Here is a 225,319-nt window from a genome sequence, read left to right on the forward strand (position 1 = left end):
GCCACGGGCAGTGCGTAGGCGCCCTGCTTGTCGAACCCGAGCGGGTTCACGCAGTCCACGACGATCTTCCCGGCCAGCTCGGCGGTCAGCGATTCGAGCAGCGCCTTGTGCCCGTCGTACGGGACGGCCACGATCACGATGTCGGCGCCGGCGGCCACGTCGGCGTTGGCGCCGCCGGTCGCGCCGGAGCCGATGGACTCGGCCGCCTCCCGCGCCCGTTCGGCGCTGCGCGACCCGATCGCCACCTGGAGCCCCGCCAGCGCGAACCGGCGCGCCAGCCCCTTCCCCTGGTCACCGGTGCCGCCGAGAATGCCGATGGAAAGCCCGCTCACGTCAGTCATAGGCTCGATCATGCCAGCCCGGCAGGTCAGCGCGTCCCTCCGGGGCCGCCGCTGCCCACCGGGCCCGGGGATGGCGGGCCCGGTGGGGTGGCGGTCAGCAGTTGCCCGACGCGGGCAGCCCGTACAGGCGCAGGGCCAGCCACTCGATCGCGAGCGGCCCGCCCTGGACGGCGCCGAGCACGTGGCTGGAGGCCGACAGCGACGCCCAGCGGACGTTCGCGCCGGCGGCGCAGTACTCGTCGCGCAGGGTCGCGCCGACCGCGTGCGGGATCGTCTCGTCGCCGCGCGCGTGATAGAGGAACAGCGGCACCCTCGGCGTGGCCGAGCCGAGCCGGTTCTCGGCGAGGCGGGCCAGCCACTTGGGCTGGTTCAGCAGGTCGACGGGGCTCAGGTCGGCGAAGCTCAGCCCGGCGAGCTCGTCCAGGTCGCCCACGCAGTCGTCGGCGGCGTCGGCCAGCAGCGCGCGGCCCCGCTCGTTGAGGTCGGCCTCCAGGTCGAGCTCCGGGTAGGCGGCGTCGAGCCCGACGCCGGCCGCCGCGGCCAGGCCGAAGTCGGCGGTGCCGTCGAGGTGGTCGGCCACCGCGTGCAGGTCGGCGGGCACGCCGCCCGCGGCGACGCCCTTGAGCCGCAGCTCCGGCGCGTACGAGGCGTGCAGCTCGGCGGCCCAGCCGGCCGTGGCGCCGCCCTGCGAGTAGCCCATGACCGCCACCGGCGCGCGGTCGGACAGCCCCGCGCCGGGCACGCGCGTCGCGGCCCTGATCGCGTCGAGCACGGCGTGGCCCTGGGAGACGCCCGCCATGTACGTGTGCTGGCCCGGCGTGCCGAGCCCCTCGTAGTCGGTCACCGCGACCGCGAAGCCCTTGAGCAGGAGCAGGCTGACGAACGCCAGCTCGGCCTCGGTGCCCTGCCGCATGGCGGCCGACGGCGCGCACTGGTCGCCCAACCCGTGGGTGCCGGGCGCGTAGCCGACGATGGGCCGCCTGCCCAGCGGGTAGCCGGCCTTGGGCACCAGGAGCGTGCCGGAGACGGCGTTGGGCTGACCGGTCGCGGAGGTGGAGCGGTAGACGACGTGCCAGGCGTTCACCGGCACCTTCAGCAGTTCGCCGGGCAGCAGGTAGACGGTCGTCGGCTCGGCGGAGACGACGTCCCCCGCCGACTCCGCCCGGGCCGGGGCGGCGACGAGGGACATGATCAGTAACAGGGCGATGGACATGCTGACGCGGACACGTAATCTCATGTGCCGCCCCTCCTCAGGGTGGGATCGCTCACGGGACGGCGGCGCCGCGAGCCGATCGTTACCCGAGAGTAACCACCTGTCAAGGCCCGAAATGACACCATCTGTCAGAAGATTTGCGACGCCCGAACGGCACATCCGGGAGAACGGTCACCGAAACGGCACCAGTCATGCACCATGGGTGGATGGACTCAGGATCGGTCAGCCTCCTGCGCGAGCTCCTCGCCGATACCGGCTGGGTGGAACGCACCCGCGAGCTGGGCCGCGCCCTCCGGACCACCCGCACACCCGGCGGCCTGCTGCTCGTCGGCACCCCCGACGACGAACCCTGGCACCTGACCGCCCACCTCGCCGACGAAGCCCGCCTGTCCGACCTGCCCCAGCTCACCCCCACGCTGGTGCGCTGGTCCCCGCCCCCCGGCGCCCCGCCCCACCTCAGCGTCACCCTCGACCGCATCCAGCAGGCGGCCCGGGGCGAGACGCTGTTCGTCGTCGCCGGGCAGCAGGCGCCCGTCCCGCTCCTCGAACGCGTCGACGACGCCCGCCGCACCGGGGCCACCATCCTCGCCCTGGAGTCCGGCGACCCCGAACTGTCGAGCCTCGCCCACGACTCGCTCGCCGTCCCCGCCCGCGGGCCCGTCACCTTCGACGGCGCCCAGCACCTCGTCAGCACCGCCGCCGGCGAGATCCCCCAACGCCCCGGCCTCCGCGACCGCCTCGCCCGCCTCCTCACCCGAGTAAGCGGCCCCCACATCCCCGACTAGGAGTGTTCAGGCCCGTCCGACCGCCCGCCCCTTCGATGGCGGCCGTCCCTTCGGGGTGCCGGACCCTTCGGGGTGCCGGGCCCTTCGGTGGTGGCCGACCTTCCCGTGGACGGCCGGGCGCTCTAGGGTGGCCGTCCCGGAGGCAGCCAGGCGGCCGCGCTGAGGCGCGCGTACGTGCTGAGGGCCGCCCCCTTCCCGGCGCCGGGGCCCTTCGGTGGTGGCCGTCCCTTCGGGGTGCCGGGCCCTTCGGGGGTGGCCGACCTTCCCGTGGACAGCCGGGCCCTCCAGGGTGACCGCCCCGGAGGCAGCCAGGCGTCCGCGCTGAGGCGCGCGTACGTGCTGAGGGCCGCCCCCTTTCCGGCGCCGGGTCGGCGAGGGGGTGGACGGCGGAGTCCGCCGCCCGCGTACGGCGGCCCGCACGGGCGCCCGCGTACGGCGACCAGCCCGTACGGGGCGGACCAGCCCCAGGACGCGGCCGGCCCGTCGGGGGCGAGCCGCCGGGGCCAGCCGACGTGGGCGGGCCGTGGGGGCGGGCTGTGGGGGCGGGCCGTGGGGGCGGGCCGTGGGGGATCTGGGCCTTCAAGGGGCCTGGACCCTCGGCGGCCAGGCAGCGGGCGAGGGCCGGCGGGCGGGCCTTCCGGGTCACCTGAGCGCCTCAGGGGGGCGGGGCCGACGGGCAACAGCGCAGGCGGGTCAGGGGTTCTGCGGTTGGGGGAGGTGGGTGCGGAGGGTGGGGTCGAGGGCGGCGGTGGCGGTGGCGATGGCGGAGATGACGACGGCCTGGACGGGGTCGGGTTCGCCGGAGCGGGTGCGGCTGACGCGGGTGACGGCGTCGATGCGGCGGGAGCCGACGTCGCGGATGTCGGTCACCCGTACCTGGCCTTCGGGGACGTCGAGGAGGGCGAGGGTGGGGACGATGGCGACGCCGTGCCCGGCGGCGACGAGGGCGAGGGCGGGGCCGAACTCGGTGATGACGTGGAGCTTGCGCGGTTCGAAGCCGTGCAGGCCGGCGAGGCGGTCGAGGGCCTGGCCGCTGGCCTGGCCGGGTTCGCCGGTGATCCAGGGGACGTCGGCGAGGTCGGCGACGTCGCGGGGCGGGTCGGTCCAGGAGGCGGGGACGACGATGCGGTATTCGTCGACGTAGAGGGCGCGGGTGGACAGGGACGGCTGGGCGAGCACGGGCAGGCTCATGTCCTGCTCGGTGATGAGGACGTCGACGACGCCGTGCCTGAGTTCCTGGAGGGCGGGCTGGCCGTACACCTCGTGGATGGAGGGGACGATGCGGGGGTGGCGGTCGGCGAGGTCGCGCAGGGCGGGGACCAGCACGTGCGTGATCACGGTGGGGAAGGCGGCGATGCGGACGGGTCCGGCGAGGCGGTCGGTGAAGCGGGTGAGCTCGCGCCGGGCCTCGGCGAGCTCGTCCTCGACGCGTTCGGCGTATCCGGCGAGGACGCGCCCGGCGGGGGTGAGGGAGACGCGGCGCTGGGAGCGGTCGATGAGGGGGAGGCCGACTTCGCGTTCGAGCTGGGCGAGTTGCTGGGAGATCGCCGAGGGGGTGAGGTACAGCGCCTCGGCGGCCCGCATGACGCCGCCCCGGCGGGCGACCTCGTGGAGAATCCGCAGCCGTCGAGGGTCGATCTCCATAAAGGACAGCTTACGACATCATTTAGGATCTTTTATTTGCGCTTTAACCCTATAAATCCGGACAATGGCGCGCATGGATCTGCTCCTCGACGTCGTGGGCTGGATCGGCGCGGCGCTGCTGCTGACCGGCTACTACCTGGTCTCCTCGTCCCGCCTGAACGGGGACGCGGTCCCGTACCAGCTCATCAACCTGGCCGGATCCATCGGCCTGATGGTCAACAGCGCCTACTACGCCGCCTGGCCGTCGGCGGGGCTCAACCTCGTGTGGGCGGCCATCGGCATCGTCGCCCTCGTCAAGCTGGCCCGCCTCGCCGCCGCCAGAACCCCGTCGGAAGCCCAGGAGCAAGGATGATCGTCGAACTGAGCCACCGCATCACCCCCGGCCTGGTGACCTACCCCGGCATCCCCGGCCCCGAGCTGGGCGTGCACCTGTCGCGGGAGGACTCCAGGAAGGTGTACGCGCCGGGCACCGAGTTCCACATGGGCACGGTCACGCTCGTCGGCAACACGGGCACGTACGTCGACACGCCCTTCCACCGCTACGCCGACGGCCCCGACCTGGCCGCGGTCCCGCTCGACAAGCTGGCCGACCTGCCGGGCCTGGTGGTGCGCGCGGGCCAGGAGCGCGAGGTGACGGTCGGCGAGGTCCTGGACGTACGGGGCCGCGCGGTGCTGATCCACACCGGCTGGGACCGCCACTTCGGCACCGCCGCCTACACCCACGGCCACCCCTACCTGGCGCCGGAGTCGGCACGCAGCCTGGCCGAGCGTGGCGCGGCGCTGGTCGGCATCGACTCGCTCAACATCGACGACACCCCGCCGCACGGCGAACGGCCCGCGCACACGATCCTGCTGGCGGCGGGCATCCCCGTGGTGGAGCACCTGACGGGCCTGGGCGGGCTGCCCGCCGAGGGCTTCAGGTTTCACGCCGCCCCGCCGATGATCGCGGGCCTAGGCACGTTCCCCGTACGGGCCTACGCGGTGGTCTAGTCGTCGGCCTCGTCGGCCTCGTCCCAGGTCTTGTTGCGCTCGGCGGCGCGCTGCAGGGCGCCGGCCGCCTCCTGCTCGCTCTCGTAGGGGCCGAGCCGGTCCTTGTTGGGGCAGCCCTGGTCAGGCTCGACGCGCATGTGCTTGAGGCAGAACCACCACTGGCCATCGCTCACGTGACCAATTCTGCCCCGTAGACTCGGTTTTCATGACGACTCTGCTCCAGCCCGGCCGAATTTCGCCCATGCGAAAGGTCCCCGCCCACATCGAGCGGCCGGAGTACGTCGGCAAGAAGCGCCCCAAGACCGGCGAGCCCGACGTGAAGACCCCCGAGATGATCGAGCGGATGCGCGTGGCGGGCCGGATCGCCGGTCAGGCCCTCGAAGAGGTCGGCCGGCACGTCCGGCCGGGCGTCACCACCGACGAGCTCGACCGCATCGGCCACGACTTCCTCGTCTCCCACGGCGCCTACCCGAGCACGCTCGGCTACAAGGGCTACCCCAAGTCGCTGTGCACCTCGATCAACGAGGTGATCTGCCACGGCATCCCCGACGACACCGTGCTGCGTGACGGCGACATCGTCAACGTCGACATCACCGCCTACATCGGCGGCGTGCACGGCGACACCGACGCGACGTTCCTGGTGGGCGAGGTCGACGAGGAGTCGCGCCTGCTGGTCGAGCGCACCCGCGAGGCGATGATGCGGGCGATCAAGGCGGTGGCGCCGGGCCGCCAGCTCAACGTCGTGGGCCGGGTCATCGAGGCGTACGCCAAGCGGTTCGGCTACGGCGTGGTGCGTGACTTCACCGGTCACGGCATCGGCACCACGTTTCACTCGGGCCTGATGGTGCCGCACTACGACGACCCGTCGCTGCGGGTGGAGCTGGTGCCGGGCATGACGTTCACGATCGAGCCGATGCTGACGCTGGGCACGATCGAGTACGACATCTGGCCCGACAAGTGGACGGCCGTGACCAAGGACGGCAAGCGCACCGCCCAGTTCGAGCACACGATCGTGGTGACCGACACCGGCAGCGAGATCCTCACTCTCGCCTAGGCACGACCCCTGACACGGTGGTGCCCTCGCCCTCCACGCTGCGGACGGTGAGGGTGCCGCCGATCTCGGCGAACGCGGCCCGCATGCGGGCGATGCCGCGCCCGGACCGGCCGGGCGCGAAGCCGCGGCCGTGGTCGCTGACCGTCATGCGCAGCCCCCCGCTGCTGACGGTCACGGCGACCGACACGACGGAGGCGCCGCTGTGGCGCTCGGCGTTGGCCAGGGCCTCACGCATCGCCGTGAGCACGCCTTCGGCGATGGGCGCGGGCACGTCCTCGGCGGGCAGCGCCCACGTCTCGACGGTGACACCGGTGCGCCGCGACCAGTCCGCGAGGTAGCTTTCGAGCGCCTCCGCCAGGCTCTCTCCCCCGCGCATGCGCGTCTCTTCCGTCAACCGACTTCCGCCTTCCTCAGCGCCCCGAACGGGCGCGGCCCGCCTGCGGCCTGGCGGATCGCGCACACCTTCCCCCTTGCCGAAAAGGCTACCCGCCGGGGCCGGAGGGTGGGGGGCAGGAGGGCGCGCGGCGGCTATTCGGTCTTGTCGAGGCGGTTGAGCTTGGCCAGGTAGTCGTTGTAGGAGTTGAGCTCGGGGTCGCCGCCCTCGGCGCGGTCGGCCTTGCGGTCGTCGCGGCGGGCCTTGCGGTCCTCGCTCTGATACCACTGCACGGCGATGGCCAGCAGCACGATCAGCGTGGGGATCTCGCCGAAGCCCCAGGCGATGGCGCCGCCGTTCTGCTGTTCCTGCAGCAGGGGGCCGCCCCAGGAGCGGTCGAGCTGCTCGTACCAGCCGGAGGCGATGACCGAGCCGGTCATCATCAGCGCGATGCCGAAGAACGCGTGGAACGGCATGGTGACGAACAGCAGCAGCAGCCGTCCGACGTGCGGGAGCTGGTGGGGGCCGGGGTCGACGCCGATGACGACCCAGAAGAACAGGCTGCCGCTGATGAGGAAGTGCAGCGTCATCGCGATGTGCCCGAGGTGCTCCTGCATGGCCGCCTCGAACAGCGGCGTGAAGTAGAGCGCGTAGGTCGACGCGATGAAGATCGCGGTCGCGATGGCGGGGTGGGCGGCGACGCGGACGAACCTGCTGTGCAGGATCGCCAGCAGCCATTCGCGGGGGCCCCGGTCGCCCCGGACGGCGGCCGGCTTGAGGGCGCGCAGCGCGAGCGTGACGGGCCCGCCGAGGACCAGGAAGATCGGCACGATCATGGCCAGCGTCATGTGCTCGATCATGTGCACGTCGAACATGACCTTGGAGTAGCGGGCCAGGCCGGTCTGCGTGGCGATGACGAGCACCACGACGCCGATGAACCAGGACGCGGTGCGGCCCCACGACCAGGTGTCGCCGCGCCGCCGCAGCCTGACCACGCCCGCCCCGTACAGTCCGGCCAGCAGGGCGGCGACGGTGGCGAAGAACAGGTCGAACCACCACAGCGAGGCGATGTTGGCCAGCGAGATCGGCGGCGGGACCGGGTAGCCGAGCAGGTCGAAGGCGCGGTCGGCGGGCAGGCTGACGGGCGGCGGCGGGGTGCGCGCGAGCGCGACGGCCAGGCCGATGGTGGCGAGCATGAGCATCAGCTCGCCGACGGCCAGGCGGGTGAAGGCGCGCGGCGCGCCGGCCTCCAGGGCGACGAGCGTGCGCTGCCGGTGCCACCAGCCGACGTAGCCGAGCAGGACGAACGCGACGGTCTTGGCGACGAGGAGGATGCCGTAGCTGGACGTCCACAGGTCGGAGACGGCGGTGAGCCGGGCGAGCACGCTGAAGACGCCGGACAGGCCGACGCCGACGAAGAGCCACACGGCGAGCCGGGAGAAGCGCTCGGCGGCGACGCCGAGCTGCGGCTGCTTGCGCACCGCGTGCAGGGCGAGCACGCCCAGCCCGCCCACCCACAGCGCCAGCGTCAGCAGGTGCAGCGACAGGCCGATGGTGGCCAGGCCGTGGTTGGGCGAGGACGAGGAGTGGCCGGTGAGCGCCGGGGGCAGCATCGTGACCAGCGAGAACACCAGCAGCGCGCCCGCCGCCCCGGCGGTGATGGCGCCCCGCGAGAACAGCGCGATCGACACCCCGAACAGGATCACCAGCGTGAGCGAGATGCCGGGGCTCTCCTGGGTGGCGTAGCCGACGAGGAAGTCGCGGTTGAGGATCTCCGGCACGGGCTTGGCCCACACGTCGGAGACGCTGAAGACCATCGTGAGGAACGCGGCCCCGGCCCAGGTCAGGGCGGTCCAGGAGGCCGCGCGCAGGTAGTCGAGCGCGCTCGTGCCGAGCAGGCCCTTGCCGGACTTGCCGTTGGGCAGCAGGACCGCCGCCGCCAGCAGGAGCCCGACGGTGGTCACGCCGGCGACGTCCATGAAGAGCTTGGACACCGGCAGGCCCCACCGGGTGAGCACCCCCGAGGAGGGGACGCCGAGGATGATGCGGGGGAAGGCCGCGCCTCCGGCGACCATGGCGACCACGAGGGCGGCGAGCGCCGCCCCGGCCGCCGCAAGCGCGAGACGCGCGGCCCTGGTCACGGCTTCTTCTTCCGTGCGCTGAGCAGGAAGCCGATGCCGATGCCGACGAGCGCGCCGACGACGACGATCAGCCAGACGGGGAACGTGCCGGAGCTCTCCTCGGCCGCCGCCTGGTCGGCGGCGGGCGCCGCGCTGGACGGCGCGGCGGAGGGCGCGGCGGAGGCCGCCGTGCTCGCCTCGGCGGTGGCCTCAGCGCTGCTCTCGGCGCTCGCCTCCGGGGACGGGGACGCGCCCTTGACCGTGAACGGGATCTCCCCCTCGATCGGGTGCCCGTCGGAGGAGACGACGCGGTAGGCGATCGTGTACTTGCCGTCGGGCAGCTCGCCCTTGAGCCGCTGCTTCACCACCGGCCCGTCGGACTCGGGGTCGCCGGCCTGGTGCTGGGCGTCGCCGGGCCCGCGCACGATCACGAACGGCATCCGCACCTTGTTGGAGAACTCGAGCGTGACCTCGTCCACGGACTTGACCGTGGCGCCCTTGGCGGGATCACTGCTCTTGAGCGTGTCGTGCGCCTGCGCGGGGGCGGCGGTGGCGAGCACGAACAGGGCGGCGAGAATCGCGGTGAGGGCCGCGAGCGGGGATTTCTTCATGGCACCCCCAAGGCTACCGACGCCGCCGCCCGGTCCGGACTCCGCCGTTACAATCCCGCGCAGGCGAGCGCACGGCGGTAGAGGTCGGCGCTGCCCTCGGCGTCGCCGAGGACCTCCATCGTCTCGGCGGCCGCGTACCAGGTGCGGGCGGCGCGGCGGGAGTCGGGCAGCGGCTCCAGCCAGTCGCGCACCCCGCGCAGCTCGGCCTCGGCCTCGGCCTGCCTGCCGAGCGCGCCCTTGGCGCGGCTGAGCAGCAGGTGCGCCTCGGCCTCCAGGGCCCTGGAGTTGCCCGCCATCAGCGCCTGGCCGGCCTCGCCGTGGACGATCGCCTGCTCGTGGTCGCCGGCGATGAGGGCGGCGCGGGCCAGCTCGACCTCGCTGTTGGCGCGGTCGGTGGTGCTGGCGGAGGTCTGGGCGAGCTCCTGGCGGGCGCGCAGCAGCGCCTGGCGCGCCTCCTCGACGGCGGTGGGGCGCAGCCGCAGCAGCATGCTCGCGTACGCCATGCGGATGCGGGCGCTGTTGCGCGGCTGGCCGTTCTCCGTCTGGACGGCCAGGGCGCGCTCGGCCAGGCTCAGCGACTCCTCGCCGTGGCCGGTGCTCTCGGCGACCAGGGCGGCGTTCCAGTAGGCGGCGACGGTGGCCCTGGGGGTGTTGAGCATGTCGGCGGCGTTGAGCAGCTCGCCGGCGAACTGGCGGGCGCGCAGCAGGTCGCCGCTGTCGAGGTAGGCGGCCAGCAGCGTCGCGCCGAACTCGACGAGCGCGTCTGACCAGGCCGGCCGGGCCGGGCCGCCGAGGATGTCCTCGCCGACCTTGACCGCCTCGCTGAGCCGGTCGCTGACGCGGTAGGCGCGGCACAGGGCGATGGCGACCTCGATGCGGCGCTCCGGGCTGAGCTCCTCGGCCTGGAGGCGGCGGAGGATGGAGATCGCCTCGTCAAGGTCACCGCACGCCTCGACGGCGAGCGCCAGGCCGTATTCGGTGTCTTGACGCAGCGCCGTCAGACCTGTCAGGTTATTGTTCTCCAGCAGCTCGGCGAAGCGCGTGCGAGCCTCGCGAACCTCTCCGTTCTCGAGGGCGAGCCTCGCGTAACCGAGTGCGAGTTCGATATCTTCCATCTGCTCGGCAGTCACGCCATTGAGCAGATAGGAGAGCGAACAGTCCAGCTTCTGAGCGAGCAGCTCCAGCACCGAAGGGGTGGGAGTACGTTTGCCGCTCTCGATCAAGGAAACGTAGCTGTCCGACAATTCAGGGTGCGCGAGCTGTGCCTGCGACATGCCGCGCTGTCGCCGGACCGTCTTGATACGGAGTCCGACCAGGTCTGATGTGGTCACAGCCGCTGCTCCCTGAGATGATGATGTCCAAGCAACGCACACCGCCCGAGGGAGAACCCCCCATGCGCACACGTCTTGCCCTGACCGCACTTACCGCCATCTTCACGGCCGTTGTGGCCGTTGGCAGCAATGGTACGACCGTGGTGGCCGAAACGTCTCCTGCCATCGCGCATTTCGAGGTCTCGCCCTGCTGCTGACCCCCGAGGGCTCCCGCTCTCACGAGTCTACGCAACGGCCCGGGAGATGCCGCCTTCCGCACAAGGAGGCGTCTTCCGGGCCCGCGAACAGCACCGGGAGGCCGTCCGGACACCTCGGACGCCCCCGCATCACGCACAGCCCCCTCAAGCTAGACGATAGTTCTATATTTCTTCTACAGAGCTTCTAGTCGCCCCTTCCAGGACGATCCGGATCACGCAGCGTCGCACGCGGGGAGATCGCTCATGGCCGAGCACGTCCGCATCCGGCTCCTCGGTCCGGTCGCGGCGTTACGCGGCGCCGCCGCCGTCGACCCCGGCTCACCGCGCCAGCGCGCCGTCCTCGCCGTCCTCGCCTCCCACCCCGGGCAGGTAGTGCCGATCCCCCGCCTCGTCGAGAGCCTGTGGGGCGAGCACCCTCCGCGCAGCGCCGAGCAGAGCGTCTACACGTACGTGGCCGGGCTCAGGCGCGCCCTGGAGCCGTCCAGGAAGCAGCACCGCCACTCCGAGCTGCTGGTCGGCGGCGGTGGCGGCTACCGGCTGGAGGTCGAGGCGCGCCACGTCGACGCCGTCGCCTTCGCCGGCCACGTCGAGTCGGCCCGGCTGGCGATGCGCCGCGACGGCGCCGCCGAGGCGCTGACCAGCCTGGAGGAGGCGCTGTCGCTGTGGCACGGCGACCCGCTGACGGGCGTGCCCGGCCCCTTCGCCGACGCCGAGCGCGCCCGGCTGGCCGAGCTGCGCCTGACCGCCGCGGAGCGGCACGCCGAGGCCCTGCTCGGGCTCGGCCGCCCGCACGACGCGCTCCCGCCGCTGCGCGACCTGACCCGCCGCCACCCGATCCGCGAACGGCTGCGCGAGCTGCTCGTCCTGGCCCTGCTGCGCAGCGGCAACCGGGCCGAGGCGCTGGAGGTCTACAACGAGGGCGGCCGCATCCTGCGCGAGGAGCTGGGCGTCGACCCGGGCGCCGCCCTGCGCGCCGCCTACGAGCTGGCCCTGCGCGAGCCCGGCCCGGCCCCCGCAGCGCCCCCGCCCGGCCGGTCCCGCTCCCCCGAGGCCGCCCCCGCGGCGGGACGCATGCCGGTGGTGCCCCGGGAGCTGCCGCGCGATCTGGGCGGGTTCGTGGGCAGACGGCTGGAGATCATCCGCATCCAGACGCACCTGGCCCCCTGGGACGGCTCCGCGCCCAGCCCCCTGGTCGTCATCTCCGGCCCGCCCGGCGTGGGCAAGTCCGCGCTGGCCGCCCGGGTCGCCGCGATGGTGAAGGACCGCTTTCCCGACGGGCAGCTGTACGTGAACCTGCGCGGCGCCACGACCGGGATGCCGGGGCTGGAGCCGCTGGAGGTGCTCGGCCGGTTCCTGCGGGCGCTCGGCGCCGCCGGCGACGCCGTGCCCGCCGACGTGGACGAGGCCGCCGCGGCCTGGCGCAGCCGCATGGCGGGCCGGCGCATGCTGGTCCTGCTGGACGACGCCGCCGGGCTGCCGCAGATCCAGCCGCTGCTGTCGGCGCCGCGCGGCACCGCGATCCTCGTGACGAGCCGCGAGAGCCTGGCCGCGGGCGACGACTCCGTGCGGATCCACCTGCCCCGGATGGCCGGCCCCGAGGCCGCCGCCGTGCTGTCCACGCTGGCCGGCGCGCAGCGGATCACCGCCGACCCCGAGCAGACGGCCCGGCTCGTACGCTTCTGCGACGGGCTGCCGCTGGCCCTGCGGATCGCCGGCGCCCGCCTGGCCGACCGGCCCGACTGGAGCGTGGCCGCGCTCAACGCCCGGCTCGGCGACGAGCGCAGGCGGCTGCACGAGCTGGAGGCCGGCGAGCTCGCCGTCCGCTCCAGCCTGGCCGCGAGCTGGAACGCGCTGGCCCGCAGCGCCAGGCCGCTCGACCGGCTGGCCGCCCGCACGCTCGCCCTGATCGGCCTGCCGCACGTGCACGACATCACCGCCGAGGCCGCCGCCGCCCTGCTCGGCACCGGCGTCCTGGAGGCCGAACGCGCGCTGGAGCGGCTGGTCGACGCCCACCTCCTCGACCAGTCCGGCTCCGACCCGGCCGCGCCGCCCCGCTACCAGCTCCACGACCTCGTCCGCATCTTCGCCGCCGAGCTGACCTGCGGCCCCGCCGGGCCCGCCGACACCCACGCCGCGCCCGGGCGGCTGTCACCCGGCGAGGCGGCCGCCGCGCTGGCCCGCGTGCTGGGCCACTGGATCGCCTCGGCCCGCCTGGCCAGCACCACCATGGACCCGCACCGCGTCCAGCCCGACGGGCCCGAGCTCGACCCCGTCGACGCGACCCCGCACCACGTGGGCGACGCCGACGAGGCCCGCGACTGGCTCGCCCGCGAGGAGCCCAACCTCGTCGCCGCCGCGGCCCAGGCCATGGCGTGCCCCGACGAGCGGCTCGCCAGACTCGGCGTGGCCCTCGTCTTCTCCCTCCAGTGGTACCTGCACGGCGCGCACGACTCGGCCAACCTCATCGCGCTCAACCGTGAGGCGCTGCGGGTCAGCCGGCGGCTCGGCGACCGGCTGAGCACCTACCACGCGCTCGGCCACCTCGCCGGCGGGCTCAGCTTCCAGCGCCGCACCGCCGAGGCCGTCGAGCACCTGCGCGCCCAGCTCGTCCTCGCCCGCGAGCTGGGCGACCGCTTCAGCGAGCAGCGGACGCTCGGCAACCTCGCCAACACCTTCCTGGTACGGCGCGCGTACCGCGAATGCCTGAGCCACGCCCGCGCCCAGCTCGCCCTGGCCAGGGAGATCGGCTCCCAGGTGGGCGAGCGGTACGCGCTCATCATGCTCGGCACCGCCCGCCACGGCCTCGGCCGCTCCGCCGAGGCGCGCCAGGCCCTGACCGAGGCGCTGGCCAGTGCGCGGCGGGTCGGCGACATCAGCCACGAAGGGCTCGTCCAGACGGTGCTCGGCGAGATCTTCCTCGACGAGGGCGAACCGGCGGCTGCGCTGGAGCCGCTGCGGCAGGCGCTCGGGCTGCGCCGGGCGAGCTGGTTCCGGATCGGCCAGCTCCGCTGCCTCGTCCGCCTGTCGCAGGCGCACCGGGCGCTCGGCGCGCCCCGGGCGGCGCTGCCGTACGTCACCGAGGCGCTGCCCCTGGCCGTGGAGCTGGGCAACCCCGAGTGGCTGGTCATCACCGAGGAGGAGCACGCCGCCGTGCACGCGCTCCTCGGCGCGGTCACCCCGCCCTGAGCGCCAGGAAGAAGTCGACCCGGTCGGCCATCGTCGACAGGTCCCTGCCCGTCAGGTCCTCCACCCGCTTCACCCGGTAGCGGACCGTGTTGACGTGCACGTGCATCCGCGCGGCGCAGGCGTTCCACGAGCCGGCGCAGTCCAGGAACGCGCGCAGCGTCGCCACCAGCTCCGACTGGTGCCGGGCGTCGTACTCCAGCACCGGGCCCAGCAGGCGGGCGGCGAACGAGCTCCGCACCTCGCCCGGCACCGTCGCCAGGAGCAGCGCGTGCGTGTAGATCTCGTCGCTGGTGACCACGCCGCCGCCGCGCGCCGCCGCCAGCCGCCTGGCGTGCCCGGCCTCCTCGACACCGCCCCTGAGCGCCGCCGCCCCCGTCAGCTCCCCGCTCACCCCGGCGCACACCCGCACGCCGGGCAGCGCCCCCAGCACCTCCGCCCCGGCCCGCACCCGCGCCGCCACCTCCCCGGCGCTCCGCCCCCGCAACGGCACCACGGCCACGGCCCCCTCCTCCCCCGCGACCGCCACCACCTCCCACCCCAGCAACCCCTCCAACACCGCCACCTCAACCCCAAACCCGCCCTCCCCATAAGGAGCACGAGCAGCCGAACCGGCACCCCCAACGGAAGCGCCCACCCCTCCGGAGGGCACACCACCAGCGGCGGGCGCGCCCCCGACGGGCAGCTCGGCCCCGGCGGAACCGCCGACCCCTACGGGAGCGGCACCGCCACGGGTGCCAACCCCCTCCCCGGAAAGCGCGCCACCAGCGGCGGGGGCGCCCTCAGCGGGAGCGCCCACCCTCCCGGGGGCGGTACCGCCACGGGCGCCGGCCCCGTCCCGAGAAGGCGCGCCACCGGCGGGGAGCGCGCCGCCACCGGTGGAGGGCGCCGCATCGGTAGGGGTGGTTGTCGGCCTGGGGGCCGTTGTCGGTCTGGGGGTGGTGCCGGTTCTGGGGAGCGCGCCGTCGGTGGGCGGGTCGGGGTGGGGGCTGGGGTGGGTGGTGGTGGAGATGATCGTGTAGGGCTCGGCGGGGTCGAGGGCGCAGGTGCGGAGGCGGGCGGTGAGGTCGGCGGGGTCGGCGCCCGTGAGGGCGGCGGTGACGAGCTGGGCGGCGAGCCTGCGTTCGACGCGGCGCCCTTCCTCCATGCGGGCCCGCTCCAGCGCCACGAAGGCGGCCAGTTCGTAGCCGAGGTCGGCCCGGTCGAGCAGGTCGCCGTCGCAGGCGAGGGCCCAGGCGGCGGCCCGGGGCCCGCGTCCGGCGGCGAAGAGCGTGTGCCCGCCGGCCAGGCAGGGCAGCCGGGGCGCGGTGAGGAAGGCGCGCGCGAGCCGTACGGGGTCGTCGGGGGCGCCGGCGACGACCTGGCCGGTGGCGGAGACGACGGCGCCGGTGACGCCGAGTTCGGCGGCGGTGAGGGCGAACAGTTCGGGCAGCCCGGCGCCTTCGGCGACGGCGGCGACGAGCCGCCGGTGGCGGCCGAGGGCGTCGCGGGCGTCGCCTGAGAGGCGGGGGGCGACGAGCTCGGCGAGGGTGCGGAAGGAGGTCTCGGTGGGCACGTCGAGCAGCGGCAGCCCGGCTTCGCGGCAGGCGTCGACGAGGTCGGCGGGGACGTGCCCGAGCCGGGCCTGGCCGGCGCCGAGCGCGGCGACCCCGGCGTCGGCGAGGGCGGTGACGAAGGGGCGGGAGTCGGCGGCGGTGTGCCACCACATGAGGCCGGTGAGCACGAGTTCGCCGCCGGACAGGTAGCGGCCGGGCTCGGGCAGGTCGGTGATGTGGACGGTGCCGAACTCGCGCCCGGCGTCGCCGGTGAGCAGCGTCAGCCGCAGCTCCTCCATGGCCAGCAGATCGCATATCCGCACTTGGAGGAATATACAAGGCGGCCGGTGAACCGCTTACCGTGATTTCACTCCGCGCGCATTCCGGGGCCGGTCGGCCGGTGCTCTACTCGAAGGATGACGGAGCTCGGACGATGACGGAGACGGCACGGGCGTCGCGGCACGGCGTGGGCGAGAGCGCGCGGCGGCCCGACGCGGCGCTGAAGGTGCGGGGCGAGTTCGCGTACGCGTCGGACCTGTGGCTGGAGGGCATGGTGTGGGGCGCGACGCTGCGCAGCCCGCATCCGTCGGCGTGGATCCGGTCGATCGACGTGGGCCCGGCGCTGGCGATCCCGGGCGTGCGGGCGGTGCTGACGCACGAGGACGTGCCGGGCGAGAAGTTCTACGGCCTGGAGCGCAGGGACCAGCCGGTGCTCGCCATCGACCAGGTGCGTTATCAGGGCGAGCCGGTGGCGCTGGTGGCCGCCGACCATCCGGAGACGGCGCGGCGGGCGGTGGCGGCGATCCGGGTGGACTACGAGCCGCGCCCGGCGGTGACGGATCCGCGTGAGTCGCGGGAGTTCGTCAGGAGCCAGCCGGTGGTGAAGGGCGACACGTTCGAGGCGGAGGTCGTGGTCACCGGCGAGTACGAGGTGGGCATGCAGGACCAGGCGTTCCTGGGCCCGGAGTCGGGGCTGGCGGTGCCCGCGGACGACGGCGGCGTGGACCTGTTCATCGCCACGCAGTGGCTGCACGTGGACCGCGACCAGCTCGCGCCCTGCCTGGGGCTGCCGCCGGAGAAGGTGCGGCTGACGCTGTCGGGGGTGGGCGGCGCGTTCGGGGCCAGGGAGGACCTGTCGATGCAGGTCCACGCGTGCATGCTGGCGCTGCGGCTGGACCGGCCCGTCAAGATCGTGTACGGGCGGGAGGAGTCGTTCTTCGGGCACGTGCACCGGCATCCGGCGCGGATGCGCTACGAGCACGGCGCCACGCGCGACGGCCGGCTCGTCTACGTCAAGGCCGACATCCTGCTCGACGGCGGCGCCTACTGCTCCTCCTCCCCCGCGGTCGTGGGCAACGCGGCGTCGCTGGGGGCGGGCCCGTACGAGGTGCCGAACGTGCGGGTGCGGGCGACCGGCGTCTACACGAACAACCCGCCGTGCGGGGCGATGCGCGGGTTCGGCGCGGTGCAGGCGTGTTACGCGTACGAGTCGCAGATGGACCGGCTGGCGGAGGCGTGCGGGCTGTCGCCGGTGGAGATCCGGGTGCGCAACGCCGTCTCGCAGGGATCGGCGCTGATCACCGGCCAGGTGATCGACTCACCGGCGCCGCTGGCGGAGATGCTGCGCGAGCTCGAACGCTTCCCGCTCCCGCCGCCCGCCGGGAGCGACCTGCGCGGGCTGCCGGGCGGGGTGTCGCAGACCACGCACGGGGAGTCGGTGCGGCGCGGCGTCGGCTACGGGGTGGGCATCAAGAACATCTGCTTCTCGGAGGGCTTCGACGACTTCTCCACGGCGCGGGTGCGGGCGGAGCTGGTCGGCGGGGAGCCGCACGTCACCGTGCACACGGCCGCCGCCGAGGTGGGGCAGGGGCTGGTGACGATCCAGGCGCAGATCGCCCGGACGGAGCTGGGCGTGGACGACGTGACGGTGGCGACGGCCGACACGTCGGTGGGCTCGGCGGGCTCGTCGTCGGCGTCGCGGCAGTCGTACGTGACGGGCGGGGCGGTGCGGGAGGCGTGCCGGGCGGTGCGGGAGCGGTTCGGCGGGCTGCCGGCGCGGGAGGCGCTGGCGCTGTTCGGGCCGATCGAGGAGACGCGCGAGTACCGGCACCGGCCGACGTACCCGCTGGACCCGGCGACGGGGCAGGGCGACTCCCACACGCAGCTCGCGCTGTGCGTGCACCGGGCGGTGGTGGACGTGGACGTGGAGCTGGGCCTGGTCAAGGTGGTGGAGCTGGCGGCGGTGCAGGACGTGGGCCGGATCCTGAACCCGCAGGCGCTGGAGGGCCAGATCCACGGCGGTTCGGCGCAGGGGCTGGGGCTGGCGCTGATGGAGGAGATCCGGGTGCGTGACGGCGTGGTGCTGAACCCGTCGTTCACCGACTACCTGATCCCCACCATTCTCGACATGCCGCCCATGACGATGAAAATCCTGGAAAATCCGGACCCGGCCGCGCCGTACGGATTGCGCGGCGCAGGCGAGCCTCCGACGCTTTCCTCCACCCCGGCGATCGCGTCGGCGGTGCGCGCGGCGACCGGGCTCCGGTTGACGCGCGTTCCGATCAGACCCGAAGATATCGCCTTGGTTCAAGACGGGGAGGGATCCTGATGACGGACGCGCGTGAAGCGGCCAAGGCGGAGTTCACACGGTTCGACGCCGACGGCGACGGCCTGCTGACGGCCGAGGAGATCCGGAAGGCCAACGACGCCCTGGGCGGGCTCGGCGCCTCCGAGGCGGAGATCGAGGCGTTCATCGCCTCGGCCGACCGCGACGGCGACGGCCGGATCGGGCTGGAGGAGTTCGCCGGCCTGGTCGGCGGCGGGCGGCACGAGCAGGCGTGATCACGTCCCCCGCCGGGTAGGCCACCCGGCACTCCCCCTTGATCGCGAAGGGGGTTGGCGGTGCTCGACAGGTTCTTCGAGCTGTCCGGGCGGGGGACCACCGTCGGCCGTGAGGTGCGTGGCGGCGTCACGACCTTCATGGCGATGGCGTACATCATCCTGCTCAACCCGATCATCCTGGCGGGCGCGCAGGACGTCACCGGCGCGAAGCTGACGATCGCGCAGCTCACCACCTCGACGGCGCTCGCGGCGGCCATCTCGACGCTGCTCATGGCGGTGGTCGGCAACGCGCCGTTCGGCCTGGCGGCCGGGCTGGGGCTGAACGCGGTGGTCGCCTACCAGGCGGCGCCCTTCATGACGTGGGCGCAGGCGATGGGCCTGGTCGTGCTCGAAGGCTTCGTCATCATCCTGCTGGCCGTCACCGGGCTGCGCACCCTGATCATGAACGCGATCCCGCTCGCGCTCAAGCACGCCATCAGCGTCGGCATCGGGCTGTTCATCGCCCTGATCGGGCTGGTCGACGCCGGGTTCGTCGCGGCGGGCAGCGGCACGCCGGTGCAGCTCGGCGCCACCGGCCACCTCACGGGCTGGCCGGTCGCGGTGTTCTGCTTCGGCCTGCTGCTGATGATCGTGCTGTATGTGCGCCGCACGCCGGCGGCCATCCTGATCAGCATCGCGGTGACGGCGGCCCTGGCCGTGCTGGTCAACTCGGTGGCCGAGATCGAGCCGGGCGCGTGGGGCGTGGTGACGCCGCACCTGCCCGAGCGGCTGATCGCGGCGCCCGACTTCGGGCTGGTGGGGCAGTTCGACCTGTTCGGCGGGTTCGCCAGGGCGGGCGTGGTGACGGCGACCGTGGTGCTGTTCACGCTGGTGCTGTCCGGGTTCTTCGACGCGATGGGCACGATCATCGGTGTCAGCGACGAGGCCGGGATGGTGGACCAGGTCGGGCGGGTGCCCCGGCTGGGCCGCATCCTCACGGTCGACGGCGTCGCCGGCGTGGTGGGCGGCGTGTCGAGCTCGTCGGCGAACACGGTGTTCGTCGAGTCGGCCGCCGGTGTCGGCGAGGGCGCGCGGACCGGCCTGGCCAGCGTCTTCACCGGGGCGCTGCTGGCGCTGACGCTGCTGTTCACGCCGCTGGCCGCCGTGGTGCCCGCCGCCGCTGCCGCCCCGGCGCTGGTGCTGGTCGGGGCGCTGATGATGACGCAGAGCCGGAACGTGCCGTGGCAGGACCTGGAGCTGGCGGTGCCGGCGTTCCTGACGATCGCGCTGATGCCGTTCACGTACTCGATCACCAACGGGGTGGGAGCCGGGGTGATCTCGTACACGCTGATCAAGGCGGCTCGGGGCAAGTTCGCCGAGATCCCGTGGCTGCTGTGGATCGTGTCGCTGGTGTTCCTGGCCTACTTCGGGATCAACGGGCTGGAGGAGCTGTTCGGCTAGCGGATGTCGCCGGAGTTGCAGGCGATGCCGTTGCCGTCGACGTCGGTGTACCACTCGTACTCGGCGCGGAAGCCCTTGCTGTAGGGGCCGTAGCCGCGCGCGACGGCCTCCTTGCAGCTGTCGAACTTGGGGTCGAGGGCGCCGTCGGCGGCCGGGTTGCCGGTGTTCGGCCGGCCGGTGTCGGGCTGGCCGGTGTTCGGTTGACCCGTGTTGGGCTGGCCCGTGTCCGGCTGACCGGTGGTGGGCTGGCCGGTGTCCGGGGGCGTGGTGGCCGGAGGGGCGGTGGCCGGGGGCGCCGTGGAGCCCGCCAGGCGGGCCGCCAGGGTCTCGGCCTCCGCCTTGGCGAAGCCGACGATGCTCAGGCTGTCGCCGTCCATCGCCTGCGTGACGATCGGCGCGGCGACCACCGTCCGCGGCACCAGCACGACCGCCACCTGCCGCTGGTCGGTGACCTGCTCGTCGATGAGGTCGACGAGCTTCTGCTTGAACGCCGGCGCGACGGCGATGCGGACCGAGTAGGTGCCGTCGGCCTCACGGATGGCCTCGATCTCCTGCACGGCGTTGACCGTGACGCCGTCCTCCAGCAGGTAGCACGTGGTCTGCGTGTCGTCGAGCGCGGCCTCCTCACCCGGGCAGGGGGCGGCCTTGGTCTCGCGCACCGGGGCGAAGTGGATGGGCGTCGGCAGCCGCTGCGGCGGGGCGCCGCCGAGGAACGGGCTGTCGGGGCTGCGGGTCATCAGGACGGCGATGGTGCCCAGCACGCCCGCGATCAGCACGACCAGGACGAGCGAGACCGTCAGCACGACGGTGGTGAGCCTGCTGGCCCGCGGCGGCCCCGGATCGGCGGGTGGTGGCTCTTCCGGCTTGTCCAACGTTGACGACCCCATCCTGACGTCCGTGCTGCCGGTGAGCTTATCGAGGACGACCGGATGCCGGGTAATCAGCCGAATATTTCTCGCATGTCCGTCCACACCGGGCAAACGGCCGCCCGGCCGCTACGGGCGGGGTCATCACCGGCGGCCGTCCGTCAGGATGGCGAGCAGGTCACCGTCGCAGGAGAGCGCGGCCTCGCGCAGGGCCGCGACGCGGGCGCCCTGCTCCCGTTCCGGCACGGCGCGCAGTTCCGGCCACGCCTGCTCGACGAGCGCGTTGAGCTCCTGGAAGACCGGGTCGGCCGTGGGGGCGGCGACGTCGCCCATGAGCCAGCCCGCCGCCATCCTCCGCGCGGCCTCCTCGCGCAGCCGGCCGTCGAAGTCGTCGCCCCTCAGGCTGTGGCAGGACGGGGTCCCGGCCCCCGCGAGCAGGTGGCGCGTCAGCTTCTCCCCGGTGCTCCGCGCGTCGCGAACGTCGAAGTCCACGTACACGACCCCGGCGTCCCTGGCGGGCGGGTGGTGGACCGCGTCGCGCTCGGCGGACTCGCGCACCTGGCGGGGCGGGCCGGGCAGCCGGGCGAGCAGCCGCAGCGCCTCCTCCCCCGGCCCGGCGACCACGGGCAGGAGGTCCTCGTGCGCCCTGGTCACGCAGACCCGGCCGGAGCACACGGGCTCGGCGGCCGCGTTGACGACGTAAACCGGCTCGGAGCCGGACGGCAGCAGCGGCAGCGCGACGGCCGCGCCGAGCACAGCCGGAAGCAGGGCGGCCGGCCGGGTGCCCGGCCGCGTGGCCGCCAGCAGCCCGAACCCGGTGGCGGCGACCCCGAGCAGCCACACCGCCTGCGCCAGGCTGACCCACCCGGACAGGTCGTGGACGAGGCTGCGCGCGTTGTCCAGCGCCGGGGCCAGATACGCGACCTTGGGCACGACCTCCTCCTGCCACAGGCCCACCACGGGGAACATGGCCAGGAGCGTCGCGATCGCCAGCGCCGGCGGCGTCAGCACGGACGGCAGCGTCCGGGCGACGCCCAGGCCCAGCCAGCCCGCCGCCACGAGCGACAGCGCCCCCACCGCCACGACGGGCGCCCAGCCCAGGTGGAAGACCCCGCCCCCGGCCGCCACCTGCACGGCCCCGACGCCGTACAGCAGCAGGTACGCCGCCACCAGCGCGATCGCCAGCGCCCCTGCGGTCGCGGCGGCGCGCTGCCAGGCGGGCCTGGGCGTGGCCGCCAGCAGCTCACCGGTGCCCGCCCGGCGGTCGCGCAACCCCTGCAGCGCCCCCGCCCCGACGACCAGCGGCAGCAGGAAGAGCAGCAGGTGACGCTCCCACAGCGCGGCCGCGCTCCACTGCGCCGTCCACCTCTCCCCGTACGCCGTCCAGGGCCCGGTGAGCCCGAACAGGAAGGCGAGGGCCACCAGCAGAAACACCGTTCCCGCCCACACCGCGATGGAGCGGCGCAGCTCGATGCGGAGGATCCGGCCGCTCACCACGCGCCCCGATCGTCGCCGGGGGCCGCCAGCAGCGCCGAGTAGCCGCGCTCGATCGGGCTGTCGCCGACGTCGCCGGGCCCGCCGGCGGCGGCGAGCCGGTCCGGCGTCCCCTGGAACACCAGCCGCCCCCGCGCCATCAGCACGACGTCCGAGCACGCGGCGGCGACGTCCTCGACCAGATGCGTGGAGACCACCACGCAGCTGTCGGCGCCGAGCACCTGCAGCAGCTCGCGCAGGCGCAGCCGCTGCGCCGGGTCGAGGCCGACGGTCGGCTCGTCCAGCAGCAGGACGCGCGGGTCGTTGACGATCGCCTGGGCGATCCCGGCCCGCCGCACCATGCCGCCCGACAGCGTCCGCATCCGGTCGTCGGCGCGGTCGGCCAGGCCCACCCGCTCGATCGCCCGCTGCACCGCGCCGGGCACCTCCCGCTTCGGCATCTCCTTCAGCCAGGCCATGTACTCGACGAACTCCCGTACGGTGAACCGCTTGTAGTAGCCGAACTCCTGCGGCAGATAGCCGATGGCGCGGCGCAGCTCCCGCCGGCCCGCCTGGGCGGAGGCGTCGGCGCCCAGCAGCGTCAGCTTCCCGCCTGCCGGGCGCAGCACCGTGGCCAGGGCCCGGATGAGAGTCGTCTTGCCCGCGCCGTTCGGGCCGAGCAGTCCGTGCACGCCCGTGCCCAGCGCCAGGTCGAGGCCGTCGACGGCCATCGTGCGCCGACCCGCCCGCACCCTCAGCCCGTCCGCCTGGATCTCCCAGGCGTACGTGGCCGGCGCGATCTCCGCCGCGCCCACCGCGCGTGTCATGAAAGTGTCCTTCCGCTCGTTCATCGATGTGCGTCCAGCAGGGAGTAGGCGCTTCCGCGCGCCAGCACCCCGGCGATCCCCAGCGCGGCGAGCGCGCCCCACACGGGCACGCTGCCGGGCTCCAGGGCGAAGGAGAGGCGGCTGAGCAGCGTCGTCGGCGCGACGATCACCACGGCCCACACGCCCGCCAGGACGGCGGCGGCGCGGACCATCCCGACGAGCCCGCCGAGCAGGAGCGTCCCGGCGGTGAACGCCAGGCACGGCAGCAGCCACAGCGCCACCATGACGCCGCTCGCCCAGCCGGCGGCGGCCAGCACGGGCAGCACCACGGCGAGCACCGCCGCGGTGCGCCGCGCCAGCAGCCCCAGCCCGGCCCTCGGCGTCGCCGCCACCACCTCGTACGCCGGATCGATGGCGCGTCCCCACGCGACGGCCACGCCCGCCACGGGCAGGACCGGCGCGACCAGCAGCACCAGGGACACGCCGCCGGGGGCCGGCCGTTCGAGCGCCACGCCCAGCGCCGTCACCAGCACCGTCATCAGCACCCACGGCGCGGTCACCGGAGAGGCCCAGCGGGCCCACACCGGTCCGCGCCGCCGGGGCGCCGGGGCGACGCGTCCCAGCCGGGGCCGCAGCTCGTCCCACACGCCGCCGACCAGCGCCGCCACCTCCGGCGCCGCCGCCCGCGCCAGCCGCTCGCGGCACGGCGCGCACGCCTCCAGGTGCGCCTCCAGCGCCCACAGCTCGTCACCCGCCAGCGTGCCGCCGCGCGCGTAGCCGGTGATCTGCCGGTCGGACGCGTGCGCGCCATCCCAGGATCCGCTCATGACAGCGCCTCCCGTACGATCTCCCGCAGGTTCTGCCGCATGGCGATCCGCGCACGCCTGGCGCGGGTCTTGATGGTGCCCTCGGGCACGCCGAGCAGCACGGCGGTCTCGCGGACCGACAGGCCGTCCAGGACCATCGCCTGCAGCACCTGCCGCAGCTCCGGGGCGAGCAGGCGCAGCGCGTCGCCGACGTCGCCGCCGACGGCCGAGGCCAGCGCCTCCTCCTCCGCCGCCGGAGCCGTCCCGGTCAGCGCCGCCGCCGGGGGCGGCTCGGCGTGGTGCGCCCGCCGCCGGAACGCGTCCACCAGCCGGCGGGCGGCGATCGTCCACAGCCAGCCCACGGCCGTGCCGTCGGCCGCCACGCCCGCGAACGCGCCCGCCGCCCGCCACACCGCCAGGTACGTCTCCTGCATCACCTCGGCGACGATCTGCTCGTCGGCGCAGCGGCGGCGCAGCCGCGTCGCGATCCACGGCGCGGTGCGCCGGTAGAGCTCCTCGAACGCCGCCTGGTCACCCTTGGCGACGCGCCGGACGAGCTGTTCCTCGTCCGGTGCCTTCCTCGACCTCACACTTCACAGACGCCACGCCCTGCCCGTCCGGTTCTCGCCGGCCGGTGACATGGGTCACACCCGCTCGGCCACGTCCTTGAGATGGCGGTTGCGCAGGACGATCAGCTCCTCCATGTGACGCCGCAGCACCAGCGCCTCGGCCACCCGCCCCAGCGGCCCCAGCGGCGCGGCGAAGTCGATCACGTCCCGCATGAACGTGCCGCCCTCGCCGTCGTCCTCGAAGTGGTGCGCGTGCCACCAGCGCCGGAACGGGCCCGCCACCTGCTCGTCGACGAAGTACGCGGGCGGGTCGCAGGCGCTGATCAGCGACGTCATCCGCCAGCGGAGGCCGAAGTGGCGCGCCTCCCAGGTGACGCGGTCGCCGGCCGCGAGCTGCCCGGACGTGACGCCGCCGACGGCCCGCTCCCCCGAGCGGGCCATCGAGGCGGTGTGCAGCTCGACGGAGAGCGACACGTCGAAGACGCGCCGGGGCGGGGCGAGGACGCGCGTGCTCACCTCGAAGCGGGGCATGCCGCGGAGCCTAACGGGCGGCACGCGAACGGCCCGCGCCCCCGGAGGGAACGCGGGCCGCCGGTGTCGATGGCGTGCTGCCCGAGGGCCTTACTGGGAGGCCGAAGGGCTGGCCGAGGGGCTGGCGCTGTCGTGCGGCGTCTGCGTCTGCTGCTGCGGCTCCGGCGGGAGCGGCGCCTCGTCGGCGGTCGTCTCGACCGCCTGGGGGCCGCCGCAGGTCGCGCCGGGCTCAGGGGTGTCGGGGCCGTTCTGGTACTTCTTGATGAACGCGCCCAGCTTCGGGTCGCCCGGGTCGGTCAGCTTGAGCTGGTGCCCCCAGGAGGAGACCACGATCGGCGACGGCAGGTTGGGGAACGGGCTGACCAGCATGTAGTCCTGCTGCCCCGTCGAACCGGCGACGTCCTTCAGCTGGTCGATCTGCGCCTTGGGCAGGTCGGGCCGGTAGGTGATCCAGATGGCGCCGTGCTCCAGCGAGTGGACGGCGTGCTCGGAGTGGATCGGCTTGTCGTAGACCCGGCACAGCTGCCAGTAGTTGTTGTGCTCGCCGCCGACCGGCGGGGTCTCCTTGTACGAGACCGTGTTCCACACGTGCTGACCGGCCTCATACTTGACGCTGGCGACCCCGTCGAGCGAGGTCTCCTGTGCGCGTTTGACCAGGTAGAAGCCGACCACGCCGATGAGCAGCACGATGACGAGGCCGCCCGCGCCCCACATCAGAAAGGCTGCACGGCGCTCCTTGCGCTTCTGCGCGGCCCGCATCTGCTGCAGATGCTCGCGCCGGGCCTGCGCCTTCTCCTTCGTCATCGTTCCTCCATCGGCGTACCAACTTGGGTCACCCTATGCCCTCCGGGCGTATGCGGAGAATAAGCGGCGTATAAGCATGCGATCACAACCGCTCGCGCAGGTGGGTAACCTGGTCATGCCATGGAGAAGCCCGCCGGAAAGCCGCTGTTCGCCGTCCTCGCCGTCCTCGTCGTCGTGGTCGCGGCGGCCTTTCTCGTGTTCGGGGGCCGGGGCACGCCGGGTGAGACGTCGGCGGAGGCCGGCTTCGCCCGCGACATGGCCACGCATCACGCGCAGGCGGTCGACATGTCGTTCACGATCCGCGACAAGAGCGAGTCGCGCGAGATCCGCAACCTGGCCTTCGACATCATCAACACGCAGGCCAACCAGCGCGGCATGTTCCTGGGCTGGTTGCAGCAGTGGGAGCTGACGCAGGCGACGGACCTGCGGCCGATGGCGTGGATGAGCGGTCACGGTCACGGCGCGCAGCAGCCTCAGGGCGGCGCGATGCCGGGCATGGCGTCGCGGGCGGAGCTCGACCAGCTCGGCGAGCTTCAGGGCACGGAGGCGGAGGTGCTGTTCCTCCAGCTGATGATCCGCCACCACGAGGGCGGGGTGCAGATGGCGGAGGGCCTGCTCAAGCTGTCCGACCGGGCCGAGGTGACCGGCATGGCCCGCAAGATCGTCGAGGGGCAGTCGGGCGAGATCGACCTGATGACGAAGCTCCTCGCGCTCCGGGGCGCGCAGCCGTTCCCGACGATCCTGAAATGAGCTGATGGGCGCCGACGCGGTCGTGGTCGGATCGGGCCCCAACGGGCTCGTGGCGGCCGTGACGCTCGCCTCGGCCGGGCGGCGGGTGCTGCTGCTGGAGGCCGCCCGGAAGTTCGGGGGCGCGCTGCGGTCGGCGGAGCTGACGACGCCGGGCCGGGTGCACGACCTCGGCGCCACCGTGATGGCGATGGCGCTGGCCTCCCCCGCGATGCGCGGCCTCGCGCTGGACGGGGTGGAGTTCGCCCATCCGCCGGTGGTGGCGGCCCATCCTCTCGACGACGGCCCGGCGGTGCTCGTGCACCGTGACGTGGACCGCACCGCCGAGGGCCTGGGGCGTGACGCGGGCGTGTGGCGGGCGATCGTGGGGGCGGCGGTGCGGGCCGGGTTCCCGCTCACCGACCTGCTGCTGAAGCCGCTGGGCCCGTGGGAGCCGCGGCCCGCCGCGTTCGCGGCGGCGGCCCGGTTCGGGGTGGCGGCGGCGCTGCCGGCGACGACGCTGGCGCGGCGGGCGTTCCGCACGACGCGCGGGCGGGCGCTGCTGGCGGGCATGGCGGCGCACTCGATGCTGGACCTGCGCGCGCCCCTCACCGCCGGCTACGGGCTGACGCTGGCCGTGCTCGCCCATCTGGTGGGCTGGCCGCTGGTGGCGGGCGGCTCGCAGCGGCTGGCCGACGCGCTGGTCGCCCGGCTGCGGGAGCTCGGCGGCGAGGCGGTGGCCGGCCACCGGGTGCGCTCGCTGCGCGAGCTCGACGCGCCGACGGTGGTGCTGGACGTGTCGCCGCGCGAGTTCGCGGCGCTGGCGGAGGAGCCGGGCCGCCACGGCCCGCTGCCCGCCCGCTACCGGGAGCGGCTGCTGCGCTTCCGCCACGGGCCCGGCGCGTTCAAGGTCGACTGGGCGCTCGACGGGCCGGTGCCGTGGCGCGACCCGGCGGTGGCGGGCGCGGGCACCGTCCACCTGGGCGGCACGCTGGAGGAGATCGCGCTCGGCGAGGCGGAGACGGCCGCCGGCCGCCTCTCGCCGCGCCCGTACGTGCTGCTGGTGCAGCCCTACGCGGCCGACCCCGGCCGGGGCGGGCACACGCTGTGGGCCTACTGCCACGTCCCGAACGGCTCCCGCGCCGACCTGAGCCGGGCGATCGAGGCGCAGATCGAGCGGTACGCGCCCGGCTTCCGCGACCGGGTGCTGGCCCGCCACGTCATGGGGCCGGCCGCGCTGGAGGCCGCCGACCGCAACCTGGTCGGCGGCGACATCGGCGGCGGGCTGGCGAGCCTCGGCCAGTTCGTGCGGCGGCCGGTGTGGTCGCCGGCGCCGTGGCGCACCCCTCTGCCGGGCGTGTTCCTGTGCTCGGCCTCGACGCCGCCGGGGCCGGGCGTGCACGGCATGGGCGGCTGGCAGGCCGCCCGCCTGGCCCTCGGGCGCTAGCCGGCCGCCAGCTCCTCGGCGATCGCCGCGGCGAACGCGTCGACGTCCTCCTCGGTGGTGTCGAACGCGCACATCCAGCGCACCTCGCCGGTCGCCTCGTTCCAGGTGTAGAAGCGGAAGCGCTTCTGCAGCCGGGCCGTGACGTCCGCGGGCAGCACCGCGAAGACGGCGTTGGCCTCGACGGGCCGGGGCACCTCGACGCCGGGCAGCTCGCGCACGGCCTCGGCCAGCCGCCTGCCCATGGCGTTGGCCTGCCGGGCGTTGCGCAGCCACAGGTCGCCCGAGAGCAGCGCCTCGAACTGCGCCGACACGAACCGCATCTTCGACGACAGCTGCATGAACGTCTTGCGCAGGTAGTCGATGCCCGTGGCCGCCTCCGGGTTGAGCACCACGACGGCCTCGCCGTACAGCAGCCCGATCTTCGTGCCTCCGAAGGAGAGCACGTCGACGCCCGCGTCGGTGGTGAGCGCCCGCAGGGGCACGTCGAGCGCGGCGGCGGCGTTGGTGAGGCGGGAGCCGTCGAGGTGGACGAGCATGCCGAGCTCGTGCGCGTGGTCGCAGATCGCGGCGATCTCGGCGGGGGTGTAGACGGTGCCCAGCTCGGTGGTGTTGGAGATGGAGACGACCTTCGGCTGGGCGCGGTGCACGTCGCCGAAGCCCCACGCCTGGCGGTCGATCAGCTCGGGGGTGAGCTTGCCGTCGGGCGTGGGCACGGTGAGCAGCTTGATGCCGCCGGTCACCTCGGGGGCGCCGCCCTCGTCGGTGTTGATGTGGGCGGTCTCGGCGCAGACGACCGCCTCCCAGTGCGCGGTCATCGCGCGCAGGGAGACGACGTTGGCTGCGGTGCCGTTGAACACCGGCCATGCCCGCGCCCCCTCGCCGAAGTGGCGGCGGAAGACGTCCTGGAGCGCCTCGGTGTAGACGTCCTCGCCGTAGGCGATCTGGTGGCCGCCGTTGGCCTCGGCGATGGCCTGGAGGATCTCGGGATGGACCCCGGCGTAGTTGTCGCTGGCGAACGCCTTGAGCCGGGGGTCGTGCCGGGGAGTCACGTAGTGAGGTCCAATCGGGTGGCGTTGATCTGGTCGGCCGGCTGGTCGTAGAGGCCGCCGATGGCTTCGGCCAGGTCGCGCACGTCGGTGAAGCCGGGGAACCTCGCCTCCGGCTTGGCGGCCCGCATGGCGTCGTTGACCAGGGCTTTCACGACCAGGATAGTGGCCGCGGAGCCGGTGCCCCGCAGCGCGTCGGCCAGGGAGAGCGTCCACGCCTCGGCGGCGGCCTTGGCGGCGGCGTAGGCGGCGCCGCCGGTCTCGGGCTTGCCGGCGGCCTTGGCGGAGACGATCACGAACCGGCCGTTGCCGCTCTTGCGCAGCAGCGGCTCGAAGGCCAGCGACACGTGCTGCAGGGTGCGGATGAGCAGGTCGTGCAGGGTGTCCCAGTCGGCGAGGTCGGTGCGGTCGAACGAGGGCGAGCCGCGCCAGCCGCCGACGAGGTGGACGACGCCGTCGACGCGGCCGTGCTCGGCGTCGATCCGCGCGGCCAGCTCCTGGACGGCGGCGCGGTCGAGGAGGTCGACGTCGTCCTTGTCGACGCCGATCACGGTGTGGCCGTGCTTGGTGAAGTGCTCGGTCACCGCGGCGCCGGTGGGACCGGCCGCGCCCGTCACAAGAATGATCATGCCCGGATCCCCTTCATCGACTCGACCACGTCGGCCAGCTTACGGCGCAGCGCCTCGTAGAACATGCTGAGGGGGAACTCGTCCGGCAGCACCGCGTCCACCTTGGCCTTCTGCTCCTCGGGCAGCGCGGCGACGCCCTTGGCCCACACGGAGGCGGGGTCGGGGGCCACGTAGGCGCTGACCAGCTCGTGGGCGGCCAGCCAGTGGGCCAGCTTGGAGCGGTCGATGCTGTCGCGGTAGAGCTTCTCCACCTCGCCGCGCAGGTCGGCGACGCCGTCGGCGACGCGCTCCCAGTCGATGGACAGCCGGTTGTCGGTCCACCGCACGATGTCGTTGCGGTGCAGGTAGGCGAACAGGAGCTGGCCGCCGAGCCCGTCGTAGTTGCGCACCCGCGCCCCGGTGATCGGGAAGCGGAACAGCCGGTCGAACAGGATCGCGTGCTGGACGTACCGGGCGTGCGGCACCCCGCGCCGCTCCAGCTCCACGGCCTCGCCGAACGCGGTCAGGTCGCAGCGCAGCTCCTCCAGCGAGTACAGCCAGTACGGCATCCGCTGCTTGATCATGAACGGGTCGAACGGCAGGTCGCCGTGGCTGTGCGTGCGGTCGTGCACCAGATCCCACAGCACGAACGTGTCCTGGGCGAGCTGCTGCGACTCCAGCAGGCGGGCGGCGTCCGGCGGCAGGTCGAGCTTGAGCGTCTCGGTCGCGGCCTTGGACACGCGGCGGAACCGGGCGGCCTCGCGGTCGGCGAAGATGCCGCCCCAGGTGAAGCGGGCGGGCGCCTGCCGGACGGCGACGGTCTCGGGGAACAGCACGGCCGAGTGCGTGTCGTAGCCGGAGGTGAAGTCCTCGAACGCGATCGGCACGAACATCGGGTTGTCGTAGCCGCCCGCCTCCAGCTCGGCCAGCCAGTCCGGCCAGATGGTGCGGATCCAGACGGCTTCCAGGTTGCGGTCCGGGTTGCCGTTCTGCGTGTACATGGGGAAGACGACGAGGTGCTCCAGGCCGTCCACGCGCTGCGTGTCGGGGTGGAACAGCTCCAGCGAGCGCAGGAAGTCCGGGATGCCGAGGTCCTGCTCGGACCACTGGGCGAGGTCGTCGCGGACGGCCTGGAGGTAGGCGGCGTCATGCGGGAAGCTCGGGGCGATGTCGCCGATCGCGGCGGAGATCTCCGCGACCAGCTCCTTGGCCCGGCCCTTCTCCTCCGGCACCGAGCCGTCCTTGACCTGGAGCGGGCGCAGCTCCTCGACGGCTGCCTTGATTCGGGCGAACAGCGCCGCCTTGACCTCGTCGCGCTCCCCCGCCCCGGCGCCGGCGTCGGGCACCCGGGCGGCCCAGGTGACCACGTTCCCCCACAGCCTGTGGTGGTCGTAGTCGTCGATCGAGTCGTCGCCGAACAGGTCGGAGTCGGCGAACACCACGACCCGGCCGCGCCCGTACGTGAGCGCGACGGCGAGCGGCGCGCCCGCCGGGTCGGCGTCGGCCGAGGTGGCGAACAGGACGGTGGCCTCGTCCCCGGCGGCGAGCACGCCGGAGCGGTAGAAGCAGGCCCGCTTCACGCCGGCCAGCAGGCCGTCACCGGTGGCGCGCTCGCCGAGCACCCAGGTGGCCACCTCGCGGTGGGCGTTCCTGGGGTCGCGCACGGTGGTGTGCCCTACGCTCACGCCGAACCGGGCCAGCAGCTCGGCCAGGTTGTTGCCGTACTTGTCCTGCTCCTCCTCGGCCAGCACGACCAGGCCGCCGCCACCGGAGACGAACGCCTCGACGGAGTCCAGCTCGTCCGCGGTGAACACCGGGCTGCCCTGGCCGGTGGTGCGCTCCCAGCGCTCGCCGGACGGGTGCGCGATGACCAGGACGTCCTGGTCCTGGAGCGTTCCCGCGTCGAGGGCGCCGGCGGTGTGGGCCGTCACCGTGTGGCCCAGGTGGCGCAGCAGCCCGGCGGCGCGCGCGTAACTGTTGTCGTCGGGGTGGGCGGGGTTGATGGCCTCGGCGACATCACGCCGGATGGTCCACGACTCGCTGTGGGCCTCGTCGAACAGCACTCGGGGGAACGCTCGCATGAAAATCTCCTGTTGCTACCGCCTTATGACGAAAAATATACACATACGTCCCCAGTGCCTCGCAAAAGCCTTCCGCATGTTGAGATCAGTTCGCGTCCCCCGGGCGCACCACGCCCGACTCGTAGGCGAACACCACCGCCTGCGCCCGGTCCCGCAGGCCCAGCTTCATCAGCACCCGCGCCACGTGCGTCTTCACCGTGGCCTCCCCCACGTACAGCTCCCGGGCGATCTCCGCGTTCGTCAGCCCGCGCGCCAGCAGCCGCAGCACCTCCAGCTCGCGCGGCGTCAGATCCGCCAGCCGCGGCGACGGCACCGGCTCCGCGCGGCCCGCGAACGAGGCGATCACCCGGCTCGTCACCGCCGGATCCAGCAGCGCGTCACCCGCGTGCACGATGCGGATCGCCTCGATGAGCTGCTCCGGCGGCGACACCTTCAGCAGGAACCCGCTCGTGCCCGCGCGCAGCGCCGCCCACAGGTTCTCGTCCGTGTCGAACGTCGTCAGCGTGATCACCTTCGGCGGCGACGGCGTGTCCAGCAACTGCCGGGCGGCGCTCAGGCCGTCCAGGCGCGGCATGGAGATGTCCATCAGCACGATGTCCGGCCGCGTCCGCCTGGCCACGGCGATCGCGTCACGCCCGTCGGCGGCCTCCCCCACGACCTCCATGCCGGGATCGCTCTCCACGACCATGCGCAGCCCGGCCCTGACCATCGCCTGGTCGTCCACGATGACGATTCGAATGCCCACAGCTGTCGAAGGTAGACGCCGGAAGGGCCGTTGAACACCCAGGTCAAGCCGTACGCAAGTCAGTTCCAAGCCGCTGGTCAGGAGACGACCACGCTCTGCCTCACCCGGACCTGCGTGGCGTCGTCACAGCTGTTGCGGGCGCAGAAGTACAGCATGAGGATCGGCTTGGGGCGGTGGTCGATGACGTAGCCGACGAAGCCCAGCGCGTTGCCGGTGTTGCGGTCGCGCAGCGAGCCGTCGTAGCGGGTGGCGTCGCGGTTGCCCGCCCGGTCCGGCACCGGGGCGCTCACCTCGATCTCGCCCGGCAGCAGGCCCTCCAGCATCGCCTTCATCTCGTCCCGGCCCGCCCCGGCCGCCAGCGTGTCCGACACCTGCACGTACACGCCTACGGCGTTCTCCGGGTCGCCCGTGATGACGCCGTTGACGGCCGCCCAGTCGGCGTTCGCGCCCGAGACGAACATCGCCTCGAACTCCGCCGCCCGCGGCGACGCCAGCGCGAACAGGTCGGCGTGCGTGCGCGCGGTCCACCCCTCCGGGTGCTCGAACGTCAGCGGCGCCGCGCGGGTGTCCTGGAACCGCACCCACGACTCGCCCCGCTGGCTCACCACCAGCATCACCACCAGGGCCAGCGCCGCCACCACCGCCACCAGCCCGGCCACCACGATCGGCAACCTCCCACCCCGCCCCCGGGACCCGCCGAGCCCGTACCCGGCCCCTCCCTCGGACCCGTCTGAGCGAGACCCACCGGGAGAACCGGCGGAGCCGGGACCGTACCCCGGCTTCCCCTCCATCCCCTCCGGGCGAGGACCGCCGGGGGTGTGGCCAGGGCGCGCGTCCGCACCGGACGGGCGGGACGAGCCGGGACCGTACCCCGGCCCTCCCTCCGCCCCATCCGGGCCAGGACCGCCGGGAACGTGGCCCAGGCGCGCGCCCGCACCGGACGGGCGGGACGAGCCGGAGCCGTACCCCGGCCCTCCCTCCGCCCCATCCGGGCCAGGACCGCCGGGAACGTGGCCCAGGCGCGCGCCCTCGCTGTGGGCGCGTCCCGCATCGCGGGCTGCTCCCTCACCCCAGGGAGGCCCGCCGCCGGGCGCCCCGGACTCCCTCCAGGGCGGGCCACCGCGGGCGGCACCGTCGCCCCAGGGCCCGCCACCCTGCGCCGCGCCCTCGCCCCAAGGGAGCCCGCCCGGGACGGCGCCCGGAGCCCGGGACGGGCCGCTGCCGGGGATCGGGCGGCCTTCGGCGTTGGGGGCGGGGCTGTCGATGGCGGCGCGGAGGGCGTCGACGAAGGCGGTGCAGGACGGGTAGCGCTGCTCGGGCGATTTGGCCAGCGCCCGGCTCATCACCGCGTCCACGGCGGGAGGCAGGCCCGGCCGGAGCGTCGTCAGCGGGGCGGGCTGCTCGGCCAGGTGCGCCCACAGCAGCGCGATGTCGTTGTCCCGCTGGAACGGCAGCCGCCCCGACAGCCCCTCGTACACGACGCACGCCAGCGCGTACTGGTCGGCGCTGCCGTCGATGTGCTCCTTGTTGATCTGCTCCGGCGACATGTAGCGCGGCGTGCCGATGAACTGGTCGGTCTGCGTCAGCCCGGAGATGGACGTGCGGTGCTTGGTGATGCCGAAGTCGGTCAGATAGACGTGCTCCCCCGCGAGCAGGATGTTGGCCGGTTTGACGTCGCGGTGGATGAGGTCGTGCGCGTGGGCGGCGTCGAGGGCGGCGGCCACCTGGGCGAAGATCCGGTTGGCCCGGCCGAGCGGCAGCGGCCCGCGGTCGTGGATGAGCCGCCGCAGGTCGAGCCCGTCGACGTAGCGCATGGCGATGTAGAGGACGCCGTCGGCGTCGGCGTTGGCCTCGTAGATGGGGATGATGTTGGGGTGTTCGATGCTGGCGACGGTCCTGGACTCCAGGATGAACCGCTGCCGGAACCGGTCGTCCACGCTCAGCACCGGGTTGAGGATCTTGAGCGCGACCCGGCGGCTGAGCCGGGGGTCCAGCGCCAGGTAGACGACGGCCATGCCGCCTTTGCCGACGATGTCCTCGATGTAGTAGCCGGCCACCTCCTGGCCGATGAGCGCTCTGTCGTTCACGGGCATCACGTCTCGGCGGGGTGGCCGCAGTAGCCGCAGAAACGGTGGGCGGGGCCGAGCCGCATCCCGCAGGCGGTGCAGAACGCGACCGGCGGCTCGCCCGCGGTGAGCACCGGCTGGTGCTGCGGGATCGCCTGCAACGGCGCCGACCGGCGCACCACGACGGTCTGGTCGGCGCCCTCGTCGAGCGGCTGCGGCACCGCGCCCGCCGGGGCCGGGGCCGACGGCGACGGCGACATGTCGGGTGTACGCCTGCGCCGCCACAGCAGGAACGCCCCGGTGCCCGCGGCGACGAACAGCACGGCCGCCGCCACGATGAACGGCCACAGCGGCGTGCCGCCGGAGGCGGGCGTGACGCCGGCCCGCCGGGTGCCCGCGTCCTCCGGGCCGCCCCGCTTGGCCAGGGAGATCTTCAGCAGCTCGGCGGCGACGACGTTGCCGGGGTACAGCTCCAGCACGCGCTGGAAGCCGGGGGCCGCCTCGGTGTAGTACGCGGTGTGGTAGCGGGTCAGCGCGCCCTCGAACGCCGAGTCGATCGCCCCCCGGCGGGGCGCGATGCCGGCCTTGGTCAGCGCGGCGGTGATCTCGCGGACGCCGATCATCTTGGCTTCCTTGCCGCCGCCGATCAGCATGCCGATGACGTGGCCGTCCTTGTCGCCGATCACCGGCGCGCCGATCAGCCCGCGGTCGGCCAGGCCGCCCAGTTTGACGGGTTCGTCGGCCTTCTTCTCCGGGTCGGCGAACGGCCTGCCGGTGTCGCCCTTGCCGCCGCCCTTGCCCAGGTGGGCGATCTCGACGGTGTTCTGCACGTCGGGGCCGGGCCTGCCGAGGAAGCCCGCCACGCTGGTGGGCGAGCCGACCTGGTCGGGCACCTTGTCGGCGAGCGGGGCGGTGGGCATGCCGACGCTGCCGACGGCCCGGCCGATCGGCATGAGCACGGCGGGGCTGTCGGGCCCGGACCCGGCCTTGACCAGGTCGGCCTTGAACCCGTCGGTGTCGGCGGGCGCCACGTTCGGGAAGATCGTGATCTCGGTGGAGACGTCGATGATGCAGGTCGCGGTGGACTTCTTCGGCGGGTAGCACTGCTTGAGGTGGCGGTCGAGCAGCGGGTCGTCGAGCGAGTGGCGGTCGGCGTCCTGCGGGATCTTCACGTCGTGGTGCTCGGCGAAGATCTTGTTCGCGGCCCGTACGGCGACGTCCTCGCCGGTCCGCACGACGCGGGTCAGCGTGACGATCGCGCCCTCGGGGTTGACCACGGTGCCGGTGCCCTGGCCGAGCGGGAAGTCGTAGGAACGCTCCACGTGCCGTAATTCGCCGATGTGGTCGAGGAGGGTGATCTCCACGTGGGAGACGGCCTCGACCCGCACGACGGCGGGGGTGACGAGGTCGGTGATGCCGCTGGGGTGCTCGTGCGCCACCGCGGGCAGGGTGAGCAGCGCGATCGTCGCCGTGAGACCGCCGGCCAGAGCTGATAGACGCGCCATCGCCGCCCCCGTACGAAGGGATATGACCAGGGTCCCAAGCGCCTGCCGTAAGTCAAGAGAACGGCGTGCGGGCATCGGCCGGACGCCGGGAATCCCACCACGACCCCATCGCGCCGACGCCCCGCTTCGTTACGGGCGCGCCCGCCGCCCGATGAGATCTCCCGGGTCGAAGGTGACGGGGAAGGGCGACGCGGGCGAGGCGGCGGCTCCGGCCTTGTAGGAGACCGGGGGGCCGTAGTCGTCGCCGTCGAGCTCGTACACGTAGAGGGAGGGCCCTTCGTCCAGCTCGATCCGCCAGTAGACGGGGATCTTCGCCGCGGCGTAGGCCTCGGCCTTGAAGCCCCGGTCGCGGATCTTGGTGCTCGGGCTGACGATCTCCACGGCCAGGCGGATGTGCTCCGGCGCGAACATCAGCTCGACCGACTCGATCGCGTCGGCGGCCACGACCACCAGGTCGGGGATGTAGAAGCTGTCGGGGCTCACCCGGAGGTTCACGGTCGACAGCGGCTCCAGCTCCGGCGGCGCGGCCAGCTGGAGGAGGTGCAGAGCGCGCGTGATGGCGAGCTGGTGCAGTGGTGTGGGGGCAGGGCTCACCAGAAGGCTCCCGTTGAAGAGCTCGTAGCGATTCCCGTCGTCGGGGAACTTGAGCAGGTCGTCGACGCTGAACGGCGGCGCGCCCGGAAGAACCGTGCGCGCGGTCGTCGGTTCGGTCGCCATCGCGGTCACCCACTCAGTATCGCGGCTCTCCCCTTCACCGACATGGTACTTACCCGGATCCGGTCACTTTCCGTCCCAGGGTCGCCACGTTTCGGCGCCGTAGCGGACGGCGGCGTGGACGGCGCGGGCGAGGCGGGCGCCCCACTCGGAGCGGGGGCCGCCGAACAGCTCCTCGGGCCCGGTGGCCGGGACGGCGAGGCAGACGGCGTCGGAGGCGGTGCCGGTGCCCGCGTAGCCGGTCTCGGCGAGCGCCTGCGTTTTGGCCTCGGTGATCGTCATGACGGCGTTGACCAGGGCGGCGTCGGTCATCGCGACGGGCACGACGGCCAGGATGTTGATCGTGCCGACGCGCATGGGCGCGAGCTCGGGGTCGGCGGCGCCCTCGGGGGCGGCGGCCCAGGTGGGGACGCGCAGGCCGACGGTGGCCACGGCGTGGACGCCGCCGTCGCGGGCCTCGCTGTAGCGGTCGACGGAGGCGGCGGTCATCATGCCGACGCCGTCGCCGGTGGGGCCGAGCGAGGTCAGGTGCTCGACCGGGTCGGTGCGCGAGTAGCCGGCGACGACCTGGGCGTTGAGCACCCATGAGCGCGGCCCGATGCCGCCGCCGAGCATGGCCGAGGAGATCATCCGCCAGCCGGGCCCGAACTCCCAGAGCAGCGACCCGAGGCGGACGCCTTCCTCGACCCGGTAGCTGAGCTTCACGGTCCTCCCCTGACGAGGTGCACGACGGGCCGCCCGCCGGGGCCCGGCTCGATCATGACATGGGCGTCGAAGTGCTCGCCGACGAGCGGCTCGGTGAGCACCTTGTCCGGTTCGCCGCAGGCGACGGCGCGGCCCCGGGCGAGCAGCAGGAGGGTGTCGGCGTACTGGCCGGCGAGGGTCAGGTCGTGCAGCGTGGTGACGACGGTCAGCCCGTCGGCGCGCCTGAGCCGGTCGACGAGCTCCAGCACCTGCTGCTGGTGGCCGAGGTCGAGCGCGGTGGTGGGCTCGTCGAGCAGGAGCACGGGCGCCTGCTGGGCGAGGGCGCGGGCGAGCACGACGCGCTGGCGTTCGCCGCCGGACAGCTCGCCCGCCCTGCGGGTGGCGAACGCCGTCAGGTCGAGCCGGTCCAGGACGGACGCGGTGACCTCCCGGTCATGGCGGCTCTCCCTGCCGAGATAGGGGATGTACGGGGTGCGGCCGAGCAGGGCGTAGTCGAAGACCGTCATGTCGGGCGGCACGGCCGGGGTCTGCGGCGCGTAGGCGATGAGCCGGGCGCGCTGGCGCGGTTTGAGCGTGGCGGCGGAGCGGCCGTCGAGGTCCACCTGACCCCGGTGGGCCAGCACGCCCATGACGGCCTTGAGCAGCGTGGACTTGCCGGCGCCGTTGGGCCCGATGATCGCCAGCCATTCGCCGCGCCGTACGGTGGCGTCGACGCCGGTCAGCACCTCGCGGTCGCCGAGCCGTACGGAGAGGTCGCGGACGCCGATCATGGCCGGGGTGCCCGTCATGTCGCGGTCCTCCGCGTCATGCGCAGGACGGCCACGAAGAACGGCGCGCCGACGAACATGGTGACGACGCCGATCGGCAGCTCGGCGGGGGCGATGACGGTGCGCGCGGCGAGGTCGGCGAGCACCAGGAAGGCCGCGCCGACGATCAGCGACAGCGGCAGCACGCTGCGGTAGGAGCCGCCGGCCAGGCGGCGCACCAGGTGCGGGACGACGATGCCGACGAACCCGATGAGCCCGCTGACGGCGACGGCGGCGGCGGTGGCCAGCGAGGCGGCCAGCAGCACCGTGAACCGGACCCGGGCGGCCCGCACGCCGAGGCTCACGGCCTCCTCGTCGCCCACCGACAGCACGTCGAGCATGCGGCCGTGCAGGAGGAGCAGCACGGCGGAGACGGCGGCGTACGGCAGCACGAGCCAGAACTGCTCCCAGCCGCCGCCGACGTCGCCGAGGATCCAGGCGTAGATCCGCTGCAGCTCCTCGACCTTGAACTGCTGCACGAACGTCTGGATCGCGGTGAGGAACGAGGTGACGGCCACCCCGGCCAGCACCAGCGTGGACGTGCCGCCGGAGCGTCCGGCGGTGTTGCCGAGCGCGTAGGCGAGGAAGACGCCGCCGACCGCGCCCGCGAACGCCGCTACCGGGATGCTCGCCGCGAGCTGCGGCAGCAGCACGATGGCCACGGTCGTCATGAGCCCGGCGCCCGCGGCGGCGCCGAGCAGGTACGGGTCGGCCAGCGGGTTCCTGAACACGCCCTGGTAGCCGGCCCCGGCGATGGCCAGCAGCCCGCCGACCACGGCCGCGACCAGCACCCGGGGCAGGCGCAGCTCGTACAGCAGTCCCTGCTCGACGGGCGACAGCCCCGAGTCGGCGGTCACGAACGGCAGCCAGTCGGCGGCCTGGACCACCACCTGCCAGGGCGAGATGTCGGCCGCGCCGCCGAGCAGGCCCGCGACCATGGACAGGGCCAGCGCGCCCAGCGCGCCGGTCACCCAGAGCGGCCGGGCGCGGGACGGCCCGGCCGCCGTTTCGGCGGACCGCACTAGCGGCCGGCCGCCTTGGTGACGGCGTCACCGATCGCCCGCGCCAGGTCGACGACGCGCGGGCCCCAGCGGGAGGCGACGTCGTCGTCCAGCTCGATCACCTGGTCGCCGGTGATGGCGGACAGGTTCTTCCAGCCGGGGCGCTTGGCCAGCGTCTCCTTGCTCTGCTGGCAGCACTTCACGTCGGCCAGGAAGATCAGGTCGGGGTCGGCCTGGGCGACGAACTCGGCCGACAGCTTCGGGTAGCCGCCTGCCGCGTCGGGCGCCTTGTCGGCGATGTTGGTGAGCCCGAACATGCCGTAGATCTGGCCGATGAACGTCGTGGACGTGACCGCGTACGGCGTCTGGTCGAGCTCGTGGTAGTAGGTGAGGTCGGCCTTGGGCGCCTTGGCGGCCAGCTCGGCCATCGCCGTCTTCATCCCGGCGACGACCTCGTCCGCCTTGGCCCGGTTGCCGGTGGCGGCGCCCAGGTCGGTGATCTCGTCGTACGCCTCGTCCAGGTTGGTGGCGGCTGGCTCCAGCAGGACGGGCACGTTCAGCTTGCCCAGCTCGGCGACGACGTGGTCGATGTCGTCGGAGACGACGACGAGGTCGGGCTTCTGGGCGACGATGGCCTCGACGTTCGGCTTGAAGCCGGACAGGTCCGTCTTCGGGGCCTCGGCCGGGTGGTTGGAGCGGTCGTCGACGGCGATCACCTGGGGGCCGGCGCCGATGGCGAACAGCGTCTCGGTGTGGGTGGCCGACAGCGAGATGATCCGCTGCGGCTTGGCGGCGATGGTGACGTCGCCGTTGCCCGCCTTGACCGTGACGGGGAAGGCGTCGCCGGAGGACGAGGCGGAGGAGGAGGGGGCGGGGGTCGCGGGGGTGGCTGTCGTGCCGGTCTGGCCGCAGCCGGCCAGCAGCAGCGTTCCCAGCAGCGCGCCCGCGAAGGCCGTGCGTACGGGCCTCACGAGTAGTCCTTTCACACTGACGGAACCGAGAGACCCGCGAAGAGCGACGGATCACCCTTTTCCACGAGGGTTGATGACGTCACGCAGAGGCAGGCGACCTGGCTATGACAGTTGCGGGACAGCGCCGGATTCGCACCGGACTTCGCTGCAGCACTGCGCGTCGGACAAACGCTATCAACCCCCCAGAACGACAGCGACGTCAAGGGTGGGGCGTCACAGGGCGCGGACTTGGGACTCCGCCTCGGCGATGATCTCCTGGAGCCGCAGCCCGTGCGCGGCGTCGAGCGGGTGCCCGCCGCCCTGCCTGACCGTGCGGGCGAACTCCTCGGCGACCGCCGCCAGCGGGTCGCCGTCGCCGTGGGCGAGCACGGCGCTGCCCTTGCGGCCGTAGACGGCGAAGCTCGACGGGGGCAGCTCGCCCACGCCGGCCTGGCACAGCGACGCCTCGCTGACGGCGCCGCCCTCGTGCTCCAGCAGCAGCCCCACCCAGGTGAGCGGGTCGCCGTGGGCGCGCACGCCGGTGATCGGGCCGAGCGCGGCGTCGAGCAGGTCGATCACGTGCGGGCCGACGTCGAGCAGCGCCCCGCGCTCCAGCCGCCACGGGGTGGCGAACGGGTGGTCGCCCATGAGGGAGCCGGAGATGTTGGCCGCGTGCCCGCCGAACGGGTCGATCTCGGCGCACCGGGCCAGGAACGCGCGGGTCTCGGCGGCGTAGCGGAGGGTGAGCACCATCTGGCTGGGCACGCCCGCCTCGGCCACGGCGGCGGCCAGCCGCCTGGCGCCGTCCAGCGAGCCGGCGAGCGGCTTCTCCAGCAGCAGCGCCTTGCCCGCGCGGGCGGCGCGCACGCCCAGCTCGGCCTGCACGTCCGGCGGCACGCAGAACGCGACGGCCTCGCACGCGTCGAACAGCTCCTCGACCCGCTCGAACACCGGAGCGCCGAGCCGCGCGGCCGACTCCGGCCGCCGCGCCCACACCCCGGCGAGCCTGGTGTGCGGGCCCTCGGCCAGCATCGGCGCGTGCGCCATCTCGGCCCACGGCCCCGCCCCGATCAGCCCCACCGCCACTGGCTCCATGCCCCCGATCTTACGGCGGCCCCGCGGGCGGGAACGGAGCCGGGGGCGCCCCCTGCGGCCCCGGGAGGTTCGCGGCCGCGGCGGGCCGGGATGATGGTGCCATGGACGAGATGGTGTTGCTCAGGCATGGTGAGACCGAGTGGAGCCGGACGGGCAGGCACACCGGCCGCACCGACGTGCCGCTGACCGCGCGCGGCGAGGAGCAGGCGAGGGCGCTCGGGCCGCTGGTCAAGGAGCGCCCGTTCGACCTGGTCATGGTCTCCCCCGCGCAGCGGGCGAGCCGTACGGCGGAGCTGGCGGGGCTGACGGGGTTCGAGGTGGAGCCGGATCTGTGGGAGTGGGACTACGGCGGCTACGAGGGCATCACCACGCCGGAGATCAGGAAGACGCGGCCCGGCTGGTACCTGTGGCGTGACGGCGTGATCCCGGGCGCCCCCGGGCATCCCGGGGAGAGCGCCGCCGAGGCGGGCGCGCGGGCCGACCGGGTGATCGCGCGGGCGAGGCAGGCGGGCGGCCGGGTGGCGGTGGTGGCGCACGGCCACATCCTGCGCGTGCTGACGGCCCGCTGGCTCGGTCTGGAGCCCGCCGACGGGCGGCTGTTCAAGCTCGACACCGGCACGTACTCGCGGCTGGGCCTCGAGCACGGCGAACCGGTCATCACGACCTGGAACGCGCCCGTCGGCTGACGCCGGCCAGGGCGGTCCCCGGCGCCGGACGGGCGGCTCCCCCGTCAGGCCGCCGGGGCGTCGGCGGGCTGCGGCCCCCGGCCGGTCAGCCATTCCAGGACGCGGCGGTGCCCGGAGGCGGCGTCCTCGAAGTGCCCCCAGCGCCAGTAGCGCGGCTGGTCGCGGACGCCCGTCACCCAGGTGCGGTAGGAGACGGAGCCGCCGGCGTCCGCCGGCGCGACGCCGTAGGTGCGGATCACGACCTGGCCACCAGGCGCGAACAGCACGTCGTCGGCGATCGGGTACAGGGTCATCTGCTGAAGCATGACCCGATCCTCCGGGTTCGGGCGGCACGGCCGGTTACGCCTCCGGCGCGCATCGGTTACGTGAACCCGCCGGAGGTGAACAGGCTGTTACACGAGCAGCCCGTCGAACTCCCCGTCCTTCACCCCGAGCACGAGGGCCCGGATCTCGTCGCGGGTGTAGATCAGCGCCGGGCCGTCGGGGAAGCGCGAGTTGCGCACCGCGATGCCCCCGTCGGGCAGTTCGGCAAGCTCGACGCAGTTGCCCTGCGAGTTGCTGTAGCGGCTCTTGCGCCAGGCGACCTGGGTGAGGTCGGTGGCGGGCATGCCGTTGTAGGTCTGGTTCATCTACATCTTTCTGAGAAGGCCGCCGATGAGCTCGACGGTGCCCCCTGGCGTGGTGCTCTCCACGCACAGTTGCTCCATGGCGGTGAGGTACGGGTCGATGTCCTCACGTTTGTCCAGGTAGAGGGCACCCCAGAGCTGTTCGACGTAGACGACGTCCGACAGGTCGGACTCGGGAAACCGCAAGATGCTGAACGCGCCCCCCTCGGCAGCGTGCATGCCGTATTTGAAGGGCATCACCTGAATGGTGATGTTGGGCAGGGCGGCGACTTCCAGCAGATGCCGGAGCTGCTCGGCCATGACCTCTCGGCCGCCGATGGTCCGCTTGAGCGTCGCCTCGTCGATGACGGCCCACAGGCGCGGCCCGTCCTTCTGGGTGAAGCGCTCCTGGCGTTGCATGCGCATATGCACGCGGCGTTCGATCTTGTCGGCGGACAGGTCGGGGTTGCCGAGCTGGAACACCGCCCGCGCGTAGGCGGAGGTCTGCAGCAGGCCGGGCACGAACTGCACCTCGTAGGTGCGGATCACGCTGGCCGCTTCCTCCAGGCCGACGTACGTGGTGAACCAGTGCGGAAGCTCGGCCGAGTATTTGTGCCACCATCCCGGGGTGTTGGCCTCGCGCACCATCTCCAGCAGAGCACGCCGTTCGGCGTTGTCGACGACGCCGTAGAGCGTGAGCAGGTCCTCGACGTCACGTGTCTTGAATCCGACGCGCCCGAGCTCCATCCGGCTGATCTTGGACTCGGAGGCCCGGATGTGGAATCCGGCCTGGTCGCGGGTCAGCCCGCTCTCCTCGCGCAGCCGCCGCAGGCTCGCACCGAGCATGATGCGCCGAACGGTCGAACCGGAACCGGGCGGATCGATGGACACGTGGTGCTCCTTGGTCGTTTCCTTGCCACACAGTCTGTCACTTCACAACCCATAGATCATGGGCTGCGGACAAGATCCCCTTTCCCACTGATTGACCTTTTGACGACCAACCGTAGCGGCTGCACGAGTTGTCTGCACGTGCATTCGCTCTTGCACCTGCACGAGAGTCTGTCGCAGAATGATCACGTGCATCCCACCCTGGCGCCGGGCCTGTGGACCACGTTCGACTGGTGGCCACCGGTCGGCTGGTGGCCCGAGGCCGCGCGCGATCTGCTGGTGCCCGGCCCTGTCTCGAGCGCCACGTTCGTGCTCCCCGCCACCGCCTCGTCCGTCCACGCCGCCCGCAGTTTCACCGCCGGGGTGCTGTCGGCCTGGGACCTTCCGGAAGTGGCCGACAACATGGAGCTGGTGGTCTCCGAGCTGGCCACCAACGCGCTGCGTCACGGCCTGCGCCTGGAGGAGCCCCGCTGCGAACGGCCCGTCCACATGTCGCTGGTGCGCCGCGGACCGCTGGTGACCAGCGCGTTCACCGATCCGGGCACCTCGGTGCCGGTGCTCCGCTATCCGGGCCCGCTCGACCCCGGCGGGCTCGGGCTCCACATCGTCGAGTCGCTCAGCCTCCGCTGGGGCTGGTCCGCCCTCGCCCCGCACGGGAAGATCGTCTGGGCAGTTCTCTCCTGACCGGGTGTGATCTGCATTACCGTGGATGGTCATGGCTCACGGTGAGTCCTACGCGCGACCCATGAGAGTGCTGACCGATGGACGATCACCTGCTCGGCTGGCTCCGGACCCTCGACGAGGACAGGCTCTGCCGTATCCTGTCCAACCGCCCTGACGCCATCGCCGCACCGTGGCCGCGCCGGCTCGACACGCTGGCCCAGCGCCTGAGCAACGGCTTCGCCGCCATGGAGGCGCTGCGCCGCCTGCCGCTGCCCTGCCTCCAGCTCGCCGAGGCCTGCCTGGTGCCGGCCAGGCCGACCGCCGAGCGGCTGGCCGGGCTGCTCGGCAGGCAGCCGGCGGAGCTGAGCCCGTGGCTCGACCGCCTCTACGACCACGCGCTGGCCTGGCCGGGCGACGACGGCGAGATCCACCTGTCGGAGGCCGTGGCGCGCTCGTGGGGCACGCCGCTCGGCCTGGGCGAGCCGCTCGACCACTACCTCAACTCCTGGACGATCAGCACCGACACGCTGCGCGCCCTGGCCCGCAACCTGGGCCTGCCGCCCCACTCCAACAAGCGCCGCACGATCACCCGGGTGAGCGAGGCTCTCGCCGACCCGTCCCGCGTGGAGGCGCTGCTGCGTCACGCCCCCGGCGGCACCCGCGACCTGCTCGACGCCTTCGCCTGGGACGGCCCCGTACGCGACGTCGACGGCGGCCGGTTCGTCACGCCGGGCACGCCGGAGAAGTGGTCGGCCGACCACGGCCTGCTCTACCGGCCGAGCTGGCACGTCGCCGAGATGCCGCGCGAGGTGGCGCTGTGCCTGCGCGGGCCCGGCTACCGTCCGCCGTTCGCGGCGCGGGCGCCCGAGCTGCCCACGCTGCCGGTCGACCCGGAGGAGGTCGACCATCTGATGACGCTGGCCGCGCCGCACGTCGTCGAGCGGTGCGCGGCCCTGCTCGACAACACGGCCAAGACGCCGCTGCCGCTGCTCAAGACCGGCGGCGTCGGCGTGCGCGAGGTGCGCCGGGTGGCCAAGGAGACGGGCTGCGACGAGGACGAGACCCGGCTGCTGCTGGAGGTCTGCGCGGTGGCGCGGCTGCTGGCCTGGGACGAGCCGTCGGGCGGGCTGGTGCCGACCGAGCGGTTCGACCGGTGGCGGCTCGACGAGGGCGCGGCCCGGCTGCGGGTGCTGCTGTCGGCCTGGTGGCGGATGGAGCGTTCGTCGCTGCGCAAGGTCGACGGCCGCTACGGCACGCTGCTGGGCGACGACCAGTCGGGCCCGGCCGTAGCGCGGGTGCGCCGCGCCGTGCTGTCGGTGCTGGCGCACCTGCCGTCGGGCACGGCGTTCGCCGGCCGTGACGGCCTGGTGGCCAGCGTGCACTGGCACGCCCCGCTGCTCGACCGCGAGCTGCTGGGCGCGTGCGCGTCCGCGGTGATCGACGAGGCGCGGCTGCTCGGCCTGCTGGCCAACGACGCGCTCACCGACCTGGGGCGGGCGCTGGCCGGGCTGTCGGACCGGGCGGGCGAGGAGAGCGACGACTCGGTGCCGCTCGTCGAGCACGACCCGGCGCTGGTGGAGGCGTCCACCCGGGCGCTGGCGAGCGTGCGCAGGAGCGCCCTGTTCGGGCCCGACCTGACCGCGGTGGTGACCGGGCCGCCGTCGGCGGAGCTGGCCGCGCTGCTCGACCGGGTGGCCGAGCGCGAGTCGCGCGGCGCCGCCTCGGTCTGGCGTTTCACCACCGAGAGCGTACGGCGCGCGCTCGACCGCGGCTACGACGCCGACGAGCTGCTGGAGGAGCTGGCCGAGGTCGGCACGATCCCGCAGCCGCTCGACTACCTGGTGCGTGACGTGGCGCGGCGGCACGGCGAGGTGACGGTGACCACGGTCGGCTGCGTCGTGCAGGCGTCCGACCCGTCGCTGCTGGCGGAGATCGCCGCCCACCGCAGGCTGTCGCGGCTGGGGCTGCGGCTGCTCGCCCCGACGGTGCTGGTCGCCTCGGCCGACGCCGAGCGGACCCTGGCCGCGCTGCGCGAGCACGGTTACGCGCCGGTCCCGGTCGCCGACACCGGCGAGATCGCCATCCGCCGCACCCGTGCCGAGGAGCCGCACGGCGGCAAGCTCATCCTGCTGCCGGGCGGCCAGGTGGCCGAGCTGGACCGGGCGCCGCACGTGATCGCCGAGCCCTCGCCCGACCCGCAGGAGCACGCCCGCCGCCTGATCGCCGACAGCCGGTCGGCGGCCGAGCAGGGCGGGCGCACCTGGGCGGTGATCGGCAGGATGGCCACCCGGCTGCCGACGGCCCAGCAGTCGCTGCTGGGTTTCGTCGTCGACCGGGGCGTGCGGGCCGGCATCACGCTGACCGGCGGCCTGACCGCCACGGTGAGCCACGGCGAGCTGCGCGGCGGCGCGCTGGACGCGTGGTGCGAGGAGGCGGGCGACTACCTGGAGTTCCCGCTCGCCGAGATCGTCGAGGTCAGGGGAGCTTACTAGCCTTCGCCAGGTTGGCCACCATCTCCTCCAGGACTCCCGCGTACGACTGGTAGCTGAAGGGCGCTTCGGCGCGCCACGCGTAGAGCTGCCCGGCCTTGACCGCGGGCAGCCCGGCGAAGGCGGGCTTCTTGAGCATCTCCTCGGGCTTGAGCGCCTGGGTGCGGGTGTCGTGCAGGATCACGTCGGCCGCGTAGGCGTCGGCGTTCTCCCAGCTGAGGCTCTGGAAGAAGCCCGCCTCGTCCACCTTGTCGGGGGTGACGACGTTCAGGCCGAGCTCGGCGGCGTAGGTGAGGTCGGGGTGGTGGGGCGGGTTGGCGACCCACATGCCGTCGGGCCCGGCGGAGATCACCAGGACCTTGAGGTCCTTGAACCGGGCCAGTTCCTTGCCCGCGGCCGCCATCCTGGCCTTGGCCTCGGCGACGCCCGCCATTCCGGCCTTGAGCGAGGCGGCCAGCTCCTCGTAGCGGCCGATGATCGCGGTGGCGCCGCGGCCGGTGAGCATGATGCCGGCGGTGGGGGCGACCTGCTCGATCGCGTCCTTGGAGCGTTCGGGCACGTACCAGAGGGTGTCCTTGTCGTACATGCCGGTCACGAGGAGTTCGGGGCGCAGGCCGATGTACTGCTCGACGTTGAACTCGTCCCAGGCGTTGCCCAGGCCGGTGACCTGGCTGATGTCGACGCTTCCCGCCTGCGGGTCCTTGGCGCCGTCCTTGAGCTTGTGCGGGCCGAAGACGGCGATGGGGCGGACGCCGAAGTCCCACAGCGCGGCGGCGGCGCCGACCTGGGCGACGACCCGCGTGGGCGTGGCGGCCAGCTCGATCTTCTTGCCGCGGTCGTCGGTGAACGTCCACGCTCCCCCGGCGGTGGCCGGGGCCGAGGACCCCGCCGTGGCCTGTCCGCCGCCACCGCTGCCACCGCCGCCCGTGCCGCAGGCCGACAGCAACAGCGCGCCCGTGGCGGCGAGGAAGCCCCTGCGGGCCAGGACCGGTCCCGGCATGTGCAACTCCTTAGGTTAGGCTTGCCTTTCAAGCAAGGCTTTAGATTAGCCTTACCTAAGCTTGCCGTTGACGAAAGGGGGGCGGGTGCGGCCCGCTGAGCAGACCACGCCGCCCGGCGCCGCCGCAGCGCCCGCCCCGCCGCGCACGGGAGGCCGCCGGGCCGCGCTCGCCACCGGGCTCCTCGTCGCGGCCGCCGCGCTCGTGCTGGTGGCGCTGGCCGGCGTCGCGCTCGGCGCGCGGTCCATGCCGTGGACGGCCGTGTTCGACGCGTTCCTGGCCTTCGACGGCTCCGCCGACCACACCGTCATCCGCGACGTACGGGTGCCGCGCACGCTGCTCGGGATCGGCGTCGGCGCCGCGCTCGGGCTGGCCGGGGCGCTCATGCAGAGCCTGACGCGCAACCCGCTGGCCGACCCCGGGCTGCTCGGCGTCAACCAGGGCGCGGCGCTCGGCGTCACGCTCGCGCTCGGCGTGTTCGGGCTCTCCGACCCCGCCGTGTACGTGTGGTTCGCGTTCGCGGGCGCGGCGGCGGCCTCCGTCGTGGTGTACGCGCTCGGCTCGGCCGGCCGCTCCGGAGGCGGCCCGGTCCGGCTGGCGCTGGCCGGGATCGCCGCCGGCATGGTGTTCACCGCCGCGTGCTCGGCCATCCTGCGCCTGGACACGCAGACGTTCGACCGGATGCGCTTCTGGCTGGCCGGATCGCTGGCCGGGCAGGGCGCCGAGACCGCGGCGCGGCTCGCCCCGTTCCTGGTCGCCGGGCTGGTGCTCGGGCTGCTGCTGGGCCGCCCGCTCAACATGCTGTCGCTGGGCGACGACGCCGGCAGGTCGCTGGGCGTCGCCGTCACCCGGACCCGCGCGCTCACGGCGGTCGCCGTGACGCTCCTGTGCGGCTCGGCCACCGCCGCCGCCGGGCCGCTGTGGTTCGTCGGCCTGGCCGTGCCCCACGCCGTCCGCGCCGTGGTCGGCCCCGACCAGCGCTGGGTGCTGCCCTACTCGGCACTCGTCGCGCCCGTGCTGCTGGTCGGCGCCGACGTGGCCGGACGGCTGATCGCCAGGCCCGGCGAGGTGCAGGTCGGCATCATGTGCGCGGTCATCGGGGCGCCGGTCTTCATCCTGCTGGCCCGGCGCAGGAGGCTGGCCGCGCTATGACCGTACGTGTCGGCCCCTGGTCCGTCCGGCTCGCGCCGAGGGCGCTGCTCACCGGCGCGCTGCTGCTCCTGGCCGCGGTCGCGGTGAGCGTGGTGGCGATCTCGACCGGCGAGTTCACCGTGCCCGTGCCGGACGTGCTCGCCGCCCTGGTCGGCGAGGGCACTCCCGTCGCCGAGCTGATCGTCGCCGAGCTGCGCGCCCCGCGCGTCGTCACCGGGCTGCTGGTCGGGGCCGCGTTCGGGGTGTGCGGCGCGATCTTCCAGAGCCTCACCAGGAACCCTCTCGGCAGCCCCGACTTCATCGGCTTCACCGCCGGCGCCTCGACCGGCGGCATCCTGGCCGTCGTCGCCGGCGGCTCCGCCCTCGCCGTCTCCGGGGGCGCGCTGGCCGGCTGCGTGATCACCGCGCTGCTCGTGTACGGCATGGCGTTCCGGCGCGGCGTCCAGGGCTACCGGCTCGTCCTCGTCGGCATCGGCGCCAACGCCCTTCTCCTGGCCGTGAACTCGTACCTGCTGACCAGGGCGAACATCAACGACGCCGCCACCGCCGGAGCCTGGCTCACCGGCAGCCTGAGCGGGCGCGGCTGGGAGCACGCCGTCCCCGTGGCGCTCGCGCTCGCCGTGCTGCTGCCCGTCGGCGCGGCGCTCGCCAGACCGCTGCGCATGATCGAGATGGGCGACGACGCCGCCCGCGCCGTGGGCATCGGCGTCGAACGCGTCCGCGCCGCCGCCGTCGTCACCGGCGTGCTGCTGTGCGGCGTCGCCGTCGCCGCCGCCGGGCCCGTCGTCTTCGTCGCGCTCGCCGCGCCGCAGCTCGCCCGCCGGCTCACCCGCTCCGCCGGCGTCACCCTGGCCTCCTCCGCGCTCATGGGGGCCGTCCTGCTGACCGTCTCCGACCTGGCCGCCCAGCGCCTGCTCGCCCCCACCCAGCTGCCCGTCGGCGTGGTGACCGCCGCCATCGGCGGCACGTACCTCGCCTTCCTGCTGCGAAAGGACCGTTACTGATGGCCGACGCCCGCCTGTACGGCAGCGACCTCACCCTCGCCTACGACCAGCGGGTGGTCGCCACCGAGCTGAACGTGGCGATCCCGGACCGGTCCTTCACCGTGATCATCGGCCCGAACGCGTGCGGCAAGTCCACCCTGCTGCGCGCCCTGGCCAGGATGCTCAAGCCGAGGACCGGGGCGGTGCACCTCGACGGCAGCGTGATCACCGCGCTGCCGTCCAAGGAGGTCGCCCGGCGGCTCGGCCTGCTGCCGCAGAGCTCGATCGTGCCCGACGGGATCACCGTCGCCGACCTGGTCTCCCGGGGGCGCTACCCGCACCAGCGGCTCATGCGGCAGTGGTCCAGGGCCGACGAGGCGGCGGTGACCGAGGCGATGCGCGCCACCGACGTGACGGAGCTGTCGGACCGCATCGTCGACGAGCTGTCCGGCGGGCAGCGGCAGCGCGTCTGGCTCGCCATGGCGCTGGCCCAGGAGACGCCGATCCTGCTGCTGGACGAGCCGACGACGTTCCTCGACATCGCCCACCAGATCGAGGTGCTCGACCTGTGCGCCGACCTGCACGAGGCCGGGCGTACCCTGGTCGCCGTGCTGCACGACCTCAACCAGGCGTGCCGCTACGCGACGCACCTGATCGTCATGCGGGACGGCCAGGTCGTCGCGGAGGGCGACCCCCGGGAGGTGGTCACGCCGGAGCTGGTGGAGCGGGTGTTCGACCTGCGCTGCGAGATCATCACCGACCCGCAGTCGGGCACCCCGCTCATCGTCCCGGAGCACCGCCGCCGCGTCTCCTCCCCCGCCTGACCGCTGGGGGTTCAGCCGGGCAGGCAGCGGCGTACCGCGAGGAGGGCGACGGCGCGGGTGACGGCGAGCAGTTCGGAGAGGGGGACCTGCTCCCGCGGCGCGTGCGCGTAGCGGGCGTCGCCGGGCCCGTAGTGAAGCGTGGGGATGCCCGCCGCCGCGTACAGCCGCAGGTCGCTGCCGTAGGGGGCGGCGGACTCCGGCAGCGTGACCCCGCTGACGTCGGCCGCCGCCTGCCGGACCTCGGCGAGCAGCGGGTGGCCTGCCGGCAGCCGGCCGCTGGCGAACTGGCCGCCGGGCCAGGTGACGGCGGGCGGGTGGGCGCGCAGGAACGGGTGGGCCGCCGACAGCACCGCCTCCTCGAACGCGGCCCGCGCCTCGGCCGGGTCCTCGTCCAGCCGCACCCCGAGCCGCCCTTCGGCGACGAGCAGGTCGGGGACGCTGCTCGCCCAGTCGCCGGCGCGGACGGTGCCGACCTCGATCGGGTACGGCAGCGCGTTCCCGGCGAACTGGGCCGGGACGTCGCGGTTGCGGTCGGCCTCCAGCCGCCGGATCGCCTGGAACACCGGCCAGAACACCTCGACGGCGTTGACCCCTTCGAGGCGGGTGGCGCCGTGGGCGGCCCTCCCGGCGACCTCGATCCGGAACGTCAGCGCCCCGGCGCAGGCGCTGATGACGGCTCCGCTGGTGGGCTCGGTGATGAGGGCCGCCTCGGCGGTGTGCCCCCGGGCCAGGGTGCCGAACGCGCCGAGCCCGCCGTCCTCCTCGCTGACCACGCAGTGCACGGCGAGGGGTCGTTCCAGGGCGATCCCGGCCCGGTGGACGGCCCGGACGGCGGCCAGGTTGGCGGCCAGCCCGGCCTTCATGTCGCACGCGCCGCGCCCGTGCAGGACGTCGCCGGAGATGCGGGCGGCGAACGGGTCGCTGCCCTCCCACTTGGCCAGGTCGCCGGTGGGCACCACGTCCACGTGCCCCTGCAGCGCGAGCGCGGGCACGCCACCGCCCCCGGTGACGCCCACCACGCCGTACGCCTCCACGCGGGGCGCCTCGGTGCCCGGGAAGCCGTCGCGGGCGCGCAGGTCGTCGAGGTCGAGCTTCCAGACGTCGACGTCCATGCCCGCCTCGGTGAGCAGCCCCGCGACGTGATGTTGCAGCTCGGACTCGGCGTCGGTGCCGGTCACGCTGGGCACCCGGACGAGGTCGGCCAGCAGGTTGACGGTCTCCGCCTCGTCGATGGCGTTGAGGACTCGGGTCTCGGCGTCGCGCATGGTGCACACCATCTCATGTCAGGACGTGAACCCCCAGGGGCCCGGGTGGCGATACAGGGCGTGCGCATTCTGGTGTGGGTGATGGTGGCGCCGTTCGCGGTGTGGGCCGCGGTGCGGGTGTCGGGGTTCGAGCCGGACTGGCCGTGGGTGCCGCTGGTGGCGTTCACCCCGTACGCGGCGGTGGTGGCGGCGGCGGGGCTGGTGCTGGCGGCGCTGGCGAGGCGGCGGGCCGCCGCGGTGGTGGCGCTGGCGGCCACGGTGGCGCTGGGCGGCGCGGTGGCGCCGCGCGCGTTCGCCGACAGCGAGGCGGCCTCGGGCGGGCCGGCGCTGCGGGTGCTGGCGGCCAACCTGATGTTCGGCCTGGCGGACGCGGCGGACCTGGAGGCGCTGGTGACGCGGGTGCGCCCGGACGTGCTGACGTTGCAGGAGCTGACGCCGGACGCGCTGGAGCGCATCGATCCGCGCCTGCGGCGGGCGCTGCCGTACGCGGTGACGAGCCCCAAGCGTGGGGCGGGCGGTTCGGCCGTGTACGCGCGGCATCCGCTGACGGCGGGGCCGCTGCTGGAGTTCGGCGGGTTCCGGCAGGCGGGCGCGGTGCTGACGGCGCCGGGCGGGACGCGGGTGGAGATCGTGTCGGTGCACCCGTGCGCGCCACGCCGCTACGGGCGGCAGCCGTGCTGGCGGGCGGGGCTGGAGGCGCTGCCCCGCGCGGGCGGGCCGCTGCGGGTGCTGGCGGGCGACTTCAACGCCACGCTCGACCATCTGCCGATGCGTGACCTGCTCGCCTCCGGCTACCGGGATGCGGCGGACGTGACGGGGCACGGGCTGGCGGCCACCTGGCCGCAGAGCCGGCTGCCCGGCGTGGCCATCGATCACGTGCTGGCCGACGCCCGCATGGGGGTGCGCGAGTTCGGCGTGCATGGGTTGAAGGGCACCGACCACCGGCCGGTGTTCGCGGTGGTCACGCTGCCGTGAGGGTCAGCAGCCGGCCAGGCGGACGTCGCTGAAGCGGACGGCGAAGCCCTGGCCCGCGGGCGCGGCGGCCATGGCCCCGGCGAGCGCGGGAGCGTCGGGCGGGAAGTAGGCCAGGCGGAGCAGGTGCTGCGGCGCCTCGTCGCCGAGCCCGTAGCGGACGGTCACGGCGTCGCCCTGGCGCTCCAGGTCGATCGTGACCTGGTCCGCCGGGGCGTCGAGCGGCAGCACGGACCAGTCGGAGCGCTCGCGGGTGACGACGGTGCTCAGGTGGTGGTGGCCGTCGACGTACTCGACGCCGGCCTTGATCCAGGTGCTCTCGTCGATGCGGAGCAGCGCGCCGGCCTGGTCGTACTGGTCGGCGTAGTCGCCGCTGAAGGTCACCGTGAGCCGCAGGTCGCCCCGGACCTGGCGGCCGAACTGGTGCGCGGTGTCGAAGGTGTAGCCGTAGTGGGTGCGCCGCCACAGGTCGGTGCCCGCATCGCAGAACAGGCTGAGGCCGTCGTCCGCCGTCCACTGGCGGGGCGGGTTCGTCCATTGCCAGCCGGTCGCGCCGAACGCCATGATCATGGCTTTCATCCTGCCATGATCGGTCATGCCGTGTAAGGAGCGTTCCTCAGGATGAGATGCCGCGTGAGTCCCCGGCCCGGCGCGGAACGTAAACTTGGCCCCGTGGTAGAGCCCAAGTTCGAGATTCAGATGCTGCACGACCGGGTCATGGTCCGGCTGGAGCAGGAGTCCCAGGAGCGCCGCAGCGGCTCCGGCATCGTCATCCCCGCGACGGTCAAGCTGGCCAACCGGCTGGCGTGGGGCGAGGTCTGCGGCGTCGGCTCGAACGTGCGCTCGGTCAAGGTCGGCGACAAGGTGCTGCTCAACCCGGAGGACCAGTTCGAGGTGGAGCTGCACGCCCAGGTCTACCTGGTCATGCGCGAGCGCGACCTGCACGCGGTGGCCACCCAGGAGACCGACCACGGCACCGGCCTCTATCTCTGAGGCCCGGGCGCCGCCCGGGTGAAGGACAGCCACAGGTCGGCGCCCCACGTCCTGGTGGGGACGGCGGCGAGCACCCGGCTCACCCTCCCGTCGAGTCCGACCACGGCCAGCCTGTAGGCGCCGCGGTGCGCCATGACGGCGATCAGGTGGCTCTCGTCCCACCAGCCGAACACCGCCTCCGGCTCGACGGGCACGCGGCGGGCGACGCGCCCGGTCGCGGTGTCGGCCAGGCACACCTGTCCGGCGAACCGCGACGGGCACCACAGCGCCATCCGGTCGCCCGACGGCGAGAACGAGTCCTCCGGCCCGGTGGGCAGCCCGGAGCCGGGCAGGGTCCGCACCACCTTCCCGTCGGACGCGCGGTGCACGCGCAGGCCCGTGCCGTGCCGGGTGACCAGGTTGCCGCCGGGCGTCCACCAGAACCCGGCCTCGGCGCCCAGCCCGGCGACCGTGACGGTGCGGGCGCTGCCCGCCGCCACGTCCACGACGGTGAACCCGGCCGGGCGCCACCGCCCGCCGCTCTTCTTCTCGACGGTGAGCGCCACGCGCCGGCTGTCACGGCTCCAGGAGACGTACGACGCGGTGAGGGGCTTCTTGACAGTGCGGACCCGCCTCGTCTTGCCCGTGGCCCGGTCGGTGAGGAGCAGGCTGTCGTGCCCGGCCCGGTAGGCGCGCGGCACGCCGGCGACGGTGCGGCCGTCGGGCGAGAACGCCGCCTCCGACAGGGCCCGCTGCCGGGCGAACCGGTCGCCGGTGCGCAGGTAGGCGCCCTTGGTGCCGAGCCCGTAGGCGGTGAGGCGCACCGGATCGCCGGAGCGCTCCTGATAGGTCATGCCCGTGCCCGGCAGGGAGAGGTCCGCCTGGACGGCCGGGGCGGTCACGACCAGCGACAGCGCGAGAGCGATGTGGGCGATCACGCCCGAAGAATAGACACCGGGCGGCGCGATCCGGCGGACCGATAGCGAAGCGGTCTAGCGCAGGACGTATTGCCGGGCGAGCTGGACGACGTCGACGCCGATGGTGCGCAGGCCCAGGTAGACGATCGCGGTGGCGGCGATCACGGTGACGAGCGCGACGAGGATCTTGACGGTCCAGCCCTGCCGCTTGTACCACTCGGTCCAGGCGTGCAGCGTGCGCTTGCCGAACTCCAGCACCTTGTGCGCCCAGTGGAACTCGGTGGCCAGCACGGCGAGCCCGGCGAACACCACGAGCCAGCCCGGCCCGGGGAAGGGCACCATGACCAGGCCCCCGCCGACCATGAGCACGCCGATGACGCCGACCACGATCTTGAGGGTGAGCGCTCCCGCGGGGGTCGAGCGGACCCGGTCACGCCAGCCCCGGATGCCGGACCGGTGCGCGGGCATGCTCGACCGGCGCGCCGCCTCGCCCTTGACGATGTCGGCGTCACCCGTTTCGGAATTCTGCGTCGGCACGGTCCCCCCGGACTGGTCGGTGTCGTTCCCAGGATAGGGCCCGGCGTCCGGCCGGGTGTGCCCGAACCCGGAGAACGCAGCAGACGCCACCTAAACGCGATACACAGTAAAATTTCCCGCTTGATCAGGCAACTCCCGACAATCGTCGGATATCGTCTGGTATGCCCGAGGTCATGCTACGCACCGTCACCGGCCCCATCCGCGCGGCCGCCGTCACGGGTGCCATTCTCCCCCACGAGCACCTGCGCACCGACATGCGCTGGGCGGTGGGCATCGACTCCGACCCGCAGCGCTGGCTCGACGAGGAGCAGTCCGTCACCGCCGAGCTCCGCGAGCTGCGCCAGTCCGACGACCTCGGCCTGGTCGTGGACCTGACCTGCCTGGGCATGGGCCGCGACGCCGCCGGGCTCGCCCGCGTGGCGGCGGGCAGCCGGGTGCCTGTCATCGCCGCCACCGGCCTGTTCGCCGAGCCGTTCGCACAGCCGGGTGAGCGGGACGTGGACGAGCTCACCGCCCTGCTCATGACCGACATCTCCGACGGCCTCGACGGCACCGGCGTCTTCCCCGGCGTGATCGGCGAGGTCGGCTGCTGGGGCGCCCGCCCGACGGCCGCCGAGGAGCGCAGCCTGGCCGCCGCCGCCCGCGCGTCGCTGGCCTCCCGCCTGTCGGTGGCCACCTACGGCCAGGACGGCCTGGGCATGCTGGAGATCCTGCTCACCCGCGGCCTGCCGGGCTCGCGCGTGGCCGTCGGCTACGCGGGCGCCGACCCGGCCGTGGCCCGCAAGATCGCCGAGACCGGCGCGTACGTGAGCCTCGGCGCGCTCGGCCTGGGCGCCGAGCAGGCGGCCAGGATCGCGCTCGGCCTCATCGAGGAGGGCCACGCCGGCCGCCTGCTCCTCAGCACCGGCGTGAACCGGGTGGCGCAGCTGCGCCGCTACGACGGCCCCGGCTACCGCACGCTGTTCGGCACGCTGCTGCCCGCGCTGCGCGAGGCCGGGGTGGACGACGGCACGCTGCGCGGCATCACGCACGACAACCCGCTGCGCTGGCTGACCGACGGCCTGAGCTGACCGGCCGCGGGCCGGCGCGGCCCGCCCCCGTGCAGGCCGCCTCCCGGCGCCGGACGCGCCGCGCCCGGGCCGCCGCGACTGGCTAGGATCGTGGCGACACGAGCCTGGCCGGGTGGGGGATGGTGACGCGGAGACACGAGCACGGCCGTGCGCGCCGGGCGCGCGCGGCGCTGTCCCGGCTGTCCCGGCTGGGCCGGCTCGGCGATGTCCCGGTCGTCGTCATGCTGGCGTGGGCCGGCTGGCTGGCGGTCCCGTGGTCGTTCACCGGCCTCGCCCAGGCGCGCGCCGCCGCCGCTGCCGCCGCCACCCCTCCCCCGCCGCCCGCCTTCCATGACGTGCGGCACGCGGCCTCCCCGCCGCCCGCCGATCAGCGCGTACGCGACGCCGCGCCCCCGCTGGAGGTCGCGCCGGCGGCACGGCTGCGCGCGGAGCTGGCCGGGGAGGTGCACGACGCGGCCGGCCACGGGCTGGCGGCGATCGCCATGCAGGCCGGGGTCGCGCTGGTGTCGCTCGACGACGACCCCGAGCAGGCCCGCCGGTCGCTGGAGGCGATCCGCGAGACCAGCACGCGCACGCTCGCCGGGCTCAGGGCCGCCCTCGACCGCATCGACGGCGGCCCGGCTCCCGGCGCGCTGGCCGACGACCTGACGGGGCTGATCGCCGGGGTGCGCGCCGCCGGGCTGCCGGTCGACGTGGAGCTCGCCGATCCGGGCGTCCCGGCCCATCTGCGGGGCGCCGTCTACGGGGTGGTGCGCGAGTCGCTGACCAACGTGCTGCGGCACGCGGGCCCGACCAGGGCGCTGGTGCGGGTGGCCGCCGACCCGTGCGCGTACGTGCTGGAGGTGGCCGACCGGGGCGTGGGCTGGACGGGCGCGGCCGAGGGCCGGGGGCTCGCCGGGATGCGCGCCCGGGTGGCCGACGCGGGCGGCCGGTTCACCGCGGGCCCGCGCGAGGGCGGCGGCTTCCGCGTCGTGGCCCGCTTCCCCCGCGAACAGGCGCCGGCGGCGTGATCCGGGTCGCGGTGGCCGACGACCAGGCCGTGGTGCGGATGGGGCTGCGCGCGCTGGTGCAGCGCGAGCCCGACCTGGAGTTCGCCGGCGAGGCGCCCGACGGCGCGGCGGCGCTGGCGCTGCTGCGGCGCGAGCGCCCCGACGTGCTGCTGCTCGACATCCGGATGCCCGGCATGGACGGCCTCGACACGCTGCGCGCGATCGCCGCCGACGCCGGGCTGGCCGCGACCAGGGTCGTGGTGGTGACGACGTTCGCCGAGGACGCGTACGTGTTCCAGGCGCTTCAGGCGGGCGCGAGCGGGTTCGTGCTGAAGGACGGCGCACCGGAGGAGCTGGTCAACGCGGTGCGCGTGGTGGCGGCGGGCGAGGCGCTGCTGTCCCCGGCGATCACCAGGAAGGTCATCGGCCTGTTCGGCCGGCCCGGCGCGGCCCCGGTGGAGGGCCTGGCGACGCTGACGCCGAGGGAGCGGGAGCTGGTGGCCTGGGTGGCGACCGGCATGTCCAACGAGGAGATCGCCGGCGAGCTGGTGATCAGCCCCGACACGGTCCGCACGCACGTCAGCCGGGCCATGGTCAAGCTGCGCGCCCGCGACCGGGCGCAGCTCGTGGTGTTCGCGATGCGGGCCGGGCTGACGCCGCCTACCTGAGGAACCCCTCGTAGGCGCGCTGCTGCACCTGGGCCTCGACCTGTTTGACGGTTTCGAGGCCGACGCTGACCATGATGAGCACGCTGGTGCCGCCGAACGGGAAGTTCTGCTGGGTGGAGGGGTCGCGCAGGATCGCGAACGCCACCAGCGGCACCAGGGCCAGCACCGCCAGGTAGGCGGCCCCGGGCGCGGTCAGCCGGGTCAGCACGTGGGCCAGGTATTCGGCGGTGGCCCGGCCCGGCCGCACCCCCGGGACGAATCCCCCGTACTTCCTGATGTTGTCGGCCACCTCGACGGGATTGAACGTGATGGACACGTAGAAGTAGGCGAATCCCACGACGAGCAGCACGTACACGCTCATGTAGAGCGGGCTGTCGCCCGTGGCGAGGTGGCGGGAGACCCACGCGCCGGCCTCCGGGCCGAGCATCGGCGCGGCGAGGGCGGGCAGGTAGAGCAGCGCCGAGGCGAAGATCACCGGCACGATCCCGGCCTGGTTGACCTTGAGCGGGATGTAGGTGCTGGTCCCGCCGTACAGCCGCCGGCCCACCAGCCGCCTGGCGTACTGCACCGGCACCCGCCGCTGCGCCTGCTCGACGAACACCACGGCCGCCACCACGAACGCCCCCGACACCATGATCACCGTGAACGCGACGGGGCTCACCAGGAGCATCGTGGACATGTAGCCGGGGAACACGGCCACGACCTGCGTGAACATCAGCAGCGACATGCCGTTGCCGATCCCCCGGGCGGTGATCAGCTCGCCGATCCACATGACCACGCACGTCCCGGCGACCATCGTGACGACGAGCACGGCCACGGCGAGCAGCCCGTCGTCGCGCAGCAGCGGCCTGGCGCAGCCCGGCAGGAGCTGCCCGGAGCGCGCGAGGGCGACGACGGTGGTGGCGTTGAGCACGGCCAGCGCGACGGTCAGGTAGCGGGTGTACTGGGTGATCCGCGCCTGCCCGGACTGTCCCTCCTTGCGCAGCGCCTCCAGCCGGGGCACCACGACGGTGAGCAGCTGCATGACGATGCTCGCGGTGATGTACGGCATCACGCCGAGCGCGAACACCGACAGCCGCAGCATCGCGCCCCCGCTGAGGAGCTGCACCATGTCGAACAGCCCGCCGCGCGCCGCGCCCGCGCACTCCCGCACCGCCAGCACGTCCACGCCCGGCGTCGGCAGCACCTGCCCCAGCCGGAACAGGGCCAGCAGCCCCAGCGTGAACAGCAGCTTCCCGCGCAGTTCCGGCATCCGGAACGCCCTGGTCAAGACCGTCAGCATGGTTCCGAAGTCTGGCCGCGCGCCCCCGTCCCGGTCGTCCGCCCAGCCGCGGCTCCGGCGTACGCGGATCCGCGTACGCTGATCGCGTGCGGGCGACGGTGTGGGTGGTCAGCGGGCCGCCGGGAGCGGGCAAGTCCACGGTGGCGGCGGCGCTGCTCGCGCGCCTGTCCCCCGTCCCGGCCGTCCTGGACAAGGACACGGTGTACGGCGGGATCGTCGCGGAGCTCCTGCGCGCCCACGGCAGGCCGCACGGCGAGCGCGAGGGCCCCTGGTACGACGAGCACGTCAAGCACCACGAGTACGACGGCCTGACCAGGACCGCCGCGCACATCCGGGCGCACGGCTGCCCGGTGCTGCTCGACGGGCCGTTCACCGGGCAGGTGCACGACGCCGGACGGTGGGCGCGCTGGGTGGCCGAGCTGGGCGGCGAGCCGGTGCGGTTGCTGTGGGTGCGCTCCGACGGCCCGACGCTGCGCGCCCGGCTGGCGGAGCGCGGGCTGGCGCGCGACGCGGGCAAGCTCGCCGCGTTCGACGCCTACCTGGCGCGCATCAGGGCCGGCGAGCCGCCGGTCGTGCCGCACGTCGAGATCGACAACCGGCCGGGCGCGCCCGCGCTGGACGCCCAGCTCACGGCGGCGGGGCTCCTGGACCCTTACGGGCCCACCCGGTAGTCGTCGTCACGCACGTCCATGATCGCCATGTGACCGGGCAGGTGGCCGATGGCGAACTCGACGCCGCTCGCCATGATCGCCGCCTGCGGCGTCACCCCGCACGCCCAGAACAGCGGCACCTCGCCCGGTCGCACCTCGGCCGGGTCGCCGAAGTCCGGCCAGCCCAGGTCGGCGATGCCGAGCTCGGCCGGGTCGCCCACGTGCACGGGCGCCCCGTGCACCATCGGGTAGCGTCCGCTCACCTCCACGGCCGTCGCCACCAGCGCCTCCGGCACCGGCCGCATCGACACCACCAGCGGCCCCGACAGCGACCCCGACGGCTCGCACGGCCGGTTCGTGCGGTACATCGGCACGTTCGTCCCCTGCTCCAGGTGCCGCACCGGGACGCCCTCGGCCAGCAGGGCGCGTTCGAAGGTGAAGCTGCAGCCGATGAGGAACGGCACCAGGTCCGGCCGCCAGTCCTCGACCACCTGGTCCACGTCGGCGACCGGCCGCCCGTCGCGGTAGACCCGGTAGGCGGGCAGGTCGGTGCGCAGGTCGCCGCCGAACAGCCGGGTCCGCACCGAGCCCGGCTCGCCCACGTCCAGCACCGGGCACGCCCGCGCGTTGCGGTGCGCGAACAGCAGCAGCTCGTAGGCCAGCTCCTTCGGCACCGCGATCAGGTTCGCCTGCGTCCAGCCCCGGCACCAGCCCGCCGTCGGGGCCCGCTCGCCCGCGCGGAACCGCTCGCGTGCCCGCCCGGGAGTCAGGTCTGCGACATCCACCCTTCGACAGTACGCGTGAAGTCATGATTTTTCGGGATAGCGGGCCGGTCGTGCGTCTCGACGTTAACCTCCTCGACCACGTCCTCATCGCCCTGTACTTCGCCACCGTGCTCGGGATCGGCTTCCCGGCCCGGCGCCGGATCAGCTCCAGCCTGGACTTCTTCCTGGCCGGACGCGGGCTGCCCGCGTGGATCACCAGGCTGGCGTTCGTCTCGGCCAACCTGGGCGAGGACCCCGACGCCACCACGGGCGGCCACCCCCGGGGGGTGCGCCCGACCGCACCCAAGTCCTCCCCGACGCCACACTGGGGGCCGCAATCCGCTCGGAGGGCTTGGGCAGGGGATGGCGCCCGCCCGGTGAAGGAGGTGGGGGCCCTGGCGCGCCCGCGGCCGGGCTCGCGCCGGAGGAGGGCGCGGCTCTGGGCACGGGTCAGCGCCCCGCCCGCCGCCGGATGACCCGAGGCGGCGGCCGTGCGCGCCCCGCCGCGTCGCAGGCGGGCGCGAGCGCTCTAGTACTCGACCTCGAACGTGTGCGGCCCCAGCCCGTAGCCGTCGTCGCCCTTGGGCAGCACGTGCCCCTGGTCGATCAGCGTGCGCAGGCTGTCGCGCACCTCGTCCTCCTCCAGCCCGGTCGCCCGGACGAGTGAGCCGAAGCCGGCCCAGCCGTGCTCGACGGCTTCGGCGGCGATCGCCTCGTACACGTGGATGTCCACGTCCGACAGGACCTGGACGTCATGATCGTCAGCCATCACCGCAACCTCGCCCCCTCGCGCAGCCGGTTCGGGTCGACGTCGCGCTCGGGGAAGCGGCGCAGGTACTCGGCCTCCATCTCGTTGGTGCGTGAGGTGTGCCGGTCAAGGGCGTCGTCAGAGCCGTGCATGAGTGTCTCGGTCCGGGTCGCGTGCAGTTGCCGCAGCTCGCGCAGCAGATCGTCGTCGCTGAGGGCTGCCGGGTCGATTCCCATCGTCGTCATGCGCTCCCCCTACCCCGGAAGCGCGCAACAATATATGTCACAATTCCTGACATATAGGCATTGTCCCGGAGATTGGACCGCCTTACCTTCCGGGTATGGACCTCGAGCTCCGGCACCTCAGAATCGTCCGCGCGGTAGCGGACGCGGGAAGTGTCAGCAAGGCCGCCTCCCTGCTCGGGTTAGCGCAGCCTGCTCTGACCGCCCAGCTGAAACGTATCGAGCGCATGCTCGGCGGCGCGCTGTTCGAGCGCGACCGTCACGGCGCCCGCCCCACCCGGCTCGGCGAGCTGGTGCTCGCCCGCGCCCGGGTGCTCCTGCCCGCCGCCAAGGAACTCCAGGAGGAGGCCGTACGGTTCGCGCACGCCCCCTCCCCCGGCTACCGGATCGGCGCGACGAACGGCCCCGTGCTCGGCGGGCTGGTCGACCGGCTCGCCGCCGAACGGAGCGTGACCACGTACACGAGCTGGTCGACCCACGAGCTCACCACGATGGTCGAGCTCGGCCGCCTCGACTACGTGCTCACCGGCGCGTGCGGCGAGGGCGGCGCCCCCACCGGCACGCTGGTGTGGGAGACGATCAGCCTCGACCCCGTCTTCGTGCTCATGGCCGACACCCACCCGCTGGCCAGGGAGAAGGAGGTGGAGCTCGGCGACCTGGCCGAGGAGCAGTGGGCCGCGACGCCCGGCGACGGCTGCTTCACCGACTGCTTCGCGACGGCGTGCGCGCGGGCGGGGTTCACGCCGCGCACGATGTACGAGACGGACCTCGCCACCTGCGCGCACCTGGCCCAGGTAGGGCGGGCGGTGGTGCTCTGTCAAGCCACTCATCAGGCCGCGCCCGGTCTGGTCGTGGTGCCGCTGAAGAACGCGCCGCTGCGCTGGCGGCAGCTCCTCGGCCGGCATCCCGGCGCCGCCGACGCGCCCTGGGTGATGGTGCAGGCCAAACAGGCCCACCAGGAGGCCGTACGACGCAGCATCGTCTATCACGACTGGCTCGTACGAAATCCGGGTTTCGGCACCGCACCATAACATCGCGATAGGGGCGAAGTAGTACTCCTCGCTCAGTGGGCGGCTGGTTACTTTAACGGCACCCCAGCAGCAAGGAGACATCATGCTCCGCACTCCTGCCACCATCGCGATCGCGATCGGCGCGTTACTCGTGACGGCGACCCCGGCCGTCGCCGAGAAGCCACCCTCCGGCGTCGTCGACGCCATCCAGCGCGACCTCGGCATCACCCAGGAACAGGCGATCAACCGCCTGGCCAACGAGGCGCGCGGCAACAGGGCCGCCCCCGGCCTGCGCAAGAAGCTCGGCGACCGCTTCGCCGGGATCTGGTACGAAGGCGCCGAGAGCGCCCTCGTCGTGGCCACCGTCGACGCGGCCGACACCGCGGCGATCACCCGCGCCGGCGCGCGGGCCCGAGTCGTGCCCAGAACCCTGGCCGACCTCACCGCCGTCAAGGAGCGCCTGGACAAGGCCGCGCCGCCCGCGACCGTGCACGCCTGGTCGGTCTCCGTCGCCGACAACTCCGTCGTCGTCTGGGCCGCCGACCACGACGCCGCCCGCGCCTGGATGGCCACCGCCGGCGTGGACGCCAAGGCCGTCAAGCTGGAGCAGTCCGCCGAACGGGCCAAGCTCTTCTACGACATCCGCGGCGGCGACGCCTACTACACCGGCCCCTACCGCTGCTCGGTCGGCTTCGCGGCCCGGCGCGGCACCCAGATGGGCTACACCACCGCCGGCCACTGCGGCTCCACCGGCGACGCCACCCAGGGCCACAACCGGGTGGCGCAGGGCACGTTCCAGATCTCCTCGTTCCCGGGCAACGACTACGCCTGGGTGCAGACGAACGCCGACTGGACCGGCCCCGGCGTCGTCAACGGCTACTCGGCCGGTATCCTGCCCGTGCGCGGCGCGGCCGTCACCCAGCCCGGCGGCTCCGTGTGCCGCTCCGGCTCCACCACCCAGTGGCACTGCGGCACCGTCACCGCGCTCAACTCCACCGTGAACTACCCCGAGGGCACCGTCTCCGGCCTCACCCGCACCACCGTCTGCGCCGAAGGCGGCGACTCCGGCGGCTCGTTCATCTCCGGCGACCAGGCCCAGGGCATGACCTCCGGCGGCTCCGGCAACTGCACCAGCGGCGGCACCACGTACTTCCAGCCCATCGGGGAGATCATCTCGGTCGGCAACCTGACGCTGGTCACGAGCGGCGGCAACGACCCCGACCCGCCCACCGGCTGCGACGGCTACGAGGACACCTACACCGGCTCCCTCACCTCCGGCCAGAACGCCTACCAGCCCGACGGCTCCTACTACCGCACCACCACCTCGGGCACCCACGCGGCCTGCCTGGACGCCCCTGACAGCGCCGACTTCGACCTGTACCTCCAGCGCTGGAGCGGCTCCGCCTGGAGCACCGTGGCCAGGAGCGACAGCCCGAACGCCGACGAGTCCATCAGCTACAACGGCAGCGCCGGCTACTACCGCTACCGCGTCCACGCCTACAGCGGCTCCGGCTCCTACACCCTCGGCCTGAACCGCCCGTAACCCTGCTTCCCCCGGGCCGGGGAGCCCCGCGCTCCCCGGCCCTCCCACGCCCGAGGGTTTTATCCACTGTGATCCGACTTGGGCTCCATTCCGCCTGCCGGTCGTGGAATGATGTCCGAGGCAGCCGCGCGCACCGCCGGAAGCCACGGCGTCATGCTCTAGCCTTGAGGCCGTACAAATGAATCCAGGGGCGGTAGCTCAGCCGGTCAGAGCATCGGACTCATAATCCGTGGGTCGTGGGTTCAAGTCCCACCCGCCCTACTCTTACATACGGCGTTCGACCTGGGGTTTCTCGGTTTCCTGGGGCCTCGTGGCACCTTGTTGATCATGATTGGCTGCTCGCGGGCACGGACCGGGCACATCGGTAGATCGTTCAAGCGGCCAATCCCGACACAGGCTTCACAGCGCCGCCGAGCTCGCCATTCCTGGCGACGCCCGACACTGCCTCAAGCACGGATCGAACCGCATCGACAGTGCGCCTGCCGAAAATGCGCCCGTGCAGGTCAAGCGGCGTTGGAGTATTCGTGGAGGATTCCGCCGAGTCGATCGTGTCGGCGGATGTTCAGATCGAGGATGCGCGCCGGTTTGGATCGGGTCGGGTGCGGCGCGGAGTGGGGCGGCTTGGTCGAGAGCTTGATGAGCGCGATGCTCGTTGCAGAGACGCTCATACTCGCCGAGAGCGTGGCGTAGATGGAGTTCATCCGCGGCATACGAGTGCCGGTGAGCACAGTCTGGATCCGGTTTCGGCGAGAATCCCATCCATGAGAGCGGGGAACGTGCCGTCTCGGTCGCGAATCAGGAGCCGTGCCCGGCAGGTCCGGGCATGCTGCCGTTTCACGATCTCGCGGTGCCAGCGCAGGATGGTGTCCGGGCGGACGACAAGCCGGAGCCGGCGCAAGACTGCGCGGGAAAGCGAGGTCAGGAGAGTCGCCAGGAAGAAGCGGTCTTCGGGGGTGAACCTGACCCGCACATCCGCGCCGAGCCGCCGTTCCAAGACCATGATCTGATGACGCAGCGCGAGAATCTCGACGTCCTTGTCACGATCACTCATCGGCAGTAGCCGTAGCGCGGCGAATGCGTTCGTGACGGTCAGACAGGCCGGACGAAGAAGCGTGAACGGTCATCATGCCGCACCAGCAGCCTCCCCGGACGGGATTTTCGGCAGGCTACACACCCGCCTTGTGGGCATTCGCGCCCTACTATCTTGTAGGACAATAGGTCAGGCGCCGAGCGGCCCGGTGGTCCTCGCGTGGCCGATGACGAGGATGCCATCGCGCGTCCTGAGCAGGTGGGCGCGCATGAGCCGGTCCGCGTGGTCCTCCTCGCCGCGGAGGATCGCGTTGCCGATGTCGCGATGGAACCGGGCGGAGCCGGCCACCGAGAGCTCGTGGTCGGGAGCGGCGGCCCGGATGACCCGGGTCGTCTGCAGGTGGTAGGCCATGACGTGCAACTGGCCGCCCAGACGGCTCAGGACCTCATTGCCGGCGAGGTCGAGCACCAGGTGGTGGAAGCGCTCGTTCACGTCCATGTAGCCGGCCGGCTCGCCGCCCTGGAGGAACGTGGCGTTCTCCCGCAGCACCTCCCTCAGCACGGCCTCGTGCTCGCCCTGGCCGATGCGGCGGGCCGCGAGCGGCGCCGCGCTTCGGCTCGACGACGACCAGCCCCTCGCCGGCCAGCCGCCCCAGCGCCTCTCGCACAGGGCCACGGCTCACGCCCAGTTCCTGTGTCCAGTCGGCCTCGATCAGCCGCTGGCCGCCGACGAGCTGACCACGCTTGATGCGCTCGCGAAGCTCGCCGGCGATGCGCTCGACGACCGACGACCCGCTCTCGGACACGACCCTGGGCATGGGTGCATGGTGGCAGTGTTCGACTCGATCGTCCGACAAGAGTGTCGGTCACTTCACGCGGTTTCCGGCCGCGTGAACCAAGTCTGCCGCAACGCGGCCTCGACGCGTTCGGCGAAGCCGAGCACGGCGGTCGCCGCGGAGACGGGGTCGCCGGACGCAACCGCCGCGAACTCGACGTCCGGCTCCACCCAGTCCGCCGCGAAGCGGTACCAGTCCACCGGCGTGGTCGGTTCCGCGGTCAGCGCCTTGCGCACCTCGGCGAACCACCGCTCCCAGCGCGAGCGGAAGTAGCCGCCCACCAGACCCGCCCAGCTCCGGGTGGCGTATTCGGTCAGCACGAACGAATCCTCGTAACCCCAGCTCGTGAGGAGCCGTTTGGCCTCGGTCGCCAGCCGCACGGATTCGTCCGGCGTGCCTCCCCACCGTCTCGCGTCGGCGACCCAGCGCCCGAGCAGGAAGTTCTCGTCGGTTGAGAGGACCGCGTCCTGGACGTCGACGCCGTCGAGGAAGAGCGCCACCAGGCGGTCGTACTGGTCCAGGTCCTTCGCGTCGGCGGCCTCGGCGAGGGCCGGGAGGACGCGTCGCGCCTCGTCATCGACCACCTGACGAGCGAGGTCGACGAGATCGAACCGGAATCCGGGCGTCAGCTCGGCGGGAGCGCCGGACAACATCAGACGCAACACGGGCACCAGCGCTCCGGCCGGATAGCCGAGTGCTCGCGGACCCACCGTGCTCGCCTGGTTGGCGCGCAGGCTCGGGACGGCCGCGATCACCGAGTCGGTGCCCGCGTAGAACTCGAACTCGATGCCGTCGATCGCTCCGGCGACCTCGTTGTCGCTCATCGGAAACCACGACCCGGTGGGAGCCGCGTGGGCGGCGGCATCGACGGCCGTGCCGGACAACGCCGTGCTCCACTCCGCGGGCGCGGGAGCCGGGCCGGCGCCCCGCCACGACGCGTACGCGGTGGCCAGCAGGATCCGCCAGGCTTCGCGCAACTCCGGGCGCGCGGTGCCGTACCGGGCCGCCGTCCACGACGCCAGCCAGCCGTCCAGCTCGATCCGGTCGCGCTGCCACGCCACATCGTGGAAGAGGTCCCAGACGACCGGATTGTTCCCGACGCCTTCCGCCATGTTCGCGAGCCCCGTCAACCGCCGCGTACCCGCCCTGCCGAGCTTCGCGGGGGTTTCCGCGATCGCCGCCAGGTCGCCGTACAGCGACGTCCGGCCGCCGTAGTTGGGCAGGATCCCGTACACCCACGGGGTGTCGTCGAACGCGTCGAGCCGCTCCCAGGACTCGCCGGTCAGGTCGATCACGAGGAGATGCTCGCGGTCAACGGCGTCGAGCAGTTCGCGGCGCGGGTTCCCGACCCACGCCTGCAGGACCCAGGTGTAGGCGGGGTCGGCCCGCCGCATTCCCGCCTCGACGCCGCGGGCGGCCTCGGCCAGCGGCACGCCGCCGGACTTGCCGCCCTCGTGGAGCAGGTCGACGGCCCACATGCCGCCCGCGTCGAAGAGGCGGCGCTGCTCGGCGTAGAACGCGTCCGCGACGGCGTCGTAGTGCGGCGTGTCGCAGGCCAGCCAGTCCGGGCGTTCTGGGCCGGCCATGTCGAGGAACCACTTGCCCTGCGGGATCGTACGGGCACCGGGATTCCGCTCGGCGAACCCGCGCGGCACCGTCCCGCTGAAACCGGGCAGGACCGCCCGCATTCCCAGCTCGCGCATGCGGCCCAGCACCTGGCGGGCGAGCTCGGCACGGCGTTCGATGAGGTCGAGACTCGTTCCATCGCCGAAGTGCTCGATGTTGTTGAGCCACTGCCATGGCTGGTGGGACGGCGGGGCGATCCAGGCGAGCAGTTCGTCCTGCCGGTAGCCGAATTGCTGGAAGGTGCTGAGCCACACCGCCTCCTGCCCGAGGGTGAGCTGCACGGTGTTGACTCCGCTCGCCGCGAGCAGGTCCAGTTCCCGCTGCCACTGGTCCCAGTCGAAGTACGGCGTCGTGTACCCGCCGACCGTGATGTTGTGCGCGAGGCGGATGGGGTATCCGCACCGCATCTCGATCGGCGCTCCTTCGATGAGCTCACCCGAGATGGGCCGGACGCCGAAACGCGACACGCTGCCGAGACCCGTCCGCCGGGCGTACGCGGCGTAGGCCGACACCGCTGCCACGACGTCGCTCGCGCGGATCCGCAGGCGGCCCCCGGAGGCGTCGACGGCGAAGGCCGAGTGATCTCCAGGGACCGTCATCGGCGAGATCACGATACGGTCGGCCGGCAGCCCGCTGAGGCGGGAGATCGCGGCGACCGCGGCCGTGAACGAGACGCTGTCCGTTGACATGAAGTTCCATCCTCCTGGTACGTCAGGGGCCGGGGCGATCATTTGTCCACGCGCTGGGGTCTGACCCGGAGCACCGTGAGTGATCCGAGGAACGCGAACACGCCGCCCACGACGAAGAGCGCGGGATAGCCGCCGAGCCTCTCCACCGCCAGCGCGGCGGCGAAAGGCGCGATGACCTGGGGCGCGGTGAGAGCGATGTGGAAGACACCCAGGTCACGACCGGCGTCGCCGGTCTTGGGCAGCACGAGGGTCGCGAGGGAGAGGTCCACGCCGAGGAACGCGCCAAGGGCGAATCCGCTCAGCCCGGCCTGGACGAGGAACATGGTCCAGCTCGGCGAGAACAGGGGCAGGACGATCGAGGACGTGAGGAGCAGGGACGAGATCAGCACGAAGCCCCGGTGCCGGCCCAGCCGATCCACGAGCGGTCCGGCGATCAGGGTGCCGATGGTGAGGAACACGATGCTGGTCGTCTGTGCCGTCGCCACCGCGGCGGTGGGCGTGAGTCCCGCCGGCAGCTCGACGTAGTCCTGAAGGATGTACAGGCCGAAGCCGAAGACGATGTAATAGCCCATGTAGATGACGGCGCGGGAGACGAACACCCAGCGATAGTCGCGATCACGCAGACTGCTGAACATCGCCATGAACTGCCGCCCGATAGGCGTCCGCTCAAGCCGCGGATCGTCCAGCGCCGTGCTGGAGCGGTCGCGGACGAGTATCGCGGAGATGACGGACGCGATCAGGAAGAGGCCGCCGAGGAGCGCGTAAGCGACCATGGGCGAGCCGGCCAGCGCCGCACCCAGTTGAACGCCGATGACGCCGCCCACGGGGATGCCGACGCCCTGCACGGTGCTGGCGAGTCCGTGCCGCCTCGGCGGAACGCCCTCCGGGATCGTGGCCAGGATGATGTTGAGGCCGATGTTGATCGTGGCCTGGATCAGGAAGGAGCCGATCACCAGGCCGGTCACGGTGGAGACCGCTCCGGTGAGTACGAGCGCGGCCGCGGTCGTGACGCCACCGGCGAGGATCCACGGCGATCGGCGGCCCCAGCGGGTTCGCGTACGGTCCGACATCAGTCCCACCAGCGGCGGTATGCCGAACGAGGCGATCGCGCTCACGCTGGTGACGAGGGCCAGGGTGGCGACGGCATCATCGCCGGCGGCGGACCTCACCTGCGTGGGCAGGAGCACGGTGAGGGCGGCGTTGTTGGCGGCGTAACCGAAGACGTTCACGAGGAACATCGCGGTGAGGAGCGGCGCGATGCGTCTCAGGGGCGCCGGGGCGGCGGCGGTCTCGGTTCCGCTTCCTGTCGCGGGATAGGCAGTCATGGGGGGTCCTCTGTTCTCACGTCACGGCTCTGAGACGGGCGATGCCGATGAGGCCCGCCGATCAGACGTGTGTTCGCTCACCTGCGGTTGATCGCTTTCAGGCGATCGAGCACGGCGCGCTCACAGGAGGTGAGCATTGGCGCTGCGGCCGAGAGAAGCCAGCAAATGCCATGAAAGTACCGGAATCGGTCAATAACGGCGTGGCCGCTGCGGCGTGTCTCGGCGATCGTGGTGGCACCGAGTCGCCGGCGGCCCGGAAACCCCCGGGCACCCGTTCCAGAGAGGTTCGATATGGATGTCACCGTCAACAAGCCTGCCTGCGTGGGCGCGGGCCAGTGCGCCCTGGTCGCCGGAGAGCTGTTCGACCAGGACGACGACGGCATCGTGATCATGCTGAAGCCGACGATCGGTCCCTCCGACGAGGCGACCGTGAGACGCGCGGCGACGTTGTGCCCGGCTCGCGCCATCAGGATCGCGGAGTAACAGGGGATGCCATCTGGTGCGCGATCAGAGGTGCTCATCGTCGGCGCGTCGGTGGCGGGGCTGTCCACGGCCGGAACGCTGCGTGACGAGGGCTTCCCGGGCGGAATCACCATGATCGGCGATGAGGACGCGCTGCCGTACGGCAGGCCCCCGCTGTCCAAGCAGATCCTGTCCGGCGAGTGGCCGATCGACGAGTCCGCGTTGTGCACACCGGCTGAGCTGGACAGACTCGGCATCAGGCTCGTACGGGGAACGGCAGCGGTGTCACTCGACCCTTCCGAGCGGGTCGTGACCACGGCCTCGGGTGACCACATGCGCTACGGCACCCTCGTGGTGGCCACCGGGGCATCCGCCCGCCGGCCGCCCTACGGCGACGGCCTCGGGGGCGTCCACTGTCTTCGTACCCGCGCCGACGCCACGGCCCTGCGAGCGGACCTCGCCACAGCCCGGCACGCCGTCGTGGCAGGCGCGGGCGTCCTGGGGTCGGAGATCGCCGCCGGCCTGCGCAAGCTCGGTCTCGCGGTGACCCTCGTCGGACGGTCACCGGAGCTGCGCCTCGCGCAGGCGGGCGCCTTGTTGTCGCCGCTCATCGCGCGACTGCACCGCGAGCACGGCGTCGATCTGCGACTCGGTGAGGAGGTCGTCGCGCTCCGCGGCGCAGACCGGGTGTCGGCCGCGAGGTTGTCCGGCGGCGACGTCATCGAGACGGATCTCGTGGTCGCGGCCATCGGATGCGTCCCCAACACCGGCTGGCTGTCATCGAGCGGGCTCGACGTGTCCAACGGGGTCGTCTGCGACTCCGCGGGCCGTGCCGCTCCCGGCGTCTTCGCCGCGGGCGACGTGGCGGCCTGGACCGACCTCGCAACGGGGATCCCCGCCCGGGTCGGGCACCAGCTCAACGCCGCCGAGCAGGCGCAGATCGTCGCCCGGACCATCGCCACCGGCGCCGTACCCACCGCGCAACCGGTCCCGTTCTTCTGGTCGGAGCTGTTCGGCACCAAGATCCAGGTCTTCGGGCGCTGCGACGGTGTCTCGCTGGACACGATCGCGGGCGACACCTCGTCGGGACGCTTCGTCGCCGCCGTCCAGCGAGACGGAGTCGTCACCGGAATCGTCGGGTGGAACATGCCGCGCGACTTCCGTATCGCCCGGGAGCGGGTCGGCCGTCCGGCCGAAGGTCTCGACCGATCAAGACAACGTGTTCACTGACAGGAAGGTAGCGATCGTGACGGACTCGCTTTCCACCACACCCGACACCACGGCGGCGGGCTGCCCGTTCCACACCGCCGTCACCATGCCGTTCGACGGGACGCCGCAGCGGCCGTCGTCCCGCTTCGCCGAATGGCGGGCACAGGCTCCGGCGACGCGGATGAAGGCGTCCGACGGAAACGTCGGCTGGTTCGTGACCCGGCACGCCCTCGCCCGCGCCGTGCTCGGGGACGCGAGGTTCAGCCAGCAACCGCAGCGGTTCCCCCTCGGGCCGACCCGCTCCTTCGGCCACGCGGACGAGGACGCGCTGCGCTCGATCGCGTCCGGAAACCTGCTCTCGCTCGACTCGCCGCAGCACGTGAAACTGCGGCGGGCGGTAATCGGCCGTTTCTCCGTCAAGTCCGCCCAGAGCCATAGAGCGGCCATCGCGGCGTTCACGGGGAAGCAGCTTGAGCGATTTCTCACCCACGGCTCACCCGCGGACCTGTACAAGCACTACGCGGAGCCCGTGTCCGTGTTCGCCCACTGCCGCGTGCTCGGGATCCCCGATGACCACATCGAGGGGTTCACGGCGGCCTACGTCGAGGAGGCGCCGCTGGACCTGATGTTCGGCTTCGTCCGGACACTGCTCGACGTCAAGAAGGACGACCTCGGAGAGGACGTCGTCAGCGATCTGCTGCGATCCGAACTCTCACGACACGAGATCGAGGGAATCCTGACCCTGCTGATGGCCGCGGGCCGCGACGCTGTCGCGCACATCATCGCGACCGGCGCCGCCCTGCTGCTCTCCCGTCCCGCGCAGCTTGAGAGGCTGAGATCCGAGCCGGCCCTGATCTCGACCGCGGTGGAGGAGTTCGTCAGGTACGGCGGGATGTTCGTGTCCGTCTTCCCCAGGACGGCGACCGAGGACGTCGTCCTTGAAGGCATGCGCATCCGTAAGGGTGAGTCGGTGTGGGTATCGCCCGCGGCGGCCAACCGCGACGAGAGACGCTTCGCGAACCCCGACGAGTTCGACGTCGGCCGCGACGCGTTCGGGCACCTCGGATTCGGATACGGGACGCACGGCTGCGTCGGGCAGCAACTGGCGCGGGTGGTGATCGCCGAGGCGATCACCCAGCTGGTCGCGGGTGTGCCCTCTCTCACGCTCGTGTCCGCAGAGCAGGACGGCCACCTGCCCTTCGCGGGCGACCTGCCGACCTACCAGACAGGAGCGGTGTTCGTTGCGTGGAAGTGAGCGCCGGGACGCGGCGGGCGGCACCGCGTCCGGCGGGACGATGCGCTGGCAGACACTTCCGTCCGGGGTACCGGCGAGCACGGAATGGTCTCATTCCGGCATAGCGCTGGATCGGGAGGGGAACCTGTTCTGGGCGCACCCCGGCGGCGGGGCGGTTCTGGTCCGGCGAGCGCTCGACGGCGGTGTCGAGCAGATCGAGGTGCCCCTGCTCGAAATCCACGGGATCAGCTACGACCCTCGCCATGGAGGTGCGCTCTGGCTCGCGGATCCGGGTTTCAAGCCGCGACCGCCGGACTACGACGTCGAGGCACGCGAAGGCCGCGGTGGCCGCCTCGACCTCAGGACGCGACAGTTCACCGCGTTGAGCCGGCCGTCGCACCCGGCGTACGCGAAGGATCCCTGGCGGCCCACCTCCATCGCGGTCGACGGGCCGGCCGTCTTCGTCGCCGACGGCTACGGCGCGAGCCTCGTCCACCTCTACGGCGACCGCGGGCACGAAAGGACCATCGACGGCTCCGAATCGGGGCTGCCCTTCGCGTGCCCGCACGGCCTCGTGATCACCGAAACGGATCGCGGCCGGGAGTTGGTCGTGGCCGACAGGGGCAACCGGCGGCTGGTCACCTTCGGGCTGGACGGCGCATACCACGGCACCTTTACCCACCCCGGGCTGAGGAGTCCGACCTGCCTCGCCGTACGAGAGCGCGAACTCATCGTGACCGACCTCGACGGCGCGCTGACCGCGGTGGACCTGGAGACGGGCGCGCTTCGGCACATCATCCCGTTTCCCGCCGCCGGCAAGAGAGACGGCTGGCCGAACGCCCGGCGCGGCGGCACCCTGAGCCGACCCGACCTGGTCGAGGGCACGCTCAACAGTCCCCACGGCGTGGCTGCCGGGCCCGACGGCTCCATCTACCTCACCGAGTACGTCATCGGTGGCCGCGAGGTCCGGCTGACGCCGTAGCCGGACGGCGAGAGTCCGGGCCCCAGGGCCACGACGGGTGAGCCGGCGCGGCGGCTACGCTGAGTGGAGAGCACGGGGGACCGGGCTGCGCGAAAGAAGGACCAGGGTCAATGCGTATCGTCTATGAGCATCTTGAGCCGGAATTCCCGGTCAACTGGCGCTACACTCGGTTCCAGGAGCCCCGGCTGGATGCTTACTGGCATTTTCATCACGATTACGAGCTGACCTACATCCTCAACGGAAACGGCACCCGCCTGGCCGGGAGCTCGGTGGAGGAATACCGGCCCGGAGACCTTTCCCTGTTCGGTCCCGATTTGCCGCACACGTACGTGTCGACGCCCGAGAGCGAGCCGATCGAGGCGATCGTCGTCCATTTCACCCGGGATTTTCTCGGCCCGGAGTTCTTCGACTCACCGGTGTTCGGAAACGTCGGGCGCATGCTCGACGACTCGCTGCGCGGCATCCACTTTCCTGACGTGGTCCCCCCGCTCGCGGGCCTTGACCGGCTCGCGGCCCCGGAGCGGACGGTCGAGCTGATCAGGATCCTCGTCATGCTGAGCCGGGCGCCCTACATCCTGCTCGCGACGGGACGGAGCCCGTCCGTTCTCCACCACGGCACCGCGCTGCGGATCCAAGCCATGATGAAAGTGATTCATTCCGGTTACACGGCCCGGTTGTCGCTGGACGACATCGCAGCGGCGGCGCACATGAACGCCAGCGCCGCCAGCCGGCTGTTCTCCCGCAGCACCGGTTTCACCGTCTCCCACTACGTGAACCTCGTCCGCGTCAACCGGGCCTGCCAGTTGTTGCGCGACACGGATCGCTCGGTTTCGGTGATCGCCGCCGACTCCGGATTCGGGAACCTCTCCAATTTCAACCGCCGTTTCCGCGAGCTCAAGAACATGTCGCCCCGTGAGTATCGCGCGAACTTCCGGGTCGAATGGGAGGCGGTCGGCGGCAGGGACCTCCGCGGCGTCCGGGTGGATCTGCGCGAGCTCCGCAGCCGGCGTGGGAGCCGTGTTTAGGCGCCCGGTCCCGGGCCGCTCCAGTCGGCCGTGCCATCGACCCCGCACGACCGAGAAGCGTCACGAGCCCATCGAACCCTGCTGATGCGGCTGCCGCTGCCGCCGCTGCGGATCCCGCGCGTGCTGGGGGTCGATGACTTCGCGCTCAAGCGCCGGCACCGGTATGCCACCATCCTCATCGACGCCGAGACGGGCGAGCGGATCGATGTCCTGCCCGGCCGCGGGGCCGAGGTCCTGGAGACGTGGCTGTGCTCCCACCCGGGGGTCGCGATCGTCTGCCGCGACGGGCCAGGCGCCTACGGCGAGGCGGTCCGGCGTGCCCTACCGGATGCGGGGCAGGCCGGCCGGCCGCGCTCCTCGGCTCGCACATGTCCAGCCCTTCGTGGCGCTGGTGAGCCCACTGGGCCTGTCGGCCGGCTTTGCAGGCATGTGCCCTGGCGGCGACACCGCGCCACCGACCCCCCGTACGAGGTCCGCACGGTCTGAGATCGCACTGGACGGTGATGATCACGTATGCGAACATGAGTTCGACAATTTCCCGCCTGAATGGAGTGCATGTGCGCTTCTCCAACTCTGGCCGTGCTCCTCTCTCCCACCGATTAGTCGCCCTGGCCGGCTCCCTGTTCCTGGCGGCGGCCCTGCTCGTCGCCCAGGCGCCCGCCGCCTCGGCCGCCGACACCGTCACCGACCTCGGCGTAACCGCCGGCAGGGGCGGCGACGTGGTAGGGCACACCGGCAAGATCTTCGTCGCCGCCGACGACCGGATCGTGGTCACCAAGAGCGACGGCACGCTCATCGACACGATCGGCGGCCTGTCCGGCGCCCTGGCCCTGTCCGTGGCGGACAACGGCAGACATGTGTACGCGGCGCTGCGCGACTCGCATGAAGTGATCGAAATCGACATCGCGACGCTCGCCATCACCAGGCGGGTCGACCTCAGCGCCTACCCGTGCCCGTCCACGCTGGCGCAGGCGTACGAGCGGGTGTGGGTCGGCTACGGGTGCGGCCAGGCGGGGGCCGGAGGCGTCGTCGCACTCGAGACGTGGAGGCCCACACCCGCCCTCGTGCCGGTCGAGTCGGGCACGACGCAGCCTCCGCTGGTCGCCGTCGCCGGGCGCACGCTGGCAGTGGGAGAGCCGGGCGCCGGCCCTGCCTCGATCAGGCTGTACGACGTCGGCACCGCTCCGGCCACCCCGCTCGGCGAGATGCGCGCCGGCACGGCCCTGCGGGACCTCGCGCTCGCCGGCCACGGGTCGACGGCGCTGTCGGCGCTGGCCGACACCCACCGGTTCGACGCCTGGGACACGACGACCAGAACCACGACACGCGCGTACGACAGCGGCGAGCTGAGCGAGCACGGCCTCCCCGCCGCCGTCGCGGCCAGCCAGGACGACGACTACGTCGTGGGCGGCTGGAACTCCACCGCGGGCGACGCGGCGGAGCTCGTGGTGTACGACCCGGCCACGGCGGAGGTGATCTACTCGGCCGGCCACCAGGGGAAGACGCTGGTGCCGGGCAGCATCGCCTTCTACGGCGTACTCACCTACGCGGTGCTGAAGGAGCCCGGCACCGGGCGGATGCACCTCTGGCGGCTGCCGCATTCGCCGTACCACTCCTCCACCCTGACCATGACGGCTCCGTCCGAGGCGACCGCGCTCAAGCAGCTGACCTTCCACGGGCGGCTCACGCTGAGCACCGGCGCGCTGCCCGGCGTACAGACGCTTGAGCTGTACAGCTGGCTCCCCGACGGCACCTCGCGGCCCTTCCGGGAAGTCACCACGGAGGCGGACGGCACCTACCAGTTCACCGACACCGCACCGGCAGGAGGGTCGTACGAATACAGGTTGTCCTGGCCGGGCAACTCATGGTTCCGGAGCAGCTGGGACACGGCTGTCGTCGCGGTGAGCCGGTACCAGCCGGTGCTCACGGTGACCGGCCCGCAGACCGGCACCGTCGGCGAGCCACTCGCCTTCAGCGGAACGTTCGCCGCCGACGGCATCACCTTCCCGCCCGGCGTTGTCCTCGTCGTCCGTACCGTCTCCAATTCCGAGGGCAGTACCTCGAAGAGTTTGGCCAAGATAACCACCGGTGCCGACGGGTCGTTCAGCTTCGCCGACACGCCCGAGACGGCCGGCAAGTACACGTACGTCATCCGATCGGTGGCGAACTCGGCCGTCGAGTCGGCGAGGACCAGCCACGTGATGCTCGTCCGCCAGCCCACCACGTAACTCCGACGGGGTGACGGCGATCCGAATCGCCGTCACCCATGTCATATCGTTGAACCACGAAAACCCCAGCCCGCTCGGGTCTTCCCGCACGAACCGATGCGGGCCGCGCGACCGCCCATCGTTCGGCAGGCCACCGGCGTCGTCCTACGCCAGCTCCGGGCCCGTCATTATGTGGAGTCTGTTCTGTCAAGCGGGGCTATTCGCTATCAGCTGGCCGGTTTCGTGCAGAACCTGGACAATCGCCTGGCGTGATGGGGATTTCCGGGTTCGAGCCGACCTTTCTTGTCGGGCTCGAAGCTGTCCGCGTGCAGCACGGACCGGGCCTTGCCGCGCGATCGCGCGTTTCGTCGAGGACGGGGACTGGTTCGCCGACTGCCCTATCGTCTTGGACTTCGACGGGGTCCGGGTAGAGATCTGCCACTGGAAGTTCGACGAGCTGTCGATCGGCTGGCGTTCTTCAGGTGATGACCTGGCGGACGGCACCCTCGCGGTGGAGTTCGCCGGTTGATCTCGATGACCGGCAGCCGGTGCGCGAGCCCGCGTAGCCGCGTACAGCGGATCGAAATCGGCTTCCCGTAGCATCCGGACATCCTGGACCGACACGGGAGGGGACGATGCAGAACTGGCCATCGCGTTCCACGTCCTGGTGGCGATTCTGCCCTCCATGAACGCCCCGGACAATCAGCCGGGCATCCGCGCAATTAAACACCTTGGACAACCAAAAGGATCGGCACCTACTGATACGCGAAACGGGGGAGGCTGCATGCCAGACGCGCAGGGCGATCGGCTCGAGATCGCCGGGAGGATCGGGCCGGTGGAGTTCCGGGTGTTGGGCGCGGTGGAAGTGCTCAAGAGCGGGGCTCGCGTCAACCTGGGCGGGGCACGGGAACAGACGCTGCTCGGCGCGCTGCTCCTGCATGCGAACGAGCCCGTGAGCGTCGGTTATCTCGTCGAATCCGTGTGGGATCGCCCGCTGGCGTCCCCGGAGACGAATCTGCGGAGTTATGTGTCCAGGCTGCGCCGCCGGCTGGACGCGGTGCCGCATGGCGGGGACCGGCTGCTCACCCGTAGCGGTGGCTATCTGCTCGTGGTTCAGCCGGGCGAGCTGGACGCCGACGTCTTCGAGCGGCTGCTGGACGAGGCCGAGCGCGCGCTCGCCGCGGATGACCTGTCCCGGGCCGTGACGGCGCTGCGGCAGGCGGTGGACCTGTGGCGGGGCGCGCCCATGCAGGGCGGCCGGGCGGGGCCCGCGCTGTGTTCGGAGCTCACCCGGCTGACCGAACGGAGGTTGTGGGCGTTGGAGCGTTACTACCACACGAGGATCCGGCTCGGCGAGCACGCGGCGGCCTCCAACGACCTGCACCGGCTCGTCGCGCATCACCCGTTGCACGAGGAGCTCTGGGCCCTGCTCATCGTCGCGCTCTACCGCTCCGGTCGCCGCGCCGAGGCGCTGGCCGCGTACACGCGCGTGCGGAACCGGCTGGCCGACGAGCTGGGGATCGCGCCAGGGCCCCGGCTCCGGCAGCTCCATGCCGCGGTCCTGCACGACGATCCCGCACTCGCGCCTCGCCGGCCGGCCGACGACCTGGCGGAGCTCAGACCGCTGCCGACATAGCCCTCGGACCAGGTGCGGCCACCCGCCTGTCCGCCACCGCCTGCGACTCGGGAGGGGGCCGCGGATCCCGGCGGCGCCGGTACCTCAGGTGCATGGCCGCGTCCGGCCCAGGAGCAGCGGGAGCGCCCTCCCTCCGAAGCCGCCGCGGCTGCTGCTGTATTCCGCTGTGTCGTTCACCCGTGGGAACGGCTCATCGGGCACCGGCACCTCGAGGAATGCGCAGAGCGGTTTCCAGCCGTCGCGGACGTCGAGTACCAGTAACCGGTCCGCGGGTACGGTCTCCCGGATCTGCGCGGTGTGCTCCTCGAACAGCTCGACAGCGCGTTGCGGCGTCTGCTCGGCCAGGAATCGCAGGGCCTTCGCCTCGTACGTCACCTGAAAGAGCCTGACCAGTGGAGCGAGATCCGTGCCGAACATCGACGACAGGAGGACCGCGGCCTTTCCGGGCAGCGAATCGACGCGCCGGCGTCGCTCGTACAGCGTCTTCCGTATGCTGTCCAGCCAGCGTTCGGGGTCGCGCACCGTGTGGACGACCTTCGCCTCCGGATAGCAGCGGACCAGCCTGCGCCAGCAGACGGAGGCCGGCTCGCCCAGCAGTGATGCATACCCGGTGAGGATGCCTTCCCAGGGCGCCGAGTCGTCCTCGATGATCCGGAGCAGCGGCCGGATCAGCTCCGTCCTGTCGAAGATCGCTCCCGCGCTGAAACACGGGCCGAATCCGAGCCGTACCAGCGCGACCTCGAGGGACGTCGTTCCCGTACGGCCCAACCCGGTGGCTATGACCTGCATCGATGTCTGCTCCTGTCTCGTCACGAGGGACGGGGGACGCCTACGTGGAACTGCTGGGCCAGGTGGTCCGAGAAGGCCCCTCCGCCGGCCAGCCGGTGGTTGGAGACGGCCACGTCGCCCTTGGTGTACAGCCAGTCGAGACGCCACAGCGCGGGCAGCGAGTAGTCGCGGACGGGCCACGTGTGAGGCGCCCCCAGGGAACTCCGGGGCCAGTGCGCCTCCGTACCGGATCCGAGGGGGTAGAGCTCCATCCAGGGCGTGTTGAAGTCACCCGCCACCACCGCCGGGTTGGGGTTGCCCGCGAGGTCCGCGCGCAGCCTGTCCAGTTCCTTGAGCCGCCAGGTGGCCTGTTCCTCGATCAGCCGGGCGGTCTGCGAGGTGAAGACGCCGGAGAGGCTGCCGCGGAAGGGGTTGTCCCCCAGCCGGAAGGGCGTCGGCAAGTGGACGTTGTAGAAGGAGACCGTGCGCCCGTCGATCCGGATGTCGGTGCGCTGGTTCTTCGCCGCCTTCCAGAACCACTGGGAGCCGGTGCCGGGCACGTGCTCATGGTGCGTCGCGACGATGGGCAGCCGGGAAAGAGTGACGAACGTGCTGTCGACGGACAGGTGGTAGCCGGGGAATTCCGCCCGCAGCCGGGCCGACTCGTCGATGCGGAATACGTGGTTGTACGGCGCGGCCTCTTTCGCGTGGAGATATTCCTGCAAGAGATAGACATCGGCATCCTGGCGGCGCAGGAAGGCGTAGAAGTCATCCCTGTCGTCCCACATCTCCCAGTATCCGGTGTTCCAGGCGAACACCTTGATCCCGCCGGAGGCACTGGTGGTGCCTGACCATCCACGGCCGTAACCGGCCAGATAGGCCCCGGCCAGCAGCAGGAGAACCAGGACGACCGAGAGCCAACGGCGGACCGGGCGCGCGAACCACACGAACGCGAGCAGCAGCAGCGGCACCACCACCGCCGTCACCGGAGGAGTGGCCTCGAAGACGGACCACACCCACCAGCGCCCGGCGAACAGGATGAGCAGGACGAGGTACGTGATCCACGCCGCCGTGGCGGCCACGAGGAGCCGTGTCCCCTTGCACCAGCGGCGGCGTGCGCCCGGGGTGTCCCGCGGCTCCCCGGTGTCGTCTCCTTCGGGCGGGGACAGGGACGGATTGCCTTCTTGCGCCTGTGCGTGTTCCATCGGAGCGTGCGTCCTAACTGACCTGTCGATAGGTGTCTGACGGTTTCACCCGGCGGATTCCGGCCAGCAGCCCCAGCACGCCGAGGGTCGCGACCACGTGGCCCAGGGTCGTGATGGCCCGGCTCAGCAACAGCAGGGTGACCAGGTCCGGCCCGCCGAGCAGAACGCCGAAGGTGAGGCTGAGCACGGCCTCGCGCACTCCCAGGCCGGCGGGCGCGAACGACAGCCCTCCGGCGACGGCGCTCAGCGCGAACCCCCCGATGCCCAGCGTCATGGCGGACGCCGCGGGCACCCCGAGGGCGATGCCGACGATCGCCGCGTGCAGGCCCGTGCACCACCATCCGAGGACGCCCAGGGCGATCACCGCCAGGGAGACCCTGCCGGTGGGAAGCGTGATCTCACGCTCGCCCCGTCGCAGTAGCCGCTGGCCCAGGCGGATCAGCCGCCTCAGCAGGGGCGGCGCCAGCATGACCGCACAGGCGCAGAGCACGAGCGGCACCATCAGCCACCATCGGGGACTGTCCGCCACCAGTTGCGGGAGGGCGAGCAGCCCGACCAGGGTCCCGCCGATCGCCGTCATGATCATCATCACCAGGCCCGCCCCGAGAAGCCTGGTCGCCGGCACTCCGACCCGCCGGGCGAGCGTGGCCTGGGTGACGGTGGGCCACATCGCCCCGGGCAGGTAGATCGTCACCCCGGAGAGGAAATACAGCCAGGCCGCGTCGGTAACGGCGAGGCGTCCGCAGGTGCGCGTCACCAGGAGCCGCCACCCGAAGAATCCGGGGAAGTTCGCCATCACGGTGACCCCCACCGCGGCAGCGGCGGCGCCCCAGCCCACGGAGCTCAGGCTGTCCGCGAGGCCATGTCGTACACGCCAGACCTGCCAGCCCAGAAAGACGGCGACGGCCGCGTAGACGGCCACTCTCAGAACCTTGAGAACGCTTTTCGACGAACGCACCGCTATCGCACCATCGTGGTCCGGCGATGCGAGCCGATGACGGAGGGGCGGTCCCGGAGCGGAACGAGCTGATCGAACAGCTCCTCGTACGCCTTGAAGCAGTTCTCCTTGTCGTAGAGCTCCCGGGCCCTGCGCCCGCCCTCCGCGCGCTCTGCCGGGGTCAGCGCCGCGAGCTCGGTGATCGCGCGGGCCAGCGCGGCCGGATCACGCATCGGGACCCGGCGGCCGAACCCCGTTTCCATGACGGGCGAGCGCCCTCCAGGAAAGTCCGTGGTGACCGAAGGGACGCCGGCCATCATCGCCTCGGCCTGCACGATGCCGAAGGATTCCCAGATGGACGGCAGGGCGAAGACGTCGATCGACGCGTAGAAGTCGTCGATCTGGCCTCCTCTCAGCATGCCGAGCATCCGCACCCGGCTGTCGTCGCCGATGAGCGGGCGAAGCCGATCTTCGATTCCGCCGCCGGCCACCTCGATCCAGTCGCCGCCGATCAGCAGCCGGGCGTCCGGGTCGTCGAGCAGCTGGAATGCCCGGATCAGGTATTCGATCCCCTTCTCTTCCACGATCCGGCCGAGGAATCCGATGTGCAGCCCGGGCCCGTCACGATGGTTCGGCTCGGCGCCCCGGCGATCCAGGCACGGCGGCGCGATCCCGCGCCAGTGCCTGCGCCTGATCATGGGCCACAGCTTGGAGCCACGCGCCTGATCGGAGCTGTTCAGTACGACGGCGTCGGCGAATCGCATCGCCATCCACGTGGAACGGCTGACCGCGTTCGTCGCGACCGAGTTGACCACTCCCGGTGGCAGCCACAGGTCGGTGTGGTGCGTGATCACCAACGGCCGGTCCCGCACGCTCAGCGCGATCGGCGCCACTTCGAGCATCGGCACATGCAGGTTGACGATCGCCGACCGGCGAGCGACACGCCGGACAAGGGGCACGAACTGCGGGCTCACCGGCCCCCGCCCGATTCTGGTGCGGACGGGGCTGCGAAAGATCGAGACGCCGGCGCGGAGCTCCCGCAGGGGCAGCGACTCGTCGTGCTGGACGGCCACGACCGCCACCCGGCTCCCCCGCTTGGCCAGCCCCTCCGCCAGCGTCTGGGCATAGATCGTCAGCCCGCTGACGTACGGAGCGTAATAGTTGATGATGATCGCAACGTCGAATTCGTGAGCACTCATGGCAGGCATCGGTTCCTCACCCGGACGCGGCCAGGGCGTGAGTTCATGGCGCGCGTTCATGGCGCGGCGGGATGGTGGCCGAGCACGAACAGGACGCTGAACGCGACCGCCCACAGAGCACAGGCGCACTGCAGGGTGCGGTCGCGCAGCAGGTGCCGCACCGGATCGCCGTCGTTCCGGCTCGTCAGCTGGATCTGCAGGTAGCGGAAGACGATGAAGAGCGCGAACGGGGCGGACAGCGCCATCGCCGTCTGGCCGTGGTCGCGGCTCAGCGAAGCCCCGGTTCCCAGGTACATGAGGCCGGAGATGAGGGCGAACACCGACGTGACCTGCATGAGCCAGCCAGTCAGCTCCACCGTGTAGCCGCGGAGCGCCGGCCGGTGCGCGGCTCCCGCGCCCAGGAGTTCCTGGCGTCGCTTGCCGAGGAGGAACAGCACGGACACGGCCAGCACCGTGACCAGGAGCCAGTGCGCGACGGGTTCGCCCACCGCCAGATAACCCTGGACGACCCGGAGGACGAAGCCCAGCCCCACCGCGCTCAGGTCCACGAGCGGAACGTGCTTGAGAACCAGGCTGTAGGCCACGTTGAGCCCCAGGTACACCAGCACCGGCCAGCTCGGGACGGGGGCGAAGGCCAGCACCGCGCCGAGCGAGGCGAGCAGTCCGGCGCAGTAGAGGTATCCCACCGGCACCGGAATCCGGCCGGAGGCGATGGGGCGGTGGCATTTGACCTCATGGCGGCCGTCCCGGTGCCGGTCGGCGATGTCGTTGCCGACGTAGACCGCGGCGGAGGCCAGCATGAACGCGCCCACAGCCCACGCGATCCTGCCGGCCATCGCGACGTTCCAGGGCCAGGCGTCGATGAGCGCGAGCGGGACGAAGAAGACCGCCTTGACGGAGTGCAGCGGCCGCGCCAGCCGGACGAGGTCCAGGACCCACCGCAGCCGGCCGCCCTCGGCCTGCTCTGCCGGTGAGTCCGGGCGCTCGGAGTTCCTCGGCACACCGGTGGATCCCATGACGTGCATGTCGCAACCTCCGGCCAGGCTCAGAAGAAGACCTTCGCGAGTGACAGTGCGCCCTGCCGCCAGGCATCGCGGCTGGTCCGGCCCGCCCTCCCGGACGACCTGGCCTGACGTTGCTCCTGCCACCACTCGTACGTGCGGAGGATCGCTTCCCGGTTGGACAGCCGGGGCCGGAAGCCGAGCCGGTCACGGGCCTTGTCGATGCTGACGTAGGAGTCGTCGAGCAGTTTGTGGGCCAGCCGCCCGTACACCGGGGAGAGCCGCATCCGCTCCAGGATCCGAAGTCCGGCCAGAGCCGGCCGAGCCGGGAGCGAGACCACCCGCTTGCCGTGTCCCGCGGCGTCGAGCACCGCCTGGAAGTTCTCCCGGACCGTGCCGAACTCCGCGGCCGCGATGTTGTACGTGTCGCCCGCCACGTCCGCCGGAGCGGAAAGGACGCCGACGACGGCCTCCACCAGATCCTCGATGGCCAGCATCTGGTTGCGGGTATTGCCGTCGCCCAGTACGGGGAAGTTGCGCCCTTCCTCGGCCCACTCGAAGAGCATCGCGAACAGGCCCATCCGGCCGGGGCCGACGAAGGTCTTGGGACGCAGGATCGGAACGCACATGCCGTCCGCCCGGTACTCTTCGGCCACTTCCTCCGCCGCGCTCTTGGCCCGCGTGTACGGGTCGACCGGCTCGCGCGGATGATCCTCCGGGGTCGGCACCAGCTTGGGCAGCCCGTAGACGGCGGTGGACGAGATGTGGACGACCCGCTCGACGCCGGCGCGGCGTCCGGCCTCGAGCACACTGCGGGTGCCGTGGACGATCACGTCGTGGATCTGGGCAGCCGGGTAGCTCGGCAGCGCACCGGCGCAGTGCACGACGGCGTCGGCCCCCGCCATCGCGTCGGTCAGCAGCGCGGTGTCGCGGATGTCACCGATCCGCTGCCGCCAGCCGTAGCCGGGGTCGGGCGACAGGCGCAGGTCCACGCCGACGACGTCACGGCCCTGCCCGACGAGATGCCGGGCCAGTACGCCGCCGAGCATTCCCGCGCTTCCGGTGACTACGATCCGCTCGGCCATCGCGGCGCCACCTTCTCCCGTACGAATCGGACGAGGAGCCGCGACAGGCCCTTGGCCAAGGTCTGGTCCAGGGCGTCCAGGAAGTATTCGACATCCGCGGGCTCCGCCACCAAAGGGGGTGCCACGACGAGCGGATTCCGGCCGTTCAAGGTGTAATACGCGTAGACGTCGTGATCATGATATAAGGCGTCGATGACCGAGCAGGTGATCAGTTTGACGCGGAAATTCGGGTCGCGAGCCAGGCCGCTGGGCGCCAATTTGGCGACGAGATCGAGGATGCGCGGCCCGCCGTCCAGGAAGACGCCGTACAGCGCACCGGCGCCGCGCACGTCGGCCACCGCATGACCATGCTCCTTGCGGATCCGGTCCAGACCTGGCGCCAATACCTGCTCGATGTCCCTCGCCCGTTTCGGATAGTCGTCCTCGACGGCGATGTTGACGGCCTCGATGGCGGTGACGCTCTCCTCGCCGAACCCGTAATACGTCGTGCTCGTGCTGAGCAGGAGGGAGTCGGTGAGGTTGTCGTACGCCTTGCGGAACACCGGCTCCCTCGCGATGTATGCAGAAACCGAGGATTTCCCGCCGCCGAACGATTTCGACGTCGTGAGGATGTCCGGGACGAGATCGGGGTAACGCATGAAATAGAACAGGCTCCCGGACTTCCCCCATCCGGTGTAGATCTCGTCGAAAATCAGGATGATGCCTTCTTCGGTGCAGAGATCCCGCAGCCCGCGCAGGAACTCCTCCGAGCACAACCGCATGGTCGACGCGCTGAACGGCTCGATGAGAATCGCGTACACATCGCAGCCGCCGTCCGGCCGGCGGGCCCGGCGGACCGCGTCCCGTACGGAATCGAGGTCGTCGTAGCGAAAGCTGCCGATGCCGGGGATCGTGGGAAAGGCGAAATTCTTCTGCGCCCCGCCGGTGAGGCCGGCGGATCCGAGCAGCTTGCCGTGAAAGCTGATGTCGGCGTGGAGGATCTGCCCTCTTCTGCCCTCATGGTATTTGTACGCCATCTTGACCGCGCCTTCGACGGCCTCGGCGCCGGAATTCGGGAAGAACGACATGTTCAGGTCGCCGGGCAGCAACTGGGCGAGGTTGTGGCTGAGCGCGGCGACGTAGGGCGAGAAATAGGTCTTGTGCACCTCCATGCGCCGCCGGTCGGCGAAGCGGCGGCGAGCGGCCAGGATGCGCGGATGATTGTGCCCGTGGTTGAGAACTCCGACCCCGCCCGTGACGTCGAGGACGCGGCGGCCGTCACGCGTCCAGATCCACGCGCCTTCCGCCCGGTCGACCAGTTCGCGGCCGAATCCGAACGAGGTCATCAGGGACACCTGGCTGCGGCTGACATATTTGCGGTAAAGGTCGTGAACCTGTTTTGCGGTAAGACGCTCACACTCGTCGACTGTGATCAGCTTGGACATGTGGGCATTTCCTTTCGCAGGCGTGAAGACCGCGTTCCCGTCGGTGACGGCCCGCCCTTTTATTGCCTGACCGGCATTCGCAGGATGACAGTGAGGGCGCTCAAATCCCGCCCAACTTCCGCCCAAGACGGGTGGCACGGTATTCATCCGGGCCCGCGCTGCCGGCCCGCCCGGACCCGCCACCGGAGGACGCCGGCTCCAGCGGCCGGGGCGCCTCTTACGCGCCCGCCGGTACCGGCATGCAGCAGCCTGCCGTCCGCCCGTTGACTGGCCGATCGCGACGTCCTACCGTCAGTGCCACTTAAAGGAAAGTTTCCTATAAATTCGGGAGACGTCACGTGAAGAAGGTCCTGCTCGCCCTCACCCTCTTACTCGGCATGACGGTGGTGTCAGCCCCCGCCGAAGCCCACCGCGACGGCTTCAAGAGAGTCGCCTACTTCATCCAGTGGGGCGTCTACGGCCGCAACTACCACGTCAAGGACATGGAAGCCAGCGGAGCGGCCCGCAAGCTCACGCACATCAACTACGCCTTCGGGCTCGTGAACCAGCAGGCCGAGTGCTACTCCTCCGACCCCTGGGCCGACTGGCAGCGGCCCGTGCCCGCCGAGCAGAGCGTCGACGGCGTCGCCGACGCGGAGGGCCAGGCGCTGAACGGCAACCTCAACCAGTTCAAGAAGCTCAAGGCCAAGTACCCCAAGCTCAAGATCCTGATCTCACTGGGCGGCTGGACCGGCTCCGCGCACTTCTCCGACGCCGTCCTCACCCCCGAGTCGCGCAGCAAGCTCGCCAAGTCCTGCATCGACCTGTGGCTGCGCGGCAACCTGCCCGGCCTGCCCGAGGGCGCGGGCGCCGGCATCTTCGACGGCATCGACCTCGACTGGGAGTGGCCCGGCTTCCCCGGCGCCCCCGGTAACGTCGTCCGCCCCGAGGACAAGCAGAACTTCACCGCCTTCGTCGCCGAGCTCAGGTCCCAGCTCAACGAGTACCGGCGCTCCGCCCTGCTGACGGCGTTCCTGCCCGCCGCCACCCGCGTCATCGACGCCGGCCTCGAGGTGCCGAAGATCTTCCGCAACCTCGACTACGCCACCATCCAGGGCTACGACCTGCACGGCCCGTGGGACAAGATCACCGGCCACCACTCCAACCTCTTCAACGACCGCCGCGACCCCAACGAGATCCGCGAGAGCCTCGACCAGACCATCACCTACTACCGCGAGCGCGGCGCCCCCGCCCGCAAGCTCGTCGCCGGCGTCCCCGCCTACGGCAAGGGCTGGACCGGAGTCCCCGCCGGACCCGCCCGGGACGGCGTGTACCAGCCCGCCACCGGCGCGGCCCCCGGCAAGTGGGAAGCCGGTTCCGAGGACTACAAGGACATCCTCGCCAAGCCCGGCAAGCGCTACCGCGACCTCAGGACCGGCGCCGTGTGGCTGTACGACGGCAACGAGTTCTGGACGTACGACGACCCGACGGTGATGCTGCAGAAGGCCGCCTACATCCGGCACAAGAAGCTGGGCGGCTACATGATGTGGTCCATCGACGGCGACGACGCCAAGGCCTCCCTCACCTCCGCCTTGTACAGGGTCCTGCGCTAGATGTACTTGGCCAAGATCTTGTGACTCTCCCTGATCGCGCCTTCCGGCCGCGGTCAGGGAGAGGAGCCACGGCTCCTGCGCTCCTCCGGCTGCGCGATCGGTGTGGCGGTTCTTCACGGACCCGGCCCGCCTGGCGCGCTGGTGGGGGACGGCCGAGCTGGACGCCCGCCCCGGCGGCACGCTGCGGGTGGCGATGCACGAGGGCCCGCGCCCGGTGATGCGCGGCCAGTTCGTGGAGCTCGTCCCGTACGAACGGCTGGTCTTCACCTTCGGCTGGGAGCCCACGCCGGGAGCGCCCGGCCTCGGCCCCGGCGCCTCCCGGGTCGAGGTCACCCTGACCCCCGACGGTGACGGCACCACGCTCACCCTGCGCCACAGCGGCCTGCTCGCCCCGCTGGAGGAGGAGACCGGCGGCGGCTGGGCGCACCTGCTGCCCCGCCTCGGCGAGGCCGCGGCCGCGGCCACGGCCACGGACTGACGGCGGGTGGCGGAAGGCCGGCTGTGCGGAAACCTTCAATGCGGCATCGCCGGCCGGCTCCCTAGAGTCATGAGCATGGACGTGGTACGGGGGGCGGCGCGCGGCATGGCCGGGCTGGTGCTCGGGGCGGTGACGGCCGTGGTCGAGCTGGCGTGGGTCGTCGTCGCGGTGCCGATGCTGGCCCTGCCGGCGACCCGGTCGTGGTCGGTCCGCGGCACCCGGTGGCTGGCCGAGACCGATCGGGTCCGGGTCAACCGCTGCCTGGGCGGCGCGATACCGCCGGGGCCGGCCGGGGGACGCTCGCTCGCGTACGTGGCGGCGCACGCCGTGGTGGGCGGGCTCGGCGGCGCGGTGCTGGTGCTGGTCGGGGTCTGGGTGGTGGTGAGCCGGCGGGCGCTGTCCGGAGGCTCGGGCACGCGGGCCGGGATGAGCTGGTACGACCCGATCACCTGGACGGCGTTCGGGCTCCTCGTCCTGTTCCTGGCGGCGCAGGCGCTGATCGGCCTGGCGGCGCTGGAGCGGCGGCTGGCGGAGTGGGGCCTGGCGCCCAGCGACAGGGAGATGCTGCGCAGCCGCGTCCAGCAGTTGTCGCGGACGCGGACGGAGGTCCTGGAGGCCGTCGACGACGAGCGGCGGAGGATCGAACGGGACCTGCACGACGGCGTGCAGCAGCGGCTGGTGGCGCTGGGCATGCTGCTCGGCCGCGCCGAGCGCCTCGGGGACCCGGGCGCCGCGGCCCCGCTGTTCCGCCAGGCGCGGGAGGAGTCCCGCCGCGCGCTGGAGGAGCTGCGGGAGGTGGCCTGGCGGATCTACCCGGTGGCTCTGGACGACGGCGGCCTGCCGGCGGCGCTGGAGTCGCTGGCCGAAGGGTCGAGCGTGCCGATCGTCCTCGACCTCGACCTGCCGGTACGGCCCGGGCCTGCCGTGGAGACGGCCGCCTACTTCGTGGTGTGCGAGGCGGTGACGAACGCGCTCAAGCACAGCCGGGCCGGGCGCGTCGAGGTCGGGATCAGCCGGTCCGGCGGCGTCCTGCTGGTCCGGGTCGCCGACGACGGCGTCGGCGGCGCGCGGGCCGACGGGCGCGGCCTGTCGGGCCTGGCCCGGCGGGTGGCGGCCCACGACGGCCGGTTCGAGCTCGACAGCCCCGTGGGCGGGCCGACGACGCTGCGGGCGGAGCTGCCGTGCGCGTAGTGCTGGCCGAGGACAACACGCTGCTGCGTGAGGGCCTGACCCGGCTGCTGGGCGAGGACGGCCACGAGGTCGTGGCGGCCGTCGGCGACGGCGAGGCGCTGGTCGCCGCGTGTGACGAGCATCGGCCGGAGGTGGTCATCGCCGACGTCCGCATGCCGCCCACGTACACCAGCGAGGGCCTGCGGGCCGCGCTCGCCGTCCGGCGGCGGCATCCGGGGATCGGCGTGCTGGTGCTGTCGCAGTACGTCGACACCCGCTACGCCGCCCAGCTCCTCGACAGCGACGCGCGCGGGGCCGGCTACCTGCTGAAGGACCGGGTGGCCGAGGTCGGCGACTTCCTGGAGGCGCTGCGGCGGGTGGCGGACGGCGGCACGGCGTTCGACCCGGAGGTCGTCCGGCGGCTGCTCAACCGCGCCCGCGACACCGTGGCCCTGGCCCGGCTCACCCCGCGCGAGCACGAGGTGCTGGCCCGGATGGCGCAGGGGCACACCAACGAGTCGATCGCCGCCCGCCTGCACGTCTCGCGCAGCGCGGTGGAGAAGCACGCCAACGCCATCTTCGACAAGCTCGGCCTCGCGCACGCCGACGGCTACAACCGGCGGGTCCTGGCCATCGTGCGCTTCCTGAACGAGTAACCCCTCCTGACCCGACGACCGGGCGGCCCTGCGAGCCGCGGCCGGTCCCCTCGTCCTGCCCTTTCCGACGGAGCCTGCCCCTTCCGGCGGAGCCTGCCCCTTCCGATGGAGCCTGCCCCTTCCGGCGGAGCCTCCCCCTTTTCCGATGAAGCCTGCCCTTTTCCTATGGAGTGCGTATGAACGTGTTGACCAGGCGGCTCGTGAGCGGTGCGGCCGCGGCCGTGGTCTGCCTCGGCCCGGCGGCCTCCCCCGCTTCGGCGGCGCCGCCGCGACCGGACCCGGCCGCGATCGCCGGCGTGGTGCGGGCCAACCTCGGCCCGGCCCGCCTGCCCGGCGTCGCGGTGGCGCTCGTCAAGGACGGCCGCGTCCTGCACACCGGCGGGTACGGGCACGACGCGCGAGGCGAGCCGGTCACGAGCCGTACGCCGATGCGGATCGCGTCGCTGTCGAAGTCGTTCACCGCCCTGGCGGTGATGCAGCTGGCCGAGGCCGGTCGCCTCGGCCTCGACGATCCCGTGATGCGCCATCTGCCGGAGTTCGCCCTGGCCGACCTGAGAGCCGGGCGGATCACCGTCCGTCACCTGCTCGACCACAGCTCCGGCATGTCGGACACCACGTACCCGGAGGCCACGCTCCCCCAGCCGGACTCACTCCGTCAGGCGGTGGCGGACCTGCGCCACGCCCGGCTGGCCGCCGCGCCGGGCGTGCGGCACGACTACCACAACCCCAACTACTGGGTGGCCGCGCGGCTGGTGGAGGTGGTGAGCGGGGTGCCCTTCGCCGACCAGCTCGACCGGCGGGTGTTCACCCCGTTGCGGATGACCTCGACCGTGACCGTCGGCAACTGGCGGGACCCGGTGCCGAGGCTCGTGGACGGGCACAACCGCTTCCTCGGCCTCACGTGGCCGCGCACCGAGCCCGACCGGTTCGTGGCCGGCTCGGCCGGCGTCGTCACCACGGCCGACGACCTCGCCCGGTGGCTGGCCCTGCACACCCGGGACGCGACGAGCGCGGTCCTGTCCCGGCGCGGGCTGCGGGAGCTGCGCCGGCCCAGCGCGCCCGACGGGCGCTACGCCCTCGGCTGGGACAATCCCGACACCTACGGCGGCCCCCGGCAGATCACGCACCCCGGATCGTCGTTCACCTCGACGGCGACCATGGTGCTGCTGCCCGACACCGGGTACGGCATCGCGCTGATGTCCAACAGCCGGATGCCGCTGGAGGCCGACGTCGAGGCCGTCATGGAGGACCTGATCGCCCTGACCCGGGGCTCGTCCGGCGCGGGCGCCCCGCTGCCGCTGGCCTTCGTCGCCGACCTGACCGCCCTCGCCGCGGCGCTGTCGGTCGCGGCGGCCGGGGCGGTCAAGGCCCGCCGGGCGCGGCTCTGGGCGCGGCGCCGCGCCGGCGCCGCGCGGTGGCGGACGGCGCTCCGGCTGGTGCCCTATCTGCTGCCGTTGCCGGGGTTCGTCTTCCTGCCGCGCCTCCTGGAGCTGGTCACCGGCGGCCGTGACGTCACCTTCGTCCTGCTGTCGCACATCTGGCCGACCCTTCTCGCCACGGCCGGCCTGACCGCCGCGACCGGGCTCCTGGTCCTGGCCGCCCGCATCCGCGCACTCCTGCAGCAGGGCGGCGCGGGCCACGGAGGCTCGCCGCCCGGCCGTGCTCAGCCAGAGGCGCGGGCGGCGTAGGTCTCGCGGTTGGCGAGGACCTCCCCCATGTGCGACTGCGCCCAGCCCCTGAGCCCGCGCGCCATGCGGTGGAGCGAGAGGCCGAGGTCGGTCAGCTCGTAGGTGACGGTGACGGGGACGGTCGGCGTCACGGTGCGGACGAGCAGCCCGTCGCGCTCCAGCGCCCGCAGCGTCTGGGTCAGCATCTTCTGGCTGACCCCGGCCAGCAGACGGGAGATCTCGGAGTAACGCATCGCCTGCGGAGCCGCACCACCCTCGTCAGCGCCGCTGTCGCCGCCCAGCGCGCACAGGATCAGGACGACCCACTTGTCCGAGATCCGGTCGAGCAGCCGCCGGCTGGGGCACTCCGCCAGGAACGCGTTGTACTCCACCTTGGCCTGGGCCCTCTTCTGGGCCGCCTTCATCGTCGTCACCGCTTCGCACCTCTCACCGCTGGGCGAGTTACGCACTTCAGAGTGCCTACTTCCGGAAAGGAAGCTTCTCTCCAATGCTGATGCAAGGAGGCGGCGGACGCCACCTCCTGATGGCATGACGAAAGGCGATGACATGAGCACCCCGGCTCGCACTCTTCCCGGCGGCACCTGGACCCTGGGCGACCTGACCGTCACCCGGTTCGGGTACGGCGCCATGCAACTGGCCGGCCCGTGGGTCATGGGGCCGCCCGCCGACCGCGACGGCGCCCTGGCCGTGCTGCGCGAGGCGGTCGACCTCGGCATCACCCACATCGACACCAGCGACGCGTACGGGCCGCGCGTCACCAACGAGCTGATCCGCGAGGCGCTGCACCCCTATCCCGAGTCGCTGCGCATCGCCACCAAGGTGGGCGCGACCCGCGACGAGCAGGGCGGCTGGCCTCCGGCCCGGCGGCCGGAGGACCTGCGCCGCCAGGTCCACGAGAACCTGGAGTCCCTGGGGCTCGACGTGCTCGACCTGGTCAACCTCCGGCTCGGCGACGCCGAGGGCCCGCGGCCCGGCTCGCTCGCCGAGGCGTTCGGGACGCTGGCCGACCTTCAGCGGCAGGGCCTGATCCGTCACCTCGGCGTCAGCAACGCCACGGCGGAGCAGGTCGCGGAGGCGCGGAGCATCGCGCCGATCGTGTGCGTGCAGAACATGTACAACCTCGCCCACCGCGGCGACGACGCGCTCATCGACCGGCTCGCCGCCGACGGCGTCGCGTACGTGCCCTTCTTCCCGCTCGGGGGCTTCACCCCGCTCCAGTCGTCGGCGCTCTCGGCGGTCGCCGCCCGCGCGGGGGCGGCGCCGATGTCCGTCGCGCTGGCCTGGCTGCTGCGGCGGTCACCGAACATCCTGCTCATCCCCGGCACCTCGTCGACGGCCCACCTGCGTGAGAACGTCGCCGGCGCGGGCCTGTCCCTCTCGGAGGAGGACCTGGCCGAGCTGGACGGCATCAGCCGCTGACCGGCCCCCTTCAGCAGGAGGAGCGCGCCAGCCGGGCCGCGAGCTCCCGGACCTGCTCGGGGCGGGGGTTGGCGCCGGTCAGCACGGTCGCCGGCCGGTCGCCGGCGACCAGGCCCTGGGCGATCGCGGCCAGGCCGGCCGCGCCCGCCGGTTCCAGGAGGATGCCCAGCGTGCGCGCCGCCAGCTCCACGGCCGCGGCGATGGCCTCGTCGCTCACCAGGACGATCTCGTCCACCAGGGCGCGGGCCCGCCGCACCGAGGCTTCCAGCGGGAGGCTCACCGCGATCCCGTCGGCGAAGGTGCGGGCGTGTTCGACGCGGACCGGGCGGCCGGCGCGCAGGCTCTCCAGCATCGAGGGCGCGCCCTCGGCGTTGACGCCGACGATCCGGGTGCCGGGAGCGTGCTCCTTCATCCACCGTCCCACGCCGTTGATCAGCGCGCCGTCGCCGACCGGGAGCACGACGGCGTCGTACACCGGGCGCCCCGCGCCACCCGGCCGGGGCCGGGTCAGCTCGACCCCGATCGTCCCGGCTCCCTCGGCGATCGCCGCCTGCGAGCCGTCCTGCGCGTAGAAGCGGTCAGGGTGGTCCGCGGCGTAGGCGGCCGCGGCCTCCCGCGCGGACGATCCGTCCGGCCCGGCCGCGATGACGCGGGCGCCGAACGCTTCCATCCGTTCACGCTTGTCGGGGTTGACCGTCTCGGGCACGAACACCTCGACCGGCATCCCCCGGGCCCGCCCGGCGTAGGCGACGGCCTGCCCGAAGTTGCCCGAGCTGGCGCACACCACCGGCGTGCCGGGGGCGAGGGTGCTCAGCATCAGATCGGCGCCCCGGCCCTTGAAGCTGCGCACCGGGTTGGCCGTCTCCACCTTGACGGTCACCGCCCGGCCGCCCAGCGCCCGGCACAGCTGCTCGTCGAGATACTGCGGCGTGTCCAGGAACACCGGATCGATCACCCGCACGGCCTTCTCGATCCGCGCCACGTCCAGATCCACGCGCGCCGCCCTTCCTCGGTAGCTTCGGGAACCCGGCCGACGTTAGCCGAACTCCCGATCGAACCGATTGAGGATTTCGCCCCGCGACGCAATAATCTTGCATGCCCGAACCGCCGCCGCCCCGCCTGGACGAGATCGACGCCCACCTGCTGGACCTGCTCCAGCACGACTCCGGGCGCACCCTGCACGAGCTCGGCGAGCAGGTCGGGCTCTCGCCCAGCGCCGTCCAGCGGCGGATCGCCCGCTACCGCAGGGACGGCCTCATCACCCGGCAGGTCGCCGTCCTCGACCCGCACCTCTTCGGCCCCACCGTCCTGGCCACGGTCCTGGTGACCCTGGCCAGGGAGTCGTTCGAGCACCACCGCGCCTTCGCGGGCCGGATGCGCGCCGACCCGCAGGTCCAGCAGTGCTACCGGGTCGCCGGACCGTGGGACTACGTGGTCGTCCTGGCCGCGCGGAGCACCCGCGACTGCGGCCGGCTCGGCGACCGCCTGTTCAAGGCGGACGACAACGTCCAGCGCTACGAGACGCTGGTCGTCTTCGACACCGTCAAGACCGGCCTGACCCTCCCCCTGCCCGCCCTTCCCCAGGACGGGCGGTCATAGGTCGCCCGTCCTGAGCGGGCCGAGGTCGCGGACGGTCCTGGCGAGGGCGCGGATGGGGCCGCTCTCCGCCTTGGTGCGCCACACCAGGGCGTACGGCAGGGCGCCCATGTCGCGTACGGCCAGGTAGGTGAGGTCGGGGCGGACGCCGTAGCGGGCCATGTGCGCGGGGAAGACGGTCACGACCTCGCCCAGGCCGGTCAGGGTGAGCACGTCGTTGGGGTTGTGGACCAGGGGGCCGCGCTCGATGCGGCGGCCCTTGCGGGTCCGGGCGGGCAGGTAGCTCTCGAACCAGTACGCCGGCCCGATGTCGGTGTCCGGGTGCTGGTAGTCGCTGACCATCTCCAGGGAGACGGACGTGTGCCGGGCGAGCTCGTGCCCGGCGGACACCGCGAGCACCCGCGGCTCGGAGAAGAGCACCGGGCCGACGGTGAGGTCGGGCTCCTCGACCGGTAACCAGGCGACCAGGACGTCGAGCTCGCCGCGGCGCAGGTTGCCGAACATGTCGGTGAAGGGCGGGTGGCTGAAGCGCAGCTCCCAGGCGGGGTGGCGGGCGCGGAAGGTGGCCCAGTAGGGGCGCAGGTCGTGGACGTTCATCGGCAGCATGCCGACGCGGAGCACGGAGGTGATGCCCCGGGCCGCGAGGCGGGCGCGTTCGATGGCCTCGCACAGGGCGGCGTAGGCCGGCCCGAGCTCGCCGTGGAGCTGCCGGCCGAGCGGGGTGAGCTCGATCCTGCGCCGGTTGGAGCGGTCGAACAGCGCGCCGCCCAGGCGGCGTTCCTGCTCGGCGATGGCCTGGCTGACCCGGGCCTGGGAGACGTGCAGCCGCGCGGCGGCCCGGCCGAAGTGCAGCTCCTCGGCGAGCACCAGAAAGATCGTTATGTCACGTATCTCCATTGGCCCGATTTCAGGTTGATCGAGGCTCTGTCCAGCGGTGATAACCGGGGTGTTATCGCGGGTGCGCCGAGAACGGCGTTGATCGGGGTCCAGCGGCTCTGCACAGTGAGGTCCGGCCCCATAGAGCGCGCGGACCGGCCCTGGTGCACAGCGTAACAACACTCCCCCCACTGGAGCCTCCCATGAACGTCGCGATCGCCGTCGAAGAGCTCCGCAAGAGCTTCGGGCGCACGCACGCCCTGGACGGCCTGACGATGACCGTCCGGACCGGTGAAGTCCACGGCTTCCTCGGCCCGAACGGGTCGGGCAAGTCCACCACGATCCGCATCCTGCTCGGGCTGATGCGCGCCGACTCGGGCTCCGCCGTCCTGCTGGGCGGGGACCCGCGCAAGGACGCCGCCGCGCTGCACCGGCGGCTGGCCTACGTGCCAGGAGACGTGAGCCTGTGGCCGTCGCTGACCGGCGGCGAGGTGATCGACCTGCTCGGCGAGCTGCGCGGCGGCCTGGACCCGGCGCGGCGGGCCGACCTGGTCGAGCGGTTCGGGCTCGACACCCGCAAGCGGACCAGGACGTACTCCAAGGGCAACCGGCAGAAGGTCGCCCTGGTCGCCGCCTTCGCCTCCGACGCCGAGCTGCTCGTCCTGGACGAGCCGACGTCCGGGCTGGACCCGCTGATGGAGGCGGTCTTCCAGCGGTGCGTCGCCGAGGAGAAGCGGCGCCACCGTACGGTCCTGCTCTCCAGCCACATCCTGTCCGAGGTCGAGGCGGTGTGCGACCGGGTCAGCATCATCCGCGCCGGGCGCGACGTCGAGTCGGGGACCCTGGCCGAGCTGCGCCACCTCACCATGACGAGCGTCACCGCCGAGCTGTACGGCCCGGTCCCCCAGTTGCCCGGCGTCCACGGCCTGACCGTCGAGGGCCGGCGGGTCTCCTTCCAGGTGGACGGCGACCGGCTGGAGAAGGTGATGCTGCTGCTGGCGCGGGCCGGGATCGCGAGCCTGACCAGCCGGCCGCCGTCCCTGGAGGACCTGTTCCTGCGTCACTACGCCACGCGGGACGGTGCGGCGTGACGGGCACGTGGACGCTGGTCAAGCTGGTCGCCCGCCGCGAGCGCCTGATCGCCCCGGTCTGGATCCTCCTGCTCGCCGTCCTGGCGGCGGGCCAGTTCAACCGGTACGCGACCGGCATTCCCGACATCGGCGCGTTCGCCCGGGAGATGAGCGCCAACAAGGCGCTGACCGCGTTCGCCGGGGAGGTGTACGCCTCCTCGGTCGCCGCCATGGCGGTGTGGAAGAACGCCGACGCCATCTACACCGTCATCGGCCTGATCGCGATCCTCACCGTGGTCCGGCACACCCGGGGCGAGGAGGAGTCGGGCCGCGCCGAGCTGGCCGGGTCCGGCGTCGTCGGCCGGTCCGCGCCGCTGACCGCCGCGCTCGCCGTGACGTCGGCCTGTGTCGTCCTGGCCGGGCTGGTCACCGCCTCGGCCATGATCCTGGCGGGCGCCGGGGCGGCGGGGTCGGTGGCGTTCGGCGCCGCGATCGCCGCCGCCGGGCTGGTGTTCGCCGGCATCGGCGCCCTGGCCGCCCAGGTCACCCAGGGCGCCCGCGCCGCGATCGGCATCGCCGCCGCCGGCCTGGGCGCCGGCTACGGCCTGCGCTTCCTCGCCGACGGCAGCGGCCTGACCGCGCTGAAGTGGCTCTCGCCGCAGGGCTGGTCGCACCTGGTCCGCCCGTACGGGACCGACGACGTGGCCGTCCTGCTGCTCAGCCTGGCCCTCTTCGCGGTCACCGCGGCCCTCGCCCACCGGCTCAACGCCCGGCGGGACGTGGGGCTCGGCCTGATCCCGGAGCGTCCCGGACCCGCGTCCTCGGTACGGCTGCGCGGCCCGCTCGCCCTGGCCTGGCGGACGCAGCGGGGCCTGCTGATCGGCTGGACCGTCGGTTACGCGGCCGCCGGGCTGGTCCTCGGCGCGCTGGCCCGGTCCATCCCGGAGGTCGCCAGGCAGGGAGCCGCCGTCGAGGAGTTCTTCCGCCGCTACACCGCCTCTCCCGAGGCCACGATGACCGACGCGTACCTCTGGCTGATCGTGCTCGGCCTCGGCTACGTCGCCGCCCTCCACCCGCTGCTCGTGCTGCTGCGGCTGCGCGACGAGGAGCTTTCCGGGCGGGCCGGGCTGCTGTTGTCCACGCCGGTCGGCCGGACCCGCTGGGCCTGCTCCCACCTGGTCCTCGCCGTGCTCGGCAGCGTCGTCGTCCTCGCCGCCGCCGGTCTGACGCTGGGGCTGACGGCCGGGGAGCCGGGAAAGGCTCTGGGGGGCGCGCTGGTCCAGGCGCCCGCCGTCTGGGTGCTGGCGGGGGTCGGCCTGCTGGCCTTCGGCCTGCTGCCCAGGGCCGCGGCGGCGATCTCGTGGGCCGCCTTCCTGTTCGTCAACCTGTTCGGCGAAGTGCTGGGACCCATCGTCGGGATCGACTACTGGGTCGCCCGGTTCTTCGTCCCCTTCCCCAACCTGCCGATGATCGTCTCGGGCGGCGACTTCACCGTGGCGCCCGTCCTGATCATGCTCGCCGTCACGGCGCTCCTCACCGTCACGGGGCTGGCCGGGCTCAACCGGCGCGCCCTGTCCTGATCAGCAGAAGGGACTTCTCATGTCCATCCACTCCGTGCTCGCGGACGTCGTGGCGCAGTCGCCGGACGCCGGTCCCGGCGCTCTGACCGCCGACCGGCTCTGGTCCCTGGCGGGCGCGCTGCTGAGCCTGACCGGCGCGGTCGCGGGCGGGCTGGCGCTGGCCCGCGCCGCCCGCGCCGCCCGCGGCAGCGGCGCCCGGCGCGGCGGGGTCGTCGTGGCCCTGGCGGCGGGGGCGGCCGGCACGGTGATCGGCGCGGTGGTGCTGGTCACCGCCGACGGCGGCCCCGGCACCGGCAACGGCACCGTCGGCGGCTACGTGGCCCTGGCGCTGGGGGTGATCGCCCTGGTCCTCGGCGGGCTGGCGCGGGCCCGTTCCGCCCGCCGGCCGGCCGCCTGACCCCGGGCACGCGGCCCGGCCATCCGGAACGAAGAGGAGGAAGACATCATGAGCAAGGTCTGGTTCGTCACCGGTTCGTCGCGCGGTCTCGGCCGCCGGTTCGTCGAGGCCGCCCTGGCCAGGGGTGACAGGGTGGCCGCCACCGCCAGGACCGTCGCCGGCCTGGACGACCTGGTCGCCCGCCACGGCGACGCGGTGCTCCCGCTGGTCCTGGACGTGACCGACAGGACGGCCGTGTTCGCGACGGTCGAGCGGGCCGCGAAGCACTTCGGCCGCCTGGACGTCGTCGTGAACAACGCCGGGTACGCCCAGTTCGGCGCGGTCGAGGAGCTGACCGAGCGGGAGCTGCGCGACCAGATGGAGACGAACCTGTTCGGCGCGGTCTGGGTGATCCAGGCCGCGCTGCCGTACCTGCGCGAGCAGCGCTCCGGGCACATCGTCCAGCTCTCGTCGGCCGCGGGGATCATCACGATGCCGCTCGGCGGCGCCTACCACGCCTCCAAGTGGGCGCTCGAAGGGCTCAACGAGGCCCTGGCCGCCGAGGTCGCCGGGTTCGGCGTCAAGGTGACGGTCGTCGAGCCCGGCACGTTCGCCACCCGCGACGGCAAGAACCCGGACCCGCTGGCCAACGGCCACCTGGCCCGGACGGATCCGGCCTACGACGACGTCCGCAGGCGTCTCGGCGCGATGACCGGGAAGCTGCCCGCCGGTGACCCGGCCGCCGCGGCCCAGGCGCTGCTCACGCTCGTCGACCTGGACAACCCGCCCCTGCGGGTGATCTTCGGAGTGGGCATCCATCCGATGATCCAGCAGGTCTACGCCGACCGGCTCAGGACCTGGGACGAGTGGCAGGAGCTCTCGGCCGCGTCCCACGGCGGGACCTGACGCCTGCGCTCAGGGCTGGAGGTCGGTGAGGGTGAGGATGGTCGCGCCGGTGCTGCCGCCGTAGCCGGGAGCCAGGCAGTCGAGGAGCGGCGTGATGGGGTCCTCCAGGGTGACGCCCTCGGAGGTCACGGTGTCGCCGGCGAACTTGCCCGCGGTGACGGCGCCGACGACGGCGAAGACCGACTGGCCCGCGACCACGTTGAGCGTGACGGTGTAGCTGATGGTCGAGGTCTCGCCGGTGTTCCAGGTCACGACCTCGGTCGCGGGCATGGCGCCGGACAGGCAGCCGAGGCTGCCCTGCCCGGAGATCGTCGACGTGCCCGAGGTGATGTCCGGGTCGCTGGACACGCAGGTCGGGTAGGTGCCGGTGCCGGTCATGGTCACGTTCTGCTCGGTCAGGCGCAGCTTGGGCGAGAAGGTCAGGGTGTTGGTGCCGTCGATCGAGCAGAGGACGTCCTGGCCGATGGCGTGCGCCGGTGCGGCGTACGCCATGCCCAGGGGGCAGAGCAGCGCGAGGACGGCGCCGCAGACCGCGGTCCTGGCTGAGGTGGCTCCGGTGCGCATGGGGCGTCCCTTTCGCGACGAGGCGGAACAGGCGCTGGGAGCCGGTTCTCCCGGACCCCCACCCAGGACAGTAGAGGTCACGGAGCGTGTCGACAAGGTACGATTCTGCCACCATCGCGGGCATAGCGGCGTACCGAGGATGAAGCTGTCATGTCTTGGTACGTCCGATGATTCCGTCCTTGGGAGTGCCCGGTGACCTCTCGTTCCTCTCGGCCGCGCCGAGGCGTGCGCGCCCTGATCGCCGTCGCGGCCGTCGCCGCCTTCAGCGTGGCCGTCCCGGCCGCCGGTCCCGCCCAGGCTGCGGCGCCCGCGCAGTGCCAGGGCACCGAGACCGTCACGTACAGCCCGGGGGTGACCTTCACGCCGCGGGACATCGAGGTGACGGTGAGCGGCGACTTCAGCTCCTGCCTCGACGGCGCGGGCCAGGTCACGAGCGGGACGTACGGGGAGCGGTTCACGATCTTCGCCGGGTGCAACGACCTCCTCGACGGCTTCGAGGCGGTACGGGTCGTCGAGTGGAACACCGGCGACAGCAGCGCCATCGACGGCACCGGGAGCAGCACCGCCGTGGCCGGTCAGGTGATCACCACGTTCACCGGCCCTGTCGTCCAGGGCCGGTTCCAGGGCCGGTCAGCCGTGCAGACCGTCACGCTCGTCCAGCCGGACCTGCTGAAGTGCCTCACCACCGGGCTCACCGGGGCGAACGGGGTGACGACGCTCACCATCACCTGAGCCGGCCGCCTGAGCTGGTCACCTCGTCCAGGTCCACTTCTGGTTGTCGCCGCCGTGGCAGGCGTAGAGCTGGAGGCGGGTGCCGTTGGCGGTGCCCCGGCCGACGGCGTCCAGGCACAGCCCGGACTGCACGCCCACGATCGAGCCGTCCGCGTTGACGCGCCACTTCTGGTTGTCGCCGCCCCAGCAGGAGTAGATCTGGATGGCGGCGCCGTTGCCGGTGCCTGCCGCGTCGAGGCACTTGGCGCCGTAGACCTTGATCTCGCCGGCGGCGGTGGCGGCCCACTGCTGGTTGGCGCGGCCGTTGCAGTCCCACAGCTGCACGGCGGTGCCGTCGGCGGTGGCGGCGCCGGGCACGTCCAGGCAGCGTCCGGAGCCCGTCCCCCTGATCTGCCCGGCGCCGTCGCCGGGCGTGCCGCCGTCCAGGCCGAAGAAGCGGATGGCGTGCGCGGCCATCCCGGGGTGCGGCAGGTCGTGGCCGGCTCCGGTGACGGTGTACGCCTCGACCTGCCCGGAGCCGAAGACCCGCCGGGTCCAGCCGGGCTGCGGGCTGTCGGTGGTGACGGGGGTGGTGCTGATCCCGTGCACTCCGGTCCACTGGTCGACCTGCTCCTGCAGCATCGTGTAGGGCAGGACGGAGTCCTGCGTGCCGTGCCAGGTCATCAAGCGCGGCCGGGGCCCGGTGTAGCCGGGGTAGGCGTTCCTCACCATGTCGCTCCACTGCTGCGGCGTCCTGTCGGCGCATCCGGCGGGGCCGAGGCACCCGTACGGGACGCCCGCGAACGGCGCGCCCGCCTTGAAGACGTCCGGGTAGGTGGCGAGCAGGTTGACGGTCTCCATCGCCCCGGAGGAGAAGCCGGTGGCGAACACCCGCTGCGGGTCGCCGTCGTAGCGTTGCAGGACGTGGTTCGTCATGGAGACGATCGACACCGGGTCGCTGCCGCCGCCGTGGCGCAGGGCGGCGTCCGACCACACGTCGAAGCAGTTCGACAGGCCGTTGGCGCTCTTGTTGGCCTGCGGGTAGATGACGACGAAGCCGTGCCGGTCCGCGAGTGAGGCGAACTCGGTCCCCTGGTGGAAGGCGGGGGCCCAGCCGTTGCAGCCGTGCATCGCCACCAGGACGCCCGGCCTGGGCGCCAGCCGGTCGGGGACGTAGACGTACATCCGCAGGCCGCCCGGGTTGGGGCCGAAGCCGGTCACCTCGGTCAGGGAGGCCGCCGCCGCCTGCGGCGGGGCCGTGAGGAACACGGACAGGAGGGTGATCAGAGCCGCCAGAGCGGCGTACTTCCTGGTACGGGCTCTCGCGGGGGGTGCTGGTCCCATGCTTCCGCCTCTCTCAGGGGGGTGTTAGCGCTAACAGACACGGAGTCGCGGGCGCTGTCAAGCGGGCCCGCATCGGCGCGGCACCCCCTCCCCCGCGCCGACCTCGCGATATCGGGCCACAGAGCCGCGCGGCACGATGAAACTTTCATGCCGGCGCCCCGCCGCCGCATCGCCGGGCGAAACTTTTAGGCGCGCGAACGCAGGACCACCTGGGCAGGCACAGCAGCACCCCACCGAAAGTTTTCAGTCATATCTTGACAAGTTTCGGGACGCTTCCCACACTGAGCCCCCAGGACGATCTCCAGCTCGTGATCCGCTTCATGGAGGTTCAGGCAATGAGCGTCAACGCCGTTTCCCCACCCACCGCCCGGCCACCGCGAAGCGGGCGCCGCCGGGCGCTGATCACCGGCGCGATCGGCGCCGTCGGCCTGGTCGCCGCGCTGACGTCGGCGCTGCCCGCGAGCGCCGCGGAGAGCACGCTGGGCGCCGCCGCCGCCCAGAGCGGCCGCTATTTCGGCACCGCCATCACCTCGAGCAAGCTCGGCGAGGCCGCCTACACCTCGATCGCGGCGCGCGAGTTCGACATGGTGACGGCCGAGAACGAGATGAAGATCGACGCCACCGAGCCGCAGCGGGGTCAGTTCAACTTCACCCAGGGCGACCGCGTCTACAACTGGGCCGTCCAGAACGGCAAGCGGGTCCGCGGGCACACCCTGGCCTGGCACTCGCAGCAGCCGCAGTGGATGCAGAACCTGTCCGGCAGCACGCTGCGCCAGGCGATGATCAACCACATCAACGGCGTCATGGCCCACTACAAGGGCAAGATCTACTCCTGGGACGTGGTCAACGAGGCCTACGCCGACGGCAACTCCGGCGGCCGGCGCGACTCCAACCTCCAGCGCACCGGCAACGACTGGATCGAGGTCGCCTTCCGCACCGCGCGCACCGCCGACCCGGCGGCCAAGCTCTGCTACAACGACTACAACATCGAGAACTGGACCTGGGCCAAGACGCAGGGCGTCTACAACATGGTCAGGGACTTCAAGGCGCGGGGCGTGCCCATCGACTGCGTGGGCTTCCAGGCGCACTTCAACAGCGGCAGCCCGTACAACAGCAACTTCCGCACCACGCTGCAGAGCTTCGCGGCGCTCGGCGTCGACGTGGCCATCACCGAGCTGGACATCCAGGGCGCCTCGGCCGCCACGTACGCCGCCGTGACCCAGGACTGCCTGGCCGTGCCGCGCTGCGTCGGCATCACGGTGTGGGGCGTGCGCGACATCGACTCCTGGCGCTCGGGCGACACCCCGCTGCTGTTCGACGGCAACGGCAACAAGAAGCCCGCCTACACCGCGGTGCTCAACGCGCTGAACGGCGGCAGCACGACGACGCCGCCACCGGGCGGTGACGAGGGCCAGCTCAAGGGTGTCGCCTCCGGCCGCTGCGTGGACGTGCCCAGCGCCTCGACCGCCGACGGCACCGCGGTGCAGCTGTGGGACTGCAACGGGCAGACCAACCAGCAGTGGACGCGGACCTCGGCCGGGGAGCTGCGGGTCTACGGCAACAAGTGCCTGGACGCCGGGGGCTCGGGCAACGGCGCCAGGATCCAGATCTACTCCTGCTGGGGCGGCGACAACCAGAAGTGGCGCGTCAACTCCGACGGCTCGATCGTGGGCGTGCAGTCCGGGCTGTGCCTGGACGCCGTCGGCAACGGCACCGCGAACGGGACCGGGCTGCAGCTCTACACCTGCTGGGGCGGCAGCAACCAGAAGTGGACGTACAACGCGGGCTCCGTCTCGCCCTGATCGCCCCTCCGGGTTCCCCCTCCCTCGGGGTGGAGGGGAAGGGGAACCCGGGGCGGCACGTCGACGCGCGATCTCCCGCACGTTGACGGGCCGGCCCCAGGCCGCCGCCGTGAAACTTTCACGGCGGCGGGCGGGGCCGCGCGATCTCCTCCCGGCGCGAAAGCGCAGCAGGGAAGCCGTCCGGGCGGCATCAGCCGCGCCGCCGGGGGAGGCCCGCCGTTGACGGCGGGCCGGACTGTCGTATGTACTCCCCGGCAACACCCCGAGGAAGAGAACGACGCAGATCCGGCCGGCGAAATGTTAACGCTAACACTCCCCCTCCCCCCAAGGAGCACCGCATGTCCTTGAGCCGTCGTCAGCTCCTCCAGGCCGCGGGCGCGACCGCCGCGTTCACGGTCGCCGGCCAGGCGGCCGGCGCCTCCCCCGCGCTCGCCGCCGCCCTCCCCTGGGCCAGGCCCGACATCGGCGTCTCGGCCTACGAGTTCGACCTCGGCCAGGTCCGGCTGACCTCCGGCCGCTGGCTGGACAACCAGAACCGCACCCTGGCCTACCTGCGCTTCGTCGACGTCGACCGGCTCCTGTACGTCTTCCGGGCCAACCACCGGCTGTCCACCGGCGGCGCGGCGGCCAACGGCGGCTGGGACGCGCCCGGCTTCCCGTTCCGCTCCCACATGCAGGGCCACTTCCTGACGGCCTGGGCGCAGGCGTATGCCGTGCTCGGCGACACCACCTGCCGGGACAAGGCCGACCGCATGGTGGCCGAGCTGGCCCGATGCCAGGCGAACAACGCCGCCGCCGGGTTCACCGCCGGCTACCTGTCCGGCTTCCCCGAGTCGGACATCACGGCCGTGGAGAACCGCACGCTGAACAACGGCAACGTGCCGTACTACTGCATCCACAAGACGCTGGCCGGGCTGCTGGACGCCTGGCGGCTGATCGGCAACACCCAGGCCAGGACCGTGCTGCTGGCGCTGGCCGGATGGGTGGACGCCCGCACGTCGCGGCTGAGCCAGAGCCAGATGCAGGCGATGCTCGGCACCGAGTTCGGCGGCATGAACGCCGTGCTCACGGACCTGTACCAGATGACCGGCGACGCCCGCTGGCTGACCACGGCCCGGCGCTTCGACCACGCGGCGGTGTTCGACCCGCTGGCCTCGGGCCAGGACCGGCTCAACGGGCTGCACGCCAACACGCAGGTGCCCAAGTGGATCGGCGCGGCCCGGGAGTACAAGGCGACGGGCACGACCCGCTACCGCGACATCGCCGCCAACGCCTGGTCCATCACCGTCGGCGCGCACACGTACGTGAACGGCTCCAACAGCCAGGCCGAGCACTTCCGCGCCCCCGACGCGATCGCCGCGCACCTGACCAGGGACACCGGGGAGGCGTGCAACACGTACAACATGCTCAAGCTGACCCGGGAGCTGTGGCTGCTGTCGCCGACGCGGGCCGACTACTTCGACTACTACGAGAACGCCCTGCTCAACCATCTGATCGGGCAGCAGGACCCGGCGAACCCGCACGGGCACGTCACGTACTTCACGCCGCTGAACCCCGGCGGGCGGCGCGGTGTCGGCCCGGCCTGGGGCGGAGGCACCTGGAGCACGGACTACAACTCGTTCTGGTGCTGCCAGGGCACCGGGATCGAGACCAACACCAAGCTGATGGACTCGATCTACTTCCACGACGGCACCACGCTGTTCGTGAACCTGTTCGTGCCCTCCACGCTCGACTGGGCCCGGCGCGGCATCACGGTCACCCAGACGACCTCCTACCCGGTCGGCGACACCACGTCCTTGCAGGTCACCGGCAACGTGAGCGGCTCGTGGACGATGCGCGTGCGCATCCCGGGCTGGACGCAGGGCGCGACGGTCAGCGTCAACGGGGTCCGGCAGGACATCGCCACGACGCCGGGCAGCTACGCCGCCCTCACCCGGTCGTGGGCCCCGGGCGACACCGTGACCGTGCGGCTGCCGATGCGCGTGATCATGAGGGCCGCCGCCGACGACCCCCGGGTGCAGGCCGTCACCTACGGCCCGGTCGTGCTGTCGGGCGACTACGGCAACACCGCCCTGTCGTCGGCCCCCACGCTCACCCCGTCGTCGGTCACCCGGACCAGCGCCTCCTCCCTGACCTTCACGGCCACGGCCGACGGGGCGCAGGTGCGGCTGGGGCCCTTCCACGACGCGCACGGCCACAACTACGTCGTGTACTGGAACACCGGCGGCCCGGGCGGGAGCGGCGCGGCGAGCTTCCGGCTGATCAACGCGGCCAGCGGGCTGGCCCTGGGCATCCAGAACATGTCCACCGCCGACGGCGGCCTGGCCCTCCAGTGGACGGACAACGGCACCGCCGACCACGACTGGGTCCCGATCGCCGACGGCAACGCGGTGCGCTTCCGCAACGCGCACAGCGGCAAGGTGCTCGGCGTCGAGAACATGTCGACGGCCGACGACGCGCGGGTGCTCCAGTGGGGCGACACGGGCACCGCCGACCACCGCTGGACGGTCGGCGACACGGGCGACGGCTCCGTCAAGATCCGCAACGCGCACAGCGGCAAGCTGCTCGGCGTACGGAACGGCTCGACGGCCAACGGCGCGCAGGTGGTCCAGGACTCCGACAACGGCAGCCCGGACAACCTGTGGCGGTTCGTGCCGAACGGCGCGCGGCGCATCCAGAACGTGGGGACCGGGATGGTGCTGGGCGTCACCGGCATGTCCACGGCCGACGGCGCGCTCGTCGTCCAGTGGGGCGACACCGGCACCGCCGACCACCTGTGGACGGCGGTCGTCGACAGCGGCGGCTACCTGCGGCTGCGCAACTCCCACAGCCAGAAGGTGCTGGGCGTGGAGAACATGGGCACCGCCGCCGGGTCGCGCGTCGTGCAGTGGGCCGACAACGGCACCGCCGACCACCGCTGGCGGCTGCGCCACGGGCCGGGGGTGACGTTCCGGATCCAGTGCGCCAACGGCGGCCGCGTCCTCGGCCTGGCCGGCACGTCGCAGGGCGCGCAGGTGGTGCTCGCCGACGACGGCGGCGCGAACGACATCCTCTGGAGGTTCCTGTGAGGCGCGTGCTCTCCATCCTGTCGTCCCTGCTCGTCGTGGGCGTGTTCCTGACCCCTCAGGCGTCGGCCGCCACGGTCGACACCAACGCCTGGTACGTGCTCGTCAACCGCAACAGCGGCAAGGCGCTGGACGTGTACAACCTCTCCACGGCCGACGGCGGCCGCATCACCCAGTGGGCGCGCAACGACCAGAACCAGCAGCAGTGGCAGTTCGTCGACTCAGGCGGCGGCTACTACCGGCTCAAGTCCCGCCACTCCGGCAAGGTCCTGGACGTCTACAACTGGTCCACCGCCAACAGCGCCGCCATCGTCCAGTGGACCGACCACAACGGCACCAACCAGCAATGGCGCCTGGCCGACAGCCCCGACGGGCACGTCCGCCTCATCTCCCGCCACAGCGGCAAAGCCCTCGAAGTCCAAGGCGCCTCCACCGCCGACGGCGCCAACATCGTCCAGTACGACGACTGGGGCGGCGCCAACCAGCAATGGCAGCTCGTCCGCGTTGACGGCGGCGGCGGCTACACCAACCCGGTCGTCTGGCAGGACTTCGCCGACGGCGACATCATCCGGGTCGGCGACGCCTACTACTACTCGGCCTCGACGATGCACTACTCGCCGGGCGCGCCGATCCTGCGCTCCTACAACCTGGTCGACTGGGAGTACGCCGGCCACTCGGTCCCGAGGCTCGACTTCGACTCCGGCGCCTACGACCTCAACGGCGGCCGGGCGTACGTGAAGGGCATCTGGGCCTCGACCCTGAACTACCGGCCCAGCACCGGCACCTTCTACTGGATCGGCTGCGTCGAGTTCGGCCGCACCTACGTCTACACCGCCTCCGCCGTGGACGGCACGTGGACCAAGCGCTCGCGGATCGACAACTGCTACTACGACGCCGGCCTGCTGGTCGACACCGACGACACCATGTACGTCGCGTACGGCAACGGGACCATCAGCGTCGCCCAGCTCACGCCCGACGGGCTCGGCCAGGTGCGGGCGCAGCAGGTGTTCCAGACCCCGAGCAGCGTCGGCACCCTGGAGGGCGCCCGCTTCTACAAGCGCAACGGCTACTACTACATCTGGCTGACCCGGCCCGCCAACGGCCAGTACGTGCTCCGCTCCACCTCGCCGTGGGGCCCGTACGAGATGCGCCAGGTCCTGCTCGACCTGCCCGGCCCCATCTCCGGCGGCGGCGTCCCCCACCAGGGCGGGCTCGTCCAGACGCAGAACGGCGACTGGTACTACATGGCGTTCGTCGACGCCTACCCCGGCGGGCGCATGCCCGCGCTCGCGCCGATCACCTGGAGCGGCGACTGGCCGGCCGTGCGGACCGTCGACGGCCGCTGGGGAGTCACGTACCCGAAGCCGAACATCCAGACCAGCCGCACCGTGGCCCCCATGATCGGCCCGGACGCCTTCACCTCGCCCGCCCTCGGGCACCGCTGGGAGTGGAACCACAACCCCGACACCAGCCGCTTCACCACCGGTGACGGCCTGCGGCTGCGGACCGCGACCGTCACGAACGACCTCTACAACGCGCGCAACACGCTGACCCACCGCATCCAGGGCCCGTCGTCGACGGCGACGATCGAGCTCGACCACACGCAGATGGCGAACGGCGACCGCGCCGGGCTGGCCATGCTGCGCGACCGGTCGGCGTGGATCGGCGTCAAACGCGACAACGGCGTCAGCCGGGTCGTGATGACCGACGGGCTGACCATGAACAGCTCGTGGCAGACCACCGGCACGGGCGCCGAGGCGGCGAGCGCGGCCGTTCCGAGCGGCCGGATCTGGCTGCGGGTCAGCGCCGACATCCGGCCGGGCTCCGGCAGGCAGGCCCGCTTCTCCTACAGCACCGACGGCAGCACGTTCACGAGCCTCGGCCCGGCCTTCACGCTGAACAACGCCTGGCAGTTCTTCATGGGCTACCGCTTCGGGATCTTCAACTACGCCACGCAGTCCCTCGGCGGCGCGGTGACCGTGCGCCGCTTCGACCTCACCACCCCCTGACGAAAGGCACAGCCGTGAAACGCAGATTCCTGACCGTCCTGGCGACGGTCGCCGTCATGCTGGCGAGCCTGTTCGCCGCCCTGCAGACCCAGGCCGCCCATGCGGCGACGGTCGACACCAATGCCTGGTACGTGCTCGTCAACCGCAACAGCGGCAAGGCGCTGGACGTGTACAACCTCTCCACGGCCGACGGCGGCCGCATCACCCAGTGGGCGCGCAACGACCAGAACCAGCAGCAGTGGCAGTTCGTCGACTCAGGCGGCGGCTACTACCGGCTCAAGTCCCGCCACTCCGGCAAGGTCCTGGACGTCTACAACTGGTCCACCGCCAACAGCGCCGCCATCGTCCAGTGGACCGACCACAACGGCACCAACCAGCAATGGCGCCTGGCCGACAGCCCCGACGGGCACGTCCGCCTCATCTCCCGCCACAGCGGCAAAGCCCTCGAAGTCCAAGGCGCCTCCACCGCCGACGGCGCCAACATCGTCCAGTACGACGACTGGGGCGGCGCCAACCAGCAATGGCAGCTCGTCCGCGTCGACGGCGGCGGTAACCCGGGACCGTGCGACCTTCCGTCGACGTACCGGTGGAGCTCGACCGGCCCGCTGGCGACGCCGAAGGCCGGCTGGGTCTCGCTCAAGGACTTCACCGTCGCCCCCTACAACGGCAGGCACCTCGTCTACGCGACCACGCACGACACGGGCACCCGGTGGGGATCGATGAACTTCGGCCTCTTCGGCAACTGGTCCGAGATGGCCTCGGCCAGCCAGAACGCGATGTCCGCCTCGACGGTCGCGCCCACCCTCTTCTACTTCGCCCCGAAGAACGTGTGGGTGCTCGCCTACCAGTGGGGCGGGACCGCGTTCTCGTACCGGACGTCGAACGACCCGGCGAACCCGAACGGCTGGTCGGCGCAGCAGGTGCTCTTCTCCGGCAGCATCAGCGGCTCCGGGACCGGCCCCATCGACCAGACGCTCATCGGTGACGGCACGAACATGTACCTGTTCTTCGCCGGGGACAACGGCAAGATCTACCGGGCCAGCATGCCCATCGGGAACTTCCCGGGCAGCTTCGGCACGAACTCGACCGTGATCATGAGCGACACGACGAACAACCTGTTCGAGGCCGTCCAGGTGTACAAGCTCCAGGGCCAGAACCGCTACCTGATGATCGTCGAGGCGATCGGCGCGCAGGGGCGCTACTTCCGCTCGTTCACGGCCACCAGCCTGGGCGGCTCGTGGACGCCGCAGGCCGCCACCGAGGCCAACCCGTTCGCCGGCAAGGCCAACAGCGGCGCCACCTGGACCAACGACATCAGCCACGGCGAGCTGATCCGCACCAGCCCCGACCAGACCATGACCGTCGACCCGTGCAACCTGCAGCTCCTCTACCAGGGGCGCAGCCCGAACTCCGGCGGCGACTACGGCCTGCTGCCCTACCGGCCCGGCCTGCTGACCCTGCAGCGCTGAGCCGATCCGGCGGGCCCGGCACGGTCCGGGCCCGCCCTCGCCCTCTGGCTGGACCGCCGCCGTGGCCACGGAGCCGTCCGCGAGAGCACCGCACCGCCCGCCGGGCCGTGATCGGGTATCAGGTCACGGCCAGGTGGACCCGGTGGTGGCGCGGGTTCTCGGCCTCGTCCAGCAGGGCGATGGCGAAGTCCGCGTACGACATGCGCGCCGCCGGGTCGCCGTGGTCGCGGATCTCGTAGCCGCCGGTGCGCCGCCCCTCGTGGTCGAAGTCGCCGGCCGGGCTGACGTACACCCAGTCCAGCGGGCCGGCCTCGGCCCGCAGCGCCTCCAGCCCGGCGGCGTGGGCCAGGCAGAACGGCCGGAACTCGGCCGGGAACGCGGGCGCGTCCAGCAGCCGGACCCCGTCGGCGCCGTGCAGCAGCGAGGCGAGCCCGGCCGTGACGAGCCTGTCCAGCCCGGCCTCGCGCAGGCCGGCGGCCAGGGCGTGCGCGGCGTCGGTGAAGAACGTGCCGGAGCCGAGCGCCGCGGTCGTGTTGACCGCGTGGTCGTGACCGGCCGCGAGGGCGGCGACGGCCGCCGCGTCGGTGACGTCCCCGGCGGCGACGCGTACGCCGTCGTCCGCCGGGCCGGTGTAGCGGGACGGGTCGCGGACGACCGCGGTGACCTGGTGCCCGCGCCCGCGCGCCTCGGCGACCGCCTGCCTGCCCGCCCTGCCGCCCGCCCCGAAGATCACATACTTGCTCATGGCCGGAATACCTCCCGTTGCGTGGATGCTCCGGGAAAGGTAGCCGCAGCCGCGGTTACCTTCTGGATACCGCGCAACCGGCCGACAGGCGGGAGAGACCGTGACGCATCGCCGACCGCTGCCCCGGGACATGTTCGACGAGCTGTGCCCGTCCTCGCTGCTGCCGTTCCGGTTCGGCGACAAGTGGGCGGCCCTGGTCATGCGCTGCCTGGAGGACGGCCCGCGCCGCTTCTCCGAGCTGCGCGTGCCGCTGCACCGCGTCACCCCGAAGGTGCTCACGCAGTCGCTGCGCGGGCTGGAGCGGGACGGGTTCGTCTCGCGCACCGTGCACGAGGGGCCGAGGCCGGCGGTGGAGTACGCGCTGACGCCGCTGGGGCGGAGCATGCTGGAGCCGCTGTACGCCGCGTGCGCGTGGGCGGCCGAGCACTGGGACGAGCTGCTCGACGCCCGGGAGCGGCACCCGGCCCCGTGACCCCGCCGGCGGCTCGCCGGTCGCGATTATCACCGAGCGTGACCGGACCGGCTGGTAGCGTCGCTGCCGTGGCTCGGTTCAAGGGCTTGCCCGGCGGCGACGGATGGCGGCGCGCGATGACCGCCGCGGCCGTCGTCCTGCTGATCGCCGTCGTCCTGTCCATCGCCGCGATCGCGATCCTGCTCCAGACCGCCGGGCTCGACTGAACGTCGCCGGATTCGCCCCTGTCGTGCGGAGGTGTCGCTCCCCTAAGGTTTGCGGCATGAAAACCATTACTCTGAGTAGTTGGATAACTACTCTCAGACATGATGTTCCGGCATCACTGGTGGTGTTCCTCGTCGCCGTGCCCCTTTCGCTCGGCGTCGCCATGGCGGCCGGGGCGCCGCTCGCCTCCGGCCTGATCGCCGCCGCGGCGGGCGGGATCGTCGCCGGCTGGCTCGGCGGATCGGCCGTCCAGGTGAGCGGGCCGACGGCGAGCCTCACGCTGGTGATCGCCGGGCTGGTGCAGACCTACGGCTGGCGCGCCACCTGCTTCATCACCATCCTCGCCGGGCTGCTCCAGCTCGTCCTGGGGGCGTTCAAGGCGGCGCGCGCCGCGCTGGCCGTCTCCCCCGCCGTCGTGCACGGCATGCTGACCGGCGTCGGCATCATCATCGCCGTGGCGCAGCTCCGCGTCGTGCTGGGCGGCGACCCGCAGCACTCCACCTGGGCCAACCTGGTCGAGCTGCCCGGCCAGATCATCGACGCGCACGGCCACAAGGTCATGGTGGGCGTGCTCACCATCACCGTGCTGCTGCTCTGGGGCCGCGCGCCCAAGCACGTCCGGGCGGTCCCGGCGCCGCTGGCGGCGCTGCTCGTGGCCGCGGGCACGGCGTGGGCGTTCGGCTGGGACGTCACCCGCATCGACCTCACCGGCGCCGTCACCGCGTGGCAGCCGCCGCAGATCCCGCAGGGCGAGTGGCAGCTCGTCGCGGTCGGGGTGCTCCTGGTCGCCCTGCTGGCCGGGGCCGAGTCGCTGCTGTGCTGCGTGGCCACCGACGCCACGCACACCGGCCCGCGCGCCGACCTCGACAGGGAGCTGTCCGGCCAGGGCGCGGCGAACGTCGTCAGCGGCCTGCTCGGCGGCCTCCCGGTGGCCGGGGTGATCGTGCGCAGCACGACGAACGTGCGCGCGGGCGCGCGCAGCCGCTGGTCCGCCGTCCTGCACGGCGTCTGGGTGCTGCTCTTCGCGCTCTGCCTGGGCTGGACCATCAAGCTCATCCCCATGGAGGCGCTGGCGGCGCTGCTCGTCTTCATCGGCATCCGGACGATCAGCCTGGGCCACATCAGGAAGGTGCACGGCCACAACGAGGTGCCCGTCTACCTGGTGACCATGCTCGTCGTGGTCGGCGTCGGGCTGGCCGAGGGCGTCGTCGCCGGGCTCGGCCTGGCGGCGCTGCTGGCGCTGCGGCGGCTCACCCGCGTGACCGTGGACAAGCGGCCCGCGCCGGACGGCCGCCTGCACGCGACGATCTCCGGCTCGCTCACCTTCCTCGGTGTGCCGCGCCTGACGCAGGAGCTGCGCGCCATCCCGGCCGGCACCGCCGTGGAGCTGGACCTGAACATCGACTTCATGGACTACGCCGCCTTCGAGGCGCTGCACTCCTGGCGGCTGGACCACGAACGGCTCGGCGGCACGATCACCATCGACGAGCTCCACGACGAGTGGTACACGATGGCGGCCAGCGGGGCCCGCATGTTCCCGGCCAAGAGCCCGCCCCGGGCGGCCCACCACTGGTGGCTGCCGTGGGCGCACCACCGCCGCCTCCCGGCCGTCGCGGCGGCCGGGCAGTGCCGGCTCACGCAGGGGGCCGACGAGTTCCACCAGCACCGGGCGCCGCTGATGCGGTCCATCTTCACCGAGCTGGCCCGCGCCCAGCAGCCGACGCACCTGTTCATCACCTGCGCCGACTCGCGGGTGGTGCCCAGCCTGATCACCTCCAGCGGCCCCGGCGACCTGTTCACCGTGCGCAACCTGGGCAACCTGGTGCCGCGCGCGGGCTCGGACCTGGGCGACAACTCGGTGGCGGCGGCCATCGAGTACGCCACCCGCGTCCTGGACGTGCGGACGATCACGGTGTGCGGGCACTCCGGCTGCGCGGCGATGGTGGCGCTGCTCACCGGCCAGCGCGACCGGCCCGACCTGCCGGAGCTGGACCGCTGGCTGCGGCACGGCGATCCGAGCCTGGCCAGACTCGGCCCGCCGGGCGACGGCGAGCCGCCGCCCGGCGACACGCTCGACAGGCTCTGCCGGCTGAACATCCAGCAGCAGCTGGAGAACCTGCGGACCTACCGCGGCATCGCCGAGCGGGTCGAAGCGGGGCAGCTGGAGCTGGTGGGGCTCTACTTCGACATCGCCTCGGCGCGGGTGCACGTGGTGCCGCCCGCGCCGTCCGATCCTTCGTCGTCCCCGGCCCCCTCGGCGCCCTCGGTGCCCGAGCCCAGCCAGGGCTGACCGCAGGAGGTCACCGTGCCGCGCCCGGCGCGGTGACCTTCCGGTCGCGGCGGGGTCAGGCGCTCCAGGCTCCCGCCTGGGCGGCCTCCTTGACGTACGCGGCGAAGGAGCGCGGTTCGCGGCCGAGCGCGCGCCGTACGCCGTCGCTGACGTGCTCACCGGCGCCGTCGCGGATCCGGACGAGGAGTTCGGTCACCAGGTCGGCGGCCTCGGCCGGCAGCCCCTGGCCGGTCAGCGCGGCGGTGAACCCGGCCGGCTCCAGGGGCGTGTAGCGGATCTCCCGCCCGGCGGCCTCGGCGATCAGCTCGACGGCGGTGCGGAACGACAGCGCCTCCGGCCCGGACAGCTCGTAGATCTCGCCCGCGTGGCCGTCGCCGGTGAGCGCGGCGGCCGCGACGTCGGCGATGTCGCCGGCGTCGACGAACGCCTCGCGCCCCTCGCCGGTCGGCAGCGCCAGCTCCCCGGCCAGGATCGGCTCCAGGAACAGGTCCTCGCTGAAGTTCTGCGCGAACCAGGCCGGGCGCAGGATCGTCCACTCCAGGCCCGTCGCGCGCACGGCGCGTTCGACCGGCTCCTGGTACGACCCGGCCGCGCCGGCCGGGCCGCGCGCCGACAGCAGCACGACCCGGCGGACGCCGCTCTCCGCCGCCGCGCCGGCGAACTCCGCCACGGTGGCGACCGGGACGGACTCGTGCATCGGGACGAGGTAGACCGCGCCCGCCCCGGCCAGCGCGGGCCGCCAGGTGTCACGGTCGGCGAGGTCGAAGGCGGGACTGCCGGAGCGGGAGGCCGCGCGGACGGGAAGGCCGAGCCGGTCGAGCCGGGCGGCGACACGGCGGCCGGTCTTGCCCCGGGCGCCGATCACGAGAATGGGTGAAACGGACATGCGGCCAGCACATCAGAAGCTCGGGGAGACGATCCATGGCCATCTGTCTCCGTCATATGTGAGATCGTCTCAGTATGGATCTGCTGGAGGACTATCTCGCGGGCGTCCGGGCGCAGGGCGCGGTCTTCTGCCAGTCGATCGCCGAGCCGCCGTGGGCGGTGCGGTTCACCGATCCGGCGCCGCTGGCGCTGGGCGCGATGCTGCGCGGCGAGTCCTGGATCGTGCGCGCCGGCCTGCCGCCCGTCCGGGTCCGCGAGCGCGGCGTGGTGCTGGTGCGCGGCCTGCGGCCGTTCACCGTGGCCGACCGGCCGGACACCGAGCCCCAGGTGGTGATCGACGGCGCCGACCGGTGCTGGACCACGGCCGGCGGCCCGCAGGCGGCCGGGGCCGAGCTGCTGCTCGGGCCGCGCACGTACGGGCTCAGCGCCGACGGGTCCGACCTGTTCGTCACCGCCGAGTACCCGCTGCGCGGCGACGTGTCCGAGCGCCTGCTCAAGGCGCTGCCCGAGGTGGCCGTCATCCCGGCGGAGCCGCAGTTCGCGCCGCTGCTCGACCTGCTGGCCGCCGAGATCGGCGGCCAGGAGCCCGGCCAGCAGGTCATCCTGGACCGGCTGCTCGACCTGCTGCTGGTGCGGGCGCTGCGGGCGTGGTTCGCCCAGCCCGGCGTCGACGCCCCGCCCGGCTACCGGGCCCTGGCCGACCCCCGGATCGGGCGGGCGCTGCGGCTGATGCACGAGCAGCCCGCCCGCCCGTGGACGGTGGCGGCCCTGGGCGCGGAGGTGGGGATGTCGCGGGCGGTGTTCGCCCGGCGCTTCGCCGAGCTGGTCGGGCAGCCGCCGCTGGTCTACCTGCGGGAGTGGCGCATGACGGCCGCCGCCGACCTGCTGCGCGTGCCCGGCGCCACCGTGACCGCCGTGGCCAGGCGGGTCGGCTACGCCGACGGGTTCGCGTTCAGCACCGCCTTCAAGCGGGTACGCGGCGTGCCCCCGAGTGCGCTGACCCGCTGAGCCTGGCCGCCTGCATGGCGCTCAGCCGCCGCACGTACAGCGCGGTGACGACCGCCGCCGGCACCGCCAGCAGGTGCGTGACGAGGATGGCCCAGCCGATCGGCTCCAGGTCGTACAGGTGGTACGACTCGTCGTCCAGCTCGTACTCCACGTCCCCCTGGCGGAAGAACTCCGTCCACGGCAGCCAGAAGACGGGCCAGGTCAGGAAGGTGGCCAGCCACACGGCCCACCAGGCGTGCAGGAGCCCGGCGGGGGCCATCGCCCGGTCGTGCCGGGGCGGGCTGGAGGCGTGCCAGACGTCGTCGGCGATCTGCTTGGGCAGCACCAGGCAGGCCAGCGGGACGAACCAGCCGTACACGGCCATGGCCGGGCGGTAGCGCAGCCTGCCGGGCGCCAGCCGTTCGGCGACCGCCCGCACCCGCGCGAACCAGAGCAGCCAGCACACCACGAGCAGCGGGCCGAGGACGGCCTGGACGACCATCAGCGGGATGGCGACCTCCTCGACGGGGTCGCGGATCTCCTCGTACGCCTCCAGCAGGCCGATCTGCTCGGCGTGCTCGCCGACCGTGAGCTGGTGGATCGCCGCGGCCCCCGATACCAGCGCGAACAGGGCCAACAGGACGTACACGGCGATCTCGTACCCGGTGGCCGGATACAGCGGGCGGCCGCCGCGCAGGTGCCGCCGCTCGTTGACGAGCAACGGCGGCCCGGCCACCGGGCCGGGCGGCGGCGGGGGCGCCGGCTGTTCGAGCGCGGTCAGCGCCAGGGTCCGGCGATCGGCGATGACCTGGGTGAGCGTCTCGGGCAGCCAGCGCACCGGGCCGGGGCCGTCGCCCGCGGAGGCGAGGCCGGACAGCCGGTCCAGCACCTGCTCCAGGCCCGGCCGGGCGGCGGGGTCCTTGGCCAGGCAGGCCGCGACCAGCCCGGCCAGCGGGGCGGGCACCCCGGTCAGGTCGGGGTCGGCGTGCACCACCCGGTAGACGATCGCGTGGACGGGGCCGTCGCCGAACGGGCCCCGGCCGGTGGCGGCGTAGGCCAGCACGCAGCCCAGCGAGAACACGTCCGAGGCCGGCCCGACCGGCTGGGCCGTGGCCTGCTCGGGCGACATGAACGCGGCGGTGCCCAGCACGGCGGCCGTCTGGGTCTGGCTGGTGGCGTCCAGCGCGCGGGCGATCCCGAAGTCGATCAGGCGGGGCCCGTCCTCGGCGAGGATGACGTTGGCCGGTTTGAGGTCGCGGTGCACGACCTCGCAGGCGTGCACGGCGGCGAGCCCTTCGGCCAGCCCGGCCCCCAGCACCGCGACCGACTCCAGCGGGAGCGGCCCGTGCTCGTCGACCGCCTGGTGCAGAGAGGGGCCGGGGATGTAGGCGGTGGCCAGCCACGGCGGGTCGGCGTCGGCGCCGGCGTCGACGACCTGGGCGGTGTAGAAGCCGCCGACCTTGCGGGCGGCCTCCACCTCGGCGGCGAAACGGCGCCGGAAGTGCGCGTTGTCGGCCAGCTCCGGGCGCACCGCCTTGACCGCCACCAGCCGCCCGCCGGGAGAGCGGCCCAGGAACACCTGGCCCATCCCGCCCCCGCCGAGCCGCGCGCGCAGCCGGTAGGGGCCGATCTGGGTCGGGTCGCCGTCGCGCAGGGGATGAGGCATGACACCGCTTCCGCGTAGAGATCGTCTCCGGGTCGGTGTCATGATGCCAAAACGCCGGACTCCGGGCAGGCGAAACCGGATCGGCGCAAGAGGGATGTGCAGCAAGATGATCACGTCGCCGTGAAGGAGGCCGCTTGCTCGCTTTCGCCTGCGCCGGGTGCGGTGCCGTGCTGACCGCGAAGGTGTCGCGGGTGGAGCTTCCCGACCACGCCGGGCAGAAGTACGGCCACGACCTGGTGCCCGCCCTCCTGGAGCCGGGCACGTACACGGTCGACCCCGGGAACGGGCGGCCGTGGCGGCCGGAGACGCCCGAGGAGGAAGGCGGCGTCCGGCTGCTGACCCTCCACCTCGACGGCCCACCGGGCAGGATCGGGCTCGCGCCGGGCGACGTCCGCGGCACGGTCGTGCTGACCGACCGGCTGGGCGGCTGCTGCTGCGGCTGGGACGGCCGGTACGGCCCGAACCTGGCGTGCGCGGGCTGCGGCGGCGCGGTGGCGACCCGGGTCGACGACTGCGGCCACTGGCAGGTGGTGTGGCTGGAGCCGGACGCCGTGCGTCCGGTCGCCGTCGCGGGGCCCGTCCAGCGGGTGATGGACTGGACGGAGCTGCCGGGCACGCCGCCCGTCGAGCCGGCCGGGTGCTGGAGCCCGGCGTGGGAGGCGGCGATCGCGGCGGCGCTGGCCCACCTCATGGTGGCCGCGGAAGGGCGGCGGGTGACCGTGCCCGACGGGCCGGTCGCCCGGGCGTTCCGGCCGGCGATCGACGGCCTGCTCCCCCGGGGCCTGCCGGAACGGCGTCTCGCCCTGGCCGGGCCCGGCGTGCCCGAGCCGGTCGCGGACCTGGCCCTGGTGCCACGGCATCCGCAGACCGGCGCGGTGTGGCCGGGCGCGACGGCGGCGGCGGTGCCGCTGGCGGCCGGGGTGTGGGCGCGTCTGGCGTTCGCCGACGACCGGCGGCTCCTGTTCGCCTCGCCCCGGCTGCCCGACGGCGTCCGGCGTGACGACCCGCCCCCGCCGCTCCCGCGCCTGCCCTTCCGGCCGGACGGGAGGGTGTTCGCCGGGACGCTGGAGCGGCTGGGGGCGACCCGGGAGCCGTGGCTGCGCCGGATCCACGACCGGGTGAAGGACGCCCCCTTCGAGCCCCCGTTCGGGTAGCCTGCGGCGCTGCCGTCGCGCCGGAACGTGCTGGTCGTGGCCGTAGCGGGTGCTAACGTACCTGGGTCCGCCGTCGTCCCTGGAGTGTGCATGAGCGACCGTCTCACCGCCTCGATGATCAGCCGGGCGGCCGAGCGGTTGCGCCCCGTGACCAGCCGCACGGCGCTGGAGCCCAACGAGCGGCTGTCCGGCCTGGTGGGCGGCCGGGTGCTGCTCAAGCGCGAGGACGCGCAGGTCTGCCGCTCCTACAAGGTGCGCGGCGCGTTCAACCTGATCGCCTCGCTCACGGAGGAGGAGCGGCGGCGCGGCGTCGTCTGCGCGAGCGCGGGCAACCACGGGCAGGGCGTCGCGTTCGCCTGCGCGCGGCTGGGCATCCACGGCCGCGTGTACGTCCCGTCGACCACGCCGAGGCAGAAGCGCGAGCGCATCGCGGCGCTCGGCGGCGACCGGGTGGAGGTCGTGGTGGGCGGCGGCACGTACGACGAGGCGAGCGACGCCGCGCACGCCGACAGCAGCCGTGGCGGGGCCGTCTACGTGCACCCGTTCGACGACGTGCGGACGATGGCGGGGCAGGGCACGGTCGGCCTGGAGATCCTGGAGCAGTGCGGCGAGCCGCCGGGCACCGTGGTCGTCCCGGTCGGCGGCGGCGGCCTGATCAGCGGCATCGCCGTCTGGCTACGCGAGCACGCGCCCGCCACCCGCATCGTCGGCGCCGAGCCCGCGGGCGCGGCCAGCATGCGGGCCGCGCTGCGGCACGGCGGCCCGATCGCGCTGCCGGAGCTCGACACGTTCGTGGACGGCGCCGCCGTCGGCAGGGTCGGCGAGGCCACGTTCCCGCTGGTGAAAGAGCTGGTGGACGAGGTTGTCGCGGTCGACGAGGGCGCGGTGTGCACGGAGATGCTGGACCTCTACCAGTCCGACGGCATCATCGCCGAGCCCGCCGGGGCGCTCGCGGGCGCGGCGGCGCGCGAGGTGCTGCCGTACGCGCCCGAAGGCCCCGTCGTGTGCGTGGTGTCGGGCGGCAACAACGACGTCAGCCGCTACAACGAGGTGCTGGAGCGCTCGCTCGTCCACGTCGGGCTGCGTCACTACTTCCTGGTGACGTTCCCGCAGCGGCCCGGGGCCCTGCGCCACTTCCTGGACGAGGTCCTGGGCGAGGGCGAGGACATCATCGCCTTCGAGTACGTCAAGAAGAACAACCGCGAGACCGGTCCGGCGCTCGTCGGCATCGAGCTGGAGCGGGCGGGCGACCTGGACAGCCTGCTGGCTCGGATGAAGGCCGGTCCGCTCACCGTCGAGCGCATCCCGCCGGGCTCGCCGCTGTTCACCTTCCTCCTGTGAGGCGGGGGCCGCAGATGCCGAGGGCCCTGCCGATCAGGGCGGGATCCTCGGCGGTGTCGAGCAGCGCCATCGCGTAGTCGGCGCGGGAGAGCTGCGCCGCGCCGCCCGTGGCGTTGGCCTCGAAGTCGACGTGCACGCGCCCGGCGGGCGGCTTGTCGTTGAGCATGGTGGCGCGGGCGATGCTCCAGTCGAGGCCGCTGACCTGCAGCATGCCCTCGGCGCGGGCGAGGTCGGCGTACGCCTCGCGGAAGATCAGCCAGGCGAGCGTGACCGCGAGGCGGGGCCTGGTGGCGGGGACGGAGCGGCTGCTCGTCATGACCACCCGCCGGACGCCGTGCTCGCGCATGGCGGTGATGAGGGTGGCGGCGATCCGGCTGCCGCCGACCGCGGCGATGACGGCGTCCTGTCCCTGTACGGCCCGGCGTACGGCGTCGAGGTCGTGCGCGTCGCCCTGGTGCACGCCGGCCGGCTCGGCGGTGCCGGTGAGGAGTTCGGGGCGGCGGGCGAAGGCGGTGATCTCGTGTCCGCGCCGGACGCCCTGGGCCAGCACGTGCTTGCCGGTCCGGCCGGTCGCGCCGATGACCATGATCTTCATGATGATGCCTCCTTCTATATGGCAGTTTGCACTATAGCGATACTCCTAAGCTATAGTGCAAACTGCACTAAGAAAAGGAGAGTCATGGCACGACGTCCCGACCTGGTCGGCCTGACCGTGCTGGCCATGCTGTCGGTACGTCCCGCCCACCCGTACGAGCTGCACCGGTTCATCCTCGACACGCACAAGGACTACGTGACGGGGCTGCCGCGCAGCCTCTACCACGCGGTCGACAAGCTGGCCGGCGAGGAGCTGATCGTTCCCGTGGAGACCAGCCGCGAGGGCCGCCGGCCCGAGCGCACCATCTACGAGATCACCGGCGAGGGCCGCCAGGAGCTGGCGACCCGGCTCCGGGCGCTGCTGGAGAACCCGGGCGGCGAGCGCCGCGTCTTCACCGCGGCCGTCTCGCTCATCGGCGTCCTGCCGGTGCCCGAGGCGCTGCAGTCGCTGCGCACCCGGGCGGCGGCGCTCGAAGGGAGCGTCACCGCGCTCAACGGCCACCTGAAGGCGCTGCGCGACAGCGGCCTGCCCGACGTGCTGGCGCTGGAGCTGGACTACGAGCGGGCGCTGACCGAGACCGAGCTGGCCTGGGTCAGGCAGCTCATCGGCCGACTGGAGTCGGGCGAGCTCGGCTGGTCCGACGCCTCCCGGCGCGACCAGCTCGACCAGCTCGACCAGCTCGACCAGCTCGACAAGGTGCTCGACCAGCCATGACCAGACGGCTGCCAGGGTGCGCCAACACCCTGGCAGCCGGACCACCGACAAGGCGCCTGCCCTGCCTGGAGTCGCATCCCCAGGATAGGCGCCGCGACCATGAGGAGTTGCGCCATGTCCGCCGACGCGGAGATCGTCACCATGCTCACCCATCTCGCCGGCGCCTGGAACGCCGGCGACGCCACCGCCTACGCCGCCCTCTTCACCGAGGACGCCGACTACATCACCTTCACCGGCAGCCACAGCAGGGGCCGGGAGGAGATCGAGTCCTCGCACCGGTGGCTGTTCGAGGGGCCGCTGAAGGGCTCCACCATGCCCGCCCCGGGCGACGTCCTGGTCAAGCCGCTGGCCGACGGCGCCGTGCTGGTGATCGCGCGGGGCGGCACCAGTGTGGGCGGCGACCTGCGCGACTCGGTCGTCAGCTACACCGCCGTGCGCACCGCCGAGGGCTGGCGCTTCGCCTCCTTCCAGAACACCCGGGTGGCGTCATGACGAAGAAGACGCTGCTCGCCGAGGTGGCCGGGGTCGTCGAGGCGCCCGTCGCCACCGTGTGGGCCGCCGTGGCCGACGAGCTGCTGCCCGACGGCAGGCGCACCGGCCGCTTCACCGTCCAGGACGCGCCCGGTCACACGACCACCGTGGAGGTCCGGGACCGCACCGTCGCCTTCCAGGGCGGCTGGTGGTACCGGGGCGAGTGGAGCGTCCAGCCGCACCCGCAGGGGGCGCTGCTCGTGCACCGCGTCTTCAACGTGGCGCGGGTGGCCCGCTGGGCCGTGCCGCTTGCCAACCGCATGTTCGTCGGCTTCGCCGCCGCGACGCGGACGGCCTTCCTGGACGCGCTCGCCCGGACGGGACGCCGCCTGGGCTGCTCCACCCGCCCGGCCTGACCGGGTACGCCGCCCGCCCCCGGTCAGCGGGCGGGCGGCGCCGCGACGACCGGCCGGTTCGCCAGCGGGCTCGAGAAGATCATCGTGCTCGACGGCTTCCCGTAGACGGCCAGCCGGTCGATCAGCGCCTCGAACGCCGCCATCGACGGGACCGCGATCTTGAGGATGCTGCACACGTCGCCGGTGACGCGGTGGATCTCCCGGATCTCCGGCCAGGCGGCCACCTCGGGGTCCCGCAGCACGCACGTCGGTCCGTAGCAGGTGAGCTGCACGAACGCGGCCACCTCCCAGCCAACCCGGCCCGGGTCCACCGCCGCGTGGTAGCCGGTGATCACCCCGGTCTCCTCCAGCCGCCGGATCCGCTCGGCCACGGCCGGCGGCGACAGGTGGACGCGGCGCGACAGCTCGTTGAAGGAGAGCCTCGCGTTCTCCTGGAGCTCGCGCAGCAGCTCCCAATCCATGGCGTCCATCACACGCTCTTTCGTTCACAAGGTGACCCGGCCGATATCCGTACCGAATATAAGGCCGGAGCCGGGAACGGCCATTTCATCGGCATTCCGTCACCCGGTGCCGCCTCGGCATCATGAGAGGACCGACAAAGCGAGAGGAGTGCCGCAATGCCACGCGTACGTCCGGTCTCAGCCGGTGAACGGGCCGAGCGGGCCAGGGCCGGGGGCGGGCTGCCGACCCTCGACTTCGAGCAGGAGACCCCGTACGACTCCTACGTCGGCACCGGCGCCCTCCTCGACCTGCAGCGGCCGCTCAGCGACGCGCCGGGCGAGATGTCGTTCCTGGTGATCACGCAGGTGATGGAGCTGTACTTCAAGCTCGTCGCCCACGAGCTGCGCGGCGCCCAGGAGTCGCTGCGCGCCGACCGGGTGCCGGACGCCGTCGCCGCGCTGCGCCGCACCGGCCTGCACCTGGAAGGGCTGAACGGGAGCTGGCGCGGGCTGAGCTGGATGACGCCGTCGGACTTCAACCGCTTCCGCGACCTGCTCGGCGAGGCGTCGGGGCTGCAGTCGAGCATGTACCGGCTGGTGGAGTTCAGGCTCGGGCTGAAGAGCGAGGCGCTGCTGCGGCCGTTCAGGCGCAGCCCCGGCGGGCAGGCGCTGCGGCGGGCGTTCGCCGAGCCGAGCCTGTGGGACGACACCGTCGCGCTGCTCGCCCGGCACGGCCACGACCTGCCCGCCGACGTGCTCGGCCGCGACCACGCCGCCGAGTACGAGCCGCACGAGGCCGTCGAGCGCGCCTGGGTGGCGGTCTACCGCGACGAGTCCCCCGCCAACCTGCTCAGGTCGCTCGGCGACGCGCTGACCGAGGTCGCCGAGCGGTTCGGCGACTGGCGCTACCAGCACGTGGCGGCGGTGCGCAGGTCGATGGGCGCCAAGCCGGGCAGCGGCGGCTCCAACGGGCTGGCCTGGCTGGAGCGCAGCATGACCCGCGTGGTCTTCCCCGAGCTCTGGTCGGCTCGCACCCACATGTAGACCGGAGGGGATCTTCCGTTCGGCGGGCCGAGCGTCTAACGTCCGGAACGGCCGCGGGCCGCCCGTGCCCGGCCGGTCCGTGAGGAGAACCGCTCGTGCAACTCATGCGCATCGGCGCGCCCGGCGCCGAGAAGCCCGTCGTCCGCGTGGACGACGCCCACTACGTCGACGTCTCCGATGTCACGCCCGACTTCGACGAGCGGTTCTTCGGCTCCGGCCGCATCGCCCTGCTGCCCGAACGGGTCGCCACGGGCGAGCGCCGGCCGTTCGCCGGGGAGCGGATCGGCGCGCCGATCGCCCGGCCGCACCAGATCCTGTGCATCGGCCTCAACTACGCCGACCACGCCGCCGAGGCCGGGCTGCCGGTGCCGGACGAGCCGATCCTGTTCACCAAGTCGCCCAACACCCTCGTCGGACCCCACGACGACGTGCGCATCCCGCGCGGGTCCGCCAAGACCGACTGGGAGGTCGAGCTGGGCGTCGTCATCGGCCGCCGCACCTCCTACCTGGACTCGCCGGACGAGGCACGCGACGCCATCGCCGGCTACTGCGTGGTCAACGACGTGAGCGAGCGCGCCTTCCAGATGGAACGCGGCGGCCAGTGGTCCAAGGGCAAGTCCGCCGAGACGTTCAACCCGGCCGGGCCGTGGCTGGTCACCCCGGACGAGATCCCCGACGTGCGCGACCTCGGCCTGTGGCTGGACGTCAACGGGGTACGGCGGCAGACCGGCTCCACCAAGACGATGATCTTCGACCCGTATGTGATCGTGCACCATCTGAGCCAGTTCATGGTGCTGGAGCCCGGCGACCTGATCAACACCGGCACCCCGCCCGGCGTCGGCATGGGCCGCGACCCGCAGGTCTGGCTGCGGCCCGGGGACGTCGTCGAGCTGGGCATCGACCGCCTGGGCCGCCAGCGTCAGCGCGTCGTCGGACCCCGGTAGTGCGGGCGCTCGTCCTGACCGGGCCGGGCCGGGCCGAGGTCCAGGAGGTCGAGCCGCCCGCCGCCATGCCCGGCGAGGTGGTGGTGGACGTCGAGCGGGCCGGCGTGTGCGGCACGGACGCCGAGCTGTTCAGCGGCCGGATGAGCTACCTGCGCACCGGCCGGTCCCGGTATCCGCTGCGTCCCGGCCACGAGTGGTGCGGCCGGGTGAGCGCGACCGGCGACGGCGTCGACCCGGCCTGGCTGGGGCGGCGCGTCACCGGCGACACCATGCTCGGCTGCGGCCGGTGCGCGCGCTGCCTGGCGGGCCGCCACCACGTGTGCGCGGACGTGGCGGAGCTCGGGATCAGCCGGGGCCGCCCCGGCGCGCTCGCCGAGCAGGTCGCGGTGCCCGTCACGGCGCTGCACCCGTTGCCCGGCGCCGTGGACCCCGCGGCGGGGGCGCTGGCCGAGCCGGGCGGCAACGCGCTGCGGGCCGTCCGCGCCGCCGCGCTGGAGCCGGGCGAGCGGCTGCTGGTGCTGGGCACGGGGACGATCGGCCTGCTCGTGGCGCTGTTCGCGCGGGCCAGGGGCCTCGGCGTCCACCTGATGGGGCGCGACGAGGACTCCCTGGAGCCCGCCCGGCGGCTCGGCTTCGACCGCCTCTGGACCCGGGAGTCGCTGCCGCCGGCGCCCTGGGACGCCGTCGTCGACGCCTCCAACGCCGCCGGGCTGCCCGCCCTCGCGGCGCGGCTCGCCGAACCCGGCCGGCGCGTCGTCTGCATCGGCCTGTCCGGCAGCCCGTCCACGCTCGACACGCGCGACCTGGTGCTCAGGGACGTCACCGTCGTCGGCGTCCTCGGCGGGTCCGCCGGGCTGGCGGGGGCCGTCGCCGCCTACGCCGACGGCTCCGTGGACCCCCGCCCGCTCGTGGCCGCCACCGTCGGGCTCGGCGAGACGGCCGGGGTGCTCGCGGGGCGGCGTCCGGCCGGGGCCGGGCCCGGGCCGAAGGTGCACATCGACCCCCGGCGCGTCAGGGGCGGCTGAGCGCCCGCTGCGTCAGGGGCGGGTGAGCGCCCGCTGCGTCAGGCCGTCGAGCCGGGCGCGGGCGGCGCGGACGAGGGGCCGGTCGGCCTCCACGTCCGTGACCGTCATGGACGGCAGCGGCAGGGCGGGCAGGGGCAGCACCGGGGTGAGCGTGAGCGGGACGCCGCCGACCTTGGCGCGCAGGCGGGACACGTACAGGACGACGCCGCCCGACAGAGTCAGCCGGGCGAAGCGCTGCCGGGCGGCCCGGCCGGGGCCGCCGGTCCAGTGCAGGCCGTCGGTGATCTCGACGGCGGACATGGACAGCTTGAGCCGGGCGCCCGCGGGCCGGCGCACCACCTCGATCCGCGCGCCGTGCACGGTCAGCCGCGCGGCCGTGAGGCCGGACCGAGCGGGCTCGGCGGGCTCAGCGGGTGTGGCGAGGTGCGGGAGGGCGAGGGCGAAGGCCACGGGGACGGCGGCGAGGGCCCGCAGCGGGTCACGCGCCGGACGCTCCCGGCGGGCGGCGGGGGTCCAGGCGCACAGCAGGGCGCCGCCGGTGAGCCCGGCGAGCATGCCGACGCCGAAGCCGCCGAAGTTGGACGTGACGAAGGACCCCAGCGACAGCGCGATGGCGGTGATCCCGAGGAACACCCGCTGCCCGAGCTGCCACCAGCTCAGCAGCCCGGCGGCGACGAGGAGCAGCCCGGCCAGGTAGCCGGAGATCCCGGCGACGCCCTGCCGGACGAGAAGCGGGAGCGGGGCGAGCGGCGCGAGCAGGATGACGGCCCCACCGGCGATCACCCACAGCCCTCCCCAGAAGGGACGGCTACGGCGCCACCGGCGGAATCGGGCCATGATCAGAAGCACTCGTGGTCGCCGGGCAGAAAGCTCAGCCGCAGCCCGTTGAGCCGGAAGGTGCCCGCGTTGACGGCGTAGGCGGTCTGCCGCAGGCCGGTGATGCGCACGGTGTCGGCCCGCTGGCCGATGTCGCCCCGGCGGCCGGTCCGCCCGGCGGGGGCGCCGAGGGTGGCGGCGTCGACGCCGATCTCGATTTCGCCGAACTCGGCGTCGCCGGAGAGCTGGTGCAGGTCGATGACCAGGTTCGTGACCTCCACGGGCCGCTCACCGTCGCCCGCCCTGACCAGGAACGTGACGGGCCCGGCGGGGGTGCGGACGAGCGCGGACTGGCACAGGCCGGTGATCCGCGCCCTGCCGATCACCGAGACGAGGACCGGCCGCTGCCCGGCGGTGGTCGCGGCCACGTCGCCGTACTGGGCGAACCCCTCCCCCACGAGCCGGTCCGCCGACACCTTGAACCGCTCGCCCGACAGGGCGAAGGACGCCGCCACGCCGCCCGTGCCGGTCAGGCCGACGAGGAGCGCGGCCGCCGCCAGCGCGGGGACGAGCACGGCGGCGAAGCGGCGCCACCGGGTGCCGCCCGCCGGGCCGGGCACCGGCTCACCTGACATCACGCCCCGCCTCCGCTCAGGTGCGGTGTGGTCGCCGGAACGGGCGAACCGGCACGCCACAGTATAGAGACCCATCGCACACAATTGACTACTCTCGGCGACACTGGCCAGATTTCCAAAGCCCACCACACCATCCCTTAACGGGAGGCATCACCGTCACCAGGGAGGAACACGAACAGTCGCTATTCGGTCACGTACGGCTGTGGTGCCATGGGGGCGCGGACGAGCGGAAGGGTGACGGAATGAGCGCAGGCGGGAACGGGCAGGCGTGGCCGCGCCAGGCGGTGGCGATCGTGGGCGTGGGGTGCCGGCTCCCCGGCGGCATCCGCGACCTCGACGGACTGTGGCAGGCGCTGCTGCGCGGCGACGATCTGGTCGGCACCGTGCCGCCGGACCGCTTCGAGGCCGACCGGTACGTCGACGAGTCCATCCCTCGCCTCGACCGCAGCTACACGCGGGCCGGCGGCTTCCTCGACGACGTCACCGGCTTCGACGCCGCCTACTTCGGGATCTCCCCCAAGGAGGCCGCCTCGATGGACCCGCAGCAGCGGCTGCTGCTGGAGATGGCGGCCGAGGCGTTCGACGACGCCGGCATCGACCCGGCCCGCCTGGCGGGCGGCGACACGGGCGTGTTCGTCGGCGTCTCCGACCCGTCGTACGGGGTGCTGCAGGCGCTCGAACCCGGCGGGATGGGCCCGTACACGATGTCCGGCATGGCGCTGTCGATCGCCGCGAACCGGCTGTCGCACGCGTTCGACCTGCGCGGGCCCAGCATGAGCATCGACACCGCGTGCTCGTCGGCGCTGCAGGCGGTCGAACGGGCCTGCCGGGCGCTGGCGGACGGCTCCGCCAGCACGGCGCTGGCCGGCGGCGTGAACGTGCTCCTCAACCCGATGGGGTTCATCGGGTTCAGCCAGGCGGCGATGCTGTCGCCGACCGGGCGGTGCCGGGCGTTCTCGGCCGACGCCGACGGGTTCGTCCGGGCCGAGGGCGGCGGCGTGGTCGTGCTCAAGCTGCTGGACGACGCGCTCGCCGACGGCGACCGGGTGCACGGCGTCATCGTCGGCGCCGCCGCCAACAACGACGGCCGCACGATGGGGCTGGCGCTGCCGAGCACCGAGGCGCAGGAGGCGCTGCTGCGCCAGGTGTACTGGAAGGCCGGCGTCGACCCCGACGAGGTCGCGTACGTGGAGGCCCACGGCACCGGCACGCAGGCCGGCGACCCCGCCGAGTGTGGCGCGCTGGGACGGGCGCTCGGCACGGCCCGGTCGAGCGGCCCGCTGCCGATCGGCTCGGTCAAGACGAACCTCGGCCACCTGGAGCCCGCCTCCGGCATGCCGGGGCTGTTCAAGGCGCTGCTCGTGCTGCGGCACCGGACGATCCCGGCGTCCCTGCACGCCTCGGTGCCGAACCCCGCCATCGACTTCGACGGGCTCGGGCTGAGCATCGTCACCGAGCCGCGCCCGCTGCCCGAGACGGGCGGGCGGACGGTGGTGGGGGTGAACTCGTTCGGGTTCGGCGGCGCGAACGTGCACGTGGCCGTCGCCGCGCCGCCGTCGGTGGGGTCGTCGTCGGAGGGGGCGTCCGGGGTGCCGGGGCGGGTGGAGGGGGCCGTCCCGGTGCCCGTCGTCGTGTCCGCGCGCTCCGGCGGCGCGCTGACGGAGGCCGTCGCGCGCGCCGCCGCGCACCTGGAGACGGTAGGCGCGGACGGCTTCTACGACGTCGCCTACACCGCCGCGCGCCGCCGCGGCCTGCACCGGCACCGCGCCGTCGTGCTCGCCGCCTCCCCCGCGGAGGCGGCGGGCGGCCTGTCCAGGCTGTACGCGACCGGGGACGAGGCCCGGACGGGCGCATCGGCGCCCAAGGCGGTCACCGGCGAGGCCGTGGAGCGCGGCCGGGTCGCCCTGGTGTTCTGCGGCAACGGGTCGCAGTGGGCCGGGATGGGCGCCGACCTGCTCGGCGAACCCGCGTTCCGGCAGGCCGTCGAGGCCGTCGACGGCGAGCTGGCCGACCGGCTCGGCTGGTCGGTGCTGCGCGAGCTGGAGCTGCCGCCGGACCGGTGGCGGCTGTCGGCGACCGAGGTGGCCCAGCCGCTGCTGTTCGCGGTGCAGGCCGGGGTGGCGGCGATGCTGGAGGCGGCGGGCGTACGGGCCGGGGCGGTGCTGGGGCACAGCGTCGGCGAGGTCGCCGCCGCGTACACCTCCGGCGCGCTGTCGGCCGCCCAGGCCGCGCGGGTGATCGCCGCCCGCGGGCTGGCGCAGTCGGCGACGCGCGGCCAGGGCCGGATGGCGGCCGTCGGGCTGCCCGAGGCCGAGGCCCGGCAGCTCCTCGCCGGCTACCCCGGCGTGGAGGTCGCCGCCGTCAACACCGCCCGGGACGTGACCGTCGCCGGGCCCCAGGGCGCGCTCAAGCTGCTGGGCGAGGACCTGGCGGCGCGCGAGGTCTTCTACCGCGAGCTGGACGTGGAGTATCCGTTCCACAGCGCCGCCATGGACGCCGTACGCGAACCGCTCTGCGCGGCGCTGGAGGGGCTGCGGCCGTCTCGGGCGCGGATCCCCATGGTGTCGACGGTCTCGGGCGAGACGCTGACCGGCGAGGAGCTCGATGCCACGTACTGGTGGCAGAACGTACGGCGGCCCGTGCGGTTCGCGGAGGCGGTGGACCGGGTGCTCGCCGACGGGTACGACGTGCTGGTGGAGGTCGGGCCCCACCCGGTGCTCCGCTCCTACCTGCGCCGCCTCTCCGCCGCCGCCCACACCCGCACCGCCCTCATCCCCACCCTCCACCGCCCCCCGGCGACCGACCCCGCACCCGACACCCCGCAGCCCCCCGCGAACGGCGCGGAGGACGCCCCCGCCGTGGGAGCGGACCAGTCCCCGGCGGGTTTCGCGAACGAGGCCCCGGGTGACGGCGGCACGGAAGACGCCACCACGGACAGCGCGGAAGACGCCCCGGCGAGCAGCGCGGAAGACGCGCCTGATCCCGGGACGGAGGGCGCCCCCGCGAACGGCGCGCACCCCGCTCCGGCGGACGGCCCGGGGGAAACCCTCGCCACGGATGCTCCGGTGGGGGTGGCAGCCGGGGCTGTGGTGGCCGGGGGGCCGGCGGCGGTCGGGGCGGCGGTGGCGGGGGTCGTGGCGGCCGGGGGTGAGATCGACTGGGACCGGTACTTCCCGCGCCCCGGCGTGGTGCGGTCGCTGCCCGCCTACCCGTGGCAGCGGCAGCGCCACTGGACCGGCGGCCCGCTGAGCTGGGCGCGCTCCATCGGCGACCCGGCGATCGTGCACCCGCTGCTGGGCCAGCGGCTGCCGACGCTCGAACCGTCCTGGTACGGGGAGATCGACCAGGTACGCGTGCCGTGGGTGAACGACCACCGGGCGGCCGGGGCCGCCGTGATGCCCGCGACCGGCTACCTGGAGATGGCGCTGGCCGCCGGGCGGCACGCGATCCCGGAGGCGGCCGACGCGGTCGAGATCGACCGGGCGAGCATCACCCGCGCCCTGGTGGTGCCGCCCCCGAGCGGGGAGCCGGTCTGCGTGCAGACGTCGCTGTCCGCAGAGACGGGCATGATCACCGTGTCGAGCACGAATCGGCGCGGGCAGCATTCGCGCGAGCACTTCCGGGCGCGGGTGCGGCCGCTGCTGCGTACCGCCCCGCCGCCGCTCGACCTGGCCGAGCTGCGCGCCCGCGTCGCCGAGCCCGTCGACGTGCCCGCCTACTACGCGCGGGCGGCCGAGGGGCGGATGGCGTGGGGGCCGACGTTCCGGGTGCTCACGGGGCTGTGGCGGGCGCCGGGTGAGGTGCTGGGCGCGTACACCTGCCCGGACCAGCAGGACGAGCGCTACGAGGCACACCCGGTGCTGCTCGACAGCGCCCTCCAAGCGGGCGTGCTGTGGCTGGTGGACCTGCTGGTGGACGGCACCGGCTACATGCCCGCGGCGATCGGCGCCGTCCGCGTGTGGGGCAGGCCGGACCCGGAGGGCTTCCTGCACGTACGGGAACGTTCCAGCAGCCTGGAGGAGGTGTGCTGGGACATCACGATCACCGGGACGGACGGCCGGGTGGCGGCCGAGATGGACGGCGTCCGGCTGCGCCGCATGCCGGGCACCCACACGACCCGGCCCGAGCGTTACCACGTCGAGCTGCGCGCGGCCCCCCGCCCCACCGACCCCGCCGCCGCCTGGCCGGGCCCCTCTCCGGCCGCGCTACTCGCCGGCGCCGCCGACCGGCTGGCCGAAGCGCGCTCGGCCTGGCGGGACCTGCGCTATCCGGCGTACGCGGCCCTCCTGGAGGAGACCTCCGCCCACGCCCTCGCCGCGGCGCTGGCGGCCTTGACCACCGGCGAAGCCGAACCGGCCGCCGAGAACGTACCGGCGGCCGAGAGCGCGCCGGGCGCCGAGAGCGCGTCGCCGACCGGGAGCCGGCCGACCGGCGCGAGCCGGCCGGGCGGCGGAGGGCTGGACGTGGAGGGGCTGATCGGTGTGTGCCGGGAGCCACGGCATCGGGAGCTGGTGCGGGCGGCGTTGCCGCTGCTGGAGCGGTACGGGGTGCTGGAGCGGCACGGCGACGGGAGCGTACGCCTGGTCGGGGGTGCGCCGGACCTGCGGAGGCTGGTAGAGGCGGGGGCGGCGTTCCCGGCGCAGACGGCGCTGGCGGTGCGGGCCGCGACGCGACTGCGGGAGGTGCTGGCCGGAGAGGTCGAGGCGGCCGACGTGCTCGGCGCGGACGGGGCCGCCGACCTGCTGGAGCAGTATCACGACATCGGGCCGGCGAGCCTGTTCGCGAACCGGATCGCGCGGGCGCTGGTCGAGCAGGTCGTCCAGGGGTGGCCGGTGGATCGGCCGCTGCGCGTGCTGGAGGTGGGGGCGGGCACCGGCGGCACCACGGCGGCGCTGCTGCCGGTCCTGCCGGTCGACCGGACCCGCTACACCGTCACCGACGTGGCGGAACCGGCGCTGGCCCGGCTGCGGCAGCGGCTGTCCGGGGCGGACGTCGTCGACTTCGGGCTGCTCGACCTGGACGTGGACCCGGGCGAGCAGGGGTATGCGGAAGGCGCGTTCGACCTGGTGGTGGCGGGCGGGTGCCTGCATGCGGCCCGGGACGTGGCCGGGGCGCTGCGCGGGCTGGGGCGGCTGCTCGCGCCCGGCGGGAAGCTGCTTGCGGCGGTGCCGCACCGGGAGGGGCCGCCGTTGCCGCTGCCGGAGCTGACGCCGGAGTTCCGGGACGCGCCGCCGGACGCGCCGACGCGGTCCGCGCGGCAGTGGACGGAGCTGCTGGCCGAGGCGGGCTACGCCGATGTGGTGCGGGCCGGGCCCGAGGAAGACCCTGACGTGGGCGGCTTCTCGGTGCTGCTCGCGACCTCCCCCGCCGGCGCGTCCGCGGACCGGGCGGCGCTGCCTGACGGCGGGGCTGAGGGCACCTGGGTCCTCATCGCGGAGGATGCCGGCGACCCGGTGGTCGCCGAGCTCGCGGCGCTGCTGCGGGAGCGCGGCGGCCAGGCGGTGGTGGCCCCTCCCGGCGACGACGCCGCCGTGTGGGCCGCCCACGCCTCCACAGCCGACAGGATCACGTACGCCCTGATCCTGGGAGAGCCTGCCGAACCGGACACCCCCGCGCCCTCAGACGCCACCGAGCCGCGGTCAGCCACCACACCCCCGGAGGTCGGCGAGCCGCTGGAGGCCGCCGGGCCGGCCGAGGGTGGCGGGGCGCTGGGCGTCGGCGTGCCGCATGAGGTTGTGGGGCGGGTCGTACGGCGGGCGGGGGTGCTTCGGGGGCTGGCGGTGGCCTGTGAGGAGCTGCCGCAGAGCCTGCCGGTGCGGTTGTGGCTGGTGGCCCGGCCGTGCGGGGCGCTGCCTGAGCCGGAGGGCGGGGAGGTGCACGCGGAGGACGCGGCCACGTGGGGGACGGTGCGGTCGCTGGGGAACGAGCAGCCGCGGCTGGACGCCCGGCGGGTGTGCCTGCACCGGGGCGGCGACGCGCGCCGGGACGCGGAGCGGCTGGCGGCGGAGCTGCTGGAGCCGGGCGACGACGACGAGATCCTCCTGGCGCGGGCGGGGCGGTTCACGCCTCGGCTGGTGCGGTCGGCGCCGCCGGCCGTGCGGGCGGCCGCCGGGGACGCGTACCGGCTGGCGGTGCGGGATCCGGGGCTGGCGTACGAGCTCGTGTGGGAGCGGACCGCGCGGCCGGAGCCGGGCCCGGGGCAGGCGCTGGTCGAGGTGGGGGCGATCGGGCTGAACTACCGGGACGTCATGTTCGCGGTGGGCCTGCTGCCGTCGGAGGCCGTGGAGGCCGTGTTCGGCGGGCACGAGCTGGGCCTGGAGTGCGCCGGGACGGTCGTGGCCGTGGGGCCGGGCGTGACGCGGTTGCGGCCGGGGGACCGGGTGGCGGCGGCCGGGCCGGTGGGGTTCGGCAGCCATGCGGTGATCGAGGAGTGGACGGCCATCCGCATCGCGGACGGGCTCGGCTTCGCCGGAGCGGCCACGCTGCCGATGCCGTACTCGACCGTTCATCACGCGCTGCATCACTGCGCGAGGATCCGGGCGGGCGAGACGGTGCTGGTGCACGGCGGCGCGGGCGGGGTCGGGCTGGCGGCGCTGGAGTACGCGCGGGCGGCCGGGGCGCAGGTGATCGCGACGGCGGGCAGCGAGGCCAAGCGGGACCTGCTGCGGGCGCTGGGGGCGGCGCACGTGCTGGACTCGCGGAGCCTGCGCTTCGCCGAGCAGGTGCGGGAGCTGACCCGCGGCCGGGGCGTGGACATCGTGCTGAACTCGCTGGCCGGGGAGGCCGTGAGCCGGAGCCTGGAGTGCCTGCGGCACGGGGGGCGCTTCGTCGAGCTGGGCAAGCGCGACATCTACGAGAGCCGGCATCTGGCGCTGCGGCCGTTCGGGGACAACATCGCGTTCTACGGCGTGGACGTGGGCACGCTCATGTGGAAGGACCCGGCGCTGATGGCCGAGCACATGGCGACGCTCCTGACGGTGACGGACATGCGTCCGCTGCCGCACACGGTGTTCCCGGCGGAGCGCGTGGCGGACGCGTTCGCGCTCATGCGGCATTCCCGGCATATCGGGAAGGTCGTGGTCTCGCTGGATCCCCGGGACGAGCCGGGCCTGGTGCGCTTCCGTCCCGCCGTGCGGCGGGGCTCGGGCACGTACCTGATCACGGGTGGTCTGAGCGGGTTCGGCGCGGAGACCGCGCGGCGCCTGGCGGGGGCGGGGGTGCGGCGGCTGGCGCTGGTCAGCAGGCGCGGCGCGGCCACGCCGGAGGCGGACGCGCTGCTGGCGGAGCTGCGCGGGCTCGGCGCGGAGGCCACGGCGCACGCGGCCGACGTCGCCGACCGCGACGCCGTGGCCCGCCTGCTGCGCGAGCTCGACGAGGCCGGGCACCCGGTGCGCGGCGTCGTGCACGCCGCCATGACGCTCGACGACGCCGCGCTCGCGGACCTGTCCGACGACCGGTTCCGGGAGGTCCTGCGGCCGAAGATCGCGGGTGCGCTGGTGCTGGACGAGCTCACGGCGGGGCTGCCGCTGGAGGCGTTCGTGCTGTACTCGTCGCTGACGACGATCGGCAACATCGGGCAGTCGCCGTACGTGTCGGCGAACCTGTTCCTGGAGGCGCTGGCCAGGCGGCGGCGGGCCCGGGGCCTGCCCGCGCTCGCGGTGTGCCTGGGCGCGCTGGCCGGCACCGGCGTGCTGGCGCACGGCACCCAGGCGGAGGCGCTGGCCAGGCTCGGCATCGGCTCCATGGACCCGGCCGTGGCGCTGGCCGCCGTGGACGACATGCTGGCCGACGGCTCCGACGTGGCCGTGATCGGCCGCTGCGACTGGGCCAGGCTGCGCCAGGCGCTCCCGGGGCTGCGGCGGCCGTGGCTGTCGGCGGTGCTGCCGCCCGGCGCCGACCAGGCCCCCGACGTCGAGGACCTGCTGGGGAAGCTGGCCCTGATGGACGCCGAGGAGGCGCACGCGTACGTCGTCGAGCAGATCACCGAGCTGCTGTCGTCGGTGCTGCTGGTCCCGGCCGCCGACATCGACCCGGACCGGCGGCTGGACGAGTACGGCCTCGACTCGCTCATGGCCACGCAGCTCCTGCTGTCGATGCGGCACGCGTTCGCGGTGGACATCCCGCCGATGGAGCTGATCCGCGGGGCCGGGACCGTCAGCGACATCGCCCGCACGGTGCTCCTCCACCTGGGGCTGCAGGCCTCGCGCCCGGCTTCCTGAGGAGGAGGCGCATGACCGCCGTTCACGCCCGGGTGGCCGGAGTGGCCGCCCACCTGCCCGAGACCACGATGACCACGGCCGAGCTGGAGGACCGGCTCGCCGCCCGCAACCCGGGGATGGACCTGCCCCGGAGCGTGATCCACAAGGCCAGCGGGGTGCGGCGCAGGCATGTCGCGCCGCCGCACGAGATGCCGTCCGACCTGGCCGCGCACGCGGCCCGCGCGCTGCTGGCCGAGCGCGACCTGCACGCGCGCGACCTCGACCTGCTCGTCTACGCGGGGGTGACCATCGACCTCATCGAACCGGCGACCGCGCACATCGTGGCGGCGAAGCTGGGCGCCGGCTGCCCGGTGTTCGACGTGCGCAACGCCTGCAACAGCGTGCTGAACGCGATCCAGGTGGCCGAGGCGCTCATCGTCACGGGCCGCCACCGGCGGGTGCTGATCTGCTGCGGCGAGCTGCCGACCGCGTTCATGCCGTGGACGCTGTCCGGGGCCGACGAGTTCCTGACGATCGCCGCCGCCTACACGGTGTCGGACGCCGGGGCCGCGCTGCTGCTGGAGCCCTCCGTGGAGCCGGGCGTGCTCGGCCACCGGTTCGCCGCCCAGTCGCTCGGGTGGGACGCCGCCACCGTGCCGCTGCTCAACCTGACCTCCGACCCGGCGTCCGACTGGCCGGTCATCCGGCCGCTCACCGTCGACGCCGTCGAGCTGGTGCGCGGCATCGAGGCGACCGACCACGCCGTCTTCACCGACCCGCTCGCCGCGCTCGGCCTCACCTGGGACGACTTCGCCGCCGTGTGCGTGCACCAGGCGTCGCTGCCCGCGCTGTGGAAGTTCTGCGACCACGTCGGGATCCCGCAGGGCAAGGTGGTCGTCACCATCGCCCAGCACGGCAACCTGGTGGCGGCGACGCTGCCGGTCCAGCTCGCCCAGGCGGTCGCCTCGGGGCGGGTGCGGCGCGGCGACCTGGTCGCGCTCGTCGGGCTGGCGAGCGGGTTCAGCGCCGGCACGGTGGTGGTGCGGTGGTGACGCCGGCGCCGGTGAGCGAGCTGGTCACGCGGGCCGAGCGGTGGGCCGCCGACCGGCCGGACGCGGTCGCCTGCCAGGTGGGCGGGCGGGCGCCGCACGCGGTCAGCTACGCGGAGACGGCCGAGGCGGTGCGGGAGACGACGGCCGCGCTGGCGCTCGCCGGGGTGCGTCCGGGCATGCGGACGGTGCTGCTGGTGTTCCCGGGCGTGGAGCTCGGCGTGCTGGCGCTGTCGCTGCTGCGGCTGGGGGCGGTGCCGGTCATGGTCGATCCGGGGCTGCCGTGGGCGGCGGTGCGGCGGTGCCTGGCGCGGGCGGAGCCGGAGGCGTTCATCGGCGTGCCGCTCGCCCAGGCGGCCCGGCTGGCGCTGGGCTGGGCGCGGCGCACCAGCCGCGTCACGATCACGGTCGGGCCGCGCCGGTTCTGGCCGGGCCCGACCCTCGACGGCCTCCGAGCCACCGCCCGTGCCACCGCCCGCGCCACCGCCCGTGCCGACGCCCGCGCCACCGCTCCCGCGCCCGGGCCCGACGATCTGGCGCTGATCGCGTACACGTCCGGGTCGACCGGCCCGCCGAAGGGGGTGCCGTTGCGGCACCGGCATCTGACGGCGCAGCTCGACCTGCTCGCCGGGCTGGACGCCGTCCGCGCGGGCGCGTCCGTCCTGTCGACGTTCGTCCCGTTCGCGCTGGGGGCCGCGGCGCTCGGCGCGACCGCCGTGCTGCCCGACCTGGACCCGCGCCACCCGCTGCGGTTCGACCCGGCGGCGCTGGCCGAGGACATCCGCCGCTACCGGGTGTCGGCGGCGTTCGCCGCGCCCGCGCTGCTGGACCGGCTGGCCCGGCACTGCGCGGCCCGGGGGCTGGTGCTCGGCTCGCTGGACACGGTGGCCGTGGCGGGCGCGCCGCTGTCGCTGCCGACGCTGGAGCGCGTGCGCGCCTGCCTGCCCGGCGGGGCGCGGGTGCTGTCGGTGTACGGGGCGACCGAGTGCCTGCCCGTGGCCGCGATCGAGGGGCGTGAACTGACGGCGGCGCTGGCCGCGCACCCGGGGATGGGCACCTGTCTGGGCACGCCGCTGCCGGGGGTCGAGGTCCGGGTCATCGGGGTCACCGACGACCCGATCGCCCGGTGGGACGACGACCTGGTGGCGCCGCCCGGCGCCGTCGGCGAGATCGTGGTCTCCTCCCCCGCCGTCAGCGACCCGTACCTGGACGATCCCCACGCGACCGCCCTGGCCAGGATCGCGGACGGCGACCGGGTCTGGCACCGGATGGGCGACCTGGGCCGGCTGGACGAGGACGGCCGGCTGTGGTTCGCGGGCCGCAGGTCCGAGCGCGTCCGCGCGCCGGGCGGCGACCTGTACCCCGACCACGTCGAAACGCTGCTGGCGGGGACGCCGGGGGCGCGCCGGGTCGCGCTGGTGGGCGCGGGGCCGCGCCCGGTGCTGGTGGTGGAGCCCGAGGACGGCGTCCGGCCCGGCGCGGCACGGGCCGCGCTGCTGGCGGAGGCCGCGCGGCACCCGGCCACGGCGGGGCTGCGCGACGTGCTGGCGCATCCGCGGTTCCCGGTGGACGCCCGGCACAACAGCAAGATCCGCCGCGATCTGCTCGGCGTCTGGGCCGGGCGGCGGCTGTGAACGTTCTGGTGACCGGGGGCGGCGGGTTCCTCGGCCTGGCCGTGTGCCGCCTCCTGGCCGGGCGCGGCGACAGCGTGCGCGCCCTGCACCGCCGCCGGCACGCCGGGCTGGAGGCGCTCGGCGTCACCCAGTGCCTGGCGGACGTCCGCGACCCGGCCGCCGTGCGCGCCGCAGTGGACGGCTGCGAGGCCGTGGTGCACTGCGCGGCCATGACGGGGACGTACGGCGCTTACCGGGACTTCCGCGAGGTCAACGTGGACGGCACCCGCAACGTGCTGGACGCGTGCGCGGCCGGCGGCGCGCGGCTGGTGCACGTGTCGTCGCCGAGCGTCGTCCACGACGGGCGCGACCTGGAGGGCGTCGACGAGTCCGTCCCGTACGCCACCCGCTTCACCGCCGCCTACCCGCGCACGAAGGCGATGGCCGAGCGGATCGTGCTGGCGGGGCCCGTCCCGGCCGTGGCGCTGCGCCCGCACCTGGTCTGGGGGCCGGGCGATCCGCACTTCCTGCCCGGGTTCGTGGCGAACCGGCGGCGGCTGTGGCTGCTGGGCCGCGAGGACCGGACGATCGACACCGTCTACGTGGACAACGCGGCGGACGCCTGCGTGCTGGCCCTGGACCGGCTGCGGCCCGGGTCGCCGCTGTGCGGGCGGGCGTACTTCGTCACGCAGGGCGAGCCGTGCGGCTTCGGCGAGTGGGTGAACGCGCTGCTGGCCGCGGCCGGGCTGCCGCCGGTGCGGCGGCGGCTGCCGGTCCGGGCGGCGCGGGCGGCGGCCTTCGTCCTGGAGCGGCTGGCCGGTGTGCGGGACGGCTGGGAACCGCCGCTCACCCGGTTCCTGGTGGAGCAGGCGTCGACCGCGCACTGGTTCGACATCTCGGCCGCGCGCCGCGACCTCGGCTACCGGCCGCGCGTGAGCATGGCCGACGGGCTGGCCCGCCTGGCCGCGCACCTCTCGGAGGCCCCGTGACCCGGTTCCCCGGCTACCCGTTCACGTCCCACTGGTACGCGCATCCGTCCCGGGGCGGGCTGCGCCAGCACTACGTGGACGAGGGGGCGGGGCCGCCGGTGCTGTTCGTGCACGGCAACCCGTCCTGGAGCTACCTGTGGCGGCGGCCGGTCGCGGCGCTGCGGGACCGGTTCCGCTGCGTGGCGCCGGACCATCTCGGCATGGGCCTGTCGGACAAGCCGTCCGCCGAGGAGTACGAGCACACGCTCGCCTCGCGCGTCGACGACCTGGACGCGCTGGTGGGGCATCTCATCGCCCGCCGGGGCGCGCCCGGCCGGGGGTGGACGCTGGTCATGCACGACTGGGGCGGGCCGATCGGCATGGCGTGGGCCTGCCGCCACCCGGGCCGGGTCGCCCGCCTGGTCATCCTCAACACGGCGGCCTTCCCGAACCCGCACGGCGAACGGGTCCGGCTGCCGCTGCGGGCGCCGCTGTGGGTGCTGCGCCGCACCCGGCTGGGGGCGCGGCTGTTCCTGCGGCACAACCTGTTCGCGCGGGCCGCCACCTGGCGTCCGCTCGGCGTGCGCCGCCGCATGCCCGCGCACGTGCGGGCGGCCTTCCTGGCCCCGTACGACCGGCCCGCGCACCGGGTGGCCGTGCAGCGGTTCGTGCACGACATCCCGCTGCGGCCGGGCGATCCGGCGTGGCCGCTGCTGGAGGGGACCGCCCGGCGGCTGGACCTGTTCGCCGGGCTGCCGGCGTTCGTCGGGTGGGGGCTGCGCGACCCGGTGTTCGACCCGGCCGTGCTGGCCGAGTGGCGCCGCCGCCTGCCCGCGGCCCGGGTGCGCGTCTTCCCCCGGGCCGGGCACTACGTGCTGGAGGACGCGCACGAGGAGCTGGTCCCCGAGATCCGCGCGTTCCTGACCGGGTCCGCCTGACCCGGCTGTTCAGGCTCCGGGGTTCTTGCGGGCGATGGCGGCGTTGAGCGCGGTGGCGAACAGCGTCCATCCGGCGTAGGGCAGCAGGAGCAGCCCGGCGCGGCGGTCGGCCGTCCAGCCCCGGCGGACGAGCAGCGCGTTGGAGGCGTTCAGCACGGCGATCTCGGCGAGCGCCGCGCGCGGGGCGTGCGCCCGGAAGAACAGGGCCGGCCAGGCGGCGTTGAGGAGCAGGTTGGCGGCCAGCGCGCCGCGGAACGCCCGCCGGTCCTCCTCCCGCCCGTTCGACAGGGCCCGGACGCCGGCGTAGGTGATGAGCCCGTACAGGGGCGTCCACACCAGGCCGAACGCCTGCGGCGGGGGCTGCCACGACGGTTTCGCCAGCCGCCGGTACCAGGCGGAGCGCGCGTCGGTGGCGAGCGTTCCGGCGACGGCGGCGGCGGTGACCCCGAGCGCGATCTTCAGCAGGAGTTTCCCTTTCATGGCGATCTCCTGCCCTCGGAGCGCGCTCCCGCACCTCGGTCAGGGGCCGGCGATCCCCCTCTCGCGGAACCTCGCGTCCTGGGGCATACTTATGCCGGTTGACCATGATCACTGACCCCCGGTGAAGGGCACCATGGCTGAGCGTGACATCGACCGGCGACGGCTCCTGACCGTCTGCGGCCTGTCCCTGGGGCTGGCCGCCCTCCCCACCGGGGTGCGGGCCGCCGCCTCGCCGCCCGGCCCCCGGCCCCACCGCGCCGAGGCGACGTGGGAGAACATCATCGAGAAGTCCTCCTTCAGCAGCTGGGCCGCGTTCGACCAGGAGTGGAACCGCCTCTACCCGTGGGACGGCGACGCGGACACGCACAACGGCGCCGCGCTGATGCACGCCGGCCAGATCACGCTGTCGGAAGGCGTGCTCACCCTGACGGCGACCCGGCTCGCGGCGGCGCAGGGCACCAGCCCCCACGCACCGCACGCCCCGCTCTGGTACCGCTCGGGCGCCGTCCACGCCAAGGAGCTGATCCTGGTCGACGACCAGTTCCCCGAGTACGACATCGAGGGCGAGTTCAGCGCGCAGACCGGGCCGGGCGTCTGGCCTGCGTTCTGGACAACCGGCGAGTGGCCGGCGTGGCCGCCGGAGAGCGACATCCTGGAGTACGTGGGCGACTCCACGAACCTCTTCAACACCTGGAACAAGACCTCCAGCGGCGACGAGGGCGAGGAGTCCGGCGGCGACCACTTCGTCACCCGGGCAAAGGTCCCCGTCGCCGACCCGGCGGCCTGGCACACGTACCGGGTGTGGATGTACAAGCAGGGCCCCGACGTCATGATCGACTACTACCTCGACGGCACGTGGGTGGCCACCCACCGGGGCAGGAACTGGGCCGGCGTCCCGCAGCGCCTCATCATCAACCTGCAGATGGGCTCGTACGCCTCCGGGCTGGACGGGCCCGGCGACGCCGGCTGGGCCGACCAGCTGCCGGGGCCCACCGGAGACACCCTGCTGCGCGCCCGCAACGTGTGGGCGGGGCGCACCCGCGCCTGGTAGCCGCCGGGCGCCGCCGGGGCCGCGCCCGTGAAGGTGGAGCCGCTGGCCGTCACGAGCCTCCCGCCGATGGGCGCCAAGGCCGCGGAGCTGACCGCGAAGGCCCGCGGCGGCACGGCCAGGACCGCCTCGCCGCAGCGGGCGCGGGCCGCGCGGGCGTTCCACGAGCTCCAGCTCAACCTGTGCAACAGCGGCAAGGCCGCCTGCTACGCCGACGGGCAGGCCGTCTTCGAGGGCGGCGACCTGATCTACGTGCTGGCCCCCGACCTGGTGACGCTGAACGAGATCTGCTCCGTCGACCTGCCGGACTACCTGCAGCCGTCGCTGGCCGAGGCGTGGCCGGACGACTGGACGTACTCCGTCTTCCAGCCTGCGCTCAACAAGGCCACCGGCCAGCCGATCACCTGCACGAACGGCGGCACGTACGGCAACGCGGTGCTCGGCCGGGTCCCCGCGGACCTGTGGCAGGGGGCCGACGGCTGGGCCGGCCAGTACACGACGCAGGACAGCGGCAACGAGGTGCGCACGTTCGCCTGCGCGTACGCGATCGGCGACCACCTGTCGTGCGCCACCCACCTGAGCGCGGCGAGCGAGGCGATCGCGCTGGCGCAGTGCCGGGCGCTGATGTTCGACGCCGTGCCGTACATCAGGTCGGAGGAGGGCATCTCCGGCAAGACGGTCGTCGGCGGTGACTTCAACCTGGAGTACGACACCTCCGACCCGGAGAACGTCCAGAAGTGCGTGCCCGCGGGCAACGTCCGCAAGGGCGACGGCGACGTCCAGCACGTGATCTTCAGCAACGACTTCGTCTTCACCGGCCGCTCCACGTTCGGGATGACGCACACCGACCACGACGCCCTCCTCATCAAGCTCAGCAAGCCGTGAGCGGGTCAGTCCCAGCGGAAGAAGGCTGAGGCGACGGCCGTCCCCACGACCACGCAGCCGGCCAGGCCGATCAGGTGGGCGCCCTGCACCGGGGCGCCCGCCCAGGCCGCCGACAGCGCCTCGACCCCGGCGCCGAACGGCAGCCACTCCCCCACCGCGGCGACCGGCCCCGGCAGGCTGTCGCGCCCGCCGAACATGCCGCCGGTGGCCCCCAGCAGGAAGAACAGGGTCAGGCCGATCGCCACGGCGGAGTTCGGCGTGGGCGACAGCGCCGCGACGATCAGCCCGGTGGCGTACATGGCGGCCACCATCAGCGCCAGCACGCCGACCGCGGCGCCCGCGCGCACAGGCGGGTTCGCGCCGAAGGCCAGCAGGGCGAGCACCCAGGCGGCGGCGATGCCCACGGCGATCTGCGCCACCCCGACCGCGGCCTGCGCGACCAGCACCATCAGCGGCGAGGCGGGCGTCACGCCGAGGCGGCGCAGGATGCCGCTGCGCCGGTAGTAGGCCAGGAAGCTCGGCATGTTGACGACGCCGGTGGTGGCCGCGACCATCGTGAACACCAGCGGCAGCACGTACACGTCGAGCGCGGTCCGGCCGTTGCCGACGCTCTGACCCCCGGCGGCGGAGGCGTTCATCACCAGGATGAGCATCGGCAGGCCGATCGGCACGATCAGCCCGGCGGTGTCGCGGGCCACCATCTTGAGCTCGCAGACCAGCAGCGTGCCGAAGGCGCGCGGGCCCGGCCGGTGCGCGGTGACGTCGGTCATCGGGGGTCCTCCTCCTCGGCGCCGAGCCGGTGCCCGGTCAGCGCGACGAACGCGTCCTCCAGCCCGGCCCGCTCGCTGCGGGTCTCGGTGGCCACGACGCCGGCGCGCACGAGCGCGACGCTGACGGCCTGCAGCAGCTCGCCGTGCCCCTCGACGACGACCCGGCCGCCGTCGGCGCGCACCCGCTCGACGCCGGGAAGCCCTTCCAGCAGGCCCTCCGGTACGGGCGTCGCCGCGTGGAAGGTGATCCGCTGGGCGAACCCGGCGCGTTCGACGAGCCCGGCAGGCGAGCCGAGGGCGACGACCCGGCCCGCGTCGAGCAGCGCGACCCGGTCGCACAGCCGCTCGACCTCCTCCATCGCGTGGCTGACGAGCAGGATGGTCACGCCGGAGTCGCGCATCCGCTCGACGGTGGACCACATCTGGCGGCGCGCCTCGGGGTCGAGCCCGGTGGTGAGCTCGTCGAGGATCACCACGCGGGGCCGCCCGACGAGGGCGAGCGCGATCGACAGCCGCTGCTGCTGGCCGCCGGACAGGCTCTCGAACCGGTTGCGGGCCGAGGCGGTCAGGCCGACCGACTCGATCAGCTCCCCGGCCGGCACCGGGTCGCGGTAGAAGGTCGCGTACAGGCGGACCAGCTCGGACACGGTGAGCGCGGCGTGCAGGGTGGCGTCCTGCAACTGGACGCCGAGGACCTGGCGCAGCCGGGCCCGGTCGCGCCGCGCGTCCAGGCCGAGGACGCGGACCGCGCCGCGGTCGGGCCGCCGCAGCCCGGCGATCAGCTCCACGGTGGTCGTCTTGCCTGCCCCGTTGCGTCCGAGGATGCCGAAGATCTCCCCGGCGTCGATCGACAGGCTGACGTCCTCGACGGCGACCTTGGGCCCGTAGCGCTTGTGCAGTCGTTCCGCCTCGACGGCGGGCGTTGATGACATGTCCCGGACGTTAGGCGGGGGCCGCCGACCGGCGCCTGTGCCGATCGTCAGCATCGGCGGCCGTGACTTTCGGCACCCCCGGACTGGCGGGAGTCGCCATTACAGTGGCGTCATGCGGCGAATCGAGCCGGACACGTGGGCGGGCCTGGCGATGCTGCTGGTGTGTGTCGCGGTGGGCACCCCGACGCTGCTCGGCGCGGCCGGGACGCGCGTCCCGCTGCCGGTGTGGGGGGTGCAGTTCGCGCTCCTGCTGGCCACGCTGATGGGCGCCGCGCTCTGGGAGGACAGCCGCCCCCTGCTGTCGCGGGCGTGCTACGGCGCGTCGATCGTGCTGGGCTGGCTGACGCTGCTGACCGCGCCGAACGCCGGATGGCTGCCGATCCTGCTGGTCTGCACCGCGACCATGGGCGCGTACGTGGCCCCGCCCTGGGCCGCCCCGGCGGTGATCGGGCTCAACAGCGTCGTCATCGCCGTGACCGCGGGCCTGGCCGGCGCCGATGCCGCCTCGATCGGCCTGCAGACGCTGCTCTACCTGCTGATCCAGGTGGCGGGGCTGCTCAGCTCGCTGTCGATCCTCCGGGAGCAGCGGATGCGCCGCGAGCTGGCGGAGGCGCACGTCGAGCTGCGCGCGGCGAGCGTCATCCTGGCCGACACCGCCCGCGCCCACGAACGGCTGCGCATCTCCCGCGAGCTGCACGACCTCATGGGGCACCAGCTCACCGCCCTCACGCTGGAGCTGGAGGTCGCCCGCCACCAGGAGGGCGACGCCGCCCGCGCCCACGTCGAACGCGCCGGCGAGGTGGCCCGCACGCTGCTGAGCGACGTGCGCGCCACCGTGGGCCGGCTCCGCGCCGACGCCCCCGAGCTGCGCGCGTCGCTGCGCGCCGTGGTGCGTGACATCCCCGGGCTGGACGTCGACCTGCGGATCGACGACGACGTGCGGCCCTGCGAGGAGGTGACGCTGACGCTCGTCCGCGTCGTGCAGGAGATCGTCACCAACACGATCCGGCACGCCGGGGCGACCTCGCTGCGCGTCCGGATCGAGAGCGCGCCCGACGGGGGCGTCCGGCTCACCTCGGCCGACGACGGGCGCGGCAGCCCGCTGCTGCGGCTCGGCAACGGGCTGCGCGGCCTGCGCGAGCGCGTCGACGCCGTGGGCGGCCAGGTGCGGTTCGACGGCAGCTCCGGGTTCCGCGTGACCGCCACGGTGCCGGGGCGGTGACCGGGGTGACCCAGGCGATCCGGGTGATCGTCGTCGACGACCAGACGCTGGTCCGGCAGGGCATCCGCAGCCTCCTCGACCTGACCGAGGACATCGAGGTGGCCGGGGAGGCCGACGACGGCATGGCGGCGCTGGCGGCGATCGAGGAGCACGCCCCGGACGTCGTCCTGCTCGACCTGCGCATGCCGCGTCACGACGGCCTCTGGACGCTCGACGCGCTGCGCGAGCGGGCGGGCGGCGCGCCGCCGGTGCTCGTGCTGACCACGTTCGACGACGACACGCTCGTGCTGGACGCGATGCGCGCGGGCGCGGGCGGCTACCTGCTGAAGGACGTGACGCTGGAGCGGCTGACCGGGGCCATCCGGGTGCTGGCCGGAGGGGGGACGCTGATCTCGCCGTCGATCACCGACCGGCTCATGCGGGCGGTGCGCCGCCGCCGTCCGCCGGACGGGACCGGCCTGCCCGCCGTCCAGCCGCTCACCGAGCGGGAGCTGGAGGTGCTGCGGCTGGTCGCGGAGGGCTACAGCAACCGGGAGATCGCGCAGGCGCTGTTCCTGGCCGAGGGCACGGTCAAGAACCACGTCTCGACCGTGCTGCTCAAGCTGGGGGCGCGCGACCGGACGAACGCGGTGCTGCGCGCCCTGCACGCCGACCTCCTCGGCTGACCGCTTGATAGGCAAGTGACGACTTGCCTATTGTGGGGCGCATGGCGGATGATGTCTTCAAGGCCCTGGCCGATCCCACCCGCCGGCGCATCCTCGACGCGCTGGTGCAACGGGACGGCCAGACGCTGTTCGAGATCTGCGCGCGCCTGGTGACCGAGCACGGATCGGGCCTGACCCGCCAGGCGATCAGCCAGCATCTGGCCGTCCTGGAGTCGGCCGGCCTGGTCCGGACGCGCCGCCAGGGCCGCTACAAGTTCCACGACCTCGACACCGAACCGCTTGAGCGCGCCATGACCCGGTGGCTCAAGCCCCGCACATCTGAGGAGAACCCATGAGGATCCGCCTGACGAGCGTCTTCGTCGACGACCAGGAGAAGGCGCTGCGCTTCTACACCGACGTGCTCGGCTTCGTGAAGAAGAACGACGTGCCGCTGGGCGAGGACCGCTGGCTCACCGTCGTCTCGCCCGAGGCGCCCGACGGGACCGAGCTGCTGCTGGAGCCCGACGGCCACCCCGCCGTGAGGCCCTACAAGGCGGCGCTGGCCGCCGACGGCATCCCTGCGGCGTCGTTCGCCGTGGACGACGTGACCGCCGAGTTCGAACGGCTGCGCGCGCTCGGCGTCACCTTCACCCAGGAGCCGCTGGAGATGGGCCCGGTCACCACGGCCGTCCTGGACGACACCTGCGGCAACCTCATCCAGATCGCGCACAGCAAGTAGCCCCGCGCCCGGCCTCCCCCGCCGGGTGACGGCAGGCGTAAATGAGGAAAAGAGTTCTTACCCACTCATCCCCGATATCCAAACTCCGCATTTGACAGGCGGAAACTCCACCCCAAACTGGGCATTGCGGTCACGTTCTTTTTGATAGATCATCGACGCGTGGCCCCCGCCACCGATGCCCCTAGGCTCGGAGGACGCCTGTCGTGATTTTCGCTGTCGTGGGACTGGTATTCGTCGGCGTGATCGGCCTGGTCAACCTGGCGATCCTGCTGGTCCTGCTCCGCCGGTGGCGCGAGCTGGGACCGGCCGGAGGCGCGGGCGGCCGGGGAATCGTCCGGACCATCGATCGAATTCCGAGTTTCTCCGCCGAAGCCCTCGACGGCGCCACGGTGACCGAGCGCACGCTGCTCGGAAAGGAGTCCCTGGTCGGATTCTTCTCGCTCACGTGCGAGGCGTGCGTCACGGCGGTGCCGCTGTTCGCCGCGCACGCCGAGCGGCTGCGCGCCGCCGGGGGGATCTCCCTGGCGATCGTGCACGGCGACGACGCGGCCGGCAGCGAACTGGCCGCGATGCTCCGCGACACGGTCGACCTCGTGATCGCCGAGGACGCGCGCGCCGAGCTGTCCCGACGCTACGGCGCCAGGAACTACCCGACCTACGCCTGGTACGGCCCCGACGGCGTGGTCACCACGGCGGGCGCGGGCGTCGCCGCCCTGCGGACCGAGCTGGTCGCCCCCTAGCGCCTCCCGGAGGCCGCCCCCCAAGCCCGCGCGGGCTGCCGGCCACGGTGAACACCCCCTATCCGTGGTCCGGAGCCCGCGTGCGGAAAACCGATCCACTCACCCCAGAGGAGAGGCATGATCCAGAGCCTGACCCGGCGTGTCACCCGCGCGGTCGAGACCCTGCTCCCCAAGGCCACCGCCGACGCCGGATGCACCCCCGAGTCGTGGATGGAGTACAAGGTCCAGGGCGGTGTGTGCTTCGGCCGCACCTGCTCGCTCAACGGCGCCTGCGTGAAGCACTGCGGCGCCTGGTACAGCTACAGCCACAACTACTGCTGATCCCCGCGTGAGCTCAACGCGCGCGGCCGCACCCGCCAGAGCGGCCGCGCGCGTGCCCCCCTTTCCCGGAGCTTCCTGGAGCTTTCGTGCTGTACGTTTCGCTCGCCTGCCGTCTCACCCTGGTGGCGGTGCTGGCGCTCGCGGCGGTGGCCAAGCTGCGCTCCCCGCGGGTGTTCGCCGCCTCGCTGGCGGGCTTCGACGTCGTCCCGGCGCGGCTGCGCGGGCCGCTGGCCGTGCTGGTCCCGGCCGCCGAGCTGCTGGTCGCGCTCCTGCTGGCGCTGCCGCCCACGGTCACGGCGGGGTTCGTGGCCGCGACGGCGCTCTGTCTCGGGCTGACGGCCGTCCCGGTGCTGGTCGTGGCGCGCGGCAAGCGGGTGACCTGCGCCTGCTTCGGCGCGAGCGAGGCACCGCTCGGCGTCCGGCACATCGCCCGCAACGCGGTGCTCCTGGCGGCGGCGGTCACGGGCGCGGCCGTGGCGCTCACGGCGGGCGGCGGGATGCCGCCCACCGTGCCCGGGATCGTGCTGGCCGTGGTCTCGGCCGGCGTGCTCACCGTCCTGATCGTCTTCGTCGACGACCTCGCCTCGCTCTTCGCCTCTCCCTCGTCGGCCGGGGGCCGCTGAGGCGGCGCCGGAAGGGACCTCCGTGGAACACCTTGCCGCAGGACTCGTCCTGGTCACGGCGACCACTGCGCTGAACGCGGTGCTGACCCTGGCCCTGGTACGCCGCTGGCGGAGCCTGACGAGCTCCCCGCCGGACGCCCACGACCACCACGACCACCACGACCACCACGGCCACCACGACCACCACGGCCACGACGGCCACGACGGCGCGCCGGATCTGGGCATCGCGCCCGGCAGCCGGATGCCCGCGTTCTCCGCCGTCGCCGCCGACGGCTCGGCAGTCACCCGCGAGACGCTGATCGGCCGGCCCGCGCTGGTGGCGTTCCTGTCGCTGGACTGCTCGGGCTGCGACGACAGCCTGCCCGCCTTCGCCGAGCGCGCACGGCGCGTCCGCGAGGCGGGCGGCCGGGTGCTGGCCACGGTCGTCGGCGTCGACGCGGCCGGGAGCGAGCTGGCCGCCCGGCTGCGCGACCTCGCCGACCACGTGGTGCCCGAGTTCCTCGACGCGCCGGTCGGGGCCCGGTTCGGGGCGCGCTACTACCCCGGGTTCGCCCACTACGACGCCGACGGCATCGCCGTGACGGCCGGCGTCGGCCTGGCCGCGCTGGACGCCCCGGACGACGTACGGGACGTACGGGACGGCGTACGGATGGACACGCGGGACGGGGAGACGGCGGCGCGGTGAGGGGCGGCGACGGCGCGGAGGGCGTCTCCATCCTGCGCGCGATGGCGGCCGCGTACGCCCTGGCCTGGCGGTCCTGCCCCGGCATGCTGCTCGTGCAGGGCGTCACGGCGGTGGTCGGCGGTACGGCGCCGGTGGCCGCCGCCTGGCTGACCAAGGTCGCGCTCGACGAGCTCGCCTCCCCCTCCCCCAGGGCGGGCGCGCTGGTGTGGGTGGCGGCCGGGATCGGCGCCCTGGGCGTGGCGCTGGCCACGACCTCCGCCGTCACCGCGTACGCGCAGGGGCGCGCCCGGCGGGCCATCGGGCTGCGGTCGCACGACCGGCTGTTCGAGGCCGTCAACGGGATGAGCGGCCTGGCGCGGCTGGAGGACCCGCGCTTCCACGACCGGCTGCGGCTGGCCCAGCAGTCGGCCGAGCACGCCCCGGACCAGCTCGTCCAGATGGGCCTGGCCACGGTGCAGGGGGCGCTCGGCGTCCTCGGGTTCCTGGGCGCGCTGGTGGCGATCAGCCCGGTCATGGCGGGGGTCGCGGTGCTGGCCGCCGCCCCGGCGATGGCCGCCCACCTGGCGCTGAGCAGGCGGCGGGCGGGCCTGATGTGGCGGACGAGCCCCGGCATGCGGCGCAAGCTCTTCTACCAGATGCTGCTCACGGATCTGCAGGCGGCGAAGGAGGTGCGGCTGTTCGGGCTGGGCGGCTTCCTGAAGGGCCGGATGCTCACAGAGCTGCGCGCCGCCAACCGTGCGGAGGACCGGCTGGAGGGCGGCGTGGTGCGCGTCCAGGTGTCCCTCGCCGTGCTCGGCGCGCTGCTGTCGGCCGGCGGGCTGGTGTGGGCGGTGCACGCCGCGGCGGGCGGGAGCATCGGCGTCGGCGACGTGTCGATCTTCATCGCGTCGCTGGCCGGGGTCCAGTCGGGGCTTGCGGCCCTGGTGCAGGGCATCGCCGCCGGGCACCAGTCGGCGCTGGTCTTCCATCACTACCTGGCGGTGACAGGGGTCGCGGACGACCTGCCCGTGCCCGCCCGGCCGCGCGGGCTCGCCCCGCTCGCGCGCGGGATCGAGCTGCGCGACGTGTGGTTCCGCTACGGCGAGGACTCCCCGTGGGTGCTGCGCGGGCTGAGCCTGACGATCCCGTACGGGACGAGCGTGGCGATCGTCGGGCTGAACGGCGCAGGCAAGAGCACGCTCGTCAAGCTGCTCTGCCGCTTCTACGACCCGCAGCGCGGCAGCATCCTGTGGGACGGCGTGGACGTGCGGGACGTCCCGGTGGCGCGGCTGCGCGAGCGGATCGGCGCGGTGTTCCAGGACTACATGGACTACGACCTGACCGCCGCCGAGAACATCGGCCTGGGCGACCTGGCCGCGCTCGGCGACCGGGACCGGATCCGCGCCGCCGCCCGGCGGGCCGGGGTCCACGAGGTCGTCGAGCGGCTGCCGTCGGGCTACGGGACGCTGCTGAGCCGGGTCTTCCACGCGGGCGAGGAGGACGACGGCGACGGCCCGGCGAGCGGCGTGCACCTGTCGGGAGGGCAGTGGCAGCGCCTGGCGCTGGCGCGCGGGCTGATGCGGCAGGGCCGCGACCTGATGATCCTGGACGAGCCCAGCTCCGGCCTCGACGCGGTGGCCGAGGCGGCGGTCCACGACCGGCTGCGGGAGCTGCGCGCGGGCTCCACCAGCGTGCTGGTCTCCCACCGGCTGAGCGCCGTGCGCCGGGCCGACCGGATCGTCGTCGTGCAGGACGGCCGCGTGCTGGAGAGCGGCGACCACGCCTCGCTCACCGCGTCGCCGGACGGCGCGTACGCCCGGCTGTTTCGCACCCAGGCGGCGGGCTACCGCGAGGACCCGGTGGCCGCCGAGTGAGCCTGTTCCTGGCCTGCGCGGTGGTCCTGCTGGCCGGGGGCGCGGTGGCGGCGCGGCTGCTGCTGTCCACGGTGACCGTGCGGGGCGGCAGCATGTCGCCGGCCCTGTCCGACGGGGACGTCCTGCTGGTGCTGCGCGGCCGCCGCCGGGTGCGGGCGGGCCGGATCGTGGTCGTGCGGCGGCCCGCGCCGGGCACGGGCTGGGCCGGGCCCGCCGGGACCGGCTGGTACGTCAAGCGGGTCGCCGCGGCGCCCGGCGACCCGATGCCGCCGTGGGCGCCTGCCGGGCTGCCCGACCGGGTGCCGCCGGGGGCGCTGGTGCTGCTCGGGGAGCACCCGGGCTCGGAGGACTCCAAACAGTGGGGCCTCTGCCCGGCGGAGCTGATGTACGGAGTGATGCTGCTGCGGCTGTCACGATGACCGCACCACATCTCGGATGACGCTATCATCTGGATTGCATGAACATTTGAATTGCAGTCGTCGGAGGAGAGGTGTGGCGATGGTCCGGCTGACACGCGCCCAGCAGCAGGCGCGCACGCGCGCGGCGGTGCTCGCGGCGGCGCGGGAGGAGTTCGTGGAGCACGGTTACGCGGCGGCCAAGGTCGACCGGATCGCCGAGCGGACCGAGCTGACCCGCGGCGCCGTCTACTCGAACTTCCCCAGCAAGCGCGCGCTCTACCTGGCCGTGCTCGTCGACCTGGTGGAGAACGCGCCCACGGCCGCGCCCAGCCCCACGGCGTCGCTGCCGGGCGCGCTCGGCGCGTTCGCCAGGGCGTGGCTGGAGCGGCTGCCCCTCGTCGACGACCCCGCCGCCGGAGGCCGCCTGCAACTGCGCTCGCTCGTGGGCGTCGTCGACGACGAGCCGGGCCGCGCCGTGCTGGCGCAGCTCGCCCGCCTGGAGGCGCTGCTGCTCGCCCTCGGCCTGGAGTCGTGCGAGCCCGACCCCCGCGCCCCGCGCCGCGTCCGCCTGGCCGAGCTGGTGCTGACCATGCTGAACGGCTCCGGCCTCATGGCCGAGCTGGCGCCCGGCTTCGGCGACCCGTTCGACCGGGCGCTCGCCTGCGAGCACCTGGCCGGGCTGGCGGGCGAGCGCGGCCTCGGCGACACGTGGGACCCGCCGTACCTGACCTTCGTCGGGCTCGCCGAGCGGTGCCGGGAGCCGTGGGACCCGCCCACCGGACTGCTCGACCACCTCACCGGCAGGCCCGCCGACCTGGGCGCCGACGGCCTCGTCGTGGCGCTGGGCGCGCGGCGCCTGTCGGCCGCCGAGGAGGCCGTGCGCTCGGCCCGGCCCGGCGAGCAGGTCACGGTGGCCGTCGTCACCGCCGACCCGGCCGAGACCGGCAGCCTCGTCCGGCTCCGGGTCAGCGACCTCACCGCGTGCCTGCGCCGGGTGTTCCCGCCCGAGGCGTGGGGGCACGTACGCCTGATCGTGAGCGACGGCGCGGTGGCCGCCGCCGCCCTCGGCGTGAACGGGTACGACGACCAGACGGAAGCGGCCGTACGGGTCCGCGACGGCATGGTCGTCGCCCGCAGCCAGGGCCGGGGCGCCGCCTACGCCGCGGCCACCGGCGAGAGCGCGCACGACCCTCGGGGGGCCGGCGCATGAGCGGGCTCCCCGGGACCGGGCTTCCCGGAATCGAGCACGGCGCGGTGCTCCTGCACACGCTGCGCTGCGCGGGCTGGTGCGCCGTCGAGCGGCTGGCCGTGGCCACCGGCCTGGACGAGGCCACCACCGAGTCCGAGCTGATCGACCTCGCGGTCGCCGGGCTGGTCACGCGCACATCCGGCGCCTTCGCCGCGTGGGGGCTGACCGACGCCGGCCGCGCCGCGAACGCCGAGCGGATCGCCGCCGAGCTGGAGTCGGCCGGGACCCGTCCCGCGCTGCTCGCCGCGTTCGAGCGCTTCCTCGTGCTCAACCCCGAGCTGCTCGACCTCTGCGCCGCCTGGCAGCTCCGGCCCGTCGGCGGCGTCCTGACCGCCAACGACCACAGCGACCCGTCCTACGACGCCCGCGTCGTCGCCCGCTTCGAGGACCTCGACCGGCGGGCCGAGGCAGTCTGCGCCGACCTGGCCGGGGCGCTGCCGCGCTTCGGCCGCTACCGGGTCCGGCTCGCCGAGGCGCTCGGCCGGGCCCGGGCGGGGGAACGGCGCTACCTGGCCGACGGCACCGCCTCCTACCACGCGGTGTGGGCCGAGCTGCACGAGGACCTGCTCGTGACGCTGGGGATCCCCCGATGAGGTGGATCCGCCCGCTCTCCGCGCGGACCGGGGAGAGCGCCGCCGTCATCGGCGCCAAGGCGCACGGCCTGGTGACGCTGCACCGGCTCGGGCTGCCGGTCCCCGCCGGGTTCGTCGTCACCACCGAGGCGTGCCGGGCGTTCCTGCGCGACGGCCGGCTGCCCGGCGGGCTCGCCGACGAGCTCGTGAGCGCCGTGCGCGACCTGGAGGCGGCGACGGGACGCCGGTTCGGCGGGCCGGGGACGCCGCTGGCCGTGTCGGTGCGCTCCGGGGCGGGCGTGTCGATGCCCGGCATGATGCACACCGTGCTCAACCTGGGCCTCACCGCCGAGGCGGCGGCCGGGCTGGCGGCCGAGACCGGCGACGTCCGGTTCGCCGAGGACTCGCGGCGGCGGTTCCTGGCGAGCCTCGCCGCCGCCACCGGCGACGCGCGCCTGGCGATCCCCGGCGACCCCGCCGCGCAGCTCGAGCTCGCGGTCCGGACCGTCTTCGCGTCGTGGGACACGCCGCGGGCGCGCACGTACCGTGAGCTGCACGACATCCCGCACGACCTCGGCACGGCCGTGATCGTGCAGGCGATGGTGTACGGCAACCGCGACGGCCGCAGCGGCACCGGGGTCGCCTTCAGCCGCGACCCCACCACGGGCGAGAACACCCCGTTCGGCGACGTGCTCTTCGGCCACCAGGGCGAGGACGTCGTCTCCGGCCGGTCGCTCACCCTCCCCCTGCGCGAGCTGGCCGGCCGGGAGCCCGCCGTGTGGGCCGCGCTGGCCGGCGCGCTGCGCCGGGTGGAGCGGCACTACCGGGACGCGTGCTACGCCGAGTTCACCTTCCAGGCCGGGGAGCTGTGGATGCTGCAGGTCCGGCCCGGCGGGCTCACCGGCGGGGCCGCCGTCCGCGTCGCCACCGAGCTGGCCGGCGAGGGGCTGATCAGCCGGCGGGAGGCGCTGCTGCGGGTGTCGCCGCAGCAGCTCCGGCACGTGCGCACGCCGCGCCTGGCGGCCTCGGCGCGGGCCGCCGTCGTGGCCCGGGGCGTCGGCGCGTGCCCGGGCGTGGCGTCCGGGAGGGTGGCGACGTCGACCGAGGCGGCGGTGCGGATGGCCGCCTCGGGGCCGGTCATCCTCGTGCGGCCGGAGACGTCGCCGCACGACATGCGCGGCCTGGCCGCCGCGGCGGGGATCGTCACCGCGCGCGGCGGGCCCGCCAGCCACGCGGCGGTCGTCGCCCGGTCGATGGGCAAGCCCGCCGTCGTCGGCGTCGCCGGGCTGGTCGTCGGCGCCGGGTCGGTGACGGCGGGGGGCCGGATCATCGAGGAGGGCGCGCTCGTCACGATCGACGGCTCCGGCGGCGAGGTCGCCCTCGGCTCCGCCCCGGTCTCCACGGACGAAGCCGGCCCCCACCTGCGCCGCCTGCTCGCCTGGGCGGACGACGTGTCGGGCGGCGACCCCGCCGGCGACGAGGCCGCCCGCCTCGCCGCCGCCCACGCCGCCCTCCGCACCCCCTGAGGCCCGGCCGGTCCCGTACGCCCTGAGCCCTGCGCCCCCGCCGGGGCTGTGCGGGCTCAGGGGCGGATGCGGGGGCCGAAGCCGGTCCAGCGGAGGTCCGGCGGGAGGTGGCCCATGTCGTTGTAGAGCAGCACCGCCGGGGCGGCGCGGTCGTGGAAGTCGATCGCGGTGAGCGCGGCGTTGCCGCAGTTGAGGCCCAGCCAGCGGGCCGGGGGCGCGTCGAGGGCGTGCCGCACCAGCCAGGCCACCTGGTAGGCGTGCGTGATCAGGACCTCGTGGCTCTCGGTCTCGGCGGGCCTGGCGAACCGGCCGGCCAGCGCCGCCGCGAGCCTCGCGCCCTCGGCCGCCTCGGCGGGGTCGTACCCGTCGAAGAACCCCGCCCACTCGGCGGGCATCTCCTCGGGCACGTGCGGCACGTGGTCCACCAGCTCGGCGGCCTCGCGTACGGGGACGCCTGGCAGGCGCCCGCCGACGATCTCGGCGCACCGGACGGCGCGTGGCAGCGGCGAGTGCCACACGGCGTCGACCGGCAGGGCGGCGAGGCGGTCCCCCAGCAGCTCGGACTGCCGGTGGCCCACGTCGGTGAGCGTCCCGAACGCGTCCGCCGACCCGTGCCTCGCCACGTACAGATGCCTTGTCGCCATGCCCGACCCACCTTGCCCAATGCTGTCAACATTCAGATGATGGCATCATCCTAGCGGCCGTTCGCTGTCCAGGTCGGCCATGTGCCGGCTGGGGTACCGGTCGCCCTTGGCGGCGCCGCGCGGGATCAGCTCCTCGATCCGGGCGAGCTCGTCGTCGCCGAGGGAGACGCGGACGCTGTCGACCAGCGCGCCGACCTGGTCGAGGCGCCGCGCGCCCACGACGGGCACGATGTCCTCGCCGCGGGAGGCGACCCAGGCGATCGCCAGTTGCGCGATCGTGGCGTCCTTGGCGGCGGCCAGGTCCGCCAGCCGCGCGGCCAGCGCGGCGTTGTGCTCGCGGTTGCCGTCCTGGAAGCGCGGCGACGCCGCCCGCATGCCGCCGGTGGTCCCGCCGCCGATGAGGCCGCGCGACAGCACCCCGTACGCGGTGACGCCGATGCCGAGCTCGCGGCACGCGGGCAGGATCTCGTCCTCGATCCCCCGGCTGAACAGCGAGTATTCGAGCTGCACGTCGCAGATGGGGGCGACGGCCGCGGCGCGGCGGACGGTCGCGGCGCCGACCTCGCTCAGGCCGACGTGCCGCACGTACCCCTGCTCGACCAGCTCGGCGATGGCGCCGACGGTCTCCTCGACGGGGACGGCCGGGTCGAGCCTGGCCGGGCGGTAGACGTCGACGTGGTCGACGCCGAGCCGCCGGAGCGAGTACGTCAGGAAGTTGCGCACGGCGGCGGGGCGGGCGTCGAACCCGGCGTGGCTCCCGTCGGGGCCGCGCAGGGCGCCGAACTTGACCGAGAGCACGACCTCGTCCCGGTCCCGCCCGGCCAGCGCGCGCCGGATCAGCAGTTCGTTGTGCCCGGATCCGTAGAAGTCGCCGGTGTCCAGGAGGGTGCCGCCGGCGTCCAGGTAGGCGTGCAGGACGCGTACGCCGTCGTCGTCGCGCACGGGCCCGTACGCGCCGGACAGGCCCATCGCGCCGAGGCCGGGCGAGGAGACGGCGGGGCCGGTGCGGCCGAGGCGGCGGGCGGTGAGCTGGGTCTTCGTCGTCATGCCTCCCACTGTGCGCACCGCCGCGCAGCGCAGCCAGGCACGGCCCAGCCAGGGACGGACTCTCCCTGGCTGGGCGCGGCCTCATCCCTAGACTGGAGGCGTGATCGACCGTGCCGGGCTCGCCGACTTCCTCCGCCGGCGCCGCGAGCTGCTGCGCCCCGCGGACGTGGGCCTGCCGGCCGGCGTGCGGCGCCGGACGCCGGGGCTGCGGCGGGACGAGGTGGCACAGCTCGCCGACATGTCCGCCGACTACTACGCCCGGCTGGAGCAGCGGCGCGGCGCGAACCCGTCGGAGCCGATCGTGGCCTCGCTGGCGCGGGCGCTCCGCTGCGACCTGGGCGAGCGCGACCACCTCTACCATCTGGCCGGGCTCGCTCCCCCGGCGCGCCGGGCGGGCCGGCACATCCGGCCCGGCCTGATCAGCCTGGCCGGCCGGCTCACCGACGTGCCGGTGTGCATCTGCACCGACCTGAACGAGGTCCTGTGGCAGAACGCGCTCGCCGACGTCGTGCTCGGCCCGCGCCGCCCCGGGCAGGCGCAGATCATCTGGCGGTGGTTCACCGAGCCGGGCGCGCGCGACCGCTTCCCGGAGGAGGACTGGCCGCGCCACTCGCAGGCGCACGTCGCCGACCTGCGCGCGACGTACGCGCGCCGGGCCGGCGAGGAGGACGTCGTCCGGCTGGTGCGCGGGCTGCTGAGGCGCAGCGCCGAGTTCCGCGAGCTGTGGGAGCGGCACGAGGTGGCGGTGCGCCGGTTCGACCGCAAGCGGTTCGCGCACCCGGAGGTCGGGCTGCTGCACCTGACGTGCGAGGTCCTGCTCACGCCCGAGGCGGACCTCAAGGTGCTGGCGTTCTTCCCGACCGAGGGCACCGACGCGAAGGAGAAGCTCGACCTGCTGCGCGTCATCGGGACGCAGGACCTGCGACCGGCCCGGTGAGGGCGGCGCTCAGGGGGAGGCGGCGGCCGTGAGGCGGTTGCTGAACCGGGCGAGCATCCCGCTCTGCGACGTCTCGGAGAACAGCCGCCCGATCACCGGCGGAATCCGCCAGTTGGCCGGGCTGCGCCGGGCCAGGCTGGACACCAGGGAGACGTGCTTGTAGCGGGCCCGTTCGTAGGCGCGCAGCCGTTGCGCCACGTCGCCGCCCTTGGCGAGCTCGCGCCCGAGCACCCAGGCGTCCTCGAACGTCTGGTTGGCGCCCTGCCCGAGGGTCGGCGGCATGAGGTGGGCGGCGTCGCCGACCAGGGTGACGCGGCCCTTGCCCCACTCGCGGCGCACCTTCTGCCAGTGGTGGCCGAAGAAGTCCAGGTCGGACTCGGACGCCTGGGCGAGCACCTCGGGCACCGGCGAGGCCCAGTGGCCGAAGCGCCGCCTCAGCTCGGCGAGCGGCGCGGCGGGACGCGGGTCGCCGGGCTTCCACCGCACGTCGAACCACCACTGCAGGTTCCCGTCGCCCGCCGGGATGAGCCCGCACGCGCCCTCCCGGCCGGTGATCATCAGGTGCACGTGGGTGCGGGCCAGATCGATGTCGATCCGGCTGAGCGCCTGCCAGGTGCCGAAGGCGGCCGTCCGGATGGGCACGTCGCCCCACAGCTCGCGCCGGACGACGGAGTGGTGGCCGTCGGCGCCGACGAGCAGGTCACCCGTGGCGGTCGAGCCGTCGTCGAAGACGGCGGTGACCCGGTCGGCGTCCTGGGTGACGCTCCGGCAGCCCGTGCCGAAACGGATCAGGTCGCCGGGCAGCCCCTCGGCCAGGCGTTCGAGCACGACGCGGCGCGAGACCGACTTGTTGGCGAAGCCGTAGCGCGCCTCCGCGTGGGTCATGTCGGAGCGGAGGCGGAGCCGGCCGTCCGACGTCATCGCGTCGATCCGGTCGAACCTCCCGCCCGCGCCGTCGAGGCTGACGCCGAGGTCGTGCAGCACGGCGGCGCCGTTGCTGAAGATGCTCAGCCCCGCGCCGCCGGTCCGCATGGACTCGGCCCGTTCGAAGATCCGCACCCGGTGCCCGGCGGCCAGCAGGCTCCGGGCGACGGCCAGGCCGCCCACACCCGCGCCGATGACTAGAACGTCCATTATCTCTCCAAACCGGAATCTCTCCGATTCAAAGATACATCGATGTGAAGTACATTGGGCCGGGTGACCGACAAGCATCCAGAAGAGGACGTCTTCCGCGAGTTCCTGATCGCGGTCATGCTGCACATCGAGGCCATCGCCGACCGGCTCGGCGTGCACCACGTGGACGTGGCCGCCCTCATCCTGCTGGAGATGCGCGGCCCCCTCGCGGTCGGGGCGATCGCCGAGGAGCTGGGCCTGCCGTCCGCCTCCACGACCCGGCTCATCGACCGGCTGGAGAAGGCCGGCTACGTGCGGCGGGTGCGCGGCCGCCGCGACCGGCGCACGGTCACCGTGGAGCCGATCGAGGAGGGCATGGCCGCCTACCACGCCACCCGGATCGCCTCCGAGCGGCACCTGGAGAAGATCGCCGCACACTACTCGCCGGAGCAGGTACCGCTGATGCTGGGCATGCTCGGTGGCGTCGCCCGCGCCTACCGCTCGGCGACCAGGGAGCTGCGCGAGGGCTCAGAACACTCTTCGTAATCAATTCGTCACTCTCCGGTTATCAACCCTTCGCCTTCCCGGGCGTTCCGGCGGCTCCTCACGGACGGTTACCGTCCGGAAGGAGGGGGTGATCGCCATCCACGGAGTCTGGGACGTGGTGGTCGTCGGCGCCGGTCCCGCGGGCGCCACGGCGGCCCGCGTGGCGGCCGAGGCGGGATGCGCGGTGCTGCTGCTGGAACGTGCCATCATCCCGCGCTACAAGACGTGCGGCGGGGGCCTGATCGGCGGCGCCCGGGCGGCGCTGCCCGACGGCCTGCCGGTCCGGGTCCGGGACGTCGCCCGGACGTTCGAGTTCACCTGGGAGGGACGCAGGCGCCGCGCGCTCACCTCCGCCGGGGAGCAGCCGATCCAGATGGTGTTCCGCGACGAGCTGGACGCCGCCCTCACCGTCGCCGCCGCCGACGCGGGCGCCCAGGTCCGCGACGGCACGCCGATCGCCGGGCTGGAGGACGACGGGCTGGTCAGCGTACGGACCTCGCGGGGTGAGACGATCCGCGCCCGGGCCCTGGTCGGCGCGGACGGCAGCGCCGGCCGGATCGCCGGGCACGTCGGGGTGCGCTGCGAGCAGATCGACCTGGCGCTGGAGGCCGAGGTGCCGGTCGGCGACGACGCGGCCGCCCGCTGGCGCGGCCGGATGCTCATCGAGTGGGGGCCGCTGCCGGGCTCGTTCGGCTGGGTGTTCCCCAAGGGCGACATCTGCACCGCCGGCGTGGTGGCCTCCCGCGGCCAGGGCGAGGCCACCCGCGCCTACCTGCGCGACTTCCTCACGCGCCACAGGCTCGCCGAGGCCGAGCCGCTGCACGACACCGGCCACCTGACGCGCTGCCGCCACCCCGATTCGCCGCTCGCCCGGGGCCGGGTCGTCGTGGCCGGTGACGCGGCGGGACTGTGCGACCCGTGGTCACGCGAGGGCATCTCGTTCGCGTTGCGCTCCGGCGCCTGGGCGGGCGAGGCGGCCGCGCTGATCGCCGCCGCGGCCGACGACGCCGCCGTCACCCGGGCCGCCGACGACTACACCCGTACGGTGACCGCCACGCTCGGCGCCGAGATGGCGGCCTCCCGGCAGGTCATGGACCTGTTCACGCGGCGTCCCGGCCTCGTGCACGGCGCCCTTACCAGGGTGCCGCCGGTGTGGCGGATGTTCGACCGCTACGTCAACGGCGAGACGACGATCCCCGCGCTGGTCCGCCATCCGGTGGCCCGCGCGGCCCTGCGGGCGTTCGGCCGCCTGGCCTGAACGCCCGCCGACAGAGAGGACACGCATGTGAGCCCGCCGAACGAGCACCGCCGGCAGGTCCCGGTCGCCATCGTGGGAACCGCGTGCCGCGCGCCGGGCGGCGTGACCGACTCCGCCGGCCTGTGGCGCCTGCTGCTGGACAAGCGCGACGCCGTGGCCGGGTCCGAGCCCGGCCCGCGGTGGGCGGAGCACGAGCGCGTCGTCCCCGCCGACCTGGCCGCCACCGGGATGCTCGGCAACGGCGCGTTCCTCGACGGGATCGAGCTGTTCGACCCCGCGTTCTTCGGCATCCCCGTCAAGGACGCCTCCTCCGTGGACCCGCAGCACCGGCTGCTGATGGAGACCGGGTGGGAGGCGCTGGAGAACGCCGGGATCGCGCCCCGCTCTCTCGGCGGCTCGGCCACCGGCCTGTTCGTCGGCATCTCCAGCACCGACTACGCCAAGCGGTTCACCCTGCACGACGTGGACATCTACCAGGGGATCTCGGCCGTCACGTCGGGGGCGCCGGGGCGGATCTCGTACTTCCTCGACGTCAACGGGCCCTCGCTGGCGGTGGACGCCGCGTGCGCGTCCTCGCTGGTGGCGGTGCACCTGGCGTGCCGGTCGCTGCACGACGGCGAGACCGACCTGGCGCTGGCGGGCGGGGTCACGATCCAGCTGGAGTGGGCGGGCATCATCGGGTTCGCCCGCGCCGGGGCGCTGTCGGCGCGGGGCCGCTGCGCGGCGTTCGACGAGAGCGCCGACGGGTTCGTCCGGGGCGAGGGCTGCGGGATGGTCGTGCTCAAGCGGCTGCCCGACGCCGTGCGCGACGGCGACCGGGTCCTCGCCGTGATCACCGGCACGGCGATCAACCACGCGGGGCGGGTGCGGGGCATCACGCAGCCCTCGCGGGCCGCGCAGCGGGCGGTGCTGGGCACGGCGATGCGCGTGGCCGGCCTGTCCCCGGGCGACGTGCAGTACGTCGAGGCGCACGGCACCGGCACGCCGGTCGGCGACCCGATCGAGTTCGCCGCGGTCGACGACGTGTACGGGGCGGCCGATCGGCCGTGCGCGCTCGGCTCGCTCAAGACCAACATCGGGCACCCGGAGAGCGCGGCCGGGGTGCTGGGGCTGATCAAGGCGGCGACGGCCGTGCACACCGGCCTGATCCCGGCGAACCTGCACTTCCAGCGGTGGAACCCCGCCGTGCGGGCCGAGGACACCCGGTTCTACGTGCCCACGGAGACGACGCCGTGGGAGGACGCGCCGGGGCCGCGCCGCGCCGCCGTGTCGGCGTTCGGCGTAACCGGCGCCAACGCGCACGTCGTCGTCGAGGAGCCCCCCGCCCGGCGGCCCCGCCGGTCCGCCGCCCCCGCCCGTACACGCGTCCACCCGGTGTCGGCGGCGACCCCGGGCGGCCTGGCCGCGACCAGCGCCCGCCTCGCCGACCACTTGGAGGCGTCCCCGGAGGACGCCCCGGAGCCGGCGGACGTGGCGCACACGCTCGCGGTGCGGCGCAGCCCGCTGGCCCGGCGGGCCTGCGTGCTCGCCGAGGGCCGGGACGACCTCGTGGCCGGGCTGCGGGCGCTGGCCGAAGGGCGCGACGACGACCGGGTGCTGACGGGAGCGGCCGGGCACGCGGGCGACCCGGTCTGGGTGTTCTCGGGGCACGGGTCGCAGTGGGCGGGGATGGCCCGCCCGCTGCTGGACCGCGACCCCGCCTTCACCGAGACGATCGACAGCCTGGACCCGCTGGTCACCGCGCAGGCGGGGTTCTCGCTGCGGCAGCGGCTGGCCTCCGGCGAGTGCGGCGAGCGGATGGACGAGGTGCAGCCGCTGGTGTTCGCCGTGCAGACCGGGCTGGCCGCGATGTGGCGGCGCTGGGGGGTGCGGCCCGCCGCCGTGGTGGGGCACTCCATGGGCGAGGCCGCCGCCGCGGTCGCCGCGGGCATCCTGCCGCCCGAGGACGGCATGCGGATCACGCTGATCAGGTCGGCGATGCTGCAGCGGGTGGCGGGCGGCTGCATGGTCAGCGTGGCGCTGCCCGCCGACCAGGTCGCCGCCGAGATCGAAGGGGTGCCGGGGGTGTCGGTGGCGGTGGTCACCGCGCCGTCCTCGACCGTCGTGGCGGGCCGTGCCGAGGCTGCCCGGGACCTCATGCGCCGCTGGCAGGAGCGCGGCGTGTTCTGCCGGCGGATCGCCGTGGTCGTGGCGGCGCACTCGCCGCAGGTCGAGCCGATCCTCGACGATCTCGCGGCGGAGGTGTCCTGGCTGGCGGGGGCGGCCCCGGAGGTGCCGTTCTACTCCACGAGCGAGGACCCGCGCCGTACCGTCGTCTTCGACGCCGCCTACTGGACCGCGAACCTCCGCAATCCCGTACGTTTCGACCTGGCATGCCAGGCGCTGATCGAGGACGGGCGGCGGCTGTTCCTGGAGGTGTCGCCGCACCCGCTGCTGACGCAGGCGGTGGAGGAGACCGCCGCCGCGATGGGCGCGCCGGTGACCACCGTGGCGTCCCTGGAACGCGACCTCGACGGGCGGACGGCGATGTGCCGGGCGGCGGCGGCCCTGCACCTGGCCGGGGCCCCGGTCGACCTGGACGCCGTCAACGGCGGCGGCGCGCCGGTCGTGCTGCCGCCCACCGCGTTCGACCGGGCGCGCTTCTGGGAGCCGGCCGGCGGCGGCCGAGCGGCCTCCGGCCACATGTGGCTGGGCGGGCGGGTGGCGGTGCACGACCCCGACGCCGGCGACCGCACCCGGCACGTGTGGGAGGCCGACCTGGGCACGGACCGGGTCGGCTGGCTCGGCCAGCACACGCTGCACGGCAGCCCGGTGGTGCCCGGGGCGGCGTACGTCGAGCTGGTCCTGTCGGCCGCCGGTGAGCTGCTGGAGTGCCCGACCGGGCGGATGCGCGTGAGCGAGGTGCGGTTCGAGCGCCTGCTGCCGCTCGGGGCGAGCGTGCCGGTCCACGTCAGCGCGACGGTCTCGGGCGAGCGGGCGCACGTGGAGATCTCCCGGCGGCACGGCGGCACGTGGGAGCTCGTCGCGTCGGCGTCCGTCGTCCGCTCCGGACCGCCCGGCGACCGGCCGCCGCTCGTGCCTCCCGTGGTGGCCGAGGACGAGCCGGAGGCCCTGTACGAGGCGCTCTCCCGCATGGGGCTGGGGTCGGGGGCAGCCTTCCGCTCGATCGCGGCCGTCACCCCGGACGGCGTGACCCGGCTGCGGGTGCCCGGCGAGGCCGTCATCCGCGCCGGGGCGCCCCGCGTGCACCCGGTGCTGCTCGACGGCTGCATCCTGTCGGCGGCCGTCGGCCTGGTGGAGGACGACGAGGGCGCGGCGGGCCCCGGCCGGCCGTGGCTGCCCGACCGCATCGCGGCGATCGTCCTGCCGGACGAGCCGGGCCTGATCACCTGGGTCCGGGCCGAGGTGCGGGCGGACGGCGACACGGCGACGGGCCGCGCCGACCTGTACGCCGAGGACGGCCGCTGGCTGGGCGCGCTGGAGGGCCTGCACTTCGTCCGGGCCTCCGGCGGCTCGCGGGCCCGCACGCTGGACGGGAAGCTGGTCGAGCTCGCCTGGCGCCCGGCCGGCCCGCCCGGCGCGAGGGAGGCGGCCACCGGACGGTGGGCGGTGATCGGCGAGCCCGGCGACCCGGACCGCACCGCGGAACGCCTGGCCGAGGCCCTGTCGCGCGGACGCCCCGAAACGGTGAGCGTGCACACGACGGGCGAGGACGTCGATCCGGCCGCGCGGGCCGTCGTCTGGTGCGCCACCGGGCGGCTCGACGGGCTGGACAGGCTGACCGAGGTCACCGCGCTGCTCGGCGCGCTCGCGCGGACCGGCAGCCCGCCGCGCCTGTGGCTGGTGAGCCACCTGGCCCGCCCGGTGCTCGACGGCGACCCGGTCGACCCCGACGTGTGCGCGCTGCGCGGCCTGCTGCGCGTCGCCTCCTTCGAGCAGCCGGACGCCGCCGTGAGCTGGGTGGACACCGATGACACCGCCGATGACACCACCGGCGGCCTCGCCGCCGTAGCGGCCGAGGTGCTGGCCGGCGGCGACGAGACCGAGGTCGCCTGGCGTGCCGGTCAGCGGTACGTGGCGCGGCTCGTGCCCGCCCCGCTGGGCGCGCGGCCCGCGCCGCCCTCGCGCACCGTCGAGGCGGTCGCCGGGCGGGAGGAGTACGTGCTGCGCGCCGATCCGGAGCGTGGCCTCGACGGCGTGCGGCTGGTGGCGACCGGGAAGCCGCCCGCGTCGCCGGGACCCGGCCAGGTGCTCCTGCGGGTGCAGGCGGCGACCGTGCACTTCCGCGACGTCATGATCGCCCTGGGCGTCTACCCGACCGAGGACGGCAGCACGCCGGAGCTCGGCTCCGACGCCACCGGCGTGGTGGTGGCCGTCGGCGAGGGCGTCGAGGACCTGCGGCCAGGCGACCGGATCTCGGCGCTGACGCCGCACGGGACCGGCTCGCTCGGCTCGCACTGCCTCGTCCACGCGGATCTGGCCGTGCGCCTGCCGGCCGACGCCGACCCGGTCACGTTCGCCCCGGTGGCCGCCACGTACGGCACGGTGTGGCACTGCCTGGCCGACGTGGCGCGGCTCGCGCGCGGGGAGACGGTGCTCGTGCACTCGGCGGCGGGCGGCACCGGGCAGGCCGCGGTCGCGGTGGCGCGGCTGCTCGGGGCCGAGGTCATCGCCACCGCCGGCACCGAGGAGAAGCGCCGCCACCTGCGGCTGCAGGGCGTCGAGCACGTCTTCGACTCCCGCGGCCTCGGCTTCGCCGGCGAGGTGCTGCGCGTCACCGGCGGGCGCGGCGTCGACGTGGTGCTCAACTCGCTCAGCGGCGACGCCATGCGCGCGTCGCTGACACTGCTCGCGCCCGGCGGGCGGTTCGTCGAGATCGGCAAGCGTGACCTGCACGAGGGCGCCCGCGTCGACCTGAGGACGTTCCGCCGGGGCAACACGTACGCGGCCGTCGACGTCGCGCTGGCGGCGGTCGAGCGGCCGGCGGCCATCCGGGACCCGGCGGTCAAGGCGATCGCCGAGATCGCCGCCGGGCGGCTGCCGCTGCCGCGGACCACGGCGTTCCCGCTGGCCGAGGCGGCTGCCGCGATGAAGCGGCTGGCCTCCGGCGACCACATCGGCCGGATCGTGCTCACCTTCCCCGAGCCCGGGCGGCGCGTGCGGGTCGTGGCGCCCGAGCGGGACGACGTGGTGCGGCGCGGCGGCGCGTACGTCGTCACCGGCGGCACCAGGGGGCTGGGGCTGGAGGCGGCGCGCTGGCTGGCGGAGGCGGGGGCCGGCCGGGTCGTCCTCGGCGGGCGGGGTGAGCTCGGCGAGCGCGAGCGCGCGACGGTGGCGGCGGTCCGCGCGGCCGGGTGCGAGGTGGAGGTGGTGCGGGGCGACGTCGCCGACCCCGCCACCGCGCGCCGCCTGGTCGCCGCCGCGGGCGAGCGCCTGCGCGGCGTCCTGCACACGGCCGTGGTCCTCGACGACGCGCCGCTGACCTCGCTCACCCCCGAGCGGCTGGAACGCGTGTGGCACCCCAAGGTGACCGGCGTGAAGAACCTGCACGAGGCCACGGCCGGCGCCGCGCTCGACTGGTTCGTCATCTTCTCGTCCATGGCGGCCATGCTCGGCAACCCGGGACAGGCGAGCTACGCGGCGGCCGGGGCGTGGGTGGACGCCTTCGCCCACTGGCGTCACCGGCGCGGGCTGCCCGCGCTCTCGGTCGACTGGGGCGCGTGGGGCGAGGCCGGACGGGCGACGGACCTGGCCGGGCGGGGGTTCGCGACGATCGGCACCGAGGAGGGGTTCGCCGCGCTGGGCGAGCTGCTGCGCCACGGCCGGGTCAACACCGGGATGTTCGCCTACCAGCCGGAGCTGATGTTCCGGCTCTTCCCCGCCGCCGGTCAGGCCCCGCTCCTGGCCGAGCTGGGCGCCGGGCGGGAGGCCGCGGAGCCGGGCGTGGACGCCGAGTCCGTCCTGGCGCACCCGCCCGGGCCCGCCAGGACGCAGCTCGTCCAGGACGTGGTGGTCCGCGTCCTGGCCGCGCTGCTGGGCACGCAGGCCCCGGCCGTGCCCGCGCACGCGATGTTCACCGACCTCGGGCTCGACTCCCTGCTCGCGGTCGCGCTGGCGCACCGGCTGGCCAAGGCGCTGGGCATCACGCTCACGCCCGCCGCCGTCTGGGCCCACCCGTCGGCCGCCCGGCTGGCCGCGCACCTGGACGGGCTGCTCGCCGGGGGGCGGTGAGCCGGTCAGCTTCCCGCGGCGGCCGTGGCCAGCAGCCAGTCCCGGTCACCGGCCAGCGGGGCGAACGCGCGGACGCCGGGCAGGGTGGCGCGCACGCAGCGGGTGACCGCGTCCCCGGCGCTCAGCTCGACGTACCGCAGGCCGGGGCCGAGACGCCGCAGCGTCTCGGGGAGCCGCACCGGCTGCGTCACGCAGCCGGCCAGGGCCCGGCGCAGGTCCTCGCCGTCGTCGTAGGCGCGCCCGTGGACCGGCGAGTGGACCGGCACCCGCAGCGGACGCTGCCGCAGCGGGCGCAGCCCTCGCAGGAAACGCCCGGCGACCGCGCCCAGCGCGGGATGGTGCGAGGCGTACGGGACGGCGAGCCGGGTCATCGGCGTCCCGCCGAACGCCAGCAGCGCCTCGACCGCCTCGACGGGGCCGCTCACGATCGTCTGGTCCGGCGCGTTGACGCAGGCGAGCCGGAGCTCGGGCAGGCCGGCGCTGGCGAGCAGCCGCAGGCACGCCTCCTCGCCGAGCTCCGGCAGCAGGACCATCGCCCCGCGCCCCTCCACCTGCCGGAACGCCGCGTTGAGCGCGCGCACCGCGCGGGCGCCGTCGGCGACGTCGAACGCGCCCGCGCAGACGAGCGCCGCGATCTCGCCGAAGCTCTGCCCGACGATCGCGTACGGGGTCAGCCGCGCCGACAGCGCCCGGCCCACGACGACCGACACCGCGTACCCGGCCAGCTGCGGCACCCCCGGCTCCATCCGCACGGACCGCGACCGGTCGAGCAGCACCCGGCGCAGCCCCGCCCCGGTGTCCGGGATCACCGCCTCGATCTCCTCCAGCACCTGGTCACAGGCCGCGCGGACGGCGGGCGACGCGTCGTGGACGTCCGCCAGCGCGCCGCGCGGGTCGCCGCCCTGGCCGGGGACCAGGAACACCGGCCCCGCCTGCGCCGCCCGCGTCAACGCGACCCCGATCCGTCGGCGGACCAGGTCAGCACGCCGCTCCCCCAGGTCAGCCCCGCGCCGAACGCGACGACGAGCACCCGGTCACCCGGGCTCAGCCTGCCCTGCCGGTGCGCGTCGGCCAGGGCGTAGGGCAGCGATCCGGCGCCGATGTTGCCCACCCGGTCGGCGACGATCACCAGCCGGGCGGGGTCGAACCCGGCCTCGGCGCACGCCTGCCGGAGCAGCACCGGGTTGGGCTGGTGGGTGACGACCAGCGCGATGTCGTCCCTGGTCAGGCCCGATCTCCGCAGCGCCTCGGCGGCGGCCAGCGGGAAGATCTCCAGGATGAACTTGCGCACCGCCCTGCCGTCCATGCGGATCAGGTGCAGGCCCCGCTCCAGCGTCTCGCGGCAGGCCGGGAACCGGCTGCCGCCGCCGGGGATCAGCACGTCGCCGGCGCGGGTGCCGTCGGACCCGAGCGTGATCGGGCCGAACCCGTGGCCGCCTGGCACCCGGCCGAGGATCGCCGCTCCGGCCCCGTCCGCGAACAGCACCCCCGTCGCGCGGTCGCCGGTGTCGAGGAAGCGCGAGTACGTCTCCACGCCGACGACGGCGGCATGGCGTCCCCTCGGCTCGGCGCGCAGCCAGTCGCACGCGACCCGGGCGCCGAACAGCCAGCCCGCGCACGCCGCCGAGACGTCGAACGCGACAGCGTTCTCCGCGCCGAGCGCCGCCTGGACCCGGCAGGCGGTCGACGGGCCGAGCTCGTCCGGCGTGGACGTCGCCAGGATCAGCAGGTCCAGGTCGCCCGGCTCCAGCCCGGCGTCGCGCAGCGCCGCCCGCACCGCGTGCGCGGCCAGGTCCGAACTCGCCTGGCCGGGGGCGGCGACGTGCCGCCGGAGCACGCCGGTCCGCTCGGCGATCCACTCCGGCGGCACGCCCGCCCGTTCGGCGACCTCCTCATTGGTGCGCACCGCGTCGGGGACGTAGGCGCCGGTGCCGAGCACGCCGATTCCCGGTTGGGAGATCAAGCCGTTCACCTCTCTCATACGCGCCTCCAGAGGGAGGCAGGGCTTCAGGGGGGCTGGGGGTGCCTCCGGGGCAGGGCCTTCAGGGGAGCTGGGGGCGCCTCCGGGGCAGGGCCTCAGGGGAGCTGGGAGCGCCGGGGCTTGCGGAGGGGGGCCGGGGGTCAGGGCATGTCGATGCGGCCGAGGGCGAGGAGGTCGATCAGGGCGGGGCCGCCGTTGTAGGCGGTCATGCCGCCGTCGATCGTCAGGATCGTCCCGGTCACCATCGAGGCGGCGTCGCCGGCCAGGTAGAGGGCGCCGTCGCCGATCTCCTCCGGGGTGGCCCAGCGGCGGGCGGGCACGGCGCGCATCAGCGCCTCGGACGCCTGCCGGTCGCCGTGGAAGGACGCGGTCAGGTCGGTCGCCACCCAGCCCGGCTGGATGGCGTTCACCCGTACGCCGGAGGCTGCCCATTCGGCGGCGAGCGTGCGCGTGAGGGAGTTCACGGCGGCCTTGACCGCCCCGTAGTGGGACAGCATCGGGCAGCCGCGCTCCCCCGCGACGGAGGAGACGTTGACGACGGAGCCGCTGCCGCGCGCCGTGGCGTGCCTCCCGAACAGCCGCAGGAACCGGGCGACCGCCGTGAGGTCGACGGCGAGCACGTGCTGCCAGTCCTCGTCGGTGAGGTCCAGGAACGGTCCCGCGCCGCCGACGGAGCCGGCGTTGTTGACGAGGATGTCCAGGTGGCCGAAGCCGTCGACGGCCCGGGCGAAAGCGGCGTCGATCGCGCTGACGGAGCTCGCGTCGCAGGGCAGGGTGAGGGTTCTGACGCCGTGCTTGCCGGCCAGGGCGGCGACGTCCTCCAGCGCGCTCGCGCCGCGGGCGAGCAGGGCGACGTCGGCGCCCGCCTGGGCGAAGCGGAGCGCGATCGCCCGGCCGATGCCGCGCGAGGCGCCGGTGATCAGCGCTGACTTGCCGGTGAGGTCCATGCGGTGCTCCAAAGGGGAGGTTCGTGCAGTTCGGGCAGTTCGAAGGCGTCGACCAGCTCGGAGGTCAGCGGCATCAGCTCGGCGCGCAACTCGTCGCGGGCCGCCCTGATCCGGGACATGAGCGGGGGCGTGGCGATGCCCTCGTCCAGCAGGAGACCGGCCCGGCGGTCCGCCCAGTCGAGGGCGTACCAGCTCAGCAGCGGCCGCAGGCGCGGCGGGCCGTCCTGGAGGATCTCCAGGACGACGCGGTCGGCCAGCGCGGTCGCGGTCCTGGCGGCCTGTGGGAGGTGTGGGTCCCAGCCGCCGGAGGGGCCGGGTGCGCCGACGCGGGCGGCGAGGTCGTCCAGGAGGCGGGTCTCCAGGGCGCGGGCGGCGTCGAGGCAGCCGCCGAGCGACAGGTCGAGGGCGCCCGGGGCGGGCTCGGGGGGCTCGTAGCGGTCGCGTTCGACCATGGCGCGCGCGACGTCGAAGAGGATGAGCTGGTTGTCCCCTCCGGCGCTGATGTAGCCGTGCGCGAGTCCCCGGTAGCCGTTGAGCCTGCCGGAGGCGACGAAGCCGGGCGCGCCGCAGTGGGTGCGGCACAGGCCGGCCGTCTCCTCGGCCAGCGCGGTGACGGCGGCCTTGAGCAGCGGCAGCATCAGGTCGACGGACGCCCACGGGGCCCAGATCGGGGCGGATTCGGCGCCGCCTTCCGTCCAGGTCACGCCGGTCTTGACGTGGTTGGCGACGGCGGTCAGCGCGTACGCCCTGGACAGCGCGGTGAGCACGGCCTCCTGCTGGTTGCGGTGCTCGATGAGCGGGCGGCCGCGGGCCAGCCGCCCCTGTGTGGGGCGGCCAGCGGAGTGCCGGGTCAGCACGGCGGCGCCGGCGCGGGTGACGGCCGCGCTCGCCGCGATGACGCCACGCCACACGTACGGGGCCGCGCACATCGACAGGGCGGGCCGGGTCGCGGCCAGGGGGTCGTGGACGACGCCGGCGTCGGTGACGCGCGCGCCCGCCGCCAGCCACGATCCGGCGGGCAGCCGGAGCCCGTCGAAGCGCACGGCCGCCCAGTCCAGGGGCAGCGCGTGGTTGTCGGCGGCGGGCAGCACCGTGACGCCGTCCGGCACGGAGCCGTCGCCGAGGGGCACCAGGAAGAGGAAGACGCCCCGGTCGCCTTCGTCGTCGACCAGGCGGGCGTACACGGTGAGGAGTTTGGGGACGGCCGGGTGGCCCGCCGTGGTGGGGAACTTCACGGCCGCCGGGTCGGGGGTGGTCAGGACGAAGGAGCCGTCGCGGGCGTCGAGGCGGGCGACGGTGGCGGGCATCAGGTGGCTGTTGCTGCGCCCGGCCTCGGTCATGGCGACGACGCCGAAGCGTTCCATTCCCTCGAGCTGCCGCCGTACGGGCTCGGTGCGCTCGTCGCCGAAGCGCAGGACCGGCACCAGCGTCAGCGTGTAGTGCAGCAGCATGACGTGGAAGAGCGCCGGGTCGGCGACGGCGGCCCGTTCCAGCAGCGCGCACAGGGCCCGCGGGTCCTCCAGGAGCTCCCGGGCGGGCGGCGCGGCGGTGCCGGCGTGCCGGAAGCGCTCGTAGGTGAGGGCGTGGCGGTCCGGCGGCGGCAGGGCGCGCGGGTAGCCGAAGAAGGCGGCGGGTATCGCCTCGCGCAGCCGCGCGTGCGGCTCGTCCGGCAGGCCGCCCCGCACGAACGTGATCAGATCCACGGTGACTCCTCCGGGGGTTCGTCAGTACGGGGTCGCCCGTCAGGGCGCGGTGACGGCGCGGTGACGGCGTCGTGCAGGACGCCCACGTGGCGGCTCCACAGCTCGGCGAGCCGGTCGCAGCCCGGCACGGCGGTGTCGAACAGGAGCGACGGCATGATCCCGTCCCGGTACTGGAAGAGCACGATCATCAGCGGCTGGGCGGGCAGCAGCGGCGGAATGCCCCAGACGTCCCGGATGGGCAGGTCGCCGAGGCGGAGCGGGCCCATCCGCACAGTCGTGATGAACATGGCGGTGTAGCGCGGGTCGAACAGCCTCGCCAGGAGCGGGCGCACCGCCGCGTAGGGCAGCCGGGGCAGGAGCGCGCGGTGCAGCTCGCGGTGGCGTTGCAGGCGTTCCATGGTCGTCTGGGCGACGATCCGGTCGAGCTGCTCGACCGGCGAGGGCCGGTGGCACGGCAGGTGGATGTGCAGGCCGGTGACCTGGTTGCCGAGGCATCCGCTGCCGCGTCCGGCGCGCAGGCTGAGCGGCACGGCGACGGGCAGGCCGCGGCGGCGGCCCGGGCCGACCGGCGCGGCCCACTCGGCGGGCGCCCAGTCGCGCAGCGCCCCGGTCAGCGCCGCCAGGCACACCTGGTTGCGGGTCGCCCCGGTCACCTTGGCGGTGGCGTTGAGCGCGTCCTGGTCGAAGCGGAAGGTCAGCATCTCGCGCCGGCCGGTGAACGGGCCGCGCAACTGCTCCAGGACCGGCACGCGCCGCAGGGGCACCGCGAGGTCCGACGGGGCGGGCCAGCGGCGGGGGCGGATCGCGGTGAAGTACTCGTCGGCTCGCGGCACGGGCAGGGCGCCGCCGCCGAACAGCGCGTGCACGGTCGCGCTGATCGACATCCCGTCCTGGAAGGCGTGGTCGGCGGCGTAGCACAGCGTGTACTGCTCCTCCTCCCCCGCCTCGGGGTAGCCGTGGATGAGCGCCAGCCGCCAGGGCGGCCGGTCGGCGGGGAACGGCTGGGCCATCAGCTCCAGGGCCTGGGATTTCACGTCGGCCCCGGGCGGCAGCCGGCACTCCACCACGTGGTCGCCGGGTGTGAAGCCGTCGCACACGGTCCAGGCGCGCTTCTCGCGGTTCACGCGGTAGCTCAGCACGGGGACGCGCCGGGCCTGGGCGGCCACCAGGCGGCGGAGGTCGCCGACGCCGGGCGGAGTCCCGGGGATGCGGACGATCCCGCCGATGTACATGGTCGTCTCGTCGGTGACCTGCCCGCCGAGACCGGAGACGAAGAACCGGTCGACGGGGCCCATCGGCACCTCGCGGTCCTCGTTCCTGACAGAAATGGTGCTCACGTCTTTACGCGCCCCTTCCGTGTCCGCGTGAATCGACTCGCTAGGTGCACGCGAATTCTTCGTCACCGGCCTGCCTGCCTTTTCCGAGATGTCGGTTGACATAGTCGAGGACGAGGTCCGGGGTGCCCAGGTCCCGGTACACGTCCTCGGGGGCGGGCACGTCGTATTCGTCGACGAGACGTTCGGCCAGCTCGACCAGCGCCAGGGAGTCGAGGCCCAGGTCGGCGAAGGCGGCGCCCGCCTGTTCCGGCGAGATCAGGACGTCCGAGTCCTCCCCGACGATTCGGTTGAGCTGGTCCAGCGTGAATTCCTCGGTCATGGCCGCAGTTTATGATCCGTGACCTGGCCCGGCCATTCTGCCGAAAGTCCCGGTGTCTTTGTTCCTGTCGCTTTTCCGGGCCCGGCGGGGAGAATTAATTGTCGCCGCAAAAGGCGTGCGGCCCGCTTCCGCCGAAATCCGGAGGACACGTTTGAGCACCCACAGTCGCTTCCCTTCACGGCCGATGGCGGCGAGGCGGCCGGGGGTGCCGCCCCGGGCGGGCGCGCTGGCCGCCTACGCCCGCTGGTGCGTGAGACACCGGGGCCGCATGCTGTCGTTCGCCCTGCTGCTCGCCGTGGTCCTCGGACTGGCCTCCATGAAGCTCGACGACCGGCTGTCCAACGGCGGCTACACCGTCCGCGGCACCCAGGCGGCGCGGGCCGAGGCGGTGATGGCGCGGCGCTTCCCGGTGAAGCCGGCCGACCTCGTGCTGCGGGTGAGCGCGAAGGAGGACGTCGACGCCCCGGCCGTCGCCCGGTCCGCCACGCGGCTCGACCGCTGGCTCGCCGACCGGCCCGGCGTCGCGGGGGTGCAGTCGTACTGGACGGCCCGCGATCCGGCGCTGCGCGCCCGCGACGGCCGGTCGGCGCTGATGCGGGTGGATCTGTCCGGGGACGACGCGCGGGCCGCCCGCACGGCCGAGCGGATCGTGCCGGCGCTGGCCGAGCGGGCGGGATCGCTCACTGTGGAGGCGACCGGGCCGGCGTGGGCGTCGGTGCAGTTCCTGCGGCTGGCCAAGGACGACCTGCACCGGGCCGAGCTGGTCACCGTGCCGCTGCTCCTGCTCATCCTGCTGCTGGCGTTCCGGTCGGTGCACGCGGCGCTGCTGCCGCTGGCGATCGGCGGCCTCACGATCGTGGCCACGCTGTCGGCGCTGGTGCTGCTCAGCGAGTTCACGCCCGTCTCGGTGTTCGCGCCCAACCTCACCACGGCGCTCGGGCTCGGGCTCGCCATCGACTACAGCCTGTTCATCACCACCCGCTACCGGGAGGAGCTGGCCCGCGGGTGCACGGTGGGGCAGGCGGTCGAGCGGGCGATGGCGAGCGCCGGGCACACGGTGCTGTTCTCGGCCCTCACGGTGGCGCTGGCCACGGCCAACCTCCTGGTGCTGCCCCTGGGCGTGCTGCGGTCGCTCGCGATGACGACGATCGTCGTGGTGCTCATGGCGGCGGCCGCGACGATGCTGATCCTGCCGGCGCTGCTGGCCGTGGTCGGCGAGCGCATCACCGCGGGCGACCCGATCGCGTGGCTGCGACGCGCGCGGCGGGCCAGGGCGCGCAACGGCCGGCGGCGGCCGGTCCTGGGCTTCGGGCAGGGGGCCGAGCGGTGCGCCCACTGCGGGGAGGCGCTGCGCGGGGTGGCGTTCCGGCGCTCGCGGCACCGGTGCGCGGTGCCGGAGAGCGCGGCCTGGCGGCGCGTGGCCGCGCTGTCGACGCGGCGGCCGGTGCTGGTCGGCGGGGCGTGCGCGCTGGTGCTGCTGCTGATGGCGGCCCCGTTCCTGTGGGTGCGCTTCGGGATCGCCGACGAGCGGGTGCTGCCCGCCGGCACCGAGTCCCACCGGACGGCGCGCGGCATCCACCAGGACTTCGCCCAGCCGTTCGACCGTGACCTGCACGTCGTCCTGCCGTACCTGGACAGCTCGCGGCCCGCCGGGTGCCGCCGGCTGGAGACGTACGCGCGCAGGCTGGCGGCGCTGCCGGACGTGACCGCCGTGCGGACCGCCACGGGCGTCCACCACCGAGGCGACGCGCCGAAGAAGTCCCCCTGCCCGTCCGCGACCGAGCCGGCGGCCGGGGAGAAGGCCGGGAAGGCGGAGGCCGGGAAGACTGAGGCTGAGAAGACGGAGGCCGAGAAGACGGAGGCCGGGAAGGCGCTCGCCGGGGCTTACCACGGCAGCGCGGCGACGCTGGTCAGCGTGTCGAGCCCGCACGACGCCCAGTCGGCGGACGCCCGCAAGCTGCTCGACCGGGTCCGCGACGTGCGCTCGCCGGGCAGGCGGCTCGTCGCCGGGCCGACGCCGCAGGCCGTCGACACGCTGCGGGCGCTGCGCGATCGGCTGCCGCTGGCGGGCGGCCTCATCGCGGCCACGGTGCTGATGCTGCTGTTCCTGTTCACCGGCGGCGTGCTGGTGTCGGTCAAGGCCGTCGCCGTGGGCGCGCTGAGCCTGACGGCCAGCTGCGGCGCCCTGGTCGCGATCTTCCAGGACGGCCACCTGCGCGGGCTGCTCGGCGACTTCACGATGACGCACCAGGTGGAGGTGGTGTCCATCCTGCTCACGGTCACGGTGGCGTTCGGGCTGTCGGTGGACTACGAGGTGTTCCTGCTGTCGCGCATCCGGGAGCACCATCTGGCGACCGGCGACCACACGGCGGCGGTGGTCAGGGGCATCGCGGGGACCGGGCGGCTGGTGAGCGTCGCGGCGCTCGCGGTGGCGGTGTCGACGGGCGTGCTCGCGTTCTCCACGAACACGGTGCTGAAGATCATCGGGGTCGGCCTGGCGCTCAGCGTGCTGGTGGACGCGACGCTGGTGCGCGGCCTGCTGGTGCCCGCGTTCATGCGGCTGACGGGGACGGCCAACTGGTGGGCCCCGGCACCGCTGGCCCGGCTGCACGCGCGCTTCGGCGTCTCGGAGTCCGGCCCGCCGGCGGGGCCGCCGCCCCGGCCCACGGCGGTCCGGCGGGTGCTGGCCGCGCTGATGCCACCCCGGCTTTGACGTACGGTTACCATTCCTCTACCGTCTGTAACCGTCAAGTTTCCCGGGACCTGTCATGCGCCTCGGCCTCACCGTGCTCCTGGTCGCCGCGACGACCGCCGCCGCCGTCACCGCTGTGCCCGCCCTGCCCGCCGCGCCCGCTCGGGCCGCGGACCTGCGGGGCGTCTTCCCCGTCCACCTGGCACTCTCCCTGACCGACCCGGACCGGCCGCCGCCCGGCGCCAACGACTGGTCGTGCCGCCCGTCGCGCCGCCATCCCGAGCCCGTGGTGCTCGTCCACGGCACGTTCGGCAACGCGTACGACTCCTGGCGTTACATGGCGCCCGAGCTCAGGCGGGCCGGCCACTGCGTCTTCGCGATCAACTACGGCGCGCCGCCCGGCAGCCCGCTCAAGGGCACCGGCGACATCCGGCGCTCGGCGCGCGAGCTGGCCCGGTTCGTCGACCGGGTGCTGGCGGCCACGGGCGCCCGCCGGGTGGCGCTGGTCGGCCACTCGCAGGGCGGGATGATGCCGCGCTGGTACCTGCGTTACGAGGGCGGCGCCGACGCGCGCAGGCCCTGGCGCAACAAGGTGTCGAAGCTCGTGTCGCTGGCCGCCACCCACCACGGCACGACGGCGTCCGGCGTGATGAGCACGCTGGACGTCCTCGGCGTGCGGCATCTGGCGGGCGCCGCGATCAGCCGGGCCGCGGTGCAGCAGGCGACCGGGTCGGAGTTCATGATCCAGCTCAACCGGGGCGGCGACACGATGCCCGGGGTGCGCTACACGGTGCTGGCGACGCGCTACGACGAGATCGCCACGCCGTTCAGGTCGACGTTCCTGTCGGCGGGGCCGGGGGCCGAGGTGCGCAACATCGTGCTGCAGGACGGGTGCGCGATCGACCTGACCGAGCACCTGGCGATGATCTACGACCCGAGGGCGCTGCACTACGTGAAGGAGGCGCTGTCGCCCGGCAGCGGCGGCGCCCCGGTCTGCCTGCCGGTCGTGCCCGTCGCCGGCGCCCCGCTCACCCCCTGAGCCGGGCGCGGAAGGACGGGAGCCGGGGCGCGGGTGGGGGGGCGAGGTCCCGGGTGACCTCGCCCCCGCTCGGATCGCGGCCGCTAGCCGGAGTCGCGCAGCCGTGACTCCTCCGCGATCACCCATCCCTCCCTGAGGGCGAAGAGCGCGGCCTCGGTGCGGCTGCGCACGTCGAGCTTGCGGAAGATGGCGTGCACGTAGTTCTTGACCGTCTTCTCGGCGATGTCGAGGGCGCCCGCGATCTGCCTGTTCGACATGCCCCTTCCGATGAGTGAGAGGACCCTGATCTCCTGGCTGGTGAGCCCGTGCCGTTCGGCTCCTGCCACCGGGGTAGGCGCCGGGCTCCCGTGCTGGCGCGCTTGGCGGGGCCCGGCGGCGGGCCCCTCGTGCAGCATCTGCTCGCGCGTCCGCTCCAGGATCCGCAGAGCCTCCCGCTGGCGGGTCAGACCGTGGCGCACGAACTCGATCGCTTCCTCGATGTCCTTGATGGCCGATGACCGGGACCAGGAGACACTTGGCGCCCCGCTGAAAGGACTCACCTTCGCGAAGCCGCTCAGCACGCGTCTGCTGGCGCTCTGGTTCTCTGTCATGTGGCTGCTTTCTCGTCTGTGCCCGTCGGGGGGACGACGGACCGTACCGATGCCCCACCTCAGGCGATCCGCGGGCGGGCGCGGTCACCGGTCGCCGGGGAGGCGGGCCACGCGGGCGGGGGTGTCGCCCGGCCATCCTCCCGGGCCCCACCTCCGGCGCCCGCGTGGGGCGCTGGGCGCCGCCGGCGGCGGCGCGGCGTCGCCTGCGGGCCCGCGCCCGCGCTATCGCCGGCGCGCAGCGTGTCGCGTACGCGATCCCGCGGCGGGCGCGCTCGTGGTGCCGGGGGGACCGGCGGGAGCGCTCCCGGCTTCCGGCGGCAGGGGCTTTCCCCCGGAAGTCCGGTCCGATCCTGCCGTACGGAATCGCGCGGGGCATGCGGGCGGCGGTCGCTTCGGGTTTGTTCGTGCGATGGTGACGTCGTCTCATGCGGCTCCAATCCGGGTGGCGTACGCGCGCCCCGTTAGCCCCCGCGCCGAGAAACGCCTGGCAGACCACCCACTGCATTTAACATCGCGGTTCTGGCACGGGCCAGAGAACCCGTGCGGCTCGAGATGCTTTTGTGTCCGGCCGATCCCCGCCGCCTGAAATACGGCATAAGCTGCCAACTCTGGTGATTTACCGCCAGTAAATGGATGAGTCAGGGCAGCCGGATCACCTGCGCCCCGTAAGCGACCCCCGCGCCGAAACCGAGCAGAAGCGCCGGAGCCCCGGACGCCACGGCGCACTCCTCCTTCAGCCGCGAGATCGCCAGCGGGATGGAGGCCGCCGAGGTGTTGCCCTGGTCCTCGACGTCACGCGCCACGACCACGTGGCCGGGCAGGCCGAGCCGGTCGGCGATCGCCTCGATCATGCGCAGGTTGGCCTGGTGCGGGACGAACGCCGCCAGGTCCGCCAGGTCGAGGCCCGCCGCGTCGACGGCCCGCAGCGCCACGGCGGGCATCTCGCTGATCGCCCACCGGTAGAGCTCGGGCCCCCGCATCCGGAAGTACGGCCCCCGGCAGCCGGGGGTGTCGCGGAAGTGCGCCCAGGTCAGGTCCTGTCCCGCCACGCCCGCCAGCGAGCCGTCGCTCCCCCACGTCATCGGCCCGATGCCCGGCTCCCCGTACGCGCCGACGAGGGCGGCGCCGGCCCCGTCGGAGAAGATCACGGCGGTGGTGCGGTCACCGGGGTCGATCAGGTCCGACATCCGCTCGCTCGCCACGACCAGCACGTGCCTGGCCGAGCCGCCCGCGATCAGCGACCTGGCCACGTCGAGCGCGTAGTTGAAGCCGGCGCAGGCCGCGGAGACGTCGAACGCGCCGACGCGCTTGGCGCCCAGCTCGCGGGCGATCTGCACGGCGGCGGACGGGCTCTGTCCGGTGTAGCTCATGGTGGCCGCCACGACGCAGTCCACGGCGTCGACGCTCCGGCCCGCCGCCGCCAGGGCCTTCTCCGCCGCGGCGGCCCCCATGGTCACGACCGTCTCGCCGGGCGAGGCGGCGCACCGGCGGCGGATGCCGGTCCGCTTGACGATCCAGGCGTCGGAGGTGTCCAGGGTCCGGCTCAGTTCGGCGTTGGCGACACCTCGCCCGGGCCGGTACGCGCCCACCGCGAGAATACGCGCGGGAATGGCGAGCCTGGGACCCGCGGCTATTCGCGATCCGCGTGTGCCGCCTTTCGGGACCGATTCGGCCGTCACGACTACCTCCTGCCGATGGATAACACGTCGTTCCTGATGTGATTCTGGAACTCTTTCGACAGCGTGACAAGTGCAGAAAGTCCCTGTGCACCGGGACTACCGGCGACTTCGCGGGCCCGGAGGGACTTTGGCCTCCAGCACATTTCCGGCATTTCTTCCGCTAAACCGAGCCCTTATTCTCTTGTCGCTCCGGAGCCCGCGTGAAAAATTGACGATGCCGGCGGAAGCGGCATGACCGCCCACTCGATAATCACTCCGCAGCCGGCGCGGAAATCATAGAAGCGATTCAGGAGAGGCGCTGATGACGCACCATTCCGGCCGGCGGCGCACCCCGCGCCCGGACGTCGCCATCACCGGGATCGGCATGCTCACCCCGGCGGGGCTCGGGACGGCGGCCACCTGGAAAGGGCTGTGCGACGGCCGCCCCACGGCCCGCCCGCACCCGGCCCTGACCGGGCTGGCGGTGGACTTCGCCTGCTGGATCCCCGGCTTCGACGCGGCGGCCACCCTCGGCGGGCCGGTCTCGCGCAGGATGGACCGCTTCGCCCAGATGGCGATGGCCGCGGCGATCGAGGCGGTCACCGACGCCGGGCTCGACACGGCGGCCTGGGAGGGCAGCCGCGTCGGGGTGATCGTCGGCACCAGCATCGGCGGCATGCCGAGCTGGGAGGAGGCCCAGCGGCGGATGCTGGAAGGCGGGCCGCGCAAGGTGCCGCCGCTGGCGATGACGCGGGTGCTGCCGAACATGGCCGCCGGGGAGATCGCCATCGCTCTCGGCGCCGGTGGACCCTGCCTCGCGGTCGCGGCGGCGTGCGCGTCGGGCGCGATGGCCCTGCACCTGGCCCGCGAGCTCCTGCGGTCCGACACCGCCGACCTCATCATCGCCGGGGGCGCGACCTGCGACATCAGCCCGCTGGTGATCTCCGGCTTCGACCGGCTCGGCGCCCTGTCGCGCCGCCGCGAGGACCCCGCCGGGGCGTCCCGCCCGTTCGAGGCCGCCCGGGACGGGTTCGTCATGGCGGAGGGCGCGGGCATGCTGGTGCTCGAACGCCTCGGCGACACCCGGGCCCGCGCCGGCCGCCCGTACGCCGTGCTCGCCGGTTGCGCGGCGACCGACGACGCCCACCATCCCACGGCCCCCGACCCGGGCGGCGCCGGGGCCGAGCGGGCGGTGCGGCTGGCGCTGAGCGACGCGGGCGCCGGGCCCGGCGACGTCGGCCACGTCAACGCCCACGGCACCGGGACCGTGCTCAACGACGCCGCCGAGAGCAGGGTCATCCGCCGGGTGCTGCCCCACGGGGTGCCGGTCACCTCGCTCAAGGGCACGCTGGGCCACCTGATCGCGGGCGCGGGCGCCGTGGAGGCCGCCTGCGCCGCGCTGTCCCTGCGCGAGGGGCTGATCCCGCCCACCGCCAACCTCGACGTCCAGGACCCGGAGATCGACCTCGACGTCGTGACCGGCTCGCCGCGCCCGCTGGGGGCCGGGCTCGCGCTGAGCAACTCCTTCGGTTTCGGAGGGCACAACGTGGTGCTCGCCCTGGCTCCCCCGTGACCCCCTTGATCCTTCGGTCCCCCTGATCCGCCCCCCTGATCCGCCCCCCTGATCCGTCCGTCCCGGCCGAGGAGGCCGCCTATGACCTGACCCGCGACGAGAAACCGCAGGAACGATGCACGCCGGAGGGTGGCCCGCAGGCCAGTCGGGACCGCCCGCCGTTCAGGAGGATCCATGAAAAGCAGGACGGCAATTCGACGCACGGCGACGGTCGGCGCGGCCGTCGCGGCGCTCCTCATGTTCGCGCCCGTGGCCGCCCAGGCCGACCCGTACGGGGACGGGCGGCACTGGCGCTACGTCGGCCAGTTCCCGACCGGCTGGCTGTGCGGCCAGAGCGGCCAGGCCCTGGTGCTGTTCACCGACGCCACCGACTACAGCTGCGTGCGGGAGCGCGGGGGCTACGCCCTCTTCACCCGATGACATCCGGACCAGGAAGGAACCACATGTTCACTCGTACCGCTGCCAAGCTCCTCACCATCGCCGTCGCGCTCGCCGGGGCCGGGACGGTGGCGCTCGCCGCCGCCCCGGCGGCCGGCGCCGAGGCCGCGAACCCGACGGGGTCGCACTGGGACCACTGCGACCTGTGGTCGCGCTACGGCGGCCTCCACTGCTACACGGGCTACAACAGCTACACCGGCCACTACCCCGGTGACCGGGGCGGCCGGGGGCTGCTCGGCGGCCTGCTCGGCCTGTGAGCCGGTGACGGGCCGGGGCCCCGGTCCCGGCCCGTCACGGGAGCCTTTCGCGCGGCGGCCTACCCCTCCGCCGCGCGACCCCCGGCGACATATCACCGCAAGTCGCCACTGACACGTTCCGTGACCGCAACCCTCGCTATCGTCACGCCGGTAGCACCCACGAGCCTCGGGAGGACCAGGGCATGGCGCAGCGTCTGCTCATCGAACGCCGCGACGGCCACCACGGCGGGCGGCGGGCCCGGTGGCTCGCGGGCGCCCTGGCCGCGACGGCACTCCTGCTCCCGGCCCACGCACTCCCCGTCCACGCGCTCCCGGTCCACGCGCTCCCGGCCCACGTGCTTCCCGGCCAGGCGGCGTCGGCGAGCGCCGACCACGGCAGGCTGCCCGGCCTGGCCACCGCCGGCCAGGCGCGCGAGCAGCTCGACGCGCTCACCGTCGGGCCGCGCGGCTCGCTGGCGGGCTACAGCCACAGTTCGTTCATGCCGGAGTGGGCCGCCCAGGAGGGCGCCTGCGACACCCGCGAGACGGTCCTGCTGCGCGACGGCCACGGCGTCCAGGCCGACGCCGACTGCCGGCCCGTCTCCGGCACCTGGGAGAGCCCGTACGACGGCCGGACGCTGACCAGCTCCGACCAGATCGACGTGGACCACGTGGTGCCGCTGGCCAACGCCTGGCGGTCGGGGGCGGACGCGTGGAGCCCTGAGCGGCGCCGGGCCTTCGCCAACGACCTCACCCGTCCCGAGCTGGTCGTGGTCAGCGAGTCGGTCAACCTCGACAAGGGCGGCCGCACCCCGGTCACCTGGCGCCCGCCGCGCACCGCCTACTGGTGCACCTACGCCCGCGCCTGGATCGGCGTGAAGCACCACTACGGGCTCCGCGTCACCGAGGCGGAGAAGTCGGCCCTGACGGACATGCTCGCCACCTGCTCCCCGTGACGGCTCCGCCCTCCCCCGCCTGAAGGGGCTGACCTTCCCTCCCCCGCCTGAAGGGGGGCTGACCTGGGTAGACGGACTGGTGGAAGAGCCTGCCCGACCGACCTGGGACCGACGATGCCGCACGACATGCCCGCGACCGCCTTCTGGATCGAGGCCGGGTTCGCGCACGGCGAGCCCCTTCAGGAGCTGTACGGGGAGCGGCTGGCCGCCTGGCGGACGGCGTTCGCCGCCACCGGGGACGAGCCGGAGGCGGGCGGCGTCGGGCTCGACCCGGTGCACTACGCGCTGGCCGCCTGGGAGCTGGCCACGGGCCCGGTCGCCGATCCGCCGTACGTGCGCCGCCATCCGCGCGTGCTCGACGCCACCTGCCACCGGCCGGAGGGCACGGCGCTGCTGCTGGCCGTGGTCGAGCTGGCCGCGCCCCAGCAGGTCGAGCTGCCCGGCGGCTGGCAGGACTGGCAGCCCCCGGGCACCTCGACGGGCGGCTCGACGGGCAGCTCGACGGGCAGCTCGATGGCCGCTGACCAGTCGTTCGCCGTGCCTCCGTACGACCGCAAGGCCGCGCTGTGGTCGCTGGAGCTGCGGCTGCCGCTCGACACCGGCCGGCTGCCGGTGCCAACCCGGCCGCGCGCGGGCGGGCTGCCGAACCTGGGTGACGCGCAGGCCGCGCTGGAGGCGCTGATCGCCGAGCTCAACGCGCACGTGTGGCCGGTCATCGCCGCCCTGGACAGTTAGTTAGGGTTCCTGCCCCTCAAACCAGAAGCAGTGGCATCACGAGTTGGTTTCGGGCCTTGACCGTGCCGGTTCCGCCGCCTACGGTCCCATTCAAAGTTAGGAGTCTTTACTAACTCCCCGGCTCATAGGAGACCTCCGTGCGCTTCGTCCCTCTCGCGGTGGCCGGGTTACTGGCCCTGTCGCTGACCGCATGCACCGCGGGCAAGGAGGCGCCGCCGTCGCTCGGCGCCCAGCCCAAGCCCACCGCGAGCGGCACCGGACCGGCCGCCGCCCTGCCCCCCGCCACGCTGGAGCTGTGGCACGGCTTCTCCACCGACGTCGAGACGAAGGCGTTCGAGGAGGCCGTCGCCGCCTTCACCGCGAAGTTCCCGCAGATCAAGGTCGTCACCAAGAAGGGCATCCAGGACGACCAGATCACCCAGGCGATCCGCGGCGGCAAGGCGCCCGACGTGGCCGCCTCGTTCACCACGGACAACGTCGCCCAGTGGTGCAAGTCCGGCGCGTTCCAGGATCTGACCCCGGTCATCGAGCAGGACGGCATCGACCTGACCGTGCTGCCGGCCGCCTCCCGGGCCTACACCGAGTTCGAGGGCAAGCGGTGCACGATGCCGCTGCTCGCCGACGCGTACGGGCTCTACTACAACAAGGCGCTGATGAAGGGCGAGCAGCCGCCGAAGACGCTGTCGGAGCTGACCGAGCTGACCAAGAAGCTCACCGTCCGCGACGCCGACGGCACCATCAAGGTCGCCGGGTTCATCCCGAGCTTCCAGTACTACGAGAACTCCCCCAGCCACCTCGGCCCGATGGTCGGCGCGAAGTGGTACAACCCCGACGGCACCTCGGCGATCGGCTCCGACCCGGCGTGGAAGCAGCTCCTGCGCTGGCAGAAGGATCTCGTCGACTGGTACGGCTACGACAAGCTGGAGAAGTTCCGCAAGGGCCTGGGCGACGAGTGGGGCGCCGAGCACCCGTTCTTCGAGGGCAAGGTCGCCATGGTGCTCGACGGCGAGTGGCGCAACGCCATGATCGCCGCCGATCCCGACGCCAAGGACATGGACTACGGCACCGCGCCGCTGCCCGTCGCCGACGACAAGCCCGAGCTGTACGGCAGCGGCTTCACCGCCGGGACCGTGATCGGCGTGCCGCGCGGCGCCAAGCACCCGCAGCACGCCTGGGAGCTGGTCAAGCACCTGACCACCGACACCGAGTCGCTGGTGACGCTGTCGAACGCGCTGCGCAACGTGCCCACCACCAAGGCCGCCATGGAGCACCCGGACCTGGCCAGGGACGCCAACTTCAGCACGTTCCTCGACATCTTCGCCCACCCGAAGACCTCGACGCTGCCCGCGAACGTCAACAGCGTCTTCAACCAGGACGCCTTCTCCACGTTCCTCACCCAGTGGGAGAAGGGCGCGGTGAGCGACCTCGACGCCGGGCTGGCCGGGGTCGACAAGCGGATCAACGACAAGCTGAAGCTCGCCGGAGGCTGAGATGGTCTCCACCCGGATCGCGCCACCGCCCCGGTGGTGGCGCGGCGAGGGCGCCCGCGCCCTGCTGTGGCTGTCGCCGTGGCTCGTCGGCGTGGCGCTCTTCTTCGTCTACCCGCTGCTGTCCACGGTCTACTTCTCCTTCCACCGCTACGACCTGTTCACGCTGGAGTTCATCGGCCTGGACAACTACCGTTACGCCTTCTCCGACCCCCGCGTGCTGCAGTCGGCGCTCAACACGCTGTGGCTCGTGGTGTTCATGGTCCCGGCCCAGGTGGTGTTCGCGCTCGGCGTGGCGCAACTGCTGGCCAAGCTGAAGAGCGGCGGCGGCGTGCTGCGGACGATCTTCTACCTGCCGTCGCTGGTGCCGATGGTGGCCGGCACGGTCGCCTTCGTCTACCTGCTGAACCCGGCGACCGGCCCGGTCAACCAGGCGCTGGCCCGGCTCGGGATCACCGGCCCCGACTGGTTCGGCAGCGCCGCGTGGGCCAAGCCCAGCCTCACCCTGCTCGCCCTGTGGGGCGCGGGCAACACCATCATGATCTTCCTGGCGGCGCTGCTCGACGTGCCCAGGCACCTGTACGAGGCCGCCGCGATCGACGGGGCGGGCGCCTGGCGGCAGTTCCGCAGCGTCACGTTGCCGGTCATCTCGCCGGTGCTGATGTTCTCGGCGGTCACCGGGGTGATCTACGCGGTGCAGTACTTCACCCAGGCGATGATCGCCTCCCGGGTGGCGTCCGGGGCGACCGACTCGGCCGGCACCACGTTCACCCCGGGCTACCCGGACGGCTCGCTGCTCACGCTGCCCCAGCACCTGTTCCACACCGGGTTCCGCGACTGGTCGATGGGGCTGGCCTGCGTGCACGCGCTGCTGCTGTTCGTGGTGGCGATGGGCTTCACGCTGGTGCTGCTGCGCCAGTTCGGCCGGGCGGAGGCGGCGTCGTGACGCGCAGGCGCACGCTGATGTGGATCGCCCAGCACGCGCTGGCCATCGCGCTGGCGCTGATGTTCCTCGGCCCTGTCGTCTTCGTGGCGCTGACCGCGCTCATGACCGACGAGCAGGCGCTCACGAGCGAGCTGTGGCCGCGGCAGTGGAACTGGGCCAACTTCGCCGACGTGTTCGCCCGCTCCGAGCTGCTCACCTGGACGGTCAACACCTTCCTGTACGCGTCCCTGGCGACGCTGTTCATGCTGGTGTCGTCGGTGCCGGCGGCCTACGCGCTGGCCAGGTTCCGGTTCCGGGGGCGCAGGGCGGCGTTCCTCGTGGTGATCAGCGCGATGATGCTGCCTCCGCAGGTCGTCGCGGTGCCGATCTACCTGGTGTGGGCGCGGCTGGACCTGACGGACTCGCTGTGGCCGCTGATCCTGCCGATGCTGTTCGGCGACGCGTTCTCGATCTTCCTGTTGCGCCAGTTCCTCATCACGATCCCGCGCGACTACACCGACGCGGCCCGGGTGGACGGCTGCTCGGACGTGCGGATCCTGTTCACCGTCATCCTGCCGATGGCCCGCCCGGCGATCGCCGCGGTGGCGCTGTTCTCGTTCTTCTACTGCTGGAACGACTACTACGGGCCGCTGCTGTACGCGGGGGTCGACCAGGAGGGCTGGACCCTGTCGCTGGGGCTGGCCACCTTCAAGGCGTTCCACAGCGTGCAGTGGAACCTCACCATGGCCGCCACCCTGCTGGTGACGGCGCCGGTGATCATCGTTTTCCTCTTCGCCCAGCGGGTCTTCATCGAGGGCGTCACATTGACGGGAGTCAAGGGTTGAAACTCGCCGTGGTCGGGGGCGGCTCGACGTACACGCCGGAGCTGGTGGACGGGTTCGCCCGGTTACGGGATGAGCTGCCGCTGACGGAGCTGGTCCTGGTGGATCCGGCCGCGGAGCGGCTGGAGCTGGTGGCGGGCATGGCCCGCCGGATGCTGCGCGCGGCCGGGCACCCGGCTACGGTGACCGCGACCGGCGACGTGCGCGAGGGCGTCGCCAGGGCGGCGGTCGTCCTGCTGCAGTTGCGGGTGGGCGGGCAGGCGGCCCGCGCCTCGGACGAGACGCTGCCCTTGCGGTGCGGCTGCGTCGGCCAGGAGACGACGGGCGCGGGCGGCCTGGCCAAGGCGCTGCGCACGGTCCCGGTGGTCCTGGACCTCGCCCGGCAGATCCGCGCGCACGCGCCCGAGGCGTGGATCGTCGACTTCACCAACCCGGTGGGGATCGTCACCCGGGCGCTGCTGGACGCCGGGCACCGGGCGATCGGGCTGTGCAACGTGGCGATCGGCTTCCAACGCCGCTTCGCCGCCATGCTCGGCGTCGAGCCGTCGCGGGTGGCGCTCGGCCACGCCGGGCTCAACCACCTGACGTGGGTGCGCGCGGTCTGGCTCGACGGGGAGGACGTGCTGCCGGACCTGCTCCGCGAGCGCGGCCAGGAGATCGCCGCCGACGTCGGGCTGCCGCGGGCGCTGCTGTCGAGGCTCGGCGCGGTGCCGTCGTACTACCTGCGCTACTACTACGCCCACGACCTCGTCGTGGCCGAGCAGCGCGCGGAGCCGCCCCGGGCGGCGCAGGTGGCCGCGATGGAGCAGGAGCTGCTGCAGTTGTACGCCGACCCGTCGGTGGACGCCAAGCCGGAGCTGCTGGCACGGCGGGGCGGCGCGTTCTACTCCGAGGCGGCCGTCGCGCTGATCGCCTCTTTGCTGGGCGACCGGGGCGACACCCAGGTCGTCAACGTGCGCAACGGCGGCACGCTGCCGTTCCTGCCGGACGACGCGGTCATCGAGGTCCCGGCCAGGATCACCGCCTCCGGGGCCGAGCCGCTGCCCGTCGCCCCGCTGGAGCCGCTGTACGCCGGCCTGGTCGCGCACGTGTCGGCGTACGAGACGCTGGCCCTCGGCGCCGCCCTGTGCGGCGGGCGCGACCGGGTCACCGACGCGCTGCTCGCCCACCCGCTCGTCGGCCAGGAGCACCTGGCGCGCGAGCTGGCGGGGCTGCTGGAGGCCGCCGGATGAGGACGATCCTGGCGGTCGACGGCGGCAACAGCAAGACCGACCTCGCGCTGGTCGCCGAGGACGGCGCGGTGCTCGCGACCGGCCGGACCGGCCCGTTCGTGCCGCAGAGCGCCGGGGTGGACGTCGCCGCCGGCGTGGTGGAGCGCGGCGCGCGGGCGCTGCGCGACGGCATGGCCGCGCCGTACGCCGACGTGATGGCCGCCTTCCTGGCCGGGGCCGACTTCCCCGCCGAGGAGGACGCGCTGCGCGCCGAGTTCCTGGCGCTCGGCTGCGCGGGCGAGGTGTCGGTGGCCAACGACACGTTCGCGGTGCTGCGCGCGGGCGCGTCGAGGCCGTGGGGCGTCGTCGTCGTGTGCGGGGCAGGGATGAACGCCGCGGGCGTCTCCCCGTCCGGCGAGGTCGCGCGCTTCCCCGCGCTCGGCAGGCGCAGCGGCGACTGGGGCGGCGGCGAGGACCTGGCCGACCGGGTGCTGTGGCACGCCGCCCGCATGGAGGACGGCCGCGGCCCGGCCACCGCGCTGGCCGACCTGGTCGTCACGCACTTCGGCACGGCGAGCGTCACGGAGGTGGTGCTCGCCCTGCACTTCGGCGAGCTGGACCCGGCCCGGCTGCACGAGCTGGTGCCGGGCCTGCTCGCCGTGGCCGGCGACGGCGACGCCGTGGCCAGGGGCGTGGTCGCGCGGCAGGCCGAGGAGGTCGCGGTGATGGCCACGGTCTGCCTGGACCGGCTCGGCCTGCTGCGCACGCCCGCCGAGGTGGTGCTCGGCGGGAGCGTGCTGACCGCGCGGGACCCGTACCTGCATGGGATGATCGAGTCCGCGATCGGCGCGAGCGCGCCGGACGCTAGCGTCGTGGTCAGCACCCTCCCCCCTGTCGCGGGCGCCGCCCTGGCCGGACTCGACCTGCTCGGCGCGGCCGAGACCGCGCGGACCCGTGTTCGCGATCACTTCAGGAGGAGCGGATGAGAAAGCTGATCCCCGCCGCGCTCGCGCCGGCTCTGCTGGTGACCATGCTGGCGACGACGAACGCCAACGCCCAGGCCGCGTCGCCCGCGCACGTCCGGGTGGACCAGGTCGGCTACTGGCCGGAGGAGGCCAAGCACGCCTACCTGATGACGCGGCAGCGGGCCGCCGGGCGCTTCACCGTGGTCGACCACCGGGGCCGGGTGGTGCTCACCGGGCGAGCCGGCCGGGACCGGGGCGCCTGGAACAGCCGCTACCCGCACGTCCACGACCTCGACCTGTCCCGGCTGCGCACGCCCGGCCGCTACCGGGTCAAGGCGGGCGGGGCGACCTCGGCCGAGTTCGAGATCGCGCCGAAGGGCGACACGGCGGCCAAGGTGGTGGGCTTCTTCGGCCTCCAGCGCGACGGCGCCGAGGCGACGCGCAGGCCCAGCCACCTCAACGACCGGGCCGCCTCGGTCTACGACTGGCCCGAGTTCACCGGGCCCGACACCGACCAGGTCAAGGGCGAGCTGAAGAAGATCGGCGGGCCGGTCGACGTCGAGGGCGGCTGGTTCGACGCGGGCGACTATCTCAAGTTCACGCACATCCTGGCGTACGTGGACACGCTGCTGTGGGCCGCCCAGCGGGACGGCGAGGTACGCGGTTCCGCCCTGCGGGCCGAAGCCACCCACGGGCTGAAGTATCTGGACAAGATGTGGGATGAGGAGTCGAAGACCCTCTACATCCAGGTCGGCATCGGCGCCGGCAACGCCGAGGGCACGTTCGTCGGCGACCACGACGTCTGGCGCCTGCCCGAGGCCGACGACGACGACACCGCCGAAGGCCACCACTTCATCCGCAACCGCCCGGTCTTCCGCGCCGCCGCCCCCGGCACGCCGATCAGCCCCAACCTGGCCGGGCGCACCGCCGCCGCCTTCGCCCTGGCCGCCCAGCTCGAACCCTCGCTCGAACGCGCCCGCGAGCTGCTGACCAAGGCGGCCTCCGTCTACGGCATGGCCAGGACGACCGGCGTGGACCGGCTGGTGACCTCCCTGCCGCACGCCTTCTACCCCGAGAGCGTCTGGCGCGACGACATGCAGCTCGGCGGCGCCGAGCTGGCCCTGGCCGCGCAGCGCCTGGGCGACCCGCGCGCCGGGCGCTGGCTGGCCGACTCGGCCCGCTGGGCGCGCGGCTACCTCGACGAGGAGCAGGGCGACACGCTCAACCTGTACGACGTGAGCGCGCTGGCCCACGCCGACCTCCTCAAGGCCATGCGCGCGGCGGGCGCCGGCGGGCTGGCCGTCACCGAGGCCGACCTCGTCGCCGGGCTCCGGGCGCAGCTCGACCTCGGGACGCGCCGGGCCGCCGCCGACCCGTTCCGCGCCGGGGCGCGCTACGACGCGTTCGACTCGGTGCCGCACGCCTTCGGCCTGGCCGCCACGGCCCGCCTCTACCGGTCGGCGACCGGGTCGCGCGCCTACGACGCCTTCGGCACCCAGCAGCGCAACTGGGCGCTCGGCGCGAACCCGTGGGGCGTCTCCTTCGTCGCCGGGGTGGGCAAGCGCTCGATCGCCTGCCCGCACCACCAGATCGCCAACATCACCGGCAGGCCCGCCACCGGCGCCGTCGTCAACGGGCCCAACGACGCGAAACTGTTCGAGGACGGCCTCGGCGGGCACTTCGAGGAGATGCCGCCCTGCCCCGCCGACGGCAAGGACCGCTACGAGCGCTTCACCGGCCACGGCAGCCGTTTCGCCGACGACGTCCGCTCCTGGCAGGCGTCCGAGCCGGCCGACGATTTCGCGGCCATCGCCCTGTACGCTCTCACGTTGACGTCAACGTGACGCCGACGCGGGAGGTGACGTGAAGCCGCCTGTCCACGGCACTCCGAGGCTGATGCGCGCGATCAACGACCGCGCCGCGCTGCGCATCCTGCTGGAGAAGGGCCCGCTGACCCGGCCCGAGCTGAGCGAGCTGACCGGCCTGTCCAAGCCGACGGCCTTCCAGCTCCTGGCCCGGCTCCAGGAGGCGGGCCTGGTGGTCAGCGACGGCGTCCGGGCGGGCCAGCCCGGCCGCACCGCCGAGGTCTACCGGGTCAACGCCGCCGCCGCGTACGTGGCCGCGCTCGACGTCACGCCGGAGCGGATCGACGTACAGGTGGCCGACATCACCGGCGCGGTCGCCGGCGAGGCCCGCTGTCCCGCGCCGTCACCGGCGGACGGCGACCTGACCGCGCAGTTGCGGGCGGCGGTCGAGGCGGCGCGTCCGCCGGGCCCGCTGCACCGCGTCGTCATCGGCGTGCAGGGGGCCGTCGACCCCACGACCGGGCGGCTCGACTACGCCACCGCCGAGGACATGCCCGGCTGGCAGATCCCCGACCTGGTGCCGACGCTCACCGCCGGCCTCGGCGTCACCGTCGACGTGGAGAACGACGTCAACCTCGTCGCGCTCGCCGAGCAGGCGCACGGCGCGGCGGCCGGCTGCCCCGACTTCGTGCTCCTGTGGGCGGGCGAGGGGCTGGGGGCCGCGCTGGTGATCGGCGGGCGGCTGCACCGCGGCTTCTTCGGCGGCGCGGGCGAGATCGGCTACATGCCCATCCCGGGCGCGGCCACCGCCCGCGACGGCGGCGGCAGGTTCGGTCACCACGGCTACCAGGCGCTGGCCGGCGGGCCCGCCGTGCAGGACCTGCTGCGCTCCTACGGCGTCCACGGCGCCGACTTCCACGAGTCGGTCGCCGCCGCGGTGCGCCTGGCGGGCGGCACCGGGCGGGCCGCCGAGGAGGCCGCCGCCGGGCTGCGCACGGTGGCCGCGCGGATCGCGCTCGGCCTGGCGACCATCGCCTCGGTCGTCGACCCGGGGCTCGTCGTGCTGGCCGGAAGCCTGGTGTCAGCCGGTGGCGAACGGCTGCGCGACCTCGTCGAGCGCGAGCTGCGGGTGCTCGACGCCGAGCGGCTGCGGGTGTTGCTGTCGGCCGTCGAGGGCAACCCGGTGCTGGTCGGGGCGATGGATCTGGCGCTCGCCCGGGTGCGGGACGAGGTGTTCGGCCATGCCGCCCGCGACGCGCCGGCGGCGGCGGGCCGCTGATCTTTTCCCGGGAACCGTGCGGTGAAAACCAGGTGACATTTCACCGCACATCCCGGAATGCTGGGCACGGTCGATGAGTTTTGTCAGTGGCGCCGGTCAGTCTGTACATGTCCGCATCTTCATGTGAGACCGACGGCCGGGACACCGGCCCTGACCGCTTTCCGCCCCGCGACCCCGAACGAGGTACCGTGTCCAGCCGACTGCTCGATCCACCCGCCACGCCCGCGGCCACCAGGAAAGGCCGCACGCCGCCCGTGATCCGGCTGCTGGTGCTGGCCACCTTCGTGGTCATCCTCAACGAGACCATCATGATCAACGCGATCCCCCGGTTGATGACCGCGCTGCACATCACCGAGCAGACCGCGCAGTGGCTCTCGACGGCCTTCATGCTGACCATGGCCGCGGTGATCCCGATCACCGGCTGGTTCCTGCAGCGGGTGTCCACCCGCAGCGCCTATGCCACCGCGATGGGATTGTTCCTGGCCGGCACCGCGCTGGCCATCGTGGCGCCGACGTTCGAGGTGCTGCTGGGGGCCCGGATCATCCAGGCGGCCGGCACCGCCGTGATGATGCCGCTGTTGATGACCACGCTGATGAGAGTGGTGCCCGAGGAGGACCGGGGCCGGGTGATGGGCAACGTCACGCTGGCCATGTCGGTCGCGCCCGCGATGGGCCCGACCGTGTCCGGCATCATCCTCCACTTCGGGTCGTGGCGCCTGCTGTTCGCCGTCGTGCTGCCGATCGCCGCCCTGATCACCTGGGGCGGGCTCAAGCGCCTGGAGAACGTCGGCGAGAGCCAGGTGAGCAGCATCGACTGGCTCAGCGCCGTCACCGCCGCGGCCGGCTTCGGCGGCCTCGTCTACGGGCTCAGCCGGTTCGAGGGCGGCGACGCCCGGGTGGCCTCCGCGATCGTGGTGGCCGGGCTCGTCACCATCGGCGTCTTCGTGCTGCGCCAGCTCTCGCTGCAGAAGCGCGGCGTGCCGCTGCTCGACCTGCGCACCCTGCGCCACCGCACCTACACGGTCGCGCTGATCATGATGTCGGTGGCCTTCATGGCGATGCTCGGCTCGATGATCCTGCTGCCGCTCTACCTGCAGAGCGTCCGGGGGCTCAGCGCCCTGGAGACCGGCCTGCTGGTCATGCCGGGCGGGCTGGCGATGGGGCTGCTCGGGCCGACCGTCGGCCGCATGTTCGACCGGTTCGGCGGCCGGGTGCTCGTCGTCCCCGGCGCGATCGGGATCATGCTCGCGCTCGCCGGGTTCACGCAGGTGTCGATGACCATGCCCTACTGGCAGGTGCTCGGCCTGCACTCGCTGCTCATGGTGAGCCTGGCGGCGACCTTCACGCCGGTGTTCACGCTGGGGCTCGGCGCGGTCCCGCCGCCGCTCTACTCCCACGGCAGCTCGATCCTGAGCACGCTGCAGCAGGTCGCCGCCGCGTTCGGCACCGCGCTCGTCGTCACCGTGATGAGCGCGCGGGCCGAGACGCTGAAGGCGACCGGGGTCACCGACACGCTCGCCGCTCTCGGCGGGATGCGGCTGGCGTTCGTCATCGGGGCGGTGCTGTCGGTGGCCGTGGTCGCCACGGCCCTGCTCCTGCCGGCCCGCGCCGCCAACAGCGGCGGCCACCAGCCCGTCGGCCACTGACGGCGGGCCGGCACTCGCAGTCGGCCGGCACTGGCAGCGGGCCGCACGCCGGCTGGGCCTTACGGGGCCAGGCCCAGCTCGGCCGGGATCAGGGCCACCAGCCCGGGACCACCTCGACGTCCTCGCTGCGGAGGGCGTCGAGCCACACCGGGTCCCGCAGCAGCCGCGCCTCCCACGTGCGGACGACGCCGTCGGGGCCGGTGACCGCGTCCTCGCTCGACGGATGCAGGAACAGCTCGCTGGCGCCCTCCGGCAGGGCGGCGAGCCGGCGCAGGTAGTCGTCCCGGAGCCGCTCGTAGCCGCCCAGGTCGGCGGCCGTGCGCCGGTTGGTGGCGATCGTCCGGGGGATGGCGACGCCCAGGGCGTCGGCGTACGCGACGGCCCGCTCGTGCGCCGCGGCCAGCGGGGGCGGCAGCGGCCCGCCGAAGTACGGCTCCGGGTCGCGGGGCAGCCGGAAGGCGAGGCCGTGGCGGGCGCACCACTCGAGCGCCTCGGCCAGCCATGACCTGCCGTGCAGCCCGTACAGGGTGCCGGCGTGGGAGTCGGCCGCGACGGGCGCGGCGCCGCGCTCGCGCATCCAGCGCAGTTGCGCGTCCGCCTCGCCGATGACGTCGCCCGCCTCGCCGCGCGCCCCGAGCACCATCGGGTCGTCGCTGAGCGTGCCGTCGGGGTCGGCGAGGCTCGCCCCGCCGTTCAGCGGCCGCCAGCGCGGGAGCCCGCGCTCGCTGGTGAGCGTCACGTGCACCCGGGGCACGACGCCGAGCTCGCGCACCCGGGCGGCGGCCCGATCGGCCTCCGGCGAGACGCAGATGAGCGTCGTCGCGCTGACGTGCCCCTCGGCGAGCAGGCCGGCGATGACGTCCGTCGTCCCGGGCTCCCTGCCGAGGTCGTCCGCCGTGATCACCACCCGCCGCCTCACGGGGAACGCTCCCCCGCCGCCTCGCCCGCCGGGCCGGTCTCCAGGGGAACCGTCTCCAGCGGGACCGAGACGAAGCGTGCCGCGACCGCGCCGGCGGCCGTCAGGGCGAACGGGTAGACGCACAGGTAGACGCGGAAGGCGAGGCCCGGGTCGGCGCCGGGGTCGTCGCCCGAGTTGTAGCCGAAGAAGACGCCCAGCGAGGTGAGCGCGAGCCCGGTCACGATCCCGTTGAGCCGGCCGAAGAACCCGAACGCCGACAGGAAGAGCCCTTCGCGGTGCTCCCCGTTGCGCACCGCGTCGGCGTCCAGGACCCGGGCGACGATGAGGTCGTTCGTGGCGAGCATCCCCGACCAGCCGGCTCCGACGAGCACCCCGGCGGCGATGGCGGTGACGAGGTCGGTGGCGAGGAACAGGGCGGCGAAGCCGGCCGCGAGGACCGCGAAGGCGAGCCGCCAGGCCCGCAGGGCGCCGCGCCTGGCCACGACGCGCGTCCACACGACGAGGCCGCCCGCCGTGACGAGGATGACGATGCCCTGGAGGTAGAGGGCGTTGCCGACGGGCAGCCCGAGCGAGTAGCGGACGTAGAGCTGGATGCCGGAGAGCACGAGCGCCATCGCGATCCCGTAGCAGGCCCCGGTGAGCCCGACCGTCCAGAACATCCGGTTGCGCACGATCGACCACACGCTGGGCAGCAGCCGGGGCCGCTCCCGGGTGGAGTAGCGGGGCCGCTCGCGCGCGCCGAGCGCCATGAACGCGATGACGGCGAACGCGATCACGCCGTAGATGATCGCGGTGGTCCGGAAGCCCTCGGTGCTGTCCTCGGTGCCGAACACGCCGGTGGTGAGCACCGGGGTGACGGCGAGCGAGATGACCAGGGCGACGAGCTGGAAGCCCTGGCGCAGGCTGTTGGCGACCGCCCGGTCGCGCTCCTTCGGGTAGAGCTCGGGCAGCAGCGCGCCGTAGTTGGCGTTGAGCATCGAGTCGAAAGCCTCGCACAGGATCGCGAACACCGCGAACCACAGCACGAGCCCGATGCCGTCCAGCGACTCCGGCGCGGAGAAGAACGCGATCATGCAGGCGGCGAGCATCGGCGCGCCGGCGAGCAGCCAGGGCCGGCGCCGGCCGTACCGGGTCCTGGTGCGGTCGGAGAGGTGGCCGAGCAGCGGGTTGTCGATCGCGTCGATGACCGCGTAGATCACCATGACCGCGCCGTACGCCCGGACGTCGAGCCCGAGGATGTCGACGTAGAAGAGGATCATCGATCCCTTGATCATGTTGATCGGGATGGACGTGCCCAACATCCCGATGGCGTAGCGCCACGCGGGTGTCCGCGCCGGGGCGGAGGGCGTGCCGGGCTGGGCCACGCGATCACCTTCCTTGCCGCGCCGGGCGGCGGCTGCCGGTCCGGTTGCGGTGATGCTTGCCGGTGATCTCGGGCGCGTCAAGACCGGGCCCGGCAACGAATCGGCCTACGGGCTCGGGCGCGGACCGATCAGTAGAGTAATGTTCGGTAGCTGTGGGATCTGTGAGTGACAAGCCGGTCGCGTACCGGCAGAGCCGGTTCCGTACGCCGCCCGGGGCCGCCGAGGTTCTGCTGGTGCGGCACGGCGAGTCCGAGCCGGCGCGCCCGGACCGGCCGTTCCCGCTGGTGGACGGCCACGGCGACCCGGAGCTCGCGCCCGAGGGCCGCGAGCAGGCCGAACGGGTGGCGCGGCGGCTCGCCGCCGAGCGCGTCGACGCCGTCTACGTGACGACGCTGCGGCGCACCGTCCAGACCGCCGCGCCGCTGGCCGCCCGGCTCGGCCTGACGCCGGTCGTGGAGCCGGGGCTGCGCGAGGTGCACCTGGGCGAGTGGGAGGGCGGCCTGTTCCGGCGGATGGTCGCCGAAGGGCATCCGGCCGCCCGGCGGATGACGGCCGAGGAACGCTGGGACGCGATCCCGGGCGCTGAGCCCGCGGCGGCCTTCTCCGGCCGGGTCCGCGACGCGCTCGCCCGGCTCGCCGCCGCCCACCCGGACGGGCGGATCGTCGTCGTCACCCACGCCGGGGTGATCGCCGAGGCGCTGGCCCAGGCCACGGGGTCGCGGCCGTTCGCGTTCCTCGGCGCGGACAACGGGTCGGTGTCGCACCTGGTCCTGACCGGCGCCCGCTGGGTCCTGCGCCGCTTCAACGACACCGCGCACCTGGAGCCGGGGTTCACCACCACCGCGACCCTGCCCACCTGAGCCCCCTCTCCCCTCAGGGGCGAGCGTTCCGTTCAAGACCGCGCGCCGCCGGGCGGCCGATACTGCGCCCATGTCTGAACAGACCTTCACCCCCGCCCTGGGCCGCCTCGGCCTCACCCGGCTGTACGACCCGGTGCTGCTCGCCCTCACCCGGGAACGGCTCTGGCGCCGCCTGGTGGCCGCGCAGGTGGCGCCCCGGCCGGGCGACACGATCGTGGACGTCGGCTGCGGCACCGGCACCCAGGCGCTGCTCCTGCACCGCCTCGAACCCCAGGCCCGGATCGTCGGCGTCGACCCCGACCCGGACACGCTGGCGCTGGCCCGGCGCAAGTCCGGCGACGCCCCGCACGCCCCGCGCTGGCTGCTCGGCATGGGCGACGCGCTGACCGAGCTCATCGCCCCCGGCTCCGCCGACACCGCCGTGTCGAGCCTGGTCCTCCACCAGTGCCCGCTGCCGATGAAACGGGCGATCCTCGCCTCGGCGCACGCCGTCCTGCGGCCCGGCGGCAAGCTGGTGATCGCCGACTACGGGCTGCAGCGGACCGCGCTGATGCGGCTGGCGTTCCGCGCCGTGCAGCTCGCCGACGGGCGGCAGGACACCCAGCCCAACGCCGACGGCGTGCTGCCCGCGCTGATGACCGGCGCGGGGTTCGCCGACGTACGGGAGGCCGCCGTGGTGCCCACGGTGACCGGCTCAATCTCCGTGTACGTCGCCGCGCGGGGCTGACCGTCGCACCATCGGGACCACGGCCGCCGGGGTGAGCCCGATCATCTCGCGCAGCCGCCGATGGAAGTGCGCCTGGTCGGCGAAGCCGCCGTCGACCGCGGCTTCGGCGATCGAGCGTCCCTCGCTCAACGCCCTGGCGGCCCGCGTCAGGCAGCGCCAGATGCGCCAGCGCGCGAGCGGCATCCCGAGCTGCCGCACGGCCAGGGCGCGCAGGCGTTGCGGGGACAGCCCGGCCTCGGCCGCCGCGGCGGCGACCCGTACGTCCGGGCGGGCCAGCGCCTCCATCGCCGCCAGCAGCCTGGGGTCGAGCGCGCCGGACGGCCGGCCGGCGAACCGCACGTCCTCCTCCCGCAGCCCGCGCAGGTCGCCCGCCACCGTGACGCCGGTCCCGCAGCGGGCGCGCAGCACGGCGGCGAACGCGCACTGCGGCTCCACGAACCAGGTGCGCAGCCCGGCCGCCGCCGGCATGCGGTGGCGCACCAGGGGCGGCACGATCACCGCCGCGCCCCGATGGCAGGCGCCCGACTCGTCCACCACGACCGCTTCGCCCACGTCGGCGGCGGTCACCTGGTAGGCGGCGTGCCGATGCTCGCCGACGCCCGCCGACGGCCCCCGGTAGAACGCGTACCCCTCGCCGGTGACGAACCGCCCGGCTACCGCTTCCACGACAGCGCAGCCTATCCGCGACCCCGCCGGGGGCGGCTCAGGCGGTTGCGGCCAGGGCCTCGTGCCAGCGGGCGGTGTCGGTGTACTGGTGCAGCCAGGAGATCCGGCCGTCGGTGACACGCCACAGATGGGCGAACTCCGCCTCGTACGCGCGGCCGCTCCCGCGCGACGCGCCCCGGTAGGAGCCGGTGACCACCACCAGGCCGTCGGCGGTCTCGTGCCAGCTCTCGGCGTAGGGCGCGGTGTCGTATGCGGCGAACACCGCACCCCACACCCGGACCAGCGTCTCCTCCGGCCCCTCGAACGCGCCTCCCGCCCCGCACGGCATCCCCGGCGCGGTGCGGGCGCGGAACTCCGGATGCAGCAGCGCGAGGATCGCGCCGCCGTCGCCCGCCTGGGCGGCGCGGTAAAAGCCTCGGACGACCTCGGACGCCGTGGACATGCGGACTCCCTTTGTAGATGCGATATTCTAGAACGCACTCACTATTATTACCGGAAGGTACACCGCGTGGGCAGAGCAGCCAAGTTCGACCGCGACCAGATCCTCGACGCCGCCCTGGCCATCACGGCCGCCGACGGCCCCCCGGCCGCCACCATGGGCGCCGTCGCCGCCCGGCTCGGCGCGCCGACCGGGTCCCTGTACCACCGGTTCGGCTCCCGCGACCTCATGCTCGCCACCCTGTGGATCCGCACCGTACGGAGCTTCCAGCGCGGCTTCGTCGACGCGCTCACCGCCGGCGACGCCCGCGAGGCGGCACTGCACACCCCCCGCTGGTGCCGCCGCCACCCCGCCGAAGGCGCCCTGCTGCTGCTCCACCGGCGCCACGACCTGGCCGCCCGATGGCCCGCCGAGCTCGGCCCCGACCTCGCCACCCTCAACGCCGAAGTGGTAGACGCCCTGGACGCCTACACCGCCCGCCACCCGGACGTGGACCGGGAGCGCCTGACCTTCGCCACGATCGACGTCCCGTACGCCGCCGTCCGCCGCCACCTCCTGGACCACCGCCCCCCGCCCGCGACGGTCGACACCCTCATCACCACCACCTGCGACGCCCTCCTCCCACCCCCCGCCTGATGCCCGGCCCACACGCCCTCCTCCCAGTCACCCCAGCCCCCGCCTGACCTCCAGCCCACACCTCTGACGCCGGGAGGCACGCTGCGTTAGGGGTGACCTCCGCACGGAGTGGCCCCGCACGAGATGACCGCACGGGATGACCGCACGGGATGACCGCACGGGATGACCGCACGGAGTGCGCCCCGCACAGGGTGCGCCCCCCGGGGTGCGCCCCCCCGGGGTGCGCCCCACGGGGTGCGCTCCGGCACGGGGTGCGCCCCTGCACGGGGAAGCTCCGGCCTGGGAGGCCCGCACGAGAAAGGCCCCACGCGGGGAAGCTGCGCCCTGGGAGGCCCGGGTGAGGAGCCCCCTGACGGGAAGGCCCCTCACGGGAAGACCCTGCATGGGGGGTGCGCCCCTTACACGGGGTGGGCCCCCGCTCAGGGCGGGCCCGGCGCGGGATGCGCCCCGCACAGGTGCGCCCGGCTCGGGTGCGCCCAGCCCGGGGGGACGGCCTACGGAGGGCGGGCGGCTGGTGGCCTCGGCGGGGAAGCTGCGGGGGACGAGCGTTCGGGCCCGTGCGGAGAGGTCAGAGCGCGGCGGCGAGGCGGGTGAGGGTTTCGGGGGTGGGTTCCGGGCGGGCGTGGCGGTGGCCGGTGCCCGCCCAGAGGTGGATGAGCCGGGTGTCGCCGGCGGCGGTGGCGGCCTTGCGGAGCGGGCTGGTGAGGTGGTGCAGGGCGGGGTAGCCGGGCGGGGCGACGGCGTCGTAGCGGTCGGTGAAATGGTTGCGCAGGGCGCGGGCGGGGCGGCCGGTGAAGGCGCGGGTGACGACCGTGCCGTCGAAGGCCGGGTCGGTGAGGGCGTTCTTGTGCGGTTCGGAGGCGCCGCTCTCGTGGGTGCGCAGCAGGACGGTGCCGACCATGGCGGCTTCGGCTCCGGCGCGCAGGGTGGCGGCCACGTCGGCGGCGGTGGCGATCCCGCCCGCGCCGATGATCGGGAGGCCGCCGACGGCCTGGCGTACCTGGGTGATCAGGTCGGGGAGGGTGACGGACAGCGGCGGCGGGGTGGCCGGGGTCAGGGTGGCGGAGTGGCCGCCGGCGGCGGGGGCCTGGACGATGAGCGCGTCCACGCCCGCGTCGGCGGCTGCGCGGGCCTCGTCGGCGGTGGTGACGGTCTGCAGGACGGTGGTCCCGGCGTCGCGCAGGGCCGTGACGGCCGCGCTGCCGGGCAGGCCGAAGGTGAACGACACCCACGGGACGGGGTCGGTGACGAGCAGGTCGAGCTTGTCGGCCCAGTGGTCGTCGTCCTCGATCGGGTCGGCGGGCAGGGTGAGGCCGTACGGGTCGGCCTCGCGCCGCACCTCGGCCGCGTACGCGCGGTAGGCCGCCGGGTCGACGGGGACCGGGTTGGGGGCGAACACGTTGACGCCGAACGGCACACCCGCCGCGCGTACCGCCTGGATCTGGGCGGCGAGCAGGTCGGGGCTCTTGTAGCCGGCGGCGAGGAACCCGAGGCCGCCTGCGCGTGCGGCGGCGACCACCAGGTCGGGGGTGCTCGGTCCACCGGCCATCGGCGCGGCGAGGATCGGCAGGCCGGCTCCGACGTGGGACAGCAGAGCGCTCATGCCCGCATTGTCCACCGCACCGCACCCCGCCCCCCGGCCCGGGGGTCAGGCCCCGCTTCGGAGTGGCGCGAACGCGGGCACGGGGTCGGGGGTTGAGGCGGGGGTGGGCACCGGACGAGGGCCGGTTCCGGGCGCGGGTCCCGAGGGCGAAGGCGGTCCTGGCCTCTGGGGCGCAGCCGGAGGCAAGGGCGCGGGTCCCGAGGGCGAAGGCGGTCCTGGCCTCGGGGGGCGCAGCCGGAGGCAAGGGGGCGGGCCCGGGCATGGGGGCGGTTTGGGCGGGGGCGGACCTGGGACGAGAGTGGGGGTTAGAAGGGGTAGGGGCGGGGGGTGTCGCGGGTGGTGATCCATTGGAGGTCGCAGAACTCCTCGGCGGCGAAGCCGAGGCCGAAGCGGCCCCAGCCGCTGTCCTTGACGCCGCCGAACGGCATGTGCGGCTCGTCGTTGACGGGCTGGTCGTTGACGTGCACGATGCCGGCTTCCAGGGCGGCGGCGAGGCGGAGGCCGCGGCGGGGGTCGGCGGTGATGACGGAGGCGGCCAGGCCCAGGTCGGAGGCGTTGGCGCGGGCGACCGCCTCTTCGGCGGTGTCGACCACCTCCAGGATCACCACGGGACCGAACGTCTCGGCCTGGGCGAGCTCGGCGTCGGCGGGGACGTCGGTGAGGACGGTCGCCGGGTAGCAGGGCGGGCGCGGGTGGCCGCCGGCGAGGACGCGGGCGCCGAGGGCGACGGCTTCCTTGACGCGGCGGTCGAGCAGGGCCAGCGCCCATTCGTTGATGACGGGGCCGACGACGGTGGCGGGGTCGGCCGGGTCGCCGGTGGGCAGCGCCGCCGCCCTGGCCGCGAAGCGGGCGGTGAAGGCGTCGGCGAGCGGGCGTTCGACGTAGACGCGGCGGGCGCACATGCACACCTGGCCCTGGTGGACGAAGGCGCCGTAGATGGCGGCGTCGACGGCGTGGCCGAGGTCGGCGTCGGCGGCGACGATGAGCGGGTTCTGCCCGCTGAGCTGGAGGACGAGGCGTTTGAGGTGGCGTCCGGCCTTCTCGGCGAGGCGGCGGCCGGTGGCGGTGGAGCCGGTGAAGTTGACGCGTTTGACGTGCGGGGAGGCCAGCAATGCGTCGCCGACGGCGCCGGCTTCGCCGGGGGCGTGGGTGACGACGTTGAACGCGCCTGCGGGCAGCCCGGCCTCGTGCAGGATCTCGGCCCACAGGGCGCCGCCGGTGCGGGGTGACTCCTCGGAGGGTTTGAGCACGACCGTGTTGCCGAGAGCGAGGGGCCCGATGCTCGCCCGGCCGCCGAGGGCGAGCGAGGAGTTCCAGGGCGCGATGGCGCCGACGACGCCGACGGGGCGGCGTACGGCCATCGCCTGGGTGCCGGGCAGGTCGGAGGGCAGGAGTTCGCCGGTGGGGCGGTAGGCGAGCTGGGCGGCCTGGCGGAGCAGCCGTACGGAGAAGTCGATCTGGACGTCGCCGAAGTGGCGGCCGCAGCCGGTTTCGGCGGCGAGGGCGGCGGCGACCTCGGCGCGGCGGGCGAGCAGGAGGTCGGCGGCGCGCAGGAAGATCTGCTGGCGTTCGGCGGGCGGCAGGCGGGACCAGCCGGGGAAGGCGCGGTGGGCGGCGTCGACGGCGCGGTCGGCGTCGTCGGCGTCGCCTGCGGCGACCGCGCCGAGCACCTCGCCCGTCCAGGGCGAACGGTTGGGGTAGGAGCGGCCGGACCGCGCGGCGGCCCACTCGCCGTCGATGAAATGACCGGTGAAGCCGCCCGTGCCGTCGCCCGTGGGACCGCCGGTGCCGGTGCCCTGGGCGGGCCGGGCGCTCTCGCTGTGCATGGAGCCCCGCTCTCCTTGCTCGGATGTGTTCGAACCTGCGAAACGCTGGAACTATATTCCAACCGTGACCGCTGACGATTCCGCCCGCCCCCGGGCCGCCACGGGCGCCTCCGCCACGTTCTCGGTGTCCCTGGAGCGCGGGCTGCGCATCCTGTCCGCCTTCACGGCGGACCGTTCGGTGCTGGGCATCGCCGACCTGGCGCGGGTCGTCGGGCTGAACAAGAGCACGACCCACCGGTACGTGACGACCCTGGTCAAGCTGGAGTATCTCCGCCAGGACCCGGACAGCAAGAAGTACTTCCTCGGCCCCAGGGTGGTGGACCTGGGATTCGCGGCGATCGACTCGATGGAGCTCACGGGGGTGGCCGCGCCGCTGCTCCAGGCGCTGGCCGACGAGACGGGCTGCACCGTGAGCATGGGCCTGTGCGACGGCCCGGACGTCGTGTACGTGGACCGCAGGCGCAGCGGCCGGCGCAGCGCCCTGGCCATGGATCTCAACCTGCACGTGGGCTCCCGGCTGCCCGCCTACTGCACGTCGATGGGCAAGGTGCTGCTGGCGTACAAGGATCCGGCGGCGCTGCGGCAGATTCTGGACCGGACGGAGATGGCGCGGCGCGGCCCGAGGACGATCACGAACCGGGAGCAGCTGATCGCGGCGCTGGCCAAGGTGCGGCAGAGCGGCGTGGCGGTGAACGACGAGGAGCTGGCGCCGGGGCTGCGGTCGTTCTCGGCGCCGGTGCGTGACCGGACGGGCGAGGTGGTGGCGGCGGTGAACGTCGCGGTGCACCTGACCATCGCGCCGACCACGCTGGAGACGCTGTCGGGGCGGCTCGAACCGCCGTTGCGCCGCACGGCGGCCGAGATCTCCCGCCGCCTGGGGTACCGCCCGAACGGATAGCGCGTTCGGACCAGGAAAATCGCGTTCGAACCCGTGAAACAGAGTGTTGCTCTGGTGCTGACGCGGCCGTACGGTCGCCTCAACTTCCCGCCACCGCAGGTCAGCGCCGTCCCCCGGCGACGAGGTGGCCGAGCGAACCACCCCCAGAGCGAGCGCGGTGCTCGCGGCCCCCTCATGCCCGCCGAGCACCGTCGACACAAGGAGTTTGGCGTGAGCGACACCTCAACGGGCGGCCTGAACCGCCGTTCCTTCCTCAGAGCGGCCGCCGCGCTCGGCGGGACGTCCCTGGTGGGCGCGTGCGGCGGGCTGAAGGGCACCGGCGGCTCGTCCTCCGACGTCCTCAAGATCGGGTACGTGAGCCCGCAGACGGGTCCGCTGGCCGGGTTCGCCACCGCCGACAACTTCGTGGTCAAGCAGATCCAGGAGGCGCTGCGCAACGGCTTCACCGCGGGCGGAGTGAAGCGGCGGATCGAGATCGTCGTCAAGGACACCCAGTCGAACGCCAACCGCGCCACGGAGGTCACCCGCCAGCTCATCAACAGCGACAAGGTGGACCTGATCGTCGGCTCGTCGACGCCCGACACCACCAACCCGGTCGCCGACCAGTGCGAGGCCAACGGCATCCCGAACGTGACCACGATCGCCCCCTGGGAGGCGTGGTTCCACGGCCGGGGCGGCAAGGACGGCGAGGGGTTCACGTACACGACGCTGTTCTTCTTCGGCATGAAGGAGTTCGCCGACTGCTTCTTCCCCATGTGGGACCGCATGGGCGTGACCGGCAAGAACGTGGCCGCGCTGTGGCCGAACGACACCGACGCCAACGCCTTCCGGCAGGGGCTCGGCCCGATGATGAAGAAGTCCGGCTACACGCCGGTCGACGGCGGCGCGTACCAGAACGGCGCCACCGACTTCACCGCGCAGATCGCGGCGTTCAAGGAGGCCGAGGCCGAGCTGTTCACCTGCGCGCCGATCCCGCCGGACTTCCAGACGTTCTGGAAGCAGGCCAGGCAGCAGGGGTTCAGGCCGAAGCTGGCCACGGTGGCGAAGGTGATGCTGTTCCCGTCCGAGGCGGAGGCGCTGGGCGATCTGACGGACAACATCGCCACCGACTTCTGGTGGAGCCCGGCGCACCCGTACGCCTCGACGCTGGACGGCCGCAGCGCCAAGCAGCTCGCCGACGACTTCGCCGCCGCGACCGGCAAGCAGTGGACGCAGGCGCTGGGCTCGGTGTACTCGCTGTTCGAGATCGCGGTGCAGGCGTTCAAGGAGGCGGACGACCCCAAGGACCGCGACGAGGTGGCGGCGAAGCTGCGCGGCATGAAGATCGAGTGCATGAGCGGCAAGCTGGACTTCACCGCCGGGCCGCAGCCGGGCATCGCGATCCAGCACCCGGTGGGCGGCCAGTGGCGCAAGGGTGAGCGCTTCCCGTGGGACGTGGTCATCGTGGACAACTCCGCCAACAAGGACGTTCCCGTCGGCGGCGACCTCCTGCCCACCAACCCGTGATGGCGGCGCTGTTGCGGCTGGACGGCGTCACCAAGAGCTTCGGCAGGGTGACCGTCGCCGAGAAGCTGACGCTGTCGGTCGAGGCGGGCGAGGCGCTGGGGATCGTCGGCCCGAACGGCGCGGGCAAGTCCAGCCTGTTCGCGATGATCTCGGGTGATCTGCGTCCCGACGGGGGCGCGGTGTGGTTCGGCGGCCGGGAGGTCACCGGCGCGCCGCCGTACGCGCGCACCCGGGCGGGCATCGGCCGCACCTACCAGGTGCCCAGGCCGTTCGAGCACCTCACGGTGTTCGAGAACGTGCTGGTCTGCGCCCACCAGGGCGCTGGCCTGCGCGGCGGCCGGGCGCAGGCGCACGCCATGGACGTGCTGGAGCGCACCGGGCTGGCCGCGCTGGCCAACACCCCGGGCGGGCGGCTCACGCTGTTGCAGCGCAAGCGCCTGGAGGTGGCCAGGGCCGTGGGCACCGCGCCCCGGCTCCTGCTGCTGGACGAGGTCGCGGGCGGCCTGACCGAGCCGGAGGTGGCCGAGCTGGTCGCGGTCGTACGCGGCCTGCACGCCGACGGGCTGGCCGTGGTCTGGATCGAGCACGTGGTGCACGCGCTGGTCAAGACCGTGGGCCGGATGGTGTGCCTGGCGGGCGGGGCCGTCGTCGCCGACGGTGAGCCGATGCGGGTGCTGGCCGACCCGAAGGTGCGCGAGCTCTACCTGGGCGGCGGACCCGAGACCGAGACGACCACCGGTGAGGAGGAGCGGCCGTGACCCTGCTGTCCATCCGCGACCTCACCGTCCACCACGGGCAGTTGCGCGCCGTGGACGCCCTCAGCCTGGAGGTACGGCAGGGCGAGGTGCTGGCGATCATCGGCGCGAACGGCGCGGGCAAGTCCACGCTGCTGCGCGCGCTGGCCGGGCTGATCCTGCCGACGTCCGGCACCATCGGCTTCGCCGGCCGCGACATCACCCGGCTGCCCGCCCACAGGCGGGTCTCGGCGGGGATCGCGCTGGTGCCGGAGGGGCGCAGGCTGTTCCGCTCCCTCACCGTGGAGGAGAACCTGCTGGCCGGCGGCTACCGGCGCCGTCCCGGCCCGTGGACGCTCGGCGCCGTGCAGGCGCTGTTCCCGTGGATGGCCGAGCGGCGCGGCCAGAACGCCGCCCAGCTCTCGGGCGGCGAGCAGCAGGCGGTGGCGATCGGCCGGGCGCTGCTGGCCAACCCCGACCTGCTGCTCATCGACGAGCTGTCGCTCGGCCTCGCGCCGGTGATCGTGCGCCGCATCTACGAGGCGCTGCCGGAGATCGTCGGCGCGGGCACCACCGCGCTCATCGTCGAGCAGGACGTCTCCCAGGCCATGCGGGTCGCCGACCGGGTGCACTGCCTGCTCGAAGGCCGGTCCGTGCTGCACGGGCGGCCCGGGGACCTGACCGCCGAACAGGTCGAACACGCCTACTTCGGCCTCGACGCCCGGCCTGCCGGCCAGGAAGGACACGACTGACATGGGCTGGCTCAACGCCGTCGTCCAGGGAATCCTGCTGGGCGGCCTGTACGCGCTGTTCGCCACCGGCCTGTCGCTGATGTTCGGCGTGATGCGCATCGTCAACCTGGCGCACGGCGACCTCGCCGTGGTCGCCTCGTTCCTGGCGCTGGCGCTGGTCGGCGGCACGGGGCTGCCGCTGTGGGTGGTGCTGGTGGTGACGGTGCCACTGTTCGCGCTGCTCGGCTACCTGACGCAGCGGGTGCTGCTGCAGCGGAGCCTGGCGGCCGGGCCGCTGGCGACGCTGCTGGTCACGTTCGGCCTGTCGATCGTGCTGCAGAACGTGCTGCTGGAGATCTTCTCGGCCGACACGCGCACGCTCGACGGCGGCGCGTTCGCCACGGGCTCGTTCGAGCTGTCCGGCGCGATCTCGGTCGGCTACCTGTCGCTGACGACGTTCGTGCTGGCCGGGGCCGTGCTGATTGGCATCCAGCTGTTCCTGTCGCGTACCGGGCTGGGCCGGATGCTGCGCGCCTCGTCCGACGACGCGGAGACCGCCAGGCTCATGGGGGCCGACAGCCGGCACGTCTACGGCATCGCCACGGCCATCGCGTTCGCGACGGTCGCGCTGGCCGGGCTGATGTTCGCGATCCGCTCCTCGTTCGACCCGTCGATCGGCCCGTCCCGGCTGATCTTCGCGTTCGAGGCCGTGGTCATCGGCGGGCTCGGGTCGCTGTGGGGGACGCTGCTCGGCGGCATGGTGCTCGGCATCACGCAGTCGCTGAGCGCGCAGGCCGACCCGGCGCTGACCCTGCTCGCCGGCCATCTCGTCTTCCTCGCCGTGCTGGCCTTCCGGCCGCAGGGCCTGCTCGCTGGACGGACCGCATGACGCTCTCCGATTTCGTGACCGCCCGCGCGGCGGGCGGGCCGCACGTCAGCCGGGCCGCCCGCGCCTCCCGGCTGTCCGGCCTGGTCATGGCGGCCGGCGCGGCCCTGCTGGCGGCGCTGCCGTTCCTGGTGTTCAGCACGGTGACCGACACGCTGGTCAACCTGTTCGTGCTGGTCGCGCTGGCGAGCATGTGGAACCTGCTCGCGGGCTTCGGCGGGCTGGTGTCGGTGGGCCAGCAGGCCTACGTGGGCATCGGCGCCTACACGGTCATCGCGCTGGCCGACCTGGGCGTGCAGCCGTACCTGGCGGTCCCGCTGGCGGCGCTGACCTGCGCGGTGTTCGCGGTGCCGACGTCGTGGCTGGCGTTCCGGCTGCGCGGCGACTACTTCGCCGTCGGCACCTGGGTGATCGCCGAGGTCTACCGGCTCCTGGTGGTGCGGGTGGACAGCCTCGGCGGCGGCAGCGGCAAGGGACTGACCGGGCTGTCGGGGCTGGACCAGACGCTGCGCGGGGCGCTCACGTACTGGATCGCGCTGGCCCTGGCGCTGGCCACGATCGCGGGCTGCTACCTGCTGCTGCGCGGCCGGCTCGGGCTGTCGCTGATGGCGGTGCGGGACGAGGAGACCGCCGCCGGTTCGGCGGGGATCGACGTGGGTCGGGCCAAGCGGCTGGTCTATCTCGTCTCGGCGGCCGGGTGCGGCGCGGCCGGCGGGGTGATCACCGTCAGCTCGCTCAGCGTCAACCCCGACGCGATCTTCAGTGTGCAGTGGTCCGCGTACATGATCTTCATCGTGGTGATCGGCGGGATCGGGTTCATCGAGGGCCCGCTGATCGGCGCGCTGGTGTTCTTCACGATGCAGCAGTTCCTCGCCGACTACGGTTCCTGGTATCTGGTCGTTCTGGGAGCGGTCGGGATCGCGGTGGCGCTCTGGCTGCCCGGCGGGCTGTGGGGGCTGGTGCGCTCCCGTACGGGGCTGAGCCTGTTCCCCGTCGGCTATCACGTGAGGAGGCCCGATGTCCGCGAGTGAGCCGTCGCCGGTCGAGCTGACCGAGCGCATGCTGGCGGCGATCGAGGCGACCGAGCCGCACCTGAACGCGTACGCCCTCGTCACGGCCGGGCAGGCCCGCGCCGGGGCCGCCGAGCTGGAGGCCGGGCCGGTGCGCGGGCCGCTGCACGGCCTGCCGATCGGGATCAAGGACCTGATCGACACGGCGGGCGTGCGGACCGCGTACGGCTCGCCGCGGTTCGCCGATCACGTGCCACAGCGGGACGCGAGCGCGGTGCGCGCGCTGCGCGAGGCCGGCGCGGTGATCCTCGGCAAGCACGCCACGCACGAGCTGGCCTGGGGCGGGCGCACCGACAGCGCGTTCTTCGGGCCCACCCACAACCCCTACCGTCACGGGCACGTGCCGGGCGGGTCGTCGGGCGGGTCGGCGGCCTCGGTCGCCGCCGGGAGCAGCCTCGGCGCGCTCGGCTCGGACACGGCGGGCAGCGTGCGCATCCCGGCCGCGCTGAGCGGGTGCGTCGGGTTCAAGCCGGCCCGGGGGCGCGTCCCACTCGACGGGGTGCTGCCGCTGGCGCCGTCGCTGGACCATCTCGGCGTGCTCGCCCCGACGGTCGACGGCGCGGCACGGCTGATGAGCGCTCTGGCCGCCCCGCTCGGGCCGGGCCCGTCCCGGCCGCCGCGGGTGGGCTGGCTGGGCGGCTACTTCGACGCGGTCCTGGAGCCGGGCGTGCGGGCGGCGCTCGCGGCCGCCCGGACGCGGCTGGAGGAGCACGGCGTGCCCGTCGAGGACGTCGCCGTGCCCGACGAGCCGCTGATGCCCGAGGCGGTGCTGGCCAGGATCGTGCGCGAGGCGGGCGCGTTCCACCGGCGGGCGTTCGAGCGGGAGCCCGCCCTGTTCGGGGCCGACGTGGCCGAGCTGATGCGGATGCCGCCGCCCGCGCCCGAGGAGACCGGACGGCAGGAGGCGGCCATACGCCGGATGACGGCCCGGCTGGCGCGGGCCCTGGACTCCTGCGACGTGCTGGTCAGCGCGACCGTGCCGATCACCGCGCCGCCGATCGGCGCGATGACCGCCGTGGTCGCCGGGCCGGCCGGGCCGGTCGAGTGGCCGATCGAGCTGCTGCTGACCCGGCTGACCTCGCCGTTCAACGCCGCCGGGCTGCCGGCCGTCTCGGTGCCGGTGGCGCTGGCCGGCGGCCTGCCCGTCGGGCTGCAACTGGCGGGCGCGGCCGGGCGGGACGACCTGGTCCTCGACGCCGCCCGCCTGGTCGAGCGGCTGACCCCGCCCCTGCCCGCACCACCACACTCACACAGAAGGGAACGGCCGTGACACTGCTCGACGGCACCGACTGGCAAGGAAAGATCTTCAAGACCGGCGCGTGGACGCCGGGGAGCGGCGGCGACTACGCCGTCGTCGAGCCCGCCACCGGCGGCGAGCTCGGCCGCATGGGCCTGGCCTCCCCGGAGGACGTGGCCGAGGCCGCCCGCACCGCCGCCGAGGCGCAGCGGGAGTGGGCCGCCCTGCCGCACACCGCGCGGGCCGCCGTGCTGCGCAGGGCCGGTGACCTGTGGCAGCGGCACGCCGAGGAGATCAGCGGCTGGAACGTCCGCGAGGTGGGCGCGGTGCCCGGCATGGCCGGGTTCGCCCTGCACGTGGCGGCCGAGGAGTGCTACGAGGCGGCGTCGCTGCCCGGCCGCGCGATCGGCGAGGTGCTGCCTTCGGAGCAGCCGCGCCTGTCGATGGCCCGGCGCATGCCGGCCGGGGTGGTGGCGGTGATCTCGCCGTTCAACGTGCCGATCATCCTCGGCATCCGGTCCGTGGCCCCGGCGCTGGCGCTCGGCAACGCGGTCCTCCTCAAGCCCGACCCGCGTACCGCCGTCACCGGCGGCACGCTGATGGCGCGCGTGTTCGAGGAGGCCGGGCTGCCGCCGGGCGTGCTCCAGATGCTGCCCGGCGGCGCGGACGTGGGTGAGGCGCTGATCGCCGACCCGCACGTGCGCGTCATCTCCTTCACCGGCTCCACCCCGGTCGGCCGGCGCATCGGCGAGCTGGCCGGCCGCCATCTCAAGCGGGCCCACCTGGAGCTCGGCGGCAACTCCGCGCTGCTGGTGCTGGACGACGCCGACGTGGAGTCGGCGGTGAACCTGGCCGCCTGGGGCTCGTTCTTCCACCAGGGCCAGATCTGCATGACCACCGGCCGCCACCTGGTCGACGGCCGCCTCTACGACGAGTTCGTGGAGCGCCTGGCCGCCAAGGCGGGCGGGCTCACCGTCGGCGACCCGGCCACCGGCGAGGTCGCGCTCGGCCCGGTCATCGACGCCGGGCAGCGCGACAAGATCCACCGGCTGGTCACCGAGAGCGTCGGCCAGGGCGCCAGGCTCGCCTCCGGCGGCTCCTACGAGGACCTCTTCTACCGGCCGACGGTGCTGGCCGACGTGCCGCTGACCGCGCCGGCCTTCGCCGACGAGGTCTTCGGGCCGGTCGCGCCGGTCACCCGCGTCTCGTCGGCCGAGGAGGCCGCCGAGATCGCCGCGGCCAGCGAGTACGGCCTGTCGCTGGGCATCGTCACCCGCGACGCGATGCGCGGGCTGGCCGTGGCCGAGCGCATCCCGACCGGCATCGTGCACATCAACGACCAGACGGTGAACGACGAGGCCAACGCCCCCTTCGGCGGCGTGCGCGCGTCCGGCACCGGGTCGCGGTTCGGCGGGGCGGCGGCCAACATCGAGGCGTTCACCGAGACCCGGTGGATCACCATGCGGGGCGAGCCGCCGCGTTACCCCTTCTGAACCCCTTCTGGGGGAAAACCTGCGGCGTGTTCCCTGACACCCTGCGTGCCTGGTGCGTACTGTCGGCGGTGATTCTCCAGTTTCCGCTGGTCAGGGCATCTTTCTTTCGCGTATGGGGGGACTCGCGTGAGCGTGGCCGTGGTGATGCCCGCCTACCGGGAGGAAGCCAATCTGGCGGCGACCGTCGAGGACTTCCTCACGACGCTGGAGGAGGACGAGCACTGGGTGGTCGTCGTCGACGACGGCTCGCCCGACCGCACCGGCGAGGTCGCCGACCGGCTGGCGAGCCGCTTCCCCGGCCGGGTCAAGGTCGTGCACCACCAGGCCAACCTGGGCTACGGCGCGGCCGTGCGCACGGGCATCGCGCACGCGCTGGCGGAGACCGGGGCGCGGCGGATCTTCCTGACCGACTCCGACGGCCAGTTCCGCGCCCACGGCCTGCCGGAGCTGGTCGCGGACGCCGAGCGGGAGCGCGCCGACGTGGTGATCGGCTACCGGCTGCCGCGCGCCGACCCGCTGGGGCGCCGGCTGGCGGGCGGGGCCTGGACGTGGCTGACCCGGCTGCTGCTCGGGATCAGGGCCCGCGACGTGGACTGCGCCTACAAGCTGTTCGACCGGCGTGTGCTCGAACGCCTCGACCTGCGCGCCGACGCCGCGACGATCTCCCCCGAGCTGCTGGCCAAGGCCCGCGGCCTGGGCGCGCGGATCATCCAGCGGCCGGTGGAGCACTTCCCGAGGCTGCACGGCGAGCAGAGCGGCGGCCGGCTGCCGGTCGCGCTGCGGTCGCTGCGCAGCCTGCTGTCGCTGTGGGCCGAGGTGTCGCCCGCGACCCCTGTGGGCCGGGCCGCGCACCGGCTGGTCCGGCCGCGCGACCCCGTCCTCGCCGTGCTCACCGTGCTGGCCGCCGTGCTGTCGATGGTCGCCTGGCAGCACTTCGGCGCGGCGCGGCTGGCGTACCCGGACGCGATCTCGCACCTGCTCATCTCCCGCCGGGTGATCAGCTCGCCCACGCCGGGCCTGGCGCAGCTCGGCGGCGTCTGGCTGCCGCTGCCGCACCTGCTGACGCTGCCGCTGGTGTGGATCGACGGCTGGTACCGGTCGGGCACGGCGGCGACCGTCGTCTCGATGATCGCGTACGTGCTGGCGACCCGTTACCTCTACCGGACGGCGCTGCTGCTCACCGGCAGCCGGTGGGCCGGGGTCACGGCGGCGGCCGTCCTCGCGCTCTGCCCCGCCGTGCTGTATCTGCAGAGCACGCCCATGACCGAGCTGCCGCTGCTGGCCTGCCTGGCCGCCACGGTCTACCACCTCACGGCGTGGCGGCGTACCGAGGACTACCGGAGCCTGGCCGCGGCCGGGGCGGCGGCGCTGCTCGCGACCCTCACCCGCTACGAGGGGTGGGTGATCGCCGCCGTCGCGGCGCTGATCGTGGGCTGGACCGTGTGGCGGCGCTCGCCGCGCCCGCGCCGGCGCTCCCGCGCGGAGGCGCACGTGATCTTCTACGGCACGCTCGCGTTCGCCGGGATGGCGCTGTGGCTGCTGTGGAACGTGGTCATCTTCGGCGACCCGCTCTACTTCTACGCCGGCGAGTACGCCAAGCCGTCGCTGTGGGTGTCGCGCGACGAGCTGACCGTGGGCGACTGGGGGACGTCGCTGAGGACGTACGGCTACGCGGTGGTGGGCAACCTGGGTCCGGTGCTGCCCGTGCTGGCGCTGGCCGGGCTGGTGGCGCACGTGCTGCGGCGGCGCGACCCGGTGTGCCTGGCGCCGCTGCTGCTGGCGGTGTTCTTCGTCTACGCGCTCTACTCCGGGCAGCGTCCGCTGCACGTGGAGGAGATCGCCGGCGACCTGTACAACGTGCGCTTCGGCCTGATCGTGATCCTGCCGGTGGCGCTGCTCGCGGGCGGACTGGCCGCCGAGGCGGCGCGGGCCGGGCGGCCGGTCGCCGCGCTGGCCGGCGCGGTCGCCGTGCTGGTGTGCCCGCTGGCCACCGGCGAGCTGGACGTGCGGCGCGAGGCCGAGGCGTTCCGGTCGGGCGAGGCGGTCCGGTCCGGGCTGCGGGCCGCGGCCTGGCTCCGATCCCACTACGACGGCGGCAGGGTGCTGATGCAGTCGTTCGGCAACGAGGTGCTGACCTTCCACTCCCGGGTGCCCACCGGGTCCATCCTGTACGAGGGCAGCTTCCGGCAGTGGCGGGCGGCGCTGGACGACCCGGCGGGCAGCGGCGTGCGGTGGATCCACATGCGCCGCACGCCGGGCGACCGCGACCGGGTGTGGAAGGCGCTGAACGGCGCCCCGGCGCTGCGCGGCTACACGCCGGTCTACGACGACGGCGACCGCGTCGTCTACCGGGCGGGGGCGGCCCGGTGAGCGCGCACGTCACGCTGAGCCGCGGGCAGCGGATCACCGCCGGGGCGGGCGCGCTCGTGCTGGCCGGGGCGATGGCGCTGACCGGGGTGGTGACGGTGCTGGCCGCCTGCATGGTCACCGTCACCCTGCTGTACGCGGCGGGCGTCGGCTACAAGCTGTGGCTGATCTTCCAGGCGCGGGGCGGCGACGTGCTGCGCTTCGCCGAGCTGCCCGGGGACGACGACCTGCCGCCCTACACGGTGCTCGTGCCGCTGCACCGCGAGGGCCGCGTCGTGCCCGCGCTGCTGCGGCGGCTGGCCGCGCTCGACTACCCGGCCGACCGGCTGCAGGTCCTGCTCCTGGTCGAGGAGGACGACGAGGACACCGCCGCCGCGCTGCCCGACGAGCTGCCCCCGGGCTTCGAGCTCGTGCTGATCCCGGCGGGCGAGCCCAGGACGAAGCCGAAGGCGTGCAACGTCGGCCTGGAGCGGGCCCGCGGCGAGTTCTGCGTGATCTACGACGCCGAGGACAGGCCCGAGCCGTCGCAGCTGCGCAAGGCGGTCGCCGCGTTCGCCGGGGCGCCCAGCTGGGTGGTGTGCGTCCAGGCCGAGCTGCACTACTGGAACCCGTGGACCAACTGGCTCACCCGGTGCTTCACCGCCGAGTACGCGCTGAACTTCAGCCTCTTCCTGCGCGGGCTCGACCGCTACCGGATGCCGATCCCGCTCGGCGGCACCTCCAACCACTTCCGCGCGGACGCCCTGCGCGAGCTGGGGGCGTGGGACCCGTACAACGTCACGGAGGACGCCGACCTGGGCATCCGGATCGCGCGGCGCGGGTGGAGCGTGCGCATGATGGACTCGGTCACCGAGGAGGAGGCCAACAGCCGGCTGGGCAACTGGGTGCGGCAGCGCAGCCGGTGGATCAAGGGCTACATGCAGACGTGGCTCGTCCACATGCGCTCGCCTCGGCGGCTGTGGCGGGAGCTGGGGGCGCGCGGGTTCTGGAGCTTCCAGTTCACGGTCGGGTTCTCGGTGCTGTGCACGCTGCTCAACCCGGTGCTGTGGGCGCTCACGGCGCTCTATCTGGTGGCGGGGCCCAGCGCGGTCGAGGCGCTGTTCCCGGGGGTGGCGCTCTATCTGGGCACGATGGTCATGGTGGCCGGCAACCTGCTGCTGATGCTCGCCCACATGGCGGGCTGCCTGGAACGCTCGGTGCACGAGGCGGTCCGCACGATGCTGCTGGTGCCGCTCTACTGGGCGCTGATGAGCGTGGCGGCGTTCCGGGCGCTGGTGCAGCTCGCGCGGCCGAGCCGCCGCTTCCACTGGGAGCTGACCGAGCACGGGCTGGTGCCCGACTCCCCCGGCGTCACGTGACGGCGGGGGCGCGAATCACGCGCCCCCGCCCCACGGTCAGGAGTCGGCTACCGGGACCAGGCGGAAGGTCTGGTTCTCGCCGCCGTGGCAGCGGTGGTGCTGGACGACCGTGTAGTGGTCGTGGGAGTGGCCGAAGACGTCGATGCACTCCTTGTTGTACGCCGAGCGCCACATGACCGGCCTGCCGGACAGCGCGCCCGGCCGGTCGGCGTTCCACAGCGCGCGCGGGTTGACGTGCCCGAACCGGCCGCAGACGTCCTGGACGAGGCGGGCGTGCCGCTCGCGGGGAATCGCGGCGCACAGGCCGGAGTGGCGGTTCACCAGGAGCCAGGCGTGGTCCCAGCGGACGACGCGCCACTGCTGCGTGGACAGGCCGCGCACGGGCACCTGGATCATCCCGAGCGGGCGCGGGCCGTGGGTCTGGGCGGTGATCGCCTGGCGGCTGTGCTCGGCGACGATGTAGAAGACGTCCCCGCGGTCGGTGCCGGGCCGCGACAGCGTGTCCGCCGCGGCGGCGGGCATGGCGGCGGGTATGGCGGCCGAGACCGCGAGCAGGGCGCCCAGGAGCGCTCCGGCGCTCCTGGTGACGAAATTGGTGTTTTTCGCCATTTTCAAGGATTCCTCCGGGAAATTGGGTTGACCGGACGAGAAAAGCTCGTCTCCGCCGAAGAAACACTTTCACCCGCCACACAAGCCGCCCCCCAGCCTGGGGTATTCCACTTCCCAAAAACGCCATGACGCCTTTCCCTGACAGAAAAGGGAAAGGAAGAACGGCTCAATCGGCGTCGGCGAGCGGCAGCCGCAACACGAAAGCCGCACCCGCCTCCGAGTCCCCGACCTTCAGCGAACCCTGGTGCGCCTCGGCGATGGCACGGGAGATGGCCAGGCCGAGACCGCTGCCCTTCGGGTCGCGCCGATGCGCCTCGGCCAGCCGGACGAAGGGCTGGAACACCCGCTCCCGGTCCGCCTCCGCGATGCCGTCGCCGTCGTCGAGCACCGTGACGACCGCCTGGCCGTCCACCCGGGCGAGGCTGACCTCCACACCCGACCGGGCGTGACGCTGCCCGTTCGCCATCAGGTTGACCAGCACCTCGCAGATCTGGACGGTGTTCCCGCGCACCAGGACGCCCTCCGCGCCCTCCTCGACCCGGACCCGGACCGGCACCCCCGAGCGCCGCGCCGCCGCCTCCCCGCGCACCAGCTCGGCCAGGTCCACCCGCTCCGCGCCGTGCGGGGCGGCCCGGACCCGGGCCAGCATCAGCATCTCGTCGATGATCGACTGGCAGCGGTCGGCGGTGCCGAGCGCGTCGCGGATGGCCTGGTGCGGGTCCACCTCCCGATACAGCAGCGCCTCCTCCAGCTGCGTCCGTATCCCGGTCAGCGGCGTGCGCAGCTCGTGCGACACCATCGAGCAGAAGTTGCGCTGCTGCTCGACCGCCGCCTGGAGCCGGGCCAGCGTCACGTTCGCGGTACGCGCCAGCCGGGCGAACTCGTCACTGCCGTGCGGCTCCGGGATGCGCAGGCTCAGGTCCGTCACGGTCACCTCGGCCAGCCGGCGCCGCATCGCCTCCACCGGCCGCAGCGCCAGGCCGGTCAGGACCCAGGCCACCCCCACCATCAGGGCGCTCGCCGCCAGGACGCCCGCGCCCAGGAACAGCTCCAGCCGGTGCGTGGCGAGGATCTCCGGCTGCATCCGCCCGGCGTAGACCACGTGCGACTCGCCGCCCCACAGCACCTGCTCCTCCTGGGGCGACGGCCGGGTGGCGGTGAACATGACGGACCCGGCCGGCGAGCACTCGGTCCGGTGCTCGATCCGGTCCTCCGACCGCGGCCAGAACGCGCTGAGCGGCGGACGCCCGGCGGCCGCCCGGCTGGCCGACACCACGTTCCCGGACGAGTCGACGAGCTGCATCAGGTCGACGTCCGAGGCGGTGACCGGCGGCGACGGCCGCCTCGTGGTCATCGACCCGATCCAGTCGGTCGCCGCCCGCTCGGTCTCCTCGAAGACGCCGCGCTCGATGGCGGCGCGGATCGCCACGTCGGCGAGCACGCCGATCGCGCTCAGCACGACCAGGGAGAACACGCCGGCGGCCAGCGCCAGCGTCGCCTGCACGGACAACCTGCCGGCGGGCGCGGCCCTCACGCCCGCCGCCGCCCACGCGCCGCCGGATACACCCGGTGAACGTTCCTCGCCTTCACCGTGGAATAACCCAGCATTCGGTCAAGGCGCCGCCGCCCCTCCATTTGATCCTCTTTCCGGCATATGCTCCGTTTCGCCGGGCGAATACATCGGCGTACGCCCGGCGGGAAAGGGTGACGACGTCAATGGACATGGACACAATGGACCTGGACACGACCTTCCTGGAGGACGCGGACCGGCTCCTCATCCGCTACGGAGCCGCCTTCACCCCGCGCCTCATCGAACGGGCCTCCGGCTCGTACGTTTACGACCGCGAGGGCACGCCCATCCTCGACTTCACCTCCGGGCAGATGAGCGCCATCCTCGGCCACGCGCACCCGGACATCGTCGCGACCGTCTCGGCGGCGGTCGCCTCCCTGGACCACCTCTACAGCGGCATGCTCAGCGCCCCCGTCCTCGACCTGGCCGCCAGGCTCACCGCCACCCTGCCGCCCGAGCTCGGCAAGATGCTGCTGCTCACCACGGGGGCCGAGGCCAACGAGGCGGCGATCAAGATGGCCAAGCTCGCCACCGGCGGCTACGAGATCGTCTCCTTCGACCGCTCCTGGCACGGCATGACCCAGGGGGCCGCCGCCGCGACCTACTCGGCCGGGCGGCGCGGCTACGGCCCGCCCACGCCGGGCAACCTCGCCCTGCCCGCCCCCACCGCCTACCGGTCGCCGTTCCGCTCCCCCGACGGCTCCTACGACTGGGAGGCCGAGCTCGCCTACGGCTTCGCCCTGGTCGACCGGCAGTCCTCCGGCAGCCTCGCCGCCTGCCTCGTCGAGCCCGTCCTGTCCTCGGGCGGGATCATCGACCTGCCTCCCGGCTACCTGCGCCGCCTCAAGGACCTGTGCGAGGAGCGCGGCATGCTGCTCATCCTCGACGAGGCGCAGACCGGCCTCGGCCGCACCGGGACGATGTACGCCTTCGACCGCGACGGCGTCACGCCCGACATCCTCACGCTGTCGAAGACCCTCGGGGCCGGGCTGCCGGTGGCGGCCGTCGTCACCACCACGGAGATCGAGCGGGTCTGCCACGAGCGCGGGTTCCTCTTCTACACCACGCACGTTTCCGACCCGCTGGCCGCCTCGGTCGCGCTGACCGTGCTCGACGTGATCGGGCGCGAACGCCTCGTCGAGCGGGCCGCCCGGCTCGGCGACCAGCTCACCGAGCGGCTGCTCGCACTGCGCGACGCCTATGAGGTCGTCGGCGACGTCCGGGGCCGCGGCCTGCTCCAGGGCGTCGAGCTGGTCCGCGACAAGGCGTCCAAGGCCCCCGCCGACGCGCTCGGCGCCGCCGTCACCCGCGCCTGCCTCGAACGCGGGCTGCACATGAACATCGTCCAGCTACCCGGGATGGGAGGCATCTTCCGCATCGCCCCGCCCCTCACGATCGGCGAGGACGACCTGCACACGGGCGTCGACATCCTCGAAGCCGCCCTCAAGGCCACGACCGGCTGAGTCCCCCGGCCGAACGGCTTCCGCCCGGCCGGGAACGTCCGGCGTGCCGGGCTGGCCCGGGCGCCTTCTCGGGTGGCACCCTGCGGAGAAGCGCCCCGTACCGTCGAGGCCGTGCTCGTCGCGGCGCTGGGAGAGTGACATGCTGCTCGTCGTCGCGCTGGGCGGCAACGCCCTGCTGGAACGGGGCGAACGCCCGGACGCCGCGGTGCAGCGGCGGCACGTGCGGGCAGCGGCCCGCGCGCTCGCCCCGCTGGGCGCCGAGCACACGCTGGTGCTCTGCCACGGCAACGGGCCGCAGATCGGCATGCTGGCCGTCGAGAGCGCGAACGACCCGGACCTGGCCCACCCGTTCCCGCTCGACACGCTCGGCGCCCAGACGCAGGGCATGATCGGCTACTGGCTGGCGCAGGAGCTGGCCAACGCGGGCCTGCCCGGCCCGGTGGTCACGATCGTCACGCAGACGGAGGTGGGCGCGGACGATCCGGCGTTCGCCGCGCCCACGAAGTTCGTCGGCCAGAGCTACCCGGAGGCCGAGGCGCGCAGGCTGGCCGTGGAGCATGGGTGGACCGTGGCCCGGCAGGGCGAGGGCGGGACGTGGCGGCGGGTCGTCGCGTCCCCGGCGCCGCGCCGCGTCGTCGAGCTGCCGACCATCCGGCGTCTCGTGGCCGCCGGCACGTCGGTGATCTGCGGCGGCGGAGGCGGGGTGCCCGTGCTGCCCCGGCCCGGCGGGCGGCTGGAGGGCGCGCAGGCCGTCGTGGACAAGGACCTCACGGCGGCGCTGCTGGCGATCGAGCTGGGGGCCGACCGGCTCGTGGTGCTCACCGACGTCGACGCGGTCCGGCGCGACTTCGGCACCCCGCGGGAGCGGCCGCTGTCGTCGGTGGACGTGAGCGAGCTGCGCGCGATGCGGTTCCCGGCCGGGTCGATGGGGCCGAAGGCGGAGGCGTGCGTACGGTTCGTCACCGCGACCGGGCGGCCCGCGGCCATCGGCGCGCTGCGGGACGCGGCGGCGGTGCTCGCCGGGCAGGCCGGGACCACGATCACGGCCTCGCCCGGCGCTTGCGGGCCGGCGGTCACGACGTCGCACGGCGTCGGCGAGCCGGGCGGCTGACCGCCTCGCGCGATCCTGAGGCTCAGCGCTCCTCCTGAGGCTCAGCTCTGCTCCTCCAGGTGCTGCGCTACGACGCCGATCAGCCGCCGGGCGCGGGAGGCGAGGGCGGCCAGGTCGCCGTCCGCGCAGGCGTCGCCGAGCAGCGGCGCGCCCATGCCGACGGCGCGGGCGCCCGCGCGCAGGTAGGCGGGCACGTCCTCGATCCGGACGCCGCCGGTCGGCACGAGCGGCACCTCCGGCAGCGGCGCGAGCACGTCCCTGACGTAGCCGGGGCCGCCCGCCGCGCTCGCGGGGAACACCTTGACCAGGGCCGCCCCGCCCCGCCACGCCTGGAGGATCTCCGTCGGCGTGAACGCGCCCGGCACGACGGGGACGCCGAGCCTGCGTCCCTCCTCGATCACCTCGGGCAGGACCGCCGGGGTGATCAGGTAGCCCGCTCCGGCGTCGACGGCCTCCCGGGCGGCCTCGGCCGTCAGCACGGTGCCCGCGCCCACCGCGACCCCCTCGGTCCCGCCCCGGGCGGCCCACCGGATCGCCTCCAGCGCGCCGGGCGTCGTCATCGTGACCTCGGCCGCCCGTATGCCGCCGCCGGCCAGCGTCGCCAGCACGGCGGCCAGGTGGCGCGAGGCAGCGGCCCGGACGACGGCGATCACCGGGACGGCGGCAAGCGCCTCCTCCAGCCCGGTCACGTGACGGCCCCGGTCATCGCGGCGCGTCCACGGCCGTGAGGTGGAGCAGCGCGGAGCGGTCCGGGAACAGGGGCGGCACCGCGATGCCGGAGGCGGCCAGCGCCGAGCCGGGCAGCACGGCGCCGCCGGACGTCCAGGCGGAGGCGGCCCCGTGGGAGTCGACGGGGACCAGGGGCCGGATGCGGTAGAGGGTGCCGGGGTCGAGGCCGGGCAGGCGGAGGAGGCCGGGCGGCCAGGTGGCGGGGCGGTCGAGCAGCGCGATCTCGAAGAGGGCCGCGCGCCCGTCGGGGGCGACGACGCCGTGCGCCTCCACGCCGTCGGGCACGTCGTCGAGCCGGACCATGACGCCGCCGTGGAGCAGCTCGCGGTGCTCCTTGTGCAGGGCGATCCACCCGGCGAGCTCGGCGAGCTCGGCGTCGGTGAGCGCGGTGAGGTCCCATTCGACGCCGTAGTGGCCGAAGAACGCCGTGGCGGCGCGGAAGGCGAGGTCGTGGCGGCGGCCGGTGGTGTGGGAGCGGCCGGCGCCGATGTGGCTGCCGATGAGCTCGGGCGGCAGGAGCTGGGCGGTCCAGCGCATGATCTGGCGGCGTTCGGCCGGGTCGATGCAGTCGCTGGCCCACACGCGGTCGGTGCGTTCGAGGATGCCGAGGTCGACGCGGGCGCCGCCGGAGGAGCAGGACTCGATCTCCAGCCGGGGGTGGGCGGCGCGGATCTCGTCGAGCAGCCGGTAGACGGCGTGGGTCTGGGCGTGCACGGCGGCGCGGCCCTGCCGGTGGGGCGACCCCGCGTCGACGAGGTCGCGGTTGTGGTCCCACTTGACGAAGTCGAGCTCGTACTCGCCGACGAGGGCGAGCAGCCGTTCCTTGATGTGGGCGTACGCGGCGGGGTTGGTGAGGTCGAGCACCTGCTGGTGGCGGGCGGTGGGCGGCAGGCGGTCACCGGTCCGCAGGATCCAGTCCGGGTGGGCGCGGGCGAGCTCGGAGTCCGGGTTGATCATCTCGGGCTCGAACCAGAGGCCGAACTGCATGCCGAGCTCCCTGACCCGCTTGACGAGCGGGTGCAGCCCGTCGGGCCAGACGGCCGGGTCGACGTGCCAGTCGCCGAGGCCGGCGCGGTCGTGGCGGCGGCCGAGGAACCAGCCGTCGTCGAGCACGAACCGCTCCACGCCGACCCTGGCGGCACGGGCGGCCAGGTCGAGCAGCCGGTCCAGGTCGTGGTCGAAGTAGACGGCCTCCCACGTGTTGAGCACCACGGGCCGGGGCGAGGCCGGGTGGGCGGGGCGGGCGCGCAGGTGGTCGTGGAAGCGGCGGGCCGCCTCGTCCAGGCCGCGCCCGTACGTGGCGTGGATCCAGGGCGTCCGGTACGTGTCGCCGGGGGCGAGGACGATCTCGCCGGGCAGCAGCAGCTCGCCGCCGCCGATCAGGGTGCGGCCGGTGGCGGTGCGCTCGGCGTAGTGGCGGTGGCCGCCGCTGAAGCCGACGTGCAGCCCCCACGCCTCGCCGCGCCGGAAGCCGAGGTCGGCGGTGCCGGCGAACAGGACGGTGGCGGCGTCGGCGCCGGTGCGTCCGCGCCGGTTCTCCCGCAGGTGGGCGCCGACGGTGAGCGGGCGGCGTTGCGGGACGCGTTCCTTGGACCAGCGTCCCGCCTGGTCGAGCACGTCGGTGGCGTGCCCGGGGACCGGGAGGGCCAGGTTGAGCGCGTCGAGCGTGTAGGGCAGGTCGTGCTCGTTGCGCAGCTCGGCGCGGGCGCGCAGCAGCCCGTACGGGGCGAGCTCGGCGGTGAGGGCGAGGGCGAGGCGGGCGTGCGGGTCGGCGGCGGTGACGGTGAGGCGCCGCCCGGCCGTCTCGCAGGTGACGGCGGTGAACGCGGGCGACCAGTTCTCGCCCTGGTGGTGGCCGGACAGGCCGGGCAGGCCGGCCCAGCCGGTGCGCGCCTCGGGGACGAGCGCCGTGCGGATCGGCGCGTCGGAGGTCTGGTCGGGGCGCGGCCTCAGCTCGGCGGCCAGGTGCTCCAGGGCGTCGTCGGCGAGCGGGCCGAGGTCGGGCCCCCAGTGCAGGATCGCGGGCAGGGCGTCGGGAGGGCATTCGAGGACCACGGACACGCCGGCGGCCCTGAAGTGGTGGAGGTGCATGGGGTGCTTTCTGCTGGACGGTGCCTGCTGGACGTGCGGAGATCGTACGTCAGCGGCGCGGCCCGGCGACCCCGATGGCCCGCCTCACGGTGAACGGGTCCGGCAGCATGTCGAGCATCGCCCTGGCCAGGTCGCCGCGCGTCATGGAGCCGGGCACGTTGGCGTCCACGGCGCTGCGGTAGCGGCCGGTGGCGGGCTTGCCGGTCAGCCGGGGAGGCCGCAGCACGGTCCAGTCGGCGGTGCTCGCGGCCAGGGTCCGCTCCATGCGTTCGAGGTCGGCGTACACGGTGCCGAAGACGGCGCGGACGGCGGGCATGCCGAGCCTGCGCCACAGCAGCGACTCCCCCGCGCCGGTGCGCAGCACCGGCTGGGCGCTGAGGGCGAGCACGCGGCGGACGCCGGTGGCGTCCATGGCCGTCAGGATGGCGGCGATGCCGGCCGAGCACACCCGCGAGGTGTCGTTGCGGCTGTTGGGCCCGAGCGCGGACAGGACCGCGTCGCTGCCGGTCAGGAGGGGTTCGAGGGTGCGCGGGGCGAAGACGTCGGCGGTGGCGATCTCCAGCGCGGGGTGGGAGAGCGGCAGCCTGGCCGGGTCGCGGACGGCGGCGACGACCTCGTGGCCCGCGGCCAGGGCGCGCTGGACGACGGCTCTGCCGGTGCCGCCGGTGGCGCCGAAGACGGTGATCCTCACGCCGACGATGCTAGCCAACCGATTCATCGGCCGGTGAAATGCGCTGCGGCGAACCGGGGGTTGACAGTCGTTCCGCGCTCTTCGCTATCTTGTACATATGAACACCTCTTCAGATGAAGGCATCTTGATGGTGGACGGGTGCGCCGTCAAGGTCGTCGACGCCGACCGGGTGAGCGCCGTGCGGGAGCGGATGCCGGCCGCCGAGGACGTGACCGACACCGCCGACGTCTTCGGCCTGCTGGCCGACCCCAACCGGCTGCGGCTGCTGGTCGCGCTCCTGGACGGCGAGCTGTGCGTGTGCGACCTGGCGGCGGTGACCGGCCAGAGCGAGTCGGCCGTCTCCCACGCGCTGCGGCTGCTGCGCGCGCACCGCATCGTGGCGGCACGCCGTTCCGGCCGGATGGCGTACTACCGTCTGGAGGACCCGCACGTGCGGATGCTGCTCGACGTGGCGCTCGCGCACACCGAGCACACCGAGGCCATCCACCCCGAGCGCGACGGGAGGTCGTGATGGGCTCCGGCCACGGGCACGGGCACGCGGCGGGCCGCCACCGCTGGCGGCTGGCCGTCTCGTTCGTGCTGATCGGCGTCTTCTTCGTCGTCGAGCTCGTCTTCGGCCTGCTGTCGGGCTCGCTGTCGCTGCTGTCGGACGCCGGGCACATGGCCGCCGACGTGGTCACGCTCGGCGCGGCGCTGGTCGCCACCCGCATCGCCACCCGTCCCGACACGACCGGCCGGCGCAGCTACGGCTCCTACCGGGCCGAGGTGTTCGCCTCGCTGCTGGCCGTCGTCATGATGCTGGGCGTCGCGCTCTACGTGGTGATCGAGGCCATCGGGCGCATCGGCGAGCGGGCCGAGGTGTCGTCCGGGCCGATGATGATCGTCGGTGCGATCGGCCTGCTGGTCAACCTGGTGGCGCTGTTCCTGCTGCGCTCCGGCGCGGGCGAGAGCCTCAACGTGCGCGGCGCATACCTGGAGGTGGTCGCCGACACGGCCGGCTCGGTCGGCGTGATCGTCGCCGGCTGGCTGGTGTCGGCCACCGGCCAGCCGTTCTGGGACACGTTCGTCGCCCTGGCCATCGGCCTGTTCGTCGCCGTGCGCGCCGTCTCCCTGGGCCGCCAGGTCTTCGCCGTGCTCGGCCAGCACGTGCCCGAGGGCGTCGACCCCGACGCCGTGGCCGCCGACCTGTCCGCCATCGAGGGCGTACGGGACGTGCACGACCTGCACCTGTGGACGCTCACCTCGGGCATGAACGTGGCCACCGCCCACCTGGTCACCGCCGAGCCGGCCGACCACCACGCCGTCCTGGACCAGGCGCGCGACGTGCTCAGCCGGCGTCACCACATCGCCCACGCGACCCTCCAGGTCGAGCCCGCCGACCACCGGGGCTGCGACGAGGTCGGCTGGTGAACATGCGCAACCTTTGGTTGCGCGATCCGGGCCGTACGCGCTAGCCTTACACGCAACCAAAGGTTGCACGTAAGGTCTGGAGAGTTCAGCATGGAGTACGGCAGCATCGAACGCGAGATCCACGTCGACGCCACCCCCGAGGTCGTCTTCGAGGTCGTCAGCCGCCCCGAGCACATCTCCCGCTGGTGGAGCGACGACGCCTCGATCGAGCCCGTCCCCGGCGCGACCGGCGAGCTGATCTGGGGCGACCGCGAGCAGGTCGCCCCCATCACCGTGGTGACCGCCGAGCCGCCCCGGCTGTTCGCCTTCCGCTGGTGCGAGACCGGATCGGCCTCGCTGCTCGTCACCTTCGAGCTCACCCCGGCGGGCGCGGGCACGCGGATCCGGCTCACCGAGACCGGCTTCCGCGAGCTGGGCTGGGAGGCCGCCAAGCTGGCGGAGTGCCACCGCGACCACAGCCAGGGCTGGGACACGTTCGTGCCCCGGCTCGGCGAGTACGTCACGCGCCTGGTGGCCACACCGTGACGGCGGCCGTCGACGACGAGCTGTGGTCGGCCGTCGGCGACCCGACCCGGCGGCGCATCCTCGACCTGCTCCTGGCCGACGGCCACGGCACCGCCACCAGCCTCAGCGAGCGGCTGCCCGTGACCCGCCAGGCGATCACCAAGCACCTCGGCACGCTGGACCGAGCCGGGCTGGTGCACGCCTCACCCGCCGGGCGGGAGAGGAAGTATCGGGTGGACGAGGCGCAACTGGCCCGGGCCGTCGCCCAGCTCTCCTCCGTCGGCGCGGCATGGGACGCCAGGCTCCGGCGCGTCAAGCGCATCGCCGAGGAGATCCAGCGCACCGCGGACCGTACGGAGGGATCATGACCGATCAGGGCACGACCATCACCCTGGAGCTGCCCCGGCCGCCCGCCGAGGTGTTCGCCGCCGTCCTCGACGTGCGCGGCTGGTGGTCGAGGAACGTCACCGGCGCCACCGCCGCCGAGGGCGACGAGTTCGGCTACGAGGTGCCCGGCGTCCACCGGTGCCGCATCCGGCTCACCGAGGTCGTCCCCGGCCGGCGCGTGGTCTGGCGCGTCCTCGACAACGCCTTCTCCTTCACCGAGGACCAGGCGGAGTGGACCGGGACCGAGATCCGCTTCGAGATCTCCGGCCCCGGCGACGGCCCGGCCGAGCTGCGCTTCACCCATGTCGGGCTGCTGCCGGAGTTCGAGTGTTACGAGGTCTGCCACCGGAGCTGGGGCTTCTACGTGGGCCACAGCCTGCGCGAGCTCGTCACCACCGGCGTGGGGCGGCCCAACGAGGTGACCGACGGCGCCGACGTGCTCGGCCCCCGGATCGACGCCGCCCTGCTGGGCTCGCCCGCCGTCACCTGAGCCGATCGGCGGCGACGGCGGCGCTGACCGTGACGCCGCCGGACTGCGACACCGCCACCTTCAGCGTGCCGCCCGCCTCGGCGAACGCGGCACGCATCCGAGCCTCGGGCAGCGGCGTCCCGTCCGCCGCGCCGCTCGCCTCGAAGCTGACCGTCAGGCGCAGCCCGGACGCCGACAGCGTGACGGCCAGCGACACCACGGGGACCGGGTCGTGCGCCTCGGCGGCGGACAGCACCGGGCGGACGACCGACAGCACCGCCTGGCTCGCGCGCGGCGGCACGGCCCCGGCCGGCAGCGCCCACACCTCGGCC

At 73.7% G+C, this 225,319-nt stretch carries 210 protein-coding genes, 1 tRNA gene and 4 pseudogenes (2 of these 215 only partly in view); 124 read left to right on the top strand and 91 right to left on the bottom strand.

What is annotated here, in order from left to right:
- On the bottom strand, positions 1-341 hold the 5' portion of the coding sequence (gene npdG / locus ACBI99_RS05760) for an NADPH-dependent F420 reductase (protein ID WP_219510850.1). Its footprint begins 313 nt before the window's first position; 341 of the gene's 654 nt are visible here — the first part of the coding sequence; it begins with the start codon at positions 339-341; its stop codon lies beyond the left edge, outside the window.
- 94 nt (positions 342-435) lie between these two features.
- Positions 436-1,578, bottom strand: a complete 1,143-nt coding sequence (locus ACBI99_RS05765) for a lipase family protein (protein WP_219510851.1) — start codon at positions 1,576-1,578, stop codon at positions 436-438.
- A gap of 182 nt (positions 1,579-1,760) precedes the next feature.
- Between ACBI99_RS05765 and ACBI99_RS05770 the strand changes: the two genes are divergently transcribed.
- Entirely contained in the window at positions 1,761-2,339 is a 579-nt protein-coding gene (locus ACBI99_RS05770; RefSeq protein ID WP_219510853.1) for a hypothetical protein, read from the top strand.
- A gap of 693 nt (positions 2,340-3,032) precedes the next feature.
- On the opposite strand, the gene ACBI99_RS05775 is transcribed toward ACBI99_RS05770, so the two are convergent.
- On the bottom strand, positions 3,033-3,983 hold the full coding sequence (locus ACBI99_RS05775) for a LysR family transcriptional regulator (RefSeq protein WP_219510854.1): 951 nt from the start codon (positions 3,981-3,983) through the stop codon (positions 3,033-3,035).
- A gap of 73 nt (positions 3,984-4,056) precedes the next feature.
- On the opposite strand from ACBI99_RS05775, the gene ACBI99_RS05780 reads away from it, so the two are divergent.
- A complete protein-coding gene (locus ACBI99_RS05780; protein WP_219510856.1) occupies positions 4,057-4,335 on the top strand; it encodes a hypothetical protein in 279 nt (92 codons plus the stop codon).
- A complete protein-coding gene (locus tag ACBI99_RS05785; protein WP_375071805.1) occupies positions 4,332-4,973 on the top strand; it encodes a cyclase family protein in 642 nt (213 codons plus the stop codon). The genes ACBI99_RS05780 and ACBI99_RS05785 overlap by 4 nt, the downstream gene beginning before the upstream one ends.
- On the opposite strand, the gene ACBI99_RS05790 is transcribed toward ACBI99_RS05785, so the two are convergent.
- On the bottom strand, positions 4,970-5,146 hold the full coding sequence (locus ACBI99_RS05790) for a hypothetical protein (RefSeq protein ID WP_219510860.1): 177 nt from the start codon (positions 5,144-5,146) through the stop codon (positions 4,970-4,972). The two genes, ACBI99_RS05785 and ACBI99_RS05790, sit on opposite strands and share 4 nt — an antisense overlap.
- 32 nt (positions 5,147-5,178) lie before the next feature.
- On the opposite strand from ACBI99_RS05790, the gene map reads away from it, so the two are divergent.
- Positions 5,179-6,027: a type I methionyl aminopeptidase gene (gene map, locus ACBI99_RS05795; protein WP_219510862.1), complete on the top strand. Its 849-nt coding sequence runs from the start codon at positions 5,179-5,181 to the stop codon at positions 6,025-6,027.
- Here the strand turns inward: map and ACBI99_RS05800 are convergent.
- The 4 genes from ACBI99_RS05800 to ACBI99_RS05815 all read right to left on the bottom strand — a co-directional run bounded on the left by ACBI99_RS05800 (position 6,014) and on the right by ACBI99_RS05815 (position 10,504).
- Positions 6,014-6,403, bottom strand: a complete 390-nt coding sequence (locus ACBI99_RS05800; RefSeq protein ID WP_357586411.1) for an ATP-binding protein — start codon at positions 6,401-6,403, stop codon at positions 6,014-6,016. The genes map and ACBI99_RS05800 overlap by 14 nt on opposite strands.
- Positions 6,404-6,555: 152 nt before the next feature.
- Entirely contained in the window at positions 6,556-8,541 is a 1,986-nt protein-coding gene (locus ACBI99_RS05805) for a cytochrome c oxidase assembly protein (RefSeq protein ID WP_357586409.1), read from the bottom strand.
- On the bottom strand, positions 8,538-9,131 hold the full coding sequence (locus ACBI99_RS05810; protein ID WP_219510868.1) for a copper resistance CopC family protein: 594 nt from the start codon (positions 9,129-9,131) through the stop codon (positions 8,538-8,540). The genes ACBI99_RS05805 and ACBI99_RS05810 overlap by 4 nt, the downstream gene beginning before the upstream one ends.
- A 47-nt stretch (positions 9,132-9,178) precedes the next feature.
- Positions 9,179-10,504, bottom strand: coding sequence for a helix-turn-helix domain-containing protein (locus ACBI99_RS05815; protein ID WP_375071806.1), 1,326 nt, complete (start codon positions 10,502-10,504; stop codon positions 9,179-9,181).
- 20 nt (positions 10,505-10,524) lie between these two features.
- Here ACBI99_RS05815 and ACBI99_RS05820 point away from each other — a divergent pair, with 20 nt between their 5' ends.
- Positions 10,525-10,659, top strand: coding sequence for a hypothetical protein (locus ACBI99_RS05820; protein WP_281427312.1), 135 nt, complete (start codon positions 10,525-10,527; stop codon positions 10,657-10,659).
- A gap of 243 nt (positions 10,660-10,902) precedes the next feature.
- Complete coding sequence (locus ACBI99_RS05825) at positions 10,903-13,845, top strand: AfsR/SARP family transcriptional regulator (RefSeq protein WP_219510872.1); 2,943 nt, start codon at positions 10,903-10,905, stop codon at positions 13,843-13,845.
- Here ACBI99_RS05825 and ACBI99_RS05830 read toward each other — a convergent pair.
- Positions 13,832-15,700, bottom strand: a complete 1,869-nt coding sequence (locus ACBI99_RS05830; RefSeq protein WP_375071807.1) for a PucR family transcriptional regulator — start codon at positions 15,698-15,700, stop codon at positions 13,832-13,834. The two genes, ACBI99_RS05825 and ACBI99_RS05830, sit on opposite strands and share 14 nt — an antisense overlap.
- Positions 15,701-15,810: 110 nt before the next feature.
- On the opposite strand from ACBI99_RS05830, the gene ACBI99_RS05835 reads away from it, so the two are divergent.
- The 3 genes from ACBI99_RS05835 to ACBI99_RS05845 are packed head-to-tail and all read left to right on the top strand — an operon-like array spanning position 15,811 to position 19,658.
- Positions 15,811-17,985 carry a xanthine dehydrogenase family protein molybdopterin-binding subunit gene (locus ACBI99_RS05835; RefSeq protein WP_375071808.1) on the top strand — a complete coding sequence of 725 codons (2,175 nt, stop codon included), beginning with the start codon at positions 15,811-15,813 and terminating at the stop codon, positions 17,983-17,985.
- Entirely contained in the window at positions 17,985-18,218 is a 234-nt protein-coding gene (locus tag ACBI99_RS05840) for an EF-hand domain-containing protein (protein WP_219518917.1), read from the top strand. Before ACBI99_RS05835 ends, ACBI99_RS05840 begins: the two co-directional genes overlap by 1 nt.
- 60 nt (positions 18,219-18,278) lie before the next feature.
- Entirely contained in the window at positions 18,279-19,658 is a 1,380-nt protein-coding gene (locus ACBI99_RS05845) for an NCS2 family permease (RefSeq protein WP_219518920.1), read from the top strand.
- Here the strand turns inward: ACBI99_RS05845 and ACBI99_RS05850 are convergent.
- From ACBI99_RS05850 to ACBI99_RS05880, 7 genes are all read right to left on the bottom strand, one after another.
- Positions 19,655-20,530, bottom strand: a complete 876-nt coding sequence (locus ACBI99_RS05850; RefSeq protein WP_375071809.1) for an excalibur calcium-binding domain-containing protein — start codon at positions 20,528-20,530, stop codon at positions 19,655-19,657. The genes ACBI99_RS05845 and ACBI99_RS05850 overlap by 4 nt on opposite strands.
- Positions 20,531-20,668: 138 nt before the next feature.
- Positions 20,669-22,021 (bottom strand): hypothetical protein, encoded by a 1,353-nt coding sequence (locus ACBI99_RS05855; protein ID WP_375071810.1) that lies wholly within the window; start codon positions 22,019-22,021, stop codon positions 20,669-20,671.
- The gene (locus ACBI99_RS05860; protein ID WP_219518929.1) at positions 22,015-22,824 is read right to left on the bottom strand and encodes an ABC transporter ATP-binding protein; all 810 of its coding nucleotides are present in this window, start codon (positions 22,822-22,824) and stop codon (positions 22,015-22,017) included. Before ACBI99_RS05860 ends, ACBI99_RS05855 begins: the two co-directional genes overlap by 7 nt.
- A 20-nt stretch (positions 22,825-22,844) precedes the next feature.
- On the bottom strand, positions 22,845-23,651 hold the full coding sequence (locus tag ACBI99_RS05865) for a zf-HC2 domain-containing protein (RefSeq protein WP_219518932.1): 807 nt from the start codon (positions 23,649-23,651) through the stop codon (positions 22,845-22,847).
- The gene (locus tag ACBI99_RS05870; RefSeq protein ID WP_219518934.1) at positions 23,648-24,220 is read right to left on the bottom strand and encodes an RNA polymerase sigma factor; all 573 of its coding nucleotides are present in this window, start codon (positions 24,218-24,220) and stop codon (positions 23,648-23,650) included. Before ACBI99_RS05870 ends, ACBI99_RS05865 begins: the two co-directional genes overlap by 4 nt.
- A gap of 54 nt (positions 24,221-24,274) precedes the next feature.
- On the bottom strand, positions 24,275-24,730 hold the full coding sequence (locus tag ACBI99_RS05875; protein ID WP_375071811.1) for an SRPBCC family protein: 456 nt from the start codon (positions 24,728-24,730) through the stop codon (positions 24,275-24,277).
- Positions 24,731-24,820: 90 nt separating this feature from the next.
- Positions 24,821-25,534 (bottom strand): DUF3105 domain-containing protein, encoded by a 714-nt coding sequence (locus tag ACBI99_RS05880; protein WP_375071812.1) that lies wholly within the window; start codon positions 25,532-25,534, stop codon positions 24,821-24,823.
- A 120-nt stretch (positions 25,535-25,654) separates the two neighbouring features.
- Between ACBI99_RS05880 and ACBI99_RS05885 the strand changes: the two genes are divergently transcribed.
- Together ACBI99_RS05885 and ACBI99_RS05890 are read left to right on the top strand one after the other, a co-directional pair.
- Positions 25,655-26,284, top strand: a complete 630-nt coding sequence (locus tag ACBI99_RS05885) for a DUF305 domain-containing protein (RefSeq protein ID WP_375071813.1) — start codon at positions 25,655-25,657, stop codon at positions 26,282-26,284.
- Positions 26,285-26,288: 4 nt separating this feature from the next.
- Entirely contained in the window at positions 26,289-27,707 is a 1,419-nt protein-coding gene (locus ACBI99_RS05890) for a phytoene desaturase family protein (protein WP_375071814.1), read from the top strand.
- Here the strand turns inward: ACBI99_RS05890 and ACBI99_RS05895 are convergent.
- From ACBI99_RS05895 to ACBI99_RS05950, 12 genes are all read right to left on the bottom strand, one after another.
- A complete protein-coding gene (locus tag ACBI99_RS05895) occupies positions 27,704-28,756 on the bottom strand; it encodes a low specificity L-threonine aldolase (RefSeq protein ID WP_219501677.1) in 1,053 nt (350 codons plus the stop codon). The two genes, ACBI99_RS05890 and ACBI99_RS05895, sit on opposite strands and share 4 nt — an antisense overlap.
- Positions 28,753-29,382 (bottom strand): SDR family NAD(P)-dependent oxidoreductase, encoded by a 630-nt coding sequence (locus tag ACBI99_RS05900; RefSeq protein WP_375071815.1) that lies wholly within the window; start codon positions 29,380-29,382, stop codon positions 28,753-28,755. The genes ACBI99_RS05895 and ACBI99_RS05900 overlap by 4 nt, the downstream gene beginning before the upstream one ends.
- Positions 29,379-31,442 (bottom strand): DUF6421 family protein, encoded by a 2,064-nt coding sequence (locus tag ACBI99_RS05905; protein ID WP_375071816.1) that lies wholly within the window; start codon positions 31,440-31,442, stop codon positions 29,379-29,381. The genes ACBI99_RS05900 and ACBI99_RS05905 overlap by 4 nt, the downstream gene beginning before the upstream one ends.
- Before the next feature lie 85 nt (positions 31,443-31,527).
- Positions 31,528-32,187, bottom strand: a complete 660-nt coding sequence (locus ACBI99_RS05910) for a response regulator transcription factor (RefSeq protein ID WP_219501683.1) — start codon at positions 32,185-32,187, stop codon at positions 31,528-31,530.
- A 77-nt stretch (positions 32,188-32,264) separates the two neighbouring features.
- A complete protein-coding gene (locus tag ACBI99_RS05915) occupies positions 32,265-34,280 on the bottom strand; it encodes a protein kinase (protein ID WP_375071817.1) in 2,016 nt (671 codons plus the stop codon).
- Positions 34,280-35,758 carry a zinc ribbon domain-containing protein gene (locus ACBI99_RS05920; protein ID WP_375071818.1) on the bottom strand — a complete coding sequence of 493 codons (1,479 nt, stop codon included), beginning with the start codon at positions 35,756-35,758 and terminating at the stop codon, positions 34,280-34,282. Before ACBI99_RS05920 ends, ACBI99_RS05915 begins: the two co-directional genes overlap by 1 nt.
- 129 nt (positions 35,759-35,887) lie before the next feature.
- Positions 35,888-36,475 (bottom strand): Uma2 family endonuclease, encoded by a 588-nt coding sequence (locus ACBI99_RS05925; RefSeq protein ID WP_375071819.1) that lies wholly within the window; start codon positions 36,473-36,475, stop codon positions 35,888-35,890.
- Between the two features lie 63 nt (positions 36,476-36,538).
- The gene (locus ACBI99_RS05930; protein ID WP_375071820.1) at positions 36,539-37,177 is read right to left on the bottom strand and encodes an adenosylcobinamide amidohydrolase; all 639 of its coding nucleotides are present in this window, start codon (positions 37,175-37,177) and stop codon (positions 36,539-36,541) included.
- Positions 37,174-37,965: an ABC transporter ATP-binding protein gene (locus tag ACBI99_RS05935; protein ID WP_246644267.1), complete on the bottom strand. Its 792-nt coding sequence runs from the start codon at positions 37,963-37,965 to the stop codon at positions 37,174-37,176. Before ACBI99_RS05935 ends, ACBI99_RS05930 begins: the two co-directional genes overlap by 4 nt.
- Positions 37,962-39,005 (bottom strand): FecCD family ABC transporter permease, encoded by a 1,044-nt coding sequence (locus ACBI99_RS05940; RefSeq protein ID WP_372455346.1) that lies wholly within the window; start codon positions 39,003-39,005, stop codon positions 37,962-37,964. The genes ACBI99_RS05935 and ACBI99_RS05940 overlap by 4 nt, the downstream gene beginning before the upstream one ends.
- Positions 39,005-39,955, bottom strand: coding sequence for an ABC transporter substrate-binding protein (locus tag ACBI99_RS05945; RefSeq protein ID WP_375071821.1), 951 nt, complete (start codon positions 39,953-39,955; stop codon positions 39,005-39,007). Before ACBI99_RS05945 ends, ACBI99_RS05940 begins: the two co-directional genes overlap by 1 nt.
- A 213-nt stretch (positions 39,956-40,168) precedes the next feature.
- A complete protein-coding gene (locus ACBI99_RS05950; RefSeq protein WP_219501693.1) occupies positions 40,169-41,029 on the bottom strand; it encodes a Gfo/Idh/MocA family protein in 861 nt (286 codons plus the stop codon).
- 101 nt (positions 41,030-41,130) lie between these two features.
- Here ACBI99_RS05950 and ACBI99_RS05955 point away from each other — a divergent pair, with 101 nt between their 5' ends.
- A complete protein-coding gene (locus tag ACBI99_RS05955) occupies positions 41,131-41,715 on the top strand; it encodes a histidine phosphatase family protein (protein WP_219501695.1) in 585 nt (194 codons plus the stop codon).
- Positions 41,716-41,759: 44 nt separating this feature from the next.
- On the opposite strand, the gene ACBI99_RS05960 is transcribed toward ACBI99_RS05955, so the two are convergent.
- From ACBI99_RS05960 to ACBI99_RS05970, 3 genes are all read right to left on the bottom strand, one after another.
- Positions 41,760-42,020, bottom strand: coding sequence for a hypothetical protein (locus ACBI99_RS05960; RefSeq protein ID WP_375071822.1), 261 nt, complete (start codon positions 42,018-42,020; stop codon positions 41,760-41,762).
- An 87-nt stretch (positions 42,021-42,107) separates the two neighbouring features.
- Positions 42,108-42,344 carry a DUF397 domain-containing protein gene (locus ACBI99_RS05965; protein WP_049559738.1) on the bottom strand — a complete coding sequence of 79 codons (237 nt, stop codon included), beginning with the start codon at positions 42,342-42,344 and terminating at the stop codon, positions 42,108-42,110.
- Entirely contained in the window at positions 42,345-43,166 is an 822-nt protein-coding gene (locus ACBI99_RS05970) for a helix-turn-helix transcriptional regulator (protein ID WP_219501936.1), read from the bottom strand. It abuts the gene before it with no gap.
- A 231-nt stretch (positions 43,167-43,397) separates the two neighbouring features.
- Between ACBI99_RS05970 and ACBI99_RS05975 the strand changes: the two genes are divergently transcribed.
- Together ACBI99_RS05975 and ACBI99_RS05980 are read left to right on the top strand one after the other, a co-directional pair.
- Positions 43,398-43,892, top strand: coding sequence for an ATP-binding protein (locus ACBI99_RS05975; protein WP_219501697.1), 495 nt, complete (start codon positions 43,398-43,400; stop codon positions 43,890-43,892).
- 77 nt (positions 43,893-43,969) lie between these two features.
- Positions 43,970-46,363 (top strand): helicase-associated domain-containing protein, encoded by a 2,394-nt coding sequence (locus ACBI99_RS05980; RefSeq protein ID WP_375071823.1) that lies wholly within the window; start codon positions 43,970-43,972, stop codon positions 46,361-46,363.
- On the opposite strand, the gene ACBI99_RS05985 is transcribed toward ACBI99_RS05980, so the two are convergent.
- Positions 46,347-47,360 (bottom strand): ABC transporter substrate-binding protein, encoded by a 1,014-nt coding sequence (locus tag ACBI99_RS05985; protein WP_219501700.1) that lies wholly within the window; start codon positions 47,358-47,360, stop codon positions 46,347-46,349. The two genes, ACBI99_RS05980 and ACBI99_RS05985, sit on opposite strands and share 17 nt — an antisense overlap.
- Before the next feature lie 85 nt (positions 47,361-47,445).
- Between ACBI99_RS05985 and ACBI99_RS05990 the strand changes: the two genes are divergently transcribed.
- The 3 genes from ACBI99_RS05990 to ACBI99_RS06000 are packed head-to-tail and all read left to right on the top strand — an operon-like array spanning position 47,446 to position 50,317.
- Entirely contained in the window at positions 47,446-48,510 is a 1,065-nt protein-coding gene (locus ACBI99_RS05990; RefSeq protein ID WP_357586368.1) for an iron chelate uptake ABC transporter family permease subunit, read from the top strand.
- The gene (locus ACBI99_RS05995; protein ID WP_219501702.1) at positions 48,507-49,514 is read left to right on the top strand and encodes an iron chelate uptake ABC transporter family permease subunit; all 1,008 of its coding nucleotides are present in this window, start codon (positions 48,507-48,509) and stop codon (positions 49,512-49,514) included. Before ACBI99_RS05990 ends, ACBI99_RS05995 begins: the two co-directional genes overlap by 4 nt.
- Positions 49,514-50,317, top strand: coding sequence for an ABC transporter ATP-binding protein (locus tag ACBI99_RS06000; RefSeq protein WP_219501703.1), 804 nt, complete (start codon positions 49,514-49,516; stop codon positions 50,315-50,317). The genes ACBI99_RS05995 and ACBI99_RS06000 overlap by 1 nt, the downstream gene beginning before the upstream one ends.
- A gap of 11 nt (positions 50,318-50,328) precedes the next feature.
- On the opposite strand, the gene ACBI99_RS06005 is transcribed toward ACBI99_RS06000, so the two are convergent.
- Complete coding sequence (locus ACBI99_RS06005; RefSeq protein ID WP_219501704.1) at positions 50,329-51,582, bottom strand: ArgE/DapE family deacylase; 1,254 nt, start codon at positions 51,580-51,582, stop codon at positions 50,329-50,331.
- A 60-nt stretch (positions 51,583-51,642) separates the two neighbouring features.
- Here ACBI99_RS06005 and ACBI99_RS06010 point away from each other — a divergent pair, with 60 nt between their 5' ends.
- Positions 51,643-52,557 (top strand): endonuclease/exonuclease/phosphatase family protein, encoded by a 915-nt coding sequence (locus ACBI99_RS06010; protein ID WP_357586366.1) that lies wholly within the window; start codon positions 51,643-51,645, stop codon positions 52,555-52,557.
- Positions 52,558-52,560: 3 nt separating this feature from the next.
- Here the strand turns inward: ACBI99_RS06010 and ACBI99_RS06015 are convergent, their stop codons facing one another.
- The gene (locus ACBI99_RS06015) at positions 52,561-53,133 is read right to left on the bottom strand and encodes a DUF1349 domain-containing protein (RefSeq protein WP_246644268.1); all 573 of its coding nucleotides are present in this window, start codon (positions 53,131-53,133) and stop codon (positions 52,561-52,563) included.
- A 93-nt stretch (positions 53,134-53,226) separates the two neighbouring features.
- On the opposite strand from ACBI99_RS06015, the gene ACBI99_RS06020 reads away from it, so the two are divergent.
- Complete coding sequence (locus ACBI99_RS06020; protein WP_308125643.1) at positions 53,227-53,547, top strand: co-chaperone GroES; 321 nt, start codon at positions 53,227-53,229, stop codon at positions 53,545-53,547.
- Here ACBI99_RS06020 and ACBI99_RS06025 read toward each other — a convergent pair.
- Together ACBI99_RS06025 and ACBI99_RS06030 are read right to left on the bottom strand one after the other, a co-directional pair.
- A complete protein-coding gene (locus ACBI99_RS06025; RefSeq protein ID WP_375071824.1) occupies positions 53,538-54,464 on the bottom strand; it encodes a hypothetical protein in 927 nt (308 codons plus the stop codon). The genes ACBI99_RS06020 and ACBI99_RS06025 overlap by 10 nt on opposite strands.
- 54 nt (positions 54,465-54,518) lie before the next feature.
- Positions 54,519-55,070 (bottom strand): TIGR02611 family protein, encoded by a 552-nt coding sequence (locus ACBI99_RS06030; protein WP_308125644.1) that lies wholly within the window; start codon positions 55,068-55,070, stop codon positions 54,519-54,521.
- 83 nt (positions 55,071-55,153) lie between these two features.
- Here ACBI99_RS06030 and ACBI99_RS06035 point away from each other — a divergent pair, with 83 nt between their 5' ends.
- From ACBI99_RS06035 to ACBI99_RS06045, 3 genes are all read left to right on the top strand, one after another.
- A complete protein-coding gene (locus ACBI99_RS06035; protein ID WP_364172791.1) occupies positions 55,154-56,050 on the top strand; it encodes an aryldialkylphosphatase in 897 nt (298 codons plus the stop codon).
- Positions 56,051-56,169: 119 nt separating this feature from the next.
- A complete protein-coding gene (locus ACBI99_RS06040; protein WP_375071825.1) occupies positions 56,170-57,060 on the top strand; it encodes a sensor histidine kinase in 891 nt (296 codons plus the stop codon).
- Complete coding sequence (locus tag ACBI99_RS06045) at positions 57,057-57,707, top strand: response regulator transcription factor (protein ID WP_357586358.1); 651 nt, start codon at positions 57,057-57,059, stop codon at positions 57,705-57,707. Before ACBI99_RS06040 ends, ACBI99_RS06045 begins: the two co-directional genes overlap by 4 nt.
- Here the strand turns inward: ACBI99_RS06045 and secY are convergent.
- Complete coding sequence (gene secY, locus ACBI99_RS06050; protein WP_219501710.1) at positions 57,700-58,989, bottom strand: preprotein translocase subunit SecY; 1,290 nt, start codon at positions 58,987-58,989, stop codon at positions 57,700-57,702. The genes ACBI99_RS06045 and secY overlap by 8 nt on opposite strands.
- 86 nt (positions 58,990-59,075) lie before the next feature.
- Here secY and ACBI99_RS06055 point away from each other — a divergent pair, with 86 nt between their 5' ends.
- Positions 59,076-59,660: an ATP-binding protein gene (locus ACBI99_RS06055; protein WP_219501713.1), complete on the top strand. Its 585-nt coding sequence runs from the start codon at positions 59,076-59,078 to the stop codon at positions 59,658-59,660.
- Here ACBI99_RS06055 and ACBI99_RS06060 read toward each other — a convergent pair.
- Entirely contained in the window at positions 59,642-60,424 is a 783-nt protein-coding gene (locus ACBI99_RS06060; protein WP_219501715.1) for a putative hydro-lyase, read from the bottom strand. The two genes, ACBI99_RS06055 and ACBI99_RS06060, sit on opposite strands and share 19 nt — an antisense overlap.
- A 50-nt stretch (positions 60,425-60,474) precedes the next feature.
- Between ACBI99_RS06060 and ACBI99_RS06065 the strand changes: the two genes are divergently transcribed.
- Complete coding sequence (locus ACBI99_RS06065; protein ID WP_375071826.1) at positions 60,475-60,879, top strand: hypothetical protein; 405 nt, start codon at positions 60,475-60,477, stop codon at positions 60,877-60,879.
- A 53-nt stretch (positions 60,880-60,932) separates the two neighbouring features.
- On the opposite strand, the gene ACBI99_RS06070 is transcribed toward ACBI99_RS06065, so the two are convergent.
- Together ACBI99_RS06070 and ACBI99_RS06075 are read right to left on the bottom strand one after the other, a co-directional pair.
- The gene (locus ACBI99_RS06070) at positions 60,933-61,172 is read right to left on the bottom strand and encodes a hypothetical protein (RefSeq protein WP_219501721.1); all 240 of its coding nucleotides are present in this window, start codon (positions 61,170-61,172) and stop codon (positions 60,933-60,935) included.
- On the bottom strand, positions 61,172-61,396 hold the full coding sequence (locus ACBI99_RS06075) for a DUF6158 family protein (protein ID WP_049559686.1): 225 nt from the start codon (positions 61,394-61,396) through the stop codon (positions 61,172-61,174). Before ACBI99_RS06075 ends, ACBI99_RS06070 begins: the two co-directional genes overlap by 1 nt.
- 95 nt (positions 61,397-61,491) lie before the next feature.
- On the opposite strand from ACBI99_RS06075, the gene ACBI99_RS06080 reads away from it, so the two are divergent.
- The 3 genes from ACBI99_RS06080 to ACBI99_RS06090 all read left to right on the top strand — a co-directional run bounded on the left by ACBI99_RS06080 (position 61,492) and on the right by ACBI99_RS06090 (position 64,207).
- On the top strand, positions 61,492-62,424 hold the full coding sequence (locus ACBI99_RS06080; protein ID WP_219501723.1) for a LysR family transcriptional regulator: 933 nt from the start codon (positions 61,492-61,494) through the stop codon (positions 62,422-62,424).
- Positions 62,425-62,506: 82 nt separating this feature from the next.
- Positions 62,507-63,946 (top strand): S1 family peptidase, encoded by a 1,440-nt coding sequence (locus ACBI99_RS06085; protein ID WP_357586352.1) that lies wholly within the window; start codon positions 62,507-62,509, stop codon positions 63,944-63,946.
- 187 nt (positions 63,947-64,133) lie between these two features.
- Positions 64,134-64,207: transfer RNA gene (locus ACBI99_RS06090), tRNA-Ile, on the top strand.
- A 242-nt stretch (positions 64,208-64,449) separates the two neighbouring features.
- On the opposite strand, the gene ACBI99_RS06095 is transcribed toward ACBI99_RS06090, so the two are convergent.
- The 6 genes and pseudogenes from ACBI99_RS06095 to ACBI99_RS06120 form a co-directional block, all read right to left on the bottom strand.
- The gene (locus ACBI99_RS06095; protein WP_375071827.1) at positions 64,450-64,647 is read right to left on the bottom strand and encodes a hypothetical protein; all 198 of its coding nucleotides are present in this window, start codon (positions 64,645-64,647) and stop codon (positions 64,450-64,452) included.
- Complete coding sequence (locus ACBI99_RS06100) at positions 64,644-64,997, bottom strand: hypothetical protein (RefSeq protein ID WP_375071828.1); 354 nt, start codon at positions 64,995-64,997, stop codon at positions 64,644-64,646. Before ACBI99_RS06100 ends, ACBI99_RS06095 begins: the two co-directional genes overlap by 4 nt.
- Before the next feature lie 168 nt (positions 64,998-65,165).
- On the bottom strand, positions 65,166-65,651 hold the full coding sequence (locus tag ACBI99_RS06105; RefSeq protein ID WP_375071829.1) for an FCD domain-containing protein: 486 nt from the start codon (positions 65,649-65,651) through the stop codon (positions 65,166-65,168).
- Positions 65,638-65,793, bottom strand: a pseudogene (locus ACBI99_RS06110) (GntR family transcriptional regulator); the annotation flags it as partial. The pseudogene ACBI99_RS06110 and the gene ACBI99_RS06105, both read right to left, overlap by 14 nt.
- A gap of 53 nt (positions 65,794-65,846) precedes the next feature.
- Positions 65,847-68,126 carry an alpha-N-acetylglucosaminidase gene (locus ACBI99_RS06115; RefSeq protein ID WP_375071830.1) on the bottom strand — a complete coding sequence of 760 codons (2,280 nt, stop codon included), beginning with the start codon at positions 68,124-68,126 and terminating at the stop codon, positions 65,847-65,849.
- Between the two features lie 38 nt (positions 68,127-68,164).
- Entirely contained in the window at positions 68,165-69,451 is a 1,287-nt protein-coding gene (locus ACBI99_RS06120; protein ID WP_375071831.1) for an MFS transporter, read from the bottom strand.
- A gap of 291 nt (positions 69,452-69,742) precedes the next feature.
- Between ACBI99_RS06120 and ACBI99_RS06125 the strand changes: the two genes are divergently transcribed.
- The 9 genes and pseudogenes from ACBI99_RS06125 (at position 69,743) to ACBI99_RS06165 (ending at position 78,206) form a co-directional block, all read left to right on the top strand.
- The gene (locus ACBI99_RS06125) at positions 69,743-69,934 is read left to right on the top strand and encodes a ferredoxin (RefSeq protein WP_219501861.1); all 192 of its coding nucleotides are present in this window, start codon (positions 69,743-69,745) and stop codon (positions 69,932-69,934) included.
- A 30-nt stretch (positions 69,935-69,964) separates the two neighbouring features.
- Entirely contained in the window at positions 69,965-71,143 is a 1,179-nt protein-coding gene (locus tag ACBI99_RS06130; protein ID WP_375071832.1) for an NAD(P)/FAD-dependent oxidoreductase, read from the top strand.
- A gap of 16 nt (positions 71,144-71,159) precedes the next feature.
- Positions 71,160-72,377, top strand: coding sequence for a cytochrome P450 (locus tag ACBI99_RS06135; protein ID WP_375071833.1), 1,218 nt, complete (start codon positions 71,160-71,162; stop codon positions 72,375-72,377).
- Between the two features lie 40 nt (positions 72,378-72,417).
- On the top strand, positions 72,418-73,338 hold the full coding sequence (locus tag ACBI99_RS06140; protein WP_219501867.1) for a hypothetical protein: 921 nt from the start codon (positions 72,418-72,420) through the stop codon (positions 73,336-73,338).
- Positions 73,339-73,448: 110 nt separating this feature from the next.
- Positions 73,449-74,363, top strand: coding sequence for an AraC family transcriptional regulator (locus tag ACBI99_RS06145; protein WP_357586342.1), 915 nt, complete (start codon positions 73,449-73,451; stop codon positions 74,361-74,363).
- Positions 74,364-74,441: 78 nt separating this feature from the next.
- A pseudogene (locus ACBI99_RS06150) lies at positions 74,442-74,702 on the top strand (transposase); the annotation flags it as partial.
- 218 nt (positions 74,703-74,920) lie between these two features.
- Complete coding sequence (locus ACBI99_RS06155; RefSeq protein ID WP_375071834.1) at positions 74,921-76,591, top strand: YncE family protein; 1,671 nt, start codon at positions 74,921-74,923, stop codon at positions 76,589-76,591.
- A gap of 385 nt (positions 76,592-76,976) precedes the next feature.
- Positions 76,977-77,099, top strand: a complete 123-nt coding sequence (locus ACBI99_RS06160) for a hypothetical protein (protein ID WP_375071835.1) — start codon at positions 76,977-76,979, stop codon at positions 77,097-77,099.
- A gap of 255 nt (positions 77,100-77,354) precedes the next feature.
- Positions 77,355-78,206, top strand: coding sequence for a BTAD domain-containing putative transcriptional regulator (locus ACBI99_RS06165; protein ID WP_375071836.1), 852 nt, complete (start codon positions 77,355-77,357; stop codon positions 78,204-78,206).
- Between the two features lie 84 nt (positions 78,207-78,290).
- Here the strand turns inward: ACBI99_RS06165 and ACBI99_RS06170 are convergent, their stop codons facing one another.
- From ACBI99_RS06170 to ACBI99_RS06200, 7 genes are all read right to left on the bottom strand, one after another.
- A complete protein-coding gene (locus ACBI99_RS06170) occupies positions 78,291-78,995 on the bottom strand; it encodes a sulfotransferase family protein (RefSeq protein WP_219501875.1) in 705 nt (234 codons plus the stop codon).
- Positions 78,996-79,015: 20 nt separating this feature from the next.
- On the bottom strand, positions 79,016-80,056 hold the full coding sequence (locus tag ACBI99_RS06175; RefSeq protein WP_364172850.1) for an endonuclease/exonuclease/phosphatase family protein: 1,041 nt from the start codon (positions 80,054-80,056) through the stop codon (positions 79,016-79,018).
- Positions 80,057-80,192: 136 nt separating this feature from the next.
- Positions 80,193-81,101, bottom strand: a complete 909-nt coding sequence (locus tag ACBI99_RS06180) for a lysylphosphatidylglycerol synthase domain-containing protein (protein WP_375071837.1) — start codon at positions 81,099-81,101, stop codon at positions 80,193-80,195.
- 38 nt (positions 81,102-81,139) lie between these two features.
- The gene (locus ACBI99_RS06185; protein WP_375071838.1) at positions 81,140-82,375 is read right to left on the bottom strand and encodes a glycosyltransferase family 4 protein; all 1,236 of its coding nucleotides are present in this window, start codon (positions 82,373-82,375) and stop codon (positions 81,140-81,142) included.
- Positions 82,372-83,340, bottom strand: a complete 969-nt coding sequence (locus ACBI99_RS06190; RefSeq protein WP_357586329.1) for a UbiA prenyltransferase family protein — start codon at positions 83,338-83,340, stop codon at positions 82,372-82,374. The genes ACBI99_RS06185 and ACBI99_RS06190 overlap by 4 nt, the downstream gene beginning before the upstream one ends.
- A gap of 20 nt (positions 83,341-83,360) precedes the next feature.
- Positions 83,361-84,401, bottom strand: a complete 1,041-nt coding sequence (locus ACBI99_RS06195; protein WP_219501884.1) for an NAD(P)-dependent oxidoreductase — start codon at positions 84,399-84,401, stop codon at positions 83,361-83,363.
- The gene (locus ACBI99_RS06200; RefSeq protein WP_219501886.1) at positions 84,383-85,825 is read right to left on the bottom strand and encodes an aspartate aminotransferase family protein; all 1,443 of its coding nucleotides are present in this window, start codon (positions 85,823-85,825) and stop codon (positions 84,383-84,385) included. The genes ACBI99_RS06195 and ACBI99_RS06200 overlap by 19 nt, the downstream gene beginning before the upstream one ends.
- A gap of 338 nt (positions 85,826-86,163) precedes the next feature.
- On the opposite strand from ACBI99_RS06200, the gene ACBI99_RS06205 reads away from it, so the two are divergent.
- The 5 genes from ACBI99_RS06205 (at position 86,164) to ACBI99_RS06225 (ending at position 91,409) form a co-directional block, all read left to right on the top strand.
- A complete protein-coding gene (locus ACBI99_RS06205; RefSeq protein WP_375071839.1) occupies positions 86,164-87,417 on the top strand; it encodes a glycoside hydrolase family 18 protein in 1,254 nt (417 codons plus the stop codon).
- 100 nt (positions 87,418-87,517) lie between these two features.
- Positions 87,518-87,895 carry an SRPBCC domain-containing protein gene (locus ACBI99_RS06210; RefSeq protein WP_375071840.1) on the top strand — a complete coding sequence of 126 codons (378 nt, stop codon included), beginning with the start codon at positions 87,518-87,520 and terminating at the stop codon, positions 87,893-87,895.
- Positions 87,896-87,970: 75 nt separating this feature from the next.
- The gene (locus tag ACBI99_RS06215; protein ID WP_375071841.1) at positions 87,971-89,086 is read left to right on the top strand and encodes a sensor histidine kinase; all 1,116 of its coding nucleotides are present in this window, start codon (positions 87,971-87,973) and stop codon (positions 89,084-89,086) included.
- On the top strand, positions 89,077-89,721 hold the full coding sequence (locus tag ACBI99_RS06220; protein WP_375071842.1) for a response regulator: 645 nt from the start codon (positions 89,077-89,079) through the stop codon (positions 89,719-89,721). Before ACBI99_RS06215 ends, ACBI99_RS06220 begins: the two co-directional genes overlap by 10 nt.
- A gap of 176 nt (positions 89,722-89,897) precedes the next feature.
- The gene (locus ACBI99_RS06225; protein ID WP_375071843.1) at positions 89,898-91,409 is read left to right on the top strand and encodes a serine hydrolase domain-containing protein; all 1,512 of its coding nucleotides are present in this window, start codon (positions 89,898-89,900) and stop codon (positions 91,407-91,409) included.
- Here the strand turns inward: ACBI99_RS06225 and ACBI99_RS06230 are convergent.
- Complete coding sequence (locus ACBI99_RS06230; RefSeq protein ID WP_375071844.1) at positions 91,385-91,822, bottom strand: winged helix-turn-helix transcriptional regulator; 438 nt, start codon at positions 91,820-91,822, stop codon at positions 91,385-91,387. The two genes, ACBI99_RS06225 and ACBI99_RS06230, sit on opposite strands and share 25 nt — an antisense overlap.
- 133 nt (positions 91,823-91,955) lie before the next feature.
- On the opposite strand from ACBI99_RS06230, the gene ACBI99_RS06235 reads away from it, so the two are divergent.
- On the top strand, positions 91,956-92,828 hold the full coding sequence (locus ACBI99_RS06235; protein ID WP_357591118.1) for an aldo/keto reductase family oxidoreductase: 873 nt from the start codon (positions 91,956-91,958) through the stop codon (positions 92,826-92,828).
- A gap of 10 nt (positions 92,829-92,838) precedes the next feature.
- Here the strand turns inward: ACBI99_RS06235 and ACBI99_RS06240 are convergent, their stop codons facing one another.
- Complete coding sequence (locus ACBI99_RS06240; RefSeq protein WP_375071845.1) at positions 92,839-93,822, bottom strand: threonine/serine dehydratase; 984 nt, start codon at positions 93,820-93,822, stop codon at positions 92,839-92,841.
- A gap of 101 nt (positions 93,823-93,923) precedes the next feature.
- Between ACBI99_RS06240 and ACBI99_RS06245 the strand changes: the two genes are divergently transcribed.
- Complete coding sequence (locus tag ACBI99_RS06245; protein WP_219501903.1) at positions 93,924-94,427, top strand: Lrp/AsnC family transcriptional regulator; 504 nt, start codon at positions 93,924-93,926, stop codon at positions 94,425-94,427.
- On the opposite strand, the gene ACBI99_RS06250 is transcribed toward ACBI99_RS06245, so the two are convergent.
- The gene (locus ACBI99_RS06250) at positions 94,422-95,321 is read right to left on the bottom strand and encodes a LysR family transcriptional regulator (protein WP_375071846.1); all 900 of its coding nucleotides are present in this window, start codon (positions 95,319-95,321) and stop codon (positions 94,422-94,424) included. The genes ACBI99_RS06245 and ACBI99_RS06250 overlap by 6 nt on opposite strands.
- Before the next feature lie 182 nt (positions 95,322-95,503).
- Between ACBI99_RS06250 and ACBI99_RS06255 the strand changes: the two genes are divergently transcribed.
- Genes ACBI99_RS06255 through ACBI99_RS06270 form a run of 4 tightly spaced genes read left to right on the top strand, consistent with a single transcriptional unit; the run spans position 95,504 to position 99,232 of the window.
- A complete protein-coding gene (locus tag ACBI99_RS06255) occupies positions 95,504-96,391 on the top strand; it encodes an ATP-binding cassette domain-containing protein (protein ID WP_375071847.1) in 888 nt (295 codons plus the stop codon).
- Positions 96,388-97,950, top strand: a complete 1,563-nt coding sequence (locus tag ACBI99_RS06260; protein ID WP_375071848.1) for an ABC transporter permease — start codon at positions 96,388-96,390, stop codon at positions 97,948-97,950. The genes ACBI99_RS06255 and ACBI99_RS06260 overlap by 4 nt, the downstream gene beginning before the upstream one ends.
- Positions 97,951-97,969: 19 nt before the next feature.
- On the top strand, positions 97,970-98,347 hold the full coding sequence (locus ACBI99_RS06265; RefSeq protein ID WP_375071849.1) for a DUF6223 family protein: 378 nt from the start codon (positions 97,970-97,972) through the stop codon (positions 98,345-98,347).
- A 48-nt stretch (positions 98,348-98,395) separates the two neighbouring features.
- A complete protein-coding gene (locus ACBI99_RS06270; protein WP_375071850.1) occupies positions 98,396-99,232 on the top strand; it encodes an SDR family NAD(P)-dependent oxidoreductase in 837 nt (278 codons plus the stop codon).
- A gap of 9 nt (positions 99,233-99,241) precedes the next feature.
- Here the strand turns inward: ACBI99_RS06270 and ACBI99_RS06275 are convergent, their stop codons facing one another.
- On the bottom strand, positions 99,242-99,796 hold the full coding sequence (locus ACBI99_RS06275; RefSeq protein WP_219501905.1) for a hypothetical protein: 555 nt from the start codon (positions 99,794-99,796) through the stop codon (positions 99,242-99,244).
- 192 nt (positions 99,797-99,988) lie between these two features.
- On the opposite strand from ACBI99_RS06275, the gene ACBI99_RS06280 reads away from it, so the two are divergent.
- Complete coding sequence (locus ACBI99_RS06280) at positions 99,989-100,528, top strand: hypothetical protein (RefSeq protein ID WP_375071851.1); 540 nt, start codon at positions 99,989-99,991, stop codon at positions 100,526-100,528.
- 18 nt (positions 100,529-100,546) lie between these two features.
- Here the strand turns inward: ACBI99_RS06280 and ACBI99_RS06285 are convergent, their stop codons facing one another.
- A complete protein-coding gene (locus ACBI99_RS06285; RefSeq protein WP_375071852.1) occupies positions 100,547-101,776 on the bottom strand; it encodes a PHB depolymerase family esterase in 1,230 nt (409 codons plus the stop codon).
- 410 nt (positions 101,777-102,186) lie between these two features.
- Between ACBI99_RS06285 and ACBI99_RS06290 the strand changes: the two genes are divergently transcribed.
- The 4 genes from ACBI99_RS06290 (at position 102,187) to ACBI99_RS06305 (ending at position 110,196) form a co-directional block, all read left to right on the top strand.
- Entirely contained in the window at positions 102,187-103,653 is a 1,467-nt protein-coding gene (locus ACBI99_RS06290) for an endo-1,4-beta-xylanase (protein WP_375071853.1), read from the top strand.
- 338 nt (positions 103,654-103,991) lie between these two features.
- Entirely contained in the window at positions 103,992-106,721 is a 2,730-nt protein-coding gene (locus tag ACBI99_RS06295) for a beta-L-arabinofuranosidase domain-containing protein (protein WP_375071854.1), read from the top strand.
- Positions 106,718-108,727 carry an RICIN domain-containing protein gene (locus ACBI99_RS06300; protein ID WP_375071855.1) on the top strand — a complete coding sequence of 670 codons (2,010 nt, stop codon included), beginning with the start codon at positions 106,718-106,720 and terminating at the stop codon, positions 108,725-108,727. Before ACBI99_RS06295 ends, ACBI99_RS06300 begins: the two co-directional genes overlap by 4 nt.
- A gap of 56 nt (positions 108,728-108,783) precedes the next feature.
- Positions 108,784-110,196: a non-reducing end alpha-L-arabinofuranosidase family hydrolase gene (locus ACBI99_RS06305; RefSeq protein ID WP_375071966.1), complete on the top strand. Its 1,413-nt coding sequence runs from the start codon at positions 108,784-108,786 to the stop codon at positions 110,194-110,196.
- A 118-nt stretch (positions 110,197-110,314) separates the two neighbouring features.
- Here ACBI99_RS06305 and ACBI99_RS06310 read toward each other — a convergent pair whose 3' ends face one another.
- Positions 110,315-110,941, bottom strand: a complete 627-nt coding sequence (locus tag ACBI99_RS06310; protein WP_357591105.1) for an NAD(P)H-binding protein — start codon at positions 110,939-110,941, stop codon at positions 110,315-110,317.
- A gap of 100 nt (positions 110,942-111,041) precedes the next feature.
- On the opposite strand from ACBI99_RS06310, the gene ACBI99_RS06315 reads away from it, so the two are divergent.
- From ACBI99_RS06315 to ACBI99_RS06325, 3 genes are all read left to right on the top strand, one after another.
- Positions 111,042-111,413 (top strand): helix-turn-helix domain-containing protein, encoded by a 372-nt coding sequence (locus tag ACBI99_RS06315; RefSeq protein ID WP_357591103.1) that lies wholly within the window; start codon positions 111,042-111,044, stop codon positions 111,411-111,413.
- Positions 111,414-111,481: 68 nt separating this feature from the next.
- A complete protein-coding gene (locus ACBI99_RS06320; protein WP_219510134.1) occupies positions 111,482-111,619 on the top strand; it encodes a hypothetical protein in 138 nt (45 codons plus the stop codon).
- Positions 111,620-111,675: 56 nt separating this feature from the next.
- A complete protein-coding gene (locus ACBI99_RS06325) occupies positions 111,676-113,907 on the top strand; it encodes a SulP family inorganic anion transporter (RefSeq protein ID WP_357591101.1) in 2,232 nt (743 codons plus the stop codon).
- A 55-nt stretch (positions 113,908-113,962) separates the two neighbouring features.
- Here ACBI99_RS06325 and ACBI99_RS06330 read toward each other — a convergent pair whose 3' ends face one another.
- A complete protein-coding gene (locus tag ACBI99_RS06330) occupies positions 113,963-114,793 on the bottom strand; it encodes an NAD(P)H-binding protein (protein ID WP_357591099.1) in 831 nt (276 codons plus the stop codon).
- A gap of 74 nt (positions 114,794-114,867) precedes the next feature.
- Between ACBI99_RS06330 and ACBI99_RS06335 the strand changes: the two genes are divergently transcribed.
- On the top strand, positions 114,868-115,800 hold the full coding sequence (locus tag ACBI99_RS06335) for an AraC family transcriptional regulator (protein ID WP_357591097.1): 933 nt from the start codon (positions 114,868-114,870) through the stop codon (positions 115,798-115,800).
- On the opposite strand, the gene ACBI99_RS06340 is transcribed toward ACBI99_RS06335, so the two are convergent.
- Complete coding sequence (locus tag ACBI99_RS06340) at positions 115,757-117,445, bottom strand: DUF4328 domain-containing protein (protein ID WP_357591095.1); 1,689 nt, start codon at positions 117,443-117,445, stop codon at positions 115,757-115,759. The genes ACBI99_RS06335 and ACBI99_RS06340 overlap by 44 nt on opposite strands.
- A gap of 134 nt (positions 117,446-117,579) precedes the next feature.
- On the opposite strand from ACBI99_RS06340, the gene ACBI99_RS06345 reads away from it, so the two are divergent.
- Together ACBI99_RS06345 and ilvA are read left to right on the top strand one after the other, a co-directional pair.
- Entirely contained in the window at positions 117,580-118,599 is a 1,020-nt protein-coding gene (locus ACBI99_RS06345) for a hypothetical protein (protein ID WP_357591093.1), read from the top strand.
- Between the two features lie 90 nt (positions 118,600-118,689).
- Complete coding sequence (gene ilvA / locus ACBI99_RS06350; RefSeq protein ID WP_375071856.1) at positions 118,690-119,940, top strand: threonine ammonia-lyase IlvA; 1,251 nt, start codon at positions 118,690-118,692, stop codon at positions 119,938-119,940.
- Here the strand turns inward: ilvA and ACBI99_RS06355 are convergent.
- Positions 119,924-120,535, bottom strand: coding sequence for an NAD(P)-dependent oxidoreductase (locus ACBI99_RS06355; protein ID WP_375071857.1), 612 nt, complete (start codon positions 120,533-120,535; stop codon positions 119,924-119,926). The genes ilvA and ACBI99_RS06355 overlap by 17 nt on opposite strands.
- An 84-nt stretch (positions 120,536-120,619) precedes the next feature.
- Here ACBI99_RS06355 and ACBI99_RS06360 point away from each other — a divergent pair, with 84 nt between their 5' ends.
- The 3 genes from ACBI99_RS06360 to ACBI99_RS06370 all read left to right on the top strand — a co-directional run bounded on the left by ACBI99_RS06360 (position 120,620) and on the right by ACBI99_RS06370 (position 122,136).
- Entirely contained in the window at positions 120,620-121,249 is a 630-nt protein-coding gene (locus ACBI99_RS06360) for a PadR family transcriptional regulator (RefSeq protein ID WP_364182672.1), read from the top strand.
- A gap of 114 nt (positions 121,250-121,363) precedes the next feature.
- The gene (locus ACBI99_RS06365; protein WP_357591087.1) at positions 121,364-121,741 is read left to right on the top strand and encodes an SgcJ/EcaC family oxidoreductase; all 378 of its coding nucleotides are present in this window, start codon (positions 121,364-121,366) and stop codon (positions 121,739-121,741) included.
- Positions 121,738-122,136 (top strand): hypothetical protein, encoded by a 399-nt coding sequence (locus ACBI99_RS06370; protein ID WP_357591085.1) that lies wholly within the window; start codon positions 121,738-121,740, stop codon positions 122,134-122,136. The genes ACBI99_RS06365 and ACBI99_RS06370 overlap by 4 nt, the downstream gene beginning before the upstream one ends.
- A 23-nt stretch (positions 122,137-122,159) precedes the next feature.
- On the opposite strand, the gene ACBI99_RS06375 is transcribed toward ACBI99_RS06370, so the two are convergent.
- The gene (locus ACBI99_RS06375) at positions 122,160-122,606 is read right to left on the bottom strand and encodes an Lrp/AsnC family transcriptional regulator (protein WP_357591083.1); all 447 of its coding nucleotides are present in this window, start codon (positions 122,604-122,606) and stop codon (positions 122,160-122,162) included.
- Positions 122,607-122,753: 147 nt separating this feature from the next.
- Between ACBI99_RS06375 and ACBI99_RS06380 the strand changes: the two genes are divergently transcribed.
- The 3 genes from ACBI99_RS06380 to ACBI99_RS06390 all read left to right on the top strand — a co-directional run bounded on the left by ACBI99_RS06380 (position 122,754) and on the right by ACBI99_RS06390 (position 125,589).
- Positions 122,754-123,620, top strand: a complete 867-nt coding sequence (locus ACBI99_RS06380; RefSeq protein ID WP_357591081.1) for a tryptophan 2,3-dioxygenase family protein — start codon at positions 122,754-122,756, stop codon at positions 123,618-123,620.
- A gap of 95 nt (positions 123,621-123,715) precedes the next feature.
- On the top strand, positions 123,716-124,564 hold the full coding sequence (locus ACBI99_RS06385) for a fumarylacetoacetate hydrolase family protein (protein WP_375071858.1): 849 nt from the start codon (positions 123,716-123,718) through the stop codon (positions 124,562-124,564).
- Entirely contained in the window at positions 124,564-125,589 is a 1,026-nt protein-coding gene (locus tag ACBI99_RS06390; protein WP_375071859.1) for a zinc-binding dehydrogenase, read from the top strand. Before ACBI99_RS06385 ends, ACBI99_RS06390 begins: the two co-directional genes overlap by 1 nt.
- 12 nt (positions 125,590-125,601) lie before the next feature.
- Here the strand turns inward: ACBI99_RS06390 and ACBI99_RS06395 are convergent, their stop codons facing one another.
- Both ACBI99_RS06395 and ACBI99_RS06400 read right to left on the bottom strand, forming a co-directional pair.
- Complete coding sequence (locus ACBI99_RS06395; protein WP_375071860.1) at positions 125,602-126,426, bottom strand: DUF6114 domain-containing protein; 825 nt, start codon at positions 126,424-126,426, stop codon at positions 125,602-125,604.
- Positions 126,427-126,428: 2 nt separating this feature from the next.
- The gene (locus ACBI99_RS06400) at positions 126,429-127,040 is read right to left on the bottom strand and encodes a DUF6230 family protein (RefSeq protein WP_375071861.1); all 612 of its coding nucleotides are present in this window, start codon (positions 127,038-127,040) and stop codon (positions 126,429-126,431) included.
- Between the two features lie 242 nt (positions 127,041-127,282).
- On the opposite strand from ACBI99_RS06400, the gene ACBI99_RS06405 reads away from it, so the two are divergent.
- Genes ACBI99_RS06405 through ACBI99_RS06425 form a run of 5 tightly spaced genes read left to right on the top strand, consistent with a single transcriptional unit; the run spans position 127,283 to position 139,806 of the window.
- Complete coding sequence (locus ACBI99_RS06405) at positions 127,283-135,259, top strand: SDR family NAD(P)-dependent oxidoreductase (RefSeq protein WP_375071862.1); 7,977 nt, start codon at positions 127,283-127,285, stop codon at positions 135,257-135,259.
- 11 nt (positions 135,260-135,270) lie between these two features.
- On the top strand, positions 135,271-136,290 hold the full coding sequence (locus ACBI99_RS06410; protein ID WP_357591070.1) for a 3-oxoacyl-[acyl-carrier-protein] synthase III C-terminal domain-containing protein: 1,020 nt from the start codon (positions 135,271-135,273) through the stop codon (positions 136,288-136,290).
- Entirely contained in the window at positions 136,284-137,921 is a 1,638-nt protein-coding gene (locus ACBI99_RS06415; RefSeq protein ID WP_375071863.1) for a fatty acid CoA ligase family protein, read from the top strand. Before ACBI99_RS06410 ends, ACBI99_RS06415 begins: the two co-directional genes overlap by 7 nt.
- Positions 137,918-138,889, top strand: a complete 972-nt coding sequence (locus tag ACBI99_RS06420; protein WP_357591068.1) for an NAD-dependent epimerase/dehydratase family protein — start codon at positions 137,918-137,920, stop codon at positions 138,887-138,889. The genes ACBI99_RS06415 and ACBI99_RS06420 overlap by 4 nt, the downstream gene beginning before the upstream one ends.
- Entirely contained in the window at positions 138,886-139,806 is a 921-nt protein-coding gene (locus ACBI99_RS06425) for an alpha/beta fold hydrolase (protein ID WP_364182636.1), read from the top strand. The genes ACBI99_RS06420 and ACBI99_RS06425 overlap by 4 nt, the downstream gene beginning before the upstream one ends.
- A 9-nt stretch (positions 139,807-139,815) precedes the next feature.
- On the opposite strand, the gene ACBI99_RS06430 is transcribed toward ACBI99_RS06425, so the two are convergent.
- Positions 139,816-140,286 (bottom strand): TspO/MBR family protein, encoded by a 471-nt coding sequence (locus tag ACBI99_RS06430; protein ID WP_375071864.1) that lies wholly within the window; start codon positions 140,284-140,286, stop codon positions 139,816-139,818.
- A gap of 133 nt (positions 140,287-140,419) precedes the next feature.
- Between ACBI99_RS06430 and ACBI99_RS06435 the strand changes: the two genes are divergently transcribed.
- Positions 140,420-141,337, top strand: coding sequence for a family 16 glycosylhydrolase (locus ACBI99_RS06435; protein WP_375071865.1), 918 nt, complete (start codon positions 140,420-140,422; stop codon positions 141,335-141,337).
- Positions 141,338-141,364: 27 nt separating this feature from the next.
- Positions 141,365-142,219 carry an endonuclease/exonuclease/phosphatase family protein gene (locus tag ACBI99_RS06440; protein ID WP_375071866.1) on the top strand — a complete coding sequence of 285 codons (855 nt, stop codon included), beginning with the start codon at positions 141,365-141,367 and terminating at the stop codon, positions 142,217-142,219.
- Between the two features lie 5 nt (positions 142,220-142,224).
- Here ACBI99_RS06440 and ACBI99_RS06445 read toward each other — a convergent pair whose 3' ends face one another.
- Together ACBI99_RS06445 and ACBI99_RS06450 are read right to left on the bottom strand one after the other, a co-directional pair.
- Entirely contained in the window at positions 142,225-142,989 is a 765-nt protein-coding gene (locus ACBI99_RS06445; RefSeq protein ID WP_219510106.1) for an ABC transporter permease, read from the bottom strand.
- The gene (locus ACBI99_RS06450) at positions 142,986-143,921 is read right to left on the bottom strand and encodes an ABC transporter ATP-binding protein (protein WP_219510105.1); all 936 of its coding nucleotides are present in this window, start codon (positions 143,919-143,921) and stop codon (positions 142,986-142,988) included. The genes ACBI99_RS06445 and ACBI99_RS06450 overlap by 4 nt, the downstream gene beginning before the upstream one ends.
- Positions 143,922-144,033: 112 nt before the next feature.
- Here ACBI99_RS06450 and ACBI99_RS06455 point away from each other — a divergent pair, with 112 nt between their 5' ends.
- The 13 genes from ACBI99_RS06455 (at position 144,034) to ACBI99_RS06515 (ending at position 154,493) form a co-directional block, all read left to right on the top strand.
- A complete protein-coding gene (locus ACBI99_RS06455) occupies positions 144,034-145,143 on the top strand; it encodes a sensor histidine kinase (protein ID WP_375071867.1) in 1,110 nt (369 codons plus the stop codon).
- Positions 145,140-145,808 (top strand): response regulator transcription factor, encoded by a 669-nt coding sequence (locus ACBI99_RS06460; protein ID WP_308126002.1) that lies wholly within the window; start codon positions 145,140-145,142, stop codon positions 145,806-145,808. Before ACBI99_RS06455 ends, ACBI99_RS06460 begins: the two co-directional genes overlap by 4 nt.
- Before the next feature lie 41 nt (positions 145,809-145,849).
- Complete coding sequence (locus tag ACBI99_RS06465; protein WP_219510103.1) at positions 145,850-146,143, top strand: helix-turn-helix transcriptional regulator; 294 nt, start codon at positions 145,850-145,852, stop codon at positions 146,141-146,143.
- Positions 146,140-146,526, top strand: coding sequence for a VOC family protein (locus ACBI99_RS06470; protein WP_375071868.1), 387 nt, complete (start codon positions 146,140-146,142; stop codon positions 146,524-146,526). Before ACBI99_RS06465 ends, ACBI99_RS06470 begins: the two co-directional genes overlap by 4 nt.
- A 218-nt stretch (positions 146,527-146,744) precedes the next feature.
- Positions 146,745-147,266: a TlpA disulfide reductase family protein gene (locus ACBI99_RS06475; RefSeq protein WP_219510099.1), complete on the top strand. Its 522-nt coding sequence runs from the start codon at positions 146,745-146,747 to the stop codon at positions 147,264-147,266.
- Positions 147,267-147,383: 117 nt separating this feature from the next.
- The gene (locus ACBI99_RS06480) at positions 147,384-147,587 is read left to right on the top strand and encodes a hypothetical protein (protein ID WP_219510097.1); all 204 of its coding nucleotides are present in this window, start codon (positions 147,384-147,386) and stop codon (positions 147,585-147,587) included.
- 86 nt (positions 147,588-147,673) lie between these two features.
- A complete protein-coding gene (locus ACBI99_RS06485) occupies positions 147,674-148,210 on the top strand; it encodes a MauE/DoxX family redox-associated membrane protein (protein ID WP_357591059.1) in 537 nt (178 codons plus the stop codon).
- Positions 148,211-148,232: 22 nt separating this feature from the next.
- A complete protein-coding gene (locus tag ACBI99_RS06490) occupies positions 148,233-148,895 on the top strand; it encodes a peroxiredoxin family protein (RefSeq protein ID WP_375071869.1) in 663 nt (220 codons plus the stop codon).
- Positions 148,892-150,748, top strand: coding sequence for an ABC transporter ATP-binding protein (locus tag ACBI99_RS06495; RefSeq protein WP_375071870.1), 1,857 nt, complete (start codon positions 148,892-148,894; stop codon positions 150,746-150,748). The genes ACBI99_RS06490 and ACBI99_RS06495 overlap by 4 nt, the downstream gene beginning before the upstream one ends.
- Complete coding sequence (locus ACBI99_RS06500) at positions 150,745-151,167, top strand: S26 family signal peptidase (protein ID WP_357591053.1); 423 nt, start codon at positions 150,745-150,747, stop codon at positions 151,165-151,167. The genes ACBI99_RS06495 and ACBI99_RS06500 overlap by 4 nt, the downstream gene beginning before the upstream one ends.
- A gap of 79 nt (positions 151,168-151,246) precedes the next feature.
- Positions 151,247-152,356 carry a TetR/AcrR family transcriptional regulator gene (locus tag ACBI99_RS06505; RefSeq protein WP_375071871.1) on the top strand — a complete coding sequence of 370 codons (1,110 nt, stop codon included), beginning with the start codon at positions 151,247-151,249 and terminating at the stop codon, positions 152,354-152,356.
- Positions 152,353-152,988, top strand: coding sequence for a transcriptional regulator (locus ACBI99_RS06510; RefSeq protein WP_375071872.1), 636 nt, complete (start codon positions 152,353-152,355; stop codon positions 152,986-152,988). The genes ACBI99_RS06505 and ACBI99_RS06510 overlap by 4 nt, the downstream gene beginning before the upstream one ends.
- On the top strand, positions 152,985-154,493 hold the full coding sequence (locus ACBI99_RS06515) for a pyruvate, phosphate dikinase (RefSeq protein WP_375071873.1): 1,509 nt from the start codon (positions 152,985-152,987) through the stop codon (positions 154,491-154,493). The genes ACBI99_RS06510 and ACBI99_RS06515 overlap by 4 nt, the downstream gene beginning before the upstream one ends.
- A 56-nt stretch (positions 154,494-154,549) precedes the next feature.
- On the opposite strand, the gene ACBI99_RS06520 is transcribed toward ACBI99_RS06515, so the two are convergent.
- Entirely contained in the window at positions 154,550-155,137 is a 588-nt protein-coding gene (locus tag ACBI99_RS06520) for a histidine phosphatase family protein (protein ID WP_375071874.1), read from the bottom strand.
- Between the two features lie 45 nt (positions 155,138-155,182).
- Positions 155,183-156,184, bottom strand: coding sequence for an aldo/keto reductase (locus tag ACBI99_RS06525; protein ID WP_357591050.1), 1,002 nt, complete (start codon positions 156,182-156,184; stop codon positions 155,183-155,185).
- A 100-nt stretch (positions 156,185-156,284) separates the two neighbouring features.
- Here ACBI99_RS06525 and ACBI99_RS06530 point away from each other — a divergent pair, with 100 nt between their 5' ends.
- The gene (locus ACBI99_RS06530; protein ID WP_375071875.1) at positions 156,285-157,121 is read left to right on the top strand and encodes a helix-turn-helix transcriptional regulator; all 837 of its coding nucleotides are present in this window, start codon (positions 156,285-156,287) and stop codon (positions 157,119-157,121) included.
- Positions 157,122-157,130: 9 nt separating this feature from the next.
- Here ACBI99_RS06530 and ACBI99_RS06535 read toward each other — a convergent pair whose 3' ends face one another.
- The gene (locus tag ACBI99_RS06535) at positions 157,131-158,255 is read right to left on the bottom strand and encodes an FAD-dependent monooxygenase (protein ID WP_219510086.1); all 1,125 of its coding nucleotides are present in this window, start codon (positions 158,253-158,255) and stop codon (positions 157,131-157,133) included.
- Positions 158,256-158,318: 63 nt separating this feature from the next.
- On the opposite strand from ACBI99_RS06535, the gene ACBI99_RS06540 reads away from it, so the two are divergent.
- The 3 genes from ACBI99_RS06540 to ACBI99_RS06550 all read left to right on the top strand — a co-directional run bounded on the left by ACBI99_RS06540 (position 158,319) and on the right by ACBI99_RS06550 (position 166,269).
- A complete protein-coding gene (locus ACBI99_RS06540) occupies positions 158,319-158,780 on the top strand; it encodes a MarR family winged helix-turn-helix transcriptional regulator (RefSeq protein WP_219510084.1) in 462 nt (153 codons plus the stop codon).
- A gap of 88 nt (positions 158,781-158,868) precedes the next feature.
- Positions 158,869-160,038 carry a geranylgeranyl reductase family protein gene (locus ACBI99_RS06545; RefSeq protein WP_375071876.1) on the top strand — a complete coding sequence of 390 codons (1,170 nt, stop codon included), beginning with the start codon at positions 158,869-158,871 and terminating at the stop codon, positions 160,036-160,038.
- A gap of 27 nt (positions 160,039-160,065) precedes the next feature.
- The gene (locus tag ACBI99_RS06550; RefSeq protein WP_375071877.1) at positions 160,066-166,269 is read left to right on the top strand and encodes an SDR family NAD(P)-dependent oxidoreductase; all 6,204 of its coding nucleotides are present in this window, start codon (positions 160,066-160,068) and stop codon (positions 166,267-166,269) included.
- Positions 166,270-166,274: 5 nt separating this feature from the next.
- On the opposite strand, the gene ACBI99_RS06555 is transcribed toward ACBI99_RS06550, so the two are convergent.
- The 6 genes from ACBI99_RS06555 to ACBI99_RS06580 all read right to left on the bottom strand — a co-directional run bounded on the left by ACBI99_RS06555 (position 166,275) and on the right by ACBI99_RS06580 (position 172,556).
- Complete coding sequence (locus tag ACBI99_RS06555; protein WP_375071878.1) at positions 166,275-167,219, bottom strand: ACP S-malonyltransferase; 945 nt, start codon at positions 167,217-167,219, stop codon at positions 166,275-166,277.
- Positions 167,216-168,232, bottom strand: a complete 1,017-nt coding sequence (locus ACBI99_RS06560; protein ID WP_375071879.1) for a 3-oxoacyl-ACP synthase III family protein — start codon at positions 168,230-168,232, stop codon at positions 167,216-167,218. Before ACBI99_RS06560 ends, ACBI99_RS06555 begins: the two co-directional genes overlap by 4 nt.
- 158 nt (positions 168,233-168,390) lie before the next feature.
- Entirely contained in the window at positions 168,391-169,197 is an 807-nt protein-coding gene (locus ACBI99_RS06565) for an SDR family NAD(P)-dependent oxidoreductase (RefSeq protein WP_219513247.1), read from the bottom strand.
- Complete coding sequence (locus tag ACBI99_RS06570) at positions 169,170-170,900, bottom strand: hypothetical protein (protein WP_375071880.1); 1,731 nt, start codon at positions 170,898-170,900, stop codon at positions 169,170-169,172. The genes ACBI99_RS06565 and ACBI99_RS06570 overlap by 28 nt, the downstream gene beginning before the upstream one ends.
- On the bottom strand, positions 170,891-172,237 hold the full coding sequence (locus ACBI99_RS06575; protein WP_357591040.1) for a WS/DGAT domain-containing protein: 1,347 nt from the start codon (positions 172,235-172,237) through the stop codon (positions 170,891-170,893). Before ACBI99_RS06575 ends, ACBI99_RS06570 begins: the two co-directional genes overlap by 10 nt.
- 40 nt (positions 172,238-172,277) lie before the next feature.
- A complete protein-coding gene (locus ACBI99_RS06580; protein ID WP_219513241.1) occupies positions 172,278-172,556 on the bottom strand; it encodes an acyl carrier protein in 279 nt (92 codons plus the stop codon).
- Positions 172,557-172,740: 184 nt separating this feature from the next.
- Between ACBI99_RS06580 and ACBI99_RS06585 the strand changes: the two genes are divergently transcribed.
- Positions 172,741-175,269 (top strand): MMPL family transporter, encoded by a 2,529-nt coding sequence (locus ACBI99_RS06585; RefSeq protein WP_375071881.1) that lies wholly within the window; start codon positions 172,741-172,743, stop codon positions 175,267-175,269.
- A gap of 55 nt (positions 175,270-175,324) precedes the next feature.
- Positions 175,325-176,287 (top strand): esterase/lipase family protein, encoded by a 963-nt coding sequence (locus ACBI99_RS06590; RefSeq protein ID WP_375071882.1) that lies wholly within the window; start codon positions 175,325-175,327, stop codon positions 176,285-176,287.
- Positions 176,288-176,370: 83 nt separating this feature from the next.
- Here ACBI99_RS06590 and ACBI99_RS06595 read toward each other — a convergent pair whose 3' ends face one another.
- Complete coding sequence (locus ACBI99_RS06595) at positions 176,371-176,877, bottom strand: response regulator transcription factor (RefSeq protein ID WP_364182549.1); 507 nt, start codon at positions 176,875-176,877, stop codon at positions 176,371-176,373.
- A gap of 638 nt (positions 176,878-177,515) precedes the next feature.
- The gene (locus ACBI99_RS06600) at positions 177,516-178,556 is read right to left on the bottom strand and encodes a beta-ketoacyl-ACP synthase 3 (RefSeq protein WP_375071883.1); all 1,041 of its coding nucleotides are present in this window, start codon (positions 178,554-178,556) and stop codon (positions 177,516-177,518) included.
- 301 nt (positions 178,557-178,857) lie between these two features.
- Here ACBI99_RS06600 and ACBI99_RS06605 point away from each other — a divergent pair, with 301 nt between their 5' ends.
- The 14 genes and pseudogenes from ACBI99_RS06605 (at position 178,858) to ACBI99_RS06670 (ending at position 192,633) form a co-directional block, all read left to right on the top strand.
- On the top strand, positions 178,858-180,108 hold the full coding sequence (locus tag ACBI99_RS06605; protein WP_375071884.1) for a beta-ketoacyl-[acyl-carrier-protein] synthase family protein: 1,251 nt from the start codon (positions 178,858-178,860) through the stop codon (positions 180,106-180,108).
- A gap of 174 nt (positions 180,109-180,282) precedes the next feature.
- Entirely contained in the window at positions 180,283-180,528 is a 246-nt protein-coding gene (locus tag ACBI99_RS06610) for a hypothetical protein (protein WP_219513210.1), read from the top strand.
- 23 nt (positions 180,529-180,551) lie between these two features.
- Positions 180,552-180,803: a hypothetical protein gene (locus ACBI99_RS06615; protein WP_364182542.1), complete on the top strand. Its 252-nt coding sequence runs from the start codon at positions 180,552-180,554 to the stop codon at positions 180,801-180,803.
- Positions 180,804-180,985: 182 nt separating this feature from the next.
- A complete protein-coding gene (locus tag ACBI99_RS06620) occupies positions 180,986-181,738 on the top strand; it encodes an HNH endonuclease family protein (protein ID WP_375071885.1) in 753 nt (250 codons plus the stop codon).
- Between the two features lie 114 nt (positions 181,739-181,852).
- Positions 181,853-182,473, top strand: a complete 621-nt coding sequence (locus tag ACBI99_RS06625) for a hypothetical protein (protein ID WP_375071886.1) — start codon at positions 181,853-181,855, stop codon at positions 182,471-182,473.
- Between the two features lie 137 nt (positions 182,474-182,610).
- On the top strand, positions 182,611-183,963 hold the full coding sequence (locus ACBI99_RS06630) for an extracellular solute-binding protein (RefSeq protein ID WP_375071887.1): 1,353 nt from the start codon (positions 182,611-182,613) through the stop codon (positions 183,961-183,963).
- A 1-nt stretch (position 183,964) separates the two neighbouring features.
- Positions 183,965-184,906: a carbohydrate ABC transporter permease gene (locus ACBI99_RS06635; RefSeq protein ID WP_219513192.1), complete on the top strand. Its 942-nt coding sequence runs from the start codon at positions 183,965-183,967 to the stop codon at positions 184,904-184,906.
- Positions 184,903-185,730 carry a carbohydrate ABC transporter permease gene (locus ACBI99_RS06640; protein WP_308126096.1) on the top strand — a complete coding sequence of 276 codons (828 nt, stop codon included), beginning with the start codon at positions 184,903-184,905 and terminating at the stop codon, positions 185,728-185,730. The genes ACBI99_RS06635 and ACBI99_RS06640 overlap by 4 nt, the downstream gene beginning before the upstream one ends.
- An 8-nt stretch (positions 185,731-185,738) precedes the next feature.
- A pseudogene (locus tag ACBI99_RS06645) lies at positions 185,739-186,251 on the top strand (6-phospho-beta-glucosidase); the annotation flags it as partial.
- Between the two features lie 54 nt (positions 186,252-186,305).
- Positions 186,306-186,959, top strand: a pseudogene (locus ACBI99_RS06650) (6-phospho-beta-glucosidase); the annotation flags it as partial.
- Entirely contained in the window at positions 186,956-187,924 is a 969-nt protein-coding gene (locus ACBI99_RS06655) for an N-acetylglucosamine kinase (RefSeq protein ID WP_219513187.1), read from the top strand. The pseudogene ACBI99_RS06650 and the gene ACBI99_RS06655, both read left to right, overlap by 4 nt.
- Positions 187,921-189,747, top strand: coding sequence for a glycoside hydrolase family 9 protein (locus ACBI99_RS06660; protein ID WP_375071888.1), 1,827 nt, complete (start codon positions 187,921-187,923; stop codon positions 189,745-189,747). Before ACBI99_RS06655 ends, ACBI99_RS06660 begins: the two co-directional genes overlap by 4 nt.
- Before the next feature lie 19 nt (positions 189,748-189,766).
- Positions 189,767-190,987: an ROK family transcriptional regulator gene (locus tag ACBI99_RS06665; RefSeq protein ID WP_364182520.1), complete on the top strand. Its 1,221-nt coding sequence runs from the start codon at positions 189,767-189,769 to the stop codon at positions 190,985-190,987.
- Positions 190,988-191,175: 188 nt separating this feature from the next.
- Positions 191,176-192,633: an MDR family MFS transporter gene (locus ACBI99_RS06670; protein ID WP_375071889.1), complete on the top strand. Its 1,458-nt coding sequence runs from the start codon at positions 191,176-191,178 to the stop codon at positions 192,631-192,633.
- A gap of 88 nt (positions 192,634-192,721) precedes the next feature.
- Here ACBI99_RS06670 and ACBI99_RS06675 read toward each other — a convergent pair whose 3' ends face one another.
- Both ACBI99_RS06675 and ACBI99_RS06680 read right to left on the bottom strand, forming a co-directional pair.
- Positions 192,722-193,552: a ChbG/HpnK family deacetylase gene (locus ACBI99_RS06675; protein ID WP_375071890.1), complete on the bottom strand. Its 831-nt coding sequence runs from the start codon at positions 193,550-193,552 to the stop codon at positions 192,722-192,724.
- Positions 193,549-194,916, bottom strand: coding sequence for an MFS transporter (locus ACBI99_RS06680; protein ID WP_219513173.1), 1,368 nt, complete (start codon positions 194,914-194,916; stop codon positions 193,549-193,551). The genes ACBI99_RS06675 and ACBI99_RS06680 overlap by 4 nt, the downstream gene beginning before the upstream one ends.
- Before the next feature lie 161 nt (positions 194,917-195,077).
- On the opposite strand from ACBI99_RS06680, the gene ACBI99_RS06685 reads away from it, so the two are divergent.
- Positions 195,078-195,776, top strand: coding sequence for a histidine phosphatase family protein (locus ACBI99_RS06685; protein ID WP_219513164.1), 699 nt, complete (start codon positions 195,078-195,080; stop codon positions 195,774-195,776).
- Positions 195,777-195,846: 70 nt separating this feature from the next.
- Positions 195,847-196,503, top strand: a complete 657-nt coding sequence (locus ACBI99_RS06690; protein WP_375071891.1) for a class I SAM-dependent methyltransferase — start codon at positions 195,847-195,849, stop codon at positions 196,501-196,503.
- Here ACBI99_RS06690 and ACBI99_RS06695 read toward each other — a convergent pair.
- Together ACBI99_RS06695 and ACBI99_RS06700 are read right to left on the bottom strand one after the other, a co-directional pair.
- A complete protein-coding gene (locus ACBI99_RS06695) occupies positions 196,471-197,169 on the bottom strand; it encodes a helix-turn-helix domain-containing protein (protein WP_375071892.1) in 699 nt (232 codons plus the stop codon). The two genes, ACBI99_RS06690 and ACBI99_RS06695, sit on opposite strands and share 33 nt — an antisense overlap.
- A 37-nt stretch (positions 197,170-197,206) precedes the next feature.
- Positions 197,207-197,611, bottom strand: coding sequence for a nuclear transport factor 2 family protein (locus ACBI99_RS06700; RefSeq protein WP_357591011.1), 405 nt, complete (start codon positions 197,609-197,611; stop codon positions 197,207-197,209).
- A gap of 66 nt (positions 197,612-197,677) precedes the next feature.
- On the opposite strand from ACBI99_RS06700, the gene ACBI99_RS06705 reads away from it, so the two are divergent.
- The gene (locus tag ACBI99_RS06705; protein ID WP_375071893.1) at positions 197,678-198,244 is read left to right on the top strand and encodes a TetR/AcrR family transcriptional regulator; all 567 of its coding nucleotides are present in this window, start codon (positions 197,678-197,680) and stop codon (positions 198,242-198,244) included.
- A 568-nt stretch (positions 198,245-198,812) separates the two neighbouring features.
- On the opposite strand, the gene ACBI99_RS06710 is transcribed toward ACBI99_RS06705, so the two are convergent.
- Positions 198,813-199,847, bottom strand: a complete 1,035-nt coding sequence (locus ACBI99_RS06710; RefSeq protein WP_375071894.1) for a nitronate monooxygenase — start codon at positions 199,845-199,847, stop codon at positions 198,813-198,815.
- 305 nt (positions 199,848-200,152) lie between these two features.
- Positions 200,153-201,673, bottom strand: a complete 1,521-nt coding sequence (locus ACBI99_RS06715; RefSeq protein ID WP_375071895.1) for an aldehyde dehydrogenase family protein — start codon at positions 201,671-201,673, stop codon at positions 200,153-200,155.
- 64 nt (positions 201,674-201,737) lie between these two features.
- Between ACBI99_RS06715 and ACBI99_RS06720 the strand changes: the two genes are divergently transcribed.
- The 10 genes from ACBI99_RS06720 to ACBI99_RS06765 all read left to right on the top strand — a co-directional run bounded on the left by ACBI99_RS06720 (position 201,738) and on the right by ACBI99_RS06765 (position 213,953).
- The gene (locus tag ACBI99_RS06720; RefSeq protein ID WP_357591003.1) at positions 201,738-202,571 is read left to right on the top strand and encodes an IclR family transcriptional regulator; all 834 of its coding nucleotides are present in this window, start codon (positions 201,738-201,740) and stop codon (positions 202,569-202,571) included.
- 210 nt (positions 202,572-202,781) lie between these two features.
- On the top strand, positions 202,782-204,077 hold the full coding sequence (locus ACBI99_RS06725) for an ABC transporter substrate-binding protein (RefSeq protein WP_219516522.1): 1,296 nt from the start codon (positions 202,782-202,784) through the stop codon (positions 204,075-204,077).
- Positions 204,077-204,835 (top strand): ATP-binding cassette domain-containing protein, encoded by a 759-nt coding sequence (locus tag ACBI99_RS06730; RefSeq protein WP_357591001.1) that lies wholly within the window; start codon positions 204,077-204,079, stop codon positions 204,833-204,835. The genes ACBI99_RS06725 and ACBI99_RS06730 overlap by 1 nt, the downstream gene beginning before the upstream one ends.
- Entirely contained in the window at positions 204,832-205,563 is a 732-nt protein-coding gene (locus tag ACBI99_RS06735) for an ABC transporter ATP-binding protein (RefSeq protein ID WP_219516541.1), read from the top strand. The genes ACBI99_RS06730 and ACBI99_RS06735 overlap by 4 nt, the downstream gene beginning before the upstream one ends.
- 1 nt (position 205,564) lies before the next feature.
- Positions 205,565-206,431 (top strand): branched-chain amino acid ABC transporter permease, encoded by an 867-nt coding sequence (locus ACBI99_RS06740; protein ID WP_219516550.1) that lies wholly within the window; start codon positions 205,565-205,567, stop codon positions 206,429-206,431.
- The gene (locus tag ACBI99_RS06745; RefSeq protein WP_219516566.1) at positions 206,428-207,459 is read left to right on the top strand and encodes a branched-chain amino acid ABC transporter permease; all 1,032 of its coding nucleotides are present in this window, start codon (positions 206,428-206,430) and stop codon (positions 207,457-207,459) included. Before ACBI99_RS06740 ends, ACBI99_RS06745 begins: the two co-directional genes overlap by 4 nt.
- A complete protein-coding gene (locus tag ACBI99_RS06750; protein WP_375071896.1) occupies positions 207,446-208,768 on the top strand; it encodes an amidase in 1,323 nt (440 codons plus the stop codon). The genes ACBI99_RS06745 and ACBI99_RS06750 overlap by 14 nt, the downstream gene beginning before the upstream one ends.
- A complete protein-coding gene (locus ACBI99_RS06755; RefSeq protein ID WP_219516583.1) occupies positions 208,765-210,228 on the top strand; it encodes a benzaldehyde dehydrogenase in 1,464 nt (487 codons plus the stop codon). Before ACBI99_RS06750 ends, ACBI99_RS06755 begins: the two co-directional genes overlap by 4 nt.
- 126 nt (positions 210,229-210,354) lie before the next feature.
- Positions 210,355-212,598, top strand: coding sequence for a glycosyltransferase (locus ACBI99_RS06760; protein ID WP_375071897.1), 2,244 nt, complete (start codon positions 210,355-210,357; stop codon positions 212,596-212,598).
- Positions 212,595-213,953: a glycosyltransferase gene (locus ACBI99_RS06765; RefSeq protein ID WP_375071898.1), complete on the top strand. Its 1,359-nt coding sequence runs from the start codon at positions 212,595-212,597 to the stop codon at positions 213,951-213,953. The genes ACBI99_RS06760 and ACBI99_RS06765 overlap by 4 nt, the downstream gene beginning before the upstream one ends.
- A 36-nt stretch (positions 213,954-213,989) precedes the next feature.
- On the opposite strand, the gene ACBI99_RS06770 is transcribed toward ACBI99_RS06765, so the two are convergent.
- Positions 213,990-214,562 carry an RICIN domain-containing protein gene (locus ACBI99_RS06770; RefSeq protein ID WP_219516601.1) on the bottom strand — a complete coding sequence of 191 codons (573 nt, stop codon included), beginning with the start codon at positions 214,560-214,562 and terminating at the stop codon, positions 213,990-213,992.
- Between the two features lie 166 nt (positions 214,563-214,728).
- Positions 214,729-216,066: a sensor histidine kinase gene (locus ACBI99_RS06775; RefSeq protein ID WP_375071899.1), complete on the bottom strand. Its 1,338-nt coding sequence runs from the start codon at positions 216,064-216,066 to the stop codon at positions 214,729-214,731.
- 212 nt (positions 216,067-216,278) lie between these two features.
- Between ACBI99_RS06775 and ACBI99_RS06780 the strand changes: the two genes are divergently transcribed.
- Together ACBI99_RS06780 and ACBI99_RS06785 are read left to right on the top strand one after the other, a co-directional pair.
- Positions 216,279-217,595, top strand: coding sequence for an aspartate aminotransferase family protein (locus tag ACBI99_RS06780; RefSeq protein ID WP_375071900.1), 1,317 nt, complete (start codon positions 216,279-216,281; stop codon positions 217,593-217,595).
- A gap of 139 nt (positions 217,596-217,734) precedes the next feature.
- A complete protein-coding gene (locus ACBI99_RS06785) occupies positions 217,735-218,706 on the top strand; it encodes a carbamate kinase (RefSeq protein WP_375071901.1) in 972 nt (323 codons plus the stop codon).
- A gap of 41 nt (positions 218,707-218,747) precedes the next feature.
- On the opposite strand, the gene ACBI99_RS06790 is transcribed toward ACBI99_RS06785, so the two are convergent.
- Genes ACBI99_RS06790 through ACBI99_RS06800 form a run of 3 tightly spaced genes read right to left on the bottom strand, consistent with a single transcriptional unit; the run spans position 218,748 to position 222,217 of the window.
- Positions 218,748-219,395, bottom strand: coding sequence for a bifunctional 4-hydroxy-2-oxoglutarate aldolase/2-dehydro-3-deoxy-phosphogluconate aldolase (locus tag ACBI99_RS06790; RefSeq protein ID WP_375071902.1), 648 nt, complete (start codon positions 219,393-219,395; stop codon positions 218,748-218,750).
- Between the two features lie 13 nt (positions 219,396-219,408).
- The gene (locus ACBI99_RS06795; protein WP_375071903.1) at positions 219,409-221,526 is read right to left on the bottom strand and encodes an alpha-galactosidase; all 2,118 of its coding nucleotides are present in this window, start codon (positions 221,524-221,526) and stop codon (positions 219,409-219,411) included.
- A 49-nt stretch (positions 221,527-221,575) separates the two neighbouring features.
- Positions 221,576-222,217: an NAD(P)H-binding protein gene (locus tag ACBI99_RS06800; protein ID WP_357590983.1), complete on the bottom strand. Its 642-nt coding sequence runs from the start codon at positions 222,215-222,217 to the stop codon at positions 221,576-221,578.
- A 97-nt stretch (positions 222,218-222,314) separates the two neighbouring features.
- On the opposite strand from ACBI99_RS06800, the gene ACBI99_RS06805 reads away from it, so the two are divergent.
- From ACBI99_RS06805 to ACBI99_RS06825, 5 genes are all read left to right on the top strand, one after another.
- Positions 222,315-222,728: a metalloregulator ArsR/SmtB family transcription factor gene (locus ACBI99_RS06805; protein WP_219516661.1), complete on the top strand. Its 414-nt coding sequence runs from the start codon at positions 222,315-222,317 to the stop codon at positions 222,726-222,728.
- A complete protein-coding gene (locus tag ACBI99_RS06810) occupies positions 222,728-223,627 on the top strand; it encodes a cation diffusion facilitator family transporter (RefSeq protein WP_219516663.1) in 900 nt (299 codons plus the stop codon). Before ACBI99_RS06805 ends, ACBI99_RS06810 begins: the two co-directional genes overlap by 1 nt.
- 90 nt (positions 223,628-223,717) lie before the next feature.
- Entirely contained in the window at positions 223,718-224,152 is a 435-nt protein-coding gene (locus tag ACBI99_RS06815) for an SRPBCC domain-containing protein (protein ID WP_219516673.1), read from the top strand.
- Positions 224,149-224,499, top strand: coding sequence for a metalloregulator ArsR/SmtB family transcription factor (locus tag ACBI99_RS06820; RefSeq protein WP_357590981.1), 351 nt, complete (start codon positions 224,149-224,151; stop codon positions 224,497-224,499). The genes ACBI99_RS06815 and ACBI99_RS06820 overlap by 4 nt, the downstream gene beginning before the upstream one ends.
- Positions 224,496-225,008, top strand: a complete 513-nt coding sequence (locus tag ACBI99_RS06825; RefSeq protein WP_357590979.1) for an SRPBCC domain-containing protein — start codon at positions 224,496-224,498, stop codon at positions 225,006-225,008. The genes ACBI99_RS06820 and ACBI99_RS06825 overlap by 4 nt, the downstream gene beginning before the upstream one ends.
- Here ACBI99_RS06825 and ACBI99_RS06830 read toward each other — a convergent pair.
- Positions 225,001-225,319, bottom strand: the 3' portion of a protein-coding gene (locus ACBI99_RS06830; protein WP_219516677.1) for a hypothetical protein. The gene runs 83 nt beyond the window's last position; the window shows 319 of its 402 coding nt (coding positions 84-402); the start codon falls outside the window, past its right edge; its stop codon occupies positions 225,001-225,003. The two genes, ACBI99_RS06825 and ACBI99_RS06830, sit on opposite strands and share 8 nt — an antisense overlap.

The organism is Nonomuraea sp. ATR24, from assembly GCF_041950485.1.
Lineage (GTDB): Bacteria > Actinomycetota > Actinomycetes > Streptosporangiales > Streptosporangiaceae > Nonomuraea > Nonomuraea ceibae.

Excerpts from the sequence above, each read along its gene's own strand:
- ACBI99_RS05765 (WP_219510851.1), bottom strand. The coding sequence starts at position 1,578 with ATGAGATTACGTGTCCGCGTCAGCATGTCCATCGCCCTGTTACTGATC.
- ACBI99_RS05770 (WP_219510853.1), top strand. The coding sequence starts at position 1,761 with ATGGACTCAGGATCGGTCAGCCTCCTGCGCGAGCTCCTCGCCGATACC.
- ACBI99_RS05775 (WP_219510854.1), bottom strand. The coding sequence starts at position 3,983 with ATGGAGATCGACCCTCGACGGCTGCGGATTCTCCACGAGGTCGCCCGC.
- ACBI99_RS05780 (WP_219510856.1), top strand. The coding sequence starts at position 4,057 with ATGGATCTGCTCCTCGACGTCGTGGGCTGGATCGGCGCGGCGCTGCTG.
- ACBI99_RS05785 (WP_375071805.1), top strand. The coding sequence starts at position 4,332 with ATGATCGTCGAACTGAGCCACCGCATCACCCCCGGCCTGGTGACCTAC.
- map (WP_219510862.1), top strand. The coding sequence starts at position 5,179 with ATGACGACTCTGCTCCAGCCCGGCCGAATTTCGCCCATGCGAAAGGTC.
- ACBI99_RS05800 (WP_357586411.1), bottom strand. The coding sequence starts at position 6,403 with ATGCGCGGGGGAGAGAGCCTGGCGGAGGCGCTCGAAAGCTACCTCGCG.
- ACBI99_RS05810 (WP_219510868.1), bottom strand. The coding sequence starts at position 9,131 with ATGAAGAAATCCCCGCTCGCGGCCCTCACCGCGATTCTCGCCGCCCTG.
- ACBI99_RS05820 (WP_281427312.1), top strand. The coding sequence starts at position 10,525 with ATGCGCACACGTCTTGCCCTGACCGCACTTACCGCCATCTTCACGGCC.
- ACBI99_RS05825 (WP_219510872.1), top strand. The coding sequence starts at position 10,903 with ATGGCCGAGCACGTCCGCATCCGGCTCCTCGGTCCGGTCGCGGCGTTA.
- ACBI99_RS05835 (WP_375071808.1), top strand. The coding sequence starts at position 15,811 with ATGACGGAGACGGCACGGGCGTCGCGGCACGGCGTGGGCGAGAGCGCG.
- ACBI99_RS05840 (WP_219518917.1), top strand. The coding sequence starts at position 17,985 with ATGACGGACGCGCGTGAAGCGGCCAAGGCGGAGTTCACACGGTTCGAC.
- ACBI99_RS05860 (WP_219518929.1), bottom strand. The coding sequence starts at position 22,824 with ATGACACGCGCGGTGGGCGCGGCGGAGATCGCGCCGGCCACGTACGCC.
- ACBI99_RS05865 (WP_219518932.1), bottom strand. The coding sequence starts at position 23,651 with ATGAGCGGATCCTGGGATGGCGCGCACGCGTCCGACCGGCAGATCACC.
- ACBI99_RS05875 (WP_375071811.1), bottom strand. The coding sequence starts at position 24,730 with ATGCCCCGCTTCGAGGTGAGCACGCGCGTCCTCGCCCCGCCCCGGCGC.
- ACBI99_RS05880 (WP_375071812.1), bottom strand. The coding sequence starts at position 25,534 with ATGACGAAGGAGAAGGCGCAGGCCCGGCGCGAGCATCTGCAGCAGATG.
- ACBI99_RS05885 (WP_375071813.1), top strand. The coding sequence starts at position 25,655 with ATGGAGAAGCCCGCCGGAAAGCCGCTGTTCGCCGTCCTCGCCGTCCTC.
- ACBI99_RS05890 (WP_375071814.1), top strand. The coding sequence starts at position 26,289 with ATGGGCGCCGACGCGGTCGTGGTCGGATCGGGCCCCAACGGGCTCGTG.
- ACBI99_RS05900 (WP_375071815.1), bottom strand. The coding sequence starts at position 29,382 with ATGATCATTCTTGTGACGGGCGCGGCCGGTCCCACCGGCGCCGCGGTG.
- ACBI99_RS05905 (WP_375071816.1), bottom strand. The coding sequence starts at position 31,442 with ATGCGAGCGTTCCCCCGAGTGCTGTTCGACGAGGCCCACAGCGAGTCG.
- ACBI99_RS05915 (WP_375071817.1), bottom strand. The coding sequence starts at position 34,280 with ATGCCCGTGAACGACAGAGCGCTCATCGGCCAGGAGGTGGCCGGCTAC.
- ACBI99_RS05920 (WP_375071818.1), bottom strand. The coding sequence starts at position 35,758 with ATGGCGCGTCTATCAGCTCTGGCCGGCGGTCTCACGGCGACGATCGCG.
- ACBI99_RS05925 (WP_375071819.1), bottom strand. The coding sequence starts at position 36,475 with ATGGCGACCGAACCGACGACCGCGCGCACGGTTCTTCCGGGCGCGCCG.
- ACBI99_RS05935 (WP_246644267.1), bottom strand. The coding sequence starts at position 37,965 with ATGACGGGCACCCCGGCCATGATCGGCGTCCGCGACCTCTCCGTACGG.
- ACBI99_RS05950 (WP_219501693.1), bottom strand. The coding sequence starts at position 41,029 with ATGGAGCCAGTGGCGGTGGGGCTGATCGGGGCGGGGCCGTGGGCCGAG.
- ACBI99_RS05955 (WP_219501695.1), top strand. The coding sequence starts at position 41,131 with ATGGACGAGATGGTGTTGCTCAGGCATGGTGAGACCGAGTGGAGCCGG.
- ACBI99_RS05960 (WP_375071822.1), bottom strand. The coding sequence starts at position 42,020 with ATGCTTCAGCAGATGACCCTGTACCCGATCGCCGACGACGTGCTGTTC.
- ACBI99_RS05965 (WP_049559738.1), bottom strand. The coding sequence starts at position 42,344 with ATGAACCAGACCTACAACGGCATGCCCGCCACCGACCTCACCCAGGTC.
- ACBI99_RS05970 (WP_219501936.1), bottom strand. The coding sequence starts at position 43,166 with ATGCTCGGTGCGAGCCTGCGGCGGCTGCGCGAGGAGAGCGGGCTGACC.
- ACBI99_RS05980 (WP_375071823.1), top strand. The coding sequence starts at position 43,970 with ATGGACGATCACCTGCTCGGCTGGCTCCGGACCCTCGACGAGGACAGG.
- ACBI99_RS05985 (WP_219501700.1), bottom strand. The coding sequence starts at position 47,360 with ATGCCGGGACCGGTCCTGGCCCGCAGGGGCTTCCTCGCCGCCACGGGC.
- ACBI99_RS05995 (WP_219501702.1), top strand. The coding sequence starts at position 48,507 with ATGACCGTACGTGTCGGCCCCTGGTCCGTCCGGCTCGCGCCGAGGGCG.
- ACBI99_RS06000 (WP_219501703.1), top strand. The coding sequence starts at position 49,514 with ATGGCCGACGCCCGCCTGTACGGCAGCGACCTCACCCTCGCCTACGAC.
- ACBI99_RS06005 (WP_219501704.1), bottom strand. The coding sequence starts at position 51,582 with ATGCGCGACGCCGAGACCCGAGTCCTCAACGCCATCGACGAGGCGGAG.
- ACBI99_RS06015 (WP_246644268.1), bottom strand. The coding sequence starts at position 53,133 with ATGAAAGCCATGATCATGGCGTTCGGCGCGACCGGCTGGCAATGGACG.
- ACBI99_RS06035 (WP_364172791.1), top strand. The coding sequence starts at position 55,154 with ATGCTACGCACCGTCACCGGCCCCATCCGCGCGGCCGCCGTCACGGGT.
- ACBI99_RS06040 (WP_375071825.1), top strand. The coding sequence starts at position 56,170 with ATGGTGACGCGGAGACACGAGCACGGCCGTGCGCGCCGGGCGCGCGCG.
- secY (WP_219501710.1), bottom strand. The coding sequence starts at position 58,989 with ATGCTGACGGTCTTGACCAGGGCGTTCCGGATGCCGGAACTGCGCGGG.
- ACBI99_RS06070 (WP_219501721.1), bottom strand. The coding sequence starts at position 61,172 with ATGGCTGACGATCATGACGTCCAGGTCCTGTCGGACGTGGACATCCAC.
- ACBI99_RS06075 (WP_049559686.1), bottom strand. The coding sequence starts at position 61,396 with ATGACGACGATGGGAATCGACCCGGCAGCCCTCAGCGACGACGATCTG.
- ACBI99_RS06080 (WP_219501723.1), top strand. The coding sequence starts at position 61,492 with ATGGACCTCGAGCTCCGGCACCTCAGAATCGTCCGCGCGGTAGCGGAC.
- ACBI99_RS06085 (WP_357586352.1), top strand. The coding sequence starts at position 62,507 with ATGCTCCGCACTCCTGCCACCATCGCGATCGCGATCGGCGCGTTACTC.
- ACBI99_RS06095 (WP_375071827.1), bottom strand. The coding sequence starts at position 64,647 with ATGAACTCCATCTACGCCACGCTCTCGGCGAGTATGAGCGTCTCTGCA.
- ACBI99_RS06100 (WP_375071828.1), bottom strand. The coding sequence starts at position 64,997 with ATGAGTGATCGTGACAAGGACGTCGAGATTCTCGCGCTGCGTCATCAG.
- ACBI99_RS06115 (WP_375071830.1), bottom strand. The coding sequence starts at position 68,126 with ATGTCAACGGACAGCGTCTCGTTCACGGCCGCGGTCGCCGCGATCTCC.
- ACBI99_RS06120 (WP_375071831.1), bottom strand. The coding sequence starts at position 69,451 with ATGACTGCCTATCCCGCGACAGGAAGCGGAACCGAGACCGCCGCCGCC.
- ACBI99_RS06125 (WP_219501861.1), top strand. The coding sequence starts at position 69,743 with ATGGATGTCACCGTCAACAAGCCTGCCTGCGTGGGCGCGGGCCAGTGC.
- ACBI99_RS06140 (WP_219501867.1), top strand. The coding sequence starts at position 72,418 with ATGCGCTGGCAGACACTTCCGTCCGGGGTACCGGCGAGCACGGAATGG.
- ACBI99_RS06145 (WP_357586342.1), top strand. The coding sequence starts at position 73,449 with ATGCGTATCGTCTATGAGCATCTTGAGCCGGAATTCCCGGTCAACTGG.
- ACBI99_RS06165 (WP_375071836.1), top strand. The coding sequence starts at position 77,355 with ATGCCAGACGCGCAGGGCGATCGGCTCGAGATCGCCGGGAGGATCGGG.
- ACBI99_RS06170 (WP_219501875.1), bottom strand. The coding sequence starts at position 78,995 with ATGCAGGTCATAGCCACCGGGTTGGGCCGTACGGGAACGACGTCCCTC.
- ACBI99_RS06185 (WP_375071838.1), bottom strand. The coding sequence starts at position 82,375 with ATGAACGCGCGCCATGAACTCACGCCCTGGCCGCGTCCGGGTGAGGAA.
- ACBI99_RS06190 (WP_357586329.1), bottom strand. The coding sequence starts at position 83,340 with ATGCACGTCATGGGATCCACCGGTGTGCCGAGGAACTCCGAGCGCCCG.
- ACBI99_RS06195 (WP_219501884.1), bottom strand. The coding sequence starts at position 84,401 with ATGGCCGAGCGGATCGTAGTCACCGGAAGCGCGGGAATGCTCGGCGGC.
- ACBI99_RS06200 (WP_219501886.1), bottom strand. The coding sequence starts at position 85,825 with ATGTCCAAGCTGATCACAGTCGACGAGTGTGAGCGTCTTACCGCAAAA.
- ACBI99_RS06215 (WP_375071841.1), top strand. The coding sequence starts at position 87,971 with ATGGACGTGGTACGGGGGGCGGCGCGCGGCATGGCCGGGCTGGTGCTC.
- ACBI99_RS06225 (WP_375071843.1), top strand. The coding sequence starts at position 89,898 with ATGAACGTGTTGACCAGGCGGCTCGTGAGCGGTGCGGCCGCGGCCGTG.
- ACBI99_RS06235 (WP_357591118.1), top strand. The coding sequence starts at position 91,956 with ATGAGCACCCCGGCTCGCACTCTTCCCGGCGGCACCTGGACCCTGGGC.
- ACBI99_RS06245 (WP_219501903.1), top strand. The coding sequence starts at position 93,924 with ATGCCCGAACCGCCGCCGCCCCGCCTGGACGAGATCGACGCCCACCTG.
- ACBI99_RS06250 (WP_375071846.1), bottom strand. The coding sequence starts at position 95,321 with ATGGAGATACGTGACATAACGATCTTTCTGGTGCTCGCCGAGGAGCTG.
- ACBI99_RS06255 (WP_375071847.1), top strand. The coding sequence starts at position 95,504 with ATGAACGTCGCGATCGCCGTCGAAGAGCTCCGCAAGAGCTTCGGGCGC.
- ACBI99_RS06265 (WP_375071849.1), top strand. The coding sequence starts at position 97,970 with ATGTCCATCCACTCCGTGCTCGCGGACGTCGTGGCGCAGTCGCCGGAC.
- ACBI99_RS06270 (WP_375071850.1), top strand. The coding sequence starts at position 98,396 with ATGAGCAAGGTCTGGTTCGTCACCGGTTCGTCGCGCGGTCTCGGCCGC.
- ACBI99_RS06275 (WP_219501905.1), bottom strand. The coding sequence starts at position 99,796 with ATGCGCACCGGAGCCACCTCAGCCAGGACCGCGGTCTGCGGCGCCGTC.
- ACBI99_RS06290 (WP_375071853.1), top strand. The coding sequence starts at position 102,187 with ATGAGCGTCAACGCCGTTTCCCCACCCACCGCCCGGCCACCGCGAAGC.
- ACBI99_RS06295 (WP_375071854.1), top strand. The coding sequence starts at position 103,992 with ATGTCCTTGAGCCGTCGTCAGCTCCTCCAGGCCGCGGGCGCGACCGCC.
- ACBI99_RS06305 (WP_375071966.1), top strand. The coding sequence starts at position 108,784 with ATGCTGGCGAGCCTGTTCGCCGCCCTGCAGACCCAGGCCGCCCATGCG.
- ACBI99_RS06310 (WP_357591105.1), bottom strand. The coding sequence starts at position 110,941 with ATGAGCAAGTATGTGATCTTCGGGGCGGGCGGCAGGGCGGGCAGGCAG.
- ACBI99_RS06325 (WP_357591101.1), top strand. The coding sequence starts at position 111,676 with ATGAAAACCATTACTCTGAGTAGTTGGATAACTACTCTCAGACATGAT.
- ACBI99_RS06330 (WP_357591099.1), bottom strand. The coding sequence starts at position 114,793 with ATGTCCGTTTCACCCATTCTCGTGATCGGCGCCCGGGGCAAGACCGGC.
- ACBI99_RS06335 (WP_357591097.1), top strand. The coding sequence starts at position 114,868 with ATGGATCTGCTGGAGGACTATCTCGCGGGCGTCCGGGCGCAGGGCGCG.
- ACBI99_RS06340 (WP_357591095.1), bottom strand. The coding sequence starts at position 117,445 with ATGCCTCATCCCCTGCGCGACGGCGACCCGACCCAGATCGGCCCCTAC.
- ilvA (WP_375071856.1), top strand. The coding sequence starts at position 118,690 with ATGAGCGACCGTCTCACCGCCTCGATGATCAGCCGGGCGGCCGAGCGG.
- ACBI99_RS06355 (WP_375071857.1), bottom strand. The coding sequence starts at position 120,535 with ATGAAGATCATGGTCATCGGCGCGACCGGCCGGACCGGCAAGCACGTG.
- ACBI99_RS06360 (WP_364182672.1), top strand. The coding sequence starts at position 120,620 with ATGGCACGACGTCCCGACCTGGTCGGCCTGACCGTGCTGGCCATGCTG.
- ACBI99_RS06365 (WP_357591087.1), top strand. The coding sequence starts at position 121,364 with ATGTCCGCCGACGCGGAGATCGTCACCATGCTCACCCATCTCGCCGGC.
- ACBI99_RS06370 (WP_357591085.1), top strand. The coding sequence starts at position 121,738 with ATGACGAAGAAGACGCTGCTCGCCGAGGTGGCCGGGGTCGTCGAGGCG.
- ACBI99_RS06375 (WP_357591083.1), bottom strand. The coding sequence starts at position 122,606 with ATGGACGCCATGGATTGGGAGCTGCTGCGCGAGCTCCAGGAGAACGCG.
- ACBI99_RS06380 (WP_357591081.1), top strand. The coding sequence starts at position 122,754 with ATGCCACGCGTACGTCCGGTCTCAGCCGGTGAACGGGCCGAGCGGGCC.
- ACBI99_RS06395 (WP_375071860.1), bottom strand. The coding sequence starts at position 126,426 with ATGGCCCGATTCCGCCGGTGGCGCCGTAGCCGTCCCTTCTGGGGAGGG.
- ACBI99_RS06400 (WP_375071861.1), bottom strand. The coding sequence starts at position 127,040 with ATGTCAGGTGAGCCGGTGCCCGGCCCGGCGGGCGGCACCCGGTGGCGC.
- ACBI99_RS06405 (WP_375071862.1), top strand. The coding sequence starts at position 127,283 with ATGAGCGCAGGCGGGAACGGGCAGGCGTGGCCGCGCCAGGCGGTGGCG.
- ACBI99_RS06410 (WP_357591070.1), top strand. The coding sequence starts at position 135,271 with ATGACCGCCGTTCACGCCCGGGTGGCCGGAGTGGCCGCCCACCTGCCC.
- ACBI99_RS06430 (WP_375071864.1), bottom strand. The coding sequence starts at position 140,286 with ATGAAAGGGAAACTCCTGCTGAAGATCGCGCTCGGGGTCACCGCCGCC.
- ACBI99_RS06435 (WP_375071865.1), top strand. The coding sequence starts at position 140,420 with ATGGCTGAGCGTGACATCGACCGGCGACGGCTCCTGACCGTCTGCGGC.
- ACBI99_RS06445 (WP_219510106.1), bottom strand. The coding sequence starts at position 142,989 with ATGACCGACGTCACCGCGCACCGGCCGGGCCCGCGCGCCTTCGGCACG.
- ACBI99_RS06450 (WP_219510105.1), bottom strand. The coding sequence starts at position 143,921 with ATGTCATCAACGCCCGCCGTCGAGGCGGAACGACTGCACAAGCGCTAC.
- ACBI99_RS06455 (WP_375071867.1), top strand. The coding sequence starts at position 144,034 with ATGCGGCGAATCGAGCCGGACACGTGGGCGGGCCTGGCGATGCTGCTG.
- ACBI99_RS06465 (WP_219510103.1), top strand. The coding sequence starts at position 145,850 with ATGGCGGATGATGTCTTCAAGGCCCTGGCCGATCCCACCCGCCGGCGC.
- ACBI99_RS06470 (WP_375071868.1), top strand. The coding sequence starts at position 146,140 with ATGAGGATCCGCCTGACGAGCGTCTTCGTCGACGACCAGGAGAAGGCG.
- ACBI99_RS06480 (WP_219510097.1), top strand. The coding sequence starts at position 147,384 with ATGATCCAGAGCCTGACCCGGCGTGTCACCCGCGCGGTCGAGACCCTG.
- ACBI99_RS06505 (WP_375071871.1), top strand. The coding sequence starts at position 151,247 with ATGGTCCGGCTGACACGCGCCCAGCAGCAGGCGCGCACGCGCGCGGCG.
- ACBI99_RS06510 (WP_375071872.1), top strand. The coding sequence starts at position 152,353 with ATGAGCGGGCTCCCCGGGACCGGGCTTCCCGGAATCGAGCACGGCGCG.
- ACBI99_RS06515 (WP_375071873.1), top strand. The coding sequence starts at position 152,985 with ATGAGGTGGATCCGCCCGCTCTCCGCGCGGACCGGGGAGAGCGCCGCC.
- ACBI99_RS06520 (WP_375071874.1), bottom strand. The coding sequence starts at position 155,137 with ATGGCGACAAGGCATCTGTACGTGGCGAGGCACGGGTCGGCGGACGCG.
- ACBI99_RS06525 (WP_357591050.1), bottom strand. The coding sequence starts at position 156,184 with ATGACGACGAAGACCCAGCTCACCGCCCGCCGCCTCGGCCGCACCGGC.
- ACBI99_RS06535 (WP_219510086.1), bottom strand. The coding sequence starts at position 158,255 with ATGGACGTTCTAGTCATCGGCGCGGGTGTGGGCGGCCTGGCCGTCGCC.
- ACBI99_RS06565 (WP_219513247.1), bottom strand. The coding sequence starts at position 169,197 with ATGGACCTCACCGGCAAGTCAGCGCTGATCACCGGCGCCTCGCGCGGC.
- ACBI99_RS06580 (WP_219513241.1), bottom strand. The coding sequence starts at position 172,556 with ATGACCGAGGAATTCACGCTGGACCAGCTCAACCGAATCGTCGGGGAG.
- ACBI99_RS06585 (WP_375071881.1), top strand. The coding sequence starts at position 172,741 with ATGGCGGCGAGGCGGCCGGGGGTGCCGCCCCGGGCGGGCGCGCTGGCC.
- ACBI99_RS06590 (WP_375071882.1), top strand. The coding sequence starts at position 175,325 with ATGCGCCTCGGCCTCACCGTGCTCCTGGTCGCCGCGACGACCGCCGCC.
- ACBI99_RS06595 (WP_364182549.1), bottom strand. The coding sequence starts at position 176,877 with ATGACAGAGAACCAGAGCGCCAGCAGACGCGTGCTGAGCGGCTTCGCG.
- ACBI99_RS06605 (WP_375071884.1), top strand. The coding sequence starts at position 178,858 with ATGACGCACCATTCCGGCCGGCGGCGCACCCCGCGCCCGGACGTCGCC.
- ACBI99_RS06610 (WP_219513210.1), top strand. The coding sequence starts at position 180,283 with ATGAAAAGCAGGACGGCAATTCGACGCACGGCGACGGTCGGCGCGGCC.
- ACBI99_RS06615 (WP_364182542.1), top strand. The coding sequence starts at position 180,552 with ATGTTCACTCGTACCGCTGCCAAGCTCCTCACCATCGCCGTCGCGCTC.
- ACBI99_RS06620 (WP_375071885.1), top strand. The coding sequence starts at position 180,986 with ATGGCGCAGCGTCTGCTCATCGAACGCCGCGACGGCCACCACGGCGGG.
- ACBI99_RS06625 (WP_375071886.1), top strand. The coding sequence starts at position 181,853 with ATGCCGCACGACATGCCCGCGACCGCCTTCTGGATCGAGGCCGGGTTC.
- ACBI99_RS06635 (WP_219513192.1), top strand. The coding sequence starts at position 183,965 with ATGGTCTCCACCCGGATCGCGCCACCGCCCCGGTGGTGGCGCGGCGAG.
- ACBI99_RS06655 (WP_219513187.1), top strand. The coding sequence starts at position 186,956 with ATGAGGACGATCCTGGCGGTCGACGGCGGCAACAGCAAGACCGACCTC.
- ACBI99_RS06660 (WP_375071888.1), top strand. The coding sequence starts at position 187,921 with ATGAGAAAGCTGATCCCCGCCGCGCTCGCGCCGGCTCTGCTGGTGACC.
- ACBI99_RS06690 (WP_375071891.1), top strand. The coding sequence starts at position 195,847 with ATGTCTGAACAGACCTTCACCCCCGCCCTGGGCCGCCTCGGCCTCACC.
- ACBI99_RS06700 (WP_357591011.1), bottom strand. The coding sequence starts at position 197,611 with ATGTCCACGGCGTCCGAGGTCGTCCGAGGCTTTTACCGCGCCGCCCAG.
- ACBI99_RS06710 (WP_375071894.1), bottom strand. The coding sequence starts at position 199,847 with ATGAGCGCTCTGCTGTCCCACGTCGGAGCCGGCCTGCCGATCCTCGCC.
- ACBI99_RS06715 (WP_375071895.1), bottom strand. The coding sequence starts at position 201,673 with ATGCACAGCGAGAGCGCCCGGCCCGCCCAGGGCACCGGCACCGGCGGT.
- ACBI99_RS06730 (WP_357591001.1), top strand. The coding sequence starts at position 204,077 with ATGGCGGCGCTGTTGCGGCTGGACGGCGTCACCAAGAGCTTCGGCAGG.
- ACBI99_RS06740 (WP_219516550.1), top strand. The coding sequence starts at position 205,565 with ATGGGCTGGCTCAACGCCGTCGTCCAGGGAATCCTGCTGGGCGGCCTG.
- ACBI99_RS06745 (WP_219516566.1), top strand. The coding sequence starts at position 206,428 with ATGACGCTCTCCGATTTCGTGACCGCCCGCGCGGCGGGCGGGCCGCAC.
- ACBI99_RS06750 (WP_375071896.1), top strand. The coding sequence starts at position 207,446 with ATGTCCGCGAGTGAGCCGTCGCCGGTCGAGCTGACCGAGCGCATGCTG.
- ACBI99_RS06770 (WP_219516601.1), bottom strand. The coding sequence starts at position 214,562 with ATGGCGAAAAACACCAATTTCGTCACCAGGAGCGCCGGAGCGCTCCTG.
- ACBI99_RS06780 (WP_375071900.1), top strand. The coding sequence starts at position 216,279 with ATGGACATGGACACAATGGACCTGGACACGACCTTCCTGGAGGACGCG.
- ACBI99_RS06785 (WP_375071901.1), top strand. The coding sequence starts at position 217,735 with ATGCTGCTCGTCGTCGCGCTGGGCGGCAACGCCCTGCTGGAACGGGGC.
- ACBI99_RS06795 (WP_375071903.1), bottom strand. The coding sequence starts at position 221,526 with ATGCACCTCCACCACTTCAGGGCCGCCGGCGTGTCCGTGGTCCTCGAA.
- ACBI99_RS06805 (WP_219516661.1), top strand. The coding sequence starts at position 222,315 with ATGAACACCTCTTCAGATGAAGGCATCTTGATGGTGGACGGGTGCGCC.
- ACBI99_RS06810 (WP_219516663.1), top strand. The coding sequence starts at position 222,728 with ATGGGCTCCGGCCACGGGCACGGGCACGCGGCGGGCCGCCACCGCTGG.
- ACBI99_RS06815 (WP_219516673.1), top strand. The coding sequence starts at position 223,718 with ATGGAGTACGGCAGCATCGAACGCGAGATCCACGTCGACGCCACCCCC.
- ACBI99_RS06825 (WP_357590979.1), top strand. The coding sequence starts at position 224,496 with ATGACCGATCAGGGCACGACCATCACCCTGGAGCTGCCCCGGCCGCCC.